Source organism: Frondihabitans peucedani, from assembly GCF_039537585.1.
Taxonomy (GTDB): domain Bacteria; phylum Actinomycetota; class Actinomycetes; order Actinomycetales; family Microbacteriaceae; genus Frondihabitans; species Frondihabitans peucedani.
Window position 1 is genome coordinate 1 of the sequence record NZ_BAABAU010000004.1, and the last position, 225,593, is coordinate 225,593.

209 protein-coding genes, 3 tRNA genes and 2 pseudogenes (1 of these 214 running past the window's edge) are annotated in these 225,593 nt (G+C 71.2%); 90 read left to right on the forward strand and 124 right to left on the reverse strand.

Annotated elements, in window-relative coordinates:
* Window positions 1–379, reverse strand: a pseudogene (locus tag ABD733_RS13390) (hypothetical protein); the annotation flags it as partial.
* Window positions 380–756: 377 nt separating this feature from the next.
* Here ABD733_RS13390 and ABD733_RS13395 point away from each other — a divergent pair.
* A complete protein-coding gene (locus ABD733_RS13395; RefSeq protein ID WP_344797047.1) occupies window positions 757–1,041 on the forward strand; it encodes a hypothetical protein in 285 nt (94 codons plus the stop codon).
* A 152-nt stretch (window positions 1,042–1,193) separates the two neighbouring features.
* Here the strand turns inward: ABD733_RS13395 and ABD733_RS13400 are convergent, their stop codons facing one another.
* The 5 genes from ABD733_RS13400 to ABD733_RS13420 all read right to left on the reverse strand — a co-directional run bounded on the left by ABD733_RS13400 (window position 1,194) and on the right by ABD733_RS13420 (window position 5,301).
* Window positions 1,194–2,324, reverse strand: coding sequence for a zinc-dependent alcohol dehydrogenase (locus ABD733_RS13400; protein ID WP_344797049.1), 1,131 nt, complete (start codon window positions 2,322–2,324; stop codon window positions 1,194–1,196).
* A 35-nt stretch (window positions 2,325–2,359) separates the two neighbouring features.
* Window positions 2,360–2,824 carry a hypothetical protein gene (locus ABD733_RS13405; RefSeq protein WP_344797051.1) on the reverse strand — a complete coding sequence of 155 codons (465 nt, stop codon included), beginning with the start codon at window positions 2,822–2,824 and terminating at the stop codon, window positions 2,360–2,362.
* A gap of 2 nt (window positions 2,825–2,826) precedes the next feature.
* A complete protein-coding gene (locus ABD733_RS13410) occupies window positions 2,827–3,945 on the reverse strand; it encodes a glutathione-independent formaldehyde dehydrogenase (RefSeq protein WP_344797053.1) in 1,119 nt (372 codons plus the stop codon).
* 181 nt (window positions 3,946–4,126) lie between these two features.
* Window positions 4,127–4,501, reverse strand: coding sequence for a VOC family protein (locus tag ABD733_RS13415; RefSeq protein WP_344797055.1), 375 nt, complete (start codon window positions 4,499–4,501; stop codon window positions 4,127–4,129).
* 98 nt (window positions 4,502–4,599) lie between these two features.
* A complete protein-coding gene (locus ABD733_RS13420; RefSeq protein WP_344797057.1) occupies window positions 4,600–5,301 on the reverse strand; it encodes a helix-turn-helix transcriptional regulator in 702 nt (233 codons plus the stop codon).
* Between the two features lie 203 nt (window positions 5,302–5,504).
* Between ABD733_RS13420 and ABD733_RS13425 the strand changes: the two genes are divergently transcribed.
* From ABD733_RS13425 to ABD733_RS13435, 3 genes are read left to right on the forward strand one after another with little or no spacing between them, the layout of a single operon-like run.
* Entirely contained in the window at window positions 5,505–6,869 is a 1,365-nt protein-coding gene (locus ABD733_RS13425; protein ID WP_344797059.1) for an alpha/beta hydrolase, read from the forward strand.
* Window positions 6,866–9,301: a bifunctional lysylphosphatidylglycerol flippase/synthetase MprF gene (locus ABD733_RS13430; protein WP_344797061.1), complete on the forward strand. Its 2,436-nt coding sequence runs from the start codon at window positions 6,866–6,868 to the stop codon at window positions 9,299–9,301. Before ABD733_RS13425 ends, ABD733_RS13430 begins: the two co-directional genes overlap by 4 nt.
* Window positions 9,301–11,004, forward strand: coding sequence for an ArnT family glycosyltransferase (locus ABD733_RS13435; protein WP_344797063.1), 1,704 nt, complete (start codon window positions 9,301–9,303; stop codon window positions 11,002–11,004). Before ABD733_RS13430 ends, ABD733_RS13435 begins: the two co-directional genes overlap by 1 nt.
* 30 nt (window positions 11,005–11,034) lie before the next feature.
* Here ABD733_RS13435 and ABD733_RS13440 read toward each other — a convergent pair whose 3' ends face one another.
* From ABD733_RS13440 to ABD733_RS13460, 5 genes are all read right to left on the reverse strand, one after another.
* Window positions 11,035–12,753, reverse strand: coding sequence for a CBM35 domain-containing protein (locus ABD733_RS13440; protein WP_344797065.1), 1,719 nt, complete (start codon window positions 12,751–12,753; stop codon window positions 11,035–11,037).
* 70 nt (window positions 12,754–12,823) lie between these two features.
* Complete coding sequence (locus ABD733_RS13445; RefSeq protein ID WP_344797067.1) at window positions 12,824–14,755, reverse strand: glycoside hydrolase family 127 protein; 1,932 nt, start codon at window positions 14,753–14,755, stop codon at window positions 12,824–12,826.
* A 2-nt stretch (window positions 14,756–14,757) separates the two neighbouring features.
* Window positions 14,758–15,519 carry a carbohydrate ABC transporter permease gene (locus ABD733_RS13450; protein ID WP_344798002.1) on the reverse strand — a complete coding sequence of 254 codons (762 nt, stop codon included), beginning with the start codon at window positions 15,517–15,519 and terminating at the stop codon, window positions 14,758–14,760.
* A 125-nt stretch (window positions 15,520–15,644) separates the two neighbouring features.
* On the reverse strand, window positions 15,645–16,619 hold the full coding sequence (locus tag ABD733_RS13455) for a carbohydrate ABC transporter permease (protein WP_344797069.1): 975 nt from the start codon (window positions 16,617–16,619) through the stop codon (window positions 15,645–15,647).
* Between the two features lie 88 nt (window positions 16,620–16,707).
* On the reverse strand, window positions 16,708–17,964 hold the full coding sequence (locus ABD733_RS13460) for a sugar ABC transporter substrate-binding protein (RefSeq protein ID WP_344797071.1): 1,257 nt from the start codon (window positions 17,962–17,964) through the stop codon (window positions 16,708–16,710).
* Between the two features lie 163 nt (window positions 17,965–18,127).
* Between ABD733_RS13460 and ABD733_RS13465 the strand changes: the two genes are divergently transcribed.
* Window positions 18,128–19,153, forward strand: a complete 1,026-nt coding sequence (locus tag ABD733_RS13465) for a LacI family DNA-binding transcriptional regulator (RefSeq protein ID WP_344797073.1) — start codon at window positions 18,128–18,130, stop codon at window positions 19,151–19,153.
* 151 nt (window positions 19,154–19,304) lie between these two features.
* On the opposite strand, the gene ABD733_RS13470 is transcribed toward ABD733_RS13465, so the two are convergent.
* Complete coding sequence (locus ABD733_RS13470) at window positions 19,305–20,336, reverse strand: medium chain dehydrogenase/reductase family protein (protein WP_344797075.1); 1,032 nt, start codon at window positions 20,334–20,336, stop codon at window positions 19,305–19,307.
* Window positions 20,337–20,440: 104 nt separating this feature from the next.
* Here ABD733_RS13470 and ABD733_RS13475 point away from each other — a divergent pair, with 104 nt between their 5' ends.
* Window positions 20,441–21,166: a TetR/AcrR family transcriptional regulator gene (locus ABD733_RS13475; RefSeq protein WP_344797077.1), complete on the forward strand. Its 726-nt coding sequence runs from the start codon at window positions 20,441–20,443 to the stop codon at window positions 21,164–21,166.
* A gap of 34 nt (window positions 21,167–21,200) precedes the next feature.
* On the opposite strand, the gene ABD733_RS13480 is transcribed toward ABD733_RS13475, so the two are convergent.
* A complete protein-coding gene (locus ABD733_RS13480) occupies window positions 21,201–21,362 on the reverse strand; it encodes a hypothetical protein (protein ID WP_344797079.1) in 162 nt (53 codons plus the stop codon).
* Between the two features lie 113 nt (window positions 21,363–21,475).
* On the opposite strand from ABD733_RS13480, the gene ABD733_RS13485 reads away from it, so the two are divergent.
* From ABD733_RS13485 to ABD733_RS13495, 3 genes are all read left to right on the forward strand, one after another.
* Window positions 21,476–21,679 (forward strand): hypothetical protein, encoded by a 204-nt coding sequence (locus ABD733_RS13485; protein WP_344797081.1) that lies wholly within the window; start codon window positions 21,476–21,478, stop codon window positions 21,677–21,679.
* 110 nt (window positions 21,680–21,789) lie between these two features.
* Window positions 21,790–22,587 (forward strand): phosphatase PAP2 family protein, encoded by a 798-nt coding sequence (locus ABD733_RS13490; protein ID WP_344797083.1) that lies wholly within the window; start codon window positions 21,790–21,792, stop codon window positions 22,585–22,587.
* Complete coding sequence (locus tag ABD733_RS13495; protein WP_425552926.1) at window positions 22,574–22,930, forward strand: aggregation-promoting factor C-terminal-like domain-containing protein; 357 nt, start codon at window positions 22,574–22,576, stop codon at window positions 22,928–22,930. Before ABD733_RS13490 ends, ABD733_RS13495 begins: the two co-directional genes overlap by 14 nt.
* Before the next feature lie 143 nt (window positions 22,931–23,073).
* Here ABD733_RS13495 and ABD733_RS13500 read toward each other — a convergent pair.
* Window positions 23,074–23,146: transfer RNA gene (locus ABD733_RS13500), tRNA-Arg, on the reverse strand.
* Between the two features lie 215 nt (window positions 23,147–23,361).
* Between ABD733_RS13500 and ABD733_RS13505 the strand changes: the two genes are divergently transcribed.
* Complete coding sequence (locus tag ABD733_RS13505) at window positions 23,362–24,213, forward strand: phosphatase PAP2 family protein (protein ID WP_344797085.1); 852 nt, start codon at window positions 23,362–23,364, stop codon at window positions 24,211–24,213.
* Between the two features lie 392 nt (window positions 24,214–24,605).
* Here the strand turns inward: ABD733_RS13505 and ABD733_RS13510 are convergent, their stop codons facing one another.
* Window positions 24,606–25,745: a VIT1/CCC1 transporter family protein gene (locus ABD733_RS13510; protein ID WP_344797087.1), complete on the reverse strand. Its 1,140-nt coding sequence runs from the start codon at window positions 25,743–25,745 to the stop codon at window positions 24,606–24,608.
* Between the two features lie 215 nt (window positions 25,746–25,960).
* Between ABD733_RS13510 and ABD733_RS13515 the strand changes: the two genes are divergently transcribed.
* From ABD733_RS13515 to ABD733_RS13555, 9 genes are all read left to right on the forward strand, one after another.
* The gene (locus ABD733_RS13515; protein WP_344797089.1) at window positions 25,961–27,532 is read left to right on the forward strand and encodes an LPXTG cell wall anchor domain-containing protein; all 1,572 of its coding nucleotides are present in this window, start codon (window positions 25,961–25,963) and stop codon (window positions 27,530–27,532) included.
* A gap of 209 nt (window positions 27,533–27,741) precedes the next feature.
* Window positions 27,742–27,882: a hypothetical protein gene (locus tag ABD733_RS13520; RefSeq protein WP_344798033.1), complete on the forward strand. Its 141-nt coding sequence runs from the start codon at window positions 27,742–27,744 to the stop codon at window positions 27,880–27,882.
* Window positions 27,879–27,956: a K(+)-transporting ATPase subunit F gene (kdpF, locus tag ABD733_RS13525; RefSeq protein WP_344798004.1), complete on the forward strand. Its 78-nt coding sequence runs from the start codon at window positions 27,879–27,881 to the stop codon at window positions 27,954–27,956. The genes ABD733_RS13520 and kdpF overlap by 4 nt, the downstream gene beginning before the upstream one ends.
* On the forward strand, window positions 27,956–29,644 hold the full coding sequence (gene kdpA, locus ABD733_RS13530; protein WP_344797091.1) for a potassium-transporting ATPase subunit KdpA: 1,689 nt from the start codon (window positions 27,956–27,958) through the stop codon (window positions 29,642–29,644). Before kdpF ends, kdpA begins: the two co-directional genes overlap by 1 nt.
* On the forward strand, window positions 29,644–31,782 hold the full coding sequence (gene kdpB / locus ABD733_RS13535) for a potassium-transporting ATPase subunit KdpB (protein WP_344797093.1): 2,139 nt from the start codon (window positions 29,644–29,646) through the stop codon (window positions 31,780–31,782). The genes kdpA and kdpB overlap by 1 nt, the downstream gene beginning before the upstream one ends.
* A gap of 11 nt (window positions 31,783–31,793) precedes the next feature.
* Entirely contained in the window at window positions 31,794–32,396 is a 603-nt protein-coding gene (gene kdpC / locus ABD733_RS13540) for a potassium-transporting ATPase subunit KdpC (protein WP_344797095.1), read from the forward strand.
* Between the two features lie 34 nt (window positions 32,397–32,430).
* Window positions 32,431–34,920: an ATP-binding protein gene (locus ABD733_RS13545; RefSeq protein ID WP_344797097.1), complete on the forward strand. Its 2,490-nt coding sequence runs from the start codon at window positions 32,431–32,433 to the stop codon at window positions 34,918–34,920.
* A complete protein-coding gene (locus ABD733_RS13550; RefSeq protein WP_344797099.1) occupies window positions 34,917–35,600 on the forward strand; it encodes a response regulator in 684 nt (227 codons plus the stop codon). Before ABD733_RS13545 ends, ABD733_RS13550 begins: the two co-directional genes overlap by 4 nt.
* Window positions 35,601–35,660: 60 nt before the next feature.
* Entirely contained in the window at window positions 35,661–36,491 is an 831-nt protein-coding gene (locus ABD733_RS13555; protein WP_344797101.1) for a DUF429 domain-containing protein, read from the forward strand.
* Between the two features lie 15 nt (window positions 36,492–36,506).
* On the opposite strand, the gene ABD733_RS13560 is transcribed toward ABD733_RS13555, so the two are convergent.
* Both ABD733_RS13560 and glgX read right to left on the reverse strand, forming a co-directional pair.
* Window positions 36,507–37,019 (reverse strand): GNAT family N-acetyltransferase, encoded by a 513-nt coding sequence (locus tag ABD733_RS13560; RefSeq protein ID WP_344797103.1) that lies wholly within the window; start codon window positions 37,017–37,019, stop codon window positions 36,507–36,509.
* A gap of 155 nt (window positions 37,020–37,174) precedes the next feature.
* A complete protein-coding gene (gene glgX / locus ABD733_RS13565; RefSeq protein WP_344797105.1) occupies window positions 37,175–39,202 on the reverse strand; it encodes a glycogen debranching protein GlgX in 2,028 nt (675 codons plus the stop codon).
* Between the two features lie 61 nt (window positions 39,203–39,263).
* Here glgX and ABD733_RS13570 point away from each other — a divergent pair, with 61 nt between their 5' ends.
* Window positions 39,264–40,454, forward strand: a complete 1,191-nt coding sequence (locus ABD733_RS13570; RefSeq protein ID WP_344797107.1) for a glycosyltransferase — start codon at window positions 39,264–39,266, stop codon at window positions 40,452–40,454.
* Between the two features lie 10 nt (window positions 40,455–40,464).
* Window positions 40,465–41,013 carry a dihydrofolate reductase family protein gene (locus ABD733_RS13575; RefSeq protein ID WP_344797109.1) on the forward strand — a complete coding sequence of 183 codons (549 nt, stop codon included), beginning with the start codon at window positions 40,465–40,467 and terminating at the stop codon, window positions 41,011–41,013.
* Between the two features lie 34 nt (window positions 41,014–41,047).
* Here the strand turns inward: ABD733_RS13575 and ABD733_RS13580 are convergent, their stop codons facing one another.
* From ABD733_RS13580 to ABD733_RS13590, 3 genes are all read right to left on the reverse strand, one after another.
* Window positions 41,048–41,695: a hypothetical protein gene (locus tag ABD733_RS13580; RefSeq protein WP_344797111.1), complete on the reverse strand. Its 648-nt coding sequence runs from the start codon at window positions 41,693–41,695 to the stop codon at window positions 41,048–41,050.
* 39 nt (window positions 41,696–41,734) lie between these two features.
* Window positions 41,735–43,198 carry a cardiolipin synthase gene (gene cls, locus ABD733_RS13585; protein WP_344797113.1) on the reverse strand — a complete coding sequence of 488 codons (1,464 nt, stop codon included), beginning with the start codon at window positions 43,196–43,198 and terminating at the stop codon, window positions 41,735–41,737.
* 74 nt (window positions 43,199–43,272) lie between these two features.
* Entirely contained in the window at window positions 43,273–44,007 is a 735-nt protein-coding gene (locus ABD733_RS13590) for an SDR family oxidoreductase (protein WP_344797115.1), read from the reverse strand.
* A gap of 109 nt (window positions 44,008–44,116) precedes the next feature.
* Between ABD733_RS13590 and ABD733_RS13595 the strand changes: the two genes are divergently transcribed.
* The 3 genes from ABD733_RS13595 (at window position 44,117) to ABD733_RS13605 (ending at window position 46,352) form a co-directional block, all read left to right on the forward strand.
* Window positions 44,117–44,572 carry a MarR family winged helix-turn-helix transcriptional regulator gene (locus tag ABD733_RS13595; protein WP_344797117.1) on the forward strand — a complete coding sequence of 152 codons (456 nt, stop codon included), beginning with the start codon at window positions 44,117–44,119 and terminating at the stop codon, window positions 44,570–44,572.
* A 93-nt stretch (window positions 44,573–44,665) separates the two neighbouring features.
* Window positions 44,666–45,646 carry a hypothetical protein gene (locus ABD733_RS13600; RefSeq protein ID WP_344797119.1) on the forward strand — a complete coding sequence of 327 codons (981 nt, stop codon included), beginning with the start codon at window positions 44,666–44,668 and terminating at the stop codon, window positions 45,644–45,646.
* A gap of 58 nt (window positions 45,647–45,704) precedes the next feature.
* Complete coding sequence (locus ABD733_RS13605) at window positions 45,705–46,352, forward strand: LppP/LprE family lipoprotein (protein WP_344797121.1); 648 nt, start codon at window positions 45,705–45,707, stop codon at window positions 46,350–46,352.
* A 106-nt stretch (window positions 46,353–46,458) separates the two neighbouring features.
* On the opposite strand, the gene ABD733_RS13610 is transcribed toward ABD733_RS13605, so the two are convergent.
* The 16 genes from ABD733_RS13610 to ABD733_RS13685 all read right to left on the reverse strand — a co-directional run bounded on the left by ABD733_RS13610 (window position 46,459) and on the right by ABD733_RS13685 (window position 64,016).
* A complete protein-coding gene (locus tag ABD733_RS13610) occupies window positions 46,459–48,180 on the reverse strand; it encodes an ABC-F family ATP-binding cassette domain-containing protein (protein ID WP_344797123.1) in 1,722 nt (573 codons plus the stop codon).
* A 59-nt stretch (window positions 48,181–48,239) separates the two neighbouring features.
* Complete coding sequence (locus ABD733_RS13615) at window positions 48,240–48,440, reverse strand: hypothetical protein (RefSeq protein ID WP_344797125.1); 201 nt, start codon at window positions 48,438–48,440, stop codon at window positions 48,240–48,242.
* A 7-nt stretch (window positions 48,441–48,447) separates the two neighbouring features.
* Window positions 48,448–48,903, reverse strand: coding sequence for a hypothetical protein (locus ABD733_RS13620; protein WP_344797127.1), 456 nt, complete (start codon window positions 48,901–48,903; stop codon window positions 48,448–48,450).
* Window positions 48,904–49,182: 279 nt separating this feature from the next.
* Window positions 49,183–49,833: a TetR/AcrR family transcriptional regulator C-terminal ligand-binding domain-containing protein gene (locus tag ABD733_RS13625; RefSeq protein ID WP_344797129.1), complete on the reverse strand. Its 651-nt coding sequence runs from the start codon at window positions 49,831–49,833 to the stop codon at window positions 49,183–49,185.
* Window positions 49,834–49,940: 107 nt separating this feature from the next.
* A complete protein-coding gene (locus ABD733_RS13630) occupies window positions 49,941–51,584 on the reverse strand; it encodes an APC family permease (protein WP_344797131.1) in 1,644 nt (547 codons plus the stop codon).
* Between the two features lie 149 nt (window positions 51,585–51,733).
* Window positions 51,734–52,414, reverse strand: coding sequence for a GntR family transcriptional regulator (locus tag ABD733_RS13635; RefSeq protein ID WP_344797133.1), 681 nt, complete (start codon window positions 52,412–52,414; stop codon window positions 51,734–51,736).
* Window positions 52,415–52,505: 91 nt separating this feature from the next.
* Complete coding sequence (locus ABD733_RS13640; protein ID WP_344797135.1) at window positions 52,506–54,101, reverse strand: ABC transporter substrate-binding protein; 1,596 nt, start codon at window positions 54,099–54,101, stop codon at window positions 52,506–52,508.
* Window positions 54,102–54,213: 112 nt separating this feature from the next.
* Window positions 54,214–55,200, reverse strand: coding sequence for an ABC transporter permease (locus tag ABD733_RS13645; protein WP_344797138.1), 987 nt, complete (start codon window positions 55,198–55,200; stop codon window positions 54,214–54,216).
* A gap of 8 nt (window positions 55,201–55,208) precedes the next feature.
* Window positions 55,209–56,069, reverse strand: a complete 861-nt coding sequence (locus ABD733_RS13650; protein WP_344797140.1) for an ABC transporter permease — start codon at window positions 56,067–56,069, stop codon at window positions 55,209–55,211.
* Window positions 56,066–57,889, reverse strand: a complete 1,824-nt coding sequence (locus tag ABD733_RS13655) for an oligopeptide/dipeptide ABC transporter ATP-binding protein (protein ID WP_344797142.1) — start codon at window positions 57,887–57,889, stop codon at window positions 56,066–56,068. Before ABD733_RS13655 ends, ABD733_RS13650 begins: the two co-directional genes overlap by 4 nt.
* Window positions 57,876–58,823: a polysaccharide deacetylase family protein gene (locus ABD733_RS13660; protein ID WP_344797144.1), complete on the reverse strand. Its 948-nt coding sequence runs from the start codon at window positions 58,821–58,823 to the stop codon at window positions 57,876–57,878. Before ABD733_RS13660 ends, ABD733_RS13655 begins: the two co-directional genes overlap by 14 nt.
* Window positions 58,820–60,358 (reverse strand): amidohydrolase family protein, encoded by a 1,539-nt coding sequence (locus tag ABD733_RS13665; RefSeq protein ID WP_344797146.1) that lies wholly within the window; start codon window positions 60,356–60,358, stop codon window positions 58,820–58,822. The genes ABD733_RS13660 and ABD733_RS13665 overlap by 4 nt, the downstream gene beginning before the upstream one ends.
* Window positions 60,355–61,083, reverse strand: a complete 729-nt coding sequence (locus tag ABD733_RS13670) for an aspartate/glutamate racemase family protein (RefSeq protein ID WP_344797148.1) — start codon at window positions 61,081–61,083, stop codon at window positions 60,355–60,357. Before ABD733_RS13670 ends, ABD733_RS13665 begins: the two co-directional genes overlap by 4 nt.
* Window positions 61,080–61,985, reverse strand: coding sequence for a carbohydrate kinase family protein (locus tag ABD733_RS13675; protein ID WP_344797150.1), 906 nt, complete (start codon window positions 61,983–61,985; stop codon window positions 61,080–61,082). Before ABD733_RS13675 ends, ABD733_RS13670 begins: the two co-directional genes overlap by 4 nt.
* On the reverse strand, window positions 61,978–63,165 hold the full coding sequence (locus tag ABD733_RS13680) for an SIS domain-containing protein (RefSeq protein WP_344797152.1): 1,188 nt from the start codon (window positions 63,163–63,165) through the stop codon (window positions 61,978–61,980). The genes ABD733_RS13675 and ABD733_RS13680 overlap by 8 nt, the downstream gene beginning before the upstream one ends.
* A gap of 65 nt (window positions 63,166–63,230) precedes the next feature.
* Entirely contained in the window at window positions 63,231–64,016 is a 786-nt protein-coding gene (locus tag ABD733_RS13685) for a BtpA/SgcQ family protein (RefSeq protein ID WP_344797154.1), read from the reverse strand.
* Between the two features lie 194 nt (window positions 64,017–64,210).
* On the opposite strand from ABD733_RS13685, the gene ABD733_RS13690 reads away from it, so the two are divergent.
* Entirely contained in the window at window positions 64,211–64,864 is a 654-nt protein-coding gene (locus ABD733_RS13690; RefSeq protein WP_344797156.1) for a hypothetical protein, read from the forward strand.
* Between the two features lie 103 nt (window positions 64,865–64,967).
* On the forward strand, window positions 64,968–66,359 hold the full coding sequence (locus tag ABD733_RS13695; RefSeq protein WP_344797158.1) for a peptidoglycan DD-metalloendopeptidase family protein: 1,392 nt from the start codon (window positions 64,968–64,970) through the stop codon (window positions 66,357–66,359).
* A 19-nt stretch (window positions 66,360–66,378) separates the two neighbouring features.
* On the opposite strand, the gene ABD733_RS13700 is transcribed toward ABD733_RS13695, so the two are convergent.
* On the reverse strand, window positions 66,379–67,254 hold the full coding sequence (locus ABD733_RS13700; protein ID WP_344797160.1) for a helix-turn-helix domain-containing protein: 876 nt from the start codon (window positions 67,252–67,254) through the stop codon (window positions 66,379–66,381).
* A 165-nt stretch (window positions 67,255–67,419) separates the two neighbouring features.
* Here ABD733_RS13700 and ABD733_RS13705 point away from each other — a divergent pair, with 165 nt between their 5' ends.
* Window positions 67,420–68,160, forward strand: a complete 741-nt coding sequence (locus ABD733_RS13705) for an SDR family oxidoreductase (RefSeq protein WP_344797162.1) — start codon at window positions 67,420–67,422, stop codon at window positions 68,158–68,160.
* Between the two features lie 82 nt (window positions 68,161–68,242).
* Here ABD733_RS13705 and ABD733_RS13710 read toward each other — a convergent pair whose 3' ends face one another.
* Window positions 68,243–68,833: a TetR/AcrR family transcriptional regulator gene (locus ABD733_RS13710; RefSeq protein ID WP_344797164.1), complete on the reverse strand. Its 591-nt coding sequence runs from the start codon at window positions 68,831–68,833 to the stop codon at window positions 68,243–68,245.
* Between the two features lie 102 nt (window positions 68,834–68,935).
* Here ABD733_RS13710 and ABD733_RS13715 point away from each other — a divergent pair, with 102 nt between their 5' ends.
* The 3 genes from ABD733_RS13715 (at window position 68,936) to ABD733_RS13725 (ending at window position 71,049) form a co-directional block, all read left to right on the forward strand.
* Window positions 68,936–69,763, forward strand: coding sequence for an alpha/beta fold hydrolase (locus tag ABD733_RS13715; RefSeq protein WP_344797166.1), 828 nt, complete (start codon window positions 68,936–68,938; stop codon window positions 69,761–69,763).
* A gap of 111 nt (window positions 69,764–69,874) precedes the next feature.
* Window positions 69,875–70,108: a hypothetical protein gene (locus ABD733_RS13720; RefSeq protein ID WP_344797168.1), complete on the forward strand. Its 234-nt coding sequence runs from the start codon at window positions 69,875–69,877 to the stop codon at window positions 70,106–70,108.
* A gap of 272 nt (window positions 70,109–70,380) precedes the next feature.
* Window positions 70,381–71,049, forward strand: a complete 669-nt coding sequence (locus ABD733_RS13725; protein ID WP_344797170.1) for a GNAT family N-acetyltransferase — start codon at window positions 70,381–70,383, stop codon at window positions 71,047–71,049.
* A gap of 3 nt (window positions 71,050–71,052) precedes the next feature.
* Here ABD733_RS13725 and ABD733_RS13730 read toward each other — a convergent pair whose 3' ends face one another.
* Together ABD733_RS13730 and ABD733_RS13735 are read right to left on the reverse strand one after the other, a co-directional pair.
* Window positions 71,053–71,661, reverse strand: coding sequence for a hypothetical protein (locus ABD733_RS13730; protein WP_344797172.1), 609 nt, complete (start codon window positions 71,659–71,661; stop codon window positions 71,053–71,055).
* Window positions 71,658–73,802: an alkaline phosphatase family protein gene (locus ABD733_RS13735; RefSeq protein ID WP_344797174.1), complete on the reverse strand. Its 2,145-nt coding sequence runs from the start codon at window positions 73,800–73,802 to the stop codon at window positions 71,658–71,660. Before ABD733_RS13735 ends, ABD733_RS13730 begins: the two co-directional genes overlap by 4 nt.
* A gap of 206 nt (window positions 73,803–74,008) precedes the next feature.
* Between ABD733_RS13735 and ABD733_RS13740 the strand changes: the two genes are divergently transcribed.
* Window positions 74,009–74,956, forward strand: a complete 948-nt coding sequence (locus ABD733_RS13740) for an alpha/beta hydrolase-fold protein (protein ID WP_344797176.1) — start codon at window positions 74,009–74,011, stop codon at window positions 74,954–74,956.
* Between the two features lie 143 nt (window positions 74,957–75,099).
* Here ABD733_RS13740 and ABD733_RS13745 read toward each other — a convergent pair whose 3' ends face one another.
* From ABD733_RS13745 to ABD733_RS13760, 4 genes are all read right to left on the reverse strand, one after another.
* Window positions 75,100–78,540, reverse strand: coding sequence for an esterase-like activity of phytase family protein (locus ABD733_RS13745; RefSeq protein ID WP_344797178.1), 3,441 nt, complete (start codon window positions 78,538–78,540; stop codon window positions 75,100–75,102).
* A 105-nt stretch (window positions 78,541–78,645) separates the two neighbouring features.
* Window positions 78,646–79,980 carry an LCP family protein gene (locus ABD733_RS13750; protein WP_344797179.1) on the reverse strand — a complete coding sequence of 445 codons (1,335 nt, stop codon included), beginning with the start codon at window positions 79,978–79,980 and terminating at the stop codon, window positions 78,646–78,648.
* Between the two features lie 127 nt (window positions 79,981–80,107).
* A complete protein-coding gene (locus ABD733_RS13755; protein ID WP_344797181.1) occupies window positions 80,108–80,797 on the reverse strand; it encodes an HAD family hydrolase in 690 nt (229 codons plus the stop codon).
* Between the two features lie 35 nt (window positions 80,798–80,832).
* On the reverse strand, window positions 80,833–81,366 hold the full coding sequence (locus ABD733_RS13760) for a hypothetical protein (RefSeq protein ID WP_344797183.1): 534 nt from the start codon (window positions 81,364–81,366) through the stop codon (window positions 80,833–80,835).
* Between the two features lie 52 nt (window positions 81,367–81,418).
* On the opposite strand from ABD733_RS13760, the gene bla reads away from it, so the two are divergent.
* Entirely contained in the window at window positions 81,419–82,432 is a 1,014-nt protein-coding gene (gene bla / locus ABD733_RS13765) for a class A beta-lactamase (RefSeq protein WP_344797185.1), read from the forward strand.
* Window positions 82,433–82,585: 153 nt separating this feature from the next.
* Here bla and ABD733_RS13770 read toward each other — a convergent pair whose 3' ends face one another.
* The 8 genes from ABD733_RS13770 to ABD733_RS13805 all read right to left on the reverse strand — a co-directional run bounded on the left by ABD733_RS13770 (window position 82,586) and on the right by ABD733_RS13805 (window position 89,959).
* Complete coding sequence (locus tag ABD733_RS13770; protein ID WP_344797188.1) at window positions 82,586–83,728, reverse strand: MFS transporter; 1,143 nt, start codon at window positions 83,726–83,728, stop codon at window positions 82,586–82,588.
* A 73-nt stretch (window positions 83,729–83,801) separates the two neighbouring features.
* Window positions 83,802–84,836 carry a zinc-binding dehydrogenase gene (locus ABD733_RS13775; protein ID WP_344797190.1) on the reverse strand — a complete coding sequence of 345 codons (1,035 nt, stop codon included), beginning with the start codon at window positions 84,834–84,836 and terminating at the stop codon, window positions 83,802–83,804.
* Window positions 84,837–84,901: 65 nt separating this feature from the next.
* Window positions 84,902–85,312, reverse strand: coding sequence for a (R)-mandelonitrile lyase (locus ABD733_RS13780; RefSeq protein WP_344797192.1), 411 nt, complete (start codon window positions 85,310–85,312; stop codon window positions 84,902–84,904).
* Between the two features lie 12 nt (window positions 85,313–85,324).
* Window positions 85,325–85,657 carry a carboxymuconolactone decarboxylase family protein gene (locus ABD733_RS13785; protein ID WP_344797194.1) on the reverse strand — a complete coding sequence of 111 codons (333 nt, stop codon included), beginning with the start codon at window positions 85,655–85,657 and terminating at the stop codon, window positions 85,325–85,327.
* A gap of 208 nt (window positions 85,658–85,865) precedes the next feature.
* A complete protein-coding gene (locus tag ABD733_RS13790) occupies window positions 85,866–86,762 on the reverse strand; it encodes a helix-turn-helix transcriptional regulator (RefSeq protein WP_344797196.1) in 897 nt (298 codons plus the stop codon).
* A gap of 217 nt (window positions 86,763–86,979) precedes the next feature.
* Window positions 86,980–87,069, reverse strand: a tRNA-Ser gene (locus tag ABD733_RS13795).
* Window positions 87,070–87,543: 474 nt separating this feature from the next.
* Window positions 87,544–88,953 carry an LCP family protein gene (locus ABD733_RS13800; protein ID WP_344797198.1) on the reverse strand — a complete coding sequence of 470 codons (1,410 nt, stop codon included), beginning with the start codon at window positions 88,951–88,953 and terminating at the stop codon, window positions 87,544–87,546.
* Window positions 88,954–89,056: 103 nt separating this feature from the next.
* A complete protein-coding gene (locus tag ABD733_RS13805) occupies window positions 89,057–89,959 on the reverse strand; it encodes a LysR family transcriptional regulator (protein WP_344797200.1) in 903 nt (300 codons plus the stop codon).
* Window positions 89,960–90,030: 71 nt separating this feature from the next.
* Here ABD733_RS13805 and ABD733_RS13810 point away from each other — a divergent pair, with 71 nt between their 5' ends.
* From ABD733_RS13810 to ABD733_RS13830, 5 genes are all read left to right on the forward strand, one after another.
* Window positions 90,031–91,095, forward strand: a complete 1,065-nt coding sequence (locus tag ABD733_RS13810) for an EamA family transporter (protein WP_344797202.1) — start codon at window positions 90,031–90,033, stop codon at window positions 91,093–91,095.
* 933 nt (window positions 91,096–92,028) lie between these two features.
* A complete protein-coding gene (pnuC, locus tag ABD733_RS13815) occupies window positions 92,029–92,721 on the forward strand; it encodes a nicotinamide riboside transporter PnuC (RefSeq protein ID WP_344798006.1) in 693 nt (230 codons plus the stop codon).
* Between the two features lie 97 nt (window positions 92,722–92,818).
* Window positions 92,819–93,331, forward strand: a complete 513-nt coding sequence (locus ABD733_RS13820) for a DUF4303 domain-containing protein (protein WP_344797204.1) — start codon at window positions 92,819–92,821, stop codon at window positions 93,329–93,331.
* Window positions 93,332–93,415: 84 nt separating this feature from the next.
* Window positions 93,416–94,831, forward strand: a complete 1,416-nt coding sequence (locus ABD733_RS13825) for a P-loop NTPase family protein (protein ID WP_344797206.1) — start codon at window positions 93,416–93,418, stop codon at window positions 94,829–94,831.
* Window positions 94,824–96,917, forward strand: coding sequence for a vWA domain-containing protein (locus ABD733_RS13830; RefSeq protein ID WP_344797208.1), 2,094 nt, complete (start codon window positions 94,824–94,826; stop codon window positions 96,915–96,917). The genes ABD733_RS13825 and ABD733_RS13830 overlap by 8 nt, the downstream gene beginning before the upstream one ends.
* Before the next feature lie 130 nt (window positions 96,918–97,047).
* On the opposite strand, the gene ABD733_RS13835 is transcribed toward ABD733_RS13830, so the two are convergent.
* From ABD733_RS13835 to serS, 7 genes are all read right to left on the reverse strand, one after another.
* On the reverse strand, window positions 97,048–97,833 hold the full coding sequence (locus ABD733_RS13835) for an SCO1664 family protein (protein WP_344797210.1): 786 nt from the start codon (window positions 97,831–97,833) through the stop codon (window positions 97,048–97,050).
* Window positions 97,833–98,402: a DUF3090 domain-containing protein gene (locus ABD733_RS13840; protein WP_344797212.1), complete on the reverse strand. Its 570-nt coding sequence runs from the start codon at window positions 98,400–98,402 to the stop codon at window positions 97,833–97,835. The genes ABD733_RS13835 and ABD733_RS13840 overlap by 1 nt, the downstream gene beginning before the upstream one ends.
* A 9-nt stretch (window positions 98,403–98,411) precedes the next feature.
* Complete coding sequence (locus ABD733_RS13845) at window positions 98,412–99,122, reverse strand: histidine phosphatase family protein (RefSeq protein WP_344797214.1); 711 nt, start codon at window positions 99,120–99,122, stop codon at window positions 98,412–98,414.
* 64 nt (window positions 99,123–99,186) lie between these two features.
* Window positions 99,187–99,534: a hypothetical protein gene (locus ABD733_RS13850; protein WP_344797216.1), complete on the reverse strand. Its 348-nt coding sequence runs from the start codon at window positions 99,532–99,534 to the stop codon at window positions 99,187–99,189.
* 1 nt (window position 99,535) lies between these two features.
* Window positions 99,536–99,620 (reverse strand) — tRNA-Ser (locus ABD733_RS13855).
* Window positions 99,621–99,718: 98 nt separating this feature from the next.
* Window positions 99,719–100,561, reverse strand: coding sequence for an HAD family hydrolase (locus ABD733_RS13860; protein WP_344797218.1), 843 nt, complete (start codon window positions 100,559–100,561; stop codon window positions 99,719–99,721).
* Window positions 100,558–101,823: a serine--tRNA ligase gene (serS, locus tag ABD733_RS13865; protein WP_344797220.1), complete on the reverse strand. Its 1,266-nt coding sequence runs from the start codon at window positions 101,821–101,823 to the stop codon at window positions 100,558–100,560. Before serS ends, ABD733_RS13860 begins: the two co-directional genes overlap by 4 nt.
* 159 nt (window positions 101,824–101,982) lie before the next feature.
* Between serS and ABD733_RS13870 the strand changes: the two genes are divergently transcribed.
* Complete coding sequence (locus ABD733_RS13870) at window positions 101,983–103,008, forward strand: diacylglycerol/lipid kinase family protein (protein WP_344797222.1); 1,026 nt, start codon at window positions 101,983–101,985, stop codon at window positions 103,006–103,008.
* Window positions 103,009–103,016: 8 nt separating this feature from the next.
* Here the strand turns inward: ABD733_RS13870 and pheA are convergent, their stop codons facing one another.
* Window positions 103,017–104,060: a prephenate dehydratase gene (gene pheA / locus ABD733_RS13875; protein WP_344797224.1), complete on the reverse strand. Its 1,044-nt coding sequence runs from the start codon at window positions 104,058–104,060 to the stop codon at window positions 103,017–103,019.
* A 98-nt stretch (window positions 104,061–104,158) separates the two neighbouring features.
* Here pheA and pgm point away from each other — a divergent pair, with 98 nt between their 5' ends.
* A complete protein-coding gene (pgm, locus tag ABD733_RS13880; protein ID WP_344797226.1) occupies window positions 104,159–105,778 on the forward strand; it encodes a phosphoglucomutase (alpha-D-glucose-1,6-bisphosphate-dependent) in 1,620 nt (539 codons plus the stop codon).
* Between the two features lie 108 nt (window positions 105,779–105,886).
* Here pgm and ABD733_RS13885 read toward each other — a convergent pair whose 3' ends face one another.
* Genes ABD733_RS13885 through ABD733_RS13895 form a run of 3 tightly spaced genes read right to left on the reverse strand, consistent with a single transcriptional unit; the run spans window position 105,887 to window position 109,310 of the window.
* Window positions 105,887–107,596 carry an FAD-binding oxidoreductase gene (locus ABD733_RS13885; protein WP_344797229.1) on the reverse strand — a complete coding sequence of 570 codons (1,710 nt, stop codon included), beginning with the start codon at window positions 107,594–107,596 and terminating at the stop codon, window positions 105,887–105,889.
* Complete coding sequence (locus ABD733_RS13890) at window positions 107,593–108,534, reverse strand: lysophospholipid acyltransferase family protein (protein ID WP_344797231.1); 942 nt, start codon at window positions 108,532–108,534, stop codon at window positions 107,593–107,595. The genes ABD733_RS13885 and ABD733_RS13890 overlap by 4 nt, the downstream gene beginning before the upstream one ends.
* Window positions 108,531–109,310, reverse strand: coding sequence for an SDR family NAD(P)-dependent oxidoreductase (locus ABD733_RS13895; RefSeq protein WP_344797233.1), 780 nt, complete (start codon window positions 109,308–109,310; stop codon window positions 108,531–108,533). Before ABD733_RS13895 ends, ABD733_RS13890 begins: the two co-directional genes overlap by 4 nt.
* 77 nt (window positions 109,311–109,387) lie before the next feature.
* Between ABD733_RS13895 and ABD733_RS13900 the strand changes: the two genes are divergently transcribed.
* The 8 genes from ABD733_RS13900 (at window position 109,388) to ABD733_RS13935 (ending at window position 117,785) form a co-directional block, all read left to right on the forward strand.
* Window positions 109,388–110,212, forward strand: a complete 825-nt coding sequence (locus ABD733_RS13900; protein ID WP_344797235.1) for a hypothetical protein — start codon at window positions 109,388–109,390, stop codon at window positions 110,210–110,212.
* Between the two features lie 88 nt (window positions 110,213–110,300).
* A complete protein-coding gene (locus ABD733_RS13905; RefSeq protein WP_344797237.1) occupies window positions 110,301–112,598 on the forward strand; it encodes an SDR family oxidoreductase in 2,298 nt (765 codons plus the stop codon).
* Window positions 112,599–112,646: 48 nt separating this feature from the next.
* Complete coding sequence (locus ABD733_RS13910; RefSeq protein WP_344797239.1) at window positions 112,647–113,441, forward strand: ferritin family protein; 795 nt, start codon at window positions 112,647–112,649, stop codon at window positions 113,439–113,441.
* Window positions 113,442–113,550: 109 nt separating this feature from the next.
* Entirely contained in the window at window positions 113,551–114,321 is a 771-nt protein-coding gene (locus ABD733_RS13915) for a DUF4129 domain-containing protein (protein WP_344797241.1), read from the forward strand.
* A complete protein-coding gene (locus ABD733_RS13920) occupies window positions 114,318–114,863 on the forward strand; it encodes a hypothetical protein (protein WP_344797243.1) in 546 nt (181 codons plus the stop codon). The genes ABD733_RS13915 and ABD733_RS13920 overlap by 4 nt, the downstream gene beginning before the upstream one ends.
* Window positions 114,860–115,903: an AAA family ATPase gene (locus ABD733_RS13925; protein WP_344797245.1), complete on the forward strand. Its 1,044-nt coding sequence runs from the start codon at window positions 114,860–114,862 to the stop codon at window positions 115,901–115,903. Before ABD733_RS13920 ends, ABD733_RS13925 begins: the two co-directional genes overlap by 4 nt.
* Window positions 115,900–117,231 carry a DUF58 domain-containing protein gene (locus ABD733_RS13930; protein ID WP_344797247.1) on the forward strand — a complete coding sequence of 444 codons (1,332 nt, stop codon included), beginning with the start codon at window positions 115,900–115,902 and terminating at the stop codon, window positions 117,229–117,231. The genes ABD733_RS13925 and ABD733_RS13930 overlap by 4 nt, the downstream gene beginning before the upstream one ends.
* A complete protein-coding gene (locus ABD733_RS13935) occupies window positions 117,228–117,785 on the forward strand; it encodes a hypothetical protein (protein WP_344797249.1) in 558 nt (185 codons plus the stop codon). Before ABD733_RS13930 ends, ABD733_RS13935 begins: the two co-directional genes overlap by 4 nt.
* Window positions 117,786–117,831: 46 nt before the next feature.
* On the opposite strand, the gene ABD733_RS13940 is transcribed toward ABD733_RS13935, so the two are convergent.
* Window positions 117,832–118,776, reverse strand: coding sequence for an amidase domain-containing protein (locus ABD733_RS13940; RefSeq protein WP_344797251.1), 945 nt, complete (start codon window positions 118,774–118,776; stop codon window positions 117,832–117,834).
* A 281-nt stretch (window positions 118,777–119,057) separates the two neighbouring features.
* Here ABD733_RS13940 and ABD733_RS13945 point away from each other — a divergent pair, with 281 nt between their 5' ends.
* Window positions 119,058–120,854 carry an MDR family MFS transporter gene (locus ABD733_RS13945; protein WP_344797253.1) on the forward strand — a complete coding sequence of 599 codons (1,797 nt, stop codon included), beginning with the start codon at window positions 119,058–119,060 and terminating at the stop codon, window positions 120,852–120,854.
* Window positions 120,855–121,146: 292 nt separating this feature from the next.
* Window positions 121,147–121,650: a flavin reductase family protein gene (locus ABD733_RS13950; protein WP_344797255.1), complete on the forward strand. Its 504-nt coding sequence runs from the start codon at window positions 121,147–121,149 to the stop codon at window positions 121,648–121,650.
* A gap of 92 nt (window positions 121,651–121,742) precedes the next feature.
* Here the strand turns inward: ABD733_RS13950 and ABD733_RS13955 are convergent, their stop codons facing one another.
* The gene (locus ABD733_RS13955; protein WP_344797257.1) at window positions 121,743–122,591 is read right to left on the reverse strand and encodes a DNA-methyltransferase; all 849 of its coding nucleotides are present in this window, start codon (window positions 122,589–122,591) and stop codon (window positions 121,743–121,745) included.
* A 97-nt stretch (window positions 122,592–122,688) separates the two neighbouring features.
* On the opposite strand from ABD733_RS13955, the gene ABD733_RS13960 reads away from it, so the two are divergent.
* Window positions 122,689–122,973 carry a GNAT family N-acetyltransferase gene (locus ABD733_RS13960; RefSeq protein WP_344797259.1) on the forward strand — a complete coding sequence of 95 codons (285 nt, stop codon included), beginning with the start codon at window positions 122,689–122,691 and terminating at the stop codon, window positions 122,971–122,973.
* A gap of 16 nt (window positions 122,974–122,989) precedes the next feature.
* Here the strand turns inward: ABD733_RS13960 and lplAB are convergent, their stop codons facing one another.
* The 3 genes from lplAB to ABD733_RS13975 all read right to left on the reverse strand — a co-directional run bounded on the left by lplAB (window position 122,990) and on the right by ABD733_RS13975 (window position 125,877).
* Window positions 122,990–124,039, reverse strand: a complete 1,050-nt coding sequence (lplAB, locus tag ABD733_RS13965; RefSeq protein WP_344797261.1) for a lipoate-protein ligase LplAB — start codon at window positions 124,037–124,039, stop codon at window positions 122,990–122,992.
* A gap of 159 nt (window positions 124,040–124,198) precedes the next feature.
* Window positions 124,199–125,071, reverse strand: coding sequence for an alpha/beta fold hydrolase (locus ABD733_RS13970; RefSeq protein ID WP_344797263.1), 873 nt, complete (start codon window positions 125,069–125,071; stop codon window positions 124,199–124,201).
* 53 nt (window positions 125,072–125,124) lie between these two features.
* Window positions 125,125–125,877, reverse strand: coding sequence for an SDR family NAD(P)-dependent oxidoreductase (locus ABD733_RS13975; protein WP_344797265.1), 753 nt, complete (start codon window positions 125,875–125,877; stop codon window positions 125,125–125,127).
* A 100-nt stretch (window positions 125,878–125,977) separates the two neighbouring features.
* Between ABD733_RS13975 and ABD733_RS13980 the strand changes: the two genes are divergently transcribed.
* From ABD733_RS13980 to ABD733_RS13995, 4 genes are all read left to right on the forward strand, one after another.
* Window positions 125,978–126,439 (forward strand): MarR family winged helix-turn-helix transcriptional regulator, encoded by a 462-nt coding sequence (locus ABD733_RS13980; RefSeq protein ID WP_344797267.1) that lies wholly within the window; start codon window positions 125,978–125,980, stop codon window positions 126,437–126,439.
* The gene (locus ABD733_RS13985; RefSeq protein WP_344797269.1) at window positions 126,436–127,770 is read left to right on the forward strand and encodes an MFS transporter; all 1,335 of its coding nucleotides are present in this window, start codon (window positions 126,436–126,438) and stop codon (window positions 127,768–127,770) included. Before ABD733_RS13980 ends, ABD733_RS13985 begins: the two co-directional genes overlap by 4 nt.
* Before the next feature lie 148 nt (window positions 127,771–127,918).
* The gene (locus ABD733_RS13990) at window positions 127,919–128,323 is read left to right on the forward strand and encodes a hypothetical protein (protein WP_344797271.1); all 405 of its coding nucleotides are present in this window, start codon (window positions 127,919–127,921) and stop codon (window positions 128,321–128,323) included.
* A 56-nt stretch (window positions 128,324–128,379) separates the two neighbouring features.
* Window positions 128,380–129,216 carry an endo alpha-1,4 polygalactosaminidase gene (locus ABD733_RS13995; protein WP_344797273.1) on the forward strand — a complete coding sequence of 279 codons (837 nt, stop codon included), beginning with the start codon at window positions 128,380–128,382 and terminating at the stop codon, window positions 129,214–129,216.
* 125 nt (window positions 129,217–129,341) lie between these two features.
* Here ABD733_RS13995 and ABD733_RS14000 read toward each other — a convergent pair whose 3' ends face one another.
* The 3 genes from ABD733_RS14000 to ABD733_RS14010 are packed head-to-tail and all read right to left on the reverse strand — an operon-like array spanning window position 129,342 to window position 132,786.
* On the reverse strand, window positions 129,342–130,187 hold the full coding sequence (locus ABD733_RS14000) for a transglutaminase family protein (RefSeq protein ID WP_344797275.1): 846 nt from the start codon (window positions 130,185–130,187) through the stop codon (window positions 129,342–129,344).
* Window positions 130,184–131,113 (reverse strand): alpha-E domain-containing protein, encoded by a 930-nt coding sequence (locus tag ABD733_RS14005; protein WP_344797277.1) that lies wholly within the window; start codon window positions 131,111–131,113, stop codon window positions 130,184–130,186. Before ABD733_RS14005 ends, ABD733_RS14000 begins: the two co-directional genes overlap by 4 nt.
* Window positions 131,107–132,786 carry a circularly permuted type 2 ATP-grasp protein gene (locus ABD733_RS14010; RefSeq protein ID WP_344797279.1) on the reverse strand — a complete coding sequence of 560 codons (1,680 nt, stop codon included), beginning with the start codon at window positions 132,784–132,786 and terminating at the stop codon, window positions 131,107–131,109. Before ABD733_RS14010 ends, ABD733_RS14005 begins: the two co-directional genes overlap by 7 nt.
* Window positions 132,787–132,968: 182 nt before the next feature.
* On the opposite strand from ABD733_RS14010, the gene ABD733_RS14015 reads away from it, so the two are divergent.
* The 3 genes from ABD733_RS14015 (at window position 132,969) to ABD733_RS14025 (ending at window position 134,336) form a co-directional block, all read left to right on the forward strand.
* Window positions 132,969–133,238 (forward strand): GlsB/YeaQ/YmgE family stress response membrane protein, encoded by a 270-nt coding sequence (locus ABD733_RS14015; protein WP_344797281.1) that lies wholly within the window; start codon window positions 132,969–132,971, stop codon window positions 133,236–133,238.
* Window positions 133,239–133,545: 307 nt separating this feature from the next.
* Entirely contained in the window at window positions 133,546–134,088 is a 543-nt protein-coding gene (locus ABD733_RS14020) for a hypothetical protein (protein WP_344797283.1), read from the forward strand.
* Window positions 134,079–134,336 carry a hypothetical protein gene (locus ABD733_RS14025; RefSeq protein ID WP_344797285.1) on the forward strand — a complete coding sequence of 86 codons (258 nt, stop codon included), beginning with the start codon at window positions 134,079–134,081 and terminating at the stop codon, window positions 134,334–134,336. Before ABD733_RS14020 ends, ABD733_RS14025 begins: the two co-directional genes overlap by 10 nt.
* Window positions 134,337–134,428: 92 nt before the next feature.
* Here ABD733_RS14025 and ABD733_RS14030 read toward each other — a convergent pair whose 3' ends face one another.
* The 3 genes from ABD733_RS14030 to ABD733_RS14040 all read right to left on the reverse strand — a co-directional run bounded on the left by ABD733_RS14030 (window position 134,429) and on the right by ABD733_RS14040 (window position 136,591).
* Entirely contained in the window at window positions 134,429–135,370 is a 942-nt protein-coding gene (locus ABD733_RS14030; RefSeq protein ID WP_344797287.1) for an SDR family NAD(P)-dependent oxidoreductase, read from the reverse strand.
* Between the two features lie 96 nt (window positions 135,371–135,466).
* Window positions 135,467–135,874, reverse strand: coding sequence for a hypothetical protein (locus tag ABD733_RS14035; protein ID WP_344797289.1), 408 nt, complete (start codon window positions 135,872–135,874; stop codon window positions 135,467–135,469).
* Between the two features lie 30 nt (window positions 135,875–135,904).
* Complete coding sequence (locus ABD733_RS14040) at window positions 135,905–136,591, reverse strand: hypothetical protein (RefSeq protein ID WP_344797291.1); 687 nt, start codon at window positions 136,589–136,591, stop codon at window positions 135,905–135,907.
* Window positions 136,592–136,778: 187 nt separating this feature from the next.
* Between ABD733_RS14040 and ABD733_RS14045 the strand changes: the two genes are divergently transcribed.
* A complete protein-coding gene (locus ABD733_RS14045) occupies window positions 136,779–137,597 on the forward strand; it encodes a DMT family transporter (RefSeq protein WP_344797293.1) in 819 nt (272 codons plus the stop codon).
* 36 nt (window positions 137,598–137,633) lie between these two features.
* Here ABD733_RS14045 and ABD733_RS14050 read toward each other — a convergent pair whose 3' ends face one another.
* Entirely contained in the window at window positions 137,634–138,926 is a 1,293-nt protein-coding gene (locus tag ABD733_RS14050) for a CDP-alcohol phosphatidyltransferase family protein (protein WP_344797295.1), read from the reverse strand.
* Between the two features lie 91 nt (window positions 138,927–139,017).
* Between ABD733_RS14050 and ABD733_RS14055 the strand changes: the two genes are divergently transcribed.
* Window positions 139,018–140,175, forward strand: a complete 1,158-nt coding sequence (locus ABD733_RS14055; RefSeq protein WP_425552928.1) for an FAD-dependent oxidoreductase — start codon at window positions 139,018–139,020, stop codon at window positions 140,173–140,175.
* 28 nt (window positions 140,176–140,203) lie between these two features.
* On the opposite strand, the gene ABD733_RS14060 is transcribed toward ABD733_RS14055, so the two are convergent.
* From ABD733_RS14060 to ABD733_RS14130, 15 genes and pseudogenes are all read right to left on the reverse strand, one after another.
* Window positions 140,204–141,385, reverse strand: coding sequence for an MFS transporter (locus ABD733_RS14060; RefSeq protein ID WP_344797297.1), 1,182 nt, complete (start codon window positions 141,383–141,385; stop codon window positions 140,204–140,206).
* Between the two features lie 130 nt (window positions 141,386–141,515).
* Window positions 141,516–142,286: a dihydrofolate reductase family protein gene (locus ABD733_RS14065; protein ID WP_344797299.1), complete on the reverse strand. Its 771-nt coding sequence runs from the start codon at window positions 142,284–142,286 to the stop codon at window positions 141,516–141,518.
* Window positions 142,283–143,191 carry a dihydropteroate synthase gene (gene folP, locus ABD733_RS14070; RefSeq protein WP_344797301.1) on the reverse strand — a complete coding sequence of 303 codons (909 nt, stop codon included), beginning with the start codon at window positions 143,189–143,191 and terminating at the stop codon, window positions 142,283–142,285. Before folP ends, ABD733_RS14065 begins: the two co-directional genes overlap by 4 nt.
* Window positions 143,188–143,778, reverse strand: coding sequence for a GTP cyclohydrolase I (gene folE, locus ABD733_RS14075; protein ID WP_344797303.1), 591 nt, complete (start codon window positions 143,776–143,778; stop codon window positions 143,188–143,190). Before folE ends, folP begins: the two co-directional genes overlap by 4 nt.
* A gap of 102 nt (window positions 143,779–143,880) precedes the next feature.
* Window positions 143,881–145,149: an FAD-binding protein gene (locus tag ABD733_RS14080; protein ID WP_344797305.1), complete on the reverse strand. Its 1,269-nt coding sequence runs from the start codon at window positions 145,147–145,149 to the stop codon at window positions 143,881–143,883.
* A gap of 9 nt (window positions 145,150–145,158) precedes the next feature.
* The gene (locus ABD733_RS14085; protein ID WP_344797307.1) at window positions 145,159–145,917 is read right to left on the reverse strand and encodes a PhzF family phenazine biosynthesis protein; all 759 of its coding nucleotides are present in this window, start codon (window positions 145,915–145,917) and stop codon (window positions 145,159–145,161) included.
* Window positions 145,918–145,953: 36 nt separating this feature from the next.
* Window positions 145,954–146,352: an NAD-binding protein gene (locus ABD733_RS14090; RefSeq protein ID WP_344798010.1), complete on the reverse strand. Its 399-nt coding sequence runs from the start codon at window positions 146,350–146,352 to the stop codon at window positions 145,954–145,956.
* Window positions 146,353–146,358: 6 nt separating this feature from the next.
* Window positions 146,359–146,832, reverse strand: a pseudogene (locus ABD733_RS14095) (NAD(P)-dependent oxidoreductase); the annotation flags it as partial.
* A 28-nt stretch (window positions 146,833–146,860) separates the two neighbouring features.
* The gene (locus tag ABD733_RS14100) at window positions 146,861–147,217 is read right to left on the reverse strand and encodes a hypothetical protein (RefSeq protein ID WP_344797309.1); all 357 of its coding nucleotides are present in this window, start codon (window positions 147,215–147,217) and stop codon (window positions 146,861–146,863) included.
* A gap of 46 nt (window positions 147,218–147,263) precedes the next feature.
* Window positions 147,264–147,785, reverse strand: a complete 522-nt coding sequence (locus tag ABD733_RS14105) for a GNAT family N-acetyltransferase (RefSeq protein ID WP_344797311.1) — start codon at window positions 147,783–147,785, stop codon at window positions 147,264–147,266.
* Between the two features lie 80 nt (window positions 147,786–147,865).
* Window positions 147,866–150,040, reverse strand: coding sequence for a DNA helicase RecQ (gene recQ / locus ABD733_RS14110; protein ID WP_425552929.1), 2,175 nt, complete (start codon window positions 150,038–150,040; stop codon window positions 147,866–147,868).
* Window positions 150,037–150,981 carry a CPBP family intramembrane glutamic endopeptidase gene (locus tag ABD733_RS14115; RefSeq protein WP_344797313.1) on the reverse strand — a complete coding sequence of 315 codons (945 nt, stop codon included), beginning with the start codon at window positions 150,979–150,981 and terminating at the stop codon, window positions 150,037–150,039. The genes recQ and ABD733_RS14115 overlap by 4 nt, the downstream gene beginning before the upstream one ends.
* Window positions 150,982–151,051: 70 nt before the next feature.
* Window positions 151,052–151,489 carry a GNAT family acetyltransferase gene (locus ABD733_RS14120; protein ID WP_344797315.1) on the reverse strand — a complete coding sequence of 146 codons (438 nt, stop codon included), beginning with the start codon at window positions 151,487–151,489 and terminating at the stop codon, window positions 151,052–151,054.
* Window positions 151,490–151,530: 41 nt separating this feature from the next.
* Complete coding sequence (locus ABD733_RS14125) at window positions 151,531–154,497, reverse strand: AAA family ATPase (RefSeq protein ID WP_344797317.1); 2,967 nt, start codon at window positions 154,495–154,497, stop codon at window positions 151,531–151,533.
* Window positions 154,497–155,651 (reverse strand): exonuclease SbcCD subunit D, encoded by a 1,155-nt coding sequence (locus tag ABD733_RS14130; RefSeq protein ID WP_344797319.1) that lies wholly within the window; start codon window positions 155,649–155,651, stop codon window positions 154,497–154,499. Before ABD733_RS14130 ends, ABD733_RS14125 begins: the two co-directional genes overlap by 1 nt.
* A 437-nt stretch (window positions 155,652–156,088) precedes the next feature.
* On the opposite strand from ABD733_RS14130, the gene ABD733_RS14135 reads away from it, so the two are divergent.
* Window positions 156,089–156,589, forward strand: a complete 501-nt coding sequence (locus ABD733_RS14135) for a MarR family transcriptional regulator (RefSeq protein WP_344797321.1) — start codon at window positions 156,089–156,091, stop codon at window positions 156,587–156,589.
* 25 nt (window positions 156,590–156,614) lie between these two features.
* On the forward strand, window positions 156,615–157,121 hold the full coding sequence (locus ABD733_RS14140; protein WP_344797323.1) for a mycothiol transferase: 507 nt from the start codon (window positions 156,615–156,617) through the stop codon (window positions 157,119–157,121).
* 138 nt (window positions 157,122–157,259) lie between these two features.
* On the opposite strand, the gene ABD733_RS14145 is transcribed toward ABD733_RS14140, so the two are convergent.
* Window positions 157,260–158,711 carry a peptidase M16 family protein gene (locus tag ABD733_RS14145; protein ID WP_344797325.1) on the reverse strand — a complete coding sequence of 484 codons (1,452 nt, stop codon included), beginning with the start codon at window positions 158,709–158,711 and terminating at the stop codon, window positions 157,260–157,262.
* A 124-nt stretch (window positions 158,712–158,835) separates the two neighbouring features.
* Entirely contained in the window at window positions 158,836–161,070 is a 2,235-nt protein-coding gene (locus ABD733_RS14150; protein ID WP_344797327.1) for a DEAD/DEAH box helicase, read from the reverse strand.
* 258 nt (window positions 161,071–161,328) lie between these two features.
* Here ABD733_RS14150 and ABD733_RS14155 point away from each other — a divergent pair, with 258 nt between their 5' ends.
* Window positions 161,329–161,844: an O-acetyl-ADP-ribose deacetylase gene (locus ABD733_RS14155; protein ID WP_344797329.1), complete on the forward strand. Its 516-nt coding sequence runs from the start codon at window positions 161,329–161,331 to the stop codon at window positions 161,842–161,844.
* Between the two features lie 18 nt (window positions 161,845–161,862).
* Here the strand turns inward: ABD733_RS14155 and ABD733_RS14160 are convergent, their stop codons facing one another.
* Window positions 161,863–165,042 carry an efflux RND transporter permease subunit gene (locus ABD733_RS14160; RefSeq protein ID WP_344797331.1) on the reverse strand — a complete coding sequence of 1,060 codons (3,180 nt, stop codon included), beginning with the start codon at window positions 165,040–165,042 and terminating at the stop codon, window positions 161,863–161,865.
* Window positions 165,043–165,199: 157 nt separating this feature from the next.
* On the opposite strand from ABD733_RS14160, the gene yczE reads away from it, so the two are divergent.
* A complete protein-coding gene (gene yczE / locus ABD733_RS14165) occupies window positions 165,200–165,862 on the forward strand; it encodes a membrane protein YczE (protein ID WP_344797333.1) in 663 nt (220 codons plus the stop codon).
* A 73-nt stretch (window positions 165,863–165,935) separates the two neighbouring features.
* Window positions 165,936–168,137, forward strand: coding sequence for an APC family permease (locus ABD733_RS14170; RefSeq protein ID WP_425552930.1), 2,202 nt, complete (start codon window positions 165,936–165,938; stop codon window positions 168,135–168,137).
* 122 nt (window positions 168,138–168,259) lie between these two features.
* On the opposite strand, the gene ABD733_RS14175 is transcribed toward ABD733_RS14170, so the two are convergent.
* Window positions 168,260–169,318 carry a LacI family DNA-binding transcriptional regulator gene (locus tag ABD733_RS14175; RefSeq protein WP_344797337.1) on the reverse strand — a complete coding sequence of 353 codons (1,059 nt, stop codon included), beginning with the start codon at window positions 169,316–169,318 and terminating at the stop codon, window positions 168,260–168,262.
* Window positions 169,319–169,503: 185 nt separating this feature from the next.
* Between ABD733_RS14175 and ABD733_RS14180 the strand changes: the two genes are divergently transcribed.
* Genes ABD733_RS14180 through ABD733_RS14195 form a run of 4 tightly spaced genes read left to right on the forward strand, consistent with a single transcriptional unit; the run spans window position 169,504 to window position 174,755 of the window.
* On the forward strand, window positions 169,504–170,769 hold the full coding sequence (locus ABD733_RS14180) for a sugar ABC transporter substrate-binding protein (protein WP_344797339.1): 1,266 nt from the start codon (window positions 169,504–169,506) through the stop codon (window positions 170,767–170,769).
* On the forward strand, window positions 170,766–171,866 hold the full coding sequence (locus ABD733_RS14185; protein WP_344797341.1) for a carbohydrate ABC transporter permease: 1,101 nt from the start codon (window positions 170,766–170,768) through the stop codon (window positions 171,864–171,866). The genes ABD733_RS14180 and ABD733_RS14185 overlap by 4 nt, the downstream gene beginning before the upstream one ends.
* The gene (locus ABD733_RS14190) at window positions 171,863–172,786 is read left to right on the forward strand and encodes a carbohydrate ABC transporter permease (protein WP_344797343.1); all 924 of its coding nucleotides are present in this window, start codon (window positions 171,863–171,865) and stop codon (window positions 172,784–172,786) included. Before ABD733_RS14185 ends, ABD733_RS14190 begins: the two co-directional genes overlap by 4 nt.
* A 43-nt stretch (window positions 172,787–172,829) precedes the next feature.
* Window positions 172,830–174,755 (forward strand): glycogen debranching N-terminal domain-containing protein, encoded by a 1,926-nt coding sequence (locus ABD733_RS14195; RefSeq protein ID WP_344797345.1) that lies wholly within the window; start codon window positions 172,830–172,832, stop codon window positions 174,753–174,755.
* Window positions 174,756–174,815: 60 nt separating this feature from the next.
* Here the strand turns inward: ABD733_RS14195 and ABD733_RS14200 are convergent, their stop codons facing one another.
* Window positions 174,816–176,015, reverse strand: coding sequence for an NAD(P)-binding domain-containing protein (locus ABD733_RS14200; RefSeq protein ID WP_344797347.1), 1,200 nt, complete (start codon window positions 176,013–176,015; stop codon window positions 174,816–174,818).
* 170 nt (window positions 176,016–176,185) lie between these two features.
* Between ABD733_RS14200 and ABD733_RS14205 the strand changes: the two genes are divergently transcribed.
* On the forward strand, window positions 176,186–176,410 hold the full coding sequence (locus ABD733_RS14205; RefSeq protein ID WP_344797349.1) for a DUF3073 domain-containing protein: 225 nt from the start codon (window positions 176,186–176,188) through the stop codon (window positions 176,408–176,410).
* A 113-nt stretch (window positions 176,411–176,523) separates the two neighbouring features.
* Here ABD733_RS14205 and ABD733_RS14210 read toward each other — a convergent pair whose 3' ends face one another.
* Both ABD733_RS14210 and purM read right to left on the reverse strand, forming a co-directional pair.
* Window positions 176,524–176,715 (reverse strand): hypothetical protein, encoded by a 192-nt coding sequence (locus ABD733_RS14210; RefSeq protein ID WP_344797351.1) that lies wholly within the window; start codon window positions 176,713–176,715, stop codon window positions 176,524–176,526.
* A gap of 182 nt (window positions 176,716–176,897) precedes the next feature.
* Window positions 176,898–178,040, reverse strand: a complete 1,143-nt coding sequence (gene purM, locus ABD733_RS14215; protein WP_344797353.1) for a phosphoribosylformylglycinamidine cyclo-ligase — start codon at window positions 178,038–178,040, stop codon at window positions 176,898–176,900.
* A gap of 71 nt (window positions 178,041–178,111) precedes the next feature.
* Between purM and purF the strand changes: the two genes are divergently transcribed.
* The 3 genes from purF (at window position 178,112) to ABD733_RS14230 (ending at window position 182,031) form a co-directional block, all read left to right on the forward strand.
* Window positions 178,112–179,575 (forward strand): amidophosphoribosyltransferase, encoded by a 1,464-nt coding sequence (gene purF, locus ABD733_RS14220; RefSeq protein ID WP_344797355.1) that lies wholly within the window; start codon window positions 178,112–178,114, stop codon window positions 179,573–179,575.
* A gap of 87 nt (window positions 179,576–179,662) precedes the next feature.
* On the forward strand, window positions 179,663–180,478 hold the full coding sequence (locus tag ABD733_RS14225) for an ABC transporter ATP-binding protein (RefSeq protein ID WP_344797357.1): 816 nt from the start codon (window positions 179,663–179,665) through the stop codon (window positions 180,476–180,478).
* The gene (locus ABD733_RS14230; RefSeq protein ID WP_344797359.1) at window positions 180,460–182,031 is read left to right on the forward strand and encodes a transporter; all 1,572 of its coding nucleotides are present in this window, start codon (window positions 180,460–180,462) and stop codon (window positions 182,029–182,031) included. The genes ABD733_RS14225 and ABD733_RS14230 overlap by 19 nt, the downstream gene beginning before the upstream one ends.
* A 34-nt stretch (window positions 182,032–182,065) precedes the next feature.
* On the opposite strand, the gene ABD733_RS14235 is transcribed toward ABD733_RS14230, so the two are convergent.
* Entirely contained in the window at window positions 182,066–182,479 is a 414-nt protein-coding gene (locus ABD733_RS14235; RefSeq protein ID WP_344797361.1) for a hypothetical protein, read from the reverse strand.
* Window positions 182,480–182,555: 76 nt separating this feature from the next.
* Entirely contained in the window at window positions 182,556–182,921 is a 366-nt protein-coding gene (locus ABD733_RS14240; protein WP_344797363.1) for a sterol carrier family protein, read from the reverse strand.
* A gap of 37 nt (window positions 182,922–182,958) precedes the next feature.
* Here ABD733_RS14240 and purD point away from each other — a divergent pair, with 37 nt between their 5' ends.
* From purD to ABD733_RS14260, 4 genes are all read left to right on the forward strand, one after another.
* Complete coding sequence (purD, locus tag ABD733_RS14245) at window positions 182,959–184,227, forward strand: phosphoribosylamine--glycine ligase (RefSeq protein ID WP_344797365.1); 1,269 nt, start codon at window positions 182,959–182,961, stop codon at window positions 184,225–184,227.
* Window positions 184,224–185,108 carry a phosphoribosylaminoimidazolesuccinocarboxamide synthase gene (locus tag ABD733_RS14250; protein WP_344797367.1) on the forward strand — a complete coding sequence of 295 codons (885 nt, stop codon included), beginning with the start codon at window positions 184,224–184,226 and terminating at the stop codon, window positions 185,106–185,108. The genes purD and ABD733_RS14250 overlap by 4 nt, the downstream gene beginning before the upstream one ends.
* Before the next feature lie 64 nt (window positions 185,109–185,172).
* Entirely contained in the window at window positions 185,173–185,658 is a 486-nt protein-coding gene (locus ABD733_RS14255) for a GNAT family N-acetyltransferase (RefSeq protein WP_344797369.1), read from the forward strand.
* Window positions 185,659–185,706: 48 nt separating this feature from the next.
* Complete coding sequence (locus tag ABD733_RS14260) at window positions 185,707–186,300, forward strand: GNAT family N-acetyltransferase (RefSeq protein WP_344797371.1); 594 nt, start codon at window positions 185,707–185,709, stop codon at window positions 186,298–186,300.
* A 78-nt stretch (window positions 186,301–186,378) separates the two neighbouring features.
* On the opposite strand, the gene ABD733_RS14265 is transcribed toward ABD733_RS14260, so the two are convergent.
* On the reverse strand, window positions 186,379–187,881 hold the full coding sequence (locus ABD733_RS14265) for a catalase (protein ID WP_344797373.1): 1,503 nt from the start codon (window positions 187,879–187,881) through the stop codon (window positions 186,379–186,381).
* Window positions 187,882–187,911: 30 nt separating this feature from the next.
* Window positions 187,912–188,385: a Fur family transcriptional regulator gene (locus tag ABD733_RS14270; RefSeq protein ID WP_344797375.1), complete on the reverse strand. Its 474-nt coding sequence runs from the start codon at window positions 188,383–188,385 to the stop codon at window positions 187,912–187,914.
* Between the two features lie 197 nt (window positions 188,386–188,582).
* Here ABD733_RS14270 and ABD733_RS14275 point away from each other — a divergent pair, with 197 nt between their 5' ends.
* From ABD733_RS14275 to purL, 4 genes are all read left to right on the forward strand, one after another.
* Complete coding sequence (locus ABD733_RS14275; RefSeq protein WP_344798012.1) at window positions 188,583–189,389, forward strand: cytochrome c oxidase assembly protein; 807 nt, start codon at window positions 188,583–188,585, stop codon at window positions 189,387–189,389.
* A 250-nt stretch (window positions 189,390–189,639) separates the two neighbouring features.
* On the forward strand, window positions 189,640–189,918 hold the full coding sequence (gene purS / locus ABD733_RS14280) for a phosphoribosylformylglycinamidine synthase subunit PurS (RefSeq protein ID WP_344797377.1): 279 nt from the start codon (window positions 189,640–189,642) through the stop codon (window positions 189,916–189,918).
* Window positions 189,918–190,613, forward strand: coding sequence for a phosphoribosylformylglycinamidine synthase subunit PurQ (purQ, locus tag ABD733_RS14285; protein WP_344797379.1), 696 nt, complete (start codon window positions 189,918–189,920; stop codon window positions 190,611–190,613). The genes purS and purQ overlap by 1 nt, the downstream gene beginning before the upstream one ends.
* Window positions 190,614–190,651: 38 nt before the next feature.
* Window positions 190,652–192,976 carry a phosphoribosylformylglycinamidine synthase subunit PurL gene (gene purL, locus ABD733_RS14290; RefSeq protein WP_425552937.1) on the forward strand — a complete coding sequence of 775 codons (2,325 nt, stop codon included), beginning with the start codon at window positions 190,652–190,654 and terminating at the stop codon, window positions 192,974–192,976.
* A 128-nt stretch (window positions 192,977–193,104) separates the two neighbouring features.
* On the opposite strand, the gene ABD733_RS14295 is transcribed toward purL, so the two are convergent.
* Window positions 193,105–194,121, reverse strand: coding sequence for a lactonase family protein (locus tag ABD733_RS14295; RefSeq protein WP_344797381.1), 1,017 nt, complete (start codon window positions 194,119–194,121; stop codon window positions 193,105–193,107).
* Window positions 194,118–194,435: a chorismate mutase gene (locus ABD733_RS14300; RefSeq protein ID WP_344797383.1), complete on the reverse strand. Its 318-nt coding sequence runs from the start codon at window positions 194,433–194,435 to the stop codon at window positions 194,118–194,120. Before ABD733_RS14300 ends, ABD733_RS14295 begins: the two co-directional genes overlap by 4 nt.
* A 139-nt stretch (window positions 194,436–194,574) precedes the next feature.
* Between ABD733_RS14300 and ABD733_RS14305 the strand changes: the two genes are divergently transcribed.
* Entirely contained in the window at window positions 194,575–195,372 is a 798-nt protein-coding gene (locus ABD733_RS14305; RefSeq protein WP_344797385.1) for a hypothetical protein, read from the forward strand.
* 25 nt (window positions 195,373–195,397) lie between these two features.
* Here the strand turns inward: ABD733_RS14305 and ABD733_RS14310 are convergent, their stop codons facing one another.
* The 9 genes from ABD733_RS14310 to ABD733_RS14350 all read right to left on the reverse strand — a co-directional run bounded on the left by ABD733_RS14310 (window position 195,398) and on the right by ABD733_RS14350 (window position 204,848).
* Entirely contained in the window at window positions 195,398–195,823 is a 426-nt protein-coding gene (locus ABD733_RS14310) for an organic hydroperoxide resistance protein (RefSeq protein WP_344797387.1), read from the reverse strand.
* Between the two features lie 132 nt (window positions 195,824–195,955).
* Window positions 195,956–197,242, reverse strand: a complete 1,287-nt coding sequence (locus ABD733_RS14315; RefSeq protein WP_344797389.1) for an adenylosuccinate synthase — start codon at window positions 197,240–197,242, stop codon at window positions 195,956–195,958.
* Between the two features lie 108 nt (window positions 197,243–197,350).
* On the reverse strand, window positions 197,351–198,559 hold the full coding sequence (locus ABD733_RS14320) for an ROK family transcriptional regulator (RefSeq protein ID WP_344797391.1): 1,209 nt from the start codon (window positions 198,557–198,559) through the stop codon (window positions 197,351–197,353).
* A gap of 33 nt (window positions 198,560–198,592) precedes the next feature.
* Window positions 198,593–199,729: a Gfo/Idh/MocA family protein gene (locus tag ABD733_RS14325; protein WP_344797393.1), complete on the reverse strand. Its 1,137-nt coding sequence runs from the start codon at window positions 199,727–199,729 to the stop codon at window positions 198,593–198,595.
* The gene (locus tag ABD733_RS14330; protein WP_344797395.1) at window positions 199,726–200,523 is read right to left on the reverse strand and encodes a ThuA domain-containing protein; all 798 of its coding nucleotides are present in this window, start codon (window positions 200,521–200,523) and stop codon (window positions 199,726–199,728) included. The genes ABD733_RS14325 and ABD733_RS14330 overlap by 4 nt, the downstream gene beginning before the upstream one ends.
* Before the next feature lie 36 nt (window positions 200,524–200,559).
* Entirely contained in the window at window positions 200,560–201,714 is a 1,155-nt protein-coding gene (locus ABD733_RS14335; protein WP_344797397.1) for a Gfo/Idh/MocA family protein, read from the reverse strand.
* Entirely contained in the window at window positions 201,711–202,601 is an 891-nt protein-coding gene (locus ABD733_RS14340; protein WP_425552931.1) for a carbohydrate ABC transporter permease, read from the reverse strand. Before ABD733_RS14340 ends, ABD733_RS14335 begins: the two co-directional genes overlap by 4 nt.
* Window positions 202,598–203,548 carry a carbohydrate ABC transporter permease gene (locus ABD733_RS14345; protein WP_425552932.1) on the reverse strand — a complete coding sequence of 317 codons (951 nt, stop codon included), beginning with the start codon at window positions 203,546–203,548 and terminating at the stop codon, window positions 202,598–202,600. Before ABD733_RS14345 ends, ABD733_RS14340 begins: the two co-directional genes overlap by 4 nt.
* 64 nt (window positions 203,549–203,612) lie before the next feature.
* Window positions 203,613–204,848: a sugar ABC transporter substrate-binding protein gene (locus ABD733_RS14350; protein ID WP_344797401.1), complete on the reverse strand. Its 1,236-nt coding sequence runs from the start codon at window positions 204,846–204,848 to the stop codon at window positions 203,613–203,615.
* Between the two features lie 181 nt (window positions 204,849–205,029).
* Between ABD733_RS14350 and ABD733_RS14355 the strand changes: the two genes are divergently transcribed.
* Window positions 205,030–206,058 (forward strand): LacI family DNA-binding transcriptional regulator, encoded by a 1,029-nt coding sequence (locus ABD733_RS14355; protein ID WP_344797403.1) that lies wholly within the window; start codon window positions 205,030–205,032, stop codon window positions 206,056–206,058.
* Between the two features lie 28 nt (window positions 206,059–206,086).
* Here the strand turns inward: ABD733_RS14355 and ABD733_RS14360 are convergent, their stop codons facing one another.
* Together ABD733_RS14360 and ABD733_RS14365 are read right to left on the reverse strand one after the other, a co-directional pair.
* A complete protein-coding gene (locus ABD733_RS14360) occupies window positions 206,087–207,094 on the reverse strand; it encodes a sugar phosphate isomerase/epimerase family protein (protein ID WP_344798016.1) in 1,008 nt (335 codons plus the stop codon).
* Between the two features lie 2 nt (window positions 207,095–207,096).
* Window positions 207,097–208,338: a Gfo/Idh/MocA family protein gene (locus ABD733_RS14365; protein WP_344797405.1), complete on the reverse strand. Its 1,242-nt coding sequence runs from the start codon at window positions 208,336–208,338 to the stop codon at window positions 207,097–207,099.
* Window positions 208,339–208,432: 94 nt separating this feature from the next.
* Between ABD733_RS14365 and xylA the strand changes: the two genes are divergently transcribed.
* Window positions 208,433–209,626 (forward strand): xylose isomerase, encoded by a 1,194-nt coding sequence (xylA, locus tag ABD733_RS14370; RefSeq protein WP_344797407.1) that lies wholly within the window; start codon window positions 208,433–208,435, stop codon window positions 209,624–209,626.
* A 105-nt stretch (window positions 209,627–209,731) separates the two neighbouring features.
* A complete protein-coding gene (locus ABD733_RS14375; protein WP_344797409.1) occupies window positions 209,732–211,222 on the forward strand; it encodes a xylulokinase in 1,491 nt (496 codons plus the stop codon).
* A gap of 88 nt (window positions 211,223–211,310) precedes the next feature.
* Here ABD733_RS14375 and ABD733_RS14380 read toward each other — a convergent pair whose 3' ends face one another.
* The 5 genes from ABD733_RS14380 to ABD733_RS14400 all read right to left on the reverse strand — a co-directional run bounded on the left by ABD733_RS14380 (window position 211,311) and on the right by ABD733_RS14400 (window position 216,580).
* Window positions 211,311–211,964: a copper resistance CopC family protein gene (locus ABD733_RS14380; protein ID WP_344797412.1), complete on the reverse strand. Its 654-nt coding sequence runs from the start codon at window positions 211,962–211,964 to the stop codon at window positions 211,311–211,313.
* A 2-nt stretch (window positions 211,965–211,966) separates the two neighbouring features.
* On the reverse strand, window positions 211,967–212,812 hold the full coding sequence (locus tag ABD733_RS14385; protein ID WP_344797414.1) for a YcnI family copper-binding membrane protein: 846 nt from the start codon (window positions 212,810–212,812) through the stop codon (window positions 211,967–211,969).
* A 122-nt stretch (window positions 212,813–212,934) separates the two neighbouring features.
* The gene (locus tag ABD733_RS14390; RefSeq protein ID WP_344797416.1) at window positions 212,935–213,585 is read right to left on the reverse strand and encodes a hypothetical protein; all 651 of its coding nucleotides are present in this window, start codon (window positions 213,583–213,585) and stop codon (window positions 212,935–212,937) included.
* A 10-nt stretch (window positions 213,586–213,595) separates the two neighbouring features.
* A complete protein-coding gene (locus ABD733_RS14395) occupies window positions 213,596–215,743 on the reverse strand; it encodes a bifunctional copper resistance protein CopD/cytochrome c oxidase assembly protein (RefSeq protein WP_344797418.1) in 2,148 nt (715 codons plus the stop codon).
* A gap of 36 nt (window positions 215,744–215,779) precedes the next feature.
* Window positions 215,780–216,580 (reverse strand): potassium channel family protein, encoded by an 801-nt coding sequence (locus ABD733_RS14400; protein ID WP_344797420.1) that lies wholly within the window; start codon window positions 216,578–216,580, stop codon window positions 215,780–215,782.
* Between the two features lie 137 nt (window positions 216,581–216,717).
* On the opposite strand from ABD733_RS14400, the gene ABD733_RS14405 reads away from it, so the two are divergent.
* On the forward strand, window positions 216,718–217,548 hold the full coding sequence (locus tag ABD733_RS14405) for an alkaline phosphatase family protein (protein ID WP_344797422.1): 831 nt from the start codon (window positions 216,718–216,720) through the stop codon (window positions 217,546–217,548).
* A gap of 12 nt (window positions 217,549–217,560) precedes the next feature.
* On the opposite strand, the gene ABD733_RS14410 is transcribed toward ABD733_RS14405, so the two are convergent.
* From ABD733_RS14410 to ABD733_RS14425, 4 genes are read right to left on the reverse strand one after another with little or no spacing between them, the layout of a single operon-like run.
* Window positions 217,561–219,141, reverse strand: coding sequence for a Na+/H+ antiporter (locus tag ABD733_RS14410; protein ID WP_344797424.1), 1,581 nt, complete (start codon window positions 219,139–219,141; stop codon window positions 217,561–217,563).
* 27 nt (window positions 219,142–219,168) lie between these two features.
* Window positions 219,169–219,552 carry a fluoride efflux transporter CrcB gene (crcB, locus tag ABD733_RS14415; RefSeq protein ID WP_344797426.1) on the reverse strand — a complete coding sequence of 128 codons (384 nt, stop codon included), beginning with the start codon at window positions 219,550–219,552 and terminating at the stop codon, window positions 219,169–219,171.
* Window positions 219,549–220,016 (reverse strand): fluoride efflux transporter FluC, encoded by a 468-nt coding sequence (locus ABD733_RS14420; protein ID WP_344797428.1) that lies wholly within the window; start codon window positions 220,014–220,016, stop codon window positions 219,549–219,551. The genes crcB and ABD733_RS14420 overlap by 4 nt, the downstream gene beginning before the upstream one ends.
* Window positions 220,013–220,519, reverse strand: a complete 507-nt coding sequence (locus ABD733_RS14425) for a universal stress protein (RefSeq protein WP_344797430.1) — start codon at window positions 220,517–220,519, stop codon at window positions 220,013–220,015. The genes ABD733_RS14420 and ABD733_RS14425 overlap by 4 nt, the downstream gene beginning before the upstream one ends.
* Before the next feature lie 112 nt (window positions 220,520–220,631).
* Here ABD733_RS14425 and ABD733_RS14430 point away from each other — a divergent pair, with 112 nt between their 5' ends.
* Window positions 220,632–221,441: an endonuclease/exonuclease/phosphatase family protein gene (locus tag ABD733_RS14430; RefSeq protein ID WP_344797432.1), complete on the forward strand. Its 810-nt coding sequence runs from the start codon at window positions 220,632–220,634 to the stop codon at window positions 221,439–221,441.
* A 20-nt stretch (window positions 221,442–221,461) separates the two neighbouring features.
* Here the strand turns inward: ABD733_RS14430 and ABD733_RS14435 are convergent, their stop codons facing one another.
* The gene (locus ABD733_RS14435) at window positions 221,462–222,487 is read right to left on the reverse strand and encodes a LacI family DNA-binding transcriptional regulator (RefSeq protein ID WP_344797434.1); all 1,026 of its coding nucleotides are present in this window, start codon (window positions 222,485–222,487) and stop codon (window positions 221,462–221,464) included.
* A 135-nt stretch (window positions 222,488–222,622) separates the two neighbouring features.
* Here ABD733_RS14435 and ABD733_RS14440 point away from each other — a divergent pair, with 135 nt between their 5' ends.
* The 4 genes in view from ABD733_RS14440 to ABD733_RS14455 are tightly spaced (at most 5 nt apart) and all read left to right on the forward strand, a layout consistent with a single transcriptional unit that may run on beyond the window.
* Window positions 222,623–223,555, forward strand: coding sequence for an NAD-dependent epimerase/dehydratase family protein (locus ABD733_RS14440; protein ID WP_344797436.1), 933 nt, complete (start codon window positions 222,623–222,625; stop codon window positions 223,553–223,555).
* A gap of 5 nt (window positions 223,556–223,560) precedes the next feature.
* Window positions 223,561–224,496, forward strand: coding sequence for a 5-dehydro-4-deoxyglucarate dehydratase (locus ABD733_RS14445; RefSeq protein WP_344798017.1), 936 nt, complete (start codon window positions 223,561–223,563; stop codon window positions 224,494–224,496).
* The gene (locus tag ABD733_RS14450) at window positions 224,493–225,581 is read left to right on the forward strand and encodes a mandelate racemase/muconate lactonizing enzyme family protein (protein ID WP_344797438.1); all 1,089 of its coding nucleotides are present in this window, start codon (window positions 224,493–224,495) and stop codon (window positions 225,579–225,581) included. The genes ABD733_RS14445 and ABD733_RS14450 overlap by 4 nt, the downstream gene beginning before the upstream one ends.
* Window positions 225,578–225,593, forward strand: partial view of an aldehyde dehydrogenase family protein gene (locus ABD733_RS14455; protein ID WP_344797440.1) — the start only. Its footprint extends 1,427 nt past the window's final position; only the first 16 of its 1,443 coding nucleotides appear in the window; it begins with the start codon at window positions 225,578–225,580; the stop codon falls past the right edge of the window. Before ABD733_RS14450 ends, ABD733_RS14455 begins: the two co-directional genes overlap by 4 nt.

Consider the following 225,593-nt stretch of genomic DNA (forward strand, 5'->3'; position numbering starts at 1 on the left):
CGGTCAGGTTCAGGCCCGACCCGTCGTGCTCGAGGAGGCCCTGGACGTAGGGGCGGTAGTCGCCCTTGGGGGACCAGTACACGACCGAGCCGCCCGTGATGGGGAACTTGATGGTGCCGTCGGCGAGGGTCGCCGTGCCGTCGGTCGAGGGGGTCAGGCCGAGGCTCTTCAGCGCGGCGAGGAAGTTGCTGTCGAGGGCGACTCCGGTGTCACCGCCGAAGATCTCGGGGACCGCGGCGACGGGCGCCGGGATCTTCGCCGACGAGGCGGCGAGGTGGACGGAGGGGGCTGCGTTGGCGGCGGTGCCGATTCCGGCAGCACCGGCGATGAGGAGACCGGCGGCGGCGAAGCTGATACCGGCTTTGGAGATCTTGCGCATGAGCTGTTCCTTTGTTGGACGTTACGAGAACGTCTCATCGACGTCCGTTGGGTGTTCACCCGATGTGATGTGTTCGCCGCACCACCGAGGAAGGTTTGGTAGCGGAGTCGGCCGTGACCGTTTCGTTACACGAGCCCTCAGCAGACGAGTGCGCTGCGGAGGGCGCCGGGCGATCATGTGAATCCAGCCGAGTCCGCGACCCCGCGCATGATCGAAAGAAAAGGCGCTGTTTCAGAAGGACGACTCTCCCCCGCTCCGAAGCGTCGGCCTAGCGACCAATCGAATCCCCTCGCGAGTTCCGAACCGAACGGACATGACAGATGCGGACGGCCAGGGAATTTGAAGATCGTGAAACGGTGAACGTCACGCTGCGCATCGTGGAACACATCAGCGACGCTTCCACCGTCATCGAGTTCCGATCGAACGGGTCGTGGACTGCGACGCTGACAGGTAGGTCCGGGCAGACGACGGTGATCCCGACCGCCATCGTCAGGTACTGGTGGCCCGCGAAAGAACCCGAGGGCGCGGCCCTTCTTCTGAGAACGCGCGACGTCATCTACCGGCTTCCCGTCACCCGGACCACTCTCGCCGTCATCGCGGTGGAGCTCACCAAGCGGTTAGGTGAGAAGGGGTACCCAGCAGGCCAGGGCACGCCGCGATGACCTTCGGGTGAAGCGATTGCTGATCCGCCGGGGCTTGCGCGACAGTTAGCGTTCAGACCACCCTGTGTCTGAAACCGGATCGACTACCGGTCGTCAATCGCCAGGAACCGGAGAGCCTTCCGGATGCGAGGGAACGAGGCGAAGCCGGGTGGTCAGGGGCGGAAGACCGCTCGCACGCACCCGTCGGTCTTCTCCTTGAACATCGCGTACCCACCGGGCCCGTCCTCCAGAGGCATGACGTGCGTGGCCAGGTGCTCGGTGACGAGCTCGTCTCTCGCCATCCGCTCGAGGAGCATCGGGATGTACCTCTGCCCGTGCTGTTGCGCGGACCGGAGAGTGAGGCCCTTGTTCATGACAGCGCCGAGGGGGAACTTGTCCACGAAGCCGCCGAAGACGCCCAGCACGAAGACGCTGCCGCCCTTCCGCGCAGCGAAGACCGCCTCGCGGACGGCCGTCGGCCTGTCGGTCTGCAAGCGCAGCTGCTGCTTCACCTGGTCGTAGGCGAAGTCGGGGCCGTCGCGGTGGGCCTCCATCCCGACCGCCTCGATACAGACGTCGGGGCCGCGCCCACCTGTCAGTTCGCGCAGCTCGGCGTTCACCTCGCTGGTCTCGTAGTTCATGGTCTCGGCGCCGATGACCTGCTCGACCTGCGCCAGCCGTTCCTGGAAGCGGTCGATCACGATCACCCGCTCGGCGCCGAGCAGAAGCGAGGCGCGGGCTGCCATCTGTCCGACGCCGCCGGCCCCCCAGACGGCGACGGTGTCTCCGGGTCGGACGCCGCCGAGATCCGCTCCCATCCACCCGGTCGGGGCCGCGTCAGAGGCGAAGAGCGCTCTCTCGTCGCTGACCCCATCGGGAACAGGGAAGGCCCCCTGGTCGGCGTACGGCACGCGGATGTATTCGGCATGACTGCCGGCCCACCCCCCGAGCGCGTGGGAGTAGCCGTAGCAGCCGCCGGGCGCCTGGCCCCAGAGCGCCTCGGGGATGCCTGCGTTCGGATTGCCGTTGTCGCAGAGCGAGTAGAGCTCGTTGCGGCAGTACCAGCAGTTCCCGCAGCTGATGAATGAGCAGACGACCACGCGGTCACCGACCTTGTGCTTGGCCACGGCCGAGCCGACCTCGACGACCTCTCCGATGAATTCGTGGCCGAGCACGTCTCCTGCTCGCATGGTCGGGACGTATCCGCCGAGGAGGTGCAGGTCCGAGCCGCAGGTCGTGCTCAGCGTCACCTTGACGATGGCATCCTGCGCATTGAGGATCCCGGGATCATCGACGTTCTCCACCGACAGTTCGTTCACGCCGGTCCAACACAGAGCCTTCACAGCACACCCTCGCCCTTCGCATCGTCTTCCGCCTTGTCGACGGCGCCTCCGAGCAGCGTGCTCGGTCGATCGCCGTGCGGCCTCGGTGTCGCCCTCAGGATCTCGCCGGTCTCGACGAGCTGCTTGGCGTCGCGCAGTGCCTCCCGGAGCGCCTTCGCAGGATCGCCGTCCGCGGCGAGGTCGATCCCCTCCCGGATCCGGGCATGGACCTCGAATCCCTTGTCGCCTGGGGCACGTTCGACTCGGATCTCGAGCGAGTCCGCCAACCGCTGCAGCGGCTCGGGATACCGGCCGCTCGAGAAGTCCCCTGCCTCGCCCAGGATCGTGACGGCCTTCCAGCCCTCGGGGTGCGCTCCGTCCCCGTCCGACTCGCGCTCCTTCTTCACGAGGGTGCGCGCGACGAGGCCCGCCGCCACTCCTGCGGCGCCGACTCCGGCTGCGACCGCTGCCTTGTTCGCCATGATCATGCCGCCTCTCCGGGCTTGAGGACGACCTTGGTCCAGCCGTCTTCGCGCTTGTCGAAGTGCTCGAAGGCCTCCGGAGCTTGGTCGAGTGGCAGCTCGTGACTGACGATGAACGACGGAGTCGCCTTGCCTGCCGCGATCAGGTCGCGCAGCTGGCGGTTGTACTTCTTGACCGGCGCCTGTCCCGTGGCCATGGTCTGGCCCTTGAACCAGTGGAGTCCCATGTCGAGGGCGACCTGCCCCTGCTTGGCGAGCTCGTCGGCGCCCCCCGGATCCTGGGGCACGAACACGCCGACGGTACCGATCCGTCCAGTGAATCGGACGGACTGGACGAGCCGGTTGAGCGTGAGGTTCGGCTGCTCGTCTCCGCCCGGATCGTGCGCCTGATAGCCGACGCACTCGCACCCGTTGTCGGCCCCGAGCCCCATCGTCTGCTCGAGGACGGCCTCGACCGGATCGACCTTCGAGTCGTCGATGGCGATGGCACCGATCGACTCCGCCAGTCGAAGACGATCTGGCTGGCGGTCCACGACCATGACCTTGCTCGCGCCCTTGATGGTGGCCGACAAGGCAGCCATCAGACCCACGGGGCCCGCCCCGTAGACGACGGTCTGGTCTCCCGGCCGCACTCCCGCCATCTCCGTCGCGTGGTAGCCGGTCGGGAAGATGTCGGCCAGCATCACGTAGTCGCTCGACCTCTCCTCGGCGTCCTCGCCCAGTCGAAGGCAGTTGAAGTCGGCCCAGGGCACCCGGAGCAGCTCAGCCTGACCGCCCGCCCACGGCCCCATGTCGGCGAATTCGTACGCCGCGCCTGCCCACTCCGGGACGGGCTGGGCGGTGAGGCAGTAGTTCGTGAGTCCCCGCTCGCAGTTCTTGCAGTGCCCGCACGCCACATTGAACGGCAGGACGACGTGATCCCCCACTTCGATCTTGTCGACGCCGCTGCCCACCTCGACGACCTCGCCCATGTTCTCGTGCCCGAACCACCGTCCTGTCTCGAAACTGGTGCGGCCCTCGTACATGTGCAGGTCGGACCCGCAGATGTTCGTGGTCGTGACTCGCACCAGCACGGGCGCCGTCAGCTCGCTCGCTGTTCCGCTCGTCGCGGTCCTGGGCATCGCGAGGTCTCTCGTGGGATGGCGCTCGTCGAGAAGAAACGGGGCTCACCGAGCCTGGTGGGCGCCTCTGGTAGCGACCGCTGTCGTAGTGGGCGTCACTGCGCTCTTCGTCTCGCTCGTTTACGGCGCCACGGACTAGCCGCCCACCGCTGAGGCGGTCGCTGGCAAGACGGCGCACCGCCTAGTCGGCGGCAGGCCCGCTGAACAGGTTGACGACGTTGCCGTCGGGGTCGCGGATCAGCGCGGAGCGGTTGCCCCAGGGCATCGTCGTCGGCTCGAGGACGACGTCTTCGCTCGGGAGTCGGAGGCGAGCGAAGTCGCCGTCGACGTCAGCGACCTCGAACTCGATGAACACGGACCGGTTCGTGGCAGGAGCGAGAGCGCCGCCGAGCATCGCGACGGTGGCGGTGCTGGCGATCGCGAGGTTCGCGCCAGGGCCGCTGAACTGGGCGAAGACCGGAGCGGGGCGCTCGGCCTGCTGGCCGGTGATCTGCTCGTAGAAGGCGACGAGCCCTTCGAGGTCGTCGGTGACGATGCGGATGGATGCGAATGACATGGGGATCCTTCAGAGGGCGGAACTGACTCGGAAGCATCAGCCTCGCCGGTCACCGCGACACCGTCCTGTCGGTGTTCAGCGAGAAAAGCAGCTGCGGATCAGCGGTCGGCGTCGACGACGGAGCGGAGTCGTCCGTACTGGATTGCGAGGTCCTCAGAGCGGAGGGCGCGCATCGGCGACCTCTCGCCGGTGACCGTGATCGACAGCATCCGGTCTCCGCGGAACGCTCGCACGCCGTCTCGGAGTCGGCACCAGGCGATCAGGTACCACTGCCCCTCCTTCACGATCGACCCCAGCGGTTCGGCATCCCGCGTCGACTCCGCACCGCTGGCATCCTGGTATCGCAGCTGCACGACACGGTCCGCACGCAGAGCCTCGGCGAACTCGACCGGAGCGATCGCGTCTTCTTCGCTCTCCAGGAAGTGCACGCGGGAGGCGACGGCGCTTGCGCGGGCCGCGTCGCGGTCCGGCATGACCGCAAGCATCTTCCGGGCGGCAGTCCGGGCAGACTGCCGGAACGGGCTGTGCTGGAGGGCGCTGAGCCCGATCAACACTGCGAGGGCTTCGTCCAGGGTGAAGCCCGCCGGTCCGAGGGTCGCCGACGCGTCGATGACGTACCCACCGGCTCGGCCGGCCTCCGCCCAGATCGGCAGACCCGACTGCTGCAACGCGGCGAGATCCCGCTCGATCGTCCGCACGGACACCTCGAACCGCTCTGCGAGACGACGCGCGCTCCGCGGCCGGGGAGACACCGCCCGCAGCTCCTCGACGAGAGCGTAGAGACGATCGGTGCGATTCACCGTCCCATCATCCGACAGGTCGCGCCCGCGCAGTGATGCGACCGACCGCCCCGCACAGCATCCGCGAGAGTCCTCACGGCGAGCGCGCAGGCTCCTGTCGGCTCTCCCATTGGCGACACCAGAAGTCTCTTCCCGGGCACAGGATCCGTCCTGAACTCCCGATGAGCTCTCCTGCTCGCTCCGCCTCTCGCCGAAGAAGATCCATGAACAGCACCTCCGTGACGCACTGGTTCGAGAACCTGCCGATCACCACTCTCCCGGTCCTCCTCACGGTCGACGTCGTCGCCGCGGTCCTCGTGATCGCCCTGCTGCTCCCGACGCGGAAGGGCCACTGGTGGCGGTGGATCGTCCCGGCCGTCGTCGTCGGGGCCGCTGCCGGCGGGGCGACGATCTGGTACGTCGGCGACGTGCAGAACGCCTTCGACGTGTCGCCGACCTGGGTCGACCGGATCTGGACCGGGGCCGCGTTCGCCGCCGTGCTCGTCGGTCTCGTCAACATCGTGCGGGCGGGGGCGGTGCGGAAGATCCTGGCGATCCTGATGATCGTCGCGACGGTTCTCGCGGCGGGCCTCGCGATCAACCGCGACGTGGGCGAGTTCCTGACGCCGGGACAGCTGCTGGGGTTGAACGGGTTCCGCCGGATCCTGCTGCCCCAGGATCGCGCGCACACCCGCGCCGACGGGAAGGGCGCGGCCACGACGTCGGACGCCTTCGACCCGACGCTCTACCGCACCTGGAAGGCCCCGGCCGGCATGCCGACGAAGGGGCGCGTGGGCGAGGTGGCGATCCCCGGCACGGTCTCGCACTTCGCAGCGCGCGACGCGATGGTGTACCTGCCGCCGGCGGCCCTGGTGAAGGACGCTCCCGCCCTGCCCGTCGTGATCCTGATGTCGGGTCAGCCGGCGAGCCCGAGCTCGGTGATCGACGCCGGCAACGTGCCCGAGACGCTGAACGCCCTCGCCGCGAAGAACCACGGCCTGGCGCCGATCGTCGTCGTGCCCGACCAGCTCGGAGCCAGCGAGGACAACCCGATGTGCGTCGACTCGCCTCTCGGGAACAGCGCGACCTACATCCTGACCGACGTCACGACCTGGATCCGGCAGCACCTCCACGTGGCCGCGGGCCGGCAGGCGTGGGCGGTCGGCGGCTTCTCGCAGGGCGCGACCTGCTCGATCCAGTTCGCCTCGGCCCACCCCGACGTGTTCGGCTCGTTCATCGACGTCTCCGGGCAGGAGTACCCGACCCTCGACACCGACGAGCAGGCCGTCGCGCAGGGCTTCCACGGGAGCACGGCCGCCTTCGACGCCGCGAAACCCGCGACGATCATGGCGAAGCACGGCACGTACCACGACCTCGTCGGCGTCTTCGCCGTCGGCCAGTTCGACAAGAAGTACGGCGCGAACACGAGGGTGATGTCGGCCCTCGCCGCCTCGCACGGCATCGCGGTCACGCGCTACATCAGCCCCGGCAGCGCCCACGACTGGACCACCGCGACCAACGGCTTCGCCCGCGGGTTCGAGGTGCTGTACCCGCGCTTCGGGCTCTCGGCCGCGGCGGCGCGACCGTGACCGCCCCGACCGACCAGGAGCCGCGCAGGATCACGACGCGGCGCGACGGCTGGGTGACGCACGTCGTCGACGCGGCCCGGCAGCAGCCCCTCAGCCTCGCCGTCGCGGTGGTCGTCGCGATCTATCCGGGCCCCCTCACCGAGCGGATCCTCGCCGCCCTGGCCGCAGTCGTGCTGATCGGCGTCGCCGAGCGCCGTCTCGGCTGGGTCCGCGCGCTGATCGCCGCCGGGGCGGGAGTCGTCGCGGCCGGGACGGCGGCCGCCGTGACGACGTTCGCGGCGCAGCGGATCGACGCGGACTGGGCGACCGATCTCGCCACGCACCCGACCTTCGCCCCGCTGACCCCCTCCCTCGCGGCCCTCATGGCGGCGAGCGCCGTGGTCGGCCCGCTCTGGCGACGCCGCATCCGCCTCCTCGGCTTCGCGGCGATCATCGCGCTCGTCCTCTACGACGGGCGGGCGTCGAGCATCGACGCCCTCCTCGGCGCCCTGGCCGGCCTCCTCGTCGGGCGGCTCCTCCGCGAGGGCGGCGCGGCGCCGGTGGCGTGGGCCCGGAGCTCCAGGCACGAGGCCCGCATCCTGCTGTCCGGAGTCGTCGCCCTGACCGCCGTCGGCCCGCTCATCACCCTGTCGGCGCACGCCCCCGTCGGCCTGCTCGCCCCGCTCGGCGGCCTGTTCCGCGACCGCTACGCCGTCAGTCGCGCGGCTCTCGAGCGCTGCGCCACGCGGCCGCTGTTCCCGGCTCAGCCGCCGCTGAGCGAGACCTGCCTCCGCGACAGCGCCCTGGCCGGCGCGCACGGCCCGGGCACGATCGCGCTCAGCGTCCTCCCCCTCGTCACCCTGCTGATCGCCGCCGCGCTGATCCGCCGCGGCAGCCGCCTCGCGGTCCTGGTGGCGATCGGGGTCGACCTGCTCCTCGGGATCCTCGCGCTCGTCTACTACGCGGTGCTGCCGCTCGCGGTCGACCCCGAGACCGGGGTCCGGCCCGACCGCTTCCGGGTCCTGGTCGTCCACGGGCTGTCGATCGCGGCTCCTCTCGCCGTCGCGCTCCTCCTGCTGGTGTTCCTCCGGCACTTCGCGGTCGAGACCCCGAAGCGGGTCCGGCGGGCGTTCGCGGCCACGATCGTGGCGGGCTTCGTGGTGCTGCTCGCGGTCTACCTGCTCGTGGCGCTCAGTTACTCCGACGACTTCCGCCCGCGCGGGCAGGTGACCCGGCTGATCCTGCTCGCTCCGCAGCGCTTCGTGCCGGTCGGCTTCATCGGGCCGGAGCACCTCGGTCCGGTCCCGATGGGCGGCCTCGCCCGGGTCGCCTTCGACTCCGTGGGCGCGCTGTTCTGGCTGCTGCTCGCCGTCGCCCTGCTCGTCGCCGCCCGGCGTGCGGAGCGGCTCGAGACCAGCGGCGACGACCGGGCGCGGGTGCGCGCGATCCTGCGCCGAGGCTCCGCAGGATCGCTCTCGCACCTCGCCACCTGGCCCGGCAACGCCTACTGGTTCACCCCCGACGGCCTCGCCGCCGTCGCCTACCGCCGCGTCGGCACGACCGCGATCACGCTCGGCGACCCCCTCGGCGACCCCGATCGCCGCCCCGAGGTGGTCGCGCTCTTCGCCTCCTGGTGCGACGACGAGGGCCTGACGCCGGTCTTCTACAGCGTGTCGGCGGACCTCCGCGGGGCCTTCGACCGGATCGGCTGGACGTCGATCCAGGTCGCGGAGGAGACCACGATCCGGCCGCGGGAGTTCCGGATGCAGGGGAAGAAGTGGCAGGACATCCGCTCCAGCATCAACCGGGCGGCGGCGAACGGCGTCCGGGCGGAGTGGACGCGCTTCGCCGAGCTGCCGCCCGCGATCCTGCGCCAGATCGAGGAGATCTCGGAGGCCTGGGTCGCCGACAAGGCCCTGCCCGAGATGGGCTTCACCCTCGGCAGCGTCGAGGAGATGGACGACCCCGACGTGCGGCTGATGCTGGCCGTCGACGGCGACGGCCGGGTGCTCGCGGTGACGAGCTGGCTGCCGACCTGGCGCGACGGCGTCGTCGTCGGCTGGACCCTCGACTTCATGCGGCGCGCGCCCGAGACGATGAACGGCGTCATGGAGTTCCTCATCGCGAGCACCGCCCTCCGCGCGCAGGCCGACGGCATCGAGTTCGTGAGCCTCTCCGCGGCACCGCTGGCGACGCAGGTTCCGGCGAGCGCCTCCCCCTCGCAGACCGAGCGCCTCCTCACGTTCCTCAGCCGCACCCTCGAGCCGAGCTACGGGTTCCGGTCGCTCCTGACCTTCAAGCTGAAGTTCCAGCCGGAGCTCGAGCCGCTGCTGATGGCCTACCCCGACCCGCTGCAGCTGCCCGTGATCGGCACCGCGCTGGCCCGCGCGTACATGCCGACGCTGTCGCCGCGGCGGATCCCGTCGCTGCTGCGCCGAGGGGGCCAGGGCTGATGGGCGAGGGCGTCCGCCGGGGCGTGCGCCGTGGCCTGCACCGCTACGGCTGGCTCGGCGCCGCCCTGCTCGTCGGCATCGCGGCCCCGCTCGCCGTCGCGGGCCTCTCGGGCAACCTCTCGATCCCCCACAACGACGCCTGGTCGTACAGCAGGATCGCGGAGCACTTCGCCGAGACCGGCCGCATCCGCCTGCTCGGCTGGAACCGCTCCGCCCTCCTCGGCCAGGTCGTCGTCCTCGGCCCGCTCGGGCGGTCGCTCGTGGCGCAGCAGGTGTTCGTGGCCGTGCTGGGCGCGGTCCTGCTGTTCTGCGTGCACGAGATCCTGGCCCCGCGCGTCGGCCCGCGCCGAGCCGGCGTCGCCGTCGCGGCGCTCTCGTTCTGGCCGGGCTTCACGCTCCTGACGACGTCGTTCATGGCCGACATCCCCACAGTCGCCGCCGCATTCCTCGCCCTGTACCTCGGCGACCTCGCCCTGCGACGCGACCGCGCCTGGATCCTGGGACTGGCTGTCCTCGCCGGGCTCTGGGCGTGTACGATCCGGATCCAGGGGATCGCCGCGCCGGTCGCGATCCTGTTCGTCGCCCTGACGCAGTCGGGTGCCGGTCACCGGATCCGGCGCCGGCACGTCGTCGCCCTGGCCGTCGTCTTCGCCGGGCTCCTCGCCGCGTTCAGCCTCTGGCAGAGCCGCCTCCCGGACGGCGACCACGTGGCGCTCGCGCTCCGCCCGGACCCGCTCGACTCGGTGAGCCTGAACTCGGTGCGGGCGTACTTCGAGCTGGCGCTCGTCGTCGGCCCCGTCGCCCTCCTCGTGGCTCGGCCCGCGCGCTGGCGGACCCGCGGCTGGGTGGCCGCCCTCGCGGTCGCCCTGGTGGGCGGTCTGGCCTATCGGCAGACGGGAGCACGAGGCTTCTTCCTACCGAACTACCTGTCGTCGAACGGCGCCTACACCGAGGCCCTCGCGCCCGACCGGGTCGTCTTCAGCGAGAGCCACTGGCGGCTGGTCGTGCTCTTCGCGCTGATCTGCGGGGCCCTCCTGGCGGCCGAGCTGACCCGGCCGCGCGTCCGGGACGTGCCCCTGCTGACCGCCTTCGGCGTGCTCACGATCGCGGGGACCGCCGTGACGTTCGCCGCCGACCAGCAGGTCTACGGGCGCTACCTGATCCCGCTCGCGCCCTGGATCCTGCTGCGGGTCCTGACGCCGACGGCGGAGCCGGAGACGCTCCGGCCGCGCGGGCTGCGGCGCTTCGCGGTCACTGCGGCGCCGCGACTGACCGGGGTTGTCGCCCTGCTCGCCGTCTTCGGGCTCTCGTCGGCGATCGCGGCAAACGCGTGGGCGTTCGACAGGACGCGCTGGGACGTCGGCACGGCCCAGGAGCGGCGAGGGGTCCCGGCGACCCGCATCGACGCCGGCATGGAGTGGCTCGGCTGGCACTCCCCGCGCGGCGTGATCGACCGCGATCACGCCGGCGGTTCGTTCGCGGGCCTGTTCTCGAAGTCGCCGTCGTGCGTCGTCGTCAGCACCGAGGCGAAGCCGAACCCTCCCGCCGCGTGGCGTCTCGTGGGCGACGTGCCGTACCGGAGGTTCCTCGTCGCGGGCGAGGCGCGGCTGTTCCTGTATGAGACAGGGGCTGCAGGGTGCGGTGCGGCGGACAAAGCCGAGAGCGGGGCCCGGCCCCCGAAGGCCGAGCCCCGCTCGCCGTGACGCCGTCCCCGCGGCGCCTCCGGCCCTCGCCTATCGGGTCAGCGTGATCGAGTCGATCTCGGCATAGCCCGTGCCCCCGGCGAAGTTCGGTGATCCCTTGGCGAGTCGGATCACGTTCGAGCCCGCCTTCAGCGTCACGTTCGTCGAGACGGAGTTCGAGAAGGTCCCCCAGGTGCCGGTCGACGGGTAGGAGACCGTGGAGAATGCGCCGCCGTTGTAGGCGAGTCCCTGCGTCGACGTGGTCGTGCCGCCGTTGGCGTAGCGCACCGCCATCGAGTAGGTGCCGGCGGTCGGGACGTCCACCAGGAAGTCGACGAAGCTGTCGGTGCGAGCGTCGCCCGTGCCGTCGATGCGTCCGACGTAGCCGCCGTTGGAGGCGGTCGGCGACGACAGGCGCTGGGCGTTCACCACGGTGGCGTTCTCGGCCTCGTAGGTCTGCTGCGTCGCGGTCGTCGGCCCGTTCAGGGGCGTGACGACGAGCTGGTAGGCGCCCTGGTAGTCGGCGGCGGCGGACACCGGGACGGTGACGGAGCCGTTGACGACGTCGAGGGTCTGCGATCCGAGAGCGGTCGGGGCTGCGACGTTCGTCTGCCGGCCGGAGCCGGGCGTGAACTTCAGCGTCGCCTTCACCTGGGTGCCATAGCCGCTCAGGCCGTCCACGCGGACCGTGGTGGTGCCCGCCTGGCCGCCGAAGACCACGTTGACGATCTTGCGAGTCGAGTCCTGCGCCGCGATGCCGTCGAGGAAGTTCGACGCGGTCACGGGCAGCATGGTGCCGGCCATGTCGCCGTACCACTTGTACATCCAGTACGAGGCGGTGGGCTTGTCGTTGTACAGCAGACCGTTCACCGTCCCGGACTCGAACCAGTAGGCCCTCTCCGCGTCTCGGACTCCGGCCCGTTCGAACTGCGCGACGTAGTGCAGCGCGGCGCTCGGGACGTCGACCTGGTCGGGGGCCGCGTACTCGTTGATGGAGATGGGCCGGGGCGTGATCCCGAGCTGCGCCTCGATTGCCTTCAGGTCGGCGACGTGGCTGGTGATGAGGTTCCAGCCGTCGGCGCCGCTGTTGAGTTCGTGCCAGGAGATGACGTCGGGCACGGTGTTGTTCGCGACGTCGTTCTTCAGGAACGCGAGCATCGTGTCGTGGTTGTAGGTGCTGATGCTGGGGCCGACGATCGGCGTCACGGTGTCGTACTTCTTGACCTCGTTGTAGATCTTGACCCAGGCGTCGTTGAACGGGCCGTTGTTCGCGGTGTCCCAGGTCCCGTCGGGCTCGTTCCAGAGCTCCCACCCGTTGAGGTTCGTGGTAGACGCGGCCGCGAGGCGCGCTCGGACCATCGTGTCGACCTTCTGGAGGTAGCCCGGGACTGTCACGCCCTGATACGGGAAGCCCGGGTAGATGTCGGCCATCCGGATCGTCGTCTGAGCTCCGACGCTCGTGGCGACGGGCGCGACCTTGAGGGCGTCGCCGGTGGCCACTGTGGCACCGTTGCCGATCTGCTGGACGCCCGGTGCCGGCTGCGTGAGCTGATTGAGTCGGAGCGGCGGGAGGAGAGTCGGGTCGGGGGTGGTGGTCGTGGCGAGCGAGTAGAGCCCGCCGTCGGCGACGTGCGTCACAGGGCGGAGGACCGCCCCGGCGTTCACGACAAGGGTGTTCGTGTCGGCCTGTGCAGCGCCGGCGCCGACGAGCACGCTGCTCGCTATCAGCGCGGTCGTGGCGAGGGATGCGGTCAGTATTCGTTTTCTCATGCCGTGCTCCTTTGCAGGGGATGGGGAGGATGCCCGGGTGGGCGGGTCGCCGGAGCGACGTCTCGGCGGGTCAGGCCATGGGCAGCCAGACCCGCATGGTGGAGGGGCCGTCGTTCGCCCACTGCGCGTAGGGGATGAGCTGACCCCGGACGGGAGGCTCCGACTCGGTCGCCGGTTCGCCGTAGGGCCAGCCCGACTCCGGAGTCGCCGTCCGCTTGAGCGAGACGGCGGCACCGCGGTCGGTGGTCCAGAGGGTGTCGGAGGTGTCGACGACGAGGTCGTTGACGGAGACGGCGTCCGCCGGCTGCTCCAGACACAGGACGAGGGGGCCGCGCTCGACGGCGACGGTGCCTCGGACGGCGTCGATCCGCGGATCGGGGCGAACCCAGCGCGCCTCCATCGGCAGCTCCAGGACGACGACGTCGGCCGGCTCGAAGACGCGGCGGATGACGACGGAGTCGCCCTCGACAGTGACGGGGGCGTCCGATCCCACGGTGACGACGGCGCTCCCCGCCCACGCCGGGATGCGGAGGGTCAGCGTCGTGGGCTCCGACGTCCGTGTCCGGGACGTGACGACGACGTGTCCGTCGAAGGGGTAGCCGCTCCGGACGCTGAAGCCCGCGACGGCACCCGAGTCGAGCGTGACATCGACGTCGTAGTCGCCGTACTGGTGCAGCTGGACTCCGTCGGCGGTCTTCGTGGCGAAGTACAGCTCGACGCTCGCCAGTGTCCGTGCGACGTTCGTCGGGCAGCAGGACACCTCGAACCAGGGGGCCCGGAGGCTCGAGAGGGCCCGGGCGTTGATCCTGGTCTCGTCCGGCGCCGTGCCGGGCACACGCTGGTGGAGGGTGTTCGTGTAGAAGAAGGCGCGGCCGTCCTCGCGGGGAGAGGCGAGGACCGTGTTGAGGAGTGTGCGCTCGAGGAGGTCGGCGTAGCGGGCGTCGCCGTGCTGAAGCAGCAGCCGCCACGAAAGCATGTTCGAGGCGATGCCCGCACAGGTCTCGGCGTAGGCGCGGTCCGGCGGCAGTTCGAAGTCCGCCCCGAAGGCCTCGTCCTGGTGGTGCGAGCCCATGCCCCCGGTGACGTAGGTGCGCGTGCCGACAGTGTGCCGCCACTGCCGGGTCACCGCCTCCGCGAGGGCCTCGTCGCCCGTCTCGACGGCGACGTCGAGCGCCCCCGAGGCGAGATAGAGAGCGCGGACGGCGTGCCCGCGGAGCGTGGAGGCCTCTCGGACGGGCACGTCGTCCTGGAAGTACTCCTGGCCGTACTCGATGGGCTCGAGGAGGCCGTGACCCCGGCGCTCGACGAAGAGCCGGGCGAGCTCGACGTAGCGCGCATCTCCAGTCGCGCGGCCGAGCTCGACGAGGGCCGGCTCGATCTCGGGGTGGCCGCAGACCGCGATCCTGCCGTCCGGGCCGAACGTCTCGTAGAGGTGGTCTGCGAGACGGATCGCGACATCGACGAGCCGACCCGAGCCCGACGTGCGGATCCTGGCGACGGCCGCCTGGATCAGGTGCCCGAAGCAGTAGAGCTCGTGACCCCACTCGAGGTCGGAGTACCGCTCGCGCTGCCAGCGCCGCCCGAAGCTCGTGTGGAGGTAGCCGTCCGGATCCTGCGCGGCCGCGACCCTCGAGACGAGCGCGTCGTAGCGGTTCTGAAGGTCGCCGTGCGGTTCGCGTCCGAGTTCCCAGGCCATGCCCTCGAGCAGCTTGTAGACCTCGGAGTCGACGAACTCGATGCCCGCGTGCTCCCAGCCCTCCTCGTGCGACGCGGCACGGTCGAAGTTGCCGATCCAGCCGATCCGCTCCATCCAGTGCTCGCAGTGCGCCAGGACGACGTCGGCGTTCAGCCGCTGCCAGTCGCGCCAGTAGCCCTTGGTGAGGTGGATCTCGCCCGCGTCGAGGGGCTGCAGGATCGAGGTGCTCGGCCGCACAGGACCGCCTCGGCGACCGGGCGCCGCCGATCGGACGGGGGCCGCGGTCTCGTTCATCGTGTCGGTCATGGTCAGTCCTTCACGGCACCGGCCGTGACACCGGCGGCGACGTAGCGCTGGGCGACGACGAGGAGGATCGTCGCGGGGATGGAGGCGACGACGGCGGTCGCCATGATGGAGTTCCAGTCCTGGTTGTTGTTGCCGATGTACCGGTAGATGCCGAGGGTGATCGTCTGGAGGTCGCCGCCCGAGTTCAGAGTCGAGGAGAAGACGAAGTCGCTCCAGGCCCACAGGAAGGCGAACAGGCTCACCGTCACGATGGAGTTGCGGCTGACGGGCAGGACGATCGACGTGAAGGTGCGCCAGGTGCCGGCGCCGTCGAGCTTCGCGGCCGACATCAGCTCGTCGGGGATGCCCGACATGAAGGCGGTGAAGATGAGCACGCCGAACGGGACGGCAAGTGTCGAGTCGGCGATGATCAGCCCGACCGGCTGGTTCAGGATCCCGAGGTTCAGATAGATGGCGTAGAAGCCCATCGCGACGATCACCTGCGGGATCATCTGCGCTACGAGCAGCACGAACGACAGCGCTCCTCCGCCTCGAGGACGCAGCTTCGCGAGCGAGTACGCCGCCGGGGCCGAGACGGCGACCGTCAGCAGGACCGTGCCGAGTCCGATCACGAGGCTGGTGCCCAGGTATGGGAGCTGCTGCTGCAGGACGGCCGCGTAGCCGTCGAAGGTCGGGTGGAAGGGGAACCAGGAGGGCGGGGTGCTGCGCATCTGCGACTGCGGCGTCAGCGAGACGTTGATCATCCAGTAGATGGGGAAGAGCATGATCGCGGTGAAGACGATCCCGAGGAGGGTCTTGCCGAGACCGCGCTTGCGACGCCGGACCTGCGCGTCCGGGGTCGAGGGGATCGTCCGCGCACGGCGACCGATCGGGGTGACTGTGGCGGACATCACTGGGCCTGCTTTCTCTGCACGCGGAGGTAGAGGAATCCGAAGATCAGGGCCATGACGATCAGCAGGTTGCCGACCGCGGCCGCGGGGCTGAAGCTCGGCAGGGTCGACCCGAAGCCGAGCTGGTACGACCAGATGGCGAAGGTCGTGGAGGCGTCGCCCGGGCCGCCCTTGGTCATGATCCAGATGATGTCGAAGACCTTGAGCGTGTAGACGAGGCCGAGCAGGATCGTTATAGCCGAGACCGGCCGGAGCAGCGGGAAGGTGATCCGCCAGAACTTCTGCCAGGCGTTCGCCCCGTCGAGGGCCGCGGCCTCGTAGATGTCGGTCGAGATGTTCTGGAGGCCGCTGTACAGGATGACGAGGTTGAACGGGATCCCGATCCAGATGTTCGCGATGATGACGGCCGTGAGCGCCCACTGCGGGGAGGTGAGCCAGTTCACCTGACCACCGCCGAACGACGAGATGACCGAGTTGATGACGCCGGAGTCGCTGTTCATCATCCACGACCAAGTCGACGCGCTCACGATGAGCGGGAGGAGCCACGGCACCAGGAACAGCGCCCGGAGCGTCGAGGAGAGACGGAAGTTCTGGAAGAAGAACACGGCGAGGGCCATGCCGAGGGAGAACTGGAAGAGGATCGAGACGCCCGTGAAGAGCAGCGTGTTCGTGAGCGCCGGACCGAAGGTGGGGCTCTGGAACACCGCCACGAAGTTGGCGAGGCCGACGAAGGGGGCCGATCCGTCGATGAAGCTGCGCACGGTGTAGTCGCGCACCGACAGGTCGACGTTCCGATACAGCGGGTAGGCGTAGAAGATCGCCAGGTAGGCCACGACGGGGGCGATGAACGCCCACGCGGTGAGCTGCTCGGCGCGGAACCTCTTCGCGAGTGTCGGGCGCGGGGGGCCGGCCGAGACGGCCGGCCCCCTCTCCGGCACGGGGGCCTCAGGTCGATCGATGATCGTCGTGCTCATGGTGTCGTTCTCCTGTTCGGCCACCGTGCCGGAGTCGCCCGGCGGTGGAGGCGGTGCTGTGTTCGAGCCGGCGCTCGGCCGACTGCTGCTACTTGGTGGCGGCCGCTGCGGCCGTCTGAGCTTCCTGGAGCGCCTTCTCGGGGCTGGTCGAACCGCTCAGGCTGTTCTGGACCGCCTTCCACAGCTGCTCCGAGATCTTCGGGTACTTCGTGCCGAGGTTGTCGCTCGTGCGCCCCTTCGCATCACCGACGGCGGTCACCCAGGGCTTGAGGTCCGGGTCGGCGGCGAGCTGCTCCTTCTGAGCGGCCTCGGTCGGGGCGACGTACGACAGCGTGGTGTCGGTCGAGACGAAGTTCTTCGTGCTCGTCAGGCACGACTGGATCTTCTTCGAGACCGCGTAGCGGGCGGAGTCCTTCTGCACGGGGAGCGTCAGGAACTCGCCTCCGGTCGGCGCCGGAGCTGCGCCGCCGTCCTTCGCGGGGATCGAGATGATGCCGTAGTCGATGTCGGAGGCCTTGACGCCGGCGAGCTGCCAGGTGCCGTTCTCGCTGAACGCGAAGTTCCCGGTGAGGAACTCCTGCCAGGAGGTCGTCTGCGTGTTGTTGATGACGGAGTTCGGCGCGTAGCCCTCCTTCACCCAGTCGGTCCAGAGGCTGAGCGCATCGACGGCCTTGGAGGAGTCGAGCTTCGTCAGCTCGGCACCGGAGCCCCAGTACCAGGGCAGGAACTGGAAGCTGCCCTCCTCCGTGCCGATCGCCGAGAACGTGATCCCCTTCTTGCCGATCGCGTCCACCTTCTTCAACGCGGCCGTGAGGGACGACCAGTCCGTGATGCTCGAGGCGTCGACGCCGGCGGCCGTGAGGATCTTCTTGTTGTAGTAGAGCGCCAGCGTGTTGGCTCCGATGGGGACGCCGTAGGTCTTCCCGTCCACCTGCCCGGCGGCGAGGATGTTCTTCTCGATGCCGCTGGTGCTGGTCTTGGTCTCAGAGGTGTCCGTCAGGATCCCGGCGTCCGCGAGGGTCGAGACGACGGGGTTGTCGACGAGGAGGAGGTCGGGCGAATTGCTCTGCTGCCCGGCGAGGAGCGCCTTGCTCGTCAGGTCGGAGGTGTCGTACCCGGTGCGCTTGACCGTGACACCCGCTGCGGTCCCGCACTTCTCAACCGCTTTCGTCCAGGCGGACGAAGCATCGAACTGGGGGTACGGGTCCCAGAAGGTGTAGGTGCCCTTGGCGGCGGAGCCACCGCCGGATCCGGAGTTTCCGGCACAGCCCGTGAGGGCGACCGAGGCTGCTGCGATGCCGACTACTGCGGCGATCGTGCGGCGGCGAGTGAAGAACGAGACCACTGGGATTCCTCTCTGAATGCAGTGCTTCTGCAGGGTGCGGGGCGGAGAGGCCCTCGGTGCGAACAGGATCTCTCCGTTGAAATCAAAACCGAAACTGTTTTCGGTGAGACCATATTCGGCCCGCGACTTGCCTGTCAAGGCATTCCTGAACTAATTTCGGGTCATGACGACGACGAGCGGTCTCGGTCGGGAGCAGCCGCCCAAGGTGACCCTCTCGGATGTGGCGCGGGCTGCGGGCGTGTCCGTCGCCACCGCATCCAAGGCGCTCAACAAGCGCACGCACGTCAAGGAGGCGACGAGACTCCGAGTCGAAGCTGCCGCGGCGGCTCTCGACTTCACCCCGAACTTCTTCGCCAGAGCACTCAACTCGTCCCGGACCAACACGATCGGCATGGTCACGAGCGATCTGGACAACCGCTTCGTCCTGCCGATCCTGCTCGGGGCCGAAGACGCTTTCGGATCGGGTTCGCTGAGCGTCCTGCTGGCGGATGCGCGAGACGACGTCCTGCGCGAACAGCTCCACATCGAGACCCTCATGAGCCGGAAGGTCGACGGGCTCCTCATCGTGGGGCGGACGACGAACCCCAGGCCCCCGGCATCCGTCTTCGCCGACGTGCCGGTCGTCTACGTCTACGCGCCGTCGACAGACGACTCGCACATGTCGGTGACGCCGGACAACGTCCTGGCAGGCCGACTCGCGGTCCGACACCTGCTCGACTCCGGTCGACGCAGGATCGCACTCGTCAACGGAGAGGCCTCCTATGCTGCGGCGCAGGATCGAGCAGCCGGTGTGACAGCAGAGCTGGCCGACCACGGGCTCGAGCTCGTCGGTGGGCACTCCCTGTTCGGCCAGTGGGGCGAGGCCTGGGGCCGCGACTGCGGACGGCTCCTCGCCACCGGCGACTCCGGCATCGACGCTGTGATCGGAGGCAGCGACCACATCGCTCGCGGAGTCCTCGACAGCCTCCGCGATCTCGGCAAGCGCGTGCCCGACGACATCGCCGTCATCGGCTTCGACAACTGGGACATCCTCGTCCAGGAGTCTCGGCCGCCGCTCACGAGCATCGACATGAACCTCCAGCACCTGGGGCGGGTCGCCGCGCAGCGCCTCGTCGACGCGATCGCCGGGACCGTGCAGCCCGGCCGGTCGTATGAGCCCGTGCACGTGGTCGCACGGCAGTCGGCCTGACGAATCGGAACCAGCCCCGCAGAGTCGGTCACTGCGGCAGCGGCTGCGGCAGCGACAGAAGTGCGGCCGACCCCCGGGGGAAAGGGCCGGCCGCAGGATCACGAGACCAGGCGCGGTCCCAGAAACGGCTGAGAAACCCGCGGCGCGCGCCTCACGGGACGAGGATCACCTTCCCGTTCAGGGTGCGCGACTCGGCGAGCTCGAGGGCTGCGGCCGCCTCGGACAGCGGGAACCGCGCCGCGATGTTCGCCGTGATCGTCCCGGTGCGGAGAAGCTCGAAGACGTGCCCGAGGTCCTCCTCGAGGCGGCGGCGGAACCGGGCCGGGCTGGTCCGGTGCCCGGCCCAGAGGTCGTAGAAGGTGGCCCTCCGGCCGTTCGGGAGCGCCGTCCGGAGCAGGGCCAGCCCGAATGCGCCCAGGAACGGGCGCAGCAGCCCGCCGGTGCCGCTGACGGCGTCGATGATCGCGTACGAGACGAGCGTGCCGCCCCGGGCGAGCAGCTCCCACGACGTCGTGGTCGTCGCACCGCCGATGTTGTCGAAGACCGCGTCGACCCCGCCGGGGGCGACCCGACGCACGACCGCGGCCAGATCGGGGTCGTGGTAGTCGACCGGGATCACGCCCGCGGCGCGGAGAGCCTCGTGGTGGCGCGGGGACGCGGCCCCGATCACCCGGACCCCGTGGTGCTGGGCGAGCTGGATCAGGATGCCGCCGACTCCGCCGTTCGACCCGAAGACCAGGATCGTCTGGCCGGGCCGCACCCGCGCGGCGCGGTGCAGCATCTGCCACGCGGTCACACCGTTCACGACCACGGTCTCGGCGTCCTCGGCCGAGACGCCGTCCGGGACGACGACAGTGTCGCGGGCCTCCACGACGACGCTGCCGGCCCAGGCGCCGGTCTTGGTCATCGACGCCACCCGCCGGCCGACGAGCGCAGGATCGGCACCGGCACCGGCCTCGACGACCCGCCCGACGAGGTCGTACCCGGGCGTGAAGGGGAACGCCGGCTGACCGAAGTAGCGGCCGCGGCGCATCGCCTGCTCCGCGTACGAGATGCCGGTGGCCTCGACCTCGACCAGGTACTGGCCGGCTGCCGGACTCGGGACGGGAGTCGTCGTGACGACGAGCCCGGACGCCTCGACGAGGCCCGGCAGGATGACGCGCGTGGCGGTGGCGGAGACCATGAGGCCCTCCTTCTGCGACTCTCTGTCGCTTTGTGAATACCCTTCACACTATTGATGGGGTGTTACTGTGTCAAGGAGTAGTACTCGACAGCACCGGAGGGGTCATGACGACGGAGACACGACGGCCCACGCGCCGCGAGGAGCGGCGCCTGCAGACGGTCCAGGAGATCAAGTCGCTGGCCATGGAGCAGATCCGGGAGGGCGGGCCCGACGCCGTGTCGCTGAGCGGCATCGTCCGGCAGATGTCGATGTCTCCGGCCGCGGTCTACCGCTACTTCGAGAATCGCGACGCCCTGCTCGCCGACCTCGTGGTCGACGCATACGACGACTTCGCCGACAGCCTCGCGGCCGCCTCCGCCGATGCGACCGCAGCGGACGCCGGCGACGACGCCCGGCTCGTGGCCGTCCTCACGGCCAGCCGCACCTGGGCGACAGCGCACCCGAACGCGTACCGCCTGATCTTCCAGACCGGCTTCGGCTCCGGCCGCGAGTTCGCCGCCGAGCGCACCGTCGCCGCCTCGTCGAAGAGCATGGCGGTCATCGTCGACGCCATGATCGGCGCTTCCCGCTCGGACTCCTCCCCCGAGGGGCGCGCAGGATCGACGCCGCTCGCGCCCGAGCTCGAGGGGACGATCCGAGCGTGGTCGGCCAGGTCGGGTCTCGCCGAGGTGAGTCCGCTGATCTTGAGCACGGCGGTCTCCGCCTGGACGCGCCTGCACGGCGTGATCAGTCTGGAGCTGGGCGGCCACCTCGAGGCGGCCGGGCTCGACCCGGCCAAGCTCTACGCGGCCGAGGTGGAGGAGCTGCGCGAGCGCCTGGCCCGCGTCTGAAGCCCGTCGGGGCGGGCCCGCGGCAGACGCTCCGTCAGGCTCGCGTCTCGGCCTCGAGGGCGGCGCCGGTGTAGTCGTCGGAGTCGAGGCTCAGCACGAAGGGCGCGAAGAGCTGCGGGATCGGCGTGCCCGCGCGGGGTCGCGAGATCACGCGCGGGTGCGGCGGACGGGAGTCTTGAGGGGCTCTACTGGTCATGACCCTGCAGGTCTACCGGCAGCCACCGACATCGGTCTCCCCGTGCTCCAGAACGGGGGGCTGAAGAGCTTGTTGCAGACGCATACTCTTTGCACCAGGGGAGGTGGGTCACCATGGAACGACGACGCCGCACACGGGGGTTCGTCCTAGCGGGTCTGTACCTCTGCGCCGCTACAGCCGCCGCCCTCGCCATCACGGCGATCCTCCACGCCGTCTACCTCGGCTGGGCGCTCGGTCTCGTGGCGTCCGTCACGGCTCTGCTCGTCGCCTACCGGATCCGGACCGGCCGCCGCCCGTGGTCGCGCGAGGGCGCCTGATCGTCCTCGTCGTTCTGCGTCGTTCGCGTCGTCCCCGTCGTTCTGCGTCGTCCTCGTCGTTCCGCGTCCCTCGGTGGGGAGCACCGAGGGTCGAGGGTCACTCTGGTCTCATGACCTCCAGCGCACCCGACACTGACGACGACCGCTCCGACCGCCGCGTCGGCCGGAGAGACGTCACCGAGTGGCGGTCCCGGACCGGGCAGCGCCTCGCCGAGCGGCACCGGAGCCTCGCCGACCGCGTGGGCGACCACCGCGCCCTCGTCGGGACGCTCGCCGTCGGCGTGGCCGTCGCGGCAGCCGCCTCCTTCGGCGCCTCGCGCATCTACGACGGCGTCACGAGCCGGAACGGGATCGAGAGCCTCGACGGTCCGGCCCTGGCTCTCGGCAAGCGCCTCCGCTCCCCCGCCCTCGATGCGGCGGCCGCCGGGATCGCGCGCGGCTTCGGGCCGGTGGGCATGCCGATCCTGGCGCTCGGCGGGGCTCTGGCCCTGGCGTCCCGCGAGCGGCACCTCACGCCGCTGACCCTGATGACCGCCGCCGGGGCCGGATCGCTCGCGATGACGCTGGCCGGTAAGGGCATCATCCACCGCAACCGGCCGCACCGCCGCGACGCGATCCCGCCCTATGAGAAGTCGCCGTCGTTCCCGTCCGGGCACACGCTCAACGCGACGACGGTCCTCGGCACGGCCGCCTACCTCGTCGCTCTGCAGCAGCGCCGCACCGGGCCACAGGCCGCGACCGTCGGCGCCGCGGCCGCGACTGCGGTCACGGTCGGCCTCTCGCGGGTCCTGCTCGGCGCCCACTGGTTCACCGACGTCGCGGTCGGCTGGACCACGGGCACCGGCTGGCTGGCCCTCGTCATCACGAGCCACCGCCTCTACCTGACATCGCAGGATGCGCGGGGCTGAGCCGGCACGCCTCCTCGCGCTCGGTGCGCCGGGCCGTCGCGTTCGCGGCCCCTGCAGCCCTGCTCCTCGGGCCGCTCGCCGTCCCGGCGTACGCCACCCCGGCCTCTCCTGCCTCGTCTCGTTGTGGAACAAGGAGTCGGGCTGGAACGTCTACGCCTACAACCCGGCCGGCGGAGCGTACGGCATCCCGCAGTCGTTCCCCGGCTCGAAGATGGCGTCGGCCGGAGTCGACTGGCAGACGAACCCGGCGACGCAGATCACCTGGGGCCTCGGCTACATCGCAGCCCGCTATGGGACGCCGTGCGCCGCCTGGGCGAACAGTCAGGCGTACAACTCGTACTAGGGGCTCGGTCTACCGTTCGGCTGCGGTCAGCGGTGGGCAGTCCGGCCAGCGGTGCGGACCGGCACGAAAAAGCCCCGCACCTCGGTGCGGGGCTTCTCGCTGCCGGAGAATCTCTTCTCCCAGCAGTACTGTCTCAACCAGTGTGCGCCTGGAGGGACTCGAACCCCCAACCTTCTGATCCGTAGTCAGATGCTCTATCCGTTGAGCTACAGGCGCATTTCTCAGAACCGCGCTTCAGGCACGTTTCTAGTGGCCGATTGGCCAGAGGAAACATTACACGAGCGTGGGCGGGGGCGCGAATCGGAGCCGGGGCGAGCATCCTGCGCGGCCTCTCGGTGGGAGTCCGCTGTGCCCCGGCCGGACGTCTGCTCACCGAGCTTTGCCGGGCGGGACTGAGCCACTTGTCAGGAGGGGTGCGGTTGGATTGGACGGTGAACGCGACCACTGTCTCCGCCTCGACGGCTGTCCGCCGTCAGGTGCCGGCGCGGTGGATCCTGACGAGTGTCGCGTCGGTCGTCGCCCTGGGCGGCGTGTACTCCGTGGCGGTCCTGACGAAGCCCGGGCAGCAGATCGAAGACAGCATCCTGCGGTCGGTGGACGGCGGGACCCTCCTCAAGTCGGGGCGGGCGCTCGACGCCATCTCGATCCCGGCCGTGCTGGTCGTCGTGGGCGTCGTGGTCCTGATCGCCATCGTGCGGCGGCGGCCCGGCGCGGCCCTGCAGTCGGCCACACTCATCATCGGCGCCATCGCCACGACGCAGGTCATCAAGGCGATCGCGCCGCGGCCCGAGCTGACGACTCTCACGCTGAGCAACAGCTTCCCGAGCGGCCACGCGACGATCGCGGTGGCCGTCGTCCTCGCCCTGGCCACGGCGTTCGGTCGCCGGCTGCGCCCGGTCATCATGATCATCGGGACGGCCTTCGCAGCCCTCGTCGCCGAGCAGACGGTCGCCTACGGCTGGCACCGAGTCAGCGACGTGTGCGGGGCGTGCGCGGTCGTCATGCTGTGGCTCGCCATCGTCCGGAGCGCCGCGGCCCTCTGGTCGAACGACCCCCGCGACACGGTCGGGCGCAGGGCGCACGGCTTCACGTCGGGCGTGCTCGGCCTCGCCATGGTCGCGACGCTGGCTGCTGCCGGGGCCGTCTTCTCGATCGGCATCGGCTCCGACATGACCGTCACGATGTCGACCGGCCCCGGAGTCCTCGTGGGCGCGCGGCTCCTCTCGGCGGGCGTCGTCATCGCGACGGCCTGGCTCGCCTGGAAGCTCGACCGCTCGATCTGACGGTGAGCCCGCTTGCTGCGCGGGTCTCGGATTCTCGCGCCGAGATCGCACTTCGACAGGCTCGCGCGGCATCCTGACCCGTCGAACTGCGATCTCGACAGCAGGAGCACCCCCGCGCAGGATCCGGCCCGCGAGATCGCAGCAGACGTCGCACGCGGGGCCCGCCACCCGACGGCTACTGCGACCTCGCCGCCGCGCCGCAGCAGGCCCGAGCGAGATCGCACTTCGACAGGCTCGCGCGGCATCCTGACGTGTCGAACTGCGATCTCGACAGGAGGAGCACCCCCGCGCAGGATCCCGGCCCCCGAGATCGCAGCAGACGTCGCCCCCGGGGCCCGACACCCGACGACTACTGCGATCTCGCCGTCAGGAGCAGCCGCAGCGAGCACCAGCTAGCTCGACTCCACACCGAACAGGAAGCCCAGGCCGTACGTCACGGCGGCCGCACCGAAGCCGATCGCGAGCTGACGCAGCGCGCGACGGAGCGGCGAGGTACCCGAGAGGAGCCCGACGATGGCGCCGGTCCCGAGGAGGGCGAGGCCGACGAGCACCGACGCGATGATGATCGCGGTGAGACCGGTGGCACCGAAGAGGATCGGGATCAGCGGGATGATCGCCCCCGACGCGAAGAACAGGAAGCTCGACACGGCGGCGCCGAGGCCCGAGCCGATGGCCTCGTGGGCGTCCGACGAGGAGGCGGCAGCGGCCTCGGCGTCAGCGGGCGACAGCACGGGCGCGAGCTGCGAGGAGGCCGTGGGGACGGCAATCGCGCCCGTCCGGACCTGGAGCGCGGCCAGGACATCCTGCGCATGCTCGGCCGCATCGTCGGCGTCCATTCCGCGGGCGCGGTAGACGAGAGCGAGCTCGTTGGCGTCGACGTCGAGGTTCGGCAGGACATGCTGCGCCTCGGGGTCGGGCGTCGACGCGGCGAGGAGCTCCCGCTGCGACGAGACGGAGACGTACTCCCCCGCGCCCATCGAGAGGGCGCCGGCGAGGAGGCCGGAGAGGCCTGTGACGAGCACGACGCCGTGGGAGGCGCCCGAGGCGCTGACGCCCAGGATCAGCGCGAGGTTCGAGACGAGGCCGTCGTTGGCCCCGAAGACGGCGGCGCGGAAGGTGCCCGAGAGACGAGAGCGTCCCCGCTCGGCGAGGCCGCGGACGACCTCCCCGTGGATGCGCTCGTCGGCCGCCATGGCGTCGGTGGCGTCGGCGTCGGTCGCGTACGGCGAGCGCCCCTCGGCCCCCTGCACGAGGGCGAGCACGAACACCGAGCCGAACCGACGGGCGAGGACCCCCAGGATGCGCGTGCGCAGGTCGGTCCCGACCGGTCGCCCGACCCGGTCGCCGAGCAGGTCGCGCCAGTGCTGCTCGTGACGACCCTCGGCGTCGGCGAGCGCGAGCAGGATGTCGCGCTCTTCGCCGTCTCGGCGGGCGGCGAGGTCGCGGTAGACGGCGCCCTCGGCCCTCTCGTCGGCGAGGTACCTCCGCCAGCGCTTGATGTCGGCGGTGCTCGGCTGGCGGACGTCAGTCATGACGTCCAGGGTAGCGGGGCGCCGATCACGGCTTCCTGGGGCGTCGCCGCCGATCCTGCCGCATCCGCATTGCGCAGTGTGCAGAATTCACTTGGCAGGATCCCCCGGACGGGTTACGTTCAGCACGCGGCCGTACCCGATCGGGCGCGAGACGTGCTCCGGGGGGACGAGCGGAGCACGCGACGACGACGTCTCGCCACGAAGGACGACCACACGTGACCACGCACTCCTGGCGGAAGGCACTCGCCGTGCCCGCCGTCGTCTCGCTCGCCTTCGGCGGCGCCCTCCTCGCGGCCGGCCCCGCCCTCGCAGCCCCGGCCGAGCCCGCCGCCACGACGCAGGTCGAGGTCCCGGCGCCGACCGACACCACCGCCCCCGCGACGACGGCCCCGGCCGCCCCGGTGAGCACGACCGCGCCGACCCCGTCGGCCACCGTCGCTGCCGCGCCGGTCCCGGCCGCGACCACCGCTGCGCCGACGGCCCCGACCACGACGGCTCCCGCCACGACGCCTCCGGCGACGACGGCCCCGGCCACGCCGACGCCGACCCCCACCGACACGAGCACCGCCACCGCCTCGGCCTTCGCCGTGACGACTCCCGTCGACGGAGAGCCCTCCGCGACCACGACTCCGACCTTCGCGGGCACCGGCCTCCCGGGCTCGACGGTGATCGTGCAGTACCTCGGCGCTGACGGCGACCTCCACGACGCGGGCACGGCGACCGTCGACACCGACGGCACCTGGACCCTCGACACCTCCTTCGCCGACCTCGGCCCCGGCATCACCAAGGCCGTGCTGACCGTCGCCGAGCTCGACGCGTCGGGCGACCCGGTGACCGGCGTCGAGCCCGTGATCCGCGAGATCAGCTTCCTGAGCCCGCCCGTGCAGGCGCAGGGCCGGAGCATCGTCCTCACCCCCGACTACCCGACCGCCGACGAGGCGACCACCGCCGGCATCGGGCTCGCCACGACCGGCTTCGCGGCCGACGAGCCGCTCGTCGTGACCGTCACCGGTCCGGACGGCAAGGCCGTCGCCTACGAGAGCACCGTGGCCACGCCGACGGCCGACGCCGACGGCGCCTTCTCGGAGCTGCTCGGACTCCCCGCAGGATCGAAGGGCGGCACGTACCGCGTCACGGTCACCGGGACCGTGAGCAAGCTGCAGCTGTCGAAGACGGCGTACGTGCTCGGTGACCCGACGATCACGTCCCCGACCGCCGGCGAGAAGATCGTCGGCACGTCGGTGACCTTCACCGGGACCGGGACCCCCGGCTCCAGCATCGGCCTCGTCATCGCCCCGACCAGCGCGTTCGCCCAGGCCGAGGCGGAGGCCGCAGCGGCCGACGGCGACAGCAGCACGGGCAGCGGCACGACCGCCGCGAAGGCACCGGCCGCCTCCCCGCGCGCGGCCGGAACCCCGAGCGCCTCGTCCGATCCGCAGAACGAGGACATCACCGTGGGCGCCTCCGGCACCTGGAGCGTGACGGTCGAGCTCGCCCAGCCGGGCGACTACACGGCGGTCGCGATCGCCGGCGTCCTCGACGCAGACGGCAACCCGATCTCCGACAACACCGGCCTGCCGGTCCTGTCCGGCCCGTCGGCCACGGTCGAGTTCGTCCTCGCCGCCGCCCCGGTCATCACGACGAGCGCCACGGGCCCGACCCTGGCCTACACGGGCAGCGACGCCGAGCCGTACGTCGTCGCGGGCGGCCTCGCCGTCCTGCTCGGCATCGGCCTCATGGTCGCGACCCGTCGCCGCCGCGACGGCCTGATCGGCGCCGCCGAGTAGCGACGAGCACAACCGGCGACAAGCACCAGCACCAGCACCAGCGACAAGCACCAGCACCACCCCGAGGGCCCGCCCGCGCACCAGCGCGAGCGGGCCCCCTCGCGTGCGCGTTAGCAAACCGTAAGGGTTGCCCGGCCCACCGTAGGGATCCCGTGAGGACCCCGCTGCGCCCCTCGCGGCGGGTGTCGAATCAGTGCTGGCCGTGCGGAATGCGCGCGGCGCGGACCGCTTCGAGCGGATCCGACGGCATCGAATCAGGAGTCCTCGTGCTCGACATCGTCTACCTTCTCGTCGTGGCGGCCGCCTTCGCGGTCATCGCCCTCGTGGCCTCGGGGGTGGAGAAGCTGTGATCGTCGCGGCCATCCTGGCGATCGCAGCCCTCGGCTACCTCGTCTACGCCCTCGTGAAACCCGAGCGCTTCTGATGTCGGGGCTCAGCGACACCGTCGCGGGTCTCCTGCAGATCCTCACGCTCCTCGTCATCCTGGTGGCGCTCCACCGGCCGGTCGGCCGCTACCTCGCCTGGATCTATCAAACTCCGCGCGACTGGCGGATCGAGCGCGGCTTCTACCGCCTCATCGGCGTGGACTCGTCCGCCGAGCAGAACTGGCGCTCGTACCTCCGCGGGGTCCTGGTGTTCTCGGCGGTGGGCGTGCTGTTCGTCTACGCGCTGCAGCGGCTCCAGGCCGTCCTGCCGTACTCGCTCGGCTTCCCGGCGATCCCCGCGGGCCTGTCGTTCAACACCGCGGCCTCGTTCGTCACCAACACGAACTGGCAGTCGTACTCGCCCGACGTCACGATGGGCTACGCCGTCCAGCTCGGCGGCCTCGTCGTGCAGAACTTCGTCTCGGCGGCCGTGGGGATCGCCGTCGCGATCGCGCTGATCCGCGGGTTCGCACGTGTCCGCTCGGGCGCGCTCGGGAACTTCTGGGTCGATCTGACCCGCGGGATCCTGCGTCTCCTCCTGCCTCTGGCGTTCCTCACCTCGCTGCTGCTGATCGCCGGAGGCGTGATCCAGAACTTCAACGGGTTCACGCACGTCGCCACTCTCACCGGCGGGAACGCCGCGATCCCCGGCGGCCCGGTCGCCTCGCAGGAGGCCATCAAGGAGCTCGGCACCAACGGCGGCGGCTTCTTCAACGCGAACTCCGCCCACCCGTTCGAGAACCCGACCGCCTGGACCAACCTGTTCGAGATCGTCCTGATGCTCGTGATCCCGTTCTCGCTCCCCCGCACGTTCGGCCTGATGGTCGGCGACAAGCGGCAGGGCAACGCGATCGTCGCCGTCATGGTCTCGATCTACGCGGTGTCGCTCGCAGCGATGACGGCTTTCGAGCTGAGCGGGGCCGGAGCGGCGACGAAGCTCGCAGGATCGGCGATGGAGGGCAAGGAGCAGCGGTTCGGCATCTGGTCGTCCACGCTCTTCGCGACCTCGACCACGCTCACCTCGACGGGTGCGGTCGACTCGGCCCACGACTCGTTCACGCCGCTCGGCGGCATGATGGCGCTGCTCAACATGATGTTCGGCGAGGTCGCGCCCGGCGGCACGGGATCGGGCCTCTACGGCATGCTGATCCTGGCCGTCATCACGGTGTTCATCGCCGGGCTCCTCGTGGGCCGCACGCCGGAGTACCTCGGCAAGAAGATCGGGCCGCGCGAGATCAAGCTCGCCTCGATCTACATCCTGATCACGCCGACGCTCGCCCTCGCGGGTACCGCGCTCAGCTTCGCGATCCCGGGCGTCCGCGCCTCGGTGACCGGCACGAGCATCTGGAACCCGGGGCTCCACGGCCTCACCGAGGTGCTCTACGCGTTCACCAGCGCGGCGAACAACAACGGCTCCGCGTTCGCGGGGATCACGGCGAACACGCCCTGGATGAACACCGCGCTCGGCGTCGTCATGCTCCTCGGACGCTTCCTGCCGATCGTGTTCGTGCTCGCCCTCGCCGGCTCGTTCGCCGCTCAAGACAAGGTGCCCGCCACCGCGGGGACGCTGCCCACCCACCGACCGCAGTTCGTCGGTCTCCTCCTCGGGGTGTCCGTCATCGTGACGGCCCTCACGTACTTCCCCGTGCTCGCGCTCGGGCCGCTCGCCGAAGGGCTCCAGAAGTAATGTCCACCATCACTGAGACAGCGGCGCAGGATCCTGCTCCCGCCCCCACCTCGAAGAAGAGCGCCTTCACCGGCGCGCAGCTCCTCGAGGCGCTGCCCGGCGCGTTCAAGAAGCTCGACCCGCGCGCCATGTGGCACAACCCCGTCATGTTCATCGTCGAGATCGGCGCGGCCTACACGACCGTCCTCGCGATCGCGGAGCCGTTCACCGGCGGCCCCGGAACCTCGGGCGGCTCGGTCGTCCCGGGCTCGTTCACCTGGGCGATCGCGGTCTGGCTCTGGCTCACCGTCGTCTTCGCGAACCTCGCGGAGTCGGTCGCCGAGGGCCGCGGCAAGGCGCAGGCGGAGAGCCTCCGCAAGACCCGCACCTCGACGTCGGCACAGCGCGTCCGCGGCTACTCGTCCGCCGACCCGTCCGCGGAGGACGCCGAGACCGAGGAGGTCTCGAGCGCCGACCTGACTCTCGGCGACACCGTCGTGGTGGTCGCCGGTGAATTGATCCCGGGCGACGGCGACATCGTCTGGGGCATCGCGAGCGTCGACGAGTCGGCCATCACCGGCGAGTCCGCCCCCGTGATCCGCGAGTCGGGCGGCGACCGGAGCGCCGTCACCGGCGGCACCCGGGTGCTCTCCGACCGCATCGTCGTCACGATCACCTCGAAGCCCGGCGAGACCTTCGTCGACCGGATGATCCGCCTCGTCGAGGGCGCCGCCCGGCAGAAGACGCCGAACGAGATCGCCCTGAACATCCTGCTGGCGTCGCTCTCGATCGTGTTCGTCGTCGTGGCGCTCACGCTCGACCCGATCGCGTCGTACTCGAACGCGGCCGTCTCGGTGCCGGTGCTGATCGCGCTCCTGGTCTGCCTGATCCCGACCACGATCGGCGCCCTGCTCTCGGCGATCGGGATCGCCGGCATGGACCGCCTCGTGCAGCGCAACGTGCTCGCGATGTCCGGCCGCGCCGTCGAGGCCGCCGGCGACGTGACCACGCTCCTCCTCGACAAGACCGGCACCATCACCTACGGCAACCGGCAGGCCGCCTCGTTCGACCCGATCTCCGGTGTGACCGTGCGCGACCTCACCGAGGCCGCGGCCACCTCGTCGCTCGCCGACCCGACGCCCGAGGGCAAGTCGATCGTCGACCTGGCCGTGCTGCACGGCTACTCGATCCCCGACGCGCCCCGCGGCGAGATCGTCCCCTTCACGGCGCAGACCCGCATGTCGGGCCTCGACCTGGCCGACGGCTCGCAGATCCGGAAGGGCGCAGGATCGAGCGTCACCGCGTGGGTCGGCGACCTCGACGGCCGTACCCGCGACGAGCTCGACAGCATCGTCACCCGCATCTCGAACGCGGGAGGCACGCCGCTCGTCGTCGCGACCCGCTCCGCCGACGGGACCGGCCGCATCCTGGGGGTCGTGGCCCTGAAGGACGTCGTCAAGACCGGTCTCGCCGAGCGCTTCGCCGAGCTCCGCACGATGGGCATCCGCACGGTCATGATCACGGGAGACAACCCGCTCACGGCCCGCGCGATCGCCGCCGAGGCCGGGGTCGACGACTTCCTGGCCGAGGCGACCCCCGAAGACAAGCTGGCGCTGATCCGGCGCGAGCAGGAGGGCGGCAACCTCGTCGCGATGACCGGCGACGGCACCAACGACGCCCCGGCGCTCGCGCAGGCCGACGTCGGCGTGGCGATGAACACGGGCACGTCGGCCGCGAAGGAGGCCGGCAACATGGTCGACCTCGACTCCGACCCGACCAAGCTGATCGACATCGTCAGGATCGGCAAGCAGCTCCTGATCACGCGCGGCGCCCTGACCACCTTCTCGATCGCCAACGACGTGGCGAAGTACTTCGCGATCATCCCGGCGATGTTCGCGGGGATCTTCCCCAGGCTCGGGCTGCTCAACATCATGCAGCTGCACTCGCCGGCGTCCGCGATCCTGTCGGCGATCGTCTTCAACGCGCTCGTGATCGTGTTCCTGATCCCGCTCGCCCTCCGCGGCGTGAAGTACCGCGCGGCCTCGGCGTCGGCGATCCTGTCGCGCAACCTCCTGATCTACGGCGTCGGCGGCATCGTCGCGCCGTTCATCGGCATCAAGATCATCGACCTCGTCGTCTCCCTCCTCCCCGGCTTCTAAGGAACGCACCAATGAACACACGCACTCTCGCCCGCCAGTGGTGGGTGGCCGTCCGAGCCATGCTCGTCTTCACCGTCGTGCTCGGCATCGCCTACACCGCAGCCGTCTCGGGCCTCGGCCAGCTGCTCTTCCCGCACCAGGCGAACGGCTCGATCGTCGAGACCGCCGACGGGAAGGCCGCAGGATCGTCGCTCCTCGGCCAGTCGTTCACCACGAAGAAGGGCGCCGCCCTGCCGGAGTGGTTCCAGTCGCGCCCCTCCGCCGCCGGCGACGGGTACGACGCCACCGCGTCGAGCGCCTCGAACTACGGCCCGAACAACAAGGACCTGATCGCGGCGATCAAGGAGCGCAAGGCCGCCGTCGCGTCCTCGGACGGCGTCGACGCGTCGACGATCCCCGCCGACGCCGTCACGGCATCCGGCTCGGGCCTCGACCCCGACATCAGCCCCGCCTACGCCCTGCAGCAGGTCGACCGGGTCGCCGCCGCCAGGAACCTCTCGAAGGCGACTGTCCACAGGCTCGTCGAATCGAGGATCGAGGGCCGCGAAGCCGGATACCTTGGGGAGCAGACGGTGAACGTGCTCGAGCTCAACCTCGCTCTGGCGAGGCTCTGACCCTCCGACCGGTCTCTCCAGAGAGGAACACGCCATGAAGAAGGGGCGACTGCGGGTGCTGCTCGGCGCCGCCCCCGGCGTGGGCAAGACCTACGCGATGCTCGAGGAGGGCGCCCACCTCCGGGCCGACGGGCGCGACGTCGTGGTGGCCGTGGTCGAGACGCACGGCCGGGCTGCCACGGCGGCGCTCGTCGAGGGGCTCGAGGTGGTGCCGCGGATCCTGCGCTCTCATCGCGGCCTGCAGCTCGACGAGCTCGACCTCGACGCGGTGATCGCCAGGGCGCCCGACGTCGCGCTCGTCGACGAGCTGGCCCACACGAACGCCCCCGGCAGCCGCCACGAGAAGCGCTGGCAGGATGTCGACGCCCTCCTGGCCGCGGGCATCGACGTGGTCTCGACCGTCAACGTGCAGCACGTCGAGTCGCTCTCCGACGTGGTCGAGCAGATCACCGGGGCGCCCCAGCGCGAGACGATCCCCGACCGGGTGCTGCGCTCGGCCGACCAGATCGAGGTCGTCGACCTCGCCCCGCAGGCGCTCCGCGACCGGCTCGCCGAGGGCAACGTCTACCCGGCGGCCCGCATCGACGCCGCGCTGTCGAACTACTTCCGGCTCGGCAACCTCACCGCGCTCCGCGAGCTCGCCCTGCTCTGGCTGGCCGACGAGGTCGACTCCGCGCTCAAGGCCTACCGGGCCGAGCACGGCATCGACAACAAGTGGGAGGCCCGCGAGCGCGTCGTGGTCGCCCTGACCGGCGGGCCGGAGGGCGAGACCCTCATCCGTCGCGGCGCCAGGATCGCGGCCAGGTCGGCCGGCGGCGAGCTGATCGTCGTGCACGTGAGCCGGCAGGACGGCCTCGCCGACGCCCACCCGGGAGCCCTCGCGGCCCAGCGCTCGCTCGCCGAGAAGCTCGGCGGCAGCTACCACCAGGTGCTCGGCGACGACATCCCGCGCACCCTCGTCGACTTCGCCAAGGCGCAGAACGCGACGCAGCTCGTGATCGGAGTCAGCCGGCGCGGCCGCATCGCCGCGGCCCTGACCGGCCCCGGCATCGGCGCCACGGTGATCCGCGAGTCGGGGCTCATCGACGTCCACATCGTGACGCACTCCCGCGCGGGCGGCACCTTCACGCTGCCGCGCATCGGCGGGTCGCTCACGCTCGCCCGGCGCCTCGTCGGCTTCGGCCTCGCCCTCCTGCTCGGGCCGCTGGCGACCCTGCTGCTCGTCACGCTCCGCTCGCCCGAGTCGCTCACCAGCGACGTCCTCGCCTTCCAGCTGGTCGTCGTCGTGGTCGCGCTCGTCGGCGGCATCTGGCCGGCGCTGTTCGCGGCCATCCTGTCGGGGTTCACGCTCGACTTCTTCTTCGTCGACCCGCTCTACAGCGTGACGATCGCGAGACCCCTGCACCTCCTGGCGCTGGCGCTCTACGTGGTGAACGCCCTCCTCGTCAGCTACGTGGTCGACCAGGCGGCCCGCCGCACGCGCTCGGCGGCCCGCGCCCTGGCCGAGTCGGAGCTCCTCGCGACGATCGCCGGCAGCGTGCTCCGCGGTCAAGACGCTCTCGAGGCGCTCCTCGCCCGCACCCGGGAGGCGTTCGGGCTGTCGCGGGTGGCGGTGCTGAGCAACGGGGCGCTCGTCTCGTCGTCGGGCGACGAGACCCCGGGCGACCCCGTCACGAGCGTGCCCTCCGGCGAGCACGGCACCATCGAGCTGCACGGCCCGCCGATCTCGCTCGACGACCGCCGGCTGTTCGCCGTGATCTCGACCCAGATCGACGCCGCGCTCGAGCACAGCGAGCTGGCCCGGACGGCCGAGGAGGTCGCGCCCCTCGCCGCCGCCGACCAGATGCGCACGGCACTCCTCGCCGCCGTCGGCCACGACCTCCGCCGGCCGCTCGCCAGCGCGACCGCCGCCGTCAGCGGTCTGCGCTCGCCCGGCATGGTCCGCTCGGAGGCCGACCGCGACGAGCTGCTCGCCACCGCTCAAGAGAGCCTCGACTCGCTCGCGACCCTCGTCACCAACCTGCTCGACGTGAGCCGGGTGCAGGCCGGGGTCCTGGCGGTCTCGCTCGGGCGGATCGACGTCGACGACGTCATCCTGGGCTCCCTCGACGAACTGGGGCTCGGCCCCGACGAGGTCGAGCTCGGTCTCGGCGAAGACCTCCCGCCGGCGCTGGCCGACGCCGTCCTCCTGCAGCGGGTCGTGGTCAACCTCCTCGACAACGGCATCCGCTACTCGCCCGAGGGCACGCGCGTGCGGGTGTCGGCGTCGGCCTTCGCCGAGCGGGTCGAGATCAGGATCGCCGACCACGGCCCCGGCATCAGCGCCGAGCGGCGCGACGAGGTCTTCGTCCCCTTCCAGCGCCTCGGAGACACCGACAACACCACCGGCCTCGGCCTCGGCCTGGCCCTCTCGAAGGGGTTCACCGAGGGCATGGGCGGCACCCTGACGACCGACGACACCCCGGGCGGCGGGTTGACCATGGTCGTGTCGCTGCCCCTCGCCGAACACGAGGCCACCGCATGAAGATCCTGATCGCCGACGACGACCCGCAGATCATCCGCGCGCTGAAGGTCACGCTGGGGGCGAGCGGCTACGACGTCATCACCGCCTCCGACGGCGCCTCCGCCCTCGGCGAGGCGATCGCGCACCACCCCGACGTCGTCATGCTCGACCTCGGCATGCCGAAGCTCGACGGGGTGCAGGTGATCGAGGGGCTCCGCGGCTGGTCGCAGGTGCCGATCCTCGTCGTGTCCGGCCGGACCGGTGCCGCCGACAAGGTCGACGCCCTCGACGCCGGCGCCGACGACTACGTCACGAAGCCCTTCGCGATGGACGAGCTGCTCGCCCGCATCCGCGCCCTCACCCGCCGGGTCGTCGCGGCGCCCGACTCCCCCGCCGTGCGCTTCGGCGAGGTCGCGGTCGACTTCGCCGCGCACACCGTCACCCGCACGACGCCCGAGGGCGGGTCGATCCGGCTGACCCCGACGGAGTGGCGGCTGCTCGAGCTCCTGGTGCAGAACCCGGGCAAGCTCATCACGCGCGAGGCCATGCTCACGCAGGTGTGGGGCCCGAACCACAGCCGCGACACCGGGTACCTCCGGCTGTACCTGGCGCAGCTGCGCAAGAAGCTCGAGCCGGTGCCGGCGCAGCCGCGCTACTTCGTGACCGAGCAGGGGATGGGCTACCGGTTCGTGCCGGAGTAGCGGCCGCTGCTGCGGGCCCGAGCCCAGCGCGCGAGCAGCGGCCCGGGGCAGACTGTCCCCATGCTGTTCGTGGGCGTCGACCTGGCCTGGGCCGAGGGCTCCGCGACCAGGCCCGCGAACGAGACGGGCCTGTGCGTCATCGACCCCGCCGGGCGGGTGCTCGACGCGGGCTGGGAGCGCGGCGTCGAGGCCGTGGCGTCCTGGATCCTGCGCGCCACGACCACGGGCGGCGAACCGCAGGCCGCCGTCGTCGCGATCGACGCGCCCCTCGTCGTGCCGAACGCCACCGGCATGCGCGAGTCGGAGAAGCAGGTCGGCCGGGCGTACGGGCGCTGGAAGGTCGCGGCCAACGCCAGCAACCAGGCGCTGAAGTGGCTGGGCGGCGTGACGCTGCGGGACCGCCTCGAGGGCGCGGGATTCCGGGTCGTGTCGGGAATGGCCGATCCTGCGCCGGTCGACCGCGTGATGTTCGAGTGCTATCCGTACACGACCATCGTCGGCATCGAGGAGCTCGGCTACGACGACGAGCGGCCCCGCTACAAGCGCCTGCCGAAGGGCGTCGCGCCGGCGCTCGCCCGCGCCGACCGGGCGGTCGCCACCGACGAGCTGGTCCGGCGCCTGCGCCGGCTCGAGACGCTCGACCCGCCGCTGCTGCTCGGGTCGCACCCCCTCACGAAGACGCTGATCGACGAGCCGGCGCCGCTCCCAGGGCCCGCCCACAAGCACCGCGAAGACCTGATCGACGCGGCGATCTGCGCCTGGACGGCGTCGCTGTGGTTCCGGCACGGCGAGGCGCGGGTGCAGATCCTGGGGCGGGACGACCCGCAGGATCCCGCCGGCCGCCCCGCGACCATCGTCGCTCCGACCCGCGAGTCGCAGCGCCTCCCCTGACCCGCGGCGCGTGCCTCAGGCGAGGGGGCGGGTCATCTCCCACTCGAGGCCGCCGGGAGCGAGCTCGTAGGTGAGACGGCGGCCGGTGTTGGCGAACCCGTGGCGCTCGTAGTACCGGATCGCTCGCGGATTCGCCTCGTGCACGTGCAGCGCGAGCTCGGTGCCGTAGTCGCGGGCCCAGTCGACGACCTCCGCCAGCAGCCGGTCGGCCACCCCGGCCGCGGCCCCGCGGTACTCGGGCGCGACGAACACGCCGACGAGCAGCGGAGCGCCGGTCGGCGGGACGTAGCCGCCCATCGTGCCGACCCACTCCATGGTGGCGTCGTCGATGGCGACGAAGAGCGCCGAGCGCGGCTCCAGGCCTCGACGCCCGCGCATCCGCCACTCGGACTCCGGCAGGCGGAGCGCGTGCTCGAGCGTCTCACCGAACGCGATCGGGGTGTCTTCGAGCATGCGGAGTCGGAGCCCCCGGAACTCGCGCCAGTCCTCCTCGGTGACGGAGCGGATGGTGACGGTGCTGCTTCGCATCCTGACAGCCTAGGCGGCAGGATCGGCGCCCGCCGCCTGCCGGCGCGGCCCGACGGTGCGGCAAGACGGCCACCGCATCATGCCGCGGCGCGGTGCGGTGGCCGTCCCGTGGCGCCGCAGCCCGGCGCGAGCCGAGCCGCGGCGCCAGCCCGAGCTCAGGCCCGCGAGCGCAGCAGCGTGAACGACGCGTCGCGCACGATCAGCGTGGTCGTCGGCGACGACACCTGCTGCTCGGGATCGCTCGACAGCGCCAGCTCCCACTCGCCGAAGGGCGCCTCGGGCACGGTGAACTCGACGCCGTTGCGGGCCGCGTTCATCAGGAGCGCGAACGTGTCGGCTCCCTGGTGGCCGAGGACGAACGTCACGGCGCGGTTCTCGGGATCCTGCCAGTCCTCGTCCTCGAACGCCTGCGCGTCGGCCGCGAGCACCTCGACGGTGCGGAGCAGGGAATCGGCCGGAGCGGTGCGGAACCAGAGGGGTCGGAGCGCAGGGTTCTCGCGACGGAGGCTGATCAGCGAGGTCGTGAAGGCGAGCAGGTCGGTGTCGACGGACGCCCAGTCGAACCACGACACCTCGTTGTCCTGGCAGTAGGCGTTGTTGTTGCCGCCCTGGGTGCGCCCGAGCTCGTCGCCGCCGAGGATCATCGGCACGCCGGCCGAGAGCAGGAGGGTGCCGAGGAGGTTCCGCTGCTGGCGGCCGCGCCAGGCGAGCACGGCCCCGTCGTCGGTGTCGCCCTCGATGCCGCCGTTGAACGAGGCGTTGTTGCTCTCGCCGTCGTTGTTGTCCTCGCCGTTGGCCTCGTTGTGCTTCTCGGCGTACGAGGTGAGGTCGCGGAGCGTGAAGCCGTCGTGCGCGGTCACGAAGTTGACCGAGGCGAGCGGCGACCGGCGGTCGGCCTGGTAGACGTCGGGGCTGCCCATGACGCGCTGCGAGAAGGTCCCGAGCACGTCGCCCTCACCCCAGTACTCGCGGGTGTCGTCGCGGAACTTGCCGTTCCACTCCGACCAGTCGGCCGGGAAGCCGCCGACCTGGTAGCCGGCGGTGTCCCAGGGCTCGGCGATCAGCTTGACCGGCGCGAGCACCGGATCCTGGTGGCACAGGTCGAGGAAGGCGGAGTGCTTCTCGGCGTCGCCGTCCTGGCGGGTCAGCGTCGTGGCGAGGTCGAAGCGGAAGCCGTCGACGTGCATCTCGGTCACCCAGTAGCGGAGGCTGTCCATGATGAGGCGGAGGGCGGCCGGGTGCCCGACGTTCAGCGAGTTGCCGGTGCCGGTGGTGTCGAAGTAGTGGCCCTGGTCGCCGTCGACGAGGCGGTAGTACGCGGAGTTGTCGAGGCCCTTGAGCGAGAGCGTCGGGCCCATGTCGTTGCCCTCGGCAGTGTGGTTGAACACCACGTCGAGGATGACCTCGAGCCCGGCGTCGTGCAGGGCCTTGACCATGGCCTTGAACTCGGCGACCTGCTCGCCGCCCTGGCCGGCCGAGCTGTACTCGTTGTGCGGGGCGAAGAACCCGATGGTGTTGTAGCCCCAGTAGTTGCGGAGGCCCTTGTCGCCGAGGTTGTCGTCCTGCACGAACTGGTGCACGGGCAGCAGCTCGACGCTCGTCACGCCGAGGTCGGTGAGGTGCTTGATGGCCGCAGGATGGGCCAGCCCGGCGTAGGTGCCGCGGATCTCCTCCGGCACCTCGGGGTGCTGCTTCGTGAAGCCCTTCACGTGGACCTCGTAGACGACGGTCTCGTCGAGCGGGATCTCGGGCGAGGTGTCGCCGGCCCAGTCGAAGGAGTCGTCGGTGACGACGCAGCGGGGCATGAACGGCGCGGAGTCCTCGATGTTCATCACGGTCGGGTCGTCGAACTCGTGCGAGAAGAGGGCCTGGCCCCACTGGTAGTCGCCCTCGATGGCGCGGGCGTGCGGGTCGAGCAGCAGCTTGGCCTCGTCGTGGCGGACGCCGTTCTCGGGATCCCAGGCGCCGTCGGCCCGGAAGCCGTAGCGGGTGCCGGTGGTGACGTCGGGGACGAAGCCGTGGAACACGTAGCCGGTGCGCTCGTCGAGGACGGTGCGGATCTCGGTCCCGTCGTCGTCGAAGGCGCAGAAGTAGACGACGGTGGCGGTCTCGGAGTAGACGGCGACGGAGACGCCGCCGTCGACGAGGCGGACGCCGAGCGGGTACGGGTAAGAGGTGGTCATGGGTCTTTTCTACGGGCGGCGGCTGTGCGCTCGCACGGGTGTCCCCCGATAGCCTCGATCCGTGCCCACCCTCACGCCGCCCCTGCGGATCGCTCTCGTCTGCCTGCACACCTCACCGGCCTCCGATCCTGGGATCGGCGACGCCGGGGGCATGAACGTCGTCGTGCGCAACCAGGCCCTCGCGCTCGGTGCTCTGGGGCACGCCGTCGAGGTGCTGACCAGGCGGTCCTCGACGGAGCAGCCCGCCGAGACCGAGCTCGGCGAGAACGTCGTCCTGCGCTTCCTGGACGCGGGGCCGCCGGCGCCGCAGGCCAAGGGGCGGCACGAGGAGTACGTCGACGAGTTCCGCCAGGCCATGGAGGCGTTCGGCCCGTACGACATCGTGCACTCGCACCACTGGTTCTCGGGCATGGCGGCGCTGCCCTTCACCCGCGAGCACGCGCTGCCCCACCTCCAGAGCTTCCACTCCATCGCCGCCGACCCGTCCTCGCCCCTCTCGGACGGCGAGCGCCCCGAGTCTCCGGGCCGCCTGGCGGGCGAGGCGTGGCTCGCGAAGGAGTCCGACGCGGTCATCGCGATCAGCGCGGCCGAGGCGGAGACCGTCGTGCGTCGGCTGGGCGGCGACGCCGAGCGCGTCCGCGTGGTCTCGCCCGGCGTCGACTCCGAGGTCTTCCGGCTCCGGCCCCGCTCGGCGACGCCGTACGTCGTCGTCGCCGGCCGCCTCGACCCGCTCAAGGGCTTCGACCTGGCCATCGAGGCGCTCGGCCTGATCCCCGCCGAGTCGCGCCCCCTGCTCGTCGTCGCGGGCGAGGAGTCGGTCGACTACCGCTCCTACCCGGGCGAGCTCAGCGAGCTGGCCCGAGCGCGGGGCGTCGGCGAGGCCGTGCGCTTCGTCGGGCCGCAGTCGCGCACCGAGCTGGCGGCCCTGCTCGCCGAGGCCGCCGTCGTCGCCATCCCCTCGCACTCCGAGACGTACGGCCTGGTGGCCCTCGAGGCCGCGGCCTGTGGCACCCCGGTCGTCGCCGCTGCCGCCGGCGGGCTGCGCGAGGCCGTCGTCGACGGGGTGACCGGCATCGTCCTGAGGTCGCGCGAGCCGGCAGCGTGGGCAGACGCGATCAGCAGGATCCTCGACGACCCCGCACTGCAGGAGTCTCTCGCGATCACCGCCCGCGTCCGCGCCACCGGCCTCAGCTGGGCGCACTCCGCCGACGCCCTCGTCGCCGTCTACCGCCACGAGCTCGCCCTCCGCTAGGTTCGTGGCCATGAGCCGCATCGTCGCAGTCGAGTACGTGACCCTGGACGGGGTCTTCGAGGAGCCGGCCTGGTCGGGCCCCTTCTTCGGCGAGGAGCTCCAGGCGTTCCAGTTCGCGAACCTCATGGAGGCGGACGCGCTGCTCCTCGGCCGGGTGACCTACGAGGGCTTCTCCGACGCGTGGCCGCGGATGGAGGCCGAGACCGGCGAGTTCGGCGTGAAGATGAACTCGATGCCGAAGTGGGTGGCCACGTCGACCCCCGCCGACCTCCGGTGGAACGCAAGAGCACTCGAGGGCGACGTCGTCGCGGCCGTGACCGCTCTGAAGGCCGACGAGGCGACAGGATCGCTTCTCGTCAACGGCAGCGCCGATCTGTTCAATTCACTCAGCGGGGCCGGGCTGATCGACGAGTACCGGCTCATGGTGTTCCCGGTCGTGCAGGGCGCGGGCAAGCGACTCTGGGCCGATGCCGCGACCCCTCGGGCACTCGAGCTCGTGAAGTCGGATGTCACCGCGACGGGCGTGGCGATCCTGACGTACCGGCCGGCCTCGGCCTAGGCGGCGAGGACCGCGCGCGACGGCCGTCGCGCGCTCAGCCGGCGGCGGCTGCGGCCCCGGCGAACGGCCCGTCGGGCGCGAGGCCGGGAGCATCGCAGTGCTGGCCCTGCGTCAGGAGCTCGCTCGTCACGGCGGTGACCACGAAGTACGCCTCACACCCGCCGAGCGGCTGCACGGGCGGCGCGTCACTCCCTACCAGGGCGTAGTCGCGCTGCGTCACCGGGAGGCGGAACACCCAGGCCGCGGTCTTCCCGCCCTCCGGAGCCCGGACGCCCAGCGGCGTGGTGAAGCCGATCGCCGAGTCGGAGTAGCTCACGAGCTGGGCTGTCGGCTCCGCGGTGAGCATCTGGTGCTCGACGACGCTCTGGAACTCGGTCTCGATGGTCTCGTAGGCCGCCTCCGGCGACACGACGAGCCCCGGAGCCTTCGTGATCGGCCGGAGCGTCGTGGAGGCGTCGGCCCATCTGACCGGCGAGCCGCCGGCGACCACGAGGTACGGGCCCGCACCGGTGGACACGCCTACGGGCATCGACGCCGAGGGGACCGGGGTCGGCTGGGCGGCGGCGGGGGCGACGCTCGCCGCAGCGTCCGGCGGAGTGGCCGTGCAGGCCGTCGCGCACAGAGCAGTCGCCACGAGGGCGCAGCCGACCAGCAGCATCCTGCCCGCCCCGCGTCTGCGCATGGCTCACCGTAGCCCCGCGGAGCACGCGCGCGCCAGGACCTACTGGACCGCCGCGGTCAGCCGCATCACGTTGTCGAGCACCCGGGCGAGGAGCGGCCGGTCGAGCCACGCCTCGAGGGTGAGCTCGCGCGACTTCGAGCGGTAGTCGTCTTCGATGGCGCGGAGCCGGTCGACGAAGCGCCGCCCGCGGATCATCACCGACACCTCGAAGTCGAGGCTGAAGGACCGCATGTCCATGTTGGACGAGCCGACGACCGCGACGTCGGAGTCGATCGTGAAGTGCTTCGCGTGCAGCACGATCGGCTTCTCGTAGAGGAACACCCGGACGCCTGCCCGGAGCAGCGTCTCGTAGTACGACCGCTGCGCGTGGTACACCATGAACTGGTCGCCGACCTCGCACGCGAACAGCTGCACCTCGACGCCGCGCTGGGCCGCGGTCGTGATCGCGTAGAGCATCGAGTCGTCGGGCACGAAGTAGGGGCTGACGATGATCAGCCGCTCTTGCGCGCCGTAGACGAGCGCGTTGAACAGCCGGAGGTTGTTCTCGCCCTCGAACCCGGGCCCGGACGGCACGATCTGGCAGTCGAGCGTGTCGGGCTCGTCGACGGCGTGGATCGGGTCGGCCTCGCGCTGCAGGAGCTCGTCGGTCTCGGCGAACCAGTCGGTGATGAAGATCGCGTTGACACCCGCGACGACCGGGCCCTCGAGCCGGATCATGAGGTCTTTCCAGCGCAGGTGCCGTCGCCGGTTGCTCGCCTTGTTGTAGTCGGGATCGACGAGGTTCTGCGAGCCCATGAAGCCGACGATGCCGTCGACGACCACGACCTTTCGGTGGTTCCGGAGGTCGGGCCGGCGACGCAGGATCGTGCGCGCCCGCACCGGGAGCATCGCCCGGAACGGGATGCCGGTCTTCGTGAGCCAAGCGATGGTCGCCTTGCCCGCCGGGTTGCGGAGCGTCGTCCAGTCGTCGTAGAGCACTCGGACGATGACGCCCCGCCTGTGGGCGTCTTCGAGGGCCTGACAGAACTCGATGGTCGCCTTGTCTCTCGCGAAGAGGTAGAACTCGACGTGGACGTAGCGCTCGGCCTTCTTCACGGCGGCGGTCATCTCGCGCATGATCACGGGGAAGTCGTCCATCAGCTTCGCGTCGTTGCCTCCGACGAGGGGCATCGCGCCGAGCTTCCGGTTGAGGTCGACCACGGAGCCGAACCAGCGCGGCCAGCTCTCCTCCTTCGTGACGAGATCGAGACCCGACGTCGTGTCGAGGATGAAGTCGTTGATCTCGGTCTGCTTCTCGCGCCGGCCCTTCGGCAGGCGCGTCGACCCGAACAGGTTGAGCGCCGCCGTGCCGGGGATCGGGAGCGCGAAGATCACCAGCAGCCAGGCGAGCGCCGTCGTCGGACGCCGATTGCGCGGGATGGCGATGAGCCCGCCGAAGCGCAGGAAGAAGTTGACGACAGTCACGACGGCGGCCACGGCCTTCGTCACCGATTTCCAGTTCATGGTGCGAGGCTATCCGCCCGCGCGGCTCGCCGTGACCAGCGCGCCCTGGCCTGTGGAGAGAGGGCGCACAGCGGCTACGCGGAGGGAGCTGCGCCCGGCGCGAGCGATCGCAGCGCCGCCTCGACCTCGTCTCCGTCGTGCAGGGCCAGCGCACGGCCGGGGGCCTCCCCCACGGAGGCGGCGATCGTGACCCGCCCGACGTCGACCGCGTCGACGGCGCCGGCCGCGTGCCGCGTGCTCACCGGTCCGAGCTGCAGGGCGAAGACGCGCTGCAGAGGAGTCGCCTCCGCGACGGCGACGCGCTGCATCATCAGGATCGCGGCCTGCTCCATGCTGACGAGGCCGCTCCCGGGCACGGGCCAGACGGCCGAGTCGCCGACGACGACCGAGTAGGCGCCAGCGCCGGACAGCACGGGCAGAGCGGCGCGGAGGACCGCCATGTGCGCAGTCGCGAGCCCTGTGAAGGCCTCGGCCCAGTCGGCGGGGGTGATCGCGTCGAGACGGCCGCCCTGCCACCACCCGCCGACGGGTGCGACCACCGAATCGAGGGACCCCCGGAAGCCGACCGTCTGCTCGACCAGCCGGGCCGCCCCCTCGAAGGTCGTGTAGTCCTGGACGACCAGGTGGAGCCGGTCTGTCGCCGCGCCGCCGAGGACGTCTCGGAACTCGGCCGCCCGCTCCTCGGTGCGGGTCGGGACGACCACGTCGGCGCCCGCGGCCAGCCAGGCGCGGACGACCCCCTCGCCGACTCCGCCGGTCCCGCCCGGGACGAGGACCACGTGTCCGGTCGCTTCGATGGGTGCATTCATGGTGGTGCCTCTCGTTTGATCGTTGTCAGCAACAACGTTGCCGCCGACAACGATAAGCGCAATCGTTGTCGATGTCAACGATCGGCGTGCGAGCGGCTAGTGTTGCCGCGTGGTGGAAGACGACTCGGAACGCGCCCCCGCCCGCCTGCGATCGCTCCTCACGTGGCAGGCCGGCAGGCTCAACCTCCTGGGCACGCGTCTCACGGCGGCGCAGCTGCCGGCGAACGGGCGCTCGGACTACGCCGTGCTCGCAGCTCTCGAGGAGCGCGGACCGATCAGTCAGGCCGACCTGGGGCGGATCCTGGGCCTCGACCGGAACGCCGTGAACACGATCGCGACCCGACTCGACGACGCGGGCAGGATCACGCGCACCACCGACACGTCCGACCGGCGCCGCAACGTGGTCGCCCTCACCGCCGCCGGGCGGAAGGCCCTCGCCGAGCTCCAGTCGGCGACCGACCGCGTGCAGGCCGAGCTCGCAGCCCCGCTCACCGCGGACGAGGCGCGCCGCCTGAGCGCACTGCTCGCCAAGATCATCGACGCGAACCCCGGCCTCCCGAGCTGACGTCGACCCGAGCCCGGTGGTCGAACCCGCCCCGAACGGGTGCTCCTGAGCACTGCCGGGCCGCCGCTAGGCTTTCGACGATCGGGGGGGGACATGAAGTTCGAGCGCATCGCCGTCGGGGCCGCTGCTGTGGGAGCGGTCGCCATCGTCGCGATCCTGGCCTTCGGGCCGCGGACGACCGACGGTGCCGGGGCAGACACCGGCGCAGGATCAGCGGGCACGACCCCGATCCTGCAGCCCGTGACGCCCTCCGGGTACCCCTACTCCTCCCTCGCGATCCTGCGCACCCCGCGGCTCGCGGCCGACGTGCTGCCCGCGAAGGCCGACAAGTCGGACTCGGACACGTACCTTCCCGGCACCGTGCGGCACCTCGTGACCTCCGCCTCGTCGGATGGCTGGCTCGGCGTCGACGGCAGAGGCGAGGTCTGCGTGTTCACGACGGATCACGACGACGGTGCCATCGTGTCGAGCGGCTGCGGCGCGGTTCCGTCAGCGGCGCCGACGCCCGGGAGCCCCGTCTTCGCCTACGGGGCCGGCGACCACTTCGCATTCGAGATCGCCGCCGACGGCACGCGGCCGGCGGGCACCGTCGGAGCCGGCTTCCATCAGATCCTGCCGAACGTGTGGTTCAAAGGCCGGGGCGAGGCTGTCTCTCGCCCCCGTGTCTCTGGCGACCCCTCCGCATTCCCGCTCGGACAGCCCTACGCCTCGTTCGCCATCCTGCGGAGAGATCGGACGCCGGCGGATGCCCCGCCCGCCTTCCTCAGGCATCCGGCGTCGGACGTGTTCGACGGTCTCCGGCTCGATCAACTGCGCTACGCGGGTTCCTTCGGGAAGGCCCGGGCCTGGGTCACCGTCGACACCGCCGGTCGCGTCTGCCTCATCGCGGTAGACGAGGTGTCGGGGTCCTCCTGTGCGTCGAACGCGCAGCTGAGAGCCAACGGCGGCGCGGTCGCCTTCGGCGCTCAGGACGTCGTGTTCGAACTGCGCGTCGACGGCAGTCGGCCCGACTCCGGGCCCGGTCACCTCACGAAGACCGGCCCCAACGTCTGGGCCGGCAGGTCCGGCGACTGACGAGGGCCGCTGACGAGAGGGCCCGACGAGCTCGCGGGCGAGGTGACAGAGTGGCGACATGCTCACCCGCACTCAGCACCGACTCGCCGCGATCGCCTCCGCAGCTGTCCTGGCCGGCTCGCTCGCCGGATGCACCGGCTCGCAGTCGACGCCGGTGACCGCACCCAGCAGTCCGGCCTCCTCGACCGGGACAGCAGGGCAGTCGTTGGCTCCGGAGCCGGCACCCCAGAGCTCCGCTCCGCAGACGCCACCCGCGAGCTCGCCGTCAGACGGTGCGACGTCGGGCGCCGGATCCTGCGGGCCCTCGAGCGGGCGGGCCGCAGCAGCGAAGGGCATCGCGTCGCTCGCTCTGCCGAGCGGCCTCCCGGATGCCACCTGGGACGCCGCGAACGCCGACTACTCCACCTACCAGCCCTGCTCGGCGCTGTCGTGGGTGACTCTCGGCCTGACCGGCGCGACGGCGAGTTCGCCGTACGCGATCCTGCTGTTCCATGACGGCGAGTACCTCGGGACAGCGACGAAGGCGGCGTACTCGTTCCACCCCGACGTAGCCCGGACGGGCGGGTCGTCACTGGCCGTGACGTACCACTACGCGAAGCCGGGCGAGAGCGACGCCGACCGGAGCGGGACGACCCGCGCGACCCTGACGTGGAGCAGCGCGGCGCAGAAGGTGCAGTTCAGCGGGCAGACGCCGCCGGTCGGCTGATCGGCGCCGCACGTCGGCGCAGGGCACCCGCCGCGGCGCGGTGCCGACGCCGAGCTGACCCGCCGAGCCCGAGCCCGACGCCGAGCCCGAGCCGCATGGCAGCGACCTAGACCTCGCTCACCCGCCCGGCCTCCACCCGCCAGTGCCGGTCGGTCCGGACCGCCTCGAGCATGCGGCGATCGTGCGTCACGAGCAGGAGGGTGCCGTCGTACGACTCGAGGGCGGTCTCGAGCTGCTCGATCGCGGCGAGGTCGAGGTGGTTGGTCGGCTCGTCGAGCACCAGGACGTTGACACCCCGGGCCTGCAGCAGCGCCAACCCGGCGCGGGTCCGCTCCCCCGGCGACAGCTCGCCGACGGCCCGCTGCACGTGGTCGGCCTTGAGCCCGAACTTGGCGAGCAGGGTCCGCACCTCGGCCTGAGCGAGGTCGGGCACCAGGCCCTCGAAGACGGCGGCCAGCAGCTCGGGCCCGACGAAGAGGCCGCGGGCCTGGTCGATCTCGCCGACGGCCACGGACGTGCCGAGCGACGCCGTCCCGCTGGTGGGGTCCTGCTGGCCGAGCAGCGCGCGCAGCAGGGTGGACTTGCCGGCGCCGTTCGGGCCGGTGATCGAGATCCGCTCGCCTCCGTTGACCTGGAGCGAGACCGGCCCGAGGGTGAAGCCGCCCTGCGTGAAGGTGGCGTCGGCCAGGGTCGCGACGACGGCGGACGACCGCGGCGCCGAGCCGATGGAGAATTCGAGCTGCCACTCCTTGCGGGGTTCGTCGACCTCGTCGAGGCGGGCGATCCTGGACTCCATCTGGCGCACCTTCTGCGCCTGCTTCTCGCTCGACTCGGAGGCGGCCTTCCGGCGGATCTTGTCGTTGTCGGGTGACTTCTTCATCGCGTTGCGGACGCCCTGGCTCGACCACTCGCGCTGGGTGCGCGCCCGTCCGACGAGGTCGGCCTTGGTGGAGGCGAAGTCGTCGTAGGCGTCGCGCTTCTGCTGCCGGGCGATCTCGCGCTCCTCGAGGTAGGAGTCGTAGCCGCCGCCGAAGACCCGGTTGGACGACTGCGCGAGGTCGAGCTCGAGCACACGGGTGACCGAGCGTGCCAGGAACTCGCGGTCGTGGCTGACCAGGACGACGCCGCCGCGGAGACCCCGGACGAACTCCTCGAGGCGAGCGAGACCGTCGAGGTCGAGGTCGTTGGTGGGCTCGTCGAGCAGGACGACGTCGAAGCGGGACAGCAGGAGTGCGGCCAGCCCCACGCGGGCCGCCTGGCCTCCCGAGAGCGAGGTCATCAGGGAGTCGGCGCCGACCACGGCCGGCTGCTCGCCGGCCTCTCCGGTCTTTCCGGTCTCCTGCATCCCTGCCGTCGACGGCTGCGCATCGCGGAGCGTGAGCCCGAGGTCGGCCAGGACGACGGGGAGACGGTCGTCGAGGTCGGCGGCACCGGAGGCCAGCCACCGGTCGAGGGCCGTCGAGTAGGCGTCGGCGGCGTCGTCAGGTGCGTCGAGGTCGCCGAGCGCGGCCGCCGCCTGGTCCATGTCGAGCGTCGCCTGGGCGCACCCCGTCCGGCGCGCGATGTACGCCGAGACCGTCTCTCCGGCGAGGCGCTCGTGCTCCTGCGGCAGCCAGCCGACGAAGGCGTCGGCCGGAGCGAGCGACACAGTGCCGGCCAGCGGCTCGTCGATGCCTGCGAGCAGCCTGAGGAGCGTCGACTTGCCGGCGCCGTTCACTCCGACCACGCCGACGACGTCTCCGGGTGCGACCGTCAGGTCGAGGTCGTCGAAGAGGGTCCGGGCGGCGTAGCCACCGGCGAGGCCCTTGGCCACCAGCGTTGCGGTCATGCGTCCATCGTCTCAGGTTCGCGGTGGGCTCGACGCGCGGCGCCTCGGCCAGGGCTCCGCTAGGGCCGTCGGCGACTGCGTGGCTCGGCCCTGAGCCTCAACACGGCAGCGGCACCGATGCCCCAGAGCCCAAGCACGCCGACGAGGACGGCCCCGACGAGACGCGGCACGCTGACGTGGCCGTCGGCGAGCAGGATGACGGCCGCCGCACCGAGCAGGATGCTGACGAGGAGGTTCGGTGGCGTGGTCCAGCGCGTCATGGCCGCCTCACCAGCCGGTGCAGCCGAGCCCGAGCGAGACGATGCCGCCCGCGGTGCCCCAGCCGACCGGGCCACCGAAGAGGCTCATGAGGAACACTCCCCCACTGAAAAGACAACTGAGCTTGTCTCCGGGTCCGAGTGTGCCGCCGGTGTTGACGCTTGCGACCTGCTTGCCCCCAATCGACGAGGAGACCCAGCCCCGGCAGGCTCCCTTCTTCGGCGTCGTCGTACCGAGCGTCACTGTCTTCCCGTTCTCGAGGAGGCAGGTGTAGACGTACTGCCCGGCCGGCTCGCGGGGCGAAAGGTCCGTGAACGAGGATTCAGATCGTGTCAGCTCGTGACGGATCTCGGGCGTTCGGCGCGATGATTCTGCATTCGCCGGGCCGACGGCGATCACCTGCATCGCGGCGACGATCGTGAGTGTGACGACCAGTGCGGCGGGTCGTGAGTATTTCTTTGCCATTTCGAGCTCCTTTGCTCTGAGGCGAATCGCTTTCGCCTGGAACACATCATGTCACATGCGCATATGCCCAGGAGTCGCGGGCCCGGAGGAGCTGGTCATAAGCGAGCGAGGACTCCGGGGCGCGCGACGGCAACACGCAGTTCGGCGGAAGACACGCGGCACGACCGGTGTCTCGGGCCGAAATGCATGTCGCGAGACGGAGACACGCAGCACGACCGGTGTCTCGAGCCGAAATGCGTGTCGCGAGAGTGAGCACGCACCACCGACCGCCCGCCCGAGCTACCGCCGCACGTGCAACGGGATCCCCGCAGCGACATCGCGCGCATCCGCCTCGGGGTCGCGCCCCACGCCGAGGATCGGCTCGACGATGCTGTCGAGCACGCGCGCGACGAACGCCTCGTCGAGCGGGAGCTCGCGCTGCGCGGCGTGCTCCACTGCGAGCGCGTGCACCGCCCGCGTCACGAACGCGGCGTCGTAGCGGACCGGCTCGGCCTCGCCTCGAGTGACGGCGCGCTTCACGACGACCGTGAGGCCGCGGGTGCGCTCGGCGTGCGTGGCGGCGTCGTAGGCGCGCCAGATGTCGGGGTCGCGCGAGATCGCCGCGATGACGTGCCGGAACTCGGACGGCGGGTAGCCGATCGGGCTGACCCACGCCCGGACCAGCGCCTCCAGGTCGCCACGGAGCGAGCCGGTGTTCGGGATCGTCGTGTCGATGTCGAACGCGGCCACGGCGTCGCGCACCAGCGAGCGCTTGTCGTCCCAGCGCCGGAAGAGCGTCGCCTTGCTCGCGCCGGCCCGCTCGGCGACGCGGTTGATGGTGAGCGCCTCGATGCCGACCTCGGCGATCAGCTCCTGGGTGACCCGCAGCAGGCGCTCCTCCACGAAGGGGTCGCGGGGCCTGCCGACCCGGCGCGCTCCTGGGGAATCCACGGCTCCAGCGTAGCGTCGCGATCCTGCGTTCCGGCGGGCCGCGGGGCGGGCACCAGGGCGGGCGCCAGGCGGCCGGCGGGCGGCGGAGCAGGTGCCCAGCGGCCCGATCAGGCCAGCGGCATCTCCGACGACTCGGTGATCGCGGCGGTCTCCTCGGCCATCTCGAGGATTCCGTCCTTCGACACCGACGTGTTGATCGCCCAGAAGTAGATCACCAGGCTGAAGGCGGCCGTGACCAGGATGTCGATCCCGAACGGGAACAGGTTCGGCCCACTCGGGTTCCAGTCGCTCAGGTAGATGATGAGCCCCATGCCGACGAGGTAGGGGAACAGCCACTGCGCGCTCCTCCAGTTGAAGTGCACGGGCGTCGAGTTCAGCTTGAATGCGCGGTTCAGCACGATGACGATGTAGCCCAGGATGATGCAGAGGCCGAGCTTCCAGTCGGTCTCCCACCCGGTCCAGAGGATGATCAGGTTCGCCACGATGAAGGCCAGCGGCGACAGGATGAAGGCCGCGGGGAGCCGGTACGGGCGCTCGACGTCGGGGATCCGCTTGCGGAAGGCGCCGAGCGCGAGCGGTGCGCCGGCGTACATCAGCACGGACGCGCTCGTGATGAGACCGACGAGCGACTGCCAGCTCGGGAACGGCAGGAAGCAGATGCAGCCGAAGACCCAGGCGACGACGAGGCCGAACCACGGGACCCCGCGGCGGGTGGTCGCCTCGAAGACGCGGGGGAAGTAGCCGTTCTTGCTGAGGCCGAACGACACTCGACTGGTCGCCGTGAAGTAGATGAGGCCGGTGCCGCCGGGGCTGATGACGGCGTCGATGTAAAGGATCACAGCGAGCCAGCCGAGCCCGACGGCGGTCGCGACGAGCGCGAACGGACCGGTGGCGAACTGCGTCGCCGTCGCCGTCCAGGTGCCCATGATCCTGTCGGCGGGGATCGCCGCGATGAAGACGACCTGCAGGGCGAGGTAGATGACGAGGCCGATCAGGACCGACCCGATCACCGCGCGCGGGATGTCGCGCTTCGGGTTGACCGACTCGCCGGCGAGCTGGTCGGCCTGCTCGAAGCCGAGGAGCGCGAACACGATGCCCGCATTGGGGATCGCCGCGATGACGCCCCGGAGCCCCTCGGGCGCGAAGCCGTTCGAGGCGGTGAAGTTGCCCCCGTGGAAGTTGAAGATCGCGAGCACCAGGATCGCGAACACCGGCACGCCGATCTTCCACCAGGTGGCTGCGGAGTTCGTGTTGGCGAGGGCCCGGACGCTGAGGAAGTTGATGACGACGAAGACGAGCATGATCAGGATCGCGGCCACGATCCCGGGCGGGGTCAGGAGCCCTTTGGAGGTGATCCACCCCTTGGCGAACGGCACGTAGTCCGAGCCGTAGCCGATCATCGCGCTCACCTCGATCGGCGCGACCGTGACGGCCTGCAGCCAGGAGAACCAGCCGAACGACGCTCCGGCGACGCCGCCGAAGGCGAGGTGCGGGAACCGCGCGGTGCCGCCCGCGATCGGGTACATGCCGCCGAGCTCCGCGTGGACGAGGGCCAGGATCAGGATCGCCACGGCTCCGATGAGCCACGAGATGATCGCGGCGGGCCCGGCCTGGGCGAGGCCCTTCTCCGCTCCGTACAGCCAGCCGGAGCCGATGATCGATCCGGCGGAGGCCCACATGAGGCCGATGAAGCCGATCTGGCGCTTGAGCCCGGTGTCCGGGATCGTCTTCGTGAGGTCGCTGGCGGTCATGGCGGGGTCCTCCTCCGTGTCGCGCACGCGGATTCGTGCACGCAGCGCAATCTTGCACCGACGGAGAAACTACTCCATTTCAGGCCCCACGCGTCACCGCCGAAACAAGAATTTCACAAGGGGCCAGGCGGCGGGGCGCCGACCGCACCTCAGCTCGGCGCAGCCTGCCGCAGAGCGGTGAACGACGGGATGCGGTCGCGCTCGATGTGCATGTAGGCGACGGATTCGGCCACGCGCTCGTTGCCCGAGCGGATCGCCTCGGCGAGCGCGACGTGGTCGTCGAAGGCCTCGTCGACGTCGAGCTGCGAGGTGAGGTAGAACAGCCAGAGCACGCGGCCGGTCACCGAGCGCATGACCTTCTTCATCAGGTCGTTGCCCGAGAGGTCGACGATCGCCTCGTGGTACCAGGTACTCGCCTCGGCGACCCGGTAGGCGTCGCCGGAGTGGACGACATCCTGCGAGTAGTGCAGAGCTTTCGCGAGGGGCTCGAAGTCGGCCCCGCGCGAGACCTCGCGGGCGGCGAACCGCGCGGCGCCGACCTCGAGGTATGTGCGCAGGTCGAAGAGGTCGTTGACGGCCTTCTCGTCCCACACCGTGACGAGGGCGCCGCGGCGCGGGAAGGTCCGGACGAAGCCCTCCTGCTCGAGCTGCGGCACGGCCTCCCGGAGGGGCACGCGCGACATGTGCATCTCGGCGGCGATGCGGGCCTCGGCCAGGCGGGAGCCCTGGGGGTACTCCCCCTTGATGATGCCCTCGCGGATCGCGAAGTAGGCCTTCTGCGACAGCGACTCGGGTCGCTCGGAGGCGCCGGCTTCGTCGGGGTCGGTCATGTCCGCTCCTCACGGGACGGGCTCTGAGGCATTCGCACCCCGAGCCGGGACGGGCTCCGGGGGGCGGGTGCCCCCCGGAGCCGGATCGGTGCTACTTCGCGATTCCGAGCTTGGAGAAGTCGAGCTCGTTCGCACCGATGTTATGGGCCTCGGCCACACCGGTCAGCCACTTCTGCGACACGACCCAGTCCTTGTTGTACGACAGGTTCATGTAGCAGCCCGTCGCCGAGTAGGTCTGAGCGGCCTTGGCGTAGAGCGAGGTGTCACCGGTGGCGACGGCCTGGTTGAGGTCGGCGTCGGTCGAGGGGCTGTCGCAGAGGAAGTAGTTGATCCCTCCGCTCTTGTCCCAGAACACGTGGCCCCACATGTACGGGCTGCCGCCGTCGGGGCCGTTGTTGCCGTCGATGAAGGCGTCGGGGCCCTTGGTGGGGTCGTTCGCCCAGCCGAACACCTGCGACGTCGGGTAGCCCTGCGCGGTGGCGGTGATGCCGTCGTTCTGCAGGTTCGCCGTGACGATGTTGGCCATCGACTGCGCGTTGGTGTTGTCGGACGCGTAGCCGATCGTCATCTTCGTGCCCGTGGGCAGTGTCTTGGCGTAGGCGGCGAAGACCTTCGGGTCGTAGCCGATGTCCTGCTTGTCCGAGCCGTCGGAGATCATGCCCTTGGCGTAGAGGGTCGTGGCGACCGACGAGCGGGCCCCGAGCACCTCCTTGACGAGCTGCTTCTGATCGATCGACTGCATGAACGCCGTGCGCGCCTCCTTGGTGGAGAAGAACGACTTCGACGGGTTCACCGTGAGGAGCGCCGACTGGAGGGTCGGCAGGAACACGCTGTCGAACTTCTTGTTGCCGTCGTACTTCGTCAGGCTCGACGAGGGGAGCGCGGCGACGATGGCCGACACGTCGCCGTTGTCGAAGGCGAGCTGGAGCGCCGACACGTCAGTGTAGACGGGGAGGTCGACGGTCTTGAAGGGCGACTTCGTGCCCCAGTAGCCCGAGTACTGCGTGAGGCCGTACTTCGACCCGGTGTTCGCCGTCGTCAGCTCGTAGGGGCCGGTGCCGAGGTCGTGTGTCTGCAGGTACGTCTGCGCGTCGTCCGATCCTGCGTGCTTCTCGAGACCGGTCGGCGACTCCATCTTCGGGCCGAACGGCGAGGCGAGGTAGTCGAGGAACGCCGAGTTCGGCGCCTTGAGCGTCACGACGGCGGTGAGGTCGTCGGGGGTGGCGACGCTCTGGACGCCCGCGGTCATGTACGCCGCGCCGCCCTTGACCGCCGTGCGGCGGTCGAACGACGCCTTGACGGCCTCGGAGGTGAACTTCGTGCCGTCGTGGAAGGTCACGCCGCTCCGGAGCGTGAACGTGTAGACGGTGTTCGTCTTGTTGACCGTCCACGAGGTCGCGAGGCGGGGCGCGATCTTCACGGTGTCGACGTTGTTCGCGTACTGGACGAGGCCCTCGTAGGTGTTCAGGACGATGGCGAGGCCGTTGTTGGCGTAGTAGATGTCGGGGTCCGGCGGCTGGCCGATGTCTCCGAGGAGGCCGACGGTCAGCACGCCGTCGGTGGGGGCGGCGTTGGCCTTCGTCGAGCCGCCGCCGGCGGACGAGCAGGCGGCCAGGACGACCAGGGAGCTGACCGCCAGGGCGGCGACGACCCCCCTGGTGGCGGTCTTGCGCAGTGCGTTCTTCACTTCGACTCCTTGCGGGATGGACCGGATGCTGTGCGTTCCGGCGGGAGGAATGGTGCGGTGACGGGCAGGTGCGGGTGCGGGTGCGGGTGCAGCGGGGTGGTGCTGGTCGCGGTCACGGCGTGAGCCGGGGGTCCGCGACGGCCTGGAGGACATCGACGACGGCGTTCGCGACGATGTAGATGATCCCGAGCACGAGCGTCACGCCCGCGATCGCCGGGAAGTCGGAGGTGGGGATGCTGGCGGCGAGGTAGTTGCCGATCCCCGGCCAGCTGAAGACCTGCTCGACGACGACGACGCCGGCGAACATGAAGCCGAGCTGGAGGCCCGCCATCGACAGGCCCGGCCCGAGGGAGTTCCTCACGACGTGCTTCCCGAGGACCGCGAGCGGCGTGAGCCCCTTCGCGCGGGCGGTGCGGACGTGATCGGAGGCGAGGGTCGTGTCCAGGCTGGAGCGCAGGATCCTGCCGATCGAGATCGACGGGGCGATCGCCAGGATCACCGCCGGCAGCACCAGGTGCTGCACCGCGGCCGCCCACTCCGACACGTCTCCGCCGAGGAGGCTGTCGACCAGCAGGAACCCGGTCGGCGACGACTGGTCGGCCCCGCGTCCGGCCGCCGGGAGCACCTGCAGCTGCGCGTAGAAGAGGATGATCCCGCCGAGCGCGAGGAGGAACGGCGGCGCCGTGGCCAGCACGAGCAGCGGTCCGCGGAAGAACGCGCCGCCCGGCCAGCGGAGCGATCCCGACACCGCGTAGAGGCAGCCGAGCAGGATCGCGACGACGAACGCCACGAGGACGAGCTCGATGGTCGCCGGCAGGAAGTCGTGCAGGTCGCTCGCGACCGGCCGGTGCGTCCGCAGCGAGATGCCGAGGTCGCCGTGCAGCGCGCGGACGATGTAGTGGAGGTACTGCACGGGCAGCGGCTGGTCGAGGCCGAGCGTCTTCCGCTCGGCGGCGACCGCCGAGGGCGAGGCGTTGGCGCCGAGGTACGCCTTCACCGGGTCGCCAGGCGAGACGGCCTGGAGCACGAACACGACGGCGGTGAGCACGAGGACGAGGACGACGGCCGAGAGGGTCCGTCGGAGCAGGAAGCGGGTCATGTCGTCTCCTACCGGTTCCGGCTGAGCAGGTTGCGGATGGCGTCGCCGCCGAGGTTCGCGACGAGGCTGAGGACGAGCACGGCGAGCCCGGGCACGACCGGCACCCACCACTGCGTGAGCAGCTGCTGGAGGTTGCGGGCGGTGTCGGCGCCGAGCTCCGGCGCGGGGGCCGCCTGTCCGAGGCCGAGGAACGACAGGCCGGCCAGCAGGATCACGACGTTGCCGATGTCGAGGCTCGCCGTCACGATCGCGGTCGGCACGACGCCCGGCACGATGTGGCGCAGGACGACGCGGGTGCGGCCGATCCCGGCCAGGCGCGCCGCCTCGACGTGGGGCCTCGAGGCGATGGCCTTCGTCTCGCCGCGGATGATGCGGGCGTAGTAGGGCCACCAGACGACGGCGATCCCGATGAGCGTGTTCTCGAGCCCGTAGCCGAGTGCCGCGACGAGCGCGATGGCGACGAGTGTTCCGGGGAGGGCCAGGAACAGGTCGGTGAGCCGCATCAGCAGGTTGTCGAGCCAGCCGCCGGCCACTCCTGCGGCCACGCCGATGATCCCGCCGATGACGAGTCCCGACGCGACGACCGCGAGCGCCGAGAACCAGCTGGTCTGGACGCCCCAGAGGGTCCGGCTCAGGATGTCGCGGCCGATCCCGTCGGTGCCGAGCAGGTGGTCGGGAGATCCGAGCGGGAGGTTCAGCCCGCCGACCGGCTGCACCGGGTTGTCCGGCGCGATCACCCGGGCGAGCAGGGCGACGAGGGTCAGCAGGATCACGAGGCCCACGAGAGCGAGGTTCAGGCGGCGTCCGGCGAACCGGGCGATCGTGACCTGGGGCACGCCGAAGCGGCGGGCGGTCAGGTCGGCGCTCATCCTGCGACCCCGATCTCGGGCACGGAGGCGAGGAGCGACCGCGTGTAGGGGTGCTGCGGCCGGTGGATGACGTCGTCGGCCGGGCCGTCTTCGACGATCGCGCCCTCGGTCATGACGACCACGCGGTCGCCCATCAGTCGGGCGACGGAGAGGTCGTGGGTGACGAAGAGCACGGTCATCGAGAGCTGCTGCCGCATCGTCCGGATGAGGTTGAGGACGCTCGCGGCGAGCGACGCGTCGAGGGCGCTCGTCGGCTCGTCGCAGAGCAGGACGGCGGGCGGGATCATGGTCGCCCGGGCGAGGGCGACACGCTGCCGCTGACCGCCGGAGAGGTCGGCCGGGCGCACCCGGGCGACCTGCGCCGGCAGCCCGATGGCCTCGAGGGCGGCCTCGACGCGGCGGAGGCTCTCAGCTCGGCCGAGACGCTCGGGGACGAGGCGCTCGCGCAGGATCTCGCCGACCGTCAGCCACGGGGTGAGCGACGACCCGGCGTCCTGGAACACCATCTGAGCGCCGCCGGGGGCGACCTCGACGGTGCCCGAGGTGGCGGGCGTCAGGCCGGCGACCGCGCGGAGCAGCGTCGACTTGCCGGAGCCGGACTCCCCCACGATCGACACGGCCTCGCCGGCCTCGACGACGAGATCGATGCCGCGGAGGGCGTGGACCTCGCGCCTTCTGGCACCGCCGCCCCGGACGACGAAGCGCTGGTGCACGCCTGCGAGGCGGACGGCCGGGCGACCGGCGGCGGCTGCGACCGGGGCGGCGAGCGCGGGCGACACGGCGGGCCGCTCGGCGGCGAGCGCCAGGACCTCGTCGGTGGCCCGCCAGCAGGCCCGGACGTGCCGGGTGCCGTCGACCGCGGCGGATCCGTCGACGGCCAGGAGGGGCGGCTGCTCCTCGCGGCAGTGGTCGTCGGCGAGCAGGCACCTCGACGAGTAGGCGCAGCCGCGGAGGCGCTCGGCGGGCGTCGCCGTCTCCGGGCGGAGGGTGCGCAGGATCGCGTCGCGGGGCGTCTCGAGCGAGAGGCGCGCGGCGAGGAGCCCCACCGTGTAGGGGTGCGTCGGCGCGCGCAGGACGACGTCGGCCTCGCCGAGCTCCGCGATCCTGCCCGCGTAGAGGACGGCGATGCGGTCGGCGATCTGCGCCGCGACGGCGAGGTCGTGGGTGATGAGCACGACGCTGCAGCCGAACTCGTCGCGGAGGTTCCGGAGGAGGTCGAGGACCTGCGCCTGCACGGTGACGTCGAGCGCGGTCGTCGGCTCGTCGGCGATGATCAGCGAGGGGCGGCCGGCCGAGGCGATGGCTGCCATGACGCGCTGGCGGAGGCCGCCGGAGAGCTCGTGCGGGAACACCGTGAACCGGAGCGCGGCGTCGCCGATCCCGACGGCCGACATCAGCCGGAGGGACTCGTCGCGGTCGTGCGTCGCCTCGGTGATCTGCTTGCCGACGCGCATGGTCGGGTCGAGCGAGGTCATCGGGTCCTGGAAGATGACGCCGAGCTCCTCGCGCCGCACGCGCCGCAGGCTCTCGGGCGACCCGGCGAGCATGTCGGTGCCGGCGATCTCGATCGAGCCGGTCGTCTGCGGGCGGGACGCCTGCGGCAGGAGGCCCATCATCGCCAGGGCGAGGACGCTCTTGCCAGAGCCGGACTCGCCGACGAGGCCGACGATCTCGCCGCGGCGGATCTCGAGGTCGAGGCCCCGCAGGACGTCGGTGCGGGCGCCGTCGCGCTCGAGGCTGACGGTCAGGCCGCGGATGGCGGCCGCGGGAGCCGCGGGAGTCTCGTCGCGGCGGCCGGCGATCGGGTCAGGAGAGGACATCCTGCGCCTCCTCGGTCTCGTCGACGCCGGTGCCTGCGCCGGTGCGGGCCCGGACGGCGTCGTAGATGTCGCGCGGCTGAGCGAACCAGACGTCGTCGCGGCGGGCGACGAGGTGCTCGAGAGCGCGGGTGAGCTGGCGGAGGCGGAACGGCGCCCCCGAGATGAACGAGTGGACGACGATGCTCATGACGAGCGGCTGGTCGCCGCCCGACACGAGGAGCTCGTCGAACTCGTCGATCAGCATGTCGGCGAACTCGGCGGCGCCGACTCCGCGGCCGATGACGGAGGTGGAGTCGTTGAGCTCCAGCGCGTACGGGATCGCGAGCAGGGGCTCGGACCGCGTCGTCAGCCACACCGGCCGGTCGTCGAGGCGGAGGTCGAGCAGGTAGCGGTAGCCGGTCTCGCCGAGGAGGTCGACCGTGGCGTCGGTGTGGGTCAGCCACGGGCTCGACCAGCCCTGCGGTGCCGCGCCCTCCTCGGCGGCGATCCGGTCGGCGACCGAGAGGAGGTAGGCCTTCTCGTCGGGCTCCGACAGGCCCTCGAGCGAGTCGGAGTTCGAGACGCCGTGGCCGATGAGCTCGGCTCCGTGAGCCCGGGCGTGCGCCAGGAGCTCCGGCGCGGTGTCGTACACGGCCGTGTTCAGGAGGATCGTGGCCGGGATGCCGAGTTCGGCCAGCCGGTCGAGCACCCGGAAGGCGCCAACTCGATTGCCGTAGTCGCGCCAGCTCGTGTTGACGAGGTCGGGGGCGGGGACGCCTTCGAGGAGGTTCTCGGTCTGGCCCGCGCCGAAGTGGTAGTCCTCGATCCCGAGGGCGACGTAGACGGCGAGCCGCCTGCCGCCCGGCCAGGTGCCGGGGGCGCCCTCGGTGATCGGCGAGTAGTCGTAGCGGTCGTGCGAGTCGAGGGGCACGTCGTCGCCGGTGGTGGTGCTCATGCGGGGTCTCCGATCCATCTGTTCATGCCGACGTCGGTGCGGGCCGCCTGGGCGACCATGGCGTCGTAGGAGGGTTGGAGCACGGCGGCCTCCGCGTTCGTGCGCTCGATCAGGGGGAGCTTCCGGGCGAACGTCTCGCGCGCCTCGGCCAGCAGGGCGGGCTCGTCGACGGTGGTGATCCGCTCGCCGTCGAAGACGATCCGGCCGTCGACCATCGTGAGCCGGACGTCGGCGCCGTACTCGCAGTAGACGAGCTGTCCGCGGACGTCGTTGAGCGGCGTGAAGGCGGCGCCGTGCAGGTCGAGCATCGTCAGGTCGGCGGCGTATCCCTCGCGGATGCGGCCCAGCCGGTCGCTCTGGAGGAGGGCCGCGGCGCCGCCGTCCCAGAGGCTGCCGAGCACCTCGCGGGCGGTGGGCCACTCCGAGCTCGGCCGACCGCCGATGTTGTGGATGAGGCCCGCGGTCTTCACGACGCCCCAGAGGTTGGCCGAGTCGTCGCAGATCGCCTCGTCGATGCCGAGCGCGACCGGGATGCCGAGGTCGAGCATCCTGCGGTACGGGGCGACGCCGCTGCCGAGCCGGAGGTTGCTTATCGGGTTGTGGGCGATCACGGCACCCGCCTCGGCGATGAGCTCCAGGTCGTCGGCGTCGGTCCAGACGGCGTGGATCACGTTCATCCGGTCGCTCAGCAGGCCGAGGTCTCCGGTGTAGCCGACGAGCGAGCGCCCGCCGAAGCGCTCCTGCTCGGTGCGGAGGGTGCGCTGCACCCTCGTCTCGAGCATGTGCGCGAACAGCGGCACGCGGTGGGTCCGGCTGAGGTCGTCGAGCGCCTCGAAGTACGGCACGTCGACGCGCTGCGGAGCCGAGATCGACACGGCCGCGGTGAGGCGCCCGTCCGCTGCGCCGTGCCACCGCGAGAACAGGTGGTCGTACATCTCGAGCAGGCCGTCGGGGCCCATCGGCGGTGCCGCGTCGAGCGCTTCGTCGAGCGCTTCGCCGAGGGCCGCGCCGTCGTACCCGCCGATGAACGGCAGCTTCTCGCGCTCGGTCAGCGTGGGCTGGTCGAGGGCGAGGCTGGCGCGGATCCCGGCGTCTTCGTACGCCTGCATCATCGCGTCGACGATCTCCGGCGTGGGGTGCGGCATGACGAAGGCGTCGTCCTGCACGGTGGTCGTCCCGGTCCGAAGCATCTCGAGCGCGGCCAGCATCGTTCGGAGGTACGCCTCGCGGGGCGTCGGCCGGAGCGCAGGATCCGCCGGCGACTCGTAGAGCATGAAGCTCTCGAGCGGCATGCTCGGGAGCAGCCCCTTCAGGTGGTTCGCCGGCGAGTGGTAGTGGGCGTTGATGAGGCCCGGGACCAGGAGGTGGTGTCCGCGGCCGTCGACGCGCGAGGCGTCGGGTGCGGCGAGCCCGGCCGCTGCAGCGCCGATGCTCAGGATGCCCGCCCCCGACACGAGGACGTCGAGCGGGCCGACCATCCCGGCTTCGGAGTCCTGGTCGTAGACGTACACGGAGGTGAAGAGCGTCTCGCTCACGAGGCTCCTCCCGGCGTCGGCGCCTGCCAGGTGGCGATGCGCGACGTGCCGAGGCCCTGGGCGAGCATCCCCTCGGCGAGGACCACGGCCGCAGCCACGCCCTCGACGACGGGCACCCCGAGGGCCTCGGAGAGCGGCTCCACGAGCTCGGCGAGCCCGGCGCAGCCGAGGACGATCGCCTCGGCGGCGTCCTCCTCGATCGCCCGGCGCCCCTCGGCCGCGAACAGGTCGAGCAGCTGCAGCGACGAGTCGGCGACAGCCGAGACGGGCTCGTCGACGGCACGCACCACGACCCGGTGGCCGAGGCCCAGGGTGAGGACGACCCGGTCGGACTGCTCGCGGGTGCGAGGCGGCATGGTGATGACGGTGAAGCGGTGGGCGATCTGGGTCGCGGTCAGGAGCGCAGCCTCGGTCATGCCGACGACCGGGCCTCGAGCCGCCTCGCGGGCGCCGGGCAGACCGGTGTCGCCGAAGCAGGCGACGACGTAGGCGTCGGGTCGCTCCCCGGGCGGGAGGGCCTCGAGCCGCTCGACCTCGACGAGCACGCTGAGGGCGGCGTGCACCTCGTCGATGTGGCTCTCGACGCTCGGCACGCCGCTCGTCGGGGTCACCGGCACCAGCACGGTGTCGGGCCGGGCCGCGGGCGTCGCCGCGGCGACGACGCGGTCCGTCATGGTCGTGGTCGTGTTGGGGTTCACGACGGCGATGCGGAACGGGCCGGTCACGCGCGCACCTCGAGCGCCTCGGCGAGGAGCTCCGTGATGCCGAAGCCGCGGATCGCGACGCGGGCCGCCTCCGATCCTGCGCGGGCCGCCTCGACGGCGTCGCCGGAGACCAGGTGCGCGGCGGCGAAGGCCCCGCAGAACGCATCGCCGGCGCCGGTGGAGTCGACCGCGTCGACGGGCTCGCTCGGCACGAGGGCGACGGCACCGCCGTCGAGCACGAGCGACCCGGCGGCCGCCCGCTTGATGGCGACGACGCTCGGGCCGAGCGAGGAGAAGAACCGGGCGGCCTCCTCGAGGTCGTGGGTGTCGGCGAGGGCGATCGCCTCGACCTCGCTCGGGAGGAACACGTCGGCGAGGGCGACGATCGCGAGGAGCTCGTCGCGGTGTCCGTCGAGGTAGTCCTCCTGGAGGTCGAGGTAGAGCGCGGCGCCGGTGCGCTCCCGGAGCCACGGCGTGAGCGCGAGCTGCGAGTCGAGGCTCATGGCCGAGAGCACGATCCCGTCGGCGGCGAGCACGCTCGCGGGGACGTCGTCGGGGTAGACCGACATGCGGTCGAAGTGCTCGTCGGTGCCGTGGAGCGCCCAGACCCGGGAGCCGTCGACGCCGTACGTGATGGTGTTGCGGACCGTCAGCAGGTCGCGGGCGGGCAGGTCGTCGACCTTGACGCCGGCCGCCCGGAGGTCGTCGAGGACCGACTCCGGCAGGTCGGTGCCGGTCGGGGCGAGCATCGACACGTCGTCGAGCACGCGTCGGGCGGCGAGGGCCGCATAGGCGGCGTCACCGCCCATCGCCGGTTCGGAGGGGATGCCGTCGTGCACGGCCTCGTCGATCGTGAGGTTGCCGACGCAGACGAGCGACCTCCGCGACGCAGCGCGCTCGGCGGCTCCGGTCGACTCAGCCACGGGACGCCTCGCGCTCGGCGACGGCGAACTTCGCCATGCCGAGGTGGTAGCCGATGAGCTGCGCGGGCAGCACGTAGAGCAGGGGGCTGAGCGCCTCCGAGACGACCGGCAGGCGCAGGATGTCGTCCGCGATCCCGTCGAAGGCCGTCTCGCCGACGGTCGTCGCCACGTAGAGCGTCCCGCCGTAGCGGTGCGCGTCGCGGCCGGTGTCGACGCCGCGCGGCACCGACGGCCCGCTCGGGGCGAAGAGGAACATCGGCTCGCCCGGCTTCTGGCTGTTGTAGTGGTGGAACTCCTCGACCTGGATCTCGACGGCGTGGTCGGGGCTCGTCTCCTTGACCTTCGCGGCACCGATGATGGCCGCAGCCCAGGTCGGGCCGCCGGCGGAGAAGAGGTACATGGTGCGCTCGGCCTCGATCCGGGCGATCTCGGCCACCTGGTCGTCGAGGTCCTCGAGGACCGTCTCGACGGTCTCGGGCAGGGTCTCGAGCTCGGCGCGGAGGGCCTCCGCGCCGTCGACGCCTCGGAGGCGGCCCACCTCGACCGCGAGGAGGAGCAGCAGCGACAGCGCGGTGGTCGACGACTGGGTCGGCCAGCCCACCCGCGTCGCGGCGAGCAGGAGGGTGTCGCCGCTCTCGACGTCGAGGGTCGAGCCGGGGGTGTTCGTCAGGGCGAGAGTCAGGGCGCCGGCGTGCTGCGCGACGAGGAGGGCCTCGACGGTGCGGGTCGTCTCGCCGGAGCTCGACAGGGCGACGACCAGCGAGTCGGAGGTGACGAGGTGCTGCTGGTAGTAGGCGAACTCGAGGGCCTGCACCGGCTCGCAGGGCACGCGGAGCATCAGCTCGAGGGTGCGGCGGGCGGCGATCATGACGGCGAGCGAGTCGCCGGCGCCGACGAGGAAGACCCGGTCGAGGCGGCGGCCGGCGATGCGCGCCGCGATGCCGGGGAGAGCGTCGGCGTTCCTCTCCCAGGTGGCGCGGATGGCGCCTTGCTGCCCGAGCATCTCGCCGCGGGTCGCGTCCACGCGGCGTCGGCGCTCGGGGTCCAGCGGGTCGTCCGTGGGGAGGGCCAGGATCCCGGCGCGCTCCTTCGCGGACACGCGCTCCACGACGGCCTTCTGACGGTCGTCGAGCGGACTGCCGTCGGCGAGGAGCGGGCTGTCGAGGGTCTGGTCGGTCATGGCTGTGCTGTCTCCGGGATCGGGGCGAGGCGGGGGGAACGAGAAGAAGGGGCGGTCGGCGCCGGTCAGGCGTCGAGGAGGCGGCCGGCTCGGCCGAGCGCCGTCGCCACCGTGGGGTCGATGCGCGCGTCGTGGCCGCGGCCGTCCTTCAGGACGCTGCCGAGGATCGCGCCGTCGGCGCCGGCCAGGGCCGTGTCGATCGAGCGCTCGGTCACGCGGCCGCCGATGATCGCGGGCACGTCGTCCGGCACGACGCCGCTCGCCCGGAGGCTCGCGATGTCCGCCACGGCGTCGTCCACGCCGGAGTCGCGGGTCACGACGACCGCGTCGGCGCCGCCGAAGTCGAGCGCCTGCGCGGCAGCCCAGGCGAGATCGCCCGCGAGCGCCAGGCTGGTCGCCTCGTGGAGGTCGGCCCAGACCTCGACGTCGCTGCCGAGGAGGCGCTTCATCTGCGCGACCTCGAGCGAGCAGCCCTCGAGGTAGCCGGTCGGCCCGACCGAGACCCCGGTGAGGACCTTGACGCGGACGAACGAGGCGCCGATCGCGTGGGCGATGGCGACCGCCGAGGCGCCGTCGTTGTGACCGACGACGACACCGAGGCCGATCGTGGTGGCGGCACGGACGGCGGCGCCGACCACGGCGAGCGCGGCGACGGTGGCGGGCCCGACGACCGCGGGCTGCGGCTCGTCGCTGGCATCCTGGACCATGACGTCGGTGAAGCCTGCCTGCTCGAGGACGACCGCGTCCTCGGCCGCGTTCCGAGCGATCTCGGCGACGGAGACACCGGCGTAGTTGGCAGCGCCGGGCAGCGGCGGGAGGTGCAGGACGCCGACCAGTCGGAACGCGTTCATCGGTACTCCTCCGGGTCGCCACCGCCGTTCTGGCGATAGAAAAACGGTATACCGTTTGGTGTTTCGCGCAGGTTTCAGCGCGTTAAATCGGTGTGACGATGCCCGACGGTAGACAAGGCGCTCCACGACGCCGAGGTCGAGCGCCCCGTGGCACGCTGGCCGGAGACATACCGCACGCCGACGACGGAGGCCCCGTGACCACCACCCGCACCGCCTCGCCCGCGACCCGGACCGTCCGCTGGCTCGGGATCGTCCTCGCCCTCGAGGTGGTCGGGCTCGTGATCGCGACGGTCGCGCAGGATCCTGCGGCTCGGCCCGTCAGCGCAGCCCTCGGTGACGCCGCCCGCGAGACGGTCTCGCAGGTCGACGTCCGCTGGGCCCTCGTGGTGGTGGTCGCCCTCGCCGCCGTGGCCCGCCTCGTCGCCGCGCGGCTCTCTTCGTGGCTCGACCCGCTCCTCACGATCCCCGTCACGCTGTTCGTCGTCGCCCAGCTGAACGGGATCACCGACCTCGGCGCCCTCGTCGGCGTGTACGCGCTCGCGTCGGCGGGCGTGCTCCTCGCAGCCCTCGACGCCCGCGTCGACGTCGTCCACGGGCATCCGCGGCTGCCGCTCTGCTTCGCGGCCGCCGTCGGGATCGTTCCGTGGGGCATCGTCGCGTTCCACCAGGTCGGCGCCGGCATCGTCGGTCACCCGCTGTCCGGCATCGCGGTCGTGGTGACGCTCGTGGCGCTGGTCTTCGCCGTGGCCGAGTTCGTCGCCGTCTGGCGCCGGGCCGGGGTGGTGGCGCTGATCCTCCGCCTGGCGGGCTTCTCGGCGGTGGCCTGGCTGGTCGTCGCGGGGCTCTGACGCGGCCGGTCGGGTCGTCGGCGGATGCCCGAGCGGCCCGTCTTCGCGGGGCAATTCGATGAGACCACTGTGAAAGATGTGACTGATGTGACAGGCTCGTCGGGTGTCTGCGACCGAAACCAAGCCCTCACCGCTCCGCGCCCGGGGGCGCCTGGCGACGATCGCGCTGGCTCTCGCCGTCGCCCTGCCGGCCCTGATCGCCGCGCCCGCGCAGGCTGACGACTCGTTCCCGACGTGGGAGGAGGTGCAGGCCGCCCGCGGAAGCGAGACGGCCAAGCGCAGCGAGATCTCGCGCGTGAGCGCCGCCATCACGCAGCTGCAGCAGGCGACGACGCTCGCCGCCGCCCGCGCCCAGAAGAGCGGCGCCGACTACCAGAAGGCGCAGGACGCCCTCGACGACGCCACCGGCACCTACGACCAGCTCATGGCCGAGCTCACGAAGGCGAAGACCGAGGCGAAGCGCTCCTCGGAGGCCGTCGGCCAGGTCGCCGCGACGCTCGCGAAGCCCGGCGGCGGCAGCCCCACGGCGTCCCTGCTCTCGGGCGAGGAGAACCCCACCGACGTGCTCCGAGGCCTCGGGATGTCGAGCCAGATCGGCAAGAAGGTCAGGCAGCTCCAGGAGGAGGCCGAGCAGGCCGCCGGCGTCGTGCGGTCGAAGTCCGACCAGGCCGCGGTCGCGAAGGAGGCCCGCCGCACGCAGGCGAAGAAGGCCGCCGACGCTCTCGCGGAGGCCACCGCCGCCTCCGAGGCCGCCGCCTCCGCCGAAGCCGCCGAGCGCGACAACCTCGGCACCATGCAGGCGCAGCTCGCGACCCTGAAGAACGACACCCTCACGATCGAGCAGGGTTACCAGGAGGGCGTCGCGGCCCGAGCCGCCGCTGCCGCCGCCGAGGCCGCCCGGGTCGAGAAGGCGCGCAGGGCCGCCGCCGCAGCCGCTGCCGCGGATGCCGAGCGCCGCCGCGCTGCTGCCGCGGCCGCCGCCGCCGCAGCTGCCGCTGCCTCCAACGGCTCCGGCTCCGGCTCGGGCGGGGGCTCGTCCGCCCCTGCCCCGTCGCGCCCCGTCTCCGGCGGTGGCGCCACGTCGAGCGGCGGCTGGACCAGGCCGATCACGTCGTACAGCTTCTACCAGGCCTACGGCTACCGGATGCACCCCGTCTACCACACCTACAAACTGCACGCCGGGGCCGACTTCGGGGCCAGCTGCGGCACCTCGATCTACGCGACGGCGGCCGGCACGGTCACCTACGCGGGCCCGTACGGCGGCTACGGCAACCTGATCATCGTCGACCACGGCAACGGCATCACGAGCGCCTACGGGCACGTCTTCACGAGCGGCATCTACGTCCGCCCCGGTCAGCGCGTCTCCGAGGGTCAGAACATCGCCGGCGTCGGCAACGCCGGCGTCTCGACCGGCTGCCACCTCCACTTCGAGATCCGCCGCGGGGGCATCGCGACCGACCCGATGGCGTTCCTCCGCACCAAGGGCATCGGCTGACCCCGATCCGAGCTGTGGGCTAGGAGTCGCCGTGCTCCGGCGCGGCCGGGCTCTCGGCGGCCCGGGCGCGGCCCTCTGGCAGACCGCCGGCGAGCGACGCCAGCAGGCGCAGCCTCTCCGCCGCGTCCGAGCCCTCGTCGGGGTAGTAGAGGACGACGAGGAGCTCGCCGACCGGCAGCTTCTCGCGGTTCAGCGTCAGGTCGCCGACGGCGGGGTGATGGACGGTGGCCGTTCCCCCGACGAGACGCCGGACGTCCTGCCGCGCCCAGAGCGACCGGAACCGCGCGCTGCTGATCGAGAGCTCGCCGACGAGCTCCACGACGCGCGCATCGTCGACGTCGTCGCCGATCGTGCTGCGGAACGCTGCCACGGAGTCGGCGGCGGCCGCCTCCCAGTCCTCGTGGAACTCCCGCTCCTCCGGGTCGAGGAGCAGGTCGCGGAGCCGATTGCGCCCCGGGACCAGCCGCGGTGACAGCACCTCGGCGAGGGGGTTCGACGCCAGGACGTCGAAGGAGCGGCTCTCGAGGAACGCGGGCACGTCGAGGGCCGCGAGCAGGTGGTGCAGCCGCGCGGGGACGCGGTCGACCCTCCTCGTCCGGCGGGGCCTCGGCCGGTGCGTGCCGAGCCCGAGCAGGTACTCCGTCTCGACGCCGTCGAGCTGGAACACCCTCGCCAGCGACTCGAGGACCTGCGGCGACGGGTTGTCGTCCCGGCCCCGCTCGAGCCGCAGGTAGTAGTCGCCGCTGATCCCGGCGAGCATCGCCACCTCCTCGCGGCGGAGCCCGGGGACCCTCCGGTTCGGCTGCGCCGGGATCCCGACCTGCTGCGGGGCGACCAGGTCTCGGCGGGCGCGGAGGTAGTCGCCGAGCCTGCCGGCCGATGCGTCGTCGTCCATGCCGTCCACGGTAGTTCGCAGCCGTCCTGCCTGGGGGTGCCCTGTCGCTCCCCTGGAGCGTCGCTCCCCTGGAGCGTCGCTCCCCTGGAGCAGCGGGGATCTCCCCCGACTGCTGCGACGGCGGCATCGTGGTCGCGAACCACTCACCGAGAGAGAGACACCGTCATGGACATCAGCAGTCGCACCGTTCTCATCGTCGGAGGCACTTCCGGCATCGGCCTGGGCCTCGCCCGCCGGTTCCAGGACGCCGGAAGCACCGTCGTCGTCGGAGGCCGTGACACGAGCAGGATCGAGGGGATCGAGACCGTCCGGATCGACGTCACCGACCCCGCTTCGGTCCTGCGGGCCCGCGACGAGGTCCTCTCGCGGCACCCCGACCTCGACGTCGTCGTCACGATGTCCGGCGTCATGGTCCTCGAGGACCTCCGCGACCCCGCCCACATCAGCCAGGCCGAGAGCACGATCCAGGTCAACCTGCTCGGGACCATCCGCGTCGTCGACGCGTTCACCCGACACCTGATCGACCGCGGCGCGGGCGACCTCGTCACCGTCACGTCCGGGATCGGGTTCCTCCCGTTCCCCCTCATGCCGACCTACGGCGCCTCCAAGGCCGGCGTCCACGCGTACACGGAGTCCCTCCGCGCTCAGCTCGCCGGCACCGGGGTGCAGGTCACCGAGCTGATCCCGCCGGCCGTCGCCAACGCCGGGCAGGAGAAGCTGAACCCCGCAGCACTCCCCCTGGGCGACTTCCTCGACGAGGTCGTGACCCTGATGACGCAGGATCCCACGCCGAGCGAGATCGTCGTCCGGGCCGCCGAGCGACTCCGCTGGGCCGAGAAGGACGGCACCTACGCCGAGCTCCTGGAGCAGCGCTCCCAGTCGCTGAGCACGCTCCCGGGTCGCTGAGCACGCTCCCGGGTCGCTGAGCACGCTCCCGGGTCGCTGATCCGGTCCGGCGGTGCGGGTGGTGCGCGATCCTGCGGCTGTCTCAGGCTGTGGCGGTGCTCGCGCTGCGGGAGTCGGCCAGGGCAGCGTCGATCAGGGTCTCGGCCGCCGACCTCGCCGCCGCAGCAGCATCGGGGCTGCCGCTGATGGCCGCCGTCGTCTGGGCGCCCTCGGCGAGCAGGGCGAGCTGCGCGGCCAGGATCGGAGGGGCGCCGAGCTCGTCGACGAGCCCGGCCACGTACGCCTGGAAGGTCGCCTTCTGGGCGCGCGCCACCTCGGCCACGGCGGGAGAGGTCGCTCCGAGCTCGCCGAACGCGTTGATGAAGCCGCAGCCGCGGAAGTCGTCGTCGGTGAACCAGATGCCGAGGAAGTCGTAGACGGCGAGCAGCTTGTCACGCGGCGTCCGCGCTGCCTCGGCCGCGCGCGAGATGCCCGCGTCCCAGAGGCCGGTCGTGAAGTGCAGGACGGCGACGACCAGGTCGTCCTTCGACGGGAACTGGGCGTACAGGCGCTTCAGCGAGACGCCGGAGGCCGTGCGGACGGCGTCCATGCCGACCGCCTGAATGCCGCGGGCGTAGAAGAGGTCGTGCGCGGCCCTGACGATGCGTTCACGATCGGTCGAGGTGTCGTTCATGAAGAATCTCCCTTGTCGACTTGCGCTGAGAACGTCCGTTCTCTAGTGTAGAGCCATCGAGATGAGAACGATCGTTCTCACGGAGAGCAAAGGACAGACACCATGGGCTACATCACCGCCGGCCAGGAGAACAGCACCCCCGTCGAGCTCTACTACGAAGACCACGGCACCGGCCAGGCCGTCGTCCTCATCCACGGCTACCCGCTCGACGGCTCGTCGTGGGAGCGCCAGACCCGCGAGCTCCTCGCCGCCGGCTACCGCGTCGTCACCTACGACCGCCGCGGCTTCGGCCAGTCGTCGAAGGTCGCCACCGGCTACGACTACGACACCTTCGCCGCCGACCTCGACGCCGTGCTGACGACTCTCGACCTCACCGACGTGATCCTGGTCGGATTCTCGATGGGCACCGGCGAGCTCGCCCGCTACGCCAAGCTCTTCGGCACCGAGCGCGTCGCGAAGTTCGCGTTCCTCGGCTCCCTCGAGCCCGGCATGCTCGGCCAGGGTGTGCCGCAGTCGCTCTTCGACGGCATCGAGGCCAGCGCCAAGGCCGACCGCTTCGCCTGGTTCACCGAGTTCTACGGCAACTTCTACAACCTCGACGAGAACCTCGGCTCGCGCATCTCGCAGGAGGCCGTCACCGCCAGCTGGAACACCGCCACCGGCAGCGCGCCCGTCGCCAGCTACGCCGTCGTCTCCAGCTGGATCGAGGACTTCACCGCCGACGTCGCCGCCGTCCGCGCCAGCGGCCGCCCGGCCCTGATCGTCCACGGCACGGCAGACCGCATCCTGCCCATCGAGGCCACCGGCCGCCCCTTCCACGAGGCGTTCCCCGAGGCCGAGTACGTCGAGATCGACGGCGCCCCGCACGGCATGCTCTGGACTTACGCCGCCGAGGTCAACGCGCTCCTGCTGCCGTTCGTGCAGAAGTAGGGTCTCGCGTCGCTGCGACCCCCTCGATCCCCCGCCGGGCTGCTCGGCGGGGGATCCTGCGTTCTGCGGTCTGTCGGCCGTGCGGCCTGCCCGCCGGCTTAGGCTCACAGCGTGTCCGCGCATATCGCCACGCTCATCTGGGGCCCGTTCGCCATCGTCTTCGGAACGTGCTTCGTCGTCTTCCGCCAGCACATCTCGCGCCAGGCCCGGGCCCAGCGCGAGCGGCGGGGTATCAAGATCGGACCGAACACTCAGTCACCTGCCGTGATGGCCATCGGCGGGGTGATCCTCGTGTGCGCCGGAATCTTCGCGCTCGTCGGCGGTGCGACCGGGCTGCTGCACTAGGCGTCATCGGCGCTCCTCCGCTCTGCGCGTCACGCAAAGAGGAGTCTCCCGGAGGACTTCCTCCGCCAGCTCACGAATCTCGGGCGGGCTCCTCAATGACTGCCGCGCAAACCCCCGAACTCCTCTTCGGCTGACCACGGCTCCTCTTTCCGTGCGGCGGACCGCCGAGATCGCACTTCGACGCACTCCCGGGCGCGCAGACCGTGTCGAACTGCGATCTCGGCGCAGCACCGACGACCGACGACCCGCACAACCGACCGTAGGCTCGACGCGTGGACATCGAGCGCGTCTGGCCCCTCTTCGGACTGTCGCTGCGGTCGCCCCGACTCGAGCTGCGGCCCGTCCGCGACGACGACCTGCCCGCGCTCGTCGACGCGGCGGTGGCCGGGGTCCACGACCCCGAGCGGTCGCCGTTCGGCGTGCCCTGGACCGACGCCCCGCCCGCCGAGCTCGCCCACTCGTTCGCCGCGTACCACTGGGGACTCCGCGCGGGCTCGAGCCCCGAGAAGTGGGCCCTCGCGTTCACGATCCTGCACAACGGCGAGCCCGTCGGGGTGCAGCAGCTCGATGCCACGGAGTTCGCCCGCGACCGCACCGTCGACAGCGGGTCGTGGCTGACGCGCAGGATGCAGGGGCGCGGCCTCGGCACCGAGATGCGGGCCGCGATCCTGCTCTTCGCTTTCGACCACCTCGGCGCCCGGACGGCGAGGTCGTCGGCCATGGTCTGGAACACTCCGTCGCTGGCGGTCTCCCGGAGGCTCGGTTACGTCGACGACGGCCTGACGCGGATCGAGCCGAGACCGGGAGAACCGGTGGACGAGCAGCGCCTCCGGCTCGAGCGCGACGCGTTCGTCCGACCGGAGTGGACGCTCGACGTCAGGTACCCGGAGGGGATCCTGCGCGATCTCGGCGCAGCACCGACGACCACAGACCCAGCCTGACGCTCAGTCGTTCTCGACCTCGAAGTCCCACGACGCGACGATCCTCGAGCCGCCGGGAGCCCAGCGCAGCAGCCCCTCGCCGACCTTCATGTTCGTCCGCAGCTCGAACGTCGTCGAGGAGCCGGGCTGAAGCTCCGTCGGCGGGGCCTTCTCGCCGGGCACCGCGTTCAGGCGGTACACGTTGCCGAGCTGGTCGAGCGTCGTCAGATCGCTCAGTCGGATCGGCACGGCGCGAGTGGCGTCATCGAGCTTCAGCATCCACGTGCAGGTGGTGATGTCGGCCTGCTCGGGCAGTCCCTCGCCCGGGACGACCGGGCCGGTGACCGTCATCCGCACCGTCCCGCCGCCGGGCAGGGCGACCTTGACCGTGTCGCCCTCCGAGGTGAGTGCCGGGTGCGTGACGCTCCCGACCAGCTCGCCGTCGGTGCCGGCCTTCGCCGTCGGGAGGTACGAAGGGAGCCCGCCGTAGGTGTCCTCGACCTTCGGCGCCGCCTGCGAGCAGCCGGCGAGAGCGAGGGGCACCAGGATCGCGACGGTGCCGGCGACAGCCCGAAGGCCGACTCGACGAGCGAGTCGGCCCCGGGACCGTGCGGTGTCTTCCGACGGAGTCACCAGCCGCGCTTCCCGGCGTTCGTGAAGACATCCGGACCGAAGGGGGCGAGCCCGCCCTGGGCGGCGAAGCCCAGGTGGCCGAGGCCGTCGACGCCGCCCGAGACGCTGCCTCCGGGGAGGGCCTTGTGGTCGCTGCCCTTGCCCACTCCGAAGATGTCCTCCATGGTGCGGAGCCAGCTGTAGTGGTTGTAGTACGTCGACGAGACGGTGCCGGGCTTGATCAGCGGGCTGATCAGGACGCTGCCGGTGTCGCCGCCGCCGGGGGTGGCGTCGGTGGCGTCGTACAGCGGGTCGGCGGTCTGGCCCGCGGCGAGGAAGCCGGGGGCTCCCTCGGCGCTCAGGGTGAGCTTCGTGACGGCGCCGGTCGGGGTGACCGGGTCGCCCGCCTTGTCGACCAGCTGGAACGAGCCGTTGACGACCGGGCTCGACGGGGTCGAGGCGGGATTCGGGCCGGTGTCGCTGACGGTCCCGACGAAGGTGTCGGCGGGAATGGGGCTGGTGCCGCCGGGGCCGGTGGTGTCGGCGGTGTCGACGACCTGGCGTCCGGTGTCGTCAGCGAGGATCGACTGGTCGAGCACGAAGCTCGTCGCGGTGCTCGCCAGGGCGACGTCGGTGCGGGCTCCGGGCGACGTGCCGGATCCGCCGCGGACGATGTTCGGGACGCAGTTCGCAGGAACGAGGGTCGGTGTCGTCTGCGTGCAGACCGGCGGCCGGTCGATGAACGAGTTGTTGCCGGGGCCCGGGTAGAGCTGGTTGCCCTTCGAGTCGGTCTTGAGCGTCGAGTTCGGGCCGGTCGGCTCGGTGGCGACGTTGCGGCCGTAGAGGTTCTCGCCGGCGCGGTCGGAGGCGAGTCCGGACGAGGCGTCGGGCTTGTCGCCGAGCGTCGGGCCGTAGGCGTTCGCGTTGTTGAAGCTGCCCGAGTAGGTGAAGGGCGGGTTGGCCTCGTCGAAGGTGACGTCGATCAGGCCGCCGTCTTTGAATGCTGCCGACTTCTCGATCATGGGGATGTAGTACTTCAGGAAGAGGTCGGAGGCGTAGAGGCCGCCGGTGTAGTTGACCGGGGTGGTCGAGGCGGGGTCCGGGGTGCCCTGGCCGTAGACCGGGTCGCCCGACTTCGTGAAGGCGCCGGACAGGTTGTTGCCCTTGCAGACGGCGTCGTGGGCGTCGCTGCAGTTGTTCGGCGTGATCCAGCTGAAGGCCGGCGTCGTCGACTCGTGCTGCAGGTCCTTGTAGAGGCCGTGCGTCGACGAGTCGAGGTTCGCGATGTGGTTCGCGTCGCAGTCGGTGCCGCCGCCCACGGGCTTCGTGAGCGCGGGAGTCGCCTTGCCGTTCTTGTCGACGGCCCCCGTGAGGCTGGCGAACCAGGGCATCGGGAAGTGCTTCGCGACGTACTGGTCGTTGGCCTGCGCGCCGGTGAAGCTCGTCACGCCCGCAGGGAGCGGGTGGTCGGCGGTCGCGCTGAGGTACGTCGGGTTGGTCGTCGGGTTGTTGTCCGCCGAGCCGGGGGCGCCGCAGACGGCGTCCTCGCGGCCGGGCTGGTTCCCGAGATCCTGCGCGTAGCCCTTCCAGGTCTTGCCGGCGGCGTCGAGCTGATTGAACAGCGTCGGGGTGTCCGTCGGGTAGGTGCAGCCGTTGAGACCGTTGGCGGCGTTCGCCTTGCTGGGCTGGCTCGCGTTGGCGAGCGAGGCGACCTGGCCCTTGTTGACGCCGCCCGACTTGATGATCGACGCGTTGCTGCCGAAGTTCGTGTTCGCGACCGAGCAGTCGGCCTGTGTGTCCTCCTCGGGCGCCTGACCCGAGACCATCGACATGTAGTTGTCCATCGAGGAGTGGCCGGTGCCGTAGTAGTTCTTCAGCAGGGCGCCCTGGCCCGGCAGCGTCTTCCAGAGGTAGCTGTTCTGATTGAGGCCCGTGAAGATCGCGTCGTACGACTTGTTCTCGAGGATGATCAGCCACACGTGCTTGACCTGACCCTGCTTGAGACCGGTCGTCGTGATGGTCGTCCCGGTCTGGCGGCCGGAGTCGTGGGGGTTGGCCGAGGCGGCCGTAGCGACGCCCACGATGCCGGTGGCGAGCAGCGCCGACGCTGCCGCGATGGCGGCGACTCGTCGGCCGCCTTTGAGATCACGCATGATTCGCATGAGTGTTTTCTATCAATCCGGCGGCCCTCGATCGGGGGTGGCCGGATGAACAGGAAGTGAATCTGCACGAGATGCAGCTTTTCAGAGGCCGCAGACTAGTACTTCTTCTAGTATTCTCCGTTCTCGCCCTCGACCGGGGGTCGCTTCTCGGTCTGGAGGACGATGCCGGGCGCGCCCCTCGGCCGCTAGCGTCGTGCGACGGGGGCGTGATCCTGCGCTCCTCTCACGAGCGGGAGCGGGGCGGTCTGACGGTGGCGATCACGAGGCGGAGGCTCCTGGTGGGAGGCGCAGCAGCGGTGGCCCTCGCCGGGGCCGGCGCGGGCGGCGCGGGGCTGGCCGTCGAGGGCGGGCTCCTCCCCGGTCGGTCGACCCTGTACCGGGCCCTGGGTCTCGACGGGGCCCCCGGGCACGTCCCGGGCACGCAGCCGGGGCCGCTCGTCAGCGGACACTTCACCTCGAAGGCACGACTCGGCGCCTCGGTCGGCTGGACGATCGCGTACCCGCCCGGCAGTGCGCCCGGTGACCGGCTTCCGGTCGCCGTGGTCCTGCACGGCTACTCCGAGGATCACACCGACGCGTTCGGCCGGCGGCTCGGCCTCGAGCACTTTCTCGCGCAGGATCACGCCCGAGGCGGCACCCCCTTCGCCCTCGCGGCCGTCGACGGCGGCGACACCTACTGGCACCGTCGCGTCACCGGAGAGGATGCCGGAGCGCTCGTCACCGACGAGTTCGTCCCCATGCTGGCCGCGCGCGGACTCGACACCCGGCGGATCGGGCTGCTCGGCTGGTCGATGGGCGGGTACGGCGCCCTCCACCTGGCCGGCCGCCTGGGCGCGGCCCGCGTCGCGTCGGTCGTCGCCGAGAGCCCCGCCCTCTGGCATCAGGCGTCGCAGGCGGCGAGCATCGCGTTCGACGGAGCGGCCGACTTCGCCCGCTCCGGCGTGATGGGCCGGCAGCAGGAGCTCGACGGCATCCCGGTGCGGGTCGACTGCGGGACCGGCGACGCCTTCTGCCCCGCGGCGCGCGACTACGTCGCCGGCTTCGACGCGGCCGACCACCCCGCCGGCGGCTTCGAGCCGGGCGCTCACGACATGGCCTACTGGCGCAGGATGGCGCCGGCGCAGCTGGCGTTCGCGGGGGCGCGCTTCGCCTGAGCTGCTGGTCGGCGCCGCGGGCTTCGCCTGAGCGGCCGGTCGGCGCCGTCCACTCCGCCCGAGCTGCCGATCGGCGCCGCCCGACGGCAGCGGCACCAGTCCGCGGACCGGTGCCGCCGCCGTCCTGCGGCGCCGCAGCCGACTCAGTACGTCGGCAGCTTCACCACCACGTTCAGGATGCGGGTCGTCTGCGTCGCACTGAAGTTGTCGTCGCTGATCAGCGAGACCCCGACCGTCCCGGCAGGACCGCGACCCGTGACGGCCATGCCCTCGAAGTTGTCGAGCAGCGGGTTGGCCTGCGTCTCGAGCGAGGTCGCGCCGAGCGTCGGACCCTTGACGAGGTCGGCCACGAGCTTCTTGGTGAGGATGCTCTTCGTCGGCGCCGACGACAGGTTCGTCGTCCGGCTGACGTCGGGCGCCCAGGCGAGGCCCGACACCGCGTAGAGCTTCACCGCGTTGCCGGTCGTCGGCGAGAAGGAGGCCTCCTCGACGAGCAGCCGGTTGTCGTCGACCGCTGCGACCTCGGGGACGCGCATGCCCGCCTCGGTCCGGTAGCCGACCTGCTTCGTCAGCTTCCAGGTGCCGCGCCAGTCCTGGCTGTACACGAGGAACCGGTGCGACGTCGCGTCGCCCGAGGCCGACACGTCGCCCGAGAGCGCGCCCTCCATGGCCGCGACCACGGTGTGGCCGGACGGCGAGATCGTCAGGCCCTCGAGGGTCGCGTTCGACGTGGCCTCACCGGGGATGCTCGACCCGGCGAGGCTCGTCCCGGTCACCGCGAAGCGGCCGGGAACCGGCAGCGACGCCTTCTGGACGCCGTCGCGCCCGAAGATGCGGATCGACGGCTCGGTCTCGGAGCTGACGAGGTAGTCGCCGTCCGGCAGGACGGCGAGGCCCTCGTCGTCGGCGGTGAGCCCCGTGTACGGCGTGCCGTCGGGAGCCTTCAGCACGAGAGGCGCGCGGGTCACCGTCGGATCGGTCAGGGACGAGAAGAACCAGATGCGCGACGGGTCGTCGGCGTGGTTGTCGACGGCTGAGATCCACGACTTCGCGCGCTTGTCGTAGGCGAGCGACGACAGGCCGCCGATCTCGGCGCCGTGCGACACCAGCTTGTCCAGCGCGTCGGTGTAGCTCAGCGCGACGCCCGCGGGCGGGATCACCGGCGACTCGGGCTTCGCCTTGCCGAACAGGCGGACGACCTGAGGATCGTGGTCGCTCACCTGGTTCGCGTACTCGGAGTTGGTGTGGATGACCTCGTACTGCGTCTTGCCGACCCCGGCCGAGACCAGGATGTGGTCGAGGACCTCGCTCACGCCCTGGTAGTCGTAGGTGTACTGCTCGTTCGCGGGGAGAGTGGTGATCAGATCGGTGAGGATCCTCGTGCCGGAGGCAGCCCCCGTCAGAGTCTGGAGCGCCGGGCTGAACTGGTAGTCGTTCAGGTCTCCGGCGACGACCACGTTCGCCTTCTTGTCTTTCGCCAGGACCTGCGAGACGAACCCGTTGACGAGCGCCGCCTGCTTCTGCCGCTGGACGGCGGACGACTGCTCGGGGTACTGGAACCGGCCGTCCTGGCTCTGGTCGCCGCCCTTGGAGTTGAAGTGGTTGCCGATCACGAAGACCGTCCTGCCCCGGAAGGCGAACTCGCCCACCAGCGGCTTGCGGCTCGACGACCACGCGTCGGAGTTCGGGTCGATCCGGCCGGGCGAGAGCGTGAGGTCGGGCTTGCCCTTGCTCTTCGTGACGGCGGTCGCCGTCGTCGCGCGGTCGACGCTCGAGGCGCCGCGATCGACGAACGAGACGCGCTCGGGGTTGAACAGGAAGACGATCCGGATGTTGCCGCCCGGCTGGCCGCCGTCGGCGTCGTTCACCGGGTCGACGGAGCGCGACTGGTAGGCGGGGCCGCCCGCGGCGGTGATCGCAGCGGTGAGCTTCGCGAGGGTCTGCCCGGATGCGACGGTCCCGTCGTCGGTGGCGCCGGTGTCGTCCTGGACCTCCTCGACGGTCAGGATGTCGGGCGACGAGAGGTTCGTGACCACGCCCTTCGCGAGGGCTGCGAACTTGCTGGCCGGATCAGAGGGGGCGAGGTTCTCGACGTTGTAGGTGGCCACCGACAGCTGGTCGGCCGCCGCCTTCGAAGCGACGGTCGGCGCCAGCCCGGCGGCGGCGACGGTGCCGAGCCGCGTGGCGGCGATGAGGTAGCCGCCGTACTGCGAGTAGTCGATCGGGCCGGTGGTGGCACCGGTGAAGACGTCGCCGACGCTGACCTCGGGGTTCGACCCGTCGGCCGCGACCACCTCGAGCCGCCCCGAGGGCGTCTTGTTCTCGGCCGTCAGCAGGGCGCCGCCCCGGACGCTCTTCAGCTGGTCGGGCTTCGTCGTGATGTACTGCTCGCCGTACGAGTCGGACGGGCCGATCACGCGAGCGTCGTCGACCTCGACCCGCATGCCCTCGATCGACTCGTAGTAGTCGAGCGCCGACCGGGTCGGCGTCACGGGGGTCGTCTCGATGTTCGCTCCGCCGAGGTCGGGGGCATAGGTCGCGGGAACGGTGTCGGGCCCGAGGACGATCGGCGACGGCAGGGCGACGCCGTGCTGGAGGACCACCGCGGTGGCGTTCTGCAGCTCGGTGACGGAGAGGTTCGAGGTCGTGGCGAGGGTGTCGCCGGACGCGACCTGGTAGTAGTCCTTCACGGTCGCCGAGACGAGGACCGAGTCGCCCACCGCGACCGTCGGCGCCGTGCCGGTGTAGACGAACACGCCCTCGCTGGTCGCGGCGTCCGCGTCGGCAGCGGGATCCTGGATCCAGTACCCGCGGGTGCTGCCCGACGTGCGGAGACCGGTGACGACGCCGGGCACGTTCGCGACCTTCTGGCCGTCGAGCGGCGACTTCCAGCCGGCGCCCTGGATGTCGTGGATGCGGACGTCGCCCGGTGTCGGAGCGGGACCGCCCGGGTCGGTCGGCGCCGTGGCCGTCGTGGCCGCGCCCGGGGTGGGGGCGGCGGCCTGGAAGTCGGCGGAGTTCGAGTCGCTGTCGTCGGCGGCGAGGCGCTGCACCGAGAGGGTGTTGCTCGCGCCCGAGGCCGGCGACCCCTCGGCGAGCGCGGCACCCCCGAAGCCGACGAGGTCGACTGCGGCGGCCGAGCAGGACGCCGCGTCGGCGCAGGTGAGCGCGGTCTGCGAGGAGACGAGGGCCACGGTGCCGTCGGTGGCCGACATCGCGATCGTGCCGGTCGCTCGGGGAGTCGGCAGCGGCGTCGTGCCGCCCGAGCCCTTGCCCTCGGCGACGAGGTAGTAGGAGCCGGGTGCGAGCGTGCCTGTGAGGGGCGTCAGCTGCCAGGCTCCGGTCGTCGACCTGGAGTGGTACTGCACCGAGTACGCGGACAGGTCGACGGGAGCGGACCCGCGGTTGGCGAGCTCGATGAAGTCGTTGGTGAGGGTCGACCCGCTGTTGCCTCCTCCCCCGTAGACCTCGTTGATGACGAGGCCGCTCGACGGTGCTGCCGTGGCTGGTGAGGCCACGAGCGCACCCCCGAGGAGGGTGAAGGCGGCGACGGCCGCTCCGGACACTGCGCGTGATCGTTGCATTCGATTCTCTCCCCTGAGTCGGAACACCCCGATCTAAGCGCGTTCTCGTGAACGCCGGGTTTCTTCTCCACAGACGAGAGGCGCACTCCACAGGCGCGCGGGCGGTCAGCCCTTCTTGGCGCAGGTGATCTGGTCGGCCTTCTGGCCGGTGACGGTGTCGGGCAGCGTGGCTGTCGACGACGCGGAAGCCGACGGCGAGGCGGAGCCGGACGCAGACCCGGATGCGGAGCCAGAAGCAGAAGCAGACGCCGAGGGAGAAGAGGACGCAGAAGCAGACGGCGAAGAAGAAGCAGACGGCGAAGAGGACCCCTTCGACCCCGGCGCGAGCACGGCGGCCCGCCCGAGGCTGTTCGGCGACAGCTGGACGGGCTGGTCGTGGAGCAGCGCGGAGTCGAGCAGCTGCGCGGCGTCGGCCTGCGGGATGACGTGCGCGCTGTCGTCGGGATCGTCGGCGACGGGGTAGGAGAGGAACGTGATGTTCGACAGTCCCACCGACTTGACCGCGAGCCCGATCTTGGCGAGTGTCGTGGGGCTGAGCGACGACGAGAGCTGCACGTTCTCGGCCGTCGCCGTGGCGAGGCGGTAGACCTTCGCCGGGTCGGTGAGCGTCCCGGTCGAGACGAGCTTGCGCATCATCGCCGACATGAAGGTCTGCTGGTTGCTGACTCTGCCGAGGTCGCTCGCGTCGGCGACGCCGTGCCTCGACCGCAGGAACGCCATCGCCTGGGCGCCGACGAGCGTGCGGGTGCCGGCCTTCAGGTCGAGAGCCGGCGTGACGTCGTCGTCGACCACGTCGGTGGCGAGGCACACGCTGACGCCGCCGATGGCGTCAGACATCGCGATCGTCCCGAGGAACGTGATCTTGGCGGCGTAGTCGATCTGGAGGCCGGTGAGCTTGGAGATGGTCGAGGCCGCGCACGAGATGCCGAGCTTCTCGCCGCCCCTCGAGATCGCGGAGTTGAGCGGCGCCTTCGGCGAGCCGGGCGTCAGGCCGCCGGTGTCGTTCGGACAGTCGGGGATGGGGATCTGGAGGTCGCGCGGGAAGCTGACGACCTGCATGCTCTTGTGGTCCGCCGCGATGTGCAGCAGCAGGTTGACGTCGTTGTTGCCGACGCCGCTGCTGGCCTTCTGGTCGGCGGCGTCCGCGAACATGGCCCCCTGGCCCGTCCGGGTGTCGGTGGAGACGAGCAGCATGTTGACCGTGCCCGTCTGGGCCGTCAGCGCCGGGATCGGCTTCGTCGTCTTGCCGGGAGGCGCGACCAGGTCGACGGTCGGCTGCGCCTCGTCGAGCACGCGCCAGGTGGCGATGGCCCCGACGGAGGCTCCGCTGACCAGGACGACGGCGAGCGCGAGGGCGATCCCCTTGACGATGCCGAGCGCGGCGTTCGGGGTCGAGAGGCGGCCGTGTCGTGCGGCCGGCTTCGCGCTGACCCGCCTCACGCGGCCAGACGATCTGCGGCGAGGGCGCGCGCGACAGCCGAGATGAGCGGAGACATGCACTTCAGCCTAGCCGCGAGGAGGGCGCCGACCAGCCCCCGTCCGGGTGCGGGGGCGCGATCCTGCGCGGTCATCGGGCCTCGGCGGGCGAGAGGAGACCCAGGATCTCGTGCAGCTCGCCGGCCCTCTCGCCGGGCCAGAAGACGCCGTGGGTGCCGCCCTGGTTGCCCGGGTGGTCGAGCCAGACGGCTCGCATGCCGAGCTCGGTCGCTCCGGCGAGCTCCGAGCTTCCGCCGTCGCCGACGTACAGGCACGACGCAGGATCCACGCCCAGCCGACCCGTGACCACCCGGTACAGGCGGGCGTCGGGCTTCTTGATCCCGTGCGCGCAGGAGAACGCGTGGGCGTCGAACCGGGTGCTGAGCGCTGTCGTCGGCCACACCAGGGACGTCTCCGAGGAGCAGTCGCTGACCAGGCCGAGCGGCAGCCCGCGAGCGCGGAGCTCGTCGAGGACGTCGAGCGCCCAGGTCGCGTCGAGGAGCGCCCGGGTCATCTCGAGTCGGAGGTCGGCGGCGCGCGAGACGGCCGCAGCGTCGGGGCTGCCGCCGAGCCTCTCGGCGAGGAGGGCGAGCGTCTCCTCGAGGCTGCCGGTGCTGCCGATGGTCCGCTCGCGGAAGGTCTCTCCGACCGCCTCCGAGAAGGCGACGGCGTCGACGCCGAGTTCCCGCGCGACCTCGCGCGACACCTCGTCACGGAGCTCCGCAGTGCCTCCCGGAGCGAGGGTGCCGTAGAGGTCGAAGAGCACCGCGTGGATCGCCATGACGACATGATGCACGATGGAGCGGCGAGAACGGTCTACTGCGCCCAGACGTTGGCCGTGATCCTGCGCCAGTGGCTCGCCGCGGTCGGGGCGAAGCCGTCGGTGGCGAGCTCGATGCGGTGACCGTCGTCGCCGACCATTCCCGTGACGGCGGACGCCCTCTCGAGCGGCCCTCCGGAGCAGACGGAGAACGTGTCGGAGCTGCGGGTGTCGGGGTTCACGGCGATGAGGCAGGCGCCGCCGGCCGTCGTGGCGGCGATCCAGAAGGTGGTGCCGTCGTCGGCTCCGGCCCGGCGCTGGCTGTTCAGGACGACGCCGTCGGGGGCGTCCACGCCGGAAGCGGGCAGCGCATCCGTCGCGGCGAACGGCCGTCGCAGGATCGAGAGGCGGTCGCCCGCGAGCGCCACCGCCGCTGCCGGGCCGCTCGCGCTCGATGCCGTGGTCGAGGTCGGCGACGACACGGGCTTCGCCGTCGTGGCGTCTCCGGTCGCCTGGCCCGCGGTGCAGCCGGTCGCCGCCAGCGCGAGGACCAGAGCGACTCCCGCCGCCCGCATCGTCTTCGTGATCATCCATCCCCCGATGTTCGTCTGGTCGTGATCCTACGGGTGATTGAGTGGTCGCATGGCTCGTCGTCCTCCTCTGCTCGCGGCCGTTGCGACCTCGACGGCGGCCGTGGCCCTCCTGCTCGCGGGATGCACGGCAGGATCGGGGCCCACGGCGTCGGAGCCGCGGCTCACGGCCGCTCCGTCGAGTTCGACGACGTCGACGTCGACGTCGACGTCGCGGCCCTCCCCCGCCGGAGTCTCGACCGCTGCCCGCCAGCGGCTCGACGCCTCCCTGAGGGGGCTCGAAGCGCGGTACGGAGCCCGGCTCGGCGTCGCGGTGCTGGACGCGGGCCCGTCGGACGCCGCCCCGTCCCGCGATCGGGCCCTGCTCGGCCACCGGTCCGACGAGCGCTTCGCGTTCGCGTCGACCGACAAGGTGTTCATCGCCGCCGCGGTCCTGAGCAGGATCTCCGATGCCGGCCTCGCCGAGGTTGTCCGCTATGACCGGACGGATCTCCTCGCCTACGCCCCGGTCACCTCGCAGCACGTCGACTCGGGGATGACCGTCCGTGCCCTCCTCGACGCGGCTCTCCGATACAGCGACAACACGGCGGCGAACCTGCTGATGGAGCGGGCGGGCGGCGCGGCCGGCGTGCAGGCGTTCCTCCGCACCCTCGGCGACAGCACGACCTCTGTCGACCGCGACGAGCCGAGCCTCAACACGGCGGTCCCCGGCGACACTCGCGACACCACGACACCGCAGGCCTTCGCCCGCGACCTCCGAGCGGTCACGACTCGCACCGTCCTGCCGGACTCCCGCCGGAGGCTGCTCGTCTCGCTGATGACCGCGAACACGACCGGCGCACCGTACATCCGATCCGGCGTCCCGACCGGCTGGAGCGTCGCCGACAAGACCGGCAGCGCGTCGTACGGAGTCCGGAACGACATCGCCCTCGTGACGCCGCCCGCAGGATCGCCTCTCGTCATCGTCCTGTTCTCGACGCGGACCACGCAGGATGCCGCGTCCCAGGACGCCCTGCTCGCCGACGCGACGCGGGCGCTGGTGGAGGCGCTTCCGACCACCCGGTGAGGCTCGCAGGGGCGTCCGCCAGCGCTGCGGGACGAGCGGCACCGGCAGCGACGGCGGGCCCCGCGGTCGTCGGGGAGTGAGCGCTGCGTCCGATCGCCCCTCGGACCGTGCCCTGCCACGTTCGACGCGTTCTCGAGAGAGACGAGACCCGGGTCAGCCTCGCGCTGAGAAGGTCGTCCGGCCGACGACGGTGAGGACGAACGCGATCGCACCGAGAACCCCCATGAAGACGCCGAGGATCAGCCCGCCTGAAAGGCCGAGGAGCACGGCACCGACCACGCCGGCGGCGAAGATGGCGAGGTTGAACGCGACCGGGAGGAATGCGTTGGCCAGGTCGGACTGAGCGCCGCCCGCGATCGACAGGGCGCTCTGGAGCTGCGGTGAGGCGCCCCCGAATGCCAGCCCCCAGAGCCCGGCCGCAAGTAGGACCGCGACCGGGGACGCGTGCTCGGCGACAAGCACGGCGGCCGCGATTATGAAGGCGGCGATGCTCGCTTGCAGCAGCAGCCGGGGGTGGTGGTCGATCACGAGGGCGGTGACGATGACACCGCCGATCGAGGCGACCCCGTAGACGAGGAGCACGAGGTCCGGGGTGAGGCCGCTGCCGCTGTCTCGGAGAAACGGGGCGATGTAGGTGTAGATGGTGTTGTGGCCCACCATCCAGACGAAGATCACCAGGAGCACGATCGGGATGCCCGGCAGCAGGAACACCCTTCTCAGGGGTTGCCGGTGCGTGGACAGTTGCCCTGGCAGTCCGGGCACAACGACCGCAACAACACCGACGAGGACGATCCCCAGGGCGGACAGTCCAGCGAACGACCAGCGCCAGTCAAAAACGCCGCCGACAAAGGAACCGAGCGGTGTGCCGAGGGCGAACCCGACCGGCGCCCCCGTGGCGACGACCGCCAACGCGAGACCGCCACGGTTGGCCGGGCTGATGCGGCGTCCGTAGGCGGCGAGCATGCCCCACAGGATCCCGGTGAAGGCGCCGCCGACGAACCGGGAGACCAGCGAGATGACGACGTCAGAGGACACCGCGGTGACGGCGTTGGCAAGGACGAGCCCCGCGAGTGCTCCGAGTAGGAGCGGTTTCCGACGGAACCCCTGCGTGTAGGTGATCGCAGGAACGGTGACCACGACCGTTCCCAATGCCCAGACGCTGATGAACTGTCCGATGATCCCTTCGTCGACACCGAGGTCGTGCGCCATGACGGGCAGCAGGCCGGCGGGCATGGTCTCTGCAGAAAGCAGAACGAACCCGATGGCCGCCAACGAGATCAGCGGGAGCCAAGGCATCCGTTCCCGGGTCGCCGATGTGGCGGCCGAGGGGGCCCGGGCCGGTATCGAGGATGTCAATTCTGTCCCGTTGCTAGGGGCGGATGAGGACTTTGAGGGCCTCGCGGTCGTCCATCAGCTTGTAGGCATCGGAGATCTGGTCGAGGGGCATCTCGCGGTCGAACACGCGGCCGGGGTCGATGGTGCCGTGAAGGACCTGCGGGATAGCAGCCTCGAGGTAGGCGCGGACGGTCGCAGGGCCACCGGTGAGAGTGGCGTTCTTCCCGAACAGGGAACTCATCCCGACGGCGGCTTCTTCGTACTGGGGCACTCCGACGCGGCTGATGGTTCCTCCGGGGCGGACGATGCCGACGGCCTGGTCGTAGGCGGGCATGTGCCCGACGGCTTCGAGGACGACGTGCGAGCCCTCTCCCCCGGTGATGTCCATCACCTTGGCAACACCCTCGTCGCCGCGCTCGGCGACGACGTGGGTGGCGCCGAAGTCGCGGCCGAGGTCGGTGCGGTCGGTGTGGCGGCCCATCAGGATGATGGTCTCGGCGCCGAGCTGCTTCGACGCCAGGACGGCCGAGAGGCCGACGGCACCGTCACCGATGACGGTCACGATCTTCCCGGGCCCGACGTCGCCGCGGATGGCAGCGTGGTAGCCGGTCAGGTACACGTCGGACAGGGTCAGCAGGGACGGCATGTAGGACTCGTCTGTGCCGGCAGGGATCGTGACGGCGGTGCCGTCGGCTTCGGGGACGATCAGCTTCTCGGCCTGGGTGGCGGAGGGGGCGCCGTCGAAGAACCCACCGTGGATGCAGGAGGTGGTGATGCCGTCCTGGCAGAAGGCGCAGGTCCCGTCCGACCAGGCGAACGGGACGATGACAGTGTCACCCACGGAGAGGGTGCGTACGTCGTCGCCGACCTCTTCGACGACGCCGATCGCTTCGTGGCCCATTCGGCGACCCTCGGGGGTGTCCTCGAGGTCGTGGTAGGGGTGCAGGTCCGACCCGCAGACGCACGCGTAGGTGACGCGGATGAGCGCTTCCGTGGGGTGCTGGATGACGGGGTCGGGGACCTCGACGACGCGGACGTCGCCGGACTTGAACATGAGGGTGGCTTTCATCGCTGCTTCTTTCGATCGTTACGCTGGTGACGCGGTTGCGGGGTCTGTTCTGGCGGGGCCGGCGCTCAGGCGGTGGGGGTGCCGTTGTAGTCGTCGTCGGTGATCTGCTCGAGCCACGTGGTGGTCTGGCTCGGGTCATCGGCGGCTTCGAGGATCGCGATGTGCTCCATGAAGCTGCCCTGGCTGGCGGCGTGGAAGTGCTCTTCCCCGGGGGCGATCGAGATGGTCTGCCCGGGGTGAACGTCGACGACGTGTCCGTCACGGGTGCCGAACCGGGCGATGCCCTCGGTGACGTGCAGGAACTGGCCGCGGGCGTGGTGGTGCCACGCCGTCCGGGCACCGGGCGCGAACCGCACCTTCGCTACGGTCACTCGCTGGTCGTCGGTCTGCGGTGCCACGATCGGATCGACCCACACCTGCCCGGGGAACTGCTCTTCCGGGTTCAGGCTGGTGGGTTTCTGCGGCTGGATCTGCATGAGGGCGGTTCCTTACTTGTCGTCGGTGAAGAGGTTTTTCGCGACGCCCATCGCGGCCATGCCGCGCGGCCAGCCGGAGTAGAGCATCACGTGGGTGATCGCCTCGATGAGTTCTTCCTGGGTGACGCCGTTCTCGACGGCGCGGCCGAGGTGAAAGCCCAGCTGCTCCGTGTTGCCCTGCGCGGTCAGGACCGCGACGGTGACGAGGCTGCGGTCGCGGGCGGAGAGCTCGGGGCGGTTCCAGACATCTTCGAAGAGGACGTCGTCGGTGAGGGCGGCCATCTTGGGGGCGAAGTCGCCGAACATGGCGCGACCGCCACCGACCTGCTTCTTCTGTTCGGGCATGACGCTCTCCTTCTCCTTGGGCAGCCCCACGACCGGGGCTCACCACCCAGCCAACGCGGGCCGGGAACGGAAAGGAATGCCCTGCTGTGACGTGTACCGACAGGGCACCCCACAGGGCAGCGGACCTGGAACCGTTGCTCGCATCCTCGTGAGAGGCGCCACCGACGGGCCCACCCGGGAAGCAGCGGACAGCCCGAGCGGTGTCGCACTACCGTGGCGACGACTCTCGACCCTCAGCGGTCTCGGAGGCGTGCATCGGGGCATTCCACGACGCGAGCAGCCGCAGGCGCTCCGCGGAGGTGGAACGGGGCTCGGCCGTGTACACCATGAGCACCAGGCCGGGGTCCGCCGTGATGACGAGCTCTTCGTACGAGAGGATCAGCTCCCCGACATCGGGGTGGTGGAACCGCTTCGTCCCCGAGCCGTGCGATCGGACGTCGTGGGCACCCCAGAGCCGACGGAACGTGTCACTGCGCGTGGACAGCTCCCCGACGAGGTCCTGCATCTCCCGGTCGTGAGGGTCCCTTCCCGCATCCGCTCGCATGACCGCGACGCACATGCCCGCGAACAGCTCCCAGTCGGGGTAGAAATTGCGGGACTCCGGGTCCAGGAACTGGAATCGGGCCAGATTCGGCATCCCCGACCCGTCACCGATGACAGACGTGTAGAACGCCCGAGCCAGGGCATTCGTCGCCAGGATGTTCTGCCGCTGATCGCGGACCACAGCGATCCCGTCCGTGATGACCGACAACACCTGCTGCAGGCTCTGACGCTGCACCTGATGAGCGCCTCGGCGTCCGCGTGGACGGGCAGCAAGACTGTCTCCGTCCGCGGCGCGCGCCAGGTCGAAGAGGTGGCTCCGTTCCGGATCGGACAGCTGCAGAGCGCGAGCGACGGCCTCGAGGACACTGGAGGATGCTCCGGCGATCATGCCGCGCTCCAACCGGGAGTAGTACTCGACACTCACCCCGGCAAGCGTGGCGACTTCACCACGGCGGAGCCCTTCCACGCGACGCCGCCCACCCGCAGCAAGGCCGGCCTGCTCGGGGGTGAGTCGTGCTCGCCGCGACATCAGAAATTCGCGAACGTCCTGTTTGTTGTCCACGAGTCCGACACTATGACCGATCCTCGTCGCGAGGCACGCCCTGACAGGGAACGGATCTGCCCACCGGTCGGCGGCCCAGCTCCTTCACCTCGTCCACCGAGCGTGGCGGGCCGAAGTCACCTAGAACAAGCGAAAGCCCCCGGTGAGAACCGGGGGCTTTTCGGCCGGGGTCGAGACGCGGCATCATTCACGATGGCAGACGTCGACGATCCTTCTGCGGAGCCGGTGGGATTTGAACCCACGGTGCCCAAAAAGGGCACTCCACCTTAGCAGGGTGGTGCACTCGACCGGACTATGCGACAGCTCCTGAGTGCTCGACTGGCGAGCACACGGCCACCACTATACCGGCTGGATCGCCCCCGACCCATTCGGCGGCCACGGCAGGCTCGGTCACGGGCCGAATACGGCATCCGTCCCCCATCGTGTCCTCCTTAAGCCCCGCAAAATGCCCCCCGATCTGGGTGGAACTGTCCCCTTGTCCGCATTTAGGCGGACCCATAGAGTTCTAACCACAGCCCGTTCCACCCGGTGAAACCCGAAGTCCCTGGAAGGCCCGAAACTCTCCAGGGGCCACCGGAAACGGAATGTCCGTCGCGCACCGTAGCCGACACAGCCCCCTGCGGGACCGAACACCCCTGATCCCGGTCTCGCAGGGTTCCACTCCCGTTCCCCTGAGCGGTCGAGTGACACCTGGGCCGCCCCGAGAGCTGGTTACTCGCGGGGCGGCCCTTTGTCGTTCCCGGACGCGCGTGCCGGCATCGCGCGCCCCGAGAGCACCAGGCTAGAACTTGTAGGCCACCGAGCAGGTCTGGTCGGCGGCGGTCTGGCCGGTCAGGCCGGAGATCGTCGAGCTGGCGGGGGCCGAGGACGCGGGGGTGGCCGGGCTCGTCGAAGCCGGCGCAGAGGCAGGAGCGGCGGGGGCCGAGGACGCCGGGGCCGCCGGCGACGTCGCGGCCGGGGTGCTGCCACCTGATCCTGCGCCGGCTGAACCCGTGCTCTCGGACCCGATGCCGGTGCTGCCCGCCGGGATCGTGAACGGCTTGTCGGCGCGGATCGCGTCGAAGAGCTCGCTGGCGGTCGCCACGTCGGGCTGGACCTTGCCCTCGTACACGCCCGTGCCGCCGGTCGACCCCGGGTACTGCACGAAGTTGACGTTCTGCAGGGGCAGGTCTTTGAGCGCGGAGCCGATCTCGATCATCGTGGAGGTGTTGTTGAGGCTGTTCGACAGGGTCATGTTGCTGGCCGCCGCTCGAGCCAGCTTGTAGAGCTTCGCGGGGCTCTGGAGCACGCCGCCCGACTTGATGGTCCGGAGCATCGACGAGAGGTAGACCTGCTGGCTCGAGATGCGGCCGAGGTCGGAGCCGTCGCCGACGCCGTGGCGGGTCCGGAGGAACGCGAGCGCCTGGGCGCCCTGCAGGATCGTCGTGCCGGCACCGAGGTCGAGGTCGGTGTAGGGATCGTGGATCGGCTTGTTGACGCAGACCGGCACGCCGCCGATGGCGTTGGTCATCTCGATGACGCCGTTGAACGAGATGAGCCCGGCGAACGGCACGTCGAGACCGGTGAGCTGCTTGACGGTCTGCACGACGCAGTTGAGTCCGCCGTACGAGTAGGCGTTGTTGATCGGCTGAGCCGACATCGCGCTGTAGTAGCCCTTGCCGTCCTCCCTCGCGCAGGACGGGATCGGGACGACCAGGTCGCGCGGGATGCTCACGGCCGTCGCGTTCGTGTGGTCGGCCGAGACGTGGAGCAGGATGTTGACGTCGTTGAGGGTGGCGGTGCGGTGCCCGAACTCCTTCGTGCTCTGCTTCGCGTCGTTGTCCGTGCCGACGATGAGGATGTTGAAGCCGCCCGCGTAGGCGCCGATGCCGGTGCCCTGCTGGATCGCGGGCTCCGTCTTCTCTCCCGCCAGCGTGACGCCGGTGCCGAGGTCGGAGCGGATCTGCCCGAGAGCGATCGCGCCCACCGAGACGCCGCTGACGAGGACGACGGCGAGCGCCACGGCGATCGTCCGCACGACGAGGCCGACCGGTCCGCGCTTCGGCAGGCGGCCGTGGCGGGCGATCCCCGGGTCGGTCGGGCGAGCGGCACGACCGGCTCGATCGGACCGCGCGGCGCGTCGAGGGCTGCGGCGGGAGGGGCCGGACGGGTCGGAGGGGATCTCGGCGGGGCGGTCGGTGAAGTCGCTCACACGGGTCCTTTCACGCGGGTGTCGGGGAGGACGGCACTCCGAGCTTACGAGGCGCGCCGACCCGGAAGCGGGAGCACCGGCGGATGCCCCTTCGGCCAGGGTGTCAGCGGGGAGCGCCGGCCTCCGCGACCAGCGCGTCGAGGGCGAGCCGGACGACCCCTCGGGCGGCGCGCTCGGGACGCAGGAGGGCCTCGATCCTGCGCCCCGCCCTCATGTCGGACAGGGGCTTCAGCAGGAACCTCCCGGGCGCCCGCTGCGACGACGATGTGCGCGGCAGCAGCGCGACGCCGTGCCCGGTGGCGACGAGGTTCTCGATGAGGGGCAGGTGGACCGTGCGGTGGACGACCTCGGCGCGGACGTCCGACTGGAGCGACATGGTGCGGAGCACCCGGTCGAGCGGGTACCCCTCGGGCACCCCGACCCAGGGCTCGCCGATGACGTCGGCCACCGTGACCGTGGGCAGGGCCGCCAGGCGGTGGTCGAGCGGCAGAGCGACGTCGAGCGGCTCGCGGAGGAGCGGCACGACCACGAGGCCCGCCGACTGCGCCGAGGTGACCTCGTCGGAGCGGTGCCCGACCACGAGGTCGTGGTCGGCTGTCCGCGGCGCGAACTCCTCCTGCCCGACGTCGAGGTCGACCAGGTGCAGCTCGACGTCCGGGTAGGCGGCCATGCGGTCGAGGAGCCCCGGCACCAGCAGCTCGGCCGCGGAGGCGAACAGCGCGACCTCGACCCGGCCCGAGAGGCCGCCCTGGAAGGCGCGCCAGGTGGTCTCGGCCTCCGCGATCGCGGTGTCGATCCGCACCGAGCTCGCGGCGAGGGCGCGTCCGGCGTCGGTGAGCTCCACGCCGCGGCCCACCCGCCGCACGAGCTCGGCGCCCAGCTGGCGCTGCAGGGTCTTGAGCTGCTGCGATATGGCGCTCGGCGACCGGTGCGTCGCGCGGGCGACGGCGGTCACGCTCCCCCGCTCTCCGAGTTCACGCAGGATCGAGAGCGCGGCGACGTCCATGAAGGCACCCTACACAGTCGATGCACGACTCTGCGCTTCTCCTTCACGAGGATCTGCGGGACGCTGGAGCCATGTCATCCCGGGACCGCCTCCTCGCCGCCCTCGTCGCCGTGCTCTGGGGAATCAACTTCCCGGCGACCGAACTGGCGCTCGGCCACTTCCCGCCGTTCCTCATGGTCGCCGTCCGGTTCGGCCTGCTGGCCGTCCCGACGATCCTGTTCGTGCCGAGGCCGACCATCCCGGTGCGGTGGCTCCTCGCGATCGGTGCCGGCCTCGGGATCCTGCAGTTCGCGTTCCTCTACCTGGGCATGTCGGCGGGAGTCTCGAGCGGCCTGGCGTCGATCGTGCTCCAGGCCTCGGCGCCGTTCACGGTGCTGATCGCCGCGGTGGCTCTCCGCGAGCGCATCTCGGGGCGTCAGGCGGTCGGGATCGGGATCGCCGTCGCCGGACTCGCGACGATCGCCGTGCACCGGGCGCAGGTGTCGGCGATCCTGCCGGTCGCCCTGGTGCTCTTCGGCGCCCTCGGCTGGGCCCTCGGCAACGTCGCGTCGCGAGCGGCCTCGAGCCGTGCGGCCGGCCGAGGCGCGCCGACGCCGAATCCGCTGCACCTCACGCTGTGGATGTCGGTCGTGCCGCCGCTCCCCCTGCTCGCCCTGTCGCTGCTCGTCGAGGGGCCGCCCCGCATCGCGCGGTCGCTGTCGACCGTCTTCACGCCGGACGCGCTGCCGGCCGATCTCGGACTGCTCTACGTGGTGCTGATCGCGACGATCGTCGGCTACGGCCTGTGGAACCGGCTGCTCGCCACCTACCCGTCGGGCACGGTGGCGCCGTTCTCGATGCTCGTCCCGGTGATCGGCGTCCTGGCGTCGTGGCTGGCGTTCGGCGAGGTCCCCGACATCGTCGAGCTCGCGGGCGGCGCCCTCGTGATCGGCGGCGTGCTCGTCGCGAGCCGGCGGCGGCGCCCGGCCGGTCAGTTGCCGAGCGCCACGGTCACCCGACCGCCCTTCCAGGTGACGTCGTACCCGTTGGCCGACAGAGACACCCCCGTCGCCACGAACTCGTCGGGCAGGGAGCAGGAGGCCAGCGCGAGCCCCTCGCCGGCCTTCGGCGCAGGATCGAGCGACAGCAGGCAGTAGCCGCTGCTCGCGCCGGCCTCGTGCGCGATCCAGACGCGGGTCTTCGACGGCGTCGTGGCCACGAGCCGGGTCGACGACGGCACGTAGGTGACGTTCGCTCCGAGGGTCACCGGGTACCTGTCGTCGGCCGTCGGCGTCTCGGCCAGGAGCACCTCGGCGGCGAGGATCTTCTCGCGCGACGACGCGACGACCGAGGGGTCGCTGTCGAAGCGCGACGACCCCGGGGTGGCAGTCGCGGTGGCGAGCGACGCGGGCTCGACGACCGTGACCGAGGGGCGGACGGCGCGGTCGATCAGGACGCCGCCGACGAGGCCCACCGCGACGGCGCCCGCGAGGCAGGCGACGAAGGCGGAGCGGCGGGTGGGCGCGGTCCTGTGCGGGGCAGAGGCGTCGGAGGTGATGCCTGCGGGAGCGACTGCGGTGGCGCCTGCGTTGGTGCCTGCGGCCGCGCTGCCCGGGGCCGGCTCGGCGGGAGCGCCGGCGTCGGCCCCGCCGCTCGCCGCGCTCGGGCCGCTCGCCGCGCTCGGGCCGCTCGCGGCGCTCCGGGCGGCCTCCGCGTCGTCCAGCTCGAGGGCGCGCCGGGCCGCGGCGCTCTCGGCCGGGGAGGCGGTCCCGCCGTACGCCGTGAGCTCGAGAGAGCGCCGATCCTCGTCGTCCAACACGCCAGCAGCCTAGGCCTCGTGACCGTGTGTGACGCTGCCGTCGACAGGGAATGCGCGTGCTGCGACAGTGGTTCTACGCAGCAGCTTCAGGGACGGTGAGATTCCGTACCGGCGGTGACAGCCCGCGAACCCCGTGCGATCACGGGGCCGAACCGGTCAGCGGGGCCCGAGAGGGTCCGGCGACTCCGGTGCCGACAGTGCCCTGTCGACCACGTCCGTGGCCGATACGGCGAGAGTCTGGATGGAAGAAGCTGCAGCAGGAGAGACGACGATGCACGCGATCACGTGGCTTTTCGACGCGACCTTCACGGTCGGCAACCAGACGGTCCTCTGGCGGGAGGTGATCGGCAACCTGTTCGGCCTCGTCAGCGCCCTCGGCGGGATGCGCCGCCGCGTCTGGGCCTGGCCCATCGGCATCGCCGGAAACGCGCTGCTGTTCACCGTCTTCCTCGGTGCCGTCTTCGACACCCCGAACCCGGTCAACCTCCTCGGTCAGGCCGGGCGCCAGATCATGTTCATCGTCGTGTCGATCTACGGCTGGTACGCCTGGAAGCGCGCGAAGGACGGCGGCAGCGCTGCGGTCGACCCCCGCTGGGCCGGTGCGCGGTCCCGGATCCTGCTCGTGGTCGCCCTCGTCGGCGGGACCGCGATCCTGACCCCGGTCTTCACCGCTCTCGGCTCGTACGCGCCCGTCTGGGCCGACGCCTGGATCTTCATGGGCTCCCTCCTCGCGACCTACGGCATGGCGAAGGGCTGGGTGGAGTTCTGGCTCATCTGGGTCGCCGTCGACATCGTCGGAGTGCCCCTGCTGCTGAGCGCGGGCTACTTCGCCTCCGCGTTCATGTACATCTTCTACGGGGCGTTCACGCTGACCGGCTTCTTCGTGTGGGCCCGCACCCGCAGGATCACGCCGGTGCTGGTGGCCCCGGAGCCGGCCGTCCCTCAGGTGGTCGCCCCGCGCTGATCCTGCGGCACCCTCCACAGGCTGCGGGCCGCTCGGCACTCTCCACAGGCCGAAGCCACTCAGCCCGCTGCCGCCCCGCCCTCGCCATACTGGGGCGATGGATCTCACCCGCGAGCAGCTCGCCACCTCGATCGCCGACGCCGCCCGGAGCACCTGGCGCGAGCTCTGCGCCGACCGGCCCGGCACCGCGTTCGCCGGCTTCGCCCTGTACTCCGACGAGTCGGCGATGACACTGCTCTGCTCGGCGAACACGCCGGAGAACCTCGAGCGGCTCGACGAGGACGACGCGGAGGTGGCCGACGTCGTGCGCTGGACCCCTGCCGAATGGGACCTCGAAGACATCGGCTCGTGGTTCTTCGACGACATCAACGAGGCTCTCCTCGAGTCGTTCCGCGCCGAGGAGCCCGCCGAAGACCGGGCCGTCGTCTTCGACGCCGCGGTCGATGCGCTCGAGCGGCTCCGCGAGGAGGGCGAGTTCCAGTCGCACCCGGAGGTCGTCGTGATGTTCCGCCTCAGCGACGACGAGCACGACGAGCGCGACGCCGAGTGGATGGGCCGGTTGAACCCCGCCGACATCGTCGAGGCGTACGAGGAGTGGCTCGAGGCGTAGGGCTGCCGCTGCGCGGCGGGCCGGCTGCCGCTGCGCGGGCGGCTGGCTGCACGCCCGCCGCGAACACGGCGAGAGTCGGCGTCGATGTCGCACCCCAGGCGTAGCGTGGCACCGGTGAACCGCCCAACAGAAGCAACCGTCGGCGAGCTCCGCGCTGCGGGGCACGTCCAGAAGACGCTGCGCCAAGAGATCCGCGACAACCTCCTCACCGCCCTCCGCGAGGGCCGCGACCCGTGGCCCGGCCTCCACGGCTTCGAGACCACCGTCATCCCCCAGCTCGAGCGCGCCCTCATCGCCGGCCACGACATCGTCCTGCTGGGCGAGCGCGGCCAGGGCAAGACCCGCCTGCTCCGCACCCTCTCCGGCCTGCTCGACGAGTGGTCTCCCGTCATCGAGGGGTCCGAGCTCGGCGAGCACCCGTACGAGCCGATCACCAGCGAGAGCCGTCGCCTCGCGGCCGAGCAGGGCGACATCCTGCCGGTATCCTGGCGCCACCGCGACGAGCGCTACGTCGAGAAGCTGGCCACGCCCGACACGAGCGTCGCCGACCTCATCGGCGACGTCGACCCGATGAAGGTCGCCGAGGGCCGCAGCCTGGGCGACCCCGAGACCATCCACTTCGGCCTGATCCCCCGCAGCCACCGCGGCATCGTCGCGATCAACGAGCTGCCCGACCTCGCCGAGCGCATCCAGGTCGCGATGCTCAACGTGATGGAGGAGCGCGACATCCAGATCCGCGGGTACGTCCTGCGGCTGCCGCTCGACGTGCTGGTCGTGGCCTCGGCGAACCCGGAAGACTATACGAACCGCGGCCGCATCATCACGCCGCTGAAAGACCGCTTCGGCGCCGAGATCCGCACGCACTACCCGACCGAGCTGGCCGACGAGATCGCCGTGATCCGCCAGGAGGCGGAGCTGGTCGCGGAGGTCCCCGACCACCTGATCGAGATCCTGGCGCGCTTCACCCGCGGGCTCCGCGAGTCGAGCGCGGTCGACCAGCGCTCGGGCGTCAGTGCCCGCTTCGCGATCGCCGGAGCCGAGACCATCGCGGCGGCGGCCATCCACCGCGCCACCCGGCAGGGCGAGGAGCAGGCAGTCGCCCGCCCCATCGACCTCGAGACGGCGGTCGACGTGCTCGGCGGCAAGATCGAGTTCGAGTCGGGCGAGGAGGACCGCGCCGACGACATCCTCGACCACCTCCTCCGGACCGCGACCGCCGAGACCGTGCGCGCGCACTTCCGGGGCATCGACTTCGGCATCCTGGTCGACGCTCTCGAGGGCGGCGTGATGGTGACCACCGGCGAGCAGGTGACCGCCCGCGACTTCCTCGCCGGGCTCCCGTCGCTCGGCGAGTCCGAGCTGTACGACGAGGTCTGCGAGCGGCTGGGCGCGACGAGCGACGGCGAGCGCGCCGGCGCCGTCGAGCTCGCTCTCGAGGGCCTCTACCTCGCACGGCGTCTGAGCAAGGAGTCCGGCGGCGGGCAGGCCATCTATGGCTAGATCGAACCGCCGCCTGACGCGCGACTCGCGCTACGGCAGGTACACCGGAGGCCCCGATCCCCTGGCGCCGCCCGTCGACGTGCGGGAGGCCATGGACGCCATCGGCCAGGACGTCATGGCCGGCTACTCCCCCGAGCGCGCGCTGCGGGAGTTCCTGCGGCGCGGCGGCCGCGATCAGAACGGCCTCGACGACCTCGCCCGGCGCGTCGCCGAGAAGCGCCGCGAACTGGCGCAGAAGCACAACCTCGACGGCACTCTCAACGAGATCCGCGAGCTGCTCGACCACGCCGTCCTCGAGGAGCGCAAGCAGCTCGCCCGCGACGCGCTGATGGACGACGGCGACCGCGCCCTCGCCGAGATGCAGCTCGACAGCCTGCCGCCGAGCCCCGCCGCGGCCGTGAACGAGCTCTCCGACTACGCCTGGCAGAGCCCCGCCGCGAAGGCCGACTTCGAGAAGATCAAAGACCTGCTCGGCCGCGAGATGCTCGACCAGCGGTTCGCCGGCATGAAGAACGCGCTCGAGAACGCGTCCGATGCCGACCGGGAGGCGATCGACGCGATGCTCGGCGACCTCAACGAGCTCCTCGAGGCCCACCGTGCCGGGACCGACTCGGCGGAGGACTTCGACGACTTCATGGAGAAGCACGGCGACTTCTTCCCCGAAGGACCCCAGAACATCGACGAACTGCTCGACGCTCTGGCGGCGCGAGCCGCTGCGGCCCAGCGGATGCGCAACTCGATGACGCAGGAGCAGCGCGACGAACTCGACGCACTCGCCCAGCAGGCCTTCGGCTCCCCCGCCCTGATGGACTCCCTTGCGCAGCTCGACGAGAACCTCCAGGCCCTCCGGCCCGGGGAGGATTGGGGAGGCTCGGAGTCGATGGACGGCGAGCAGGGCCTCGGCCTCGGCGACGGGACCGGCGTCTTCCAAGACATCGCCGACCTCGACGCCCTCGCCGAGCAGCTCGCCCAGTCGCACAACGGCAGCCAGCTCGACGACCTCGACCTCGAGAAGCTCACGAAGCAGCTCGGCGGCGAGGCCGCCGTCGATGCCCGGACCCTGCAGCAGCTCGAGAAGGCGCTGCGCGACTCCGGCACGATGAAGCGCGGCAGCGACGGCAGCCTCAAGCTCACGCCGAAGGCCATGCGCGAGCTCGGCAAGGCCCTCCTCCGCGACGTCGCGTCGTCGCTGTCCGGCCGTCAGGGCAACCGCGACATCCGTCAGGCCGGCGCCGCGGGCGAGCGCTCCGGGGCGACCCGCGAGTGGGCGTTCGGCGACACCGAGCCGTGGGACGTCACCCGCACCATCACGAACGCCATCACCCGCACCGCCGCCGGCCGCACGTCGGGTGGCGGCTCGGGCGCCGGTGTCCGCATCGAGATCGGCGACGTCGAGGTCCAGGAGACGGAGGCTCGCACCCAGGCCTGTGTCGCCCTCCTCGTCGACACGTCGTTCTCGATGGCGATGGAGAACCGCTGGGTGCCGATGAAGCGCACCGCCCTCGCGCTGCACACTCTCATCACGAGCCGGTTCCGGGGCGACGAGCTCCAGCTCATCGGCTTCGGCCGGCACGCTGAGGTCATGGACATCGAGCAGCTCGTCGGCCTCGACGCGCAGTGGGACAAGGGCACGAACCTCCACCACGCGCTCCTGCTCGCGAACCGCCACTTCCGGAAGCACCCCAACATGCAGCCGGTCCTGCTCATCGTCACCGACGGCGAGCCCACGTCCCACCTCGAGCCGGGCGGCGACGTGTACTTCAACTACCCGCCCGACCCGCTGACCGTCGCCTACGCCGTGCGCGAGCTCGACAACTCGAGGCGGCTGGGAGCCCACACGACGCTCTTCCGCCTCGGCGACGATCCTGGCCTCGCGCGCTTCATCGACGCGATGGCGAGGCGGGTGGACGGCACCGTCGTGGCACCGGAGGCCGACGACCTCGGCGCTGCCGTGGTCGGGTCGTACCTCGGTTCGCGGCAGGCCGGCGGTGGAGGCTTCGGTGCTGGCGGTTTCGGCGGCTTCGACTCCGGCGGCTTCTCGGCCGGCGGCGACTTCGACGGCATGTTCGGTCGCGGCTGGTACTAGCGCGGCCGCGCCGTCGGCCCCTCACGCCTGCCGCTAAACCCTCGCGATCGGCCGCCGCGGTGGTCCTAGGACCACCGCACCAGCCGATCGCGAGGGTTTTGTGGCGATCTCGGGTCCCCGGCAACCGCCCCTAGAAGATCGGCCAGGGCACCGCGGGCATCTGCCCGCGCGGGGCCGGGAACCGCCGCTTCGCGAGCAGCCGGTCGCAGCGCGCAGCGAACGCCCCGAGCTCGCCCTCGCTCAGGAGCTCGCCGAGCGCCTCGCCGAGCGACCCGTCGAGCTCAGCGCGAACCCGCGCGACACCGGCGACCTCGTCGTCGTTGAGCTCATCGCCGATCCAGCCCCAGAGCACGGTGCGGAGCTTGTGCTCGACGTGAAACGTCAGGCCGTGGTCGACGCCGTGCCGGTGGCCGCCCGGCATGGCCAGGATGTGGGCACCCTTCCGGTCGGCGTTGTTCACGACGACGTCGAAGACGGCCATGCGTCGGAGCGCCGCGGAGTCCTCGTGGATGAGTGTCACGGGCCGGTCGTACTCGTCCTCGCCGTCGAACACGGTGCGGAAGCCCTCGTCCGGCACCTCGTCTGCGGGGACCAGGTCGACGGGATCCTGCTCGGGGTCGAGCTCTCGGAAGAGCTGCACCATGCCGATGCCGAGCGGTCCGTCGCGGAGCCAGGTGCGAGGGACGACATCCCAGCCGAAGGCCTCCGACACGAGGTACGCCGCGGCCTCGCGGAGTGACAGGTCGCCGCCGGGGAAGTCCCAGAGCGGCTTCTCGCCGGCGCTCGGCTTGTACACGACCACCGCGTCGCCGATGGTGCCGAGGAACGTCGCGTTGGAGGCCGTCGTGATCCTGCCCGTGATCTCGAGCGGCGCATTCTCGAGGGCCTCGGCGTCAGGGACGACCTCGGGAGGCATCAGAGGTCGTCGGGCTGCGAGTGGACGTGGCCCTCAGGATCGATGGGCGAACCGCACACGGGGCAGATCGGCCGGCCCGCCCCGACCACCTCGAGGGTCCGCTTCGCGAACGCCCGGGCGGTGCCGACGGGGATCCTGACCAGCATCACCTCCGGCGGCTCGACCTCGATGGCCTCGTCGCTGCCGAAGAACTCCTCGGCGTCGGCCTCGTCGACCTCGATGATCGGGTACGCCTCGATGACGACCTGAGCTGTGGTCGGATCCCAGCCGAGGCTGAGGGCGCCGGTGCGGAACTCGGGCTCGACGGGCTGCTCCAGCGGGTCGTTGTCGACGAGCTCGACCGGAGTCGCCGAGGGCACGCTGATCGGGTTGCCCTCCTGCGACATGAGCTGGTCGAGGATCTCCTCGATCTTCTCGGCGAGGAGGGCCGACTGCTCCTTCTCGAGCGCGACGCTCACGAGCCGCGAACCGGCTCGCGCCTGGAGGTAGAAGGAGCGCTGGCCGGGCTGGCCGACGGTGCCGACGACGACTCGATCCGGCCAGTCGAAGCCGTGGACGATGGTGGGCATGCGCTTATCCTACGAGCGCGCCGTCGAGGGCGTCTCAGGGTTCCCGGCGCCTCCGCCGACCGGGGCGTCGGCAGCGGGAGGAGCGGCCGCCAGCCACGAGAGATCGCCCGAGTCGGTGTTGGTGGAGACGACGTCGGGCCGCTGAGCGCCGTAGTGCACGATCGACACCGACGCGGGTCCGACGCTGATGCGCTGGAACAGGTCGAGGTGCATCCCGTACGCGTCGGCGAGCACCGACTTGATGATGTCGCCGTGGCTGACCGCGACCCAGACGGCGCGAGGACCGTGCTCGGCCTCGAACGCAGCGTCGAGCCGACGGATGGCCGCCACCGACCGCGCCTGCATCGCCTGCAGCGACTCGCCCCCGGGGAAGACCGCCGCCGACGGCTGGTTCTGCACGACCTTCCAGAGGTCCTCTTTAGCGAGCTCGCTCAGCTTGCGGCCCTGCCAGTCGCCGTAGTCGCACTCGGTGATGGCGCGCTCGATGGGCGTCGACGGCTCGGAGGCCTGAAGGCGCAGGATCGCCCTCGCCGTCTGCCGGCAGCGCTCCAGCGGGCTCGAGACCACCCCGACCAGAGGCACCGCGGCGAGCCGCTCGGCGGTGCGCTGCGCCTGCGCACGCCCGACCTCGTCGAGCCGCACCCCCGGCGTCCTGCCTGCCAGGGTGCCGGAGGCATTGGCGGTGGTGCGGCCGTGTCGGACGAGGAGGACTGTGGCCATGCACCCAGCCTACGTCGGCACCGGGTTGGTGCCGGTCGGTCGGTCGGGCGCTCGGTCGGTGTCGCTAGGCCGCCGGGACCTCGCGCACCAGCGCGACCGCCTGCGACGTCGTCCAGGTCGGCTGGCCGTCGAAGGCCGCCGCGCGCTCGGGGGAGGCCAGGTAGTCGGCCTCGACGGCGCGGAACGCGTCGGCGTCGCCCGGGAGGCTCACGGCCCAGACGAACTCGGACGTCTCGGGCAGCGCGTACGAGAACTCGATGTCGAAGCCGTACGCCCGGCGCGCCGGGACCAGGCGCGACCGCCACCACGCGGTGAAGTCGTCGAGCAGGCCGTCGACGAGCACGTAGCGGCGGAGCTGGACGGTGCGGCCGGTGCCGCTCGGGGTCGCGCCCTCGGCGCTCGTGGTGCTCATGCGGAGGGCGTGGGATTCGAACCCACGAAGGTTTTACCCTCACTTGTTTTCAAGACAAGCTCCATCGGCCGCTCGGACAGCCCTCCCGGCGTGCAGCCCCGTGCAGGATCGCAGCCGGTGCGAGTCTATCCGACAGGGTGCCCGGGGATCCTGCGGCCCTGCGTCGAGGTCGAGTGCTGCAGGATCAGAGCGTCGCCAGCACCGCCGCGAGGCCGTCGTCGACGTCGGCGCCGGTGACCTCGGAGGCGACCGCGAGCACGTCGTCGGGCGCCTGGCCCATGGCGACACCTCGACCCGAGCGAGCAGCCCAGGTCAGCATGTCGATGTCGTTGCGGCCGTCGCCGACCGCCATCACCCGGTCGGCCGGGATGTCGAGGAGCGAGCGGACCCGCTCCATCGCGGTCGCCTTCGTGACACCGAAGGGGGCGATGTCGAGCCAGGCGGTCCAGCCGACGTTGTACGAGACCTTGTGGAGGCCCATGCTCTCGACGATCTCGAGGAACTCCTCGAGGCTGTGGCTGGGCGACAGCACGACGACGCGCGTCGCCGAGATCGTCAGCAGCTCGTCGAAGTCCACCTCACGACTGGTGTCGGTGATGCTCGCCTGGGGGAAGTCGCCCTTGTAGAACATGTTGCCGTGGGCGTCCTCGACCGCGTAGCCGGCACCCTCGAGCTTGTCGCTGATGGTCGTCAGGACGTCGCGCGGGTCGAACTCCTCGATGTACACGGGAGAGTAACCGGTGTTGTCGGTGTCGTCTCGGCCCAGGGTGATCGCACCGTTCGAGCAGACGACGTAGTCGGAGTGCAGGTCGAGCCGCTCGAGCACCGGCAGTGTCATGTCGACCGACCGGCCCGTCGCGATCATGACCTGGTGGCCCTGGTCGCGGAGGCGCTGGATCTCGCCCCGGACGGCGTCGCTGATGGAGCCGCCCTCGGTCATGATCGTGCCGTCGACGTCGAGCGCGACGAGCCAGGTGTCGCCGGGTGCCACGCGCGCGGGAGCGGTGGTCTCGCTGGGGGTGCTCACGCGACCGGCTCCAGCACTTCGAGACCGCCGAGGTAGGGGCGGAGGGCCGTCGGCACGACCACCGACCCGTCGGCCTGCTGGTGCGTCTCGAGGATCGCGACGATCCAGCGCGTGGTGGCGAGCGTGCCGTTGAGCGTCGAGACGGGAGCCGTCTTGCCGCTCTCGGTGCGGTACCGGATGTCGAGGCGCCGGGCCTGGAACGTGGTGCAGTTCGAGGTCGACGTCAGCTCGCGGTAGGTGCCCTGCGTCGGCACCCACGCCTCGATGTCGAACTTGCGCGCGGCGCTCGACCCGAGGTCGCCCGCCGCCACGTCGATGACGCGGTAGCTCAGCTCGCACGCCTGGAGCATCTGCTCCTGGAACGACACGAGCCGCTCGTGCTCCGCCTCGGCCTCGTCGGGGTGCACGTAGGTGAACATCTCGAGCTTGTTGAACTGGTGGACCCGCAGGATCCCGCGGTTGTCCTTCCCGGCAGCACCGGCCTCGCGCCGGTAGCAGGTCGACCAGCCCGCGTACCTGATCGGCCCCGAGGACACGTCGAGGATCTCGTCGGCGTGGTACCCGGCGAGCGCGACCTCGCTCGTGCCGGTGAGGTAGAGGTCGTCGGCCGGGAGGTAGTAGACCTCGTCGGCGTGCGAGCCGAGGAACCCAGTGCCGGCCATGACCTCGGGCCGCACCAGGGTGGGGGTAATGAGCGGAGTGAAGTCTTCGGCGATGGCCTTGTCGAGGGCCATGTGCATGAGGCCCAGCTCGAGGCGCGCACCGACGCCGCGGAGGAAGTAGAAGCGCGAGCCCGACACCTTGGTGCCGCGCTTGATGTCGATCGCGCCGAGCTTCTCGCCGAGGTCGGCGTGATCCTGCGGCTCGAAGTCGAACGTCTTCGGCTCGCCGTGCGTGCGCAGCGTCGCGAAGTTCTCTTCACCGCCGGCGGGGACGCCCTCGAGGACGGGGTTCGCGATGGCTCGGATCGCGGCGTCGAAGGCCTCGTCGGCCGCGGTCGACACCGCGCTCGCCTCTTTGACGCGGCCCGCGAGGAGCTGGGCCTCGGCGACGAGCTGCTTCTTCTCGTCTTTGGGCGCCTTCGCGACCGTCTTGCCGAAGGCGTTCTGCTCGGCACGGAGGTCTTCGAAGGCGGCGATCGCGCGTCGCCGCTCGATGTCGGCGGCGACGGCCGCGTCGACCACGTCGGTGGACTCACCCCGCGCCAGCTGACTCTGCTTGAGGAGGTCGGGGGCGTCGCGGAGGAGCTGGGGATCGATCACGGGTCCATCCTAAGGAATCGCCGTCGCGCTCGTCGGGCTCGAGCAGCACCTGTGGAGAAGCAGAGGCGCAGCAGCAGGGCACCTGTGGAGAGCGGCAGAGGCAGCCGCTCGTAACACGACCGGCACACGACGGCACTTCCTGTCGAATACGGTTGGGCCATGAACTCCCCCTCCTCGTCCGCCGGCCCCGCGAGCCCGGCTGCGGCCCGAGCCGAGGCGGAGACGGCCCGGAAGACGGCCGCGGTCGTGTACAACCCGATCAAGGTCTCGCTCGCCGACATCGAGAAGTCGGTCAAGCGACACCAGAAGACAGCGGGCTGGAACGAGACCCTCTACTACGCCACCTCGGTCGAGGACCCGGGCGGAGGCGTCACGGCGCAGGCCCTCGCCGCCGGAGCCGACGTGGTCGTCGCGGCCGGCGGCGACGGCACGGTCAGGAGCGTGGCCGAGGCCCTTCGCGGCACGGACGCCGCCCTCGGCCTCCTCCCGTCGGGCACCGGCAACCTGCTGGCGCGCAACCTGAAGCTGAGCCTCGACCACCTCGACACGGCCATCTCGACGGTGTTCCACGGCGTCGACCGCCCGATCGACGTGGGCGTCGTCGACATCGAGAACGCCGACGGGTCGCGCGACCGCCGCGTCTTCGTCGTCATGGCCGGTCTCGGGCTCGACGCGAAGATGCTCGCCAACACGAACGACAAGCTGAAGAAGCGCGTGGGCTGGCTCGCCTACGTCGACGCGATCATCCGCTCGCTCCGCGACGACAACCGGATGACGATCCGCTACGACCTCGACGGCACCGGCCGCAAGACCATGCGGACGAACACGATCATCCTGGGCAACTGCGGCCTCCTGCCCGGCAACCTGATGCTGCTGCCCGACGCCGCGATCGACGACGGCATCTTCGACATCGTGGCGCTCCGGCCGGAGCACAGGATCGACTGGATCGGCATCTGGCTCAAGATCGTGTGGGAGAACGGGGTGCTGCGCAGGAGCCGCACCGGCCGCAAGATCATGGAGCACACGCCCGAGATCAAGACGGTCCGCTACATGAAGGGCGCGCAGCTCGTGGTGCGCCTCGACTCGCCGCAGGACTTCGAGCTCGACGGCGACTCGCACGGCCTCGCGGTCGCGATCAAGGCCTGGGTCGACCCGCTGGCACTCCGGGTGCGGGTCCCGGCCTAGGCCGCCGCCTACTGCGGCTCGCCCGCCACCAGGCCGCGGAGCCAGTCGCGCGCCTCGACGAAGGCCGCGTTGTCGTAGCGCGGAGTGACGGTGACCTCCTGCCGGTCGGCCCGCGGGTACGACCCGAGGAAGATCACGTTCGGGCTGAAGCGCTTGAGCCCGAGGAGGGCGTCGGCGACCCTCTCGTCGAGGATGTGCCCGTCGAGGTCGATGACGAAGCGGTACCGGCCGAGGGCGTCGCCGATGGGCCGCGACTGCAGCAGGCTCATGTTGATGCCGCGCGTCGCGAACTGCTCGAGCATGTCGAGGAGCCCGCCGGCCCGGTCGTCGGGCAGCTCGGCGATGATCGACGTCTTGTCGGAGCCCGTGGCCGGCGGCACGGCCGAGGCCCGCCCGACGAGCACGAACCGGGTGACCGCGTTGGGGTTGTCGCCCACGCCGCGGGCGAGGACCTCGAGCGGGTAGTGCTCGGTGATGCCGGGCGGCGCGATGGCGGCGTCGGCGAGCACCCCGACGACGTCGTCGCCGTCGGAGGGCGGGAGGAGCGCCGCGGCCGCTGCGACGTTCGACGTCGCCGGCAGGTGGCCGTGGGCGGGGAGCGTGCGGTCGAGCCACAGCCGCGACTGGGCGTAGGCGACCGGATGCGCGTTCACCACCCGCACGTCGTCGAGCGTCTTGCCCGGCCGGGCGACGAGGTCGAACGTCACGGGCACCAGGTACTCGCCCAGGATCCGGAGCCCGGGCACCTTCGCGAGGGCGTCCTGAGTGGCGCTGACCCCGCCGTCGATGCTGTTCTCGATGGCGATCATCGCCGCGACGCTCCGGCCTGCGACGACGTCGGCCAGAGCCTCGCCCACGTTGTTGACGCTGCGCCACGACCTGCCCTGGGCCTCGGGCACCTGCTTGAGGGCGGCCTCGGTGAAGGTGCCCGCGGGGCCGAGGTAGCTGTAGGTCGTCGCGGGGTCGCTCACGCGGGGGTCGCTCACGTCGTGGTCGGCCGAGTGGTCGGCCGAGTGGTCGGCCGAGTGGTCGGCCGAGTGGTGGTCTGGCATGGATCAGAGCCTAGGGCAGGATCGCGACGGGTCGACGGCGCCGGGAACGCCTGTGGACAACTCGGCGGAGGCCCTCGTCCAGTGCCACTATGAGACGCATGACCGATCGTGCCGGCACCTACGCCCAAGACTCCGACCTCATCGACCCGGAGGCGGTGACCGCTGCCTACTACGACCTGGTCCCCGATGTCGCCGACCCCTCGCAGAAGGTCGTCTTCGGCACCTCGGGCCACCGGGGCTCGTCGCTCGACGCCGCGTTCAACGAGGCGCACATCGCTGCGATCACGCAGGCGATCGTGGAGTACCGCACCGGTCAGGGCATCACCGGGCCGCTGTTCATCGGGCGCGACACCCACGTGCTGTCGGCTCCGGCCGAGCGCACGGCGCTCGAAGTCCTGGCCGGCAACGGGGTGACGGTGCTCGCCGACGCCGAGGGCGGCTACGTGCCGACGCCCGTGGTGAGTCACGCGATCCTGGTCTACAACAACGACCCCTCCCACGACGACCAGGCCGACGGGATCGTGGTGACGCCGAGCCACAACCCGCCCCGCGACGGCGGCTTCAAGTACAACCCGCCGCACGGCGGCCCCGCCGACAGCGACGCCACCTCGTGGATCGCGAACCGCGCCAACGAGATCATCGCGGCCGGCAGCGGCGACGTGCGGCGCGGCGAGGCCGCCCCCGGCAGGCACGACTTCCTCCGCGGCTACGTCGACGACCTGGCGAACGTCATCGACTTCGACGCGGTCAAGAAGGCCGGCGTGCGTATCGGCGCCGACCCCCTCGGCGGCGCGAGCGTCGAGTACTGGGCCGCGATCCGCGACACCTACGGTCTCGACCTGACGGTCCTGAACCCCGAGGTCGACCCGACCTGGCGTTTCATGACTCTCGACTGGGACGAGAAGATCCGCATGGACCCGTCGAGCGCGTCGGTCATGGCGAGCGTCGTCTCCCGGAAGGACGAGTTCGACATCGTCACCGGCAACGACGCCGACGCCGACCGCCACGGCATCGTGACGCCCGACGGCGGGCTGATGAACCCCAACCACTACCTCGCGGTCGCGATCGACTACCTGTACGCGCACCGCCCCGACTGGCGGCCCGACGCGGCGATCGGCAAGACGCTCGTGTCGTCGTCGATCATCGACCGCGTCGCCGACGACCTCGGCCGCCGGCTGTGGGAGGTGCCGGTCGGGTTCAAGTGGTTCGTCCCGGGCCTGGTCGACGGGAGCGTCGCCTTCGGCGGGGAGGAGAGCGCCGGTGCGTCGTTCCTCCGCCGCGACGGCTCGGTCTGGACCACCGACAAAGACGGCATCATCCTCGCCCTCCTGGCCAGCGAGATCCTGGCTGTCACGGGCAAGTCGCCCTCCGCGCTCTACCGCGGACTCACCGAGAGGTTCGGCGACCCGGTCTACCAGCGCGTCGACGCGGCAGCCTCGAAGGAGCAGAAGGCTCGCCTCGGCAAGCTCAGCGGCGACGACATCACCGCGACCGAGCTGGCCGGCGACCCGATCGTCGCAAAGCTCAGCGAGGCGCCGGGCAACGGCGCAGCCGTGGGCGGCGTCAAGGTGGTCACCGAGAAGGCCTGGTTCGCAGCCCGGCCGTCCGGCACCGAAGACGTCTACAAGATCTACGCCGAGTCGTTCGAGGGCCCGGAGCACCTGAAGCGGGTGCAGGAGGAGGCGAAGACGATCGTCGACGCCGCGCTCGGGGCCTGACGAGCAGCGCCGGCCCGGGCCTGACCCGGGTCGGCCCCGCGCGGCCCGGCCCCCCGCCCGGCCCGGCCACGCGCCCGGCCCGGCGCCGCGCCAGGCCAGCGCGACGACCTACTTGCCGGTGACCTTGCCCGGGTTGAAGTTGCGCTTCGGGTCGGCGGAGTCGAGGAGCCCCTGCATGAGGGCGAGGCCCGGCAGCGAGACATCCTGCCCGAGCCACGGTGCGTGCTCGAGACCGACCCCGTGGTGGTGCGAGACGGTCCCGCCCTCCTGGATGAACGCATCCTGGATGGCCTTCTTCACCACGTCGTACTGCTCGAGGGCGTTGTCGCCGTGCTCGAACGCGAAGGTGAAGTAGAGGCAGGCGCCCGAGTGGTACGAGTGCGACAGGTGCGCCATGATCAGGCCCTGCACGCCGACCTTCTCGAAGGCGCGGTTGGCCGCGGCGTAGACCTCGGTGTAGAGCGGCAGCAGCTTCGACCAGGGCGCGGACGTCTCCGAGACGTCGGCCGCGCCGCCGTGGTCGAGGAAGAAGTCGCGAAGGTAGGGCGTGTCGAATTTCTTCTGGTCGTAGAGAACACCCGGACCCTTGCCGACGCCGATCCCGCCGTGCTTCTTGACGATCTTGGCGACGAGCTTCTGGTTGATGGAGACGTGCTCCTCGGAGCCCTCGTAGCCGATGAACGACAGGCACATCTTGGTGAGGTCCCAGCCCTTCACCTTCAGGAAGCGCTGGAGCCCCTGCATGACGAGCGCCGAGACGCCCTTGCTCTCCTTCGACGTCGCGAACGACATCTCGGTCTCGATCTCGTTCGAGACGCGCGTCACCGAGGGGTTGGCGTCGCTCTCCGCGATCGCCTGCATGGCGGCGAGGCCGGCCTCCCAGGTGGGGAAGAGGTAGGCGAGGATCTCGCGCTGCTCGGGGATCCGGTGCACCTGCACGGTGACCTCGGTGATGACGCCGAGGCGGCCCTCGGAGCCGAGGATCATCTCGCGGAGCGACGGTCCGGTCGAGGCCGACGGCACGGCGCGGATGACGACGACGCCGTCGGGGCGCACCATCCGGAGGCCCTTGGTCATATCGGCGATGTCGCCGAACTTGTCGGACTGCATGCCCGACGAGCGGGTGGCGACCCAGCCGCCGAGAGTGGAGTGCGTGAAGCTGTCGGGGAAGTGCCCCATGGTCCAGCCCTTGGCGTTGAGCTGCTCCTCGATGTCAGGACCCTGCGCACCGGCCTGGATCCGGGCGACGCGGCCGTCCTCGTCGATGTCGAGCACGCGGTCGAGGCGGCCCATGTCGAGCGAGACGACCATGCGCTCCTCGTCGGGCATGGGCTCGAGCGAGCCGACGATGTTGCTGCCGCCGCCGAACGGGATCAGCACGAGGTCGTACTCGACGGCGGCCGCGACGATCTTGGCGACCTCGGACTCGGTGGCCGGGTAGACGACGGCGTCGGGCACGCGCGGGAAGATGTTGCCGCGGATGCGGATGAGGTCGCGGATGCTCTTGCCGTAGGTGTGCACGACCCGCTCGAGGTCGCCGGTGACGACGTTGCCCTCGCCGACGACGAGCGACAGCGACGACGCGACCTCGGAGCTGAGGCGCGAGGCCGGGATGTCGAGCTCGTCGAAGGCGGGTGCGGCGGTGATCGCGTCGGATCCGAGGTCGACGCCGACCATCTTCTTCACGAACGGTGCGAACGCGGGCTTGTCCTCGTGGTGGAAGGCCGTGCCCTCGACACCCCAGCCCCACCACTTCATGTGCTTGACGTCGGGACCGTCGACCGCCCCTGCGGTCGTCTTCGGCTTCAGATCGGTCACGGGCGGGCTCCTTCGGATGGTGCGGACGTCCCCAGGATATCCGCGGAGTACTGGGACTTCAGGTGCAGTATCTCGTCGCGGAGACGGTTCGAGAACGCGATGGCGGTCTCTCCCGTCGCGGGTCGCATGGGGGTCCCGAAGGCGACGCCGACGGGCAGCCGCCCGGGCCTCGGCCAGTGCGAGCCCCGCGGGTGCGCGATATTCGCACCGATCAGGGCGAGCGGGACGATGGGGACGTCGCAGGCGGCGGCGAGGCGGGCGGCACCGGGCTTGAACGGGCCCATCTCGCCGTCCTTCGAGCGCGTGCCCTCCGGGAAGACCAGGACCGGGAACCCCCGGGTGAGGAGCGACGCGGCGCTGACCGCGGACTCCGACGCGCGCGAGGCGGGCCTCTTCTTGGAGCCGCGCTTGCCGCCCCGCTGGATCGGGAACGCGTTGAAGAACAGCGACGTCAGCCCGCGGCGCCACCAGACGTCGAAGAAGTAGTCGGCCGCCGCCCCGGTCGCGAGGTAGCGCGACAGCTTGCGGGGCAGCGCGCCGACGATGAGCGGTGCGTCGAGGTGGCTCGAGTGGTTCGCGACGAGCACGAACCCGCCGTCGAGCCCGGTGAGCTTCTCACGACCGAGCACGGTCACGTCGGTGATCGACCAGATGGTGGGCTTCATGACCCAGCGCTGGGCGACGAAGCGGGCCATCGCGTGGACGCGCGAGTTGAAGCGGTCCGAGACGTCGACGGCGGTGTCGCCGAGGCGTGCGCGGACGTCCTCCGCGGTGTCGGTGACCCGGCCCGCGACCGCGGCGAGGCGCGGGTGGACCGGAGTCGCAGGATCCTGCGCGCCCTCGGCCTCGATCGGCACGCGCCCGACCGGCTCGCTGTCCGCCCCCGGCTCCGAGGTCTCGTTCTTCGGCGGTTCGCTCTGCCGATCGTCCACGATCATGCCTCCACCGGTTTCTTCCTGCTTGACGAGATGGCGCCGGAGACGCCTCTCACGGCGCTCTTGGGTGCGTGACGCAGCAACCCGACGAGCATTTTGTACCGAACCGTTGGAATGGAGATCACTCTGCCCTTGTCGACGTCGCGCAGGCACGCGGACACCAGTTGTTCGGCGTCGAGCCAGAGGGAGTTTGGGATGCTCGAGGTCGTGATGGCGGCGCGCTCGTGAAACTCGGTGCGGACCCAGCCGGGCAGGACCGCCGTGACGGTGACGCCGGTGCCCTTCAGCTCGACTGCGAGGCCCTCCGAGAAGGAGGTCACCCACGCCTTGATCGCCGAGTAGGCGCCCATGGCGAGCAGGCCCGCGGTGGACGAGACGTTGATGATCCGGCCGTAGCCGCGGTCGCGCATCGCCCGGGCGGCAGCGCCGGAGAGAACCAGCACGGCGCGCACCATGACGTCGAAGCCGAGGTCGAGCTCGTCCTGTCGACCGGAGGTCAGCGGCACGTGCATGCCGAAACCGGCATTGTTCACCAGGAGGTCGACGGGCCGGTCGGGATCTTCGAGGCGAGCGGCGACGCGGTCGACGGCGTCGCGGTCCGAGAGGTCGGCGGAGAGGACCTCGACCGATCGACCGAGGGCGCGGAGCTCGCCCGCCGTGGCGTCGAGTCGGGCCTCGTCTCGGGCGACGAGAACGAGGTCGTATCCACGTTGTGCGAGCTGGCGGGCGAATTCGGCACCGATGCCGGATGTGCCCCCGGTCACGAGCGCTACAGCCATGCCGCTTACGATACGGTCTTCACGGGCAACTTCGTGCATCGATCACCGCTGACGCCCGCTCCGGAGGCAGACGTTCCATGACCACCCGTCACGACGATCCGCGGAACGAGGGCCCCTTCGACATCCGCGCGTTCACGCGGACGGCGCAGGGCAGCTTCCGCGCCGAGCTCGACCTGACGTCGTTCGCAGACGCTCCGCTCGACACGGCCACCCTCGATCTGGTCCGGTACCTCGAGCGGCTCGAGGCCGCCACGATGGAGCACCTCCGCAACCTGCTGGTCACCGCGACGCACAAAGACGCGCGGGTCACGGCGTTCCTCGTCACCTGGGCCTTCGAGAAGTTCTGGATCGCCGACGCCCTCGACAGCGTGCTCGAGGCCCACGGTCTCCCCCGCACCCGCGAGATCCCCGAGGGCGCGCCCCGGAAGAGCGCCGACGAGGCGATCCAGCGGAGCGGCCCCATCCGCCGGGCCGTGGCCGCCGTCGGACTCGGTGCCCCGATCGTGGCCATCCACATGACGGCCGGGCTCATCGACGAGTGGATACTCCGAGCGGCATACGACCGGCTGCGCGAGACGACCTCGTCCGAGGCGCTCCGGGCGGCGATCCTGCGGATCCAGTCCGTCAAGACCCGCCACGAGGCCTTCTTCGCCGACGAGACCGATTGGAGGCTCCGCGACTCCCCGCGGGCCGTGCGACAGGTCAAGACGGCCCTCCGCACCGCCGCCTGGCCGATCGGAGGCGTCGAGCGCGCCGCCGTCGACCGCGACCTCTTCGAGCGCTTCACCTTCGGGGGCGTCGACGGGGTCGCCCGTGCCGAAGAGATCGGGCGCAGGATCGCGGGTCTCCCGGGGCTCGACGACCGCGTGGCCCAGGCCACCGTCCGGAAGCTCCTCCCGTGACGCCCCGGGAGCTCGCCGCGTGACGGCGACCCGCGACGCCGGAGCACCAGACGAAGACACGCCCCCGACCGGGCAGGAAGGACGAACCGTGGCCGAATCAGGCGACATCACCATCGACCTCGGAACGCAGCACGTCCTCCTGACGGGCGGCACCGGGTTCGTCGGGCAGGCGATCCTCGAGCGGCTCCTCGCCGACCACCCCGAGACGACCGTCTCGCTGCTCATCCGCGTCAAGAGCGGCACCAGCGGCGTCGACCGCCTGCGCCACCTCCTGCGGAAGCCCGTCTTCAAGTCGTGGCGCGACCGCGTCGGTGCCGAGGCCGTCGAGCACGCTCTGACGACGCGGCTCCGCGTGCTGGAGGGCGGCCTCGACAGCGTCCCCCCTCTGCCCGACGACCTCGACCTCGTGATCCACTCCGCCTCCAGCGTCTCGTTCGACCCGCCGATCGACCAGGCCTTCGAGACGAACGTCGGCGGCGCCGTCGGACTCTACGAGGCCCTCCTCGCGACCGGCACCTCGCCCCACGTCGTCCACGTCTCGACGGCGTACGTCGGAGGGCTGCGCAAGGGCGTGTTCCCCGAGGCCGGCCTCACGCACGACGTCGACTGGCGTGCCGAGTTCGAGGCGGCGCGGGCCGCCCGCTCGCGCGTCGAGCTCGCGTCGCGCCAGCCCGAGGTGCTCCGCCGCTTCATGGCCGACGCCCGCGGGAAGCACGGCAAGGAGGGGCCGCTCGCGGTCTCGCGCGAGGCCGAGGCGGCTCGCGCCGAGTGGGTCAAGGCCAAGCTGGTCGACCACGGCAGGATGCGGGCAGAGAGCCTCGGCTGGACCGACGTCTACACGCTGACCAAGGCGTTCGCCGAGCGTGCCGCCGAGCAGATGTGGGCCGCAGCCGGACACCGTCTCTCGTTCGTGCGCCCCGCGATCGTCGAGAGCGCTCTCCGGCACCCCTATCCCGGCTGGATCGACGGCTTCAAGGTCGCCGACCCGCTGATCATGGCCTACGGCCGCGGGATGCTGCCCGAGTTCCCCGGCGTCCCGGACAGCGTGCTGGACGTGATCCCGGTCGACTACGTCGTGAACGTCATCCTGGTGGTGTCCGCGAACCCCGCCGGGGCCGGCGACGCCCAGTACTTCCACATCAGCTCGGGAGCGAGCAACCCGCTCCCGATCCACCGCATGTTCTCGAACCTCAGCATGTTCTTCACGGCGAACCCGCTGCCGACGCCCGACAGCGGCTCGATCGAGGCGCCGGTGTGGCGGTTCCCGGGCGGACGCAAGGTCGAACGGGCCGTGCGGCTCCAGGGGCGGCTGAACGACGCCCGCGAGCGCGTCTTCATCCGCATGCCCTCCACCGACCGGACCCGTCGGGCCCTCGCCCAGGTCGACCAGCGCCGGAGCGACCTCGAGTCGCTCCAGAGCCTCACCGACCTCTACCGCCACTACATCCAGTCCGAGATCATCTTCGACGACCGCCGGACCAAGGCGCTCCAGAAGGCCCTGGCCGACAGTCAGCCTGCCGACGTCGTCGCCGACATCGGCTTCGACGTGGCCGACATCCAGTGGGAGGACTACTTCCAGGGCATCCACTTCCCCGCCGTGACGACGATGACCCGGGCGTTCAGCGTCCGACCGGCGTCGTCGGCCCGCAAGGAGGAGGCTCTGCCGCAGCGCAGCGACGTCGTGGCCGTCTTCGACCTCGAGGGCACGGTCGTCGACTCGAACATCGTCGAGCAGTACCTCTGGGTGCGCGGCGAGGGCTTCGGCAAGGCCAGCTGGCCCGGCGAGGTCGCGAGCCTCCTCGCCTCCCTCCCCGGCTACCTCCGCGCCGAGCAGCGCGACCGTGGCGAGTTCATCCGCGCGTTCCTCCGCCGCTACGAGGGCATGCCCGTGAAGAGGCTCGAGGAGGTCGTCTCGGGCGGCTTCGCGCAGACGATGCTGCGGCACACGATGCCCGAGGCGCTCGAGCGCCTGGCCGCCCATCGCGCAGCCGGCCATCGCACGATCCTGGTCACCGGATCGATCGGCGCACTCGCCGCACCCCTCGCCGACCTGTTCGACGAGGTCGTCGCCGGGACGATGCATGCCCGAGACGGCATCTTCACCGGATACCTCGCGAGACCCCCGCTGGTCGACGAGGCGAGGGCCGCGTGGCTGGTCCAGTACGCCGAGCGGAACGGCTTCGACCTGGCGGCCTCCTATGGATACGGTGACAGCCATTCCGACCTCGTGTGGCTCGAATTGCTGGGAAATCCAAGCGCAGTGAACCCCGACGCCAATCTGTCGCGGGAGGCGCTCCGAAGAAAGTGGAGGATCCGCGATTGGAAGCGCGGGCCTTTGCAGCTAACCTCGTCCTATGTCGCAGGGGCCGCCCGCACCGACGACTAGTCCAACCCGAAGGGAGTGGAAGAGGACATATTCCTCTTCCGACATGCAATGGCATTCGATATCGACAAGTACGCCGCGACCTCTGAGCGCCTCGGCTGGGACGACCTCGATCTCGATCACTTCCGCGAGAACCCCCTCTCGCCCGAGACGCTGCGCACGCTCCGCTACATGGCCGACGTCGAGTACCACACGGTCTGCTACACCCGCGACCTGCTGACCACCCCCTCCCACAAGGAGGGCGAGATCTCGACCTTCATGACCATGTGGAACCGCGAGGAGTTCTGGCACGGCGAGGCCCTCGGAGCCGTCCTCGAGGTGCACGGCATCACGGTCGACTACGACGCCCTCCGCGCCTCGCGCCTCAAGCTCGGCTGGCGCGACCGCCTCGACCCGATCAAGCAGTCCATGCTGGGCAAGATCGTCGGCAGCGACTTCGTCGCCGTCCACATGTCGTGGGGCGCCGCCAACGAGTGGTCGGCCGTCAGCGCGTACAAGCGCATGGCCGAGCTCGAGACCGACCCGGTGCTCGGCGAGCTCCTCCGCAGGATCGCGAAGCAGGAGACCCGCCACGTCGCCTTCTACGTGTCGCAGGCCCGCGCCCGCCTCGAGAAGAGCAAGCGCGCCCAGAAGCTCACCCGTCTGCTCCTGTCGAAGTTCTGGGCCCCCGTCGGTTCCAGCATCATGGACCGCGACGACGTCCAGTTCGTCTTCGGCCAGATCATGTCGGGCGTCGACGGCCGCCGTGAGATGCGCAAGCTCGACAACAACATCGCGAGCCTCCCCGGCATGAAGGGCCTCACCATCTTCGAGAAGGCCCTCGACGGCCTCGGGGTCGCGGCCTGACACAGCCCCTCTGCGGGCTGACGCAGGCTCTCACGCGGGCTGGCACAGGCTCTCTCCGGCCTGTGGACAACGGAGAGCCACGCGGCCGCGGTCGGGTAGCGTCGATTCCATGAGCAGCGAGAGCACCGAGACCGAGGAGCGCACCAGGCGCGTCCCGGTCGCCGCGCTGCTCGCGGGCGTCCTCGCGATCCTGATCGCCGTGGGCGCCGCCGTCGGAGGCTCGCTCCGGTTCACCGGTCCGCGGTGGTTCCCGGGCATGACGATCACGCCGAGGCCGCTCGTCCAGACGAACTCGCCTCGCCCGATCGCGAGCTCCACGCCTCCGCCCGCGCCTCGCACGCACCCGGGTCCCGACCTCACCTGGCTCGTGGTCCTCCTCGCCGTCCTGGCCCTCGCGGCGGTCGCCTTCTTCGTCGTGCGCTGGCTCGTCAAGCGCCTCCGCGCCCGCACCACCGGCGTCGTCGCGCCCCTCAGCGACATCACCGACCTGACCGACGTGCCCGACGACCCCTCGGTCGAGACGAGCATGCCCTACCTCCGGCGGGGGCTCCGACGGGCCCTGGCCGCCCTCGACGAAGACCGGTCGCCGCGCGACGCGATCATCGAGGCCTGGCTGGGCCTCCAGGAGGCAGCCGAAGACGCAGGATTCCGCCGCACCGAGTCGGAGACGCCGACCGAGTTCACCTCCCGCATCCTGGAGCGCGTCGAGGTCGACCCGGTCGCGCTGTCGACGCTGCGGCGGCTGTACCTCGCCGTGCGCTTCGGCGACGCGACCGCGAGCCCCGACGACGTCGCCTCGGCGCGGCGGTCGCTCGAGACCCTGCAGGCCCAGTGGGAGCAGCACGGCACGGCCGAGCCCGACGGCGAGGCGGCCCCGTGATCGAACCCGACGACGACAGGATCCAGCGCCCGCTCCGACCGGTCCTGCGTCTCTTTGCGCCCCCGCTCCGCCGTCTCACCGTCCTCGTCCTGGTCCTCGCCCTCGTCGTCGGGGCGACCTGCTGGTACTTCGGGCTCGAGATCCCCCGGTCCGCCCTGGTGTCGGTCGCGGCCGCCGCGATCGGCGTCACCTGGATCGCCGTGCAGAAGGCCGACGCCGCCGTCTGGCCCGCACGGCCCGCACGGAGGTCCCCGGGGGCGCGACGCGACGTCGAGACGCTGAGCTGGTCGATGAAGACGCGCGGCGGCGTCCACGAGAAGACGCTCGGCCGGGCGAGGGAGGCCGCACGGCACCGGCTGCTGTTCCTGTACGGTCTCGACCTCTTCGATCCTGCCGACCGCGACGAGATCGAGCAGGTGCTCGCGCCCGGCGTCGTCCGCACCCTGATGACGCGGCGGCGCTCCAACCTCGACCTCGTCTCCTTCACCCGCCTGCTCAGCGCCATCGAGGCGCTGGGAACACCGACCGAGAGGCACTCGTGACCACCTCGACCCCCGCTCCCGCCCTGTCGATCGACGAGGTCGCCGATCTCAGCCGCCGCATCCTCGACGAGGTCGGCCAGCTCGTCGTCGGAATGCGGCGTCCCCTCGAGCTCGCCCTCGCGAGCATCCTGGCGGGCGGTCACGTGCTGTTCGAAGACGTGCCGGGCCTCGGCAAGACCCTCGCGGCCAGGAGCCTCGCGCAGGCCTCCGGCCTCGACTTCCGGCGCCTGCAGTGCACGCCCGACCTCCTCCCCGCCGACATCACCGGCTCGTTCCTGTACGCGCCGGCGACGGCCGAGTTCGTCTTCCGGCCCGGCCCGGTCTTCACGGGCCTCTTCCTGGCCGACGAGATCAACCGCACCTCGCCGAAGACGCAGTCGGCGCTCCTCGAGGCGATGGCCGAGGGCCAGGTGACGGTCGAGGGGCAGAGCTTCCCGCTGCCGAGGCCGTTCCACGTCATCGCGACGTCGAACCCGATCGAGTACGAGGGCACCTACGCTCTGCCCGAGGCGCAGCTCGACCGCTTCATGGTGCGGCTGGCCGTCGGCTATCCGGCCCGCGAGAGCGAGCAGCAGGTGCTCCTCAACCGGGTCGACCGGCGCCGCGAGGTCGGCGCCGTGTCGGCGGTGACGACGGCCGAGACCCTCGCGGCGATGCAGGCGACGGTCGAGAGCGTCCACGTCGACCCCGACATCGCGCTGTACTGCGTCGACCTCGTCCACGCGACGCGCGGCCACCGCGACGTCCAGGTGGGCGCGTCGCCCCGAGGCGCGCAGGGGCTCATGCTGGTCGCGCGGGCTCGGGCCGTCATGGACGGCCGCGACTTCGTCGCCCCGGAGGACGTCAAGGCCGCGGCGATCCCCGTCCTCGCGCACCGCATCTCGCTTACCCCGCAGGCCTGGGCGAACGGCGTCGTCGCGGCCGCCATCATCGGCGGCATCGTGGCGCAGGTGGCCGGGCCCCCGGCGGTCGGCGTGAGCTCGTCCGCGGGTGCCGTCCGCACCGCGGGCGCTGCCGACGACACCCGGGAGGCGCGGTGACCGACGGCGGTCCTCCCGCACCGCGCGCCGACACGACGCGCCGGGCTCCGCGCTGGTCGGTGAACCCGCCCGTGGCCTACGGGGCGTCGGCCGCCGTGCTCCTCGCGGGCCTCGCTCTCGTCACCGCGCATCCTGCGTTCGCGCTCCTCGCCCTGCCGCTCTTCCTCGCGGTCGCCGCCGGCGTCGACCGTCGGCCGCGCCGCGGCTCCGAGGTGACCGTCTCGACGCGCCTGAGCCCGGACCGCGACGGCAGCGGAGTCGGCTACGAGATCGCGTTCCGACTGCCCGAGGGCGTGGAGGGCGTCGCGATCCTGCTGAACGCCGCCGACGACCGGTCGCACCGCTTCGCCGCCGATCGCGCCACGGCCGGGCGCCTGGCCGGGACGATCCCGATCACGCACTCCGGCCCGCAAGAGATCGCCGAGGTCTTCTACTCCCTGCTCGGGGCCTCCGGCATCGCGCTGACCTCGCCCGATCCCGGGCCGAGCAGCTCGAGGCTGATCCCCGCGCCGCGCCTCCGCATGGAGAGCCTGCCGATGCCCCACCGCGTCTTCGGCATCACCGGCGCCCACGGCTCGACCACGCCGGGCGACGGCGGCGAGTTCCGCGACGTCGCCCTCTTCACCCCCGGCGACCGCCTCCGCAGGATCGACTGGAAGGCGACCGCGCGCCGTGCCCAGGTCCCGGGAGAGCTCTACGTCCGGCGCTCCTTCTCCACCGCCGACGCGATCGTCGTCCTGGTCGTCGACGACCGAGACGAGGTCGGCGCCGACGTCACCCGCTGGGCGGGCGCCAAGGGCGGCGTCACGACCTCGACCTCCCTCGACCTCGCCCGGGAGGCGGCGTCCTCGCTCGCGGCGGCCTACCTCGCGGCCGGCGACCGCGTGGGCTTCCGCGACCTGGCCGGGACGGCCCGCTCCGTCGAGCCGGGCGGCGGCACCCGCCACCTCGAGCGCCTCCAGTCGACGATCGCCACGATCGCTCCCACCGGCGAGCCCGTGCGCTCCGTCCGAACCCCGATCGTCCCCGCCTCCTCCCTCGTCGTCGTCCTGTCGACCTTCCTCGACGAGCAGGCGGCCACGATGGCGATCACCTGGGCCTCGACCGGCCACCGGGTCGTCGCCGTCGACGTCCTGCCCGAGCCGGAGCTCCAGAGCGCCACCCGCGAGGAGCAGACGGCGTTCCGGCTGCTGATGCTCGAGCGGACCGATCGGCTCGACGGCATGACCGCCTCCGGGGTCGAGCGGATCCGCTGGGACTCCGCCGACGGCGGCGCCGTGCCAGCCGTTCAGCTCCGGCTCCTCAGCCGCCCGCGGAGGATGCGGTGAGCGGCGTCGGCCGGCTCCTCGGCCGTCCGCAGGGATTCCCCGACATCGGCCCGACCGTCCCCGCCGCCGCCGTCACCGCGCTCACCGTCGTGGTCGGGGGCCTCACGTCGTTCCTCGTGATCGGCGTCAGCGGGTGGCTCGTGGTCGCCCTGCTGCTCGTCGTCGGGGCCGCCTCGCTTCCTCGCGGGCCGTTCGCGGCGATCCTGTCCGTGCTTCTGGCGGCGGCGCTCGTGGTCGACGGTCTGGACGGCTACACGGGCCGCTTCGTGATCCTGCTGGCCGCCGTCCACCTGCTGCTGGTGGTCGCGTCGCTGTCGGCCTGGCTGCCGCTCCGCGCCCGGGTGCAGGTGGCCCTGCTGCGCCGGCCGCTCGTCCGCTACGTCGTCGTCCAGCTCATCGCCCAGGCCGTGGCGTTCGCCGTCCTGACGGTCGTCGCGCCGCAGGCAGACACCTCCGGGCCCGGGCTCGTCTGGCTCGGGATCGTCGCCGCCGCGGCCGCGCTCGCCCTGGCCGTCGCGATCCTGGTGCCCGCGCTCCTGCGTCCGTCCCGCTGACGCGACGCCGGCACGACAGGCGTCGATGCCGTCGCGCTGAGGGAGGCTAGAGCGAGGCCGGGACCTTATAGAACCACACGGTCGCGCCGGGGTGGTCCTTCGTGATGGCCGTGTCGAGGTCGCGGTAGTCGTAGTCGAGGTTGTGCCCGACGAGGGAGACCTGAGTCTTGCCGTCGACGGTCGCGAGGCGCGACACGATCATGACGTGGTCGGGCACCCCGTTGCCGTTCCAGTCGAAGTAGGCGAGGTCGCCGATGGAGAGCTGCGACCGCTGCGTGCCGTCGAGCCGCGTGAAGCCGAGTGACGGCGTGCTCTTCAGCAGCGAGTCGAACGCCGGCGCGTAGCCCCACGACTCGCTGTGCGAGCCCGAGGAGTTGTAGTACCAGGCGTCGCTCTGCTTGAGACCGCGTGCGGCGAGGGCCTGGCTCACGAAGTTCTGGCAGTCGCCGCCCACGGCGTTAAAATTCGTGTACGAGGCGTTGTAGGTCGACGCGTTCCAGTGCGCGAAGGCGTACTGCATCTCCTTGTCGACACCGGTCGTGGGCGCCCAGGTGTACTTCAGGGCCGAGCCGGAGACCTGCGCCGCGCCCTTGTAGACGGCGACGGCGCCGCTCGACGGCTGGTAGTCGACGGCCGCCGGGACGGTCGCGGTGACCGTCTTCGCGTTCACGACCGTGACGTCGGTCGCGGCGACGCCGTTGAAGGTCACCTTGTCGACGCCGGTGAGCGAGGTGCCGCTGATCGTGGCCTTCTCGCCGCTGACGAGCGAGCCGCTCGCGGGCGTCACGGCCACCACAGCGGCGGGGCGAGACGAGCCCGACGATGAGCCAGACGAGCCCGAGCTTGAGCCGGAGCCCGCAGCGCTCGACTTCAGCGGCGACGCCTCCCCGAGCGTCGCGGGGGCGGCGGGCCCCGCTCCGGACGTGCAGCCGGCCATCAGCGCGGTCGTCACCAGGGCGGCGGAGACGGCTCCGGCCAGCTTCTTCTTCATGCGGTCGATCCCCACTCGTTCGGCGGGCGTCACGTTACCATCCGGCCTTCCGAGGCAGCCGAGCGCAGGATCAGGAGCGCACCGTGACCGATCCGGAACCCGTCCGTCTAGGAATACCTCTGGCAGTCGTGTAAATTTGCATCGCGCGCAAGGAACGTCGAACAGAGGCAGCCCGTGCGTGCGCCGCCCGGCGAGGCGGTACCACCACAAGAGAAAGAGACACAATGTCCCGGGTAGCAACAGCCGGTCCAGAGACGGCACCCGTCGAGCAGCAGGGTCTCATGACTCACCGGCAGATCCTGTTCGTCATCTTCGGCCTGATGGCGGGCATGTTCCTGTCGTCGCTCGACCAGACCATCGTCGGCACGGCGATCCGCACGATCGGCGACGACCTCCACGGCCTCGACCACCAGGCGTGGGTCACCACCGCCTACCTCATCTGCTCGACGATCGCGACGCCGATCTACGGCAAGCTCTCCGACCTCTTCGGGCGTCGGCCCCTCTTCATCATCGCGATCGTGATCTTCCTCGTCGGCTCCGCCGCGGCGTCCTTCTCGACCTCGATGTACATGCTGGCCGCCTTCCGCGGCCTCCAGGGCCTCGGCGCAGGTGGCCTCATGGCGCTCCCGCTGACGATCATGGGCGACATCCTCGCTCCCCGTCAGCGCGCCAAGTACCAGGGCTACTTCCTCGCCGTCTTCGGCATCTCGAGCGTCATCGGCCCGCTGATCGGCGGCCTGTTCGCCGGCGCCGACCAGATCCTGTTCATCACCGGCTGGCGCTGGGTGTTCCTGCTCAACGTCCCGATCGGCGTCATCGCCCTCGTGATCGTCGGCATCTTCCTGCACATCCCCGGCCAGAAGCGCAAAGACAACATCCGCATCGACTGGTGGGGCGCCGCGATGGTCATCGTCGCCGCCGCGCCGCTGCTTCTCGTCGCCGAGCAGGGCCGCGAGTGGGGCTGGGGCTCGCTGAACGCCTGGGTCTGCTACGTCATCGGCGGTCTCGGCGTCATCGCCTTCATCGTCGCGGAGCGCGCCATGGGCGACGCCGCGCTCATCCCGCTGAAGCTCTTCAAGAGCCGCACCTTCTCGATGGCCACCATCCTCGGCGTCCTGGTCGGCTTCGGCATGTTCGGCGCACTGCTGACCGTCCCGCTCTACCTGCAGCTGGTCAACGGCTCGACGCCCACCGAGTCGGGCTTCCAGATGCTCCCGATGATCCTGGGCCTGATGATCTCGTCGATCGTGTCGGGTCAGATCATCTCGCGCACCGGCAAGTACAAGATGTTCCCGCCGATCGGAACCGCCTTCATGATCCTGGGCTTCGCCTGGTTCACGCAGGTGTCGTACGACAAGCCCTGGTGGTACCTCTCGATCGGCATGGTCTTCGTCGGCCTCGGCCTCGGCCAGCTGATGCAGACGCTGACCCTGGCGTCGCAGAACTCGGTCGGCCCGCGCGACATCGGCGTGGCCACCTCGTCGTCGACGTTCTTCCGCCAGATCGGCGGAACGCTGGGCACGGCGATCCTGTTCTCGGTGCTCTTCTCGCGCCTGTCGTCGACCATCCCGGCGGCGTTCCGCGACAAGACCCTGGCCGCCGACCTCGCGAAGGCGTCGGCCGACCCGAAGGTGGTCTCCGACCCGGCCAACTCCGGCATCCTGAAGCTGCTGTCCGAAGTGAAGTCGGGCAGCACGGCCGCCCTCGGCAACGCTCTGAACGGCGACACGTCGTTCCTGAACAAGGCCACGCTCGCCCTGAAGGCGCCGTTCCTCGACGGCTTCGCGAACGCGACGGTGACCGTCTTCACGATCGCGCTCGTCGTGGTGGCGGCGGCGTTCGTCCTGAGCTTCTTCCTCCGGCCGGCGCCGCTCCGCACCCGCTCGGCGATGGACGAGGCGGCCCACCAGGATCGCGAGGCCAAGGCAGCCGACGACGACGAGACCGCGCGCGCAGCGGTGGCCGCTCAGGCCGCAGCCAACGCGATGGGCTCGCCCGTCTCGCCCGACACCGGCAGCATCCGGGTCGTCACGCGCGACGAGACCGACGGCGACGACGAGACCGGTCGCCGCTCGTAGCACCCGCGTCGCACGGACGGCCCGGCAGTCTCCTCGCGGAGCTGCCGGGCCGTCGGCCTGCCGGGCCGTCGGTCTGCCGAACCGCGTGTCGCGCAGATCACGCATCTCCGATGCCGCCCGGCCACCCCGAATCCTCGAAGTCTCTGAGACGACGCAGGATCGCGCACGATCCGGCGTAGAACAGGATGCGGGCACGACCGCGCAACAGAACGACATGTGCCCGCCGTCGAGACGACGATCCGCGGTCGGAGTGTCACGATGGAAGCACCTCCCCGACGAAGGAACCCCGCACATGGCACTGATCCCGTACTCCCCCGACCCGCAGCTGCTGCGGACCACGTTCTCGTACTTCCCGTCGGGTGTCGTCGCGCTGGCCGCCGAGGTCGACGGTGCGCCCGAGGGGCTCGTCGCGTCGTCCTTCACCGTCGGGGTCTCGCTGGAGCCGCCGCTCGTCCTGTTCTCGGTGCAGAACACGTCGACCACCTGGCCGGTCCTGAAGCGGGCCGAGCGCATCGGCATCTCGGTCCTCGGCGAGACGCACGGAGAGACCGCGAAGCAGATCGCTGCGAAAGACAAGTCGACCCGCTTCGAGAACCTCGCTCTCGAGCGGAGCGACGACGGCGCGCTGTTCGTCCAGGGGTCGCCGGTGTGGCTCGAGACGAAGTCGTACGCCGAGTACCCGGCCGGCGACCACACGCTGATCCTGCTCGAGGTCACCGGCCTCTACGCCGACGCGACGCTCGAGCCCCTCGTGTTCCACGGCAGCGCCTTCAAGCAGCTGCTGAAGTCCGCGTAGTCCGGGGCGCCGCCCAACGTCTCGCGGACTGTGCACCGTGCCGCGGCAGGGTGCAGTGTCCGTGAGACGTCGGACGGCAGCCGCTGCTCCGGCTAGACGAAGTCCGCGCCGGGCAGACGCCGCTGCATGACGGCGATGGCCTCGGGGTTGGAGTCGACGAGCACGAACCGGCGCCCGAGAGCCGCGGCCACGGCACCGGTGGTGCCGGATCCTGCGAAGAAGTCGAGCACCCAGTCGCCCTCGCGGCTGGAGGCCTGCACGATCCTGCGCACCACGCCCTCCGGCTTCTGCGTCGGGTAGCCCGTCTTCTCGCGGCCGGTCGGCGACACGATCGTGTGCCACCAGACGTCGGTCGGCAGCTTGCCTCGGGCGGCCTTCTCGGGCGTGACGAGCCCCGGCGCCATGTACGGCTCGCGGTCGACCGCCTCGGAGTCGAAGTGGTACTTCGCGGGGTCTTTGACGTAGACCAGGATCGTGTCGTGCTTCGTCGGCCAGTGGCTGCGGCTCTTCGCGCCGTAGTCGTAGGCCCAGATGATCTCGTTGAGAAACGAAGCGCGGCCGAACAGCGCGTCGAGGAGCACCTTCGCGTAGTGCGCCTCGCGGTAGTCGAGGTGCAGGTAGAGCGTGCCGTCGTCGGCGAGGAGCCGCCACGCCTCGGCCAGCCGCGGCTCGAGGAACGACCAGTAGTCGTCGAACCGGTCGTCGTACTTCATCAGGTCGCCGCGGATCCGCTCGTACTGCACCCCCTTGAACCCCGTCACGGCGCCCGTCCGAGAGCCCCGCACGGAGTGCGTCTCGTGCCGGGTCTGACTGCGGCCGGTGTTGAAAGGCGGGTCGAGGTAGACCACCGTGAACGCGCCGTCGGGGAGGCCCGGCAGGATCTCGAGGTTGTCACCGTGGACCACGCGGTCGGCCGACTCGGGGGTCCAGGGCGGGAGCATGCACCTATTCTGGCGGGCCTTGGAGCCCCGCCCGACCAGCGGCCGGGCGACGAGAAGGCTCGGGTCGGCGTGAGCATCGCGGCGTAACGTTCTCGGCATGACCATCGAAGTCCGGAACGACGAAGCCCAGCACCAGTACACGATCCTCGACGACGGCCGCCCGGTGGGGCTCGCCGCCTACGACATCTCGGGCGGACAGATCGCGTTCACGCACACCGAGGTCGACCCGAGGGAGCAGGGCAAGGGGCTTGCCGCGATCCTGGTCAAGCACGCCCTCGACGACGTCGCGGCCACCACGTCGCTGCGGGTCGTGCCGGCCTGCTCGTACGTCGCCGACTACGTCCGCAAGCACGCCGAGTACGAGGAGCTCACGCGGCGCTGACGCGGGCGGCGCAGGATCACGGGACTCTCGCGAGCCACTCCTTCGTCGCGAACTTGGTGCGCACGAGCTCCTCGGCCTGGGCCAGCTCGTCGGCCGTGACGTGCCCCTCCGTCGCCCCGTAGAGCCCCGAGAACGTCTGCTTCAGGCGCTCGATGATCTCGGCGCGGGGCAGACCGGTCTGCGAGCGGAGCGGGTCGACGCGCTTGGCGGCGCTGGTGGTGCCCTTGTCGCTCATCTTCTCGCGGCCGATCCGGAGCACCTGCACCATCTTCTCGCCGTCCATGTCGTAGCTCATGGTGGCGTGGTGCAGCAGGGCCCCGTTGCCGAGCCGCTTCTGGGCGGCCCCGCCGATCTTGCCCTTGTCGCTCGTGATGTCGTTGAGCGGCTGGTAGAACGCGTCGATGCCGAGCGACTTGAGGCCGGTGATGACCCACTCGTCGAGGTAGGCGTAGGAGTCGGCGAAGCTCATGCCCTGCACGAGGTCGCCAGGGGCGTAGAGCGAGTACGTGACGATCGACTGGGCGTCCATGAACATCGCGCCGCCGCCGGAGATGCGGCGGACGACCTGGAACCCGTACTTCTCGGCGTTCTCGGGGTCGACCTCGTTCTTCAGCGACTGGAAGCTGCCGATGACGACGGCCGGTTCGTCCCACTCCCAGAAGCGGAGCGTCGGGCCGCGGCGGCCGGCGCCGACCTCCTCGGTCAGCACCTGGTCGAGGGCGAGGTGCACGTTCGGCGAGACGGGGCCGTCGTGGATGATCTGCCAGTCGTAGTCGCGCCAGTCGGTCGCCCGGCTGAGGCTGCGGCGGATGGCGACGGCGATGGCCTCGCCCGTCACGCCGAGCATCGTCGTGCCCTCGGGGAGGCCGCGCTTGATCGCGTCGACGATGGTCGCCGAGTCGGACGCCGCATCGAGGCCGTTGACCGCCCGGTCGATCGCCTCGAGGGCGTCGTCGGGCTCGAGGAAGAAGTCGCCGGCCAGGCGGAAGCCCGACAGCTTCCCGTCGACCACGTCGAGGTCGACGACGACCAGCTTGCCCCCGGGGACCTTGTATTCACCGTGCATGGGGTCAGCCTACGACCGGCCGCCGACGGCCGAGGGGCTCTCGCCGCGCGGAGTACGTTCTGACGTCGGAAGTACGGTCTGGATCGTACTTCCGACGTCAGAACGTACTCGGGCGGCACCGCCGGGCGGCTAGGCGACGGGCGGCTAGGCGACGGGCTGTTAGGCGGCAGGGTATCGGCTGTCGAGCCAGTCGACGAGGTCGGCCATGACCTCCTCGCGGTTCGTCTCGTTGAAGACCTCGTGCCGAGCGCCGTCGTAGACGATGAGCTCGACGTCGGTGAGGCGGCTGCGGTTCAGGTAGGCGTGGGCGAGCTTCTCGGCGCTGGCCGTGCCGCCGAGCGGATCGTCGCTGCCGACCTGGATGAGCAGCGGCAGGTCGCGCGCGAGCTTCTTCGCCGGCCGCCCGTAGAGCCGCAGCGCGTCGCGCAGCCCGAAGAGCTTGAGCACGCTGGCCTCGACGACCAACGGGTCGACGGCCATGGCAGCGGCGATCGCAGGATCGCGGCTCAGCCACTCGAACCCGGTGGTCCCGAGGTGGGCGTGCCGCTTGTTGAGGTCGCCGCCGTTCATGGTCCGCGGAGTTCGGAGCGCCGTCCCGGTCAGGACCACCCCGTCGAAGTCGTCGGCGTGGGCATCGACCAGGATCTGCGCCATGAGCGACCCCCAGGAGTGACCGAGCAGGATCACGGGGACCCCGTCCGCCTCCTCGCGGATCAGCCCCGTGAGCTGTCGGATCGCGTCCATCGTCGCGCGGAGGCCGCCGGGACCGAGGTGGCCGAGCATCCTGCTGCCCTCGCCCCACTGCCCGACGCCGGTCTGGCCGTGCCCGCGGTGGTCGTCGGCGTAGACGCTGTAGCCGGCCCGGACCAGGTGGTTCGCGAGCTCCTCGTAGCGGAGGGCGTACTCGCCGACGCCGTGCGCGATCTGGACGACGCCGCGCGGCTTCGCCGCCTTCCAGGCGTAGTAGTGGATGGTCACGCCGTGGGCGTCGACGAACTCGTAGTCGCCGCGCGCGGCCTCGAAGGTGGGCACGGCGTCAGTCTGCCAGGCGGGGTGCCGTGGCGGGAGTGCCTGTGCGGCAGCCCTCAGTGCGCGGAGTACCCGCCGTCGACGAGGTGGTACGAGCCCGTGATGAACGACGCCTCGTCGCTCAGGAGGAACAACACCAGCGCCGCGACCTCGTCGGACGTGCCGAGGCGGCCGGTGGCGTGCTGCGCCTCGAGGCCCGCGAGCGCGTCGGCGTCGAGCGACGACCGGACGAGCGGGGTGTCGATGAAGCCGGGGCCGACCGCGTTCGTGCGGACGCCCTGCTTGGAGTACTCGAGCGCCGCGACCTTGGTCAGCCCGACGAGCGCGTGCTTCGATGCGACGTAGGCGGCGTTCTGCGCGATGCCGACCGACCCGAGGACCGAGCTCATGTTTACGATCGCTCCGCCGCCCGCGGCGACGAGGGCCGGGAGCTGATAGCGGAGCCCGTAGAAGACGCCGCTGAGGTCGACGCCGACGACGCGGTCCCAGGCGGCGACGTCGTAGTCGCCGATCCTGGCCGGCGCCGCGCCGATGCCCGCGTTGTTGACGGCGAGGTGGAGCGCGCCGTAGGTGGAGACCGCGAAGTCGACGGCCTTCTCGCTGTCGGCGGCGATCGCCGTGTTGCCGGCGAAGGCGGCTGCGGTGCCGCCGGCGGCTGCGATCTCGTCGACGACGCGGGTGGCCGCGTCGAGCGCGATGTCGGTGACGATGACCGAGGCGCCCTCTGCGGCGAGCGCCTTGGAGACGGCCTCCCCGATGCCGGAGCCTCCGCCGGTGACGATCGCGACCCTGTTCTCGAACCTGCCCATGGTGATCCTGCGCCCTTCTCTACACGACACTCGTTGTCTAACCGACACGATACGCCCTACCGGTTTAGTTAGCAAAGCTAATTTGTTAGGCTAATGACCGATGACAGACACCAGAGACGCCGCTCCACCCGTCAGCCGCACCGTCGCCCACGCTCAGCTTGCTACCGATGTACGCCAGGGGGTGCTCCGTCTCTCCCGGCGACTCCGCCAGCAGAAGGCCGACACCGGCGTCAGCGACGCGCAGATGGCGGCGCTCGGCTTCCTGCTCCAGCACGAGCCGCTGACGATCGGCGCGCTGAGCGAGCACGAGGGAGTCACTCCCCCGTCGATGAACCGCACCATCAACGCCCTCGTCGACCTCGGCTACGTCGAGCGCGGCACGGACGCCGACGACCGCCGCAAGGTGGTCCTCCGCACGACGACCGCGGGCGCGAGCTTCGTGCTCGAGACGAGGCGGCGCCGCGACGAGTGGCTGGTGCCGCGGCTGGCACGGCTGACGGCCGACGAGCGCCGCACGCTGGCCGAGGCGACCGTGATCCTGCGCGAACTGGGCCGCTCGTGAGCGCCACGTTCCGGAGCCTCAGCGTCTTCAACTACCGCCTCTGGTTCGGCGGCGCACTGGTGTCGAACACGGGCACCTGGATGCAGTCGACCGCGCAAGACTGGGTCGTCCTCACCCAGCTGACCGACCACAACGCCACCGCGCTCGGCGTGACGATGGCACTGCAGTTCCTGCCGCCGATCCTGATGATCCCGATCACCGGCCTCATCGCCGACCGATACGACCGGCGCAGGATGCTCATGCTCACCCAGGCGACGCTCGGCACCCTCGGTCTCGCCCTCGGTCTCCTGGTGGTGACCGGTGTCGTCCAGCTGTGGATGGTGTGGGGCTTCGCCCTCCTCCTCGGCATCGTCCAGGCGGTCGACGCCCCCATCCGGCAGAGCTTCGTCTCGGAGCTGGTGCCGCCGGCGCAGCTCTCGAACGCCGTGTCGCTCAACTCGGCGTCGTTCAACGGCGCGCGCCTCATCGGCCCCGCGGTGGCGGGCGTCCTGATCGCGGGCGTCGGGTCGGGCTGGGTCTTCCTGATCAACGCGGCCTCGTTCGCGGCCGTCCTGGCGTCCCTGCGGTTCATCCGCGTGAGCGAGCTGCAGTTCAAGCCGAAGGTGGTGCGGGCCAAGGGGCAGATCCGCGAGGGCTTCCGCTACGTGAAGGGGCGGCCCGATCTCGTCGTGGTGTTCGTGATGATCTTCATCATCGGCACCTTCGGCATGAACTTCCCGATCTTCACCTCGACCATGGCGACGCAGGCGTTCGGGGTCGGCGCCGACGGCTTCGGGCTCCTCACCAGCGCGGTCGCGGTCGGCTCGCTGACCGGGGCTCTGCTGTCGGCGAGGCGCGAGCGTCCGCGCATGCGCATCCTGGTCCTGGCCTCGATCTCGTTCGGCGTCACCTGCGCGGTCGCAGCCCTCATGCCCACCTACTGGAGCTTCGCCGCCGTCCTCGTCGCCGTGGGCCTGTCGTCGATCACCCTGATGACCACGGCCAACGGAACCGTCCAGCTCGGCGCCGCCCCTCAGATGCGCGGCCGAGTCATGGCGCTCTACATGGCGATCTTCACCGGCGGAACCCCGATCGGCGCACCCATCGTGGGCTGGGTGGCCAACACGTTCGGCCCGCGTGAGGCGATCGGGGTCGGCTCGGCCGCCGGCTTCGCTGCGGCCGCGGTGGCCATCGCCTGGCTGATCCGCCGGCAGCACCTCCGGCTCCGCCACGACGCCGGCCTGCACTTCCGGGTGCGGCACGACGGCGACGGGATGCCGCCGACCGGTCGGATCGAGCTGCCGACGCAGGGCGCCGTCCTCGAGGCAGACGCGGCGCACAGCACGCGATAGCCGCGCCGTGCTGAAACCGTGACCTCGAGGGGCTTCCGCGGCCGATCGGGCCTGACTACAGTGCTGGCATGACGGACGCTCACGTCATGGTCGGCCGATCGTCGGCGACTCCCCTCGAGCGGGCAGACGGTCGCGAAGGAGCGGCACCATGCGGAGACACACAGCAGCCACCGTGACAGCCGGCGTCGCCGTCCTGGCCGGGATCTCGACGACCCTCTGGGCAGGGACGAGGCTCGGGCTGGCCGACTTCACGGCGCCCGGCGGCGTCCAGGCGGTCGGCATCAGCCCGGGGCGCCTCGACGTCGGCCACCTCGACTTCACCGTGGCCGTGCTCCTCCTGGTCGGTCTCGCCCTGCTGCTGATGGGGCTGATCCTGCTGCTCGCGACGGTCGCCGACTACTGGATGGACTCGCAGGATCGCCGCGACGCCCAGTACGCCGCCCGCCGACGGCGCCTCCAGGCCGACCGGCAGAGGCTCGAGGCCGACCGCCACCGCCTCGCCGCCAGCGTCGCGGAGACCCGCCCCGACACCTCGCACCGCATCGCGCACTGAGCGCGCCACCCGCTTGCGGGGCAGTCGCCCGGCGGACGCCCCCGTAGGCTTCGAGCATGAGAACCACGGCCGCCCCCTTCCTCGCAGCGGTCGCCGCCGTCCTCTCGATCGGTCTCGTCGGCTGCGCGGGCGCAGGATCGGGCACTCCGTCCGCGGCCCGGGCCGACAGCGCCGCCGTGACCCTCCCGCCCACCACCGGCGGCTTCGACTACCAGCTGGGCGGCGGCTACACCCCGCCCCGCGGCACGACCGTCGTCACCCGCGACAGCACCGACACGCCCGCGAAGAGCGTCTACTCGATCTGCTACGTGAACGGATTCCAGACGCAGCCGGGCGCCTCCTGGCCGAGCGACCTCATCCTGCACACCGCCTCCGGCGCACCGCTCGTCGACCCGGGCTGGCCCGACGAGCACATCATCGACGTCTCCACCGCCGCGAAGCGAACGCGAGCGGCGGCCAGGATCGGCACCACCATCGCTTCGTGCGCGAAGAAGGGCTTCCGCGCGGTCGAGTTCGACAACCTCGACTCGTACTCGCGATCGAAGAAGGCCCTGACGCTGGCCGAGAACGTCGCGTTCGCGAAGCTCCTCGTGGGTCGAGCGCACACCGCGGGGCTCGCCGCCTCGCAGAAGAACACGGCCGAGCTGGCGAAGCGCGGCCACGACGAGATCGGCTTCGACTTCGTCACCGCCGAGGAGTGCGACACCTACTCGGAGTGCGCCGTCTTCACGAAGGCGTACGGCAAGCGCGTCTACGACATCGAGTACACCGACGACCTCCGCGGGACGTTCCACGCGGTGTGCGCGCGCACGGCGACGCCGAAGCTCACGATCCTGCGCGACCGCGACCTCGTCACCCCGCGCTCGAAGGCGTACGTCTACCAGCGCTGCTGACCGCGCCCTGCCCTGTCCTGCCCTGCCCTGTGCGGCGAACCCGGGCTGCCGCGCACCGTTGCGCGGACTACGCACCCCGCCGCGGCAGGGTGATGAGTCCGCGCAACGTCGGGCGGCAGCGCGCGCTACGCCTCGCGCGTGATCTCCACGGTGACGAACAGCTTCGACGTCCGCGATCCGCCGTACACGCCCCGGAGCGGCGGCACGTCGTTGTAGTCGCGCCCGTGCCCCACGACGACGTGCCTCTCGCCGATGTCGATGAGGTTGGTCGGGTCGTAGCCGACCCACGAGCCGCAGAAGTACTCGACCCACGCGTGCGACTCGCCGACGATCGTCTCGCCGAGCTCGGCCGCCGGCTTGGGGTGCAGGTAGCCGCTGACGTAGCGCGCGGGGATCCCGGCCGCCCGGAGCGCCCCGACGGTGATGTGCGCGATGTCCTGGCAGACACCGGCCTTGGCCTTCCAAGCGTCCTTCGCCGTCGACTTGACGTTGGTGACGCCGCGCAGGTACTGCACCTGGTCGCCGATCTCCTCGCAGATCCGGAGGGCCGCCTCGCACGGGGCCCCTGCTGCTCCGGCCGCCTCGCCCGCGAGCGCGTGCACTTCGGCGGGTGGTGCCGTGAGAGGTGTCTGCTCGAGCTGCTCGACGAACTCGGCGCGTCGCGCCGCGGTCTCGGCGAGGTGGTCCCAGCCGACATCGTGCTCGGGGTGGCGGCTGGTCCGCACCTCCACGAGCGACGTCGCGGTGAGCGCCAGCTGCTGGTGCGGCTGGAGCACCTCGAACGACGACACCCGGGTGCCCCAGTAGTCGAGGTACTCGTGGGCGCCGGAGTTCGGCTCGATCCGGAGGTTCGACGAGAGCACGAACTGCGACTCCGTCGAGGCCGGCAGCATCCTCGCCTCGTTGTAGCTCGCCTTCGCCTCGCCCTCGTACTGGAAGCCCGTGACGTGCCGGATGCGGAGCCGGCTCACGAGCGCTCCCCCACCCAGGTCGGGGCCGCCGACGTCGGGAAGTAGCGCTGCCGGATCGCCTCGGACGCCGCCGACGTCGCCGACTGCACGGCGTCCATGTGCGTGGGCAGGTCGTCGAGGATGTCGGTGATGGGCTTGTACTCGAGCTCGCTCCGCATCTGACCCAGGATCCGCACCCCCGCATCCGACGACGACGTCCTCGCGGTGTTCGGCTCGACCTCCCGGAGGCACGACTCGGCGCGCGAGATGGCGAACAGCACCGACCTCGGGAACAGCCGGTCGAGCAGCAGGAACTCCGCCGCGTTCCGGGCGCTCGGCACGCCGCGATAGGTGCGGAGATAGGCCTCGTACGCGCCGACCGAGCGCAGGATCGTCGTCCACGACGGCCCCGAGGCCTCCGTCAGCGTGCGCGTGGCCAGCAGCCGCGCGGTCATGTCGGCCCGCTCGATGCTGCGGCCGAGCGTGAAGAACTGCCACACCTCGTCGCGGCTCGTGGCCGACTCGATGATGCCGACGGCGAGCGCCGACCGCTCGCGCACCCAGGCGAAGAACTCGCTGACCTTCTCGCTCGACACCTTGCGGGGCATCCTGGCCCTCGTCGTGTTGAGGCACTCCCAGAGCTCGGTCGAGACGATCTCGCGGGCCCGGCGGGCGTTCTCGCGCGCCGCCCCCAGCGAGTAGGCGATCGAGGCCGAGTTGTGGCGGTCCACCGCGAGCATCGAGAGGACGTCCGCGCGGGTCAGCTCCACGTCGTCGGGCGCGTCGCTGCCCATCACCGAGAGGAGGGAGCGGCAGGCGGCGTCCTCCTCGATCCACGGATCCTCGAGGAGGAGCTGCAGGTGGACGTCGAGGATGCGGGCCGTGCCGTCGGCCCGCTCGATGTACCGGCCGATCCAGAAGAGGCTCTCGGCGATCCTGCTCAGCATTGCGGTGCTCCCTGATTGCTCTGCGATGGTGTCTGCTGCTGCGACTGCTGCTGGTGCTCCTGCTGCTGCTGCGACTGCTGGTCGCGCTTCGGGTCGTCCTGCGGCGAGTGGTCGGGCACGTGGTCGGCGGCGATGATCGGGATCGACGAGGTCGGCGTCGCCTGCTCGGTGACGAGCGTCGACACGTTGTGGCCGGAGGTCCAGGTGCCGGCCTCCACGCCGACGACCCAGGTGTCTTTCGAGCCGCCGCCCTGGCTGGAGTTCACGACGAGCTGCCCCTCCGGCAGGGCGACCCGCGTCAGGCCTCCGGGGAGGACCCAGATGTCGTCGCCGTCGTTGACCGCGAACGGGCGGAGGTCGGCGTGACGCGGTCGGAGGCCGTCGTCGACGAGCGTCGGGATGGTGGAGAGCTGGATCACCGGCTGCGCGATCCAGCCGCGCGGGTCGCGGATCAGCCGCTTCCGGAGGTCGTCGAGCTCCTTGGCGCTGGCGGCCGGGCCCACGACGAGCCCCTTGCCGCCGGAGCCGTCGACCGGCTTCACCACGAGCTCGTCGAGGCGGTCGAGCACCTCCTCGAGCGCGCCGGGGTCCTCCAGCCGCCAGGTGTCGACGTTCGGCAGGACGGCGTCCTCGCCGAGGTAGTAGCGGATGAGGTCCGGCAGGTACGTGTAGACGAGCTTGTCGTCGGCGACGCCGTTGCCCACGGCGTTGGCGATCGTGACGGTGCCGAGGCGGGCCGCCATGAGCAGGCCGGGCGAGCCGAGCACCGAGTCGGCTCGGAACTGCAGCGGGTCGAGGAACTCGTCGTCGACACGCCGGTAGATGACGTCGACGCGCTGCGGGCCCGCGGTCGTCCGCATCCACACGCGCCCGCCCGAGCAGTAGAGGTCGCGGCCCTCGACGAGCTCGACGCCCATGAGCCGGGCGAGGAGCGTGTGCTCGTAGTAGGCCGAGTTGAAGACGCCGGGCGTCAGGACGACGACGGTCGGATCCTCGACGCCGACCGGCGCGCTCTTCCGCAGGGCGTGCAGCAGGCGGTTCGGGTAGTCGCCGACCGGGCGCACCCGCATCGAGACGAACAGCTCGGGCAGCGTCTGCGCCATCACCCGGCGGTTCGAGATCACGTAGCTGACGCCGCTCGGCACCCGCACGTTGTCCTCGAGCACCCGCCAGGCGCCCTTCTCATCACGGATCAGGTCGATCCCCGAGACCTGGATCCGGACCCCGTTCGCAGGATCGATGCCCGCCGCCTGCCGGTGGAAGTGATTCGACGACGTGATGAGCGACGCCGGGATGACACCGTCGGCCACGGCCCGCTGCGGCCCGTAGATGTCGGCCAGGAACGCCTCGAGAGCGCGGACCCGCTGCTTGACGCCGCGCTCGACATCCTGCCACTCGCTCTGCTCGATCACGCGCGGCACCGCGTCGAGCGGGAACGGCCGCTCCTCGCCCGCGAAGTCGAAGGTGACGCCCTGCGCCAGGTACGAGTCGGCGAGGGCGGCCGTCCGGCCGCGGAGCTCGTCGTGCGTCATGCTGTCGAGCGCCGCGTGGATCTCCCGGTACATGTCGCGCGGCGACCCGGGGCCCCGGAACATCTCGTCCCAGGCACCCGTGCCGCTCGGGGGCGGGGTCCGGCTGGCGACGCCGGCGTACCCGTCGAAGAGGTCTCCCATGTCTTGAACCTAGGCCCGGGGTGTTGCGGGGGTGTTTCCGGGTCGAGGCGGGGATGTGACAGGGCTTCTTGTACCCCGTTCCCAGCCAACCTGGGAGAAACGGGTCGGCGCCCGTCTAGCGTTCCTCGGGTATTCGAAGCACACCCGTGACTTTGCAGACCACCTCAACGATTGGACTCGTCATGAGCTTCCTCGGTTTCATCCTCCTCGGCCTCATCTGCGGCGCTATCGCCAAAGCCATCCTCCCGGGCCGCCAGGGCGGCGGCTGGATCGCCACCCTCATCCTGGGCGTCATCGGAGCGCTGCTCGGCGGCTGGCTGGGCGGGCTCATCTTCCACGTCGGCTACAACGGCTTCTTCTCGATCCAGAGCTGGATCATCGCGATCGTCGGCTCGATCATCGTCCTGCTCATCTGGGGTGCCATCACGCGCCGCAGCGGCAGCCGCGCCTGAGCCTCGGCTCACTCGCGCTCGAAGGGGCGTCGTCACTCACGTGGCGGCGCCCCTTCGGCGTTGTCGGGGCGTGCGGCGCCGTGCGGCGGCTCCGGCGGCTCGCGACGGCATCCGCGCCACGCGACGGCAACCGCGCCGCGCGACGGCATCGGCACAGCGCCGCGGCGTGGTGCCGCCGCCGACGCGCGGCGCCGACCCAGCATGCCCTCACGCGACCACCCTTCACGCGTGAGCGATTTTCATATGAATATCACATGCTAGCCTGCTCCCGTGGCTGCATCGAAGCAGCCCGAAAAGGAGTCTCCTCATGTCTCATCTCTCGCGCTGCACTCTGGCTCTGGTTGTCACCGGACTCGTCGCGGGTGCAGCTTTCATCACGCCGCCACCCGCAGAGGCCTCGACTCTTTCGACGACACCGTCGGCTCACGTCATGCAGAACACGACTCTCACGCCCGACACCATCGACCGAGCCATTGCTGAAGCGCGTTCGTCAGGAGGGGTCCTTCGCGACACGGTCCAACGAGACGGCTCACACGTCGTGACGATCGGCAGCGGCGACGGGATCACCCTCGATCTCGTCGAAGGGAACCCGACTGCTCGACTATCGACCAGCACGGATCAGTACGGACGCTGGATCGGGTTCAATTCGTACGACCAGAGCGTCATCATCGGTGGCGGGGGGCTCGCGATCTCGACGGGCCTCTGCCTACTGGGCCCGGTCGTGTGCGTCGTGGCCGAAGCCGCGATGATCCTCGTTGCAGCGGCCGTGACACAGAACGGCGGCGTTCAGTGCGGGACGAAGAGCCTCAGGGTCTACCCCTGGGGTGGCCACAAGCCGCGATGCGCTTAACGAAGGTGCGGCGCCTCAGCGTCGTGCTTCTCAGCGTCCCCTTCAGCGTCTTCGTCGCAGCAGGGCTCCTGCTCATCGGGGCCCTGGTGCGCACTGCGCTCGCCACCTCGTCGTGGAGCCTCGCCGGCAGTCTCGCTCTGGGGCTGTCGGTCGCACTGGGCGGAGGCTACATCGGATCAACCGCTCGACGCCGTGCTCGTGAACGCGCGCAAGACGCGAGCTGTGATCCTGAGCACACGAAGACGTGAGCGCCAGCCCACCGCCACCGCCACACACACCCGGCGAGCGAGCCGGCGTGGACAGGACAGCTCGGGGACCGGCGCGACCAGCGGCAGCAGCCTCAGTCGATCAGCCCGAGCGAGACGTCCCAGAGCCGATCCGCAGACGCAGGATCGAGCGCGTACGCCTTGACGCCGCGACCGGGCCGCTCAGGATCGAACGGCTCGGCCTCGTTCGCGTCCTCGAAGTAGCGGCCGCTGACACCCTCGACGAGCGGCGAGGCGGCGACGAGCACCGACGTCGACGCGCCCTCCTCGGGCGTCTTGAAGGCGGGGTTGGGCTTGCCCTCGTCGTCGACCCAGCCGCGCTCGCGGATCCACTCGGGGTCGAGGTGGCGCTGCAGGTTCGTCATGATGCCGCCCGGGTGCACGGCGTTCGCGGTGATCCCGTCGTCGGCCCAGCGCTGCGAGACGCCGACCGCGAAGAGGACGTTCGCCGTCTTCGCCTGCCCGTAGCCGAGCCAGGGCTCGTACTCGCGGCGGTCGAACATGAGGTCGTCGAAGACGACGTCGGACGCGTGGTGGCCGGTCGAGCTGAGCGAGACGATGCGGGCGCCGTCGGCAGCCGCGAGAGCGTCGTGCAGAGCGAGGGCCAGGGCGAAGTGACCGAGGTGGTTGTTGGCGAACTGGAGCTCGTAGCCCTCCGGCGTGCGGGTGAGCGGGGTGGCCATGATGCCGGCGTTGTTGACCAGGATGTCGAGGGGCCCGGTCCACTCGGAGCCGAAGGCGCGCAGCGTGTCGCGCTCGGCGAGGTCGAGGTAGGCGGCCGTGACTTTCTCGGAGCCGGTGCTGGAGCGGATGTCGTCGACGGCGGTCGCGCCGGCCTCCAGATTGCGGACGGCCAGGGTCACCTCCGCGCCGGCTCCGGCGAGCGCTCGGGCGGTCTCGATGCCGATGCCGGAGGCGGCGCCGGTGACCACGGCGCGGCGGCCCGACAGGTCGACCCCCTCGAGGACCTCGGCGGCGGTGGAGTGGGCCCCGAAGGGCGTGGTGAGACGAGTCATGCGCTCAGGCTAGGCCTCTCGGATGGATCGCAGCAGGACGGCGTGACCGCGGGCCGGACGACGGAGACCGCCGCCCGACCCGGGCTCGAGTCCTGCTCAGAAGTGCGGCAGGTACCGGTCGGGGACGGTGTACGACGCCGCGGCCGAGCGCTCTCCGTCGACGATCTGCACGGCGGTCACCGTGTCGACGTCCTTGACGAAGTCTCCGCCGGGCAGCTTCGTACTCCAGAACCCCTCCTCACCGGCTGTGACCGTGGTCGTCTGACCTGCGTACGACACCTCGACGGTGGCATACGGCTCGACGCCGCTGCCGATGACGTCGGGGGTCTCCCACGAACCGAGGCTGACCAGGAAGCCCGCCATGTCGGGGGCGGCGAGCGCCCGGGTGCTCGACGTGGCAGCCGGCAACGGCGTGGCCGCCTGGGCCGGAGCGGCCGAGAGGACGGTCGCACCGGACAGCGCGACGGCGATCGCGGCGCTCGCGAACAGGGTGGTGATCTTCATTGTTTCTCCTTGAGAGGGGGGCGGCGAGCGTCAGCGGGTGAGCTGGAAAGCGACCGAGCTCGTTCCGTTCGCATGCTGCTGATAGGCGATGGTCTGAACCCAGGGGCCGACACCGTCGGCCCCGACACGCGCGCGCCAGGATCCAGCCGAGTCAGCAACCGTGACGCCCTGACTGAGGCCCCGCGCGCGGAGGACGATGAGCGCTCCCGGCGTTGCCTTCCCCGAGACCTCGTACACGCCGGTCGCGACCTTCTGCGTCGCGTCGACCACGATGGGCCGGAAGGCTGCGGAGTCGTCGGTGGACTCGGGGTACTGGCTGAAGAACGAGAATCCGGCCTGCGCATACGCACCCGCCGCCGTCACCACGGTCGCCGTGTTGCCGCCGAAGTTGCCGCTGGTGGCTCGGGTCAGCTGGTACGACCAGTTGCCGGCGGCGTCGGACCTCACCCGTTCGTTGCGAAGAGGAAAGCCGGGGATGGTGATGTAGACGTCAGCAGCGGGAGTCGACACGCCCGAGATCGTCGGCCGCGTGTCGGGGACGAACGACTCGGAGCTGGTGACGGAGATGAAGGGAGCTGCTGCGGCACTCGAGGCCGATGCGCTGATGGCTCCGGTTCCGGCGGTCGTAGCCGCATTGGCGGGAACAGCCGAGAGAGCGGCGCTCGCTGTGACGGCCGCTACGAGGACTGCGCCGGAAGCGATTCTGGTGAAGGACATACGGTTCCTTTTCTGGCTGATCTTCTGCCGTATAGCAGGAGTGGATGTTACATACGAAATGTCGAAAACCAGTAAAGCAGGCGATCGCGGGCGAGCCTGAGTGTTCGCCCGGCTGTCCTCCCCAGCCGGGACGCGCATCCTGCGCTTCCTCAGGTCGGAGCCGCGAGGGCCGGTAGCGTTAGCGCACGTGGGGATCCTCTTTGCACTGCTCGCGGCCGTCGGCCTCGCCGTCGGCACCGAGCTGCAGCACCGCGGCGTCCGCGCTCAGGGCAGTTCGTCGTCGCCGACCTCGGTGAGCGGGTTCCGAGCGCTCCTCGGTCAGCCGGTCTGGCTCCTCGGCGCCCTCCTCATCGGCATCTCGATCGTCCTGCAGCTGAGCAGCCTCCTCCTGGCGAACCTGGCCGTGGTCCAGCCTCTCGGGGCGATCGGCCTGCTCGTCTCCGCCTACCTGCAGGCCCGCCGGACGAGGCGCCGCCTCAGCCGTGAGAAGCGGATCGGGATCGCGCTCTGCATGGCGGGCATCGCCGCCTTCGTGGTCATCGCCATCGTCGTCGGACGACCCGAGGTCGTGACCGCGGCGTCGCTGGCCGGCGTGCTGATCACCCTCGTGATCCTGCTGGGGGCGGCGATCCTGCTGCTCCGGGTCCGCCGGACGGCACTGGCCACCGCCCTGGCTGCCGCGGTCATGTTCGGCTTCGTGGCGACGCTCGCCCAGATCGTGCTGACCGACCTCCTGAAGAACGGGATCGGGCCGGTCCCGATCGCGGCCGGAGCGGGGCTCGCAGCGGCAGGCATCGCAGGATCGCTGTGGGTGCAGAAGGCCCACTCGCAGGGCAGCTCGACGCTCGTGCTCGCCGGCCTGACGGTCATCGACCCGCTGACCGGGGTTGTTCTGACGAGCGTGTTCTTCGGCACGCTCGCCGGTGCGAGCGGCGGCGGCGTCTTCGGCATGCTGATCGCCGGGATCGTGGCGACGTCGGGCGTGCTGCTCGTCGCTCGCGACTAGAGCCTGCGGGGCGGAGCGGGGCGGGCGGGAGCGGAGCTACGCCGAGACGGGGGCGGCCGACGGCCCGCCCTCGCGGTACCAGAGCGTCACGAGCCCGCGGGCGTTGCGCGTCATCGCGAGGTAGTGCCCGACGACTCCGAGCACGAACAGGGCGAAGCCGACGCCCACGAGAGCATCGCGGAAGCCCGCGACGGCCTCGCCGAACAGCATCAGGAACAGGCCGACGAACAGCAGCGCCGTCCGGACCTTGCCGACCTTCGACACCCGGACGTCGGGCGCACCGTGGAACGACGACACCGCCCAGAGCCCTGAGAGCACGTCGGGGATCAGCAGGATCACGACCAGCTGCCACGGCACGACGTTCGAGGCTGCGAAGGCCGCGACCACGAACACGACCGTGAGCCGGTCGGCCACCGGGTCGAGCCACGCGCCGAGCGCCGACATCTGATTGAAGCGGCGGGCGATGAACCCGTCGGCGAAGTCGGTGAGGAAGACGACCAGAAGCACGACGATCGACGCCCAGAACTGGTGTAGGAAGAGCAGCACGCCGAAGACGGGCAGGAGCAGGATGCGCACGGCCGAGATGACGTTGGGAAGGGTCCGCCAGTCGTCGTCGCCGAACAGCCGCTCCCGGAGCGTCGTCGCGGGGCCGTCGGGCTGCGGGGTCATGCCGGCGACGGAGGTGTCGCCGAGGACCCGGCGTCGATCGCCGTCCGGCATCCGCAGCAGGATCGCGCGGACCGCCAGGTAGACGACGCCGAGGGCGACCAGCACCGCCACGACGGTCCAGCCGGTGACGCCGAGGTAGGGCCGGCTGATGTGGAAGGAGGCACGCACCAGCACGCCGACCGTGACGTACAGCGCCGACCAGGCGATCGAGGCGAGGACGCTCCCCGCGACGAAGGGCCCGGTCGGGATGCCGGTCGCCCCGGCGACCGTCGGCGCCAGGGCACGAGGCACGGGGACCAGGCGTGCCAGCAGGACGCGCAGCGGGCCGCTCCGCCGGAGGACTCGCGCGGTCTCGTCCCAGTGCGCGACGCCGAGGCGCGACACGGTCCGGCTCGCGCGGAGACCCTCCCCCTGGCGCCTGCCGACAGTGAAGAGGGCGAGGTCGCCGAGCACCCGGCCGAGGGCGACGACGGCGAAGAGGAGCAGGATCGCGGGGGCCGAGTCGAGAGCCGCAGCCGCCACGATCACGACGGGGCCGCCGGGCACGAACGCGACCAGGCCGAGGGCCGACTCGAGAAGGGCCGCGGCGAAGGCGACGGCGAGCACCAGCCCGAGCGGGAGCACCGCACGAGACTCGTTCAGCCAGTCGACGAAGCTCACTCCCCCATTCTCCCGTGAACGCGTGACGCCCGATGACACGCCACGGGGGCGACCACCCGTACCGTGGAGCAGTCACTCGGGAGGAAGCATCGTGGAAGAGGTCGAGACGCTCGTCATCGGCGGCGGAGCCATGGGCTCCTCGACGGCCTGGGCGCTCGCGCGCCGCGGCCGCGAGGTGCTGCTCGCGGAGCGCTTCGAGCCGGGGCACGCGATGGGCGCCTCGCACGGCGAGTACCGCAACTTCAACGTCGCCTACGCCGAGCCCGACTACGTCGACCTGCTCGTCGAGTCGAGGCGCCTGTGGCACGAGCTCGAGGCCGAGGCGGGAGAGACGCTCCTCGACCTGGTCGGGCTCGTGAATCACGGACCGGCGGCGCCGCACGAAGCGGTCGACGGGAGGCTGCGCGACGACTTCGACGTCGTGCACGACGCTCTCGACCGGGCCGGGATCGCGAACGAGTTCGTGCCCGCCGAGGAGGCCGGTCGACGCTGGCCGGGCATCCGATTCGAGACGCGCGTGCTCTTCTCGTCGGAGTCGGGTCGCGTCAAGGCCGACGCGTCGGTGGCCGCGCTCCAGGCCCGGGCGTCGGCACTCGGGGCCGAGGTCCGGCACGGCACCCGCGCGCTCGACATCCGCGTCGGGGCGGACGGCGACCACGTCGACGTCGACCTGGAGGACCGAGCCGGCGTCGTGACGAGGGTCCGCACCCATTCGCTCGTGGTGACCGCCGGCGCCTGGACCGAGAAGCTCCTCGGCGACCGCGTGCACCTCCCGCGGCTGGTCGTGACGCAGGAACAGCCCGCCCACTTCGCGCCCCTCGATCCTGCGCTCGCCTGGCCGTCGTTCAACCACCGCCGCGACACCCGGGCGTCAGACGACTACTGGTACAGCGACGTCTACGGGATGCTGACGCCCGGCGTCGGCGTCAAGGCCGGCTGGCACGGCGCCGGCGCTCGGGTCGACCCGGACGCCCGCACCTTCGCGTCGGAACCCGTCCAGCTCCGAGCGCTGCAGCGCTACGCCCGCGAGTGGCTCCCCGGCGTCGATGCCGACCGGCTGGATGAGATCAGCTGCACCTACACGTCGACCGACACCGCCGACTTCGTGCTCGACCGGGTCGGCCCGATCACGGTCGGCGCGGGCTTCTCCGGGCACGGCTTCAAGTTCACCCCGTCGGTGGGCAGGATCCTGGCCGACCTCGCCACGACCGGCGCCCGCCCCGCCGCTCGCTTCGCACTCGACCGCTAGAGCGCGGCAGCGTCCTGCCGCAGCTCCGTTAGGCCACAGCCGCCTCGCTCGGCAGCCGCAGCGGGCCTCGCCGGCCGGCCGCCCACACCGTGAACGCGAACCCGGACAGGCCGGCGGCGGCGACCATCACGGCGGTCCAGCCGCCGTGCTCGTAGAGGAACGACGCGAGCCCCGAGCCGACGGCGCCCCAGAGGAAGTTGTTGGTCACGAAGGCCGTGTTCAGGCGGCTCCGCGCCTGCGGATCGAGCTGGAACATGCGCGACTGGACGGTGATGTTGTGCCCCTGGATGGCGACGTCGAGCAGCAGGATCGCGATGACGATCACGAAGACGGACCGCTGGCCGACCCCCGCGACGACGAACGCGAGGAGCACCAGCGCCCAGGCCACGCCGATGGTCGGCAGCCCGAGTCCGCGGTCGTTGAGGCGCCCGACGCGCTGGGCGGCGGCGGCTCCGGCGAGGCCGACGAGGCCGAACAGCCCGATGACGCTCACCGAGAACGAGAAGGGCGGCGCGCTGAGGAGGAACGTGAGCGAGGTCCAGAACATCGTGAAGACGGCGAACGACGATCCGCCGAGGACGAGACTCCAGCGCACCGTCCGCTCGCGCGCGACGATCACGAAGACCGACCCGATCAGCGACGGATACCGGAGGTGCGCCCGGGCGGGCAGGCGCGGGATCGCGAAGAACAGCAGGATCGCGAGGACGAGCGCCAGCGCCGCGGCCGCCACGTAGATCGCCCTCCAGCCTGCCGCGCCGGCTACGAGCCCGGACACGGTGCGGGAGACCAGGATGCCGATCAGGATCCCGGAGACGACGGTCCCGACGATCCTGCCCCGGTTCGTGTCGTCGGCCAGGTCGCCGGCGAGCGGCACGAGGATCTGGCCCGCGACCGTCGTGAGGCCGACGAGCGAGAGGGTCACCAGCAGCACGGCGAAGGTCGGCGCGAGGGCCGACGCGAGGAGCGCCGCAGTGGCGCAGAGCAGGGCTGCGGGCACCAGGATGCGGCGGTTCAGCACGTCGCCGAGCGGCACGAACAGCAGCACGCCGACGGCGTACCCGAGCTGGGTGGCGGTCACCAGCCAGCCGGCGGACGAGGTGCCGGTGTGCAGGTCGGTCGCGATGAAGTCGAGGAGCGGCTGCGACCAGTAGAGGTTGCCGACGGCGGCGCCGCTCGCGATCGCGAAGAGGAGGGCGAGGCGCCGGCTCACGACGCGCGGCCTGTGGAGATCATGGCTCGACGCTAGCGGCGGCCGTCAGCGCGTGGGAGGCCCTGCCGGACACCCCACGGGCTGCAGCCGCCGAAGCGTCGCGACGTGGGTGCAAGCGCCACCGCCACCGCTACCGCCGGCGCGAGTAGTGCAGCAGCAGCATCCCGTCGGAGTTGAGGACGTGGTCGAGCGCGAGCGCCCGCAGGTCGAGAGGCGCGGCGTCGCCCGAGGGGTGCGTGATCCTGGTGCCCTGACCGCCTTCGAGGTTCGGGCTGACGGTGAGCGCCAGCGCGTCGAGCGCATCGGCCTCGATGAGGGATCCGAGGAGCGAGGGGCCGCCCTCGCAGTGCATCTGCAGCAGGCCCCGCGCGACGAGCACATCGACGAGCCGGGACGGCTCCACCCCGGTGGCGCCGCACGAGATCACGTCGGCCACGTCCTCGAGCGCCGCACGCCGGTCGGCGGGCGCCGAGTCGCTGGTCAGCACGAGGGGTCGGACGGGTGCAACGGCGAAGACGTCGCTCGCAGGATCGAGGTCGAGACTGCGCGACACGAGGGCGAACGCGGGCTGAGCTGCCAGCCCTGCGGCGACGCGCCAGGCCTCGGCCTCCGGCCCCAGCCGCATCGCCCCGTATCCCTCGGAGCGGACAGTCCCCGCTGCGACGACCACGACGTCGGCGACCTGCCTCTGCAGGTCGAACACGCGCTTGTCAGCGGGGGCTCCGAGCTCTCCGGAGAGCCCCGCGGCGGTCGCCGAGCCGTCGACGCTCGCGATGAAGTTGGCTCGGAGCCTCGGCACCGACCGGTCGACCGGCCCGTACAGGGCGAGCAGCTCGTCGTCGCCGAGGTCGGCGACACGGTCGGGGAACAGCGCGTCGATGACGGCCCCACGCTCGCTCACAGGTTGTGCACCGGGTCGACGGGCGCGCGCCAGCCGAGGATTGCCTCGACCATGCGCATGGCGTCGACCGACTCGCGGACGGCGTGCATCCGGACGATGCGCGCACCCAGCATCACGCTGACGGTGGCCGCCGCCAGGGATCCTGCGAGCCTCTCGGGCTTGTCGCGCGCGAGGCTCTCGCCGATGAAGTCCTTGTTCGAGACCGCGGCCAGCGTCGGCAGGCCGATGGCGGTGATCTCGGCGAGGCGCCTCGTGAGCTCGAGGGTGTGCAGCGTGTTCTTGTTGAGGTCGTGCCCGGGGTCGATGATCAGCCGCTCCTCGGGGATGCCGCGGGACAGCGCGAAGGCGACCCGGTCCCGCAGGAAGTCGGCGACGTCCAGGGCGACGTCGTCGTAGTGCGGCCGCGGCACCTCCTGGCGGGGCGCGGCCAGAGAGTGCGTGATGACGAGCGTCGCGTCGGAGTCGGCGACGACGTCGGCGAGGCGGGGGTCGTGGATCCCGGTCGTGTCGTTCACGACGCTGGCTCCGGCGGCGATGGCGGCCTCGGCCACCTCGGCGCGGAACGTGTCGACCGAGATGACGACGTCGGACTCCTGCGCGAGCGCCGCCACCACCGGCACGACGCGAGCCGCCTCCTCGTCGGCGGGCAGCTCGGGCCCGGGGGCGAACGGCACGCCGCCGATGTCCACCCAGTCGGCGCCCGCCTCCGCTGCGGCGACCGCGGCCTCCACTGCGCGGTCGAGCGCGAACGTCGCGCCCTGGTCGAAGAAGGAGTCGGGGGTGCGGTTGACGATCGCCATGACCGCGAGCTGGTGGTCGAAGTCGAAGGTGCGGGCGCCGATCCTGCGCAGGGGGTGCCGGAGGACCGGCAGCACGAAGCCCTGCGGAACGGTCTCGTCGCTCACTCGTGCGCTCCGCTGCGCGCGATCAGAGCGATCGCCTCGGCGCGGCCCGCCGGCTCGGAGAGCACGCCGCGGCTCGCGATCGTGACCGTCGACGACTGCGTCTGACGCGACCCTCGCGTGGTCACGCACTGGTGCGCAGCGTCGAGGACGACCAGGACGCCCGCCGCGTCGACCCCGTCTCGCAGCGCGTCGACGATCTCCTCGCCGAGACGCTCCTGGAGCTGGGGGCGGGAGGCGAGAGCGTCGACGAGCTCCGGGATCTTGCCGAGCCCGACGATCTGCGACCCCGGCACGTACGCGACGTGCGCCACGCCGAGGAAGGGCAGCAGGTGGTGCTCGCAGACCGAGCGGAACCGGATGTCGCGGACGATGACCAGCTCGCCGAGCTCGCCCTCGTCGGCCGCGACGACGCTGCCGCCCACGAGCGAGGCGACGTCGGTGCCGAGGCCGCCGAAGAACTCCTCGTACGCGTCAGCGACGCGCCTCGGGGTGTCGGCGAGGCCCGGACGACCCGGGTCGTCGCCGATCGCGGCCAGGATCTCGGCCACCGCCCGTTCGATTCTCGGCCGGTCGAAGCGCTGTGTCATGGTGCTGGCGTACCCCTCCGTGTACCCCGGTCAGCCGGGGTGCTCGGGGGAAGAGTACCTCGTGGCGCCGAGCGGCCAGCCCGCGGCGCCGCCCAGCCTCACTCAGCGCCCGAGGATCATCCGGTCGAGCCACGGCCCCGAGAACTTGCCCTCCGGGTCGTGCTTCGCCACCAGCGCGCGGAACTCGTCGAGCCTCGGGTAGCGCTCGGCGATCTCGGTCGGCGTCGTCACCGACACCTTGCCCCAGTGCGGGCGCGGCGTGAACGGCTCGAGAGCCTTCTCGATGGCCGGGAGGAGCGCTGCGACCTCGTCGACGTGGAGGGCCCAGGTGAAGTGGATGCAGAGCGTGTCGCGCCCCTGCGTCTCGCTCATCCAGTAGTCGTCGGCCGCGACCGAGCGGAGCTCCGTCACGAGCAGGTGCGGCTGGATGCGGTCGGACAGTGCACGGACCGCCGCGATCGCCTCGGCACCGCGGTCGAGGCCGACGAAGAACTCGGTCTGGATCTCTTCGCCGTTCGACGGCTTGCGGTCGATGCGGAAGTGCGGCAGTCGCTCCTGCCACGGGCCGACGGAGCCGTCCATGGGCGTCGTGTTGTCGTCGGTGCCGACGAACTCGGCCCGCTCGGGGCTGCGCTTCGCACCGAAGTACTCGTCGGGGACCTCGATGTCCTCGACTCCCTCCGGGATGCGCGACTTGACCCACATCTGCGTGATGTCGGAGCCGTACACCGTGAACAGGCTGACGCTGTAGCCGAGCGACATCACCTCGCGGAGCTTCTCGCCCTCGATCGACTCCCACGGCAGCCCGAGGTAGACGTCCTGACGGACGCGGTAGCTCGGCTGGACGTCGAGCGACACTCGCGTGACGATGCCGAGGGCGCCGAGGTGGACGACGCTGCCGCCGAACTCCGGGTCGCCACGGCGAACCGTGCGGAGGCTGCCGTCGGCGGTCACGAACTCGAGAGCGTTGACGGCCGTCGACAGGGAGCCGAGAGCCGCGCCGGAGCCGTGCGTGCCGGTCGCGGTCGCACCGCCGACCGAGATGTGCGGGAGCGAGCCCATGTTGTGCAGCGCGAGGCCCTCGGCCTCGAGCGCCGTGGCGACCTCGGCGTAGCGGGCTCCCGCACCGACGGTGACCGAGGTGCGGTCTTCGCTGACGACGAGGTCCATCGGGATCTCGGTCGTGGTGACCAGGACGCCGGGGCCGTCGGCCACGTCGTTGAAGGAGTGGCGGGTGCCCAGGGCACGCACGCGCGGCTCGCGCGCGACGATCTCCTGGAGCTCGGAGATGGAGGTCGGATCGATGATGCGCGAGGCGCCGTACACGTGAGTGCCGGCCCAGTTCTGCTCGCGTTCGGCAGTGAACGTCATTGACCCAGTCTAGGCGACGTGAACGCTCACACCGAGGGCTCCGACCGTCTTGCCCCCGACCTCGACGAGTCCGTGGCCGAGGTGACGGGTCGTGATCCTGCTGCCTCGCCCCTGGGTGATGTCGAGGTCGACGCCGAGACGCGCGGTGATCGCGATGGCGGCCGCGCCGGTCGCCTCGTCTTCGGTGATGCCCATGTCGGGCGCGAACATGCGGGACCGCAGGGCTCCCGACGCCTCGTCGAGCCACGCGTAGGCGTAGTGGTGACCGTCGTGGAACGCCGCCGGGTCGAGCGCGTCGACCTCGGCGGGCGACCCGAGGGCCACCCAGGTGAATTCGGGAGCCCAGGATGCTCGGGCCGACACCCGGGTGACGTCGCCGTCGTACCGGACCCCGACCCGCCCCGCGGGCACGACGAGCTCGTCCACAGGCGCGCCCCGCTCCCGCAGCCACCACGCGGTGCCGACCGTCGGATGCCCTGCGAACGGCAGCTCCGACGCCGGGGTGAAGATGCGGAGGGTCGCCACGCCCGGCTCCTGGCGGGCCGACGCCTCGAGGAAGACGGTCTCGCTGAAGCCCAACTGGCTCGCGATCCGCTGCTCGTGACCGCGCCAGACGGGCTCGCCGTCCGCCCGGGTCGGGGCGTCGTCGGCCGTGACGATGCCGAGCGGGTTGCCGAGGGCGCCGTCGTCGGTCGTGAAGACCCGCACGACGTGGACCTCGAGGTCGTGGTCGGGGGCTGCCGGACCGGATTGTGCGTCTTCGTCCATGAGCTCAGCCTGGCACGAGGCGCCCTCCGGAGAGACCTACTCGCCCGGCGTGAACGCCGTGTAGACGGCGGCGATGTCGTCGCCGCCGTGCCCGGCCGACGACGCGTCGGCGTAGACGGCCGACAGGGCCTGGAGCAGGCGGGCGTCGACCCCGGAGCTCTGTGCCGCGTCGGAGATGAGGCCGATGTCTTTGCGGAGGCCGTCGAGCGCGAACGACGGCTCGAAGCCGCCGGCCAGCATGCTCTCGCCCTTCAAGTGGGCGTAGGGGCTGTCGGAGGCGCCGCCGTCGATCGCCTCGAGGAACATCGCGGGATCGACGCCGAGCGCGCCGGCGAGGGCCAGGGACTGCGCGGTCGCGGCCGTGATGCTGGCGATCCAGGCGTTCGCGGCGAGCTTGAGGGCGGAGCCGTTGCCGACCCGCGATCCTGCGGTCACGGTCTTGCTGCCGATCGCGTCGAGGACCGGCTGCGCCTTCGCCAGGAGGTCGGGGTCGCCCGCCGCGAGGACGACGAGCGCGCCCGTCTCGGCGGGCTTCTTCGTGCCGAGCATCATCGCCTCGACCAGGTGGACGCCCGAGGACTCCGCCTGCTTGACGACTCGGGCCGTGCCGTCGAGTCCGATCGTGCTCGCCTGCACCCAGACGGCGTCGGCGGGCACGGACGCGCCGGCCTCGGAGAGGACGCTGAGCACGGAGTCGGCGTCGAAGACGATCGAGAGGACGACGTCGGCGCCAGAGACGGCCTCGGCGGGGGTGCCGGCGACGGTCGCTCCCTCGTCGGCGAAGGGCGCCGCCTTCTCGCTCGAGCGGTTCCAGACCGTCACGTCGAACCCCTCGCGGAGGAGCGTCCGCGCGACGCCGTTGCCCATGATCCCGAGCCCCAGGACTGCGACCTTCATCTGACGTTCTCCCTTCGTCGGAGCGCTCTGCTCGACCCCGTGGACGTTACGCCCGGGCCGCTGAGACTCGCCGGACGACGACCCCGCGCGACGAGACGGCTCGCCCGGCGAGCGCCCCCAGCGCGATGCAGGCCAGCAGGATCGCGACGCCTCCGGCCTCGAGACCGGCCTCCATGCCGCGCGCGGCACTCCAGCCCGCGTGGCCGATGCCGGCGAGCGCGAGGTCGCCGTTCCCGCCTGCGCTGCCGCCCCCGCTGCCGCCTCCGCTCAGCATGAGGAGGAGGAGAGCCGCCAGGAGCCCGTCGACGGCCACGAAGAGGCCGATGAGGGCTCCGCCGAGGACTGCGCGGAGGACTGCGCCATGGGAGGCCGGGGCGGAAGCGGGGAGGGCAGAGAGCGGCATGAGACTCCTTCGGATGCGAAGAGCTCAATATATCACATGCGAATATTCAGCTCAGGGGTTTCTCGAAGCGCAGGTAGCTGATCTCCTCGAGGTCGCCGGCGAGGTCGAAGAGCGGCCGGTAGCCGAGGGCGAGATAGAGCCCGACAGCCTCGGGCTGCCGCGCGCCGGTCGTCAGTACCACTCGGCGGTAGCCGCGGCGCTGCGCCTCCGCCTCGAGCTCGGCCATGACGAGCCGCCCGTGGCCCTGGCGGCGATGGTCGGGATGCGTCCAGACGCGCTTCATCTCGGCTGTCTCGTCGTCGACGCGCAGGAAGGCGCCTCCCGCGAGCACCTGGCCATCACGCTCCAGGAGGAGGAACGCGCCTCCCTCCGCGGGCGAGAACAGCCCGGCAGGGTAGCGGCTGAGCTCCACGGAGGACGGGATGCCGTCGTTCAGCCCGTAGCGCTCGTCGTAGTCGCGAGCCAGGTCGGCGACGAGCGGTGCCGCGAGCGCGGAGTCCGGGCTCGACCAGGTGAACCGCGGCTGCGTGAGGCTCTCTCCGGTCGCGCTGGACCCCGTGACACTCATGCGGCGACGGTAGGTCGGGCCACCGACCGGCGTCAACTCCGATGACGCCGTGCTTCGTCGCGCGCGACGACGTGGACGGGTCAGCGCCAGTCGTCGGGCGGCACGCCCTCGTCGTAGGGGTCGTCCGGGGGTGCGTCGGGCCAGCCGCCGTCGTCGAAGAGCGGGTCGGGCTCGGGCTCGAAGCTCGACACCGGCGCGGACGCCGCGGTGGCCCGCGCACCGGCGGCGCCGCGGCCGCCTGCGCTCTTCGCACCGCCTCGACCGGAAGCGCGGCCCGAACCGCCTCGGCCGCCGGCCGGAGCGGAGCCGACGGGAGCGGCATCGGCCCGCGAACCATCGGTCGGCGAACCATCGGTCGGCGAGCCAGCGCCGCCCCCGCGGGCTGCCACCGCCTCGGGCGATTCGCCGGCGACGAGGTCGAGGAGCTGCTGACCGTAGGTGTCGAGCTTCTTCTGACCCACGCCCGAGATGCCGGAGAGGTCGGCGAACGTGGCCGGCCTCGCGGCGGTGACACCGCGGAGGGTCACGTCGCCGAACACCACATAGGCGGGCACGCCCGCGGCCCTGGCCGTGAGCGCCCGCCAGGATCGCAGCGTCTCGAACAGCGGCATCGCGTCGGCCGGCAGATCGACAGCGGAGGCGGCGCCGCCGCGGGACCTCGACGACCGGGCAGGACGGGAGGACCGCGCCGGCTCCTGGCGGAGGCGCACCGGTCGGTCGCCGCTGAGCACCGAGGCGGAGCCCTCCGTGAGCAGGAGCGTGCCGTACCCGTCGGGCGAGACGGCCAGGAGCTCCTGCGCGAGCAACTGCCGCACGACCCCGCGCCACTCGACGTCGGAGAGCTCGGTGCCGATCCCGAAGGTCGCCAGCGCGGAGTGCCCGTTCTGCTCCATGCGAGGGGTCCGCTTGCCGAGCAGGATGTCGATGAGGTGGCCGGCGCCGAACTGCTGGTTGCGCTCGCGCTTGAGACGCACGATCGTCGACAGCAGCTTCTGGGCCGGGACGGTGCCGTCGATCGCGGTCGGCGGGTTCAGGCAGGTGTCGCAGTTGCCGCAGGCGGTGGACGGCTGGCCGAAGTAGGCGAGCAGCTGGACCCGGCGGCACTCGACGGTCTCGCAGAGGGCGAGCATCGCGTCGAGGTGGACGGTGAGCTTGCGGCGGTGCTCGGCATCGCCCTCCGACTGCTCGATCATGCGTCGCTGTTGCATGACGTCCTGGAGGCCGTAGGCCAGCCACGCCGTGGACGGCAGCCCGTCGCGCCCGGCGCGCCCGGTCTCCTGGTAGTACCCCTCGACCGACTTGGGGAGGTCGAGGTGCGCGACGAAGCGGACGTCGGGCTTGTCGATGCCCATGCCGAAGGCGACCGTCGCCACCATGACGAGGCCCTCCTCGCGCAGGAACCGCGACTGGTTGCGCTGCCGCGTCGCGGCGTCGAGGCCCGCGTGGTACGGCAGCGCCGGGATGCCGTTGTCGACGAGCGACTGCGCCGTCTTCTCGACGGAGTTGCGCGACAGGCAGTAGACGATGCCCGCGTCGCCGGCGTGCTCGGTCTGGATCAGGCGCAGAACCTGCTTGAGCGGCTGGTCTTTCGCCTCGATGCGGTACTGGATGTTCGGCCGGTCGAAGTCGGCGACGAAGTGGGCCGCCTGATCGAGGCCGAGGCGGGAGGAGATCTCGCGGTGGGTCTGCTCGGTGGCGGTCGCCGTCAGCGCGATCCGCGGCACGGCCGGCCACCGCTCGTGCAGCACCGACAGCTCGAGGTAGTCGGGCCGGAAGTCGTGACCCCACTGCGCGACGCAGTGGGCCTCGTCGATGGCGAACAGGGCGATCGTGCCCTGGTCGAGGAGCTGCCTGGTCGACTCGAGACGGAGGCGCTCGGGCGCGAGGTAGAGCATGTCGAGCTCACCTGCGCGGTAGGCCTGCTCGACCTGGCGACGGGAGTCGGGATCCTGCGTGCTGTTCAAGAAGGCGGCCCGCACACCGACGGCCTCGAGGGCGTCGACCTGGTCTTGCATGAGGGCGATGAGCGGGGAGACGATCACGCCGACGCCGTCGCGCACGAGCGCTGGCACCTGATAGCAGAGCGACTTGCCGCCGCCGGTCGGCATCAGCACCAGCGCGTCGCCGCCGCCCACCACCTGGTCGATGATCGCCGCCTGCTCGCCGCGGAAGGCGTCGTAGCCGAAGACGCTCTGGAGCACGTCGAGGGGCTGCCGACCTGCAGGCTGGGCGGGGAGGGTCGCGGTGGAGGTCACCCGAGGAGTTTACGAGGGACCACCGACGGGAAGGCGGGTCCGTCCACAGGCGTCACGCGCTCGGGCTCGTGCCGGCGGGCCATCCACGTGACCAGCAGGACGTAGACCGCGCTCGTGACAACCGTGATCGCGGCTCCTGCGGGAGTCCCGTCGCTCTGGGCGGTCGCCACGGTCGGAGCCGCGAGGAGGAAGACGAGCAGGTTGTTCAGCACGTGCCCGACGATCCCCGCTTCGAGACCACCGGTCCGCCAGGTCAGGTAGGCGAACGAGACGCCGAGCGCGGCCACGTCGAGCCTGCCCCAGACGTTGTAGTCGTGAGCGAGCGCGAAGGCGGCCGTGGGCAGGACGATCGCGAAGACGGGCGGACGGATCCAGGAGCCGATCGTCTGAGTCCCGAAGCCCCGGAAGGCGAACTCCTCCCCCGTGGCCTGCAGCGGGACGAACACCAGGATCAGCACGATCGAGACGATCAGGGCCGGAAGCGGCGTTGCTGTACCCGAGCTCGTCTGCGGCCCCTGCCACGAGGCCGGCACCGCGAGACTCAACCCCACGCTCAAGCCGATGAAGACGAGCCCCGGCAGGATGCAGCGGGCGAGCCAGCGCCAGCGCAGGCGGCCGACGACGCTCGACACGGTCCCGAAGCTCCCGAGGCCGAGGAGGCGCACGGCGATGACGACGGCGGGCAGCATCATCGAGATCGAGCCGAGGGTGAAGAGGAGGACGAGGGGCCGCGAGGCGTCCTGCTGGTTGTGCTGCCAGGCCGCGAGGAAGGCGTCTCGCGCGGCGGTGCCGGCGAAGCCGCCGATGAGGAGGAGGAACACCTCCTGATACGCGAGGAGGAGCGCGTAGTAGAACCCGGCCCCCACGATCAGCGCGACGACGGGCTTCCACCACCGGTAGGTCGTCCGCGCGCGGAACAGGCGGTGGTAGGCGAGATTCACCCGACGAGGATACCGGGCAGGATCGGGAGTCTCCCGCGCCGGCCCGCAGCCCTCGGCCCGTCCGCGCGCCTCAGTCGGCGATCAGCCGCTTCCCGTAGCCGAGGGCGCCGTCCGGGCTGAAGCCGAGGTGCTCGTAGAACCCGATGACCCGGTCGTTGCCGGATCGGATCTGGATGTTGATCTTCGGGCAGCCGAGCCCGGTGAGCAGGCGCTCCGCCTCGGCCATCAGCTGGGCGCCGAGGCGCTCGCCCTGACGCGCGGGCGAGACGGCGACGTAGTAGACCCAGCCGCGGTGCCCGTCGAAGCCGGCCATCGCTGTCGCGATGGGCTGCCCGGCGCCTGCGGCCTCTGTGCCGTCGTCGACACCGACCAGGAAGAGCTCCCTCTGGACGGTGAGCTTCCGGGCGATGTCGCGTCGCGGGTCGTTCCAGGGGCGGGTGAGGCCGCACTCCTCCCAGAGCGCGACGACGGCTTCGGTGTCTTCCTCGAGGAACGGCCGGATCAGCATCCTGCCATTCTGCCGGAGGCGCAGACAGCCGGAATTGCTGCTCAGACGCCCGCCGTCGACGTCAGCACCGACGACCCGTCCGCCCTCCGCCTGACCTCGATCCGGTCGGCGATGCGCTGCTTGAGGTCTTCGACGTGGCTCACGATGCCGACCACGCGCCCGCCTGCGCTCAACCGACCGAGCTCGGACATGACGGCGTCGAGGGTCTCGGGGTCGAGGGTGCCGAAGCCCTCGTCGACGAAGAGGGTGCCGAGGGCGATGCCGCCGGCCTCGGCCTGGACGACGTCGGCCAGCCCCAGAGCCAGACTCAGCGAGGCGTAGAAGGTCTCACCGCCGCTGAAGCTCTTCGGGTCGCGGGTGGTGTCGGTGGCGTTGTCGCGGATCGCCAGCGCCAGACCGGTCTTGCGCGCCCGCGACGACGTCTCGCGCTCCGATGCCTCGAGCTGGTAGCGGCCGCTCGACATCGTGCCGAGCCTGGCATTCGCCGCTGCGACCACGTCGTCGAACCGCCGGAGGAGCACGTAGGTGCCGAGGGTCACTCCGCTCCGGTTCTCCGGACCGGACGCCGAGGCCACGTCGGCCATGCGGACGACGGCGAGCGTCTCGGCGCCGACCGCGCGCTCCGCATCGAGGGCGGCGTCGAAGGCGGCGAGCGCACGGAGCGAGCGCTCGGCACGGTCGACGGCCACCGCGGCCTGGTCGGCGGCGCTCGAGGCGGCCTCTGCGGCCGCCTCGGCGCGAGCGGTCGCCCCGTCGAGGTCGACGTCCTCGTCACCGGTCAGCTCCGCGACCTCGGGAGCGGCGAGCCCCTCCGCCACGACCGCGGTCTCTCGGTCGTGGCGGTTGACGGCCTCCTCGAGAGCCTGCAGATCGCCCGGCGGCACGACCGCCGCAGCGGCCTCCGCGGCACCGTCGAAGCCGGCCGATTCGAGGGCCTCGGAGAGTTCGGCCCGGCGGACGCGCTCGTCGTCGGCCGCCCTCTCGAGGGCGCGTCGAGCGTCCACGACCCGCGCGGCCGCGTCGCGCTCCAGGCCGGCGCGCTCGACGAGCGACTCCACCGTCGTGCCGTCGGGCTCGCGCTCGAGCACCAGGGCGACGGTCGATGCCGCCTCCTCGACGGCGGCGGCGACCCCTTCGAGGCGCGCGGCCTCGGTCGCCAGCCCGACCCGCGCCTCCTGAGTCTGCTCGGAGAGCCGGGCCGTCTCAGCGTCGTGCGCGGCGACGAGCCCCTGCAGCCGCGCGTGCTCGCGCTCGGCCGCCTCGGCTCGGGCGACCTCGCCGCGGGCGCTCTCGAGCCGCGCTGCGGCGGTCTCTGCGGTCTCGCCCGGAGGCAGGGCCGAGGCCGCCTCCTCCAGGCGGGTCGCGTGACCGCTGGCCTCGTCGCGGGCCTCGGCGAGGGCCGCCTCCGCTGCCCCACGGCGCGACTCGGCGGCTGCCACGTCGTCGAGCGACGGGTGGTCGTCGACGAGGCGGGCGGGCGCAGGATGCGAGGTGGCCCCGCACACCGCACAGGGCTCGCCGTCGACGAGGGCGAGGGCCAGTTCTCCGGCCATCCCCGTGATCCTGCGCTGGCGGAGCGCCGCCTCGGCCTCGACAGCGTCTCGGGCTCGGCCGGCGGCCTCGCCCGCTCGGAGGGCAGCCTCGTCGGCGGCCGTGCGGAGCCTCTCGACACGGCGGACGGCTTCGGCGACCACCGTCGCCTCGTGCACGGCCGAGCGCGACGCCTCGACGAGGCCGGCCGCGGTCGCCGCAGCGGCTGCCTCCTCAGCCAGCTCGACCCGAGCGGCCCTGCGCCCGCCGAGGGCCTCCTCGGCTTCGTCGGCGTCTCGACGCGATGCCGCGAGGCGCTCCCGAGCGCGGGCGAGCTCGTCGCGCCGGGCCGGCAGACCGGCTTCGACGGCGGCGAGGGCGCCGAACCGCTCCGCTGCGGCCACCGCGGTGTCGCGCAGCTCGATCAGATCAGCCAGAGGGACGGACGCGATGTCGGGGTGCTCGTCGGCGACCCGCTCGAGAGCCGCCCGCTGTCGTTCGTGCGCCGCCGACGCAGCCTCGACGGCGGCTGCAGGTGCGAGCACGCCCGCGGCCCGGCGGCCCCGGTCGAGTCGGAGGCGGCTGTCGTCGATGCCGGCTGCTGCGTCGGAGAGGGCCCGCTGCCGCTCGAGGAGCTCTGCCCGCCGCGTCAGGGACGCTGCGAGCCGGCTCTGCGCAGCGCGGTGCGCCTCAGCCGCGTCTCGTGCGGCTCGGGCAGCATCGCGCCGGGCCACCGAGGCAGCAGCGTCTCGCTCGAACGCCTCGGTCGCCGCTCGCGCCCCGTCGGCGTCGACGTCGTCGTCCCCGGCTGCGCCGCGGAGGGCCGCAAGGGCCTCGGCGACCGCGCGCTCGGCGACGGCGACGGACTCGCGCGCCGCGCGTCGACGCACCACGAGCTCCTCCGTCGTCCGGTCGTAGATCTCGGTGCCGAACAGCGACTGCAGGACCAGCCGACGCTCCTCACCGGTCGCCCCGAGGAACTTCGCGAACTCGCCCTGCGGGAGCACGATCGTCTGCAGGAACTGCTCCTTGCTGAGACCGATGATCCGGCGGATCTCGAGGCCCACCTCCTGCGCCCGCGTCGAGACCGGCTCGCCGTCGCTCGCCTCGGGCGTCGCCAGCCGGACGAGCGAGACCGACTGGTTCACGCGGGTGGTCCCGGTGCCCCGCGCCTTCGGCCGCTCCCACGCGGGTGTGCGCCGGATGCGGTGGATGCCCGCCGGCGTCTCGAAGACGAGCTCGACGAAGGGCTCGACGGAGGGCGCCGCGTGGTGGCTGTGCAGGCGGTCGTCGCTCGAGGAGGAGCCGGCAAGACCGCCGTAGAGGGCGAAGACGATCGCGTCGATGATCGTCGACTTGCCGCTGCCGGTCGGGCCCTCCAGCAGGAACACCCCCGAGGCACCGAGCGCTGCGAAGTCGACCGAGTACTCGGACGCGTAGGGGCCGATGGCCCGGAGCGTCAGCCGGTGGAGATCCATCAGGCGCTCGTCTCGAGGGCCAGAGCCGCCTCGTAGGCCGAACGGAGCACCGCCACCTCGGTCTCGGTGGCCTCGCCGCCCGTCGCGAAGGCGACGAAGTCGGTGGCGACCTCCACGGGGTCGGCTTCGGCTCCGATCGCGCGGCGGTCGCTGGCCGCGACGCCGCCGACCGGCGTGTGCTGGATCGACAGCGCGTGCGGGAACCTCTCGCGCACGAGGGCGTGCAGGTTCGCAGGATGCACGGGGTCGGTCACGAAGACCCGCAGCCAGGCGTCGCGCAGATCGTCGAACCCCGCCAGCAGGGTGTCGAGGTCGCCCGTGATCTCGGCCAGCCGTCGCGGCACCGGCGCCGGGACGAGCTCGACCGACACGGTGCCGTCGGGAGCGAGCTCGACGAGCGTCGACGACTTGCGCTGGTTCTTCTCGCCGAACGAGAACGCGAGCGGCGAACCGGAGTAGCGGATGACCGGAGCCCCCGAGCCGATCGCCTGGGCGCCGTGCAGGTGGCCGAGGGCGACGTAGTCGACCCCCTCGAAGACCTCGGACGGCACCGAGTCGACGCCGCCCACGCGGATGTCGCGCTCGCTCTCGCTCGGCGCACCCCCGACGACGAAGGCGTGGGCGAGGACGACCGAGCGAGCGCCCGGCCTCGTGGCCAGATCGGCCCGGACCCGCTCGAGCGCCGCGGTCAGCACGGCCTCGTGGGACCGCGCCAGCGGCTCCGCGCCGGGTGCGACCAGCAGGCCGCGCACGGAGTCGGGGTCGAGGTAGGGGAGGCCGTAGAACGCGACCGGGCCCGCGTCGTCGCGGACGACGATGGGCGTGGCGAGGGAGTCGAGCGAGGCCAGGACGTGCACTCCGTCGCGGAGGAGCCCGGCCGCGAACCCCAGCCGGACGGCCGAGTCGTGATTGCCCGGCGTCAGGACGACCGTCGCGAGGTCGCTCAGGCGGCCGAGCGCCTCGGACAGGAGACGCACCGTCGGCACGGCGGGAACGGCCCGGTCGTAGACGTCGCCCGCGACCAGCAGGACGTCGACCTCGCGCTCCCGCACCACGTCGACCAGGTGGTCGAGGAATGCCCGCTGATGGTCGAGCAGGTCGACCCCGTGCAGGGTGCGCCCCAGATGCCAGTCGCTGGTGTGCAGGATTCGCAAGCGGTCGCCTCTCGAGGTCGGGAACGCTCGCCACTGTAGTCAGGAGGACCGACATCGACGCGCTGCGGCGGAGAGGTCCCCGAGGGACTGAGAAGACGCAGGCCGGCTGATTCGGGAAGACGCAGCCGGCCCACGCTCGGCCGCGGCTGCTGCCGACGGACCGATTCGCAAGGCCCCTCGTGGGAAAGGGGCCCTCCGGTGGACCACCCCTCGTGGGAGAGGCGTGATCCTGCGCACCCGCCGATTTCGGCGACGGACGCGCTGTGTTCGAGTAGTACGAGCATGAAGCTACTTGGTATCGGAGATGCTCGCAAGCGCGACATTCTCCCCACTTAGGGGGATGGCTCGACAGTCGAGACGCCTCTTCTGGGGGTAACTAGACGATCGAGTAATCGCATACATTGAGACAACCGCCGAACGACGATCCTGGAGACCAAATGACGACTGACGAAGCCCCCGAGGGTGCTGCCGCAGCCGTTCCCGACGACCGTCTGAGCGCTCTCCTGCTGGCCTTCCGGAGCCTCCTCCTCGAGCACAACCGGGTCGTCATCCACCAGAGCGAGGCCCTGTCCATGGGCGCCACCGACATCCGAGCGCTCGCCTACCTGTGGAGCGTCCACGGCGACACCACGCCCAAGCAGGTGGCGGAGTTCCTCGAGCTGTCGACCGGTGCCACGACGAGCCTCGTCGACCGCCTCGTGGCGTCCGGCTCGCTCGTGCGCCTGGCCCACCCGACTGATCGGCGGAGCGTCCTGCTGCGGCTCACCCCCGAGGGGATCGACGCGGTCACGAGCCTCACGGAGGTCTACCGGGGCGCGCTCGCGAAGGCGATCCCGGAGGGGTCGTACGACGAGATCGCCGGGGTGTTCCGCGGCATCGCCACAGCGCTCGGCACCGCCTCCGCACCCCCACCCGAGACGGATCACCCGGCCGGATGACACCGGGGCGTCGTAGCGTGAAAGCATGACGCCCGCCGAACTCCTCCGCGACTCCTTCTCCCGCATCCCCGCGATCATCGACCGCGCGACCGACGACCTCGACGCCCAGCAGCTCGCGGCCCGGCCGGGGCCCGGCACCAACACCATCGCCTGGCTCGCCTGGCACACCGCTCGAGGGCAGGACGTCCAGGTGGCGGCCCTTGCGGGCACCGACCAGGTGTGGACGTCCGACGGGTGGTACGAGCGCTTCGAGCTCCCCTTCGGTCCGGACGAGATGGGCTACGGCATGAGCGCCGGCGACGTGGCGCGCGTGGTCGCCACCGCCGATCTGCTGACCGGCTACCTCGAGGCGGTGACCGCGCGGACCAGCGAGTACCTCGGCGGCGTCTCCGAGTCGGACCTCGACGACGTGGTCGACGAGGACTGGAACCCGCCCGTCACGCGCGGCGCCCGCCTGAACAGCATCCTCGGCGACTGCCTGCAGCACGCCGGCCAGGCGAGCTACGCGCGGGGCATCCTCGAGCGGCTCTGACTCCTGCGGGCTGCTTCGGCGATCTGCTTCGGAGGCTCGAGATCGCAGTCCGACACGACAGACCGTGGTTCGCGCCTGTCGAACTGCGATCTCGGCGCCTGCACCACCTCGCGATCTCTCGGGGGGCGACCAGCCGACTCACGAGAGCGAGCGGCGGAGTGCCTCGATGAGCCCGGGCCCGTCCCGCCAGTCATCCGCGTCGAACGTGAGAGCAGACCCCTCCTGGTCGAAGATCGTGAGGACGTCGCCCGCGTCGAATCCGACGAACAGGTCGGAGAGGACGCGCCCGGAGACGAGACGCTCCGACACGGTGAACAGGGTCTCGCCTGTCAGGACGACCCGCAGATCGTCGCGACTTCCCTTCCCGCCCGTGAAACGCCATCCTGCGCGTCGCTCCCGCCGACTCAGGGCGGCCGGGGCGACCGGTCGCAAGAGCTGCCGTGGATCCACGACGGCGCCGAGCGCGGCCGCGAGTTCGTCACCGTCTGGCCCGGCGTATTCGAGGACGAAGCCCCGCTCGAGAGCGGCGGCGACGACGGCTGCGACCCGGTCGGAGTCGAGGTCCTCGGCGACACGCGACTCCGCAGCGATGCTCTGGACGGGCAATCCGGCGACCAGCGAGCCCGCCATGCTGAAGAGGTCCTGGGCGAGCGCGGAGGAGCCGGCGTCTCGCACGGCGCCCAAGGAGCTCGCCGCCAAGGCCAGCGCGTCCTGCGAGACGCCACCTCTCGCGACGTCCTCCAGGGCACTCCGCAGAGCGAGCACGTTCGCGGCCTCGTCGCCGGGCCCGACGACAGAGAAGGACACGAACGACTCCTCAGGGGTGGCCGTCGAGTAGATGATCTCGACCCGGTCGACGAGCGGCCGCTCGATGACGAGCCGGTTGTGCAGCTCCTCCAGGACGGCGCGACCGATTGCGTAGGCGTGATCGGCGCTGGGGATCAGGATCGCTAGAGAGGACACCGGAGCAGAGGCCTCGACCACTGTCGTCGGCGTGACCCGCGGTCTCTCGGGCCGTCGCCGGACTCCGACTCGGCCGGCTTCACGGACCGGCAGACGACAGGAGAACCCCTCGGGCAGGGGACCGGTCGCCGAGATCACGGCGTTGTCGGCGACGAGACCGCGCCGCGCCCATTCTGCGACGAGACGCACGTCGAACTCTTCCACCGGGGGAAGGGTCTCCAAGCCCGGACCCGCCATGCCGAACCAGTACGGCACCGCTGTCGACCCCAGCAGGACGCTCTCCTCAGCACTCAACTCTGCGATCCGCGCTGCCCGAGCGACTTCGGCCTCGGTGAGGTTCTCGAGACCGTGGATGACCGTCGCGATCTCGGCCAGGTGCTGCGCGACCTCCTGCGAGGTGCCCGAGACCTCGAATGTCAGACCGAGGTCGTCCTGCAGGAGGCGCCCGGACAGTCGCCGAGGCTGCAGCCGCTGCCAGACGATCTGGCCCAGAAGCCGCGAGATCCCCCGGGTCGTCGGCGACTCGTCGCGAGCGGCCAGCCCGAAGGTGAGTCCCGCGAACACACGGCCGGGACGATCTGCGGTCTGCGTGGTCAGGCCGTCGTCCGCCCGGATCGTCGTGATCATCACCTGCCGATTCTGCACCAGCTGCCGGGTGTCGCAGGCTCGACGTCGCCGAGATCGCAGTTGTCGTCGCCCCACGGTGCGCGGAGGCGACGACTACTGCGATCTCGGCGCGGGGAGGCTACTGCTACACGCCGGCGAGCTGGTCGATCAGCTTGTCGCCGGGGCGGGCCTCGACCATCTTGGCCGAGATCTCGGCGCGGTCGAGGAGCTCCTCCATGCGGCGACGACGGGCACGCGTGATCAGCGTGACGACGGTGCCCTCCTTGCCGGCGCGGCCCGTGCGGCCCGAGCGGTGCATGTAGGTCTTGTACTCGTCGGGGGCGTCGGCCTGGATGACCAGCTCGATGTCGTCGACGTGGATGCCGCGGGCGGCGACGTCGGTGGCGACGAGCACGTTGACGCGACCCGAGGTGAGCAGCTCGAGGTTGCGCGTGCGGCGCGACTGGTTGAGGTCGCCGTGGAGGCTCGTCGAGCGGATGCCCGCGTCTTCGAGCTGGTCGGCGAGCTGCTCCGCGAAGGCGCGGGTGCGGGCGAAGACCAGGGTCTTGCCGGCGCCCTGAGCGAGCTGCTCGATGATGGCGCCCTTGTCGCGCTGCTCGATGAGGAGCACGCGGTGGTCGATCGTCGACGAGGCCTGGTCTTCACCGGCGACCTCGTGGACGGCAGGATCGGTGAGGAACTCGTCGACCAGCTTCGCCACGCCCTTGTCGAGGGTGGCGCTGAAGAGCAGCTTCTGGGCGCGCTTGCCGTGACGGGTCACGGTCGCGGTCTCGCGCAGGATGCGCTGGACCGGCTCGAGGAAGCCCAGGTCGCACATGTGGTCGGCCTCGTCGAGCACGGTGACGGTGACCTCGCTGAGGTCGAGCCGCCCCTGGTCGATGAGGTCTTCGATGCGGCCCGGCGTGCCGATGACGATGTCGACGCCGCGCTGGAGGGAGTGCACCTGACGCTGCTGCGGCACGCCGCCGTAGATCTGCGTGGTGAAGAGACCGACGGAGCGGGCGATGGGCTGCACCGTGTTGTCGATCTGCATCGCGAGCTCGCGAGTGGGGGCCAGGATCAGCGCGCGGGGCTTGCGGCCCATCTTGCGGTCCTTCGCGCCACCGTGCTCGAGGAGCTTCTCGGCGAGCGGGGCACCGAAGGCGATGGTCTTGCCGGAGCCGGTGCGGCCGCGGCCCAGGACGTCCTTGCCCGCGATCACGTCGGGGATGGTCGCTGCCTGGATCGGGAACGGCGCCGGCGCGCCCATCGCGATCAGCTGGCGCGTGAGGTTGTCGCCGAGGCCCAGGTCGCCCCAGGTCTTGTCGGCGACGTCGCTGGCCGTCACGACCTCGGCCTGGAGCTTCTCCAGCTTGACGTCGTCATCGGGGGTGAAGCGCGTGTCGCGCTTCGGGTAGAAGTCGCTGCCGCGGTCGTCGCGGTCGCGGCGGGGAGCGCGGTCGTCGCGGTCGAAGGAGCGGGCCGGACGGTCGTTGCGGTCGTTGCGGTCGAACGAGCGAGCGGGACGGTCGTCGCGCGAGGGGCGCCCGGAGCGGTCGTCGCGGTCGTACGAGCGAGCCGGACGCTCGGTGCGGTCGCCGCGGGTGCTGCCGTCGAAGCGGTCGTTGAGCGCGGGGCGGGCGTCGCGGTCGAACGAGCGCGCGGGGCGGTCGTCGCGGGCCGGGCGGTTGCCGCGCTCGTCGCGATCGACGCCGCGAGCCGGGCGGGCGTCGCGGTCGTAGCCCCGGGCCGGACGGTCGTTGCGGTCGTTGCGGTCGAAACGGGGTGCGCGGTCGTCGCGCCCACCGCGGTCGTCACGCGCCGGACGGTCGTAGCGCCCACCGCGGTCGTCGCGCGCCGGACGGTCGTAGCCGCGGGCGGCGCGGTCGGCCCGGTCGATGGAGCGTGCGGGGCGAGCGAAGCGCGAGTCACGGACCGGACGGTCGTCGCGAGCGCCGCGATCGTCGCGAGCACCGCGGTCGTCACGAGCCGGGCGGGCGTCGCGGTCGTAGCCGCGCGCCGGGCGGTCGTCGCGAGCGCCCCGGTCGGAGCGGTCGTAGCGGTCGCCGCCGCGCTCGGCTCCGCGGGCGCCGTTGCGGGCGTCGCGGTCGGCGGGGCTGCCGCCGAAGCGGGGGTTCGAGCCGCCGGCCTTGCGGGGCTCCCAGTTGGGGCGCTGGCCGCCGCGGGACTCGGTGCGGCCGGCGTCGCCGCGACGGTTGTCGCCGCGGGCGTCGCGGTCGGCAGCGTCCCAGCGCTTCTTGGCGGGTGCGCCCTCGGCGTCGGGACGGTACCCGCGGTGCTTGGGGCTCTTCGATCCTGCCTTCGGAGCGGATCGGTCGTAGCTGGGGCGCGCGGACGCGGACTTGTCGTAGGGGGGCATGGTTCTTTCCTGGGTTTTGTGAGGTGACGCACAATGGAAGAGCACCCGGGCAGCCATTGGCCAGGGACCGTTCGCGGTAGACACTTCGACATCTCGAAGATCGTCACTGCGTGATTCGTCTCAGCAGATTGCGGAGATTCCGGCCCCGGAGACTTACAAACCCACCCGCAGAGAACTGCGGTGTCTCGAGCCGACCCACCAACGTTACCTGATGAGACAGGCCCGGGCAACAGGTGCCGAGGAGACTAGACCGGAGTCATGGCAGAGATCACGGTCTGGCAGGGCGACATCACCACCTTCTCCGCGGACGCGATCGTCAACGCGGCGAACTCGAGCCTGCTCGGGGGCGGAGGCGTCGACGGCGCGATCCACCGGGCGGCGGGTCCGGGGCTCCTCGCCGAGTGCCGGGGCCTCGGCGGATGCGCGACCGGTGAGGCCGTCATCACCGGAGCGCACGGGATCCGCACAGCGCACAGGATCATCCACACGGTCGGGCCCGTCTACCGGTCCCACCAGCCCGAGGAGGCTTCGCGCCTCCTCGCCTCCTGCTACCGCCGCTCGCTCGACCTCGCCGAGGACGCCGACTGCGCGAGCGCGGCGTTCCCTGCGATCTCGACCGGCGTGTACGGGTATCCGCCGGCGGAGGCAGCTCGCGTCGCCGTGACGGCCGTCCGGAGCTGGCTCGACGAGCACCCGGGCAGCGGAGTCGACCGCGTCACCCTCGTCGCCCACTCGTCCGCCGACCGCGCCGTGCTCGAGGCCGCGCTCGCCTGACGCGGGCGCGCAGGCCGACTACGAGAGCGACTGCACGGGCGCGTGCGCAGCCTCGACCGCAGCCCGACGGTCGGCCCGACGCTCTCGCGACGCCTCGACCAGGTAGTAGAGCACCGGCAGCACGATCAGCGTGAGCAGGGTCGACGACACCAGGCCGCCGATGACGACGATCGCGAGCGGCTGCGAGATGAAGCTGCCGTGGCCGGTGAGACCGAGGGCGAGCGGCGTCAGCGCGAAGATCGTCGCGAGCGCCGTCATCAGGATCGGCCGGAGCCTCCTCGACGTGCCCTCGATCAGGGCCTCCCGAACCCGGAGCCCCCGCCTCCGGTACTGGTTCACGAGGTCGATGAGCACGATGGCGTTCGTGACCACGATCCCGACGAGCATGAGGAGTCCGATGAGCGACGGGACGCCGAGCGGGATGTTCGCGATCAGCTGCAGCAGGATCGCCCCGACCCCGGCGAACGGGATCGACACGAGCAGCAGGATCGGCTGCAGCAGGCTCTTGAACGCGGCGACCATGACGATGTAGACGATCAGGATCGCGACCATCGTGGCGATGAGCAGGTCGGTGAACGCCGTTCCCTGCTGGGCCGTGACGCCGCCGATGACTGCGCTCGCGCCGCGCGGCAGGTCGACTCCGGCGAGCGCCTTCGACACCTGGGTGTTGGCGGCGGAGAGGTCGTCGGAGGCCGGCGTGATGGTGATCGTCGCGCTCCGGACGGCGTTCTCGGTCGTGATCGAGGTGGGTCCGTCGGCCTGGCTGACCGCCGCGAGGCTCGAGAGCGGGACGGTGCCGGTCGCGGTCGGGATCGAGATCCCCTTGAGGGCGGTGAGCGTCGTCGGCGGCTTCGTCGGGATCGTGTAGATGTCGACGGTGGTGCCGCTGATCTCGAGTGATCCGACGTCGAACGGCTGGACCGCCTGCGACACGAGCCCGCCGACCTGGAGCTCCGTCAGCCCGTAGGAGGCGGCCTTGGTGCGGTCGACGACGATGCTGATGAGCGGCTGCGCGGCAGCCAGGTTCGAGGTGGCGCCGGCGGTCGCCGGCAGGCCGGTCATCGCCTTGAGGACGCGCTGCGACGCGGTCTGCAGGGTCGCGGCGTCGTTCGACGTGACGTCGACCTCGATGTCGTTGCTCGACCCGAAGCCGCTCGAGGGCTCGACTGTGATGTCGCCCGCGTCGTCCAGCCCGTCGAGCTTCGAGCGGATCGTCGAGGTCAGGGCATCCTGATCGGCGTTCTCGTCGGTGGTGATCTGGTAGGTGACGGTGCTGCCGCCGGTGCCGCCGAAGAACGCGGCCAGCGAATTGCCGCTCGACCCGATCGTGAGCTGGACGGTGTCGACGCCCTTCGTCGAGTCGAGCTCCTTCTCGACCTTCTCGGCCGCGGCGGACTGCGTGGCGAGGCTCGAGGCGGCAGGCAGGACCTGCGACACGGTCAGCGTGTTCTGGCCGCTCGACCCGAGGAAGTTGGTCTTCAGGAGGAACGCTGCGCCGCCCGACCCGCCGAGGACGAGGACGGCGATGACGATCGTGACGACGGGGTGCTTGAGGGTCCCGACGAGGACGGGCAGGTAGGCGCGGCGGAGGCGGTCGAGCTTCTCGCGGTGGCCGCCGTCGACGTACGACACGGCCGTCGTCGGAACCGCGCGGCCCTCGAGCTCGGCGTCGACTCCGGGCCGGCCCGGAGCGTCGTGCTTGTGCACCTTCGGCGCGCGCATGAACCAGTACCCGAGCACCGGGACGATCGTCAGCGAGACGAAGAGCGACGCCAGGAGGGCGATGACGACCGTGAGCGCGAACGGCCGGAACAGCTCGCCGACCTCGCTCTGCACGAACGCCAGCGGCAGGAACACCACGACCGTCGTGATCGTCGAGGCGGTGACGGCTCCGGCGACCTCGCGGACCGCCGCGGTGATCGCGCTGACGCGGTCGGCGCCGGGCACCAGGTGCCGCTTGATGTTCTCCGTCACGACGATGGAGTCGTCGACCACGCGGCCGATCGCGATCGTGAGCGCGCCGAGCGTGAGGATGTTGAGCGTGTAGCCGGTCGCGAGCAGACCGATGAACGTGATCAGCACGCTCGTCGGGATGCTGATGGCCGTCACGAGCGTCGAGCGGATCGAGAGCAGGAACACCAGGATCACGAGGACGGCGAAGACGAGCCCGAGCAGCCCCTCCGTCGAGAGGCTCTCGATCGACTGCTGGATGAACGGCGCCTGGTCGAAGACGACGGAGATCTTCGCGCCGTCGTCGAGGTTCCGCTCGAGCGACGGGATCTGGTCGCGGATGGTGGTCGACACGTTCACAGTGTTCGACTCGAGGGTCTTGGTGACGGCGATGGTCAGGGCGTCTTTGCCGTTGACCCGCGAGATCGAGGTGACCGGGGCGCTGGTGAGCTTTACCGTGGCCACGTCGGCGATGCTGGTCGCCTGCAGAGCACCCGTCAGGGCGTTCTTGGCGCCGGCGAGCGGGAGCTTCTGCACCTGGGCGACGCTCGTCAGCTTCTGACCCGCCTGGATCGACAGCGTCTTGCCGTTCTGCGTGATCTGCCCGCCGGGCACGAGCGTGCCGTTGTCGTCGAGAGCGTCCTTGATCGCGGACGCCGAGAGGCCGACCGCCGCGAGCTTCGAGGAGTCGGGCTCGATGGTGACCCGCTGCCCGGCATCGCCGTAGACGGACGCCTGCCGGACGCCGTCGAGCTTCTGCAGCGCGGGCACGGTGATGTTCGTCAGGTCGTCGACGAGCTTCTGCTTGTCGGACGGACCGCCCGTGACCGCGAGCTGGACGACCGGGAGGTCGTCGAGGCTCCCGCTCACGACCTGCGTGTTCACGCTGTCGGGCAGGGTCACGGTGTCGATCGCCTGCTGGATCTTCTCCTCCGTCGCGGGGAGGTCGGTGCCGTAGGTGAACGAGGCGGAGATGTTGCTCTCGGAGGTCTGCGAGGTCGCGGTCGTCGACTCGAGCCCCGGGATCACCTGGATGGCCTTCTCGATGGGGCCGGAGACGCTGTCGTTGACCACCTGCGGCGAGGCGCCCGGATACGACGAGACGATCGCGATCTGCGGGAGCGTGATGTTGGGGATCAGCTCCTGCTTGAGGGCTGTGAGCGCGTAGCCGCCGAAGAGCGCCACGACGATCGTGACGAGTGCGATGAGCGCCCGGTTGCGCAGGCTGAAGACCGAGAGGAGATGCACGGACGCTCCGGAGAGTAGGGGGATGACGGCTCTTCCCATGGAACACCAGGGCCGCTGAAGGGCCGCTGATCCACCGGGAGTGCACAGGCCCATCGGAAGTCCACAGACGCCGGATTGGCTCTTTGCCAGGAGGGACGGAGTCGGTTGGATTGCTGTCATGCCCCCTTCGCTCGTCTGGACCCGCAGGATCCTGCAGCTCGTGGTCGGCCAGTCCGCCTACGGGCTCGGCGCCGCCCTCCTCATCCGGGCCGACATCGGCCTCGACCCGTGGGACGTCCTGACCCAGGGGCTCTCGGAGCGGATCGGCCTCAGCTTCGGGACCCTGACGATCCTGATCGGCGCGCTCGTCCTGCTCGCGTGGATCCCGCTCCGCCAGCGGCCGGGCTTCGGGACCGTCCTGAACGTGGTGCTGGTCGGGCCGGCGATCGACGTGGGGCTGGCCTGGTTCCCGGCGGCGTCGGGGCTCTGGGCGCAGGGGCTGGAGTTCGCGCTGGGCCTGCTCGTGCTCGCGGTGGCCTCGGGCCTCTACATCGGCGCCCGGCTCGGCCCCGGCCCCCGCGACGGGCTGATGACCGGCCTCCACTCGCGGCTCGGCTGGCCGATCTGGCTGTGCCGGACCCTCGTGGAGGGCACCGTGCTCGTCGCCGGGTGGCTCCTCGGCGGCAGCGTGGGCGTCGGCACGGTCGCCTTCGCTGTCCTGATCGGCCCGATGGTCGGCCGGACGATCCCGTGGCTGCGCGTCCCGGAGACGCCTCGGGCCGTCAGCGGGAGCACGTCCGGGGGCCCCTGCCCGACCGGCGCGGACGCCACTCGCGCCTGACCCGAGCACTGGGGGAATACCGGCGACTCCCCCGGTGTTGACAGGCACCCGGCGGCGATTAGGCTTGCCCGTCGTGACTAACGACGTACGGTCTCCCAAACGCTGGTTGATCGGCGAACCGCTGTCCTCCGAGAAGCTCGAGGGGCAGCTGCTCCCGAAGCACCTCGCTCTGCCGATCTTCGCGAGCGACCCGCTCAGCTCTGTCGCGTACGCGCCCCAGGAGCTCCTGATGATCCTGCTGATCGGCGGGGTGGGCTTCCTGACGCTGGCTCCGGGGGTCGCGGCGGCGGTCGTGATCCTGCTGGTCGTCGTCGTCCTGTCGTACCGCCAGCTCATCAAGGCGTACCCGTCCGGCGGCGGCGACTACGAGGTCGCGCGCAAGAACCTCGGCGAGAAGCCGGGCCTGATCGTCGCGTCGGCACTCCTGGTCGACTACGTCATGACCGTCGCCGTCTCGGTGGCGTCCGGCGTCGACAACATCATCTCGGCCGTCCCCGAGCTCAACGGGATCCGCGTCGAGATGGCCATCTTCTTCGTGGTCCTGCTGGCCGCGGTCAACCTCCGAGGCGTCCGCGAGTCGGGCAAGGCGTTCGCTGTCCCGACCTACCTCTTCATCACCAGCGTCTTCGTGATGATCGTCGTCGCGCTGATCCGCACCGCCGCCGGCAACCCTCCCGTCGCCGAGAGTGCCGGCTACACCGTGCAGGGCGACCAGGTCGCGCACGCGGCGTTCGTCCTCCTCCTCCTGCGCGCCTTCGCCAGCGGCTGCTCGGCGCTCACCGGCGTCGAGGCCATCGCGAACGGCGTGCCCGCCTTCCGCAACCCGAAGATCAAGAACGCGCAGCAGACCCTCGCGCTCATGGGCGGCATCGCCATCGTCCTGTTCGCGGGCCTCGTCAGCGTGGCGCTCATCGCCAAGGTGCACTACGCGGAGGCGTCCTGCGACCTGATCGGGCTGCAGAACTGCGCGAACACGCCCCAGCCGAGCCTCATCTCGCAGATCGCGACGAGCGTCTTCGGCGCCGGCAGCATCCCGTTCTACGTGATCCAGGCCGTCACGGCGGCCGTGCTCCTCCTCGCGGCCAACACGGCGTTCAACGGGTTCCCGCTGCTCGGCTCGATCCTGGCGCGCGACACCTACGCGCCCAAGGCCCTGAACAGCCGCGGCGACCGCCTCATCTACTCCAACGGCGTCATCATCCTGGCCGTCATCGCCAGCGTGATCATGCTGATCTTCCGCGCCAACGTCACCCAGCTGATCCAGCTCTACATCATCGGCGTGTTCGTATCGTTCACCCTCGGCCAGACCGGAATGGTCCGGCACTGGCTCCGCCTGCTGAAAGACCCGGCCACTACCGACCGCGGCCAGATCCGCAGGTCGCTGACGATCAACACGATCGGTGCGCTGCTGACCTTCACCGTGCTGGTCGTCGTGACGATCACGAAGTTCACCCACGGCGCCTGGATCGTCTTCGTCGTGATGCCGATCCTGTTCACGCTGATGCTCGGCGTCAACCGCTACTACCGCGACGTCGACGTCGAGGTGGAGGTCGATGCGACGACCACGTTCGGCGCCTCGGGCGACCACGCCATCGTCCTGGTCGGCAAGATGCAGAAGCCCGTGCTGAAGGCGATCGACTACGCGATCGCGGCCCGTCACGACTCCCTCGAGGCCATCCACGTGAGCGTGGAGCAGGAGGCCACCGAGAAGCTGCAGAAGCAGTGGGACGAGATGAACATCGAGATCCCGCTCATCATCATCCCCTCGCCGTACCGCGACATCGCCGTGCCGGTCATCAAGTACATCAAGGCGCACCGCGAGGAGTTCGGCGCCGAGGTCGTCACCGTCTACACGCCGATCTACATCGTCGGCCACTGGTGGGAGGGGCTCCTCCACAACCACCGGTCGCGCAGGATCCGCCAGCGGCTCATGCTCGCGCACGGCGTCACCGTGGCGCTGGTGCCCTGGCTCCTCGACTCGTCCGAGCTGCTCTACGGCCGCCGGTCGCGGGTGCTCCCGGGCCAGGACCGCCGCGGCGAGCCCATCCGGCCTGCGAAGCCGCTGCCGCGCACGACCCACGCCAACGCGGCCTCCGCGAAGCAGGCGCAGGAGGCCGCCGACGCCGTCGCCGCCACCGCGAACCGCGAGCTCGTGTCGGTCGGCAAGGGCTCGTCGTCGAAGGCCCGCCGGAAGGCCGCCGCCGCCCGCTCGACGGCGCGGAACAGCGCCTCGGCGCCGGCGAAGAAGCAGCAGGACGACGGCTCCGGTCGCTGAGGCCTGGCCCCGGACGGCACCGCTGCGCCCGGGCGCGGGCCCGCGACGGCGCCGCGTGTCGGCAGCGGTGACGCGCCGCGGCGGGATGCGGCTGCCGGGGTGACCCGCCGGAGCCCCGGGGGCTACCGCCAGACGACCTGCGGCCGCAGCAGCCGGTGGCGCGGGTCGCCGGGCGACGCGACGTCGCCGATGACCGGGCCGTCGTCCACCTCGTCGAGCAGGAGCTCGAGAGCGGCCGCGGCGACCTGCTCCAGCGGCTGCTCGACGCTCGGCAGGCCGACGGCGCTCGCCACCGGCGTGTTGTCGTAGCCGACGATCGGCACGGAGCCGCCGAGCACCATGAGGGCGCCGAGGGCGAGGGTGTCGCTGGCGCAGACCAGCCCGTCGAAGGCCGTGCCCCTGGCGACGAGAGCGCGCACGGCCTCGGAGGCGAGCGGCACGGCGTCCTCGCTGGTGACCTCGAGCGCGTCGAGCTCGACCTCGGAGAGGCCGCCGGGCACGGAGCTCATGGCCTCTCGCCAGCCGCGGCGCCGCTCGTCTCCGGTGCCCGACGGCGGCGGCCAGCCGAGGTAGGCCACGCGGCTCGCGCCGAGCTCGAGCACGGCGCGCGTGGCCTCGGCGAGGCCGTGCCGCCCATCGACGTCGACCCAGCGGTGGTCGGCGTCCGCCATGTCGGTGACGCCCCAGGGGCGTCCGAAGGTGACGAACGGGGCACCCGTGGCGATCAGCCACTCGATGCGGGGGTCGTCGTAGAAGGTCGAGGTGAGCAGGAACCCGTCGACGTCGGCCCCGTCGAGGAGCCGCTCGAACTGCTGGATCTCGTCGGCCGGATCGCGCGCCGTGAACAGCAGGATCCGCATCCTGCGCGCGTCGGCCTGCTCCGTCACGGCGTGCAGGAACCGGTCGAGCACCGACCCCGAGATGCCGTTCTGCACCGGGTCGAGGCGGATGCCGATGGTCGAGCTCTTGCGGGTCCGGAGCCGCCGCGCCGACGCGTGCGGGCGGTAGCCGAGCTCGGCGATCGCCCGCTCGACGCGCTCGCGGGTGGCGCCCTTGACGATGTCGGGGGCGTTCAGCACGTTCGACACGGTCTGGCGCGACACCCCGGCGAGCGCCGCGACGTCGTGCACCGTGGGCTGGCGCCCCGAGGCGCCCCGCCGGGCGAGGGACTCTGTCGACACGAGCACCTCCTCCGGGTCGGCTGCACGTCTTCCGTAGGGTACCCGAGCGCAGGATCCCGCCCTCCGTCAGCCGCCCGACGAACCCCGCGGCCTCTCTGCTTGACACCCCGGACGGCGCCGACCTACAGTGACACCCAGAAACTTTGATCGTTCAAATTCCCCAGTGTCGGGGCGAGGAGAAACCCATGCAAAGACGCACAACCCGCTTCCTGACCGTCGGCGCGCTCGCCGCGGTCACCGCCCTCGGGCTCACCGCCTGCGGCTCCGGCTTCTCGAGCTCGTCCGGCGGATCGTCGTCGTCGATCACGAAGGCGCTGACCTCGAGCGACAAGCCGCTCAGCGTCCTGATCGGCTCGAGCGGTCCCGCCGAGACGAAGGCCGTCACCTCCGCCGTGTCGAGCTGGTCGAGCTCGAGCGGAACCAAGGCGACCGTCACCGCCGCGTCCGACCTCAACCAGCAGCTCAGCCAGGGCTTCGCCTCCGGCAAGCCGGCCGACGTCTTCTACGTCTCGACCGACCAGCTCGCCGGCTACGCGAAGAACGGCAGCCTCCTGGCCTACGGCGACCGCCTGAAGAACAAGGGCGACTTCTTCCCGACCCTGGTCAAGAGCTTCACCGTCGACAAGACCTTCTACTGCGCCCCGAAGGACTTCTCGACCCTCGGCCTCATCATCAACACCGACATGTGGAAGAAGGCCGGCCTCACCGACAGCGACGTCCCGACCACCTGGGCCCAGCTGAAGACCGTCGCCGCCAAGCTGACCACCGACGGACACGTCGGACTCGCGCTCAGCCCGCAGTACGCCCGCGTCGGCGCCTTCATGGCGGAGGCCGGCGGCGCGCTCACGAACACCGCCGGCACGAAGGCGACCGTCGACTCGTCGGCGAACGTCAAGGGCCTCACCTACGTGCAGGACCTCCTGAAGTCGGGCGACGCGAAGTTCTCGAGCGACCTCGGCACCGGCTGGGGCGGCGAGTCGTTCGGCAAGGGCCAGGCGGCCATGACCGTCGAGGGCAACTGGATCACCGGTGCTCTCTCGAGCGACTACCCCGGCATCAAGTACAAGGTCGCCGAGATGCCTGCGGGCCCGGCCGGCAAGGGCACGCTCCAGTTCACCAACTGCTGGGGCATCGCGAAGGACAGCCCGAACCAGAAGGCCGCCCTCGCACTGGTCGAGAAGCTCACCTCGACCAACCAGCAGCTCACCTTCGCGAAGGACTTCGGCGTCATGCCGTCCGTGAAGTCGGCAGCCGACACCTGGAAGTCGGACAACCCCGACCTCGCCGCGTTCCTCGACTCGGCCTCCTTCGCCGAGGGCGTCCCCAACCAGGCCGGCTCGGCCGACGTGATCGCCGCACTCGACTCGAAGGTCGCAGGTCTCAAGAGCGCCGACCCGCAGGCGCTGCTGCAGACGACGCAGAAGCAGCTCGCAGCGGTCCTCGACAAGTGAGTGCCCGCAGGAAGAGCCCGGGGCGCCGCCAGGGAGCGGCGGGCTGGCTGTTCGTCTCCCCGACCATCGTCGTGCTCGGGCTCTTCCTGCTCGTGCCGGTGCTGATGGCCCTCTGGGTCAGCTTCTCCGACTGGTCGGGGGTCGGCTCGCCGCTCGCCCCCGGCGTGAGGTTCATCGGCACGAGGAACTACCAGCAGCTCCTCTCCGGCGGCAGCCTCGCCGAGACGAACTTCGGCACCAGCCTCCGCAACAACGCCTGGTACGTCGTGTTCGTCGTGCCGATCCAGACCGCGGTGGCGCTGTTCCTCGCGGTCCTGGTCAACCGCTCGATCCTGCGCGGTCGGGGCTTCTTCCGGACGGCGTTCTACTTCCCGTCGGTGACGAGCTCGGTCGCGATCACGGTGCTCTGGCTGTTCCTCTTCTCGACGACGGGCGCCGTCAACAAGGCGCTGTCGTTCCTCGGGATCAACGGACCGAACTGGTTCAACGACCCCGACGGCATCGTCCACCTCTTCCTGAGGCTGTTCGGCGTCCAGAACGGACCGGCCGTCCTCACCGACCACACCGCTCTCGGCATCCCGCTCTGGGAGTGGGTCGCCGGGCCGTCGGTCGCGATGAGCGCCTTCATCCTGATGGCGATCTTCACCACGAGCGGCACGTTCATGCTGCTGTTCATCGCCGCCCTGCAGAACCTCAGCGGCGAGGTGCAGGAGGCCGCGATGATGGACGGCGCGAACGGCTGGCAGCGCTTCTGGCAGATCACGCTGCCGCAGCTCCGCCCGACGCTCTTCACCGTGCTGACCCTCGGCCTCATCGGCACCTGGCAGGTCTTCGACCAGATCTACACCGGCACGAGGGGCGCCCCCGACAACACGACGGTGACTCCCTCCTACCTCTCCTACACGTCGGCCTTCGGCAGCCAGGAGTGGGGGCAGGGCGCCGCGATCGCCTTCATCCTGTTCGTGATCATCGTCGTCTTCACCATCGTTCAGCGCGTCGTGCTCCGCGAGCGCGCCGTGTCCAAGCGCCGCATGCGCCTCTACGATCCTGCCGCCCGCGTCGGCACCGCCCGCACGACCTCGGAGGTCTCCCGATGACGGCCACACCCCTCGCCGACAGGATCGGCACCGGCGCCCCCGGCGCAGGCGACCCCGCACCCGCCGCCCCGACGCCCGGCGGCCGCACCCGCGGCCGCCTGCTGACCTCGGGGATCGTGCTCTACGTCGTCCTGATCGTGATCGCGGTGGTCTACATCCTGCCGTTCCTGATCAACATCGCGACGGCGTTCAAGACCGAGCCGGACGCCACCGCGAACCCGCTGTCGCTGGTGCCGACGAACTGGACGATCGCCGCGTTCCAGACCCTGTTCGGCAACAGCGACTTCCCGACCTGGGTCAAGAACTCGTTCATCGTCGCCGTGTTCGTCACGGCCGGCCGCGTGTTCTTCGACTCGCTCGCCGGCTACGCGCTGGCCCGGCTCGACTTCCGCGGGCGGAACGTGATCTTCGCGCTCCTCATCGGCGTGATGGCCGTCCCCGGCGTCGTGCTGATGATCCCGAAGTTCCTGGTGCTGAACCAGCTCGGCATGTACGACTCCTACGCCGGCATGATCATCCCGCTCCTCGTCGACGCCGCGGGGGTGTTCATCATGAAGAACTTCTTCGAGTCGATCCCGAGGTCGGTCGAGGAGCAGGCGTCGATCGACGGGGCCGGAGTGTTCCGGGTCTTCTGGTCGATCGTGCTGCCGATGGCTCGGCCGGCTCTCGTGACGATCATCATCCTGTCGTTCCAGGGGTCGTGGAACGAGCTGCCGCACTTCATCATCTCGACGCAGTCGCCGAGCCTCACCACGCTGACGAAGGGCGTCGCGAGCCTCGCCTCGGGCCAGCTCTCCGCCGGCAACCAGTACCCGATCAAACTCGCCGCCGCCGCGATCATGACCATCCCGGTCGCCGTGATGTTCTTCGTGTTCCAGAAGCGGATCATGAACTCGAGCGACGGCGCCGTCAAGGAATGACCGTTCCACCGCCCATCCGACGACTCGACCAGGAGCCGAACCCATGACCGACACCCTCACCCACACGGCGCTCCAGCCGTTCCTCGACGCCGAGACGGTCGTGCTCCGCGCGCCGGTCCAGGCCTGGTCGGGCGCGGACGGCGCCATGGGCGCGGCACCGATCCACGGCGTCTACCTCGGCGACGTCCGCGTCCTGGCCGGGCTCCGCCTCGAGGTCGGCGGCGACGTCCCCGAGCCAATCGCGACCGTGCCCGTCGGCGCCTCGGCGGTCCGCTTCGAGTCGCTGCTCCGCGGCCTCGACGACCCCGGCGCCGATCCCGACGTCCGCGCGAGCCTCGCCCGGGTCACGGCCACGACCGGCATCCACGAGCGGCTGACCCTGACGTCGAGGCTCGACCGGGTCGTGACGACCGAGGTGCGGATGCGCCTGGTGCCCGACGCCACGACGATGGAGCGCATCAAGGCGGGACTGCCGCCCGAGAGCGTCCCGCAGAGCACCGTCGCCGCAGGATCCGCCACCTGGCACGGCGAGGGGGCCCACGTCGCGCTCGACGGCCGCGGCGCCTCCCTCGAGCCCGACGGTGGAGGTCTCACGCTGACCTGGACCGTCGCGATCCCGGCCGGGGAGTCGGTCACGGTGGGATTCGACCTCCGGGCCTACGTCGACACCGCCGTGGTCGCGGGAGTCCGCGCGCCCGCCCGCTGGGGCGCCCTCGATCCTGCGCCCTCCGACGACCGGCTCGCCCGCTGGCTCACGCGCGCCCTCGACGACCTCGAGGCACTGCGCCTCACCACGACGGAGGCCCCCGACGACGTGTTCCTCGCCGCCGGAGCACCCTGGTTCTTCACGCTGTTCGGCCGCGACTCGCTCTGGGCCGCGCGGTTCCTGCTGCCCGTCGACGACGGCCTGCTGCTGGCCTCGGGGACCCTCCGGGTGCTGGCCGGCCTGCAGGGGTCCGCCCGGGTCGCGTCGACCGCCGAGCAGCCCGGCAAGATCATGCACGAGCTGCGATCGCAGACGCTGACCCTCGAGAGCTCGGGCATCAGCCTGCCGCCCCTCTACTTCGGCACCGTCGACGCCACCGCCCTGTGGATCTGCCTCCTGCACGACGCCTGGACCTGGGGCCTGCCCGACGAGCAGGTCGAAGCACTGCTCCCCCACCTCGTGCGGGCGCTGGAGTGGATGCGCGACTTCGGCGACAGCGACGGCGACGGGCTCCTCGAGTACGTCGACGAGACCGGTCACGGCCTGTCGAACCAGGGCTGGAAGGACTCCGGCGACAGCGTCCAGTGGCGCGACGGCACGCTCGCCGAGGGGCCCATCGCCCTCGTGGAGGTCCAGGCCTACGCGTACGAGGCGGCCGTGCACGGTGCCGACCTCCTCGACCGGTTCAGCGGCGCAGGATCGGGCGACCCCTGGCGTCAGTGGGCCGCCCGCCTCCGCACCCGCTTCCACGAGTCGTTCTGGATCTCCTCGCCCGACGGCGACTACCCGGCGATCGCCCTCGACCGCGACAAGCGGCCCGTCGACACGGTGACGAGCAACCTCGGCCACGTCCTCGGCACCGGACTGCTCTCGGCCGAGCAGGCCGCACTCGTCGCCCGCCGGCTCGTGTCGCCCGAGCTCGCGTCGGGATTCGGGCTCCGGACGATGTCGACCGACTCCGCCGGCTACTGGCCGCTGAGCTACCACGGCGGCAGTGTCTGGACGCACGACACCGCGATCGCCGTGTCCGGGCTCGCGCGCGACGGGTTCACCGCCGAGGCAGCGTCGCTCGCCGAGGGGCTGCTCGCCGCGGCTCCGTCGTTCGACTACCGGATGCCGGAGCTGCACTCCGGCGACGACGCCCGCGAGGTGCCGCGCCCGGTGCCGTACCCGGCCGCGTGCCGGCCGCAGGCGTGGTCGGCGGCGGCGTCGGTGGCCGTGTGGCAGGCGCTGCACGGGGTACGGGCGCCGCGCTCGCGCTGACTGGTGCTGTGGCTGGGCTGGTGCTGGTGCTGCTGGGGCTGGGGCCGGGGCGCTACGGCGTCACGCGTCGGCCGCGGCATCGCGCCGCGGCGCGGTGCCGCTGCCGCCACGCGGCGCCGTGGCGGCAGCAGCCGCGCGCCCCGGGCTCGTCGACAGCGCGAGCAGCACCTGCCGGGCGATCACCCGCCCCGCCCGGTTCGCGCCGATGGTCGACGCCTGCGGCCCGTAGCCGGCGAAGTACAGCCGGGGGTCGGCCTGCGACGCGCCCCGGGAGACGACGACCCCGCCCTCGCGGCTGCGGAGGCCGAGAGGCGCCAGGTGCCGCAGCTCGGGGCGGAAGCCGGTCGCCCAGATGATCGCGTCCGCGTGCTGGAACGAGCCGTCGGCGAAGCGCACGCCCTCCGGCTCGATCGAGGCGAACATCGGGCGGTCGACGAGGACGCCCCGGTCGATCCCGGCGCGGTTCCGGCGGGTCAGCGGCACCCCGGTGCCGCTCACGATGCTCGGCAGGGCCAGGCCCGCTCTCGCCGCCTCATCCTGCTCGGCGACGGCGGCTGCACCCATCTCGATGCCGAGCTCCTGCTGGTCGAACCAGTCGACCGGACGACGAGTCGCCCACGTCGTGCGAGCGCCGACCCGCTCGAGCTCGAGCAGGAAGCCGATGGCGCTGGTCCCGCCGCCGACCACGACGACATCCTGCCCCTCGAACTCGCTCGCGTCGGTGTACTCCGCGGTCGTGACCTGACGGCCGGCGAAGGAGTCGCGCCCGGGGTACCAGGGGCGGAACGGCGAGCCCCAGGTGCCCGTCGCGTTGACGACGATCTCGGTGTCGAGGAACCTCGGGGCGCCGCCGCCGTCGAGGTAGCGGACGGTGAGGCCGTGATCCTGCCCCTCCTCGACGCCCCGGACGTCGCTCGGGCGCCGGACGCGGAGGTCGTAGAAGCGCTCGTAGCGGTCGTAGTAGTCGGACACCACGTCTCGAGCCGGCGCGGTCCTGTCGGCCGTCTCGAAGCTGAGGCCGAGGTCGGCCATGCCGGGGAGGTCGTTCACCCGGTGGGCGGTGCCGAGCCGCAGCGCGCGCCAACGGAACTGCCAGGCGCCGCCGGTCGACGGACCCCGGTCGAGGACGACGAAGTCGGACCCCGGCGAGAGGCCGAGACGCCTCAGGTAGTAGGCGACGGAGAGGCCGGCCTGCCCTGCTCCGATGACCACGACGCGGGTGCGCTCGACCGTCTCGCGCACCTCCGAAGCGACTGCCATGGACCCATTCTGGCCGGGTCGCGCCCCTGAGTCAGGCGGCAGGGGCACATGCTAAGGTTGCGTCTAGTTTTGCACCATTTACCTGTCGGTAGCTCTCGGAGAACGACGTCGGCGCCAGCGCATTCGCTGGCGGTCCGTCGCCCGGGGCCAGAATCACGAGGGGGTCTCGCATGGGGCGCGGCCGTCAAAAAGCTAAGCACACCAAGGTAGCCCGAGAGCTGAAGTACTTCAGCCCGGACACCAACTACGGCGCGCTCGAAAAAGAGCTGTCCACTCCTCACACCGACGACCCGTACGTCGACAAGTGGGCCGACGAGGTCGAAGAAGACGACGAGTACGTCGACACGTACGCCGACGACTACTCGGCGGAGCACGACCAGAACAAGTCCGCCTAGCGCGGGTCTGCGCTGGTTCGGACCGCGCAGGCTCAAACGGCGCGAGATCGATCTGCGCAGGCTCGAGTCTTTCCGGCGCGCAGTACCACGCGCGCGCTCGCAGCGGCGCGGGCTCAGTGGAACAGCTGGACCACCGCGGGCATGACAGCGACGACGACGACCAGGACGCCTGCGACAGCGGTGACGGCCGCCGTGCGACGACCGCCGGTGATGGCGGTGAACGGCTCGGCGTGGGCGTCCGGCTCCTCGACGGTGCGGACGGTGACCTCGTGGTCGCGGACGGTGATGGTGCGCGTGATAGACATTGGGGCCCCTCGGGATGACGGCGGCTCTGCCGTGCCCGCTCGACGATGAGCGGCGCTCAATGCTAAACCCGCGGAGGCGGTTTTGTCCCGCCTAATGCCGACACGGCTGTTCCCCCCGCATACCCCGGTGCGTCCCCCTCGCTGTGGCGGGGTACGCCGCCATCGCGCGGCCCGCGAAGCGACTAGCCCCGGTACGACCCCACGAGACGGACGGCGCCGCCGTCGACACCCTTGGCACCCTGCTCGAAGCCGGCCAGGTCGCGCTCCGATGTCGAGACGGCGCCGACAGGCCAGGTCTCGATGCCCGCGGCCGTGAGAAGCGCGGCGACCGAGTCGGCCTGAGCGGCGGACACGACGGCGATCATGCCGATGCCGAGGTTCCAGGTGCCCTCGCTCGACTCGAGGGTCGAGCCGGCGATGTCGCTCAGGACCCGGAAGACGGTCGACGGAGACCAGGAGGAGCGGTCGAGCTCGACCCAGGCGCCGACCGGGAGCACGCGGGCGAGATTCGCCGCGATGCCGCCACCGGTGACGTGGCTCAGGGCGTGGACGGCGCCGGCGGCAGCCGGGTCGTCGAGCACCGCGAGCAGCGGCGACGTATAGAGGCGGGTGGGCTCGAGGAGGGCCTCGCCGATCGGCCCGCCGAGGTCGGCCAGGGTGTCGGTGTAGTCGAGACCGGCCGTGCGCAGGATGTGACGCACCAGCGAGAAGCCGTTGGAGTGCAGTCCCGAAGACGCGAGCGCCAGCACCACGTCTCCGTCTCCGACGAGGTGCGGGCCGAGCTGCCGCGACGCCTCGACGGCTCCGACAGCAGCACCGGCGACGTCGTAGTCGTCGGGCCCGAGGAGGCCCGGGTGCTCCGCAGTCTCGCCGCCGACGAGGGCGGTGCCGGTGGCGGAGCAGGCGAGGGCGATGCCCTTGACGATGTCGGCGATGCGCGACGGCACCACGCGGCCGCAGGCGATGTAGTCGGTCATGAAGAGCGGCCGCGCACCCACCACGACGATGTCGTCGACGACCATGCCGACGAGATCCTGCCCGATGGTGTCGTGCTTGTCGAGCGCCTGCGCGATCGCCACCTTCGTGCCGACACCGTCGGTGGAGGTGGCGAGGAGCGGCTGGTCGTAGGCCTTGAGGAACGACACGTCGAACAGGCCGGCGAAGCCGCCGACACCGCCGAGGACCCCGGCCGTGTGGGTGGCCTGGACGGCCTCCTTCATCAGCTCGACGGCGAGGTCGCCTGCCGCCGTGTCGACTCCGGCCTCGGCGTAGGAGCTGGAGGACGAGGTCGCGCCCCGGGTGTCGGCGGGGTGGGAGTTGGCCAATTCTTCATCCGATCGCAGGCATGACAGACTGTGTGGGTAAGTCCAACTCTACGGTCTGGAGCCAGCTGCGCATGTGCGGCATCGTCGGTCTCGTCGCGCACGAGCCAGCCAACCAACTCGTCTACGACTCCCTCCTCCTCCTCCAGCATCGCGGCCAGGACTCCACCGGCATCGCGACCGCCGAGGGCAGCGTGTTCCACGTGCACAAGACCCGCGGGCAGGTCCGCGAGTCGTTCCGCACCCGCGACATGCGCGCCCTCCTCGGCACCATGGGGCTCGGTCACGTGCGCTACGCCACGAAGGGCGCCGCGTCGAACGAGCAGGAGGCGCAGCCGTTCTACGTCAACGCCCCGTACGGCATCGTGCTGATCCACAACGGCAACCTCACCAACACGCGTGAGCTGACGAGCGAGCTGTTCCACATCGATCGCCGCCACCTCAACACGAACAGCGACACCGAGCTGCTCGTCAACGTCCTGGCGCACGAGCTGCAGGAGCAGGTGACGAGCCACGAGCTCGACCCCGAGCAGATCTTCGCCGCGGTCACCCGCGTGCACGACCGCGTCGAGGGCTCGTACGCCGCCATCGCGATGATCGCCGGGCACGGGCTGCTGGCGTTCCGCGACCCGTTCGGCATCCGCCCCTTGATCCTGGGCCGTCGCCCTGCCGAGAACGGCTCGGGCAAGCTCGAGTGGATCGTCGCGTCGGAGTCGCTCGTGCTCGAGTCGGGCGGGTACGAGATCGTCCGCGACGTCGCTCCGGGCGAGGCCGTCTTCATCAGCCTCGACGGCGAGATGGTGTCCAAGCAGTGCCACGCGGCGCCGCGGCTCGTGCCGTGCTCGTTCGAGTACGTCTACCTGGCCCGCCCCGACTCCGTCATGAACGGCATCTCGGTCTACGACGCCCGCCTCCGTCTCGGCGACCGCCTGGCCGACACCGTCGCGAAGTACGCCCCGACCGGCAACATCGACGTGGTCATGCCGATCCCCGACTCGTCGCGGCCCGCCGCCTCGCAGGTGGCTCAGAAGCTCGGCATCGAGTACCGCGAGGGCTTCTACAAGAACCGCTACGTCGGCCGCACCTTCATCATGCCTGGCCAGGCCGAGCGCAAGCGCTCCGTGCGCCAGAAGCTCAACGCGATGGGGTCGGAGTTCAAGGGCAAGAACATCCTGATCGTCGACGACTCGATCGTCCGCGGCACGACCTCGCGCGAGATCGTCGAGATGGCCCGGGCCGCCGGCGCCAACGAGGTCACCTTCACGAGCGCCGCCCCGCCGGTGCGCTACCCGCACGTCTACGGCATCAACATGCCGACGCGGCAGGAGCTCATCGCGCACGGCCGCAAGATCCCCGAGATCGCGCAGGTGCTGGGCGCCGACCACCTCATCTACCAGGAGGTCGAGGACATGCGCTCGGCGATCATCGAGGGGTCGAATGTCACCGACCTCGAGATGAGCTGCTTCACCGGCGACTACGTGACCGGCACGGTCAGCCCCGAGTACCTGGCCTGGGTCGAGGCGAACCAGCTGAGCTGATGCCGGTGCCCGCGCCGGTGACGGTTCGCAGCATCCGACTCGAACGTGGGGGCGACGACGAGCCGCCCGTTGCATAGGGTGGAGCGCATGTTCGACGCCCGCCCGCCGGATCCTGCGACCCGGATCGCCGGCGCCCCGCCCGTTCTCGGAGTGCCCGCGCTCAGCATCCGCGGCCTCGTCAAGCGCTTCGGCGAGAAGGTCGCCGTCTCGGGGATCGACCTCGACGTGCCGGCCGGCTCCTTCTACGGCCTCGTGGGCCCGAACGGCGCCGGCAAGACGACCACGCTGTCGATGGCGACCGGGCTGCTGCGGCCCGACGCCGGGCACCTGAGCATCCTCGGGGTCGACGTCTGGAGCGATCCGACCGCGGCCAAGCGACTCGTCGGCGTCCTGAGCGACGGGATCGCCCTCTTCGACCGCCTGAGTGGCGAACAGCTCGTCACCTACCACGGCCTCCTCAACGGCATGGATCGCGAGACCGTCCGCACGCGCACCCGCGACCTGCTCGACCTCCTCGACCTGACGGAGGCAGGCGGCAAGCTCGTCGTCGACTACTCGGCGGGGATGACGAAGAAGATCGCCCTCGCGACAGCCCTCGTTCACGCGCCCCGGCTGCTGGTGCTAGACGAGCCGTTCGAGTCGGTCGACCCGGTGTCGGCGGCGAACATCCGCGACATCCTGCACGGCTACGTCGAGGGCGGCGGAACGGTCATCGTCTCCAGCCACGCCATGGACCTCGTGCAGCGGATGTGCGACCACGTCGCCGTCATCGCCTCGGGCCGCGTCCTCGCCTCGGGCACCGTCGACGAGGTGCGCCAGGGACACGACCTCGAGGACGTCTTCGTCGACCTCGTCGGCGGCCGGCACCACTCGAAGGGCCCCGAGTGGTTGCGCACCTCCTGACCCTGCGGCTCCTGGTGATGCGCAACACCCTGGCGCGGAGCCCCTGGCAGCTGGTCGCCGTGATCGTCGGCGGACTCTACGGCCTCGGAGTCCTGGCCGGCATCTTCGCCGGGCTCGTCGCGCTGAGCTTCGCCCCGCCTGCCCTCACCAGGACGATCACGGTGCTCGCAGGATCGGCCACGCTCCTCGGCTGGATCATCGTGCCCCTGTTGACGTCCGGCATCGACCAGACGCTGAGCGTCTCGCGGCTGAAGATCTTCCCGATCGGGTCGACGCGGCTCGTCGCCGCCCTCGCGGTCTGCGGGATCCTGGGGATCCCGGGGGCCGTCACCCTGCTCGCCGGGGTCTTCACGGCGGCCGCCTGGTGGCACCAGCCGCTCGTGGCGGTGGCAGCCGTGGCGACGGCGGGCCTGGCCGCCCTGACCTGCGTCTGCGGGTCGCGACTGATCGAGTCGCTGAACGCGGGGCTCTCGGCGCGGCGCCGCTACCGCGAGATCTCGGGCGTCCTGATCCTGATCCCGCTGCTGCTCCTCGGGCCCCTCATCACGCTGCTGTCGACGGGTCTGCAGGGGGCGTCGTCGTCGCTCCCCGCCCTCGCGGAGGGCCTGTCGTGGTCGCCGCTCGGGGCCGCCTGGGCGGTGCCCGGCGACCTCGCGACCGGTCACGGCGGCGCCGCCGCGCTCAAGACGCTGATCGCCCTGGCGACCCTCGCGCTGATCGTCGTCGCCTGGCGCAGGAGTCTCGCCTCGGCCCTCGTCTCGACGCTCCAGCCGGCCACGAAGGCCGCGGCGAGCGGCAGGATCGGCCTCTTCGCCCGGTTCCCCGCCACTCCGACGGGTGCCGTCGCGGCTCGCGCCCTCACCTACTGGCTGCGCGATCCGCGGTACAGCCGGCAGCTGATCCTGATCCCGATCTTCCCGATCCTGCTCTACGTGAACAGCCGGACGACCGGACTCGACGGCCTCGTCTCGGCTGCGGGCCCGATCGTGGCCGTGCTCGTGTCGCTGACGATCTTCACCGACCTGTCGTACGACTCGACCGCGTTCGCTGCCCACATCTCAGCCCGGGTCACCGGCCGGGCGGACCGGCTCGGCCGGGTGCTCGCGGTGGCGTCGTTCGCGGTGCCCATCGTGATCCTCATCACGATCGGCTCGGTCGTCGTGACCGGCGTCTGGTCGTCGCTGCCGGCCCTCCTCGGGCTGTCGATCGGACTCCTGCTCAGCGGCTTCGGGCTGTCGAGCGTCTCGTCGGCGCGCATCGTCCTGCCGGTCCCTGCGCCCGGCGACAGCCCCTTCGCGGCCAAGACCGGCGCGGGGTTCACCACGTCGGTGACGACGCTGGCGACCTGGGGCATCCTCGCGGTGCTGGCCCTGCCGGAGATCGTGCTCGCGATCACGGCGGGAGCGACCGGGAGCCTCCTGCTCGGCTGGCTCACCCTCGTGACCGGTATCGGCCTCGGGACCGTGCTCCTGGTCGTGGGGATCAGGATCGGCGGACGGGAGCTCGACGCCCGCGGGCCCGAGCTGCTGACGCGACTGCGGGTGCAGCGGTAGCGCGAGCGGCAGCTCCAGCGACAGGGCTAGAGGCTCACTCCTCCAGCTCGCCCTCGACGGCGTCGCGCTCCGGGTCGCGCTCGTCGGCGCGCTGGTCGGCGGCGTCGTCGGCCCGTTCGTCGTCGTCGCGCTCGTCGACCTGCGTGCGCTCGGTCTCGATGCTGCGCGCCCGCCGCGTGCTGACGGCGTCGAAGACGACCGCCACGAGCGCACCGAACAGGGCGCCGAGCGCGATCCCGTAGAGGACGAAGTAGCCGAACGCCTGCAGGAAGGGGGTCGCGGCCCGGCCCGGCGCCACCGACACCGCGATGAACGTGGCGACGACTCCGACGACGATGCCGCCGAAGATGAAGACGGGGTATTTCGGCGCTCTCCGGACCCGCACCTCGTCGCGGGTGGTGGAGGCCTCCGGCTCGGGCTGCTGGGGGCTCTGGGGTGCCGTGGTCACTCAGCCATTGTCGCAGGATCTCCCAGGGAGCGACGCGCCGGATGCTTCAGACCGAGAGGCCTCGGCTCGCAGCGCGTCAGCGCCAGGCGATCGGGAGGTGTCGACTGAGGTCGGCGCGGCTGCCCGAGGCCGACACGAGGGCTCCGTCGAGCGCATCGGACCAGGCGAGCCGGCCGTCGGCCAGGGCGATGAAGGTGGCGGCGTCGGTCTCGACGACGTTCGGCGGGGTGCCGCGGGTGTGGCTGAGGCCCTCCATGAACTGGACCGCCCCGAACGGCGGCACGCGCACCTCGACGGTCGCGCCCGGCTCGCGGTCGCCGAGGAGCTGCAGGAGGTAGCGCACGGCGGTCGCCTTCACCGGGCGCGGAGCGTCGTCGCCCTCGGCGAGCGCCTCGGCGACGGCTGAGGTCCCGGCGGCTGGATCGATACGCACCTTGGCCATGGAAGCGAGTTTAAGGCCGCCCGATAGGATCGTCCCCGTGCGAATCCTCGTCCTCGGTTCCGGTGCCCGCGAGCACGCCATCGTCACAGCCCTCCTCCGCGAGGGGGCAGGGCACCACATCATCGCCGCTCCGGGCAACGCCGGTCTCGCCGCCGACGTCGAGGTCGTGCACCTCGACGCGACGAACGGCCGGGTCGTCACGGAGTACGCCCTCGAGAACGACATCGAGCTGGTCGTGGTCGGCCCGGAGGCCCCACTCGTCGCCGGGGTGGCCGACATCCTCCGCTCGCACAGCATCCCCGTGTTCGGGCCCGGCAAGCGCGCCGCCGCGCTCGAGGGCTCGAAGACCTTCGCGAAGCGGATCATGGACGAGGCCCGCGTGCCCACCGGCCGAGCCGTCCGCACCGGCACGCTGGCCGAGGCGACCGAGTCGCTCGACGAGTTCGGCGCCCCCTACGTCGTCAAGGCCGACGGGCTCGCGGCGGGCAAGGGGGTCCTCGTCACCGACGACCGCGCCGCCGCGCTCGAGCACGCCACCTACTGGCTGCAGCACGGGTCGGTCCTCATCGAGGAGTTCCTGGAGGGCCAGGAGGTCTCGCTGTTCCTCCTCTCCGACGGGCACACGGTCCTGCCGCTCTCGCCCGCTCAGGACTTCAAGCGTCTCCTCGACGGCGACGGCGGCCCGAACACGGGCGGCATGGGCGCCTACTCACCGCTCCCCTGGCTCGCCGAGCGCTTCGGCAGCGAGGCCGAGTTCGTCGAGGAGGTCATCGAGACCATCGCGCTGCCGACCGTGCGCCAGCTCGCGAAAGAGAGCACGCCGTTCATCGGCCTCCTCTACGCGGGGCTGATCCTCACTGAGCAGGGCATCCGCGTCATCGAGTTCAACGCCCGCTTCGGCGACCCCGAGACGCAGGTGGTGCTCCCCCGGCTCGAGACCCCGCTCTCCGAGCTCCTGCTCGCGGCGGCCAACGGCTCGCTCGCCTCGCACAGCGCTCCGACCTTCTCGCAGGATGCCGCCGTGGCCGTCGTCCTCGCCAGCGAGGGCTACCCCGAGGCGCCCGTCACCGGCCGCGCGATCAGCGGTCTCGACGAGGCGCTCGCGGTTCCCGGAGTCACCATCGACCACGCCGCCACCGCGCGTGGCGAGCACGGGCTCGTCGCCACCGGCGGCCGCGTCCTGAGCGTCGTCGCCACCGGCGGCGGGTTCGCCGAGGCGCGCTCCCGCGCCTACGAGGCCCTGTCGAAGATCGAGCTCGAGGGCTCGCACTACCGCCACGACATCGCCGAGCGGGTCGCGCGATGAGCGCAGCCGCGGCCGAGCTCCCCGGCTGGACCCACGTCTACTCGGGCAAGGTCCGCGACCTCTACGTGCCGGACGGCTCCACCGGCCTCGCCGACGCGCCTGCCGTGCTGGTCGTCGCGAGCGACCGCGTCAGCGCCTTCGACTTCGTCCTCGAGCCCGGCATCACCGACAAGGGCGCCCTGCTGACCCTCCTGAGCACGTGGTGGTTCGGCGAGCTCCGCGACGTGCCGAACCACCTCCTCGATCCTGCGCTGTCTCCGGCTCCGGTCCCGGCGTCGGTCGCCGATCGCGCGATGCTCGTGAAGCCGCTCGACATGTTCCCGATCGAGTGCGTCGTGCGCGGCTACCTCGTCGGCTCGGGCTGGCTGGAGTACCAGGAGTCGGGCACGGTGTGCGGCGTGGCGCTGCCCGAGGGTCTTGCGTCGGGCGACCGGCTCCCCGAGCCGATCTACACGCCGGCCTTCAAGGCCGACCTCGGCGACCACGACGAGAACATCACCTACGAGCGCACCGTGGAGCTCGTCGGCGAAGGCGTCGCCTCGCGGCTGCGGGCCCTGTCGCTGCACATCTACGCGACCGCCGCTGCGACGGCCGCCTCGCGCGGCGTGATCCTGGCCGACACGAAGTTCGAGTTCGGCGCCGACCGCTCGACGGGCGAGATCACGCTGGCCGACGAGGTCCTGACCAGCGACTCGAGCCGCTACTGGGACGCCGACGTCTACGCCTCCGGAAACCGGACCGACAGCTTCGACAAGCAGATCGTCCGCGACTGGCTCGCTGCCAACTGGGACCGACAGGGCACCCCGCCGATCCTGCCCGCCGACATCGTCGAGCGGACGGCCGCGCGGTACCGGGAGCTCCTCGAGCGCCTCACCGCCTGAACCTCTTCGCGAAACTGGGTGCAGCTGATTAACGATCGGCGACCAGAAGATGCACAATTGCCGAGTGACGAACGTACTGACTTCGGAGATCCTGATCCAGGATCGACCGTGGACCGACCCCGAGGGCGCACACCTCCGTTGCGAGCAGCGGGCTGAGATCGCGATCCGCTACGGCACCGACGACTCCGAGCCGGGCGTCAAGCCGACCGCGGCCGACATCGCCGAGTTCGTGGTCGCGTCGATCGACGGCAAGCCCGTCGGCTGCGGCGGTCTCCGCGCTCTCGACGGCGAGGCCGGCGACGCGGAGATCAAGCGGATGTTCGTCCGGTCGCCCAACCGGGGCAGCGGCGTGGCCGTGGCCGTCCTGCGCGCGCTCGAGGAGCGCGCCCTCGAGCGCGGCTGGACGAGGCTCGTCCTCGAGACCGGCGTCGCCCAGCCCGACGCGACGCGCTTCTACGAGCGCGAGGGCTACACGCGGATCCCGGCCTTCGGCCCCTACCGCGACAGCGCCGACTCGGTCTGCTACGGCAAGACGCTCGTCCGCTCGTAGCACTGCCGCGCGACCGCCGCACGGAGGGCGCGAGCGTACGGTGAGGCCATGACCGATCCGGCGGCTTCCGCGACCCGTACGCCCTACGAGCCGCACTTCACCATCACACCCGAGGGCGAGCTGACCCTCGACGACCACGAGGCCGTCACCGCGATGCTCTCCCGGGCCTTCCCCGACTACTCGCACTGGTATCAGGGCGCGCGGAGCTGGGCGGGCATGCAGCCCGAGCTCCGGGTCGTCGCCAGGTCGGGCGACGTGGTCGTCGCCCACGCCGGCATCCGGCGCCAGTTCGTCACCGTGGGCGAGACCGATCTGCTCGTCGGGTGCGTCGGGATGGTGGCGGTGTCGCCGATCCTGCAGGGCACCGGCCTCGGCACCCAGCTGCTGCGCCTCGTCGACGCCGCCCTCGACCACCTCGGCGTGCCGTTCGGCGCTCTCGAGGCCGGCGAGGATGTGCAGCCGTTCTACCGGAAGCACGGCTGGGAGCCGCTCGAGGGCGTGACCGGCCACTACAACGACTTCACGGCCGACGGAGCGTCGACGCTCGTCTCGACCGACGACGGCTGGCTGGTCCGGCCGTGCCGGTCAGAGCGTCCCGCCTGGCCCGCCGGCGACCTCCACTGGAACGGCCAGCTCGTCTAGCCACCGCGACACGCAGATCGGCCCCGGACACCGGATGCTTCCGGTGTCGGGGGCCGTTCTGGGTGTCTCGAGCGACTGCTACTGCAGGATGCCGACCTCGGCCGGGTCCTCGTTCGAGCCGGGGGCCTCGGGCGAGACGGCGGCGCGCACGCGGGCACCGAGCTCCGCGTCGACCGACGTCCAGTAGGCGAACACGCGCTCGAGCAGGTCGGGGCGGGTCACCTTCGAGACGTGGCCGACGATGTTGCTGACGAGGCGGTCGCGCTGGTCGTCGTCGAGCACCTCGCGCACGAGGGTCCCGGCCTGGCCGAAGTCGTCGTCCTCCGGGTGGAGCGTGGCCGTCGAGCGCTGCAGCAGGCCGTCGCTCTCCCAGCCGGAGTCGTCGCCGTGCGCGGCGGGCGAGGCCGCGGGGCCGCCGACCGAGTTGGGCGCGTACACCGGGGTGGTCGCCGACGAGAACTGGTAGCGGGCCGCTCCGTCTTTCGAGTAGTCGCGGACCTCGGTCTTCGGCAGGTTGACGGGCAGCTGCGCGTGGTTGGTGCCCACGCGGTAGCGGTGCGCGTCGGCGTAGCTGAAGATCCGGGCGAGCAGCATCTTGTCGGGGCTGGCCGCGATGCCGGGGACGAAGTTCGACGGTGCGAAGGTCGCCTGCTCGATCTGCGCGAAGTAGTTCTCGGGGTTGCGGTTGAGCTCCATCGTGCCGACCTCGATGAGCGGGTAGTCGCTGTGCGGCCACACCTTCGTCAGGTCGAACGGGTTGAAGCGGTACGACGCGGCGTCCTCGTAGGGCATGACCTGCACGCTGAGCTTCCAGGTCGGGTAGTCGCCCCGCTCGATGGCCGCGGACAGGTCGCGGATGTGGAAGTCCGCGTCTTCGCCCGCGATGCGGTCGGCGTCGTCCTGAGTGAGGATCTCGTTGCCCTGCTGGGTCTTGAAGTGGTACTTGATCCAGAACTTCTCGCCGGTGGCCGAGATCCACTGGTAGGTGTGCGAGCCGAAGCCGTCCATCTGGCGCCACGAGGCGGGGAGCCCGCGGTCGCCCATCAGCCAGGTGACCTGGTGCGCCGACTCGGGCGAGAGGGTCCAGAAGTCCCACTGCATGTCGTGGTCGCGGAGGTGCGAGCCGGGAAGGCGCTTCTGCGAGTGGATGAAGTCGGGGAACTTGATGCCGTCGCGGATGAAGAACACCGGCGTGTTGTTGCCGACGAGGTCGTAGTTGCCCTCGCTCGTGTAGAACTTCAGCGCGAAGCCGCGGGGGTCGCGCCAGGTGTCGGGCGAGCCCTGCTCGCCGGCGACGGTCGAGAAGCGCGCGAGCAGGTCGGTCGTCGCACCGGGCTGGAACAGTGCGGCCCGGGTGTACTTCGAGACATCGCCGGTCACGGTGAACGTGCCGAACGCGCCGCCGCCCTTCGCGTGGACGATGCGCTCCGGCACCTTCTCGCGGTTGAACTGGGCGAGCTTCTCGACGAGGTAGACGTCGTGGAGCGCGATGGGGCCGTCCGCCCCGACGCTCTGCGAGTGCTCGTCGCTCGCGACGGGGGCACCCGCCTGGGTGGTCGTGTAGTGATTCTCTTCGGTCATCGTGTGACTCCTTCTCGATGGTCGGGTTGTCTAGGGGGCCGTGTGGAGCGCAGGATCCGCGCCCACCGGCTCGTCGTCGGCAGCGCCCTCGCGCGCCCGGCAGTCGGGGCAGAGGCCCCAGAAGGTCACCTCGGCGGTCTGCACGAGGTAGCCGGACGTGTCGGACGGCGCCAGGCACGGCGCCTCGCCGACGACGCAGTCGACGTCGTCGATCGCTCCGCAGAGGGAGCAGACGACGTGGTGGTGGTTGTCGCCGGTGCGCAGCTCGTAGCGGGACGGGGAGCCGGCGGGCTCGATCCTGCGCACGATGCCCGCCCCGGTCAGAGCGGCCAGGACGACGTACATCGCCTGGAGCGACGTGCCCGGCAGTGCCGTCGTGACACGGGCGAAGACCTCGTCGGCGGTGGCGTGCGAGCCGGACTGCAGCGCTTCGACGGCCGCGACGCGAGGCGCCGTGACCCGGAGGCCGGCTCGCCGGAGGGCGTCGCTCGCGTCGATCTGCATGACCCGAGTCTGGCACTTGTTTTGAATAGTTCATAAGACCGCCGGAGCCCGGGCGCGTCGCCGGGGGCCTGACGCGGAGGACCGAGGCGCATAATTGGTGCGCACCCCGCAGGTTAGGACCCCTCACGCCACCCATCCAGACGCTCCTGACGACCTTCCGGCTCGACCCGGTCGCGCTCGTCGCGATCGTCGTCGCGCTGGCGCTCTACCTGACCGGGGTGTCGAGGGTCCGGCGGTCGGGAGGCCGCTGGCCGCTCCGCTCCACTGCGGCGTTCGTCGTGCTGGGGCTGGGCTCCTACGCGGTCATCTCGTTCGGGTTCCTCGGGGCGTACAGCCACGACCTCCGCTTCGCGTTCACGACCCGGATCGCTCTGATGCTCTTCGTCGTGCCCGCCCTGGTGGCCCTGGGGCGGCCGGTGCAGCTCGCGCGCACGTCCCTGGCGGACGCACCACGCGCGATCCTGGAGGCCTTCTTCGCCTCGCGACTCATGCGCATCGTGGGCAGCGCGATCTTCTCGCCCCTGTTCGCCCTGGCCGCGTTCTCGGTCTTCCTGACGCCTCTCGCGTTCTTCCTGCGGGAGAACGCCGTGTCGGAGGGGCTGATCACGCTGCTGGTGCCACTGGTCGGGCTGCTGATGATCCTGCCGGTCTTCGACCAGACGAAGCAGCACACGAGCATCTTCATCACGGCGGAGTTCATGCTCGCGTTCGTCGAGCTCATCCTCGACGCGATCCCCGCGATCGTGATCAGGATCACGCCCCACGTCCTCGACCACGGCCACGCCGTGGCGAGCCTGCTGCCGGCGTGGTTCCCGTCGCAGCTGCGCGACCAGCAGCTCTCGGGCGACCTGCTGTGGTTCATCGCGGAGGTCGCCGACATCCCGGTGCTGATCTTCCTGTTCGTCCGCTGGACCCGGAGCGACCGGAGCGAGGCGAAGCAGCTCGACGACCTCAGCGACGAGGAGATGGAGCGCTTGACGCGGGAGCACCTCGACCGGCGCTGAGGCGGGGCGAGGGAGAGGCCCGGCTGTCGGGGGAAACAGCCGGGCCTCGTCGCGCACGCCGGGAGGATCAGACTTCCAGGCGGCTGATGCCGGAACGGACCCGATCACAAGGCCCTGACGTTCCGACAAGAGCAACTCTCGGCCCGGCGCATAAGAGCCCGCTGGTAGGAGCCTCTGCGCCAGCCCCCAATGCCGGAACTTGTAGACTTGTCGGGTCCGCGCGCGTCCTCTTTCTCATTGGAGCAACTCAGTGCCCACGATCGTCGTCGAAGTCATGCCGAAGGCAGAACTGCTCGATCCCCAGGGCAAGGCCGTGACCGGCGCCCTCTCCCGCATGGGTCGCACGACCTACTCCGAGGTGCGGATCGGCAAGCGCTTCGAGCTGACGGTCGACGAGGTGACCGACGAGGTCCTCGCCGACGTGAAGACGCTCGCCGACGACGTGTTCTCGAACTCCGTGATCGAAGACGTCGTATCGATCACGGTCCTCGACACGGCCAGCACGGCCGACGCCGCGGTCTCCGCCTGATGCGCATCGGCGTCGTCACCTTCCCGGGGTCGCTCGACGACCGCGACGCTCAGCGGGCCGTCCGTCTCGCCGGCGGCGAGCCCGTCGCCCTCTGGCACGGCTCGCACGATCTCGAAGGCGTCGAGGCGATCATCCTGCCCGGCGGCTTCAGCTACGGCGATTACCTGCGGGCGGGCGCCATCGCGAGCCTCTCGCCGATCATGACCGAGGTCGTCGACGCCGCGAACAGGGGCGTCCCGGTGCTCGGCATCTGCAACGGCTTCCAGATGCTCGCCGAGGCGCGACTCATCCCGGGCGCGCACACCCGCAACGCCCACCAGCAGTTCATCCGCCGCGACCAGCGCCTCCGCGTCGAGAACGCCGACACCGACTGGACGAACGGCTTCGACGCCGGTCAAGAGATCACGATCCCGCTGAAGAACGCCGACGGCCGCTTCATCGCCGACGACGAGACCATCAAGCGCATCGAGGGCGAGGGTCAGGTCGCGTTCCGCTACGTCGGAGTCAACCCGAACGGCTCGTTCGACGACATCGCCGGCGTCTCCAACGAGCGCGGCAACGTGGTCGGCCTCATGCCGCACCCCGAGCACGCCACCGAGCCCGGCTTCGGCCCCGACACCCCGGCCGCGATGGCGTCCGGCGTCGACGGCCTGACCTTCTTCACGTCCGTCATCGAGAGGGCCCTGGTCAAGTGACCCCCAGCAACGAGTGGAACGACCACGACATCGAGCTCATCGAGGCCCCCGGGCAGCGGGGCGCCGACGGTCACCAGCCCGACACCGTGGCGAACGCCGCCGCGACGCCCGACCGCGAGCAGCCCTACGCCGCGCTCGGTCTGAAAGAAGACGAGTACCTGAAGATCCGCGAGATCCTCGGCCGCCGCCCCACCAGCGGCGAGCTCGCCATGTACTCCGTCATGTGGAGCGAGCACTGCTCCTACAAGTCGAGCAAGATCTACCTCCGCCAGTTCGGCGAGAAGGTCTCCCCCTCGATGAAGAAGAACCTCATGGTGGGCATGGGCGAGAACGCCGGCGTGGTCGACGTCGGCGGCGGCTGGGCCGTCACATTCAAGGGCGAGAGCCACAACCACCCGAGCTACATCGAGCCGTTCCAGGGCGCCGCGACGGGTGTCGGCGGCATCGTCCGCGACATCATCTCGATGGGCGCCCGCCCGGTCGCCGTCATGGACCAGCTGCGCTTCGGCGACATCGACGCCGACGACACCCGCCGCGTCGTCGACGGCGTCGTCTCCGGCATCAGCTTCTACGCCAACTGCCTGGGCCTGCCCAACATCGGCGGCGAGACCGTGTTCGACAGCGTCTACCAGGGCAACCCGCTCGTCAACGTCCTGAGCGTCGGCGTCCTGCGCCACGAAGACCTCCACCTCGCGAACGCGCGCGGTGCGGGCAACAAGGTCGTGCTCTTCGGGGCGCGCACGGGCGGCGACGGGATCGGCGGGGCGTCGATCCTGGCCTCCGACACGTTCTCGGCCGGCGGCCCCACCAAGCGGCCGAGCGTGCAGGTCGGCGACCCGTTCGCCGAGAAGGTGCTCATCGAGTGCTGCCTCGAGCTGTTCCGCGACGAGCTCGTCGAGGGCATCCAAGACCTCGGGGCGGCCGGCATCAGCTGCGCCACCAGCGAGCTCGCGAGCAACGGCGACGGCGGCATGTTCATCGAGCTCGACCGGGTGCTGCTGCGCGACCCGTCGCTGACCGCCGAAGAGATCCTGATGAGCGAGTCGCAGGAGCGCATGATGGCGGTCGTGCATCCCGACAAGCTCGACGCGTTCCTGGAGGTCGTCACGAAGTGGGACGTCGAGACGAGCGTGCTGGGCGATGTCACCGACACCGGCCGCCTCGTCATCAACTGGCACGGCGAGGAGATCGTCAACGTCGAGCCGCGCACGGTCGCCGTCGACGGCCCGGTCTACGAGCGCCCGGTCGCCTACCCGTCCTGGCTCGACGCGCTCCAAGCAGACACGGCCCGCGGCCTCGAGCGCCCCGAGACGGGCGACGAGCTGCGCGCGCAGTTCCTGGCGCTCCTCGCGTCGCCCAACCTCGCCGACAAGAGCTGGGTGACCAACCAGTACGACACCTACGTCCTCGGCAACACGGCGCTGTCGTTCCCCGATGACGGCGGCATGATCCGCGTCGACGAGGAGAGCGGCCTCGGCTTCGCGATCGCCACCGACGCGAACGGACGCTACTGCCAGCTCGATCCTGCGCAGGGTGCCCGCCTCGCCCTCGCCGAGGCGTACCGGAACGTCGCCGTCACCGGTGCCACCCCGGTCGCCATCACCGACTGCCTCAACTTCGGCTCCCCCGAGAACCCCGAGGTCATGTGGCAGTTCTCGCAGACCGTCGAGGCGCTCTCCGACGCGTGCCTCGAGATGGAGATCCCCGTCACCGGCGGCAACGTCTCGTTCTACAACCAGACCGGCACGAACCCGATCCACCCGACGCCCGTCATCGGCGTGCTCGGCGTGATCGACGACGTGGCGCGCAGGATCCCCTCCGGCTGGCAGGACGAGGGCGACAACCTCTACCTGCTCGGCACGACCAGCCTCGAGCTCGACGGCTCGGCCTGGGCCGGCGTCGTCCACGACCACCTCGGCGGCCGTCCGCCCGCCGTCGACCTGCAGGCGGAGCGCCAGCTGGCCGCGCTGATCTCGGCCGGCGGGCAGGAGTCCCTCATCGGCTCGGCGCACGACCTCAGCGACGGCGGCCTCGGGCAGACCCTCGCCGAGGCGGTCCTGCGCTTCGGTGTCGGCGCCCGCGTCTGGCTCGACGAGATCATTGAGCGCGACGGCGTCGACGCCGCGACCGCCCTGTTCAGCGAGTCGACCGGCCGTGTGCTGGTCTCGGTGCCCCGCGAAGACGACGTGAAGTTCCGTGGCCTGTGCGAGGGCCGGGGCTACCCGGTCGCGCGCATCGGCGTCACCGACGCGGCGTCGCAGTCGCTCGAGGTGCAGGGGCTGTTCACGGTCGGGCTCGACGAGCTCCGCGAGACGCACCGCGGCACGCTGCCCGCACGGTTCGGGGCGCTCGTCGGCGAGTAGCCCGCCGCTCTCGCCGGCTGCGACCACGCATCGAGAGGCCACGATCCGCCCCGGGGCTCCGGCTCAGGGGCGGATCGTGGCCTCTCGGCATTCCGTGGCTGGATGATGCAGCGTCACGGGCGGTGCGACTAGGCGAACAGGACGCAGGCCGGGCTGCCGAGCTCGATCTGCACCGTGGGCGCCCCGGGGACGCCCCGCTCGTCGAGCGGCAGGACCGCGACGGTGTGGGACAGCTGGTTGGCCACGTACAGCGCCCCGCCGTCGAGCGCGAAGTGCCGAGGCCAGGAGCCTCCGCAGGGCACCTCGGCGAGGACGGACAGGCGCCCGCCTGCCGCCTCGGAGGGCGCGAGGACGGTGATGGTGTCGCGACCGCGCACGGCGACGTAGACGAGCCCGCCCACCGACTCGACGTGCGAGAGCAGAGCCTCGCCGCCGGGTCGCCCCGTGTCGTAGGCCGCCACCGAGTAGTCGACGGCGAAGCCGTCGTCGGAGTGCGACAGGACGTGGAGGCGTCCGTCGAGCTCACCGGTGATCAGCAGCTGCTCGCCGTGCCAGGCGAAGTGGCGCGGACCGGAGCCCGCCGGCATCGCGTACGCCCGGAGGTACGACGGCTCGAGGGTGACGGGGTCGACCCGGACCTCGAAGAAGCGGTCGGTTCCGAGATCGCTCACGAGCACGGTGCCCCACGGCGTCGGCGTGACGTTGTGCGCGTGCGGCTCGCCCTGGCGGTCGAGCACGGGGCCGCGGCCCACGGGCAGGGCGAGGACCCGCGAGAGCCGCGCAGGATCGGACGCGTCGGCCGACAGCACGGCGAACGTGCCGGCCGTGTAGTTGGTCACGACGAGTGCGCCCGACGCGGGGTCGAGGGCGATGTGGCAGGGCGCCGCGCCGCCGGAGGCAGCGACGGACGAGGCGACGAGCTCGCCGGCGGAGACCGTGTACGACAGGACGCGGCCCTCGGTCGTCTCGGAGACGGCGTGGAGCGCCCCCTCGGTCAGGACCAGGAACGACGGGTCGTCGGCTTCGACGACCTGCACGGCCCGCCAGTCGGCGTCGCCGGCCGGCCGGTCGAAGACCGTGATGCCGGCGCCCGTGCCTCCGCTTGTCGGGGTGTAGCCGCTGACGTAGAGCCGGCGGGCACTCACCGGACGACCTCGTCGCCGGAGGCGATGCGCTCGTGGTGGTGGATCACCTCGGCCACGATGAAGTTCAAGAACTTCTCGGAGAAGTCGGGGTCGAGCCGCGAGTCGGCGGCGAGCGCGCGGAGCCGTTGGATCTGGACCTTCTCGCGTTCCGGATCGCTCGCGGGCATGCCCGCCTCGGCCTTGAGGACGCCCACCAGCTGCGTGAACTTGAAGCGCTCGGCGAGGAGGTGCACGAGGGCGGCGTCGATGTTGTCGATGCTCTCGCGGATGCTGGTGAGTCGCTCGACGGCGTGGTCGGGGATCGTGTCGGACATGCCTCGACTTTATCTGTCCGGCCGCGGGATCCTGCGCGCCTCTCCCACCCCGGACGGGGCCGCCCCCAACAGGGGAATGGCCGCGCTCCCGGCCGCGCCCTAGTCTTCGGAGGGCGTCCTGCCTCGATCGAAAGCCGCCATGCCCTTCCCGCCGCCCCGCCCGGTCACCGCACCGGCGCAGCCTCTGCCGCTGCGGTTCCGGCGACCAGACGGCTGGCCAGAGCCGAGCTCCGACTGGGTCGCCGCCAACCAGGGCTGGGAGCCGCCCGCGGGATGGGTCCCCGTGGAGGGCCTCGCGCCTGCACCGGCAGGATGGTCGTGGTGGCGTCGCGACGACGTCGGCTGGTCGGCGGTGTCGGCCGCGATCGGCGCCCGGCGCCGGAGGGGCGTGATGGTCGACGCCGTCGTGTTCGCGGTCGGTGCCGTGCTCACGCTCATCCCGGCGACCCTCCACCTCGACATCGCGTTCGTCTTCTGGGGCGCCGTCGTCTTCGGCCCGCTCTCACTGGCACGGACGCTCGCGGGGATGCGTCACGCGGATCGAACGACCGCCACCCTCGTCCGGAGTCGCGCGGCAGAGGTCGGCCAGACCCTCGACCGGGTCGCCTACGCCGATCACGTGACCGCCGCGGGCCCGGGCGCGCTCGCTCTCGAGGCGTTCCTCGCCCGGCGCCGGATCGAGGCCTGGTCGCAGACCGGCTCGTGGCCTGCCGACCAGGAGCACGACGGCGTCGCGGAGCGGTTCCGGATCACCGACGATCCCCGGCTCTCCCGGCGGCACCGTGCTGCGACCGTAGTCTTCGCCCTCGTGGCCGGGATCGTCCTGGTCGCGATCGCGGCCGACGCCTACGCCGCCTCGCGGGCCGGGAGCGGAGCGACCCCGGCCGCCTTCGAGCCGCCGGCCGCGGAGCACGACGGAGCCCGCCCCTCGGGATGAGGAGCGGGCTCGCGGGTGGAAGAGGTCAGTCGACGATCGTGACCGTCACCTCGACGTTGCCGCGCGTGGCGTTCGAGTACGGGCACACGTGGTGCGCGGCTTCGGCGGCCTCCTGGCGGCGCTCGGCGGGCACGTTCGGCATGTAGACGTCGAGCTCGACGGCCAGGCCGTAGCCCCCATCGCCGTTCCCGCCGATTCCGACGCTCGCCGAGACGGCAGCGTCTTTCGTGTCGACGCCGAGGCTCTTGGCGGAGCCGTGCAGGGCGCTGAGGAAGCAGGCCGCGTAGCCGGCGGCGAAGAGCTGCTCGGGGTTGGTGCCCTCGCCCGATCCGCCGAGCTCCTTCGGCGGGCGGGTGTCGAAGTCGAGTCGGCCGTCCTCGCTGAGGACGTGGCCGTCACGGCCCCCGCCGGTGGCGTGGGCGATGGCGGTGTAGGCGATTTCAAGTGTCATGTCACCAAGGAGATACCCTCCGTCTGAACGGTTCCTGAGCTTTCCGTCCATGGCACGATGAGGGCATGAGCAGTGCCGCACTCTTCCTCCGGGCGGCCGACGCCTTCTCGGTCGTCTAGCCCAGCACGTCGTCTAGCCCAGCAGGTCGTGCCGCGCGACGATCGCGTCGCGGCCGGGCCCGACGCCGATCGCCGAGATGCGGGCGCCGCTCATCGCCTCGACCGCGAGGACGTACTTCTGCGCGTTCTCGGGCAGGTCGTCGAAGGTGCGGGCACCGGTGATGTCTTCCGTCCAGCCCGGGAACTCCTCGTAGATCGGCTTCGCGTGGTGGAAGTCGCTCTGCGAGACCGGCATCTCGTCGTGGCGGACGCCGTCGACGTCGTAGGCGACGCAGACGGGGATCGTGTCGAGGCCGGTGAGGACGTCGAGCTTCGTGAGGACGAAGTCGGTGACGCCGTTGATGCGGGCCGAGTAGCGGGCGATGGGCGCGTCGTACCAGCCGCAGCGGCGTGGGCGGCCCGTGGTGGTGCCGAACTCGAAGCCGTTGGCGCGGAGGAACTCGCCCGACGCGTCGAAGAGCTCGGTCGGGAACGGACCCGCCCCCACGCGCGTGGTGTAGGCCTTCACGATGCCGATGACGCGCTCGATCCTGCCCGGTCCGATGCCGGAGCCGGTGGCGGCGCCGCCCGCCGTCGACGACGACGACGTGACGAACGGGTAGGTGCCGTGGTCGACGTCGAGCATGGTCGCCTGGCCCGCCTCGAACAGGACGGTCTTGCCGTCTTCGAGGGCGTTGTAGAGCTCGAGGGCGGTGTCGGTGACCATCGGCCGGAGGCGCTCGGCGTACGACAGCAGCGTGTCGACGATCTCGTCGGCGCTGATCGCGCGGCGGTTGTAGATCTTGACGAGCAGGTGGTTCTTCTGGTCGAGGGCCGCCTCGACCTTCTGGCGCAGGATGTTCTCGTCGAAGAGGTCTTGCACGCGCAGCCCGACGCGGTTGATCTTGTCGGCGTAGGCCGGGCCGATGCCGCGGCCGGTGGTGCCGATCGAGCGGCTGCCGAGGAACCGCTCGGTCACCTTGTCGAGGGTGCGGTGGTAGTGCGTGATCAGGTGCGCGTTGGCCGACACCTTGAGCTTCGACACGTCGACCCCGCGGGCGATCAGCGCGTCGAGCTCGTCGAAGAGCACCTCGATGTCGATGACGACGCCGTTGCCGATGACCGGCGTGACGCCCTCGGTCAGGATGCCGGAGGGCAGCAGGTGCAGGGCGTACTTCTGGTTGCCGATCACGACCGTGTGACCGGCGTTGTTGCCGCCGTTGAACTTGACGACGTAGTCGATGCGGCTGCCGAGCAGGTCGGTGGCCTTGCCTTTACCCTCGTCGCCCCACTGGGCTCCGATGATGACGATTGCGGGCATGGGTCGTCTCCTTAGCAGAAGGGGAGTGGACCCTGGGGGCACTGTGCGGCTGACGGTCCACCCCATTGTACCGGAGGCCCCGACGGCGTCCCCGGGGCGGCTTCGGGATCAGACCCGAGCAGGATCCGCGAGCAGCCCCGCGAACGCGAGTTCCGCCGCGCCGATCATCAGCCGGCCGCTCCCGAGCTCGGCCCGCCGGATGCGGACGCTGCTGCTCGGGCCGCGGAGGGCGCTCCGGGTGCTGAGCTCCGCGATCCTGTCTCCGGCCACCCCGTGCAGGGCCCCGAGGAAGCCGCCGAGCACGATGGTCTCGGGGTTGAAGAGGTTGATCGTGTTGCGGAGCGCGACGGCGAGGAAGCCGACCTGGCGGTCGACCTCGTGGAGCACGCCGGGGTCGGTCGTGGCGGCCAGCAGCGCGTCGAGGTCGTCGTCGTCGCCGCGGGCACGACCGAGGGCGTGCAGGAGCTCGGCCTGGCCGACCTCGGTCTCGAGGCAGCCGACGGCTCCGCAGTGGCAGACGACGCCGTCGGAGTTGACGAGCGTGTGGCCGAGCTCGCCGGCGTACCCGTCGACGCCGCGGAGCGACCGGCCGTCGACGATCGCTCCCCCGCCGACGCCCGAGGCGCCGCCGTTCAGGAAGACGAGGGTGCGGACGCCGCGGCCCGCTCCGAAGAGGCTCTCGGCGAGCGCTCCGAGCGAGGCGTCGTTGTCGGCCGTCGTGACGAGTCCGGTGGCCTCGCGGAGCAGGTCGGCGAAGGGCTCGTCGATCCAGCCGAGGTGCGGGGCGAGACGGACGAGGCCGTCCTCGCGGCGCACGAGTCCCGGGACGGCGACGCCGATCCCGGTGGCGCGGGCTCCGGCGGGCAGGTCGCGCTCGAGGTCGCGGATCGCGGCGGCGGCGATGGCGACCGCCTCGGAGGCGCTCGGGATGCTGTCGGTCTCGCGCCGGATCCTGCGCTGGACCGTGCCGTCGAGCCCGACGACGCCGACGGTGACGGCGTCGATCTCGGGGTTCACCGTGTAGGCGACGACCCCGGGTGCTGCGGCGACCACCGGGCTCGGGCGGCCGACCCGGTTGTTGGCCGCGGGCTCGCTCTCGCGGACCAGCCCCGACTCGGTCAGCTCACCGACGAGCGCTGCGATGGTCGAGCGGTTGAGGCCGGTGGCCTGGGTCAGCTGCGAGCGCGAGACGCCCTGCGAGCGGTGCACCAGCCCGAGCACGGCCGACAGGTTGTGCTGCCGGACACGGTCGGGGTTGCTGCCGCGCGAGCGCGACGACGGCCTCGACCGCTGCTCGGGCTGGTGGACGTTCGACACGACGGCTCCTCTTGCAGCGAGACTACCGGCTGATCACGCCGTGACAGGCACCCCCTGCAGTGCTCCCCGGACCGACGTCCACGACTCGAGGCGGGCCCGGACGTCGTCGCGGCGCTCCGAGCGGACCGCGGTCTCGTACGCCCTCTCGAGGACGTCGTCGATCGCGATCCTGCGCCCCTGGTCCTTCGACTCGATGGCCGCCTCGACCATGGCGAGACTCATCACGTTGCCGTGCACCTCGCCGTCGGGGGTCTCGCCCGAGCGGAGCGCCCGGACGAAGGCCGCGAGCGATCCCGCGATCTCCGCACCGACCGACGGCTGCGCCGCGAGGGGCGCAGGATCGGCGTCGGGCGTCTCGAAGGACGGCTCGTCGTCGCCGTTCCAGAGCGCGCTCCCGGCGGCGCCCGAGATGCGCCAGGCGCCGTTCCAGCTCGTCTCGAGGCCGGGCGCGCACCAGGAGCCGTTGTAGGTGTAGCGGATGCCGCCCTCGAACTCGAAGATCACCGAGGCCGCCGCGTCGCCGCGGAACCACGACCACGACGGGTTGTAGGAGTCGCAGTAGACCGAGACGGGGTCGCGGTCGAGGAGGTAGCGGACCGAGTCGAACGGGTGGATCGCCATGTCGAGGAGGAGGACGTTGTCCATCTCCTCGCGGAAGCCGCCGAAGTGCGGCGCCTTGGCGAACTCGGTCGACACCGTGCCGAGGTCGCCGAGGCGGGAGGCGGCCTGCTTGAACGCGACGAGCTGGTCGTTGTAGCGCCTCGACTGCGACACCATGAACAGCTCGCCGGTGACCTCTGCGGCGGCGGCCAGCGACAGGGCCTCCGCGACGGTCTGGGCGGCCGGCTTCTCGCCGAGCACCGGGAGGCCCGCTAAGAGCGAGTCGGTCGTCACCGGGTGGTGGGCGACCGGCACCGTGATGTCCAGGATCGCGTCCGGGTGCACCTGAGCGATGAGGGCCGCGAGGTCTGTGTGCACCGCGATCGAGTCGTCGCCGTAGACGGCGGCTCCGGCCCGGGCGGCGTCGAGATCGAGGTCGACGATGCCGACCAGCTCGACGTCGGGGTTCGCCGCGTCGTTCCGGATCCACGCCTGCCCCATGCTGCCGGCACCGACCTGAATCACGCGGAGCGGCTCGCCCTCCGAGCCGACGCGTCGGAAGGCGCTCACGCCTGCACCGGGGCTTCGAGCGGGTGGTCGAACGGGCCGGCGTAGTGCTGGCCGTCGAAGTACTCGCCGAGGTCGTAGCGGCGGAGCTGCGGGATCTCCCGCTCGTGCTCCGGGCGGGCCCAGTCGACGGCGTTCGCGATGACGCGGCGCACGTCTTTGTGGTGGTAGACGGGGAAGTCCTGGTCGCCGGGCGAGAAGAAGAAGATCTTGCCCCAGCCGCGCCGGTAGGTCATGCCCGAGCGGAACACCTCGCCGCCGGTGAAGCCCGAGATGAAGATGAGCTCGTCGGGGGTCGGGACGTCGAAGTACTCGCCGTACATCTCCTGCTCGGGGATGACGATGGGGTTCGGCACGCCGCGGGTGATCGGGTGCTGCGGGTTCACGGTCCAGACGAGCTCCTGGTCGTGCTCGCTCCGCCAGCGGAGGGTGCAGGTCGTGCCCATCAGCTTGCCGAAGATCTTCGACCAGTGGCCGGAGTGCAGGACGAGGAGCCCCATGCCGGAGAGGACGTGGCGGTGCACGCGGTCGACTATGAGGTCGTCGACGTCGCCGTGCGCCGCGTGGCCCCACCAGGTGAGGACGTCGGTGTTCGCGAGGAGCTCCTCGGTGAGGCCGTGCTCGGGCATGTCCATCGTGACGACGGTGATGACGGCGTCGGGCAGGTTCTCCTGGATGCCGGCGGCGATCGCGCCGTGCATGCCGTCGGGGTACCGCTCGGCGACGTGCGCCTCGACCTTCTCGTGGACGTTCTCGCCCCAGACGGTGACGCGGAGGGGGGTGGTGCTGGGTGCCATGGTGCTTCCTTCTTGTTCTTCGACGCGAGCGCGGTGTCAGGCGTCGACGGTCTGGTGGAGGTGGAGTCCCGCCGACACCGAGCCCCACGAGGCGAGGGCCTCGCGGAGGTGCTGCGGTGCGTCGGTGGTCAGTGCGGTCGCGTAGGCGTCCTCGAGGACGTCGGCCACCTCGATCCTGCGCCCGGTGTCGGCCGAGCGGACGGCCGCCTCGACCATCGCCAGGCTCAGGATGTTGCGGTGGGCCTCGGTGTCGGGGGTGCGACCGGTGCGGAGGGCGTCGACGAAGTCGGCCAGCGACCCGTCGATCTCCTCCGGCGAGGTGGTGCGGAGGGGAGGCGACTCGAGGCCGGTCGACTCGCCCGTCGCAGGATCGACCCGCTCGAGCGCGAGGGCCGTCTCGCCGTCCCAGGTGGCCGAGCCATGCGATCCGCTCGCGCGCCAGGCGCCGTTCCAGGACGTCTCGAGCCCGCGGGTGGTCCAGGTCCCCGTGTAGCGGTAGCGGGCGCCGCCCTCGAACTCGAAGAGGGCGTTCGCGACCGAGTCGCCCTCGAACCAGCTCCAGGGCGGGTTCGAGGTGTCGCAGGTCACCGACACCGGATCGGTGCCGAGCAGGTGGCGCGCGACGTCGAACGCGTGGATCGCCATGTCGACGAGGAGCGGGTGCGCCATCGTCTCGCGGAAGCCCGGGAAGTGCGCCTCCCTGGTGTACTCGGTCGTGAGCAGCGCGATCTCGCCGATCTCGCCGAGAGCGGCACGGTAGGCGGTGAGCGAGTCGTAGTACCGGCGGTTCTGGCTCGTCATGAGGAGCCGGCCCGCCCGGTCGGCGGCCGCCGCGGAGAGGAGGGCCGCGGCGACCGTCGGTGCGAGGGGCTTCTCCGAGAGGACGGAGAGCCCGGCCGAGAGGGCCTCGTCGGCGATCGGGAGGTGCGCCGCCGGGACCGTGACGTTCACGATCGCGTGGGCTCCCGTCGCCTCGGCGACGCTCGTGACCGACGTCCCCACGACGAGCCCGGGGAGGCCCGCCTCGTCGGCGGCCGCCCGCGCGAGGTCCTGATCGAGATCGACGATCCCGACCACCTCGGCGTCCTGCGACCGGTCGAGAGCGCCCAGCCAGGCCCGGCCCATGAGGCCGGCCCCGACGAGGACGATCCGGACCGGCGCCGCCGCGTCGACGAGGGGTGGGCGTGTCACTTCACCGCACCGCCCAGGGCGCCGGCCGCGATGTACTTCTGCGCGAAGATCAGCAGCACGGCCGCGGGCAGCGACGCCAGGACGGACGTCGCCATGACGGGGCCCCAGTCGGTCACGTTCGACCCGATGTAGTTGTAGATGCCCAGGGTGATCGGGCGCACCGCGTCGGTCGAGGTGAGCGTCAGAGCGACGAGGAAGTCGCCCCAGGCCCCGAGGAACGTGAACAGCGCTGCCGTCACGATGGCGTTGCGGCTGATCGGCACGACGATCGAGACGAAGGCCCGGAAGTCGCCCGCGCCGTCGACCAGGGCCGCCTCGACGAGGCTCGGCGGGATCGACTCCATGAACGCCCGCATGAGCAGGATCGCGAACGGCACCTGGACCGCGGCGTCGGCCAGGATCAGGCCGATGTACGAGTTGAGCAGCCCCACGTCGTTGAACAGCGTGTAGAGCGCGTTCGCGACGACGATCGTCGGGATCATCTGGGTGACCAGCAGGACGAGCAGGAGCGCGCGCGTCCCGCGCATCCGGAACCTCGCCAGCCCGTAGGCGGCCGGGGTCGCGACGACCAGCGTGATCAGGACCGTCCCGAGGCCGATCACCATGCTGGTGACGAAGTTCTGACCCTGCTGCGAGAGCGCCGCGCGGTAGCCGGCGAACGTCGGCGCCCAGGGGAACCACGTCGCCGTGGCCGCACCGGCCGTCGTCTGCAGGCTCGTGTTGATCATCCAGTAGACGGGGAAGATCATGATGCCCAGGAAGATGATCCCGAGGATCGTCAGCGGGATCGACCGCCCTCTCCCCTTCTTGCGGAGGGGCGCCTGCGTCGTCGTCGCCTCGCTCCGGCCGCGGATCCGCCGGGCGGCTCCGACCGCGCCGACGCTCATTCGTCGACCGCCTTCCGCGAGATCGCCAGGTAGATCATGGCGAAGACGAACGACACGAGGATCAGGACGTTGCTCACGGCGGCTCCGATACCGAACTGGAAGTTGATGAACGACTGGTGGTACGCGTTGGTGGCCAGCGTCTGGGTGGAGTTGGCGGGGCCTCCGCCGGTCAGGCCGAGGATGATGTCGACGACCTTCAGCGTGTAGACCACCCCCAGGACGATCACCACGCTCACGACGGAGCGGATGCTCGGCCAGGTGATGTTCCAGAAGGCCTTCCAGCCGGTGGCGCCGTCGAGCGACGCCGCCTCGTAGAGCTCCGGCGGGACCGACTGCAGACCGCTGTAGAGGATGGTCGTGTTGAACGGGATGCCGAGCCAGATGTTCACGCCGATGACGGCCACGAGCGCGAGGCTCGGGCTCACCAGCCACGGGATCGCCGGGACCCCGAAGATGCCGAGGAACTGGTTGAGCGCCCCGCTGTCCTGGTCGAGGAGCCACTTCCACACCGCGCTGGACGCGATCAGCGGCAGCAGCCACGGCAGGAGGAGCAGACCGCGGAGGAAGCCCGACAGCGGGAAGTTCCGCCGGAAGAACAGGGCCAGGCCGAGGCCGATCACGAACTGCATGATGATCGAGCCGGCGGTGAACAGCGCGGTGTTGACGACGCTGGTGGCGAAGACGGCGCTGCCGAACGTCGCGGCGTAGTTGGCGAAGCCGACCCACGGGGCCTCGCCGGTGAAGAACGTCTTGGTCGTGTAGTCCTGGAACGACATGATGACGTTCTTGACCACGGGATAGCCGAAGAAGACGGCCACGAAGACGACTGCCGGGGTGACGAACAGCCACCTTGTCATCCCGAGCATCATCCGGGCGCGGCGCTGGCCGGGCCTGATCGGTGTCAGAGCCGTTTCCGGCCTGACTCGCGTCTGCACTGACACGCTCATACTGTGTTCCTTCCCACTGCCCTGGTGGGGAGCCGGCCGCCTGGGCGACCGGCTCCCCGTCGACCTACTGGTTCTGCGACTGCGCCTGTTTGAGCGCGTCCGCAGGAGAGGCCTTGCCGGTGAGGGCGAGCTGGACAGCGGTGTAGATCTTCGTCGCGGCCTTGGGCCAGTCGGGTCCGAGCTCACCGGTGCGAGCGCGGGCCGTCTGGACGGTCGTGACGAACGAGGAGACCTGCGGGTGGGTCTTGCCCCACGCCTCGGAGGCCGTGATGTTGGTCGGGACGTTGCCGGTGTTCTTGGCGATGACGGTCTGCATCTTCGCGGCGTTGAGGCAGCCGACGAACTTGCCGGCGAGCTTCATCGTGGCCGCGTTCTTGGTCTGCGGCACGGTGAACGCCTCGCCGCCGAGGGGTGCCACGGGGGCGCTCCCGGTGCGGGTCGGGATCGGGACGCTGTCGAACTCGAGGCCCTTCGCGGCGTTCAGGGTCGGCAGCTGCCAGGGGCCGTTGATCATCATGGCCGCCTTGCCGGCGATGAACTGGGTGTTGACGTCGGCCTGGGCCCAGTTGATCGAGCTCTTCGAGAGCGAGCCGTCGCTCTGGAGGTCGTTCACGAACGACAGCGCCTGGGTGGCCTCGGTCGAGTCGATGTTCTTCTCGTCTCCGCCGTTCGACCAGAGGAACGGCAGGAACTGCCAGGTGCCCTCGTAGGTGTTGATGTTGCTCATCGCGAAGCCGTAGGTCTTGCCTGTGGTGAGCTTCTTGGCGGCGGCGCGCAGCTCGTCCCAGGTCTTCGGAGGCGTGACGCCCGCATCCTGGAGCAGCTTCTTGTTGTAGTAGAGGGCGATCGAGTTCGTCACGGGCTGGAGGCCGTAGAGCTTGCCCTTGTAGGTGTTCGCGGCCTTGACGGCGGGGACGTCGCCATCGGCGCTGAGGCCGTAGTCGCTGAGTGGCGAGAGAGCGCCCGAGGAGGCGATCTGCTGCACGTCAGGATTGTCGAGCATGAGCACGTCGGGCAGGGTTCGCGACGAGGCCTGCTGCAGCACCTTCGCGATGAGCCCGGCGCCGGCGACGTGGTTGATGGTCAGGGTGGCCCCGACCTTCTTCGCGCAGACGTTGTAGTTGGGGTTGTAGGTGGCGGTGTAGTAGTCCTCGATGGTCAGCTTCGAGCCGCCGGCGGACGAACCGCCTCCGGACGAGCAGCCGGTGAGGACGAGGGCGGCGGTGGCCACCATCGCTCCGGCGCCGACGAGGCTGCGGAGCCTCCTCGAACGGGTGTGTTCAGGGAATCTAGGCTTCATTGCTTAGCTCTTCTCTTGATGGGTGCAAGGCAGGGCACGCATCGACGACTCCACGGACGTCATCGTCTCTGTGTTCCCGAGTTCGGAAAACGTAGCAGTAAAGCGCTTAGATGGTAAAGCGCTTTAAGAAAAATTCTCCGAGGCCCCGAGCACTACGCTGAGCACGGGAGAAGGAGGCCGAATGGCGACCATGCAGGAGGTGGCCACCCACGCGGGTGTGTCCATCGCCACGGTGTCGTTCGTCGTCAACGGGACGAAGAGGGTCTCTCCCGCGACACGCGAGCGGGTCACCGCCGCCATGACCGAGCTCGGCTTCCGCAACAACGTCGTCGCCCGTGCTCTCGCCAGCAAGCGCACCCGGATCATCGCCCTGCTGTTCCCCGCCCTCGAGCACCGCCTCGGCGGCACCGCCCTCACGTTCTTCATGAGCGCCGCGAGCCGCGCGTCCGACCTCGGCTACCACCTGATCCTGTGGCCCGTCGACACCGGCCCCGACGAGCTCCGCGACCTCCTCTCGGGCGGCCTCGTCGACGGCGTCGTGCTCATGGAGGTCAAGATGCACGACACCAGGATCGACAGACTGGCCGAGCTGCGCGTCCCGTTCGTCGCCATCGGGCGCACCGCCGACGTCGACGACCTGCCCTTCGTCGACATCGACTTCGAGACCACCGTCGAGGAGGGGCTCGACTACCTCACCGGCCTCGGGCACGAGCGCATCGGGCTCGTGATCGAAGACCTCGAGGGCACCTCGATGGCCGGCTACGGGCCTCACGTCCGGAGCGAGCGCACCTACCGCGACTCCATGGCGCGGCGCGGGCTCGAGCCCGTCGTCGTGTTCTGCGGCCCGGGCGCGGCAGGCGGGCGTCAGGCGGCGACGGATCTGCTGGCCGCCGATCCTGCGATGACCGCGACGATGATCATGAAGGACGACTCGGCGTTCGGTCTCGTCCGCGGCCTCCTCGCCGAGGGGCGCAGGGTGCCGGACGACTTCTCGGTCCTGTCGCTGTCGTCCTCGACGGAGGCCGGCGCGACCAGCGAGCCGGCTCTGACCACGATGAACGCGCCCGGGCACGAACTCGGCACGCTCGCCGTCGAGGCCCTGATCGAGCGCCTCGACGGCAAAGCCGGGCAGGATGCGCCGCTGCCGCACGTGCTGCTGCCGTGCATCCTGCACGAGGCCGGTTCGACGGCGGCTGCGCCGGCGCGCTAGCTGTTGGGCTGCGCGCCGGCGCCAGCCGTCACTCCGACTTCTGCGCGAAGGCCGCGTCGAAGGCCGACGTCGGCTGCGGGAACGACAGCGCGCGGACGAAGGCCAGCGCCTCGGGCGCCCCGACGAGGCGGTCCATGCCGGCGTCCTCCCACTCGACCGAGAGCGGACCGGTGTAACCGATCGAATTGAGCATCCTGACGGCGTCCTCCCACGGCACGTCGCCGCGGCCGGTCGAGATGAAGTCCCAGCCGCGCCGCGGGTCGGCCCAGGGAAGGTGCGACGACAGCCGGCCGTTGCGGCCGTTGAGGCGCTTCTTCGTGTCCTTGCAGTGCACGTTGAAGATGTGCTCCTGGAAGTCCCACAGGAACCCGACCGCGTCGAGATCCTGCCAGACCATGTGCGACGGGTCCCAGTTGATGCCGAACGACTCACGGTGCCCGATGGCCTCGAGGGTCTTCTTCGTGGTCCAGTAGTCGTAGGCGATCTCGGAGGGGTGCGGCTCGAGGGCGAAGCGGACGCCGACCTCCTCGAAGACGTCGAGGATGGGGTTCCAGCGGTCGGCGAAGTCCTGGTAGCCGGCCTCGACCAGCTCGTCGCGCACCGGCGGGAACATCGCGACGTACTTCCAGATCGACGACCCGGTGAAGCCGGTCACCGTGGCTGCGCCGAGGCGCGCGGCGGTCCGGGCGGTGTTCTTCATCTCCTCCGCGGCACGCTGACGCACGCCCTCGGGGTCGCCGTCGCCCCAGACGCTGTCGGGCAGCATGTCGCGGTGGCGCTGGTCGATCGGGTCGTCGCAGACGGCCTGGCCCTTGAGGTGGTTCGAGATGGCGAAGACCTTGAGGCCGTTCTTCTCCAAGATCGCCTTGCGGTCTGCGATGTAGGCGTCGTCGGTGGCGCCGCGGTCGGGATCGAGGTGGTCGCCCCAGCAGGCGATCTCGAGGCCGTCGTAGCCCCACTCGCCGGCGAGCCGGCAGACCTCCTCGAAGGGCAGATCGGCCCACTGGCCGGTGAAGAGGGTGATCGGGCGTTCGATGCTCATGCGCGTGCTCCTTCGGTCGCGGTGGAGGTGGTGGTGTCGCCGTCTGTGGTGCCCGCGGTCGTCGTCCAGGCGCTGCCGCCGTCCGAGCTGCGCTCGACGGCCTCGAGCACGCGCTGGACCTGGAGGCCGTCGGCGAACGACGGGGTGGGCTGCTCCCCGGCGGCCAGCGCGTTCACGAGGTCGACGAGCTGGTGCGAGAAGCCGTGCTCGTAGCCGATGGTGTGCCCGGTCGGCCACCAGTTGGCGAAGTAGGGGTGCTCCGGCTCGGTGACCAGGATCCGCTTGAACCCGAGCAGGTCGGACGGCGCCTCAGCGTCGTAGAACTCCAGCTCGTTCTCGCGCTCGAGGTCGAAGGCGAGGGCGCCCTTCGAGCCGTGGATCTCGATCCTGAACGCGTTCTTCCGGCCCGTGGCGAAGCGGGTGGCCTCGAAGGTGCCGATCGCGCCGCCCGAGAGACGCGCGGTGAAGAGGGCGACGTCGTCGACGGTCACCTGCCCGCGCTCGCTGGACGCCGCGCCGCCGAGGCTCGTCTGCGCGACGCTCTCGTCGAGCAGCGGGCGCTCGGTGACGAACGTGTGGAGGAGGCCCGACACACTGTCGAGCGTCTGGCCGGTGATGAACTGGACCGCGTCGATGGCGTGGGCTCCGATGTCGCCGAGCGAGCCCGATCCTGCCTTCGACTTGTCGAGGCGCCAGGTCATCGGGCCCTCCTCGTCGACCAGCCAGTCCTGGAGGTAGGCGGCCCGCACCTGGCGGATCTGCCCGAGGGCTCCGCGGGCGACCAGATCGCGGGCGAAGGTGATGGCGGGCACGCGGCGGTAGGTGAACCCGACCATCGCGAAGACGCCCTTCTTCGCCGCCTCGGCCGCGGCTGCGGCCATGACCTCGGCCTCCTCGACCGAGTTCGCGAGCGGCTTCTCGCAGAGCACGTGCTTGCCGGCGGCGAGGGCCGCGACGGCGATCTCGACGTGGGTCGAGCCGGGCGACGAGATGTCGATCAGGTCGATGTCAGGATCGTCGACCACCTCGTGCCAGTCGTTCGACGTCTTCTGCCAGCCCCACTTCTCAGCCGCGGCCGTCGTGGCGGCGGCGTTGCGGCCGACGAGGGTCGACATCACCGGGGCGAGGGGCAGATCGAAGAAGCGCGGCGCGACTCGGAAGGCCTGCGAGTGGGCGGCACCCATGAATCCGTGGCCGACGAGGGCGACTCGGAGTTCCGGGGGGTGGACATCGGTCATGGCGACTCCTTCGTCGGGTCTCCCCTTGCATTCGGCTCGGGGAACTAATATGTTCTTCGCAACAACAAATCACCATAGATGCTGAGGATGACCCATGGCAACGACGCCCACACCCGCCGACAAGTTCTCGTTCGGTCTCTGGACCATCGGCTACAACGGTAGTGACCCCTTCGGCGGTCCGACCAGACCCCCGCTCGATGTCGTCGAGGGCGTGACCAAGCTCGCCGAGCTCGGCGCCTGGGGACTCACCTTCCACGACGACGACCTGTTCGCCTTCGGCTCGACCGACGCCGAGCGCCAGACCCAGATCGACCGCCTCAAGGGCGCAATGGCCGACACCGGCATCGTCGTGCCGATGGTCACCACGAACCTGTTCTCCGCCCCCGTCTTCAAGGACGGCGGCTTCACCTCGAACGACCGCGACGTGCGCCGCTTCGCCCTCCGCAAGGTGCTCCGCAACCTCGACCTCGCCGCCGAGCTCGGCGCCAAGACGTTCGTCATGTGGGGTGGCCGCGAGGGCGCCGAGTACGACTCGGCCAAAGACATCCAGCAGGCTCTCCACCGCTACCGCGAGGCCGTCAACCTGCTCGGCGACTACGTCACCGACAAGGGCTACGACATCCGCTTCGCCATCGAGCCGAAGCCGAACGAGCCCCGCGGCGACATCCTGCTGCCGACCCTCGGCCACGCGCTCGCCTTCATCAACTCGCTCGAGCGTCCCGAGCTCGTCGGCGTGAACCCCGAGGTCGGCCACGAGCAGATGGCCGGGCTGAACTTCGCCGCCGGCATCGCCCAGGCGCTCTACCACGGCAAGCTCTACCACATCGATCTCAACGGCCAGCGGGGCATCAAGTACGACCAGGACCTCGTCTTCGGTCACGGCGACCTGCAGAACGCCTTCGCTCTCGTCGACCTCCTCGAGAACGGCAGCCCCACCGGCGGCCCGACCTACGACGGCCCGCGTCACTTCGACTACAAGCCCTCGCGCACCGACGGTGTCGACGGCGTCTGGTCGTCGGCCGCCGCCAACATGCGCATGTACCTGCTGCTCAAGGAGCGCGCCGCGGCCTTCCGCGCCGACCCCGAGGTGCAGGAGGCGCTCAAGGCCTCGAAGGTCGCCGAGCTCTCGGTGCCGACGCTCAACGAGGGCGAGTCGTACGACGACCTCCTCGCCGACCGCTCGGCCTTCGAGGACTTCGACCCGGAGCCCTACTTCGGCGGCAAGTCGTTCGGCTTCGTCCGCCTGCAGCAGCTGGCCGTCGAGCACCTGATGGGCGCCCGCTCCTAACCCCTCGAACCCTCGCGTTCGGCTGCCGCACTCCGCCTAGGCGGGGTGCTGCGGCCGATCGCGAGGGTTTCCTCGTGCTCCTCGTGCTCCTCGAAAGGAACCGCAATGACGCTGGTCGCCGGCATCGACTCGTCCACCCAGAGCTGCAAGGTCGTGATCCGCGACGCCGACACCGGCGCACTGGTCCGGCAGGGCTCGGCCACCCACCCCACCGGGACCTCCGTCGACCCCGACGCCTGGTGGGACGCCCTGCTCGTGGCGATCGATGCCGCGGGCGGTCTCGACGACGTGTCGGCCATCGCGGTCGCCGGCCAGCAGCACGGCATGGTGACGCTCGACGCCTCGGGGGTGCTCGTCCGCGACGCGCTGCTGTGGAACGACACCCGCAGTGCGCCGGCCGCCGCGGCGCTCCTCGAGGAGTTCGGCCCCGAGGCGATGGCCTCGCGCACAGGATCCCTGCCCGTCGCGTCGTTCACCGCCACCAAGGTGCGCTGGCTCCGCGACGCCGAGCCCGAGAACGCCGCCCGCGTGGCCGCCGTCGCGCTCCCCCACGACTGGCTGACCTGGCGTCTCCTCGGATACGGCCCCGGCGACTCCCCGCTCGGCCCCGACCTCGACGCGCTCGTCACCGACCGCTCCGACGCGAGCGGCACCTCCTACTGGACCCCGTCGACCGGCGAGTACGACCTCGAGCTGTTCGAGGCGGCCTTCGGGCGCGCGGCGCGCGAGGCGACCGGCGCAGGATCGGCCGGCTCGGCAGACCAGGCGGAGAGCCTCGTGATCCTGCCCCGCGTCATCGGTCCGTCCGAGTCGGCCGGCACCACGGTCGCCCACGCCTCCATCCCGGCGGGAGTGGTCGTCGGCGCGGGCATGGGCGACAACGCCGGTGCGGGCCTCGGCCTCGACGCGCACGAGGGCGACGTCGTCATCTCGATCGGGACCAGCGGCACGGCCTTCGCGGTGACTTCTGAGGCGACCACCGACCCGACCGGCGTGGTCGCAGGCTTCGCCGACGCGACCGGCGCATTCCTGCCGCTCATCGCCACGCTCAACGCGGCCCGCATCCTGACCGCCACCGAGGCGATCCTGGGCGTGGGTCACGACGAGTTCGCCCGCCTCGCCCTCGCCGCCGCCCCGGGTGCCGGCGGCGTCGCGCTGGTGCCGTACTTCGAGGGCGAGCGGACCCCGAACCTGCCCGACGCAACCGCGACGTTCGCGGGCCTCACGCTCGACGGCTCGACGCGGGAGAACATCGCGCGCGCGGCGGTCGAGGGACTCATCTGCTCGCTGGCCGACGGCATGGACGCCGTCCGGTCGCTGGGAGTCCCGGCACACCGCGTGCTGCTGATCGGTGGCGCAGCCCTCAACCCGGCCGTCCAGGCGGTCGCCGCCCAGGTGTTCGACCTGCCCGTCGCCGTCCCGGAGCCGGGCGAGTACGTCGCCGACGGCGCCGCTCGGCAGGCGGCGTGGGCCCTCGGAGGATCCCGCCCCGGCTGGCCGGTCGAGGTCCAAGCGACGCTCGACCCCGATCCGCAGCCCGTCGTGCGGGAGCGCTACCGCGCCGCGCAGGCCCTCGGCTCGATCCCGCGGCCGTAGCCGCCGGCCGCGTCGCACCCCCGTCCGTCCTCCGAACCTCTGCGCTGCGGGGTTCGGGGTCCGGACGGGGGTGCTCGCGGCGGTTCCGCTACGCGGCGGGAGGCGCCGGCCGGTTCCGCACCAGGACGATGACGACCGCCACGACGGCGACCGCGATGATGCCTCCGCCTACGCCGAGCGCGACGCCGAGGCCGCTGGACGACGACGAGCCCGCCTCGGAGTCGCCCGAGCCGGTCGCGGACGAGCCGTCGCCGGCGCTGCTGCCGCTCGATGCCTGGTCTCCGCACGCGGGGCGCGCATCGGCACCTGAAGCAGCCGTCGCGCTCGACGGCCGGTCGTACCGGAACACGATCGAGCTCGAGACGGTGTGCCCGTCGGCCGACACGATCTGCCACCGGACCGTGTAGCGGCCCGAGTCGCCGAGATCGACCGGGACGCTCACGTCGGTGTCGGCGATCGTCGGGCAGCCGGTCTCGAAGTGCTTGCCGGCCGGCCCGGTGACCTCGACGACGTTCGACGACCCGTCGCCCGAGAGGTCGAGCACGCGGTCGTCGAACGTGAGCACGACCTTCGACAGCGCAGTGCTCTGCGTCGAGTCGGCCTTCGGGTTCGACGACACGAGGTAGTCGTGGGCGCTCGCGCCCGCGGCCGGGAGGAGCGCCAGGGCTCCCGCGGCGACGACGAGCCCCGCCGCGGCCAGGGCCCGGCGTGCCAGCCCGACTCGAGTTCGACTGCCCCGCACCGCTACTCGCCCGCGCTCTCGGCGGGTGCGGCCGTCGCCGCGCCGGTCCTCGTGCCGGCCGGCCTGCGGCCTGCTCCTCCGCGCAGGTAGGCGGCGACCGCGACGACGACCGCGAGGACCCCGAGGCCGAGGCCCCCGATGCCGAGCCCGAGCGCGACGCCCGACGTCGATCCCGACTGCGAGGCCGTCGAGCCGCCCGAGGTGCCGGAGCCGGAGCCCGAGCCCGAGCCCGCAGCCTCCGCGGACGCCGACGCGGTCGGCCCCGCGATCCCCTGGTCGGCGTCGGCCGGCGGCGCCTCGGTGATGAAGAGCACGGGCGCAGGATGCTCCGGCTCCTCCCCCGAGGCGGGCGTCGCCTGGTTCCACTTCACGACGCTGCCGTCGCTGTAGGTCTGCGTCGCGGGGAGTTCCACCGACGCCGTGTCCGGCACCGCTCCGGCCGAGACCGTGAACAGCTGGAAGGCGCCCGGGGCGATGCCCTGGCCGGCTGCTGCGGTCCAGATCACCTTCGTGACGGCCTTGGTGATCGTTCCGTCGTCGGTCTTCACCGGTGACGGGAGCGTGCTCTCGACGACCTCGGTCTTCCAGCCCGCGAGCGGCTGGTACGAGACCGAGGTGAAGGGGTGCGCGGTCGGGAAGTCGACCTCGAGCTTGACGGTCGACGCGGTGGCCGACTCGGTCGGGACCTTGAACTGGAGGGTCGCGTAGTCGCCGGGCGGAGCCTGCTCGGGCACGACGTGCACGTGCGCCGAGGCGGCGAGGGGGGCGGCGAGCGCGAGGGCGCCCGCCAGGGGCAGTGCGATCGCGACGCGCGCGATCGTCTTCGGAAGGGTGCTCTGATGAGCCATGGGGAGTCGTCTCTCTGTCGCAGCGGACGGCCGGGCGCACGGGTCGGCGGGGCACGCCGGATGGCGGGCTCCGCACGGCGCCCTCCGACCGCGGGGTCCTGAAGGGGTGGTGGTGCGGTTCGTCAGGCGACGACCGGCGGCCCCCGGTGAGGACGAGAGACGAGGAGGACACCGAGGTCGCGGAGGCCCCGGTGATCGGCGAGAGCGGTGAGGACGTCGTGCGGCGCGACGCCGACGGCTGCCGGCAGAGCGTCGACGACGACGGCGAGCCGGGCGAGGCGTTCGCGGCAGAGGCGGCCGAGGGTGAGCGCGGCGCGTTCGCCGCGCAGCAGCAGGACGACGGTGATCGCCGCAGCGAGCGCGTGCCCGAGCCACATGCGCGCGTCGCTCATCACCTCGACCGGCACCGCGTGCCCCGACGTAAGCCCGGCGGGGAGCGTCGTCGTCTGCCCGCCCGACATGACCATGCCGAGCATCCCGACGGACGAGTGCCCCGCGGCACCGTGCGGCAGGGCGGCACCGAAGCTGAAGAGCACGTGGAAGACGAACTGGCTGAGCGCCACCGAGATGGAGAGGCGGACGGGCGACAGAGCACGCGATCCGAGCCCGATGCAGAGCAGCGCAGCGAACGCCGTCGCGAGGACGGCACCGAGCACACCGGGCGAGGCGCCGCCGGCGGCGACGTGCGAGAACGCTGCGACAGTGACGGACAGGCCCGCGACCAGGAGTCCGCGGACGACGCGGACCCCTCTCGAGCGAACCCTGACCGCCACTCGAGGGCCCCTACTCGCCCGAGTCGCGGCGGTCGGCGCCGTGATCGACCGTGTCGTGGGCACCGTGCTCGGCACCCGGGCCAGCACCGTGGTCGGCTCCGCGACGGGCCCCGGCCATCGACGCGAGCTGCTCGTTGTAGGCGCGGAGCTCGGCGTCGTCGTCGTTCATCGCCTTGCGGTCGTAGCGCTTCGCGACGCGCTCCTCGGTGGTGACCCACTGCCGGACGACCATCAGGGCGACGAGCACGGTCGGGAACTCGCCGGCACCCCAGGCGATGGCGCCGCCGGTGTGCTGGTCGCTCAGGAGCTCCTGGTAGTTCGTCTTTCCGAGCGCATGCCACCAGTCGACGGCGAGGATGTCGGTGCCCGACATGATCGCCAGGCCGAAGAAGGCGTGGAAGGCGAGGGTGGCGAGCAGCAGGATCAGCCGCAGCGGGTACGGCGGCCGCTTCGGCCCGGGGTCGACTCCGATGAGCACGAAGAAGAAGACGTACCCGGCCAGGAGGAAGTGGACCTCCATGATCAGGTGGCCCGGGTGCGTCTGCAGCGACAGCTCGAACCAGTCGGTGTAGTAGAACGCGACGAGGCTGCCGGCGAAGACCACCGCGGCGACGACGGGGTTCGTGATGATCGACGCGTAGCGCGAGTGCGTGATGATCATGATCCACTCGCGGGGCCCGCGACTGTTGTCGCGCCGCTTCGGGAGGGTGCGCAGAGCGAGCAGGATCGGGGCTCCGAGCACGAGCAGCGGCGGGACGTACATCATCAGCACCATGTGCTGGATCATGTGCGTCGAGAAGTTGACGGCACCGTAGACGCTCGGGCCGCCGCTCGTCGCGAAGAAGACGCCGAAGCAGCCGAGGAGCCACGGGATGGTCCGGCCGATCGGCCAGGAGTCGCCTCGACGCGTGAGGACGGTCACGCCGGCGAGGTAGAGCCCGGCCATGATCACCGTGATCGCGATGAACATGTAGTCGGGGTGGAACCCGAGGAGGAACCGCTCGAGAGTGATCGGCTTCGGGTAGGCGAACCCGATGAGCCCGGAGCGCGAGTCGGTGTCGGGTGTCTGCGGCACGGGCGGCGCGCTCTTGGACAGCGCGACGGAGAGCCCCATGGCGACCGCCATGAAGACGACCTCCGACACGGCGAGCCGGACGAACCGGCGCGACCGCGTCGGCTCTCTCACGAGGCCCGGGATGATCCGCCGACGCTGCAGGTAGCCGGCGACGCCGAGCCCGATCAGGATCAGCGACTTCACCGTGATGAGCAGGCCGTAGTTGGTCGTGACCAGGTCGGCCGGACCGGTGAGGCGGAGGCTGGCGTTGACGACGCCCGAGAACGCCACGAAGGCGAAGGCCCAGATGGCGAGCGTGGAGTAGCGGGAGACGACCGTCGCGAGGTTCTTGCCGGCCCGCTTGCGGAGCAGGATCACGGCGATCAGACCGCCCATCCAGACCGTGACGCCGACGAGGTGCATGGCTAGCCCGTTCACGGCGTTGACGTGCTCGTCGGTCCCGGCGGAGTGGCCGGACAGCGACAGGGGAAGCAGCGCGAACAGCGAGAAGACGGTGGCCGTGGCCGTCCACGAGACGTTCTTGGTGGACAGCAGGATCACGAGGGCGACGGCGATGCAGCCGATCGTCACCAGCCAGGTCTGGCCGATCTCGAGCTGGAAGGCGACGAAGAGGAACTGGCTCCGGAAGGTCGGCGAGGTGAAGGGCACCCCGAGCGAGCTGGCGGCCTGGAAGACGAGCGCGGCGACCGCCGAGGCGAGCCAGACGCCGCCCGACCAGGTCGCCCACCGCGTGGCGTACCACTGGCTGTGACTCGCGGAGAGCGGGTCTCTCTTCTGGCCCGGCAGAGCGACCGTCGAGATGACGAGCAGGCCGATCGTGACGGCGGCGGAGCCGTCGAAGACCGCGGTGACAGCGGGCAGCCCGCGGGTGACGAGCGCCCCGGGATCGACGAGCAGCGCGGTGAACGCGCCGGTGAAGTACATGGCCAGGACGGCGAGGACGACCCCGAGCGGGATGCAGGCCAGGAGCACGATCGCCGCGACCGAGAGCCCTGCGGACTCGTCGCCGGGCTGCTGGAGCCGGGGCGCGGGCAGCCGCAGCTGCCTGGTCTCGAAGTCGAGATCTTCGATCTGATCGGTCACGGGGTTCCTTGCGGGGAGACGGCGGCCGGCGCCCGGCTACCCCGCAATGATACGGAACTCGTCTGCCGACCCTTCGAGGTTGTCCACAGGCCCGAGAGACCCCGGCGGCGCCGGCTTCTGCTCGAGCGCCGCCGTGTGCGCCGCCAGCTGCGTCTTGAGCTCGGCGATCTGCCGCGCGAGGGCGTGGACGTCGCCGCGGGTGGCCGCCTGCGACGACTCCTCGGTGAGGGCGACGCGCTCGACGATCCACGAGGCCAGCGTCGCGGTGACGACCCCGAGCAGGGCGATCCCTCCGAGCATCAGGGCGACCGCGATCATCCTGCCCTCGAGCGTCACGGGCGTGTAGTCGCCGTAGCCGACGGTCGAGATGGTGACGAACGCCCACCACAGGGCGACCGGGAAGGTGGTGATCGTCGCTCCCGGAGCCGGCCGCTCGACGTCGAGCACAGCGAGCGCCGCGACGTAGACGAGCAGGAACGCCGAGCCGACCACGTACGTGACGACCCGCCCTCGGAACGTCCGCCCGGCGGTCCGCTGCAGGATCGCCAGGAGGGTCAGCAGCCGCAGCAGGCGGAGAGGGCGCAGGATCGGGAGCGCGACGACCAGGAGCTCCGGCAGGTGGCGGACGAACCAGCGCCAGCGGTTGTGAGCCAGCGCGAAGTTGACCAGGTAGTCGACGGCGAAGACCACCCAGGTCGCCCAGATGACGTATTCGAGGCCGCGCGAGGCCCGGTCGCTGAGGTCTCCGATGACCTCGGCCGAATAGGCCCCGAGGAAGACGAGCGACACGGCCATCAGCGGCCAGTCGGTGATCCTGCGCCAGCGGGCGTGATTCATGTGCCGATAGTAGATCTCAGACTGCTATCGACGGGCTGAGAGCGCGTCGCGCGCCGTCGCGGTCGACGTGCAGGCGGGCAGAGGGCTGCCGCAGCGCCGTTCACGCACAGGCAACCCCGCCCCGCGAGACTCACGGCATGACCTCCCGCAAGCTCCTCCTCGTCGGCATCGACGGGCTCCGCATCGACGACGCGCTGGCCGACGGCTCCGCCCCGAGCCTCGCGTCGCTCATCGCCCACGGCCGCCTGCACCAGGTCGAGATGGAGGTGCCGACGATCTCGGGCCCGGGCTGGTCCTCGATCCTGACCGGCACCCGGCACGAGGTCCACGGCGTCTTCGACAACACCTTCTCGGGGAACCGCCTGGACCGCACCGTCGACCTGCTCACCAGAGCGGCGCGCGCCGATCCTGCCCGGTCCACCTTCGCGGCGTCGTCGTGGCCGCCGCTCCTGGATCCGCGCGGGCCCGGACCGGTCGTCGCGACGAGGCACGACGACCAGCGCGTCGGGCGGCACCGCCTGGTCGTCCGCGACGGCGAGACGTACGGCTACCGCGAGGCCGACGGCGACGTCGCCGCGTTCGCCAGGCTCGCCATCCGGGCCGCCGGCCCCGACGCGAGCTTCGTCTACCTCGGCGAGGTCGACGAGGCCGGGCACCTGTACGGCGGCCGGTCGCCCGAGTACACGCGCGCGAGCGAGCGGGTCGACGGACTGCTGGGCGGGATCCTGCACGAGGTCGAACGGCGGGCGCAGGATCACGCCGAGGACTGGCTCGTCGGCGTCACCACCGACCACGGGCACCTCGACGAGGGCGGCCACGGCGGTGACGACGCGGTCCTGACCCGCTCGTTCCTCGCCCTCCGGCGCTACGGGCCCGAGGAGATCGCGCCCGTCGCCGCAGAGGCCGTCAGGCCCGGGGAGATCAGGCCCGAGGAGATCGCGGCGCTCCTGCTCGCCCACCTCGACTGACGCCTCGCCCCGCTACTCCCCGATCGTCCGCGGGTGCCGGGCCCGGAGCGCGGTCTCCTCGGCGTCGATGGCGGCGAGGACGGCCTGGACAGCGGCCTCCTGGTAGCGCCCCTCTCGGCGAGCGGTCAGGACCGCCTCGCGCTCCGCCTCGATCATGCCGTTGCGCAGCCGGTTGAAGGTGCTCGACGCGGGCTCGTGGTCGGGCGGGGAGGGGTGCTCGAGCGCCTCGGCGAGCCAGCTCGACGACGAGCGGAGCTGCCGGATGACCCGCTCCTCGTCGTCCTCGGTCGCGATCTCGTCGAGGCGGTCGACCCCCGCGCTCTTGGCCTCGACGGTCAGCATCTGCCGCTCGGTCCACTCCTGCGCGAGGTTCGGGGCCGGCAGGTGGACTCGCCGGATGAGCAGCGGCAGCGGGAGCGCCTGCAGCAGCGTCCCGAGCACGACCACGAAGGCCAGGAACTGCAGCAGCTCGCGCTCCGGCGTCTCGGGCGGCAGGAGGAAGACGGCGGCCAGCGTCACGACGCCTCGGATGCCGGCTGCGGACACGACGGTGCTGGACGCCGAGCTCCAGGCGCGCTCGCGCACGCGGGAGGGCCCGACCCGGTAGAGGAGCATCGTGACGAACACCCACGCGAACCGCGAGGCGATGACGACGGCCAGGATCGCGAAGCTGATGCCGATCGTCGGCCAGAGCCCGGGGCCCGAGCGCACCACGCCCTCGAGCACGCCGGCGAGGTTCAGTCCGATGAAGAGGAACACGGCGTTCTCGAGCAGGAACTGGAGCGTCTTCCAGTTGAGCCGCTCGGCCACCCGCGCCTCGGCGGACAGGACGACGGGCGACCGGTAGCCGAGGTACAGCCCGGCGACCACGACGGCGAGCGCACCGGAGCCGTGCAGCACCTGGGCTGGCAGGAACGCGATGAACGGCGTCACCAGCGACAGGCTCGTGTCGAGGACGGCCGAGCGCAGCCGCCGCCGGATCTCGGTCAGCACGAAGGCCACCGCCAGGCCGACCGCCGCGCCCACGACGACCGCGAGGACGAAGTCGCCGGCCACCTCGACCGGGGTCACGACCGACACGATCGCTGCGATCGCGGCGTTCAGCGCGACGAGGGCGGTCGCGTCGTTGAGCAGGCTCTCGCCCTCGAGGATCGTCACCACCCGCCGAGGCAGCGGGACCTTGCCGGTCACCGCCGTGACCGCGACGGCGTCGGTCGGCGCCACGACGGCGCCGAACGCCAGACCGGCGGCGATCGTCACGCCGGGGATGATCCACGCTGCCGCGAAGCCGACGGCGAAGACCGTGAACGCGACGAGCGCGACAGACATGAGCAGGATGCTGTCGTTGCGAGCGCGGACGTCGATCAGCGACGTGCGGATGGCTGCGGCGAACAGCAGCGGGGGCAGCAGCGCGTAGAGGACGAGGTCGGGCTCGAGGTGCACCCGCGGGACCCCGGGGACGAACGACGCGACGGCGCCGACGAGCACGAGCGCGACCGGTGCCGACCATCCGATCCGACCCGTGAGGCCGGTGACCGCGACGGTCATCACCACGAAGGCGACGATCCAGGCTATGGCCGAGACGGGATCCATAGGCACGAGGATGCCACAGCCGGGAGCTCAGCCCAGAGCACCCGTCACGGCCAGCCCGAGGGCCGCGGCGGCGACCGCGAGCACGAGCATGCCGACTCCGTTCGCGAGCGCCGCACCCCAGCGCCGCTGCTCGACGAGCCTGGCCGTCTCGACGCTCGCCGTGCTGAACGTCGTGTACCCGCCCATCACGCCGCCGCCGAGCACGAGCACCCACTCGTGCGGCAGGCCCGCGGCTGCTCCGAGGCCGGTGAGCAGCCCCAGGCCGAACGACCCGGTGACGTTGATGAGCAGCGTCGCGACCGGGAACGGGACCGTAATCCTGGCGCGGACGAGCCCGTCGAGCACGAAGCGGAGGGCCGCACCGGCTCCGCCGCCGACGCAGATCAGGAGGAAGAGGCCCGGGGCGATCATCCTGCGCTCCGACCGCTCGATGCGCCGCGTCCCTCGGCCGACCGTCGGTGGAGGGCCGAGGCGAGAGCGATCCCGGCGACCGAGGCGATGAATCCGAGCAGGATCGAGGCCGCCGCATACTCGAGAGCGGTCGCGGTGGCCGGTCCGAGCCGCAGGGCGACGTCGGTGGCGAGCGAGCTGTAGGTGGTGAAGCCGCCCAGGACGCCGGTTCCGAGAGCGAGGCGCAGGATCCTGCGGCGCCCCTCATCGGCCCCTCTCCGGCGCAGCCCCTCGAGCAGCAGACCGAGCGCGAACGCCCCGACCACGTTGATCAGGAAGACGGTCAGCGGGAACCCCGTCGGCGCCGCAGGCCAGGCCAGGGCGAGGGCCTCGCGGATCCCGGTGCCGACCGCGCCGCCGGCAGCGACGAGCGCGACGAACCGGAGGTCGAGGTGGGGCGGGCGCGGATCCTGCCCGGTCGTCACCGGCTCTCGTCCCAGGGCAGCGACGTCTCCGGAGACACCGGGTCGAGCGGCACGACGATCACGGGCCGGCGCTGGCGGTGCGCGAGGCCGGCGGCGACGGAGCCGGTGAAGAACTCGCGCAGCGAGCTGCCGAAGCTGGCGCGACGGGACCCGACCACGATCAGGATGCCGTTCTCGCTCTCGGCGACCTGCCCGAGCATCCTGGCCGGGTCGCCCGCCGTCGCGATGAAGCGGCACTCGACGCCGGCCGCCTCGGCGAGCGGCGCGACCCGGGCGATGACCTCGGGATCGAAGTGCTCCTCGATGACGTCGCCGCCGTCGGGGTCGAACGGCGCCGCGATCACCACGCCCTCGTCGCCGCCGTCGACGACGAAGCGGGCGGAGTCGACCTGCACGCAGACGATCCCGGCGTCGAAGCGGCGCGCGAAGACGAGCGCCTGCTCGACGACGTGGTGGGGTTGCGATGGCGTGACGCCGACGATGACGCTCGGTCTCTCGCTCACGTTCTTCGTCCTTTCTCAGAAGCCGAGAACCAGCATGGCCTGCTTCGACTCGCCGACGGCCCACCCGGCCGCGCGTCGGCTCCGAAGACCTCGTGCATGAAAGGATCCTCCGGTGACACGAACATCAGCCAGGACGCACAGCGCCGCCCGCAAGGCCCCCACCGCTCCCCCGCTCGCCCCGACCAGCAAGGCCCCGTCGACGGCAGCGCCCTCGTCGACGGCGACGCGCGCCTCCACGACAGCGCCCGCCTTCACGGTGGTGAGCTACAACCTCTGGAAGAACCACGCCGTCCACGAGCTCGACGCTCTGGCCGCGTCCACCGAGGCCGACCTGCTCTGCCTGCAGGAGGTGTACACGGGCTCGATGCCCGACCAGATCGGCGACCTGCGCAGGATCGCGTCGACGGCCAACAACCGTCTCGGACTCGCCATCTACGGTCGGCAGGACCGCTTCGACGTGCGGGAGACCCGCTCGTACAGCCTCGGCCGGTCGATGCACGACCGCATCATGTCGCCGACTCCTGAGCGCCTCGTCGCCGCCCGCCTCGTCGACCTGGCGACCGACCGGCACTTCGTCATCGCCTCCTTCCACGCCGCCCCCCTCTCGGCACGCAACTCGGTCCGTCGCGCGCAGATCCGTGCCGCGCACCTCGGGCTCGAGGCGCTCGGAGCCGGCCTGCCCGCCATGATGATCGGCGACTTCAACTACCCCTGGTTCAGCGGGCGCCTCCGCCGCACCCTCGCCAGGACCGGTCACACCCTGGCGAGGGCCGTTGAAGGCACCTACCGCGGCTACGGCGTGGTCCGGGGCCGCTTCGACCTCGTCACGGCGACCCGGTTCGACCTCGGCGCGGTGCGAGTGCTGCCGCAGGCCGCTTCCGACCACATGCCGATCATCGTGCGGGTCGAGCCCCGGGTCTAGCCAGCCTGGCCGGGCCTGCGTCAGGTCGTTCCTGCCTCGGCGCGCGGCCCCGCCGTGCTCCGCCGCACCTCCAGGCTCGGCCGGAACCGCGCGTCGGGCGCGGGCGCGTCGCCGGCGATCATGGCGCGGAGCCGCCGCCACGCCTCCTCGCCGAGCTCCTCGACCGGCACCGACGCGGTGGTCAGCGGCGGGGTCGTGTAGCGGGCGAACGGGATGTCGTCGAAGCCCGTCACCGACACGTCGTCGGGCACGCGCACGCCGAGCTCGGCGAGGCCGCTGAGGAGGCCCAGGGCGACGAGGTCGTTGAAGCAGACCGCCGCCGTGTGACGGGATCCTGCGATCTCCGGCGCGGCCGCGTGGCCGTCGGCGAACGCGGTCCCGCAGTCGAGGACGTCGATCCGGAGCCCGGGGTGCGCGTCGGCGAACGCGCGGATCCCCCGCAGCCGCGCCGCGTTCGAGGCGCTCTCGTGGGCGCCCTGCAGGAAGGCGAGTCGCCGGTGGCCGAGTCCCGCGAGGTGCTCGAGAAGGGGCCGGATGCCCGCCTCGTAGTCGGCCGACACCGACGGGGCTCCGCCCGACGCGTCGAGGCGGTTCACGAGGACGGCAGGCTCGAGCTGGGGCAGCAGCTCCTGCAGGAGGTCGTCGGGCATCCGCGGCGCGCAGAGCACGATCGCGTCGGACCTCCGCCGCATCTCGACCGCGAGCACCCCCTCCTCGCGGACGTCCTCGGCCGAGTCGGCGACCAGCACGCGGAAGCCGTCCCGGGCCGCCGCCCGGCTGACGCCCCGCATCATGCTCTGGAACGTCGGGTTGCCGAGATCCGGCACCAGGATCGCCACGGTGGTGGTCCGGCCGAGGACGAGAGACCGGGCGAGCGGATTCGGCGTGTAGCCGAGCTCCTGGGCGGCGGCTCTGACGCGGACGGCGATCGCAGGATCGACGGACGCCTTGCCGTTCATCACCCGCGACACCGTCGAGACGGAGACGCCGGCCAGCTCGGCGACGGCTCGGATCGGCGCGGTCCTGCTGCGGGGTGCCTGCGCCATGGGGAAACCCTTTCACACCGACGGGCGCCCGTCCATGCAGAGCGGTTGACGGTCTGCACGGGGCCTGCTGTAATGAGTGCATCCGCGTCGGGAAACGTTTTCCCACCTGCGGGACGAGCGGGACGAGGAGGAACGATGAGGATCGTCGTCACCGGCGGCTCCGGCCGTCTCGGACGGACCGTCGTGAGCACCCTCGCGCGAGCGGACCACGAGGTCGTCTCGGCCGACCGCGCTCCTGCCCCGGATGTCGCCGACGGAGTCCGCGAGGTCGCCGTCGACCTGACCGACCACGACGCGACCGTCGACCTCTTCGAGAAGGAGAGGCCGGAGGCCGTGGTCCACCTGGCAGCGATCGCCGTCCCGTTCAGCGCGCCGGAGGACGTCATCCTGCGCACCAACACGGCCATGGCCTGGAACGTCCTGGAGGCCGCCCCGGCAGCGGGAGCGACGAGGATCCTGGCCGCGAGCTCCCCCACCGTCATCGGCTACGGCGCACCGCACGGCTGGTCGCCGGCGAGGCTCCCCCTCGACGAGACGCACCCGGTCGCCCCGTGGAACGCCTACTCGCTGTCCAAGCTCGTGATCGAGGAGACCGTGGCCATGGCCGCGCGGCGCGACGGCGAGAGGGTCCGGTACGGCGTCTTCCGCCCCTGCTTCGTGGTCTCGCCCGAGGAGTGGAGCGGCGCGCCGACCCAGCAGGGCCACACGATCGCCCATCGTCTGGCGCACCCCGAGGACGCCGCCGTGTCGCTCTTCAACTACATCGACGCCCGCGACGCCGCCGAGTTCGTCGAGGCCTGGCTCGCCGGCGCCGACACGGTCCCGAACGGGACGACGTTCTTCGTCGGAGCCGACGACGCCCTGGCCGACGCACCGCTCGCCGAGCTCCTGCCCCGGTTCCTGCCCGGATCGGAGACGGCGGCCGCAGCCCTCCGCGGCGACGCGCCGGCCTTCAGCTCGCGACTGGCCGCAGACCTCCTCGGCTGGCGGCCGAGGCGGCGGTGGCGCGACGAGCTCGCGACAGCGACACCCACCGACACGACCCCCACCGAATCGAGCCGCGCGTGACCCCGATCGAGTTCCACGGAATCCTGTTCTTCCCCGTCACGCCGTTCGACGACGCGGGCCGGGTCGACCTCGACGTCCTGGCAGCGCACGTCGGGTCGCGGCTCCCCTTCGCTCCCGGCGGCGTCTTCCCCGCCTGCGGCACCGGCGAGATCCACGCCCTGAGCGTGGCTGAAGCGCGCTCGGTCGTCCGGACGACCGTCGACGTCGTGCGGGCATCCGAGAGGCCTGGCACCCCGGTCGTCGCCGGGGCGGGCGGATCGCTCGGCACGGCCCTGGAGCTCGCGCGAGCGGCCCAGGACGAGGGGGCGGACGCACTCCTGATCCTGCCGCCCTACCTCGTCCAGGGGCCGATGGCCGGGACGGTCACCTACGTCGAGGCGATCGCTGCCGCCTCCGACCTGCCCGTCATCGTCTACCACCGGGGCGGCGCGCGCTTCACCGCCGACGCGATGGTGCAGCTCGCGGCGAACCCGAAGGTGATCGGCTTCAAGGACGGCACCGGCGACGTCGGCCTCGCCCAGGAGATCGCCCTCGCCGTCCGCGCCACCGGGCGCGGCGACTTCCAGTTCTTCAACGGCCTGCTCACGGCCGAGCTCACGCAGGGCGCCTACCGGGGTCTCGGCATGCCGCTCTACTCGTCCGCCGCCTTCGCCATGGCACCCGAGATCGCCCTGGTGCACTACCGCGCCTACTCCGAGGGCGACGAGGAGGCGCGCCTCGCGGCACTCGACGCGTTCTACCGCCCGCTGGTGAGGCTGCGGGATCAGACGCCGGGGTTCGGCGTCTCTCTGATCAAGGCGGGTCTCCGCCTGTCGGGCCTCCCTGTCGGCTCGGTCCGGCCTCCCCTCGTCGACCCGTCGCCCGCGCAGCTCGACGAGCTCCAGCGCATCCTGGAGGCCGGCGCCGCGCACGTCGCCAGGGTCGGCGGGCCGACGCCGTGACGGGCGAACCCACGATCACCGCGCTGCACGTCACGCACCACACGGCGCTGCTCCTCCGGCACTGGGGCCCGGGCGTCGCGGAGCAGCACGTGATCGAGGTCGGCCTCGAGGCGAGCGACGGCAGCACCGGGACGGGCTTCTCCTGGACGCCGACGATCGGCCCGACCGCCGTCGTCGCCCTGCTCGAGCACGACATCCGCCCCTTCGTCGTCGGCCGACCCGCCGATGCCTCAGCGCTCTGGCCGGAGCTCTGGGCGCACCTCCACGAGGCCGGATCGGGCGGGCTGACGACGATCGCGATGGCCGGCGTCGACCTCGCGCTGCACGACCGCGCCGCGCGGGCTGCGGGCTCGTCGGTCACCGACCTCCTGGGGCGGCGACGCGACTCGGCACCCGTCTACGGCAGCGGCGTCAATCTCCACTACGACTCGGGCGAGCTCGTGCAGCAGGTCGAACGCTGGGTCGCCGCGGGCTACCAGGCCGTCAAGATCAAGATCGGCCGACAGGATCCCCGGGACGACGTCCGACGGGTGGCCGCCGTCCGCGAGGTGCTCGGCCCCGACCGCCTCCTCATGGTCGACGCGAATCAGCGCTTCGACCTCGAGACCGCCCGGCGCCGCATCGAGAGCCTCCAGGAGTTCGACCTCGCCTGGGTCGAGGAGCCGCTCCGCGCCGACGACACCCGCGGTCACGCCGAGCTCCGGGCCTCGATCGAGACGCCGATCGCGCTCGGGGAGAACTGCCACACGATCCACCGCTTCCGCGATCTCCTCGAGGCGGGCGCCGTCGACATCGTCCAGCCCAACATCGTCCGCGTGGGCGGGATCACCCCGTACCTCGCGATCGCAGACCTCGCCCGCGAGCACTCCCGCCGCGTCGCCCCGCACCTCCTGCCCGAGCTCTCCGGTCAGCTCGCCCTGGCCGATCCCGTCGAGACGTGGGTGGAGGACGTCGAGGACGCCGGCTTCGAGCAGCTCGGCCTCCTCGCCGAGCCGACCGGCGTTCACATCTCCGGCGGTCGTCTGACCGTCGCCGACCGACCGGGCCTCGGGTTCCGGTTCCGACCCGGAAGGACCCTCTCGTGAGCGACCTCGATC

Excerpts from the sequence above, each read along its gene's own strand:
- ABD733_RS14025 (WP_344797285.1), top strand. The coding sequence starts at position 134,079 with ATGCGCTTAACGAAGGTGCGGCGCCTCAGCGTCGTGCTTCTCAGCGTC.
- ABD733_RS13590 (WP_344797115.1), bottom strand. The coding sequence starts at position 44,007 with ATGAATGCACCCATCGAAGCGACCGGACACGTGGTCCTCGTCCCGGGC.
- ABD733_RS13950 (WP_344797255.1), top strand. The coding sequence starts at position 121,147 with ATGGCACTGATCCCGTACTCCCCCGACCCGCAGCTGCTGCGGACCACG.
- folE (WP_344797303.1), bottom strand. The coding sequence starts at position 143,778 with ATGACACAGCGCTTCGACCGGCCGAGAATCGAACGGGCGGTGGCCGAG.
- ABD733_RS13895 (WP_344797233.1), bottom strand. The coding sequence starts at position 109,310 with ATGGCTGTAGCGCTCGTGACCGGGGGCACATCCGGCATCGGTGCCGAA.
- ABD733_RS13660 (WP_344797144.1), bottom strand. The coding sequence starts at position 58,823 with ATGAGCACCACCACCGGCGACGACGTGCCCCTCGACTCGCACGACCGC.
- ABD733_RS14125 (WP_344797317.1), bottom strand. The coding sequence starts at position 154,497 with ATGGATCTCCACCGGCTGACGCTCCGGGCCATCGGCCCCTACGCGTCC.
- ABD733_RS13810 (WP_344797202.1), top strand. The coding sequence starts at position 90,031 with ATGTCATCCCGGGACCGCCTCCTCGCCGCCCTCGTCGCCGTGCTCTGG.
- ABD733_RS14150 (WP_344797327.1), bottom strand. The coding sequence starts at position 161,070 with ATGCCCCCCTACGACAAGTCCGCGTCCGCGCGCCCCAGCTACGACCGA.
- ABD733_RS14040 (WP_344797291.1), bottom strand. The coding sequence starts at position 136,591 with ATGTCCTTCACCAGAATCGCTTCCGGCGCAGTCCTCGTAGCGGCCGTC.
- ABD733_RS14400 (WP_344797420.1), bottom strand. The coding sequence starts at position 216,580 with ATGAATCACGCCCGCTGGCGCAGGATCACCGACTGGCCGCTGATGGCC.
- ABD733_RS13760 (WP_344797183.1), bottom strand. The coding sequence starts at position 81,366 with ATGATCACGAAGACGATGCGGGCGGCGGGAGTCGCTCTGGTCCTCGCG.
- ABD733_RS14080 (WP_344797305.1), bottom strand. The coding sequence starts at position 145,149 with ATGACGTTCACTGCCGAACGCGAGCAGAACTGGGCCGGCACTCACGTG.
- kdpC (WP_344797095.1), top strand. The coding sequence starts at position 31,794 with ATGAACACACGCACTCTCGCCCGCCAGTGGTGGGTGGCCGTCCGAGCC.
- ABD733_RS13995 (WP_344797273.1), top strand. The coding sequence starts at position 128,380 with ATGAGAACCACGGCCGCCCCCTTCCTCGCAGCGGTCGCCGCCGTCCTC.
- ABD733_RS14340 (WP_425552931.1), bottom strand. The coding sequence starts at position 202,601 with ATGAGCGTCGGCGCGGTCGGAGCCGCCCGGCGGATCCGCGGCCGGAGC.
- ABD733_RS13850 (WP_344797216.1), bottom strand. The coding sequence starts at position 99,534 with ATGAGCACCACGAGCGCCGAGGGCGCGACCCCGAGCGGCACCGGCCGC.
- ABD733_RS13960 (WP_344797259.1), top strand. The coding sequence starts at position 122,689 with ATGACCATCGAAGTCCGGAACGACGAAGCCCAGCACCAGTACACGATC.
- ABD733_RS13980 (WP_344797267.1), top strand. The coding sequence starts at position 125,978 with ATGACAGACACCAGAGACGCCGCTCCACCCGTCAGCCGCACCGTCGCC.
- ABD733_RS13745 (WP_344797178.1), bottom strand. The coding sequence starts at position 78,540 with ATGCAACGATCACGCGCAGTGTCCGGAGCGGCCGTCGCCGCCTTCACC.
- yczE (WP_344797333.1), top strand. The coding sequence starts at position 165,200 with ATGCCCCCTTCGCTCGTCTGGACCCGCAGGATCCTGCAGCTCGTGGTC.
- crcB (WP_344797426.1), bottom strand. The coding sequence starts at position 219,552 with ATGATCGCCCCGGGCCTCTTCCTCCTGATCTGCGTCGGCGGCGGAGCC.
- bla (WP_344797185.1), top strand. The coding sequence starts at position 81,419 with ATGGCTCGTCGTCCTCCTCTGCTCGCGGCCGTTGCGACCTCGACGGCG.
- ABD733_RS14195 (WP_344797345.1), top strand. The coding sequence starts at position 172,830 with ATGACCGACACCCTCACCCACACGGCGCTCCAGCCGTTCCTCGACGCC.
- ABD733_RS13495 (WP_425552926.1), top strand. The coding sequence starts at position 22,574 with ATGCGCGGGGCTGAGCCGGCACGCCTCCTCGCGCTCGGTGCGCCGGGC.
- pheA (WP_344797224.1), bottom strand. The coding sequence starts at position 104,060 with ATGCCAGACCACCACTCGGCCGACCACTCGGCCGACCACTCGGCCGAC.
- ABD733_RS14135 (WP_344797321.1), top strand. The coding sequence starts at position 156,089 with ATGACGACTGACGAAGCCCCCGAGGGTGCTGCCGCAGCCGTTCCCGAC.
- ABD733_RS13550 (WP_344797099.1), top strand. The coding sequence starts at position 34,917 with ATGAAGATCCTGATCGCCGACGACGACCCGCAGATCATCCGCGCGCTG.
- ABD733_RS13485 (WP_344797081.1), top strand. The coding sequence starts at position 21,476 with ATGGAACGACGACGCCGCACACGGGGGTTCGTCCTAGCGGGTCTGTAC.
- ABD733_RS13870 (WP_344797222.1), top strand. The coding sequence starts at position 101,983 with ATGAACTCCCCCTCCTCGTCCGCCGGCCCCGCGAGCCCGGCTGCGGCC.
- ABD733_RS13455 (WP_344797069.1), bottom strand. The coding sequence starts at position 16,619 with ATGAGCACGACGATCATCGATCGACCTGAGGCCCCCGTGCCGGAGAGG.
- ABD733_RS13435 (WP_344797063.1), top strand. The coding sequence starts at position 9,301 with ATGGGCGAGGGCGTCCGCCGGGGCGTGCGCCGTGGCCTGCACCGCTAC.
- xylA (WP_344797407.1), top strand. The coding sequence starts at position 208,433 with ATGGCAACGACGCCCACACCCGCCGACAAGTTCTCGTTCGGTCTCTGG.
- ABD733_RS13845 (WP_344797214.1), bottom strand. The coding sequence starts at position 99,122 with ATGGCCACAGTCCTCCTCGTCCGACACGGCCGCACCACCGCCAATGCC.
- ABD733_RS13545 (WP_344797097.1), top strand. The coding sequence starts at position 32,431 with ATGAAGAAGGGGCGACTGCGGGTGCTGCTCGGCGCCGCCCCCGGCGTG.
- ABD733_RS13450 (WP_344798002.1), bottom strand. The coding sequence starts at position 15,519 with ATGCTCTTCCCCATCTACTGGATGATCAACGTCTCGCTGACGCCGCAG.
- kdpA (WP_344797091.1), top strand. The coding sequence starts at position 27,956 with ATGTCGGGGCTCAGCGACACCGTCGCGGGTCTCCTGCAGATCCTCACG.
- ABD733_RS13405 (WP_344797051.1), bottom strand. The coding sequence starts at position 2,824 with ATGGCGAACAAGGCAGCGGTCGCAGCCGGAGTCGGCGCCGCAGGAGTG.
- ABD733_RS13620 (WP_344797127.1), bottom strand. The coding sequence starts at position 48,903 with ATGGCAAAGAAATACTCACGACCCGCCGCACTGGTCGTCACACTCACG.
- ABD733_RS13945 (WP_344797253.1), top strand. The coding sequence starts at position 119,058 with ATGACTCACCGGCAGATCCTGTTCGTCATCTTCGGCCTGATGGCGGGC.
- ABD733_RS13705 (WP_344797162.1), top strand. The coding sequence starts at position 67,420 with ATGGACATCAGCAGTCGCACCGTTCTCATCGTCGGAGGCACTTCCGGC.
- ABD733_RS13785 (WP_344797194.1), bottom strand. The coding sequence starts at position 85,657 with ATGCCCGAACAGAAGAAGCAGGTCGGTGGCGGTCGCGCCATGTTCGGC.
- ABD733_RS13830 (WP_344797208.1), top strand. The coding sequence starts at position 94,824 with ATGGCTAGATCGAACCGCCGCCTGACGCGCGACTCGCGCTACGGCAGG.
- ABD733_RS14190 (WP_344797343.1), top strand. The coding sequence starts at position 171,863 with ATGACGGCCACACCCCTCGCCGACAGGATCGGCACCGGCGCCCCCGGC.
- ABD733_RS14315 (WP_344797389.1), bottom strand. The coding sequence starts at position 197,242 with ATGCCCGCAATCGTCATCATCGGAGCCCAGTGGGGCGACGAGGGTAAA.
- ABD733_RS13445 (WP_344797067.1), bottom strand. The coding sequence starts at position 14,755 with ATGACCGACACGATGAACGAGACCGCGGCCCCCGTCCGATCGGCGGCG.
- ABD733_RS13520 (WP_344798033.1), top strand. The coding sequence starts at position 27,742 with ATGCGCGCGGCGCGGACCGCTTCGAGCGGATCCGACGGCATCGAATCA.
- ABD733_RS13475 (WP_344797077.1), top strand. The coding sequence starts at position 20,441 with ATGACGACGGAGACACGACGGCCCACGCGCCGCGAGGAGCGGCGCCTG.
- ABD733_RS14240 (WP_344797363.1), bottom strand. The coding sequence starts at position 182,921 with ATGGCCAAGGTGCGTATCGATCCAGCCGCCGGGACCTCAGCCGTCGCC.
- ABD733_RS14010 (WP_344797279.1), bottom strand. The coding sequence starts at position 132,786 with ATGGGAGACCTCTTCGACGGGTACGCCGGCGTCGCCAGCCGGACCCCG.
- purQ (WP_344797379.1), top strand. The coding sequence starts at position 189,918 with ATGCGCATCGGCGTCGTCACCTTCCCGGGGTCGCTCGACGACCGCGAC.
- ABD733_RS13775 (WP_344797190.1), bottom strand. The coding sequence starts at position 84,836 with ATGAAAGCCACCCTCATGTTCAAGTCCGGCGACGTCCGCGTCGTCGAG.
- ABD733_RS14210 (WP_344797351.1), bottom strand. The coding sequence starts at position 176,715 with ATGTCTATCACGCGCACCATCACCGTCCGCGACCACGAGGTCACCGTC.
- ABD733_RS14385 (WP_344797414.1), bottom strand. The coding sequence starts at position 212,812 with ATGGCTCATCAGAGCACCCTTCCGAAGACGATCGCGCGCGTCGCGATC.
- ABD733_RS13645 (WP_344797138.1), bottom strand. The coding sequence starts at position 55,200 with ATGACCCGCTTCCTGCTCCGACGGACCCTCTCGGCCGTCGTCCTCGTC.
- ABD733_RS13915 (WP_344797241.1), top strand. The coding sequence starts at position 113,551 with ATGAGCAGCGAGAGCACCGAGACCGAGGAGCGCACCAGGCGCGTCCCG.
- ABD733_RS13710 (WP_344797164.1), bottom strand. The coding sequence starts at position 68,833 with ATGAACGACACCTCGACCGATCGTGAACGCATCGTCAGGGCCGCGCAC.
- ABD733_RS14035 (WP_344797289.1), bottom strand. The coding sequence starts at position 135,874 with ATGAAGATCACCACCCTGTTCGCGAGCGCCGCGATCGCCGTCGCGCTG.
- ABD733_RS13490 (WP_344797083.1), top strand. The coding sequence starts at position 21,790 with ATGACCTCCAGCGCACCCGACACTGACGACGACCGCTCCGACCGCCGC.
- ABD733_RS14300 (WP_344797383.1), bottom strand. The coding sequence starts at position 194,435 with ATGTCCGACACGATCCCCGACCACGCCGTCGAGCGACTCACCAGCATC.
- ABD733_RS14250 (WP_344797367.1), top strand. The coding sequence starts at position 184,224 with ATGAGCGCAGCCGCGGCCGAGCTCCCCGGCTGGACCCACGTCTACTCG.
- ABD733_RS14105 (WP_344797311.1), bottom strand. The coding sequence starts at position 147,785 with ATGAGTGTCACGGGGTCCAGCGCGACCGGAGAGAGCCTCACGCAGCCG.
- ABD733_RS14310 (WP_344797387.1), bottom strand. The coding sequence starts at position 195,823 with ATGACACTTGAAATCGCCTACACCGCCATCGCCCACGCCACCGGCGGG.
- ABD733_RS14270 (WP_344797375.1), bottom strand. The coding sequence starts at position 188,385 with ATGCAGATCGACGCGAGCGACGCCCTCCGGCGAGCCGGCCTCCGGGTC.
- ABD733_RS13615 (WP_344797125.1), bottom strand. The coding sequence starts at position 48,440 with ATGACGCGCTGGACCACGCCACCGAACCTCCTCGTCAGCATCCTGCTC.
- pnuC (WP_344798006.1), top strand. The coding sequence starts at position 92,029 with ATGCACGCGATCACGTGGCTTTTCGACGCGACCTTCACGGTCGGCAAC.
- lplAB (WP_344797261.1), bottom strand. The coding sequence starts at position 124,039 with ATGCACGGTGAATACAAGGTCCCCGGGGGCAAGCTGGTCGTCGTCGAC.
- ABD733_RS14265 (WP_344797373.1), bottom strand. The coding sequence starts at position 187,881 with ATGACCGAAGAGAATCACTACACGACCACCCAGGCGGGTGCCCCCGTC.
- ABD733_RS14410 (WP_344797424.1), bottom strand. The coding sequence starts at position 219,141 with ATGGATCCCGTCTCGGCCATAGCCTGGATCGTCGCCTTCGTGGTGATG.
- ABD733_RS14155 (WP_344797329.1), top strand. The coding sequence starts at position 161,329 with ATGGCAGAGATCACGGTCTGGCAGGGCGACATCACCACCTTCTCCGCG.
- ABD733_RS13480 (WP_344797079.1), bottom strand. The coding sequence starts at position 21,362 with ATGACCAGTAGAGCCCCTCAAGACTCCCGTCCGCCGCACCCGCGCGTG.
- ABD733_RS13575 (WP_344797109.1), top strand. The coding sequence starts at position 40,465 with ATGAGCCGCATCGTCGCAGTCGAGTACGTGACCCTGGACGGGGTCTTC.
- ABD733_RS14375 (WP_344797409.1), top strand. The coding sequence starts at position 209,732 with ATGACGCTGGTCGCCGGCATCGACTCGTCCACCCAGAGCTGCAAGGTC.
- ABD733_RS13805 (WP_344797200.1), bottom strand. The coding sequence starts at position 89,959 with ATGGACGTCGCCGCGCTCTCGATCCTGCGTGAACTCGGAGAGCGGGGG.
- ABD733_RS13440 (WP_344797065.1), bottom strand. The coding sequence starts at position 12,753 with ATGAGAAAACGAATACTGACCGCATCCCTCGCCACGACCGCGCTGATA.
- ABD733_RS14030 (WP_344797287.1), bottom strand. The coding sequence starts at position 135,370 with ATGACTCGTCTCACCACGCCCTTCGGGGCCCACTCCACCGCCGCCGAG.
- ABD733_RS13410 (WP_344797053.1), bottom strand. The coding sequence starts at position 3,945 with ATGCCCAGGACCGCGACGAGCGGAACAGCGAGCGAGCTGACGGCGCCC.
- ABD733_RS14085 (WP_344797307.1), bottom strand. The coding sequence starts at position 145,917 with ATGGACGAAGACGCACAATCCGGTCCGGCAGCCCCCGACCACGACCTC.
- ABD733_RS14355 (WP_344797403.1), top strand. The coding sequence starts at position 205,030 with ATGGCGACCATGCAGGAGGTGGCCACCCACGCGGGTGTGTCCATCGCC.
- ABD733_RS14260 (WP_344797371.1), top strand. The coding sequence starts at position 185,707 with ATGACCGATCCGGCGGCTTCCGCGACCCGTACGCCCTACGAGCCGCAC.
- ABD733_RS13465 (WP_344797073.1), top strand. The coding sequence starts at position 18,128 with ATGACGACGACGAGCGGTCTCGGTCGGGAGCAGCCGCCCAAGGTGACC.
- ABD733_RS13655 (WP_344797142.1), bottom strand. The coding sequence starts at position 57,889 with ATGTCCTCTCCTGACCCGATCGCCGGCCGCCGCGACGAGACTCCCGCG.
- ABD733_RS13630 (WP_344797131.1), bottom strand. The coding sequence starts at position 51,584 with ATGACCGCCAGCGACCTCACGAAGACGATCCCGGACACCGGGCTCAAG.
- ABD733_RS13610 (WP_344797123.1), bottom strand. The coding sequence starts at position 48,180 with ATGACCGCAACGCTGGTGGCCAAGGGCCTCGCCGGTGGCTACGCCGCC.
- ABD733_RS14205 (WP_344797349.1), top strand. The coding sequence starts at position 176,186 with ATGGGGCGCGGCCGTCAAAAAGCTAAGCACACCAAGGTAGCCCGAGAG.
- ABD733_RS13560 (WP_344797103.1), bottom strand. The coding sequence starts at position 37,019 with ATGCGAAGCAGCACCGTCACCATCCGCTCCGTCACCGAGGAGGACTGG.
- ABD733_RS14330 (WP_344797395.1), bottom strand. The coding sequence starts at position 200,523 with ATGGCACCCAGCACCACCCCCCTCCGCGTCACCGTCTGGGGCGAGAAC.
- ABD733_RS14005 (WP_344797277.1), bottom strand. The coding sequence starts at position 131,113 with ATGCTGAGCAGGATCGCCGAGAGCCTCTTCTGGATCGGCCGGTACATC.
- purF (WP_344797355.1), top strand. The coding sequence starts at position 178,112 with ATGTGCGGCATCGTCGGTCTCGTCGCGCACGAGCCAGCCAACCAACTC.
- ABD733_RS14020 (WP_344797283.1), top strand. The coding sequence starts at position 133,546 with ATGTCTCATCTCTCGCGCTGCACTCTGGCTCTGGTTGTCACCGGACTC.
- ABD733_RS14305 (WP_344797385.1), top strand. The coding sequence starts at position 194,575 with ATGCCCTTCCCGCCGCCCCGCCCGGTCACCGCACCGGCGCAGCCTCTG.
- ABD733_RS13425 (WP_344797059.1), top strand. The coding sequence starts at position 5,505 with ATGAACAGCACCTCCGTGACGCACTGGTTCGAGAACCTGCCGATCACC.
- ABD733_RS14440 (WP_344797436.1), top strand. The coding sequence starts at position 222,623 with ATGAGGATCGTCGTCACCGGCGGCTCCGGCCGTCTCGGACGGACCGTC.
- ABD733_RS13635 (WP_344797133.1), bottom strand. The coding sequence starts at position 52,414 with ATGACCGACCCCGACGAAGCCGGCGCCTCCGAGCGACCCGAGTCGCTG.
- ABD733_RS14350 (WP_344797401.1), bottom strand. The coding sequence starts at position 204,848 with ATGAAGCCTAGATTCCCTGAACACACCCGTTCGAGGAGGCTCCGCAGC.
- pgm (WP_344797226.1), top strand. The coding sequence starts at position 104,159 with ATGACCGATCGTGCCGGCACCTACGCCCAAGACTCCGACCTCATCGAC.
- ABD733_RS13650 (WP_344797140.1), bottom strand. The coding sequence starts at position 56,069 with ATGAGCGCCGACCTGACCGCCCGCCGCTTCGGCGTGCCCCAGGTCACG.
- ABD733_RS14365 (WP_344797405.1), bottom strand. The coding sequence starts at position 208,338 with ATGACCGATGTCCACCCCCCGGAACTCCGAGTCGCCCTCGTCGGCCAC.
- kdpB (WP_344797093.1), top strand. The coding sequence starts at position 29,644 with ATGTCCACCATCACTGAGACAGCGGCGCAGGATCCTGCTCCCGCCCCC.
- ABD733_RS13415 (WP_344797055.1), bottom strand. The coding sequence starts at position 4,501 with ATGTCATTCGCATCCATCCGCATCGTCACCGACGACCTCGAAGGGCTC.
- ABD733_RS13580 (WP_344797111.1), bottom strand. The coding sequence starts at position 41,695 with ATGCGCAGACGCGGGGCGGGCAGGATGCTGCTGGTCGGCTGCGCCCTC.
- glgX (WP_344797105.1), bottom strand. The coding sequence starts at position 39,202 with ATGACCACCTCTTACCCGTACCCGCTCGGCGTCCGCCTCGTCGACGGC.
- ABD733_RS13825 (WP_344797206.1), top strand. The coding sequence starts at position 93,416 with ATGTCGCACCCCAGGCGTAGCGTGGCACCGGTGAACCGCCCAACAGAA.
- ABD733_RS13680 (WP_344797152.1), bottom strand. The coding sequence starts at position 63,165 with ATGACCGACCAGACCCTCGACAGCCCGCTCCTCGCCGACGGCAGTCCG.
- ABD733_RS13990 (WP_344797271.1), top strand. The coding sequence starts at position 127,919 with ATGCGGAGACACACAGCAGCCACCGTGACAGCCGGCGTCGCCGTCCTG.
- ABD733_RS13605 (WP_344797121.1), top strand. The coding sequence starts at position 45,705 with ATGCTCACCCGCACTCAGCACCGACTCGCCGCGATCGCCTCCGCAGCT.
- ABD733_RS14225 (WP_344797357.1), top strand. The coding sequence starts at position 179,663 with ATGTTCGACGCCCGCCCGCCGGATCCTGCGACCCGGATCGCCGGCGCC.
- ABD733_RS13715 (WP_344797166.1), top strand. The coding sequence starts at position 68,936 with ATGGGCTACATCACCGCCGGCCAGGAGAACAGCACCCCCGTCGAGCTC.
- ABD733_RS14180 (WP_344797339.1), top strand. The coding sequence starts at position 169,504 with ATGCAAAGACGCACAACCCGCTTCCTGACCGTCGGCGCGCTCGCCGCG.
- ABD733_RS14015 (WP_344797281.1), top strand. The coding sequence starts at position 132,969 with ATGAGCTTCCTCGGTTTCATCCTCCTCGGCCTCATCTGCGGCGCTATC.
- ABD733_RS14200 (WP_344797347.1), bottom strand. The coding sequence starts at position 176,015 with ATGGCAGTCGCTTCGGAGGTGCGCGAGACGGTCGAGCGCACCCGCGTC.
- cls (WP_344797113.1), bottom strand. The coding sequence starts at position 43,198 with ATGAACTGGAAATCGGTGACGAAGGCCGTGGCCGCCGTCGTGACTGTC.
- ABD733_RS14345 (WP_425552932.1), bottom strand. The coding sequence starts at position 203,548 with ATGAGCGTGTCAGTGCAGACGCGAGTCAGGCCGGAAACGGCTCTGACA.
- ABD733_RS13840 (WP_344797212.1), bottom strand. The coding sequence starts at position 98,402 with ATGCCCACCATCGTCCACGGCTTCGACTGGCCGGATCGAGTCGTCGTC.
- ABD733_RS13770 (WP_344797188.1), bottom strand. The coding sequence starts at position 83,728 with ATGCCTTGGCTCCCGCTGATCTCGTTGGCGGCCATCGGGTTCGTTCTG.
- ABD733_RS13600 (WP_344797119.1), top strand. The coding sequence starts at position 44,666 with ATGAAGTTCGAGCGCATCGCCGTCGGGGCCGCTGCTGTGGGAGCGGTC.
- ABD733_RS13700 (WP_344797160.1), bottom strand. The coding sequence starts at position 67,254 with ATGGACGACGACGCATCGGCCGGCAGGCTCGGCGACTACCTCCGCGCC.
- ABD733_RS14405 (WP_344797422.1), top strand. The coding sequence starts at position 216,718 with ATGACCTCCCGCAAGCTCCTCCTCGTCGGCATCGACGGGCTCCGCATC.
- ABD733_RS13685 (WP_344797154.1), bottom strand. The coding sequence starts at position 64,016 with ATGAACGCGTTCCGACTGGTCGGCGTCCTGCACCTCCCGCCGCTGCCC.
- ABD733_RS14120 (WP_344797315.1), bottom strand. The coding sequence starts at position 151,489 with ATGCTGATCCGGCCGTTCCTCGAGGAAGACACCGAAGCCGTCGTCGCG.
- ABD733_RS13555 (WP_344797101.1), top strand. The coding sequence starts at position 35,661 with ATGCTGTTCGTGGGCGTCGACCTGGCCTGGGCCGAGGGCTCCGCGACC.
- ABD733_RS13755 (WP_344797181.1), bottom strand. The coding sequence starts at position 80,797 with ATGGCGATCCACGCGGTGCTCTTCGACCTCTACGGCACCCTCGCTCCG.
- ABD733_RS13890 (WP_344797231.1), bottom strand. The coding sequence starts at position 108,534 with ATGATCGTGGACGATCGGCAGAGCGAACCGCCGAAGAACGAGACCTCG.
- ABD733_RS13900 (WP_344797235.1), top strand. The coding sequence starts at position 109,388 with ATGACCACCCGTCACGACGATCCGCGGAACGAGGGCCCCTTCGACATC.
- ABD733_RS13510 (WP_344797087.1), bottom strand. The coding sequence starts at position 25,745 with ATGACTGACGTCCGCCAGCCGAGCACCGCCGACATCAAGCGCTGGCGG.
- ABD733_RS14140 (WP_344797323.1), top strand. The coding sequence starts at position 156,615 with ATGACGCCCGCCGAACTCCTCCGCGACTCCTTCTCCCGCATCCCCGCG.
- ABD733_RS13735 (WP_344797174.1), bottom strand. The coding sequence starts at position 73,802 with ATGCGAATCATGCGTGATCTCAAAGGCGGCCGACGAGTCGCCGCCATC.
- ABD733_RS14145 (WP_344797325.1), bottom strand. The coding sequence starts at position 158,711 with ATGATCACGACGATCCGGGCGGACGACGGCCTGACCACGCAGACCGCA.
- ABD733_RS13780 (WP_344797192.1), bottom strand. The coding sequence starts at position 85,312 with ATGCAGATCCAGCCGCAGAAACCCACCAGCCTGAACCCGGAAGAGCAG.
- ABD733_RS14435 (WP_344797434.1), bottom strand. The coding sequence starts at position 222,487 with ATGGCGCAGGCACCCCGCAGCAGGACCGCGCCGATCCGAGCCGTCGCC.
- ABD733_RS13820 (WP_344797204.1), top strand. The coding sequence starts at position 92,819 with ATGGATCTCACCCGCGAGCAGCTCGCCACCTCGATCGCCGACGCCGCC.
- ABD733_RS13940 (WP_344797251.1), bottom strand. The coding sequence starts at position 118,776 with ATGAAGAAGAAGCTGGCCGGAGCCGTCTCCGCCGCCCTGGTGACGACC.
- ABD733_RS13470 (WP_344797075.1), bottom strand. The coding sequence starts at position 20,336 with ATGGTCTCCGCCACCGCCACGCGCGTCATCCTGCCGGGCCTCGTCGAG.
- ABD733_RS13955 (WP_344797257.1), bottom strand. The coding sequence starts at position 122,591 with ATGCTCCCGCCCTGGACCCCCGAGTCGGCCGACCGCGTGGTCCACGGT.
- ABD733_RS13975 (WP_344797265.1), bottom strand. The coding sequence starts at position 125,877 with ATGGGCAGGTTCGAGAACAGGGTCGCGATCGTCACCGGCGGAGGCTCC.
- ABD733_RS13835 (WP_344797210.1), bottom strand. The coding sequence starts at position 97,833 with ATGCCTCCCGAGGTCGTCCCTGACGCCGAGGCCCTCGAGAATGCGCCG.
- ABD733_RS14100 (WP_344797309.1), bottom strand. The coding sequence starts at position 147,217 with ATGCCGCTCTCTGCCCTCCCCGCTTCCGCCCCGGCCTCCCATGGCGCA.
- ABD733_RS13910 (WP_344797239.1), top strand. The coding sequence starts at position 112,647 with ATGGCATTCGATATCGACAAGTACGCCGCGACCTCTGAGCGCCTCGGC.